Source organism: Aureimonas fodinaquatilis, from assembly GCF_008369445.1.
Taxonomy (GTDB): Bacteria; Pseudomonadota; Alphaproteobacteria; order Rhizobiales; family Rhizobiaceae; genus Aureimonas; species Aureimonas fodinaquatilis.
This window is the reverse complement of record NZ_VTWH01000002.1, coordinates 229,927-458,865: the sequence shown is the minus strand read 5'-3', so window position 1 is coordinate 458,865 and position 228,939 is coordinate 229,927. Positions and strand designations below refer to the sequence as shown.

The 228,939-nt window shown below is 55.5% G+C and carries 223 protein-coding genes, 3 tRNA genes, 1 pseudogene and 1 riboswitch (2 of these 228 cut by a window edge); of the genes and pseudogenes, 125 read left to right on the top strand and 102 right to left on the bottom strand.

What is annotated here, in order from left to right:
- From FPY71_RS08270 to lpxB, 8 genes are all read left to right on the top strand, one after another.
- Positions 1-571, top strand: the 3' portion of a protein-coding gene (locus FPY71_RS08270; RefSeq protein ID WP_149299519.1) for a phosphatidate cytidylyltransferase. Its footprint begins 281 nt before the window's first position; 571 of the gene's 852 nt are visible here — the last part of the coding sequence; its start codon lies beyond the left edge, outside the window; it ends in the stop codon at positions 569-571.
- Positions 572-605: 34 nt separating this feature from the next.
- On the top strand, positions 606-1,757 hold the full coding sequence (gene rseP / locus FPY71_RS08265) for an RIP metalloprotease RseP (protein WP_149299517.1): 1,152 nt from the start codon (positions 606-608) through the stop codon (positions 1,755-1,757).
- Positions 1,758-1,939: 182 nt separating this feature from the next.
- A complete protein-coding gene (bamA, locus tag FPY71_RS08260; RefSeq protein WP_149299515.1) occupies positions 1,940-4,360 on the top strand; it encodes an outer membrane protein assembly factor BamA in 2,421 nt (806 codons plus the stop codon).
- Positions 4,361-4,749: 389 nt separating this feature from the next.
- Complete coding sequence (lpxD, locus tag FPY71_RS08255; RefSeq protein WP_149299514.1) at positions 4,750-5,808, top strand: UDP-3-O-(3-hydroxymyristoyl)glucosamine N-acyltransferase; 1,059 nt, start codon at positions 4,750-4,752, stop codon at positions 5,806-5,808.
- Positions 5,801-6,268, top strand: coding sequence for a 3-hydroxyacyl-ACP dehydratase FabZ (gene fabZ, locus FPY71_RS08250; RefSeq protein ID WP_149299512.1), 468 nt, complete (start codon positions 5,801-5,803; stop codon positions 6,266-6,268). The genes lpxD and fabZ overlap by 8 nt, the downstream gene beginning before the upstream one ends.
- A 6-nt stretch (positions 6,269-6,274) precedes the next feature.
- The gene (gene lpxA / locus FPY71_RS08245; RefSeq protein WP_149299510.1) at positions 6,275-7,081 is read left to right on the top strand and encodes an acyl-ACP--UDP-N-acetylglucosamine O-acyltransferase; all 807 of its coding nucleotides are present in this window, start codon (positions 6,275-6,277) and stop codon (positions 7,079-7,081) included.
- Positions 7,051-7,950 (top strand): LpxI family protein, encoded by a 900-nt coding sequence (locus FPY71_RS08240; RefSeq protein ID WP_149299508.1) that lies wholly within the window; start codon positions 7,051-7,053, stop codon positions 7,948-7,950. Before lpxA ends, FPY71_RS08240 begins: the two co-directional genes overlap by 31 nt.
- Positions 7,951-7,952: 2 nt before the next feature.
- Positions 7,953-9,104, top strand: a complete 1,152-nt coding sequence (gene lpxB, locus FPY71_RS08235; RefSeq protein WP_149299506.1) for a lipid-A-disaccharide synthase — start codon at positions 7,953-7,955, stop codon at positions 9,102-9,104.
- Positions 9,105-9,222: 118 nt separating this feature from the next.
- Here lpxB and gltA read toward each other — a convergent pair whose 3' ends face one another.
- Together gltA and gltX are read right to left on the bottom strand one after the other, a co-directional pair.
- Complete coding sequence (gene gltA / locus FPY71_RS08230; protein WP_149299504.1) at positions 9,223-10,512, bottom strand: citrate synthase; 1,290 nt, start codon at positions 10,510-10,512, stop codon at positions 9,223-9,225.
- Between the two features lie 290 nt (positions 10,513-10,802).
- Complete coding sequence (gene gltX, locus FPY71_RS08225; RefSeq protein ID WP_149299502.1) at positions 10,803-12,224, bottom strand: glutamate--tRNA ligase; 1,422 nt, start codon at positions 12,222-12,224, stop codon at positions 10,803-10,805.
- Between the two features lie 150 nt (positions 12,225-12,374).
- On the opposite strand from gltX, the gene FPY71_RS08220 reads away from it, so the two are divergent.
- Positions 12,375-14,588: a ComEC/Rec2 family competence protein gene (locus FPY71_RS08220; protein ID WP_149299500.1), complete on the top strand. Its 2,214-nt coding sequence runs from the start codon at positions 12,375-12,377 to the stop codon at positions 14,586-14,588.
- A 182-nt stretch (positions 14,589-14,770) separates the two neighbouring features.
- Here FPY71_RS08220 and lexA read toward each other — a convergent pair whose 3' ends face one another.
- From lexA to FPY71_RS08190, 6 genes are all read right to left on the bottom strand, one after another.
- Positions 14,771-15,466, bottom strand: coding sequence for a transcriptional repressor LexA (gene lexA, locus FPY71_RS08215; protein ID WP_149299498.1), 696 nt, complete (start codon positions 15,464-15,466; stop codon positions 14,771-14,773).
- An 83-nt stretch (positions 15,467-15,549) separates the two neighbouring features.
- Positions 15,550-16,761 carry a molybdopterin molybdotransferase MoeA gene (locus FPY71_RS08210; protein WP_149299496.1) on the bottom strand — a complete coding sequence of 404 codons (1,212 nt, stop codon included), beginning with the start codon at positions 16,759-16,761 and terminating at the stop codon, positions 15,550-15,552.
- Entirely contained in the window at positions 16,758-17,252 is a 495-nt protein-coding gene (moaC, locus tag FPY71_RS08205) for a cyclic pyranopterin monophosphate synthase MoaC (RefSeq protein ID WP_149299494.1), read from the bottom strand. Before moaC ends, FPY71_RS08210 begins: the two co-directional genes overlap by 4 nt.
- Positions 17,249-18,055: an indole-3-glycerol phosphate synthase TrpC gene (trpC, locus tag FPY71_RS08200; protein ID WP_149299492.1), complete on the bottom strand. Its 807-nt coding sequence runs from the start codon at positions 18,053-18,055 to the stop codon at positions 17,249-17,251. The genes moaC and trpC overlap by 4 nt, the downstream gene beginning before the upstream one ends.
- A complete protein-coding gene (trpD, locus tag FPY71_RS08195; protein ID WP_149299490.1) occupies positions 18,052-19,086 on the bottom strand; it encodes an anthranilate phosphoribosyltransferase in 1,035 nt (344 codons plus the stop codon). Before trpD ends, trpC begins: the two co-directional genes overlap by 4 nt.
- Positions 19,083-20,975: a peptidyl-prolyl cis-trans isomerase gene (locus FPY71_RS08190; protein WP_149299488.1), complete on the bottom strand. Its 1,893-nt coding sequence runs from the start codon at positions 20,973-20,975 to the stop codon at positions 19,083-19,085. The genes trpD and FPY71_RS08190 overlap by 4 nt, the downstream gene beginning before the upstream one ends.
- Positions 20,976-21,143: 168 nt before the next feature.
- Here FPY71_RS08190 and tpiA point away from each other — a divergent pair, with 168 nt between their 5' ends.
- From tpiA to kdsA, 4 genes are all read left to right on the top strand, one after another.
- Positions 21,144-21,899 carry a triose-phosphate isomerase gene (tpiA, locus tag FPY71_RS08185; protein ID WP_149299487.1) on the top strand — a complete coding sequence of 252 codons (756 nt, stop codon included), beginning with the start codon at positions 21,144-21,146 and terminating at the stop codon, positions 21,897-21,899.
- A gap of 89 nt (positions 21,900-21,988) precedes the next feature.
- Entirely contained in the window at positions 21,989-22,585 is a 597-nt protein-coding gene (gene secG, locus FPY71_RS08180; protein WP_149299485.1) for a preprotein translocase subunit SecG, read from the top strand.
- Between the two features lie 165 nt (positions 22,586-22,750).
- Positions 22,751-24,379 carry a CTP synthase gene (locus FPY71_RS08175; RefSeq protein ID WP_149299483.1) on the top strand — a complete coding sequence of 543 codons (1,629 nt, stop codon included), beginning with the start codon at positions 22,751-22,753 and terminating at the stop codon, positions 24,377-24,379.
- A gap of 25 nt (positions 24,380-24,404) precedes the next feature.
- Positions 24,405-25,244 carry a 3-deoxy-8-phosphooctulonate synthase gene (gene kdsA / locus FPY71_RS08170; protein WP_149299481.1) on the top strand — a complete coding sequence of 280 codons (840 nt, stop codon included), beginning with the start codon at positions 24,405-24,407 and terminating at the stop codon, positions 25,242-25,244.
- On the opposite strand, the gene FPY71_RS18470 is transcribed toward kdsA, so the two are convergent.
- The gene (locus FPY71_RS18470; protein ID WP_188052270.1) at positions 25,217-25,747 is read right to left on the bottom strand and encodes a hypothetical protein; all 531 of its coding nucleotides are present in this window, start codon (positions 25,745-25,747) and stop codon (positions 25,217-25,219) included. The genes kdsA and FPY71_RS18470 overlap by 28 nt on opposite strands.
- Here FPY71_RS18470 and eno point away from each other — a divergent pair.
- The 9 genes from eno (at position 25,728) to FPY71_RS08125 (ending at position 35,309) form a co-directional block, all read left to right on the top strand.
- On the top strand, positions 25,728-27,002 hold the full coding sequence (gene eno / locus FPY71_RS08165) for a phosphopyruvate hydratase (RefSeq protein WP_149299479.1): 1,275 nt from the start codon (positions 25,728-25,730) through the stop codon (positions 27,000-27,002). The genes FPY71_RS18470 and eno overlap by 20 nt on opposite strands.
- A gap of 217 nt (positions 27,003-27,219) precedes the next feature.
- Entirely contained in the window at positions 27,220-27,528 is a 309-nt protein-coding gene (locus FPY71_RS08160) for an FtsB family cell division protein (protein WP_149299478.1), read from the top strand.
- Positions 27,529-27,799: 271 nt separating this feature from the next.
- On the top strand, positions 27,800-28,891 hold the full coding sequence (gene pdhA, locus FPY71_RS08155) for a pyruvate dehydrogenase (acetyl-transferring) E1 component subunit alpha (RefSeq protein ID WP_149299476.1): 1,092 nt from the start codon (positions 27,800-27,802) through the stop codon (positions 28,889-28,891).
- A gap of 11 nt (positions 28,892-28,902) precedes the next feature.
- Positions 28,903-30,297 (top strand): pyruvate dehydrogenase complex E1 component subunit beta, encoded by a 1,395-nt coding sequence (locus tag FPY71_RS08150; RefSeq protein WP_149299474.1) that lies wholly within the window; start codon positions 28,903-28,905, stop codon positions 30,295-30,297.
- A gap of 58 nt (positions 30,298-30,355) precedes the next feature.
- Complete coding sequence (locus FPY71_RS08145; RefSeq protein ID WP_149299472.1) at positions 30,356-31,711, top strand: pyruvate dehydrogenase complex dihydrolipoamide acetyltransferase; 1,356 nt, start codon at positions 30,356-30,358, stop codon at positions 31,709-31,711.
- 149 nt (positions 31,712-31,860) lie between these two features.
- Positions 31,861-33,312: a dihydrolipoyl dehydrogenase gene (lpdA, locus tag FPY71_RS08140; protein WP_149299470.1), complete on the top strand. Its 1,452-nt coding sequence runs from the start codon at positions 31,861-31,863 to the stop codon at positions 33,310-33,312.
- A 134-nt stretch (positions 33,313-33,446) separates the two neighbouring features.
- Positions 33,447-33,701: a GlsB/YeaQ/YmgE family stress response membrane protein gene (locus tag FPY71_RS08135; RefSeq protein WP_149299468.1), complete on the top strand. Its 255-nt coding sequence runs from the start codon at positions 33,447-33,449 to the stop codon at positions 33,699-33,701.
- A 141-nt stretch (positions 33,702-33,842) separates the two neighbouring features.
- Positions 33,843-34,820, top strand: a complete 978-nt coding sequence (gene lipA / locus FPY71_RS08130; protein ID WP_149299466.1) for a lipoyl synthase — start codon at positions 33,843-33,845, stop codon at positions 34,818-34,820.
- An 18-nt stretch (positions 34,821-34,838) separates the two neighbouring features.
- The gene (locus tag FPY71_RS08125; protein WP_149299464.1) at positions 34,839-35,309 is read left to right on the top strand and encodes a type II toxin-antitoxin system RatA family toxin; all 471 of its coding nucleotides are present in this window, start codon (positions 34,839-34,841) and stop codon (positions 35,307-35,309) included.
- Here the strand turns inward: FPY71_RS08125 and FPY71_RS08120 are convergent.
- On the bottom strand, positions 35,291-35,659 hold the full coding sequence (locus tag FPY71_RS08120; RefSeq protein WP_246160206.1) for a winged helix-turn-helix transcriptional regulator: 369 nt from the start codon (positions 35,657-35,659) through the stop codon (positions 35,291-35,293). The genes FPY71_RS08125 and FPY71_RS08120 overlap by 19 nt on opposite strands.
- 180 nt (positions 35,660-35,839) lie before the next feature.
- Here FPY71_RS08120 and FPY71_RS08115 point away from each other — a divergent pair, with 180 nt between their 5' ends.
- Complete coding sequence (locus FPY71_RS08115; RefSeq protein WP_149299460.1) at positions 35,840-36,451, top strand: NAD(P)-dependent oxidoreductase; 612 nt, start codon at positions 35,840-35,842, stop codon at positions 36,449-36,451.
- 13 nt (positions 36,452-36,464) lie between these two features.
- Here the strand turns inward: FPY71_RS08115 and FPY71_RS08110 are convergent, their stop codons facing one another.
- The 4 genes from FPY71_RS08110 to rnk form a co-directional block, all read right to left on the bottom strand.
- On the bottom strand, positions 36,465-37,841 hold the full coding sequence (locus FPY71_RS08110) for an FAD-containing oxidoreductase (RefSeq protein WP_149299458.1): 1,377 nt from the start codon (positions 37,839-37,841) through the stop codon (positions 36,465-36,467).
- Positions 37,838-38,299, bottom strand: coding sequence for a DUF4126 family protein (locus tag FPY71_RS08105; protein ID WP_149299456.1), 462 nt, complete (start codon positions 38,297-38,299; stop codon positions 37,838-37,840). The genes FPY71_RS08110 and FPY71_RS08105 overlap by 4 nt, the downstream gene beginning before the upstream one ends.
- Before the next feature lie 64 nt (positions 38,300-38,363).
- A complete protein-coding gene (gene aqpZ / locus FPY71_RS08100) occupies positions 38,364-39,092 on the bottom strand; it encodes an aquaporin Z (RefSeq protein WP_149299455.1) in 729 nt (242 codons plus the stop codon).
- A 264-nt stretch (positions 39,093-39,356) separates the two neighbouring features.
- Positions 39,357-39,749, bottom strand: coding sequence for a nucleoside diphosphate kinase regulator (gene rnk, locus FPY71_RS08095; RefSeq protein WP_149299453.1), 393 nt, complete (start codon positions 39,747-39,749; stop codon positions 39,357-39,359).
- Positions 39,750-40,180: 431 nt separating this feature from the next.
- Between rnk and nspC the strand changes: the two genes are divergently transcribed.
- Positions 40,181-41,281, top strand: a complete 1,101-nt coding sequence (nspC, locus tag FPY71_RS08090) for a carboxynorspermidine decarboxylase (protein WP_149299451.1) — start codon at positions 40,181-40,183, stop codon at positions 41,279-41,281.
- A 46-nt stretch (positions 41,282-41,327) separates the two neighbouring features.
- Positions 41,328-42,560, top strand: a complete 1,233-nt coding sequence (locus FPY71_RS08085; RefSeq protein ID WP_149299449.1) for a saccharopine dehydrogenase family protein — start codon at positions 41,328-41,330, stop codon at positions 42,558-42,560.
- 60 nt (positions 42,561-42,620) lie between these two features.
- On the opposite strand, the gene FPY71_RS08080 is transcribed toward FPY71_RS08085, so the two are convergent.
- Positions 42,621-43,493, bottom strand: coding sequence for a DMT family transporter (locus FPY71_RS08080; RefSeq protein ID WP_246160204.1), 873 nt, complete (start codon positions 43,491-43,493; stop codon positions 42,621-42,623).
- A gap of 132 nt (positions 43,494-43,625) precedes the next feature.
- Between FPY71_RS08080 and FPY71_RS08075 the strand changes: the two genes are divergently transcribed.
- Positions 43,626-45,050: an aminotransferase-like domain-containing protein gene (locus tag FPY71_RS08075; RefSeq protein ID WP_246160202.1), complete on the top strand. Its 1,425-nt coding sequence runs from the start codon at positions 43,626-43,628 to the stop codon at positions 45,048-45,050.
- Here the strand turns inward: FPY71_RS08075 and FPY71_RS08070 are convergent.
- Entirely contained in the window at positions 45,047-45,940 is an 894-nt protein-coding gene (locus tag FPY71_RS08070) for a LysR family transcriptional regulator (RefSeq protein WP_149299447.1), read from the bottom strand. The genes FPY71_RS08075 and FPY71_RS08070 overlap by 4 nt on opposite strands.
- Before the next feature lie 93 nt (positions 45,941-46,033).
- Between FPY71_RS08070 and FPY71_RS08065 the strand changes: the two genes are divergently transcribed.
- The 4 genes from FPY71_RS08065 to FPY71_RS08050 are packed head-to-tail and all read left to right on the top strand — an operon-like array spanning position 46,034 to position 49,947.
- Complete coding sequence (locus FPY71_RS08065) at positions 46,034-47,173, top strand: mandelate racemase/muconate lactonizing enzyme family protein (protein WP_149299445.1); 1,140 nt, start codon at positions 46,034-46,036, stop codon at positions 47,171-47,173.
- A 24-nt stretch (positions 47,174-47,197) separates the two neighbouring features.
- On the top strand, positions 47,198-48,166 hold the full coding sequence (locus tag FPY71_RS08060) for a TRAP transporter substrate-binding protein (RefSeq protein WP_149299443.1): 969 nt from the start codon (positions 47,198-47,200) through the stop codon (positions 48,164-48,166).
- Positions 48,163-48,672 carry a TRAP transporter small permease gene (locus FPY71_RS08055; RefSeq protein ID WP_149299441.1) on the top strand — a complete coding sequence of 170 codons (510 nt, stop codon included), beginning with the start codon at positions 48,163-48,165 and terminating at the stop codon, positions 48,670-48,672. Before FPY71_RS08060 ends, FPY71_RS08055 begins: the two co-directional genes overlap by 4 nt.
- Positions 48,673-48,708: 36 nt before the next feature.
- Positions 48,709-49,947, top strand: coding sequence for a TRAP transporter large permease (locus FPY71_RS08050; protein ID WP_246160200.1), 1,239 nt, complete (start codon positions 48,709-48,711; stop codon positions 49,945-49,947).
- Between the two features lie 86 nt (positions 49,948-50,033).
- Here FPY71_RS08050 and FPY71_RS08045 read toward each other — a convergent pair whose 3' ends face one another.
- Positions 50,034-50,381 (bottom strand): DUF3140 domain-containing protein, encoded by a 348-nt coding sequence (locus tag FPY71_RS08045; RefSeq protein ID WP_149299437.1) that lies wholly within the window; start codon positions 50,379-50,381, stop codon positions 50,034-50,036.
- Positions 50,378-50,845, bottom strand: a complete 468-nt coding sequence (locus tag FPY71_RS08040; protein WP_149299435.1) for a pyridoxamine 5'-phosphate oxidase family protein — start codon at positions 50,843-50,845, stop codon at positions 50,378-50,380. Before FPY71_RS08040 ends, FPY71_RS08045 begins: the two co-directional genes overlap by 4 nt.
- A 208-nt stretch (positions 50,846-51,053) precedes the next feature.
- On the opposite strand from FPY71_RS08040, the gene FPY71_RS08035 reads away from it, so the two are divergent.
- Entirely contained in the window at positions 51,054-51,539 is a 486-nt protein-coding gene (locus FPY71_RS08035) for a pyridoxamine 5'-phosphate oxidase family protein (protein WP_210246264.1), read from the top strand.
- A gap of 531 nt (positions 51,540-52,070) precedes the next feature.
- Here the strand turns inward: FPY71_RS08035 and FPY71_RS08030 are convergent.
- Positions 52,071-55,880 (bottom strand): vitamin B12-dependent ribonucleotide reductase, encoded by a 3,810-nt coding sequence (locus tag FPY71_RS08030; RefSeq protein ID WP_149300538.1) that lies wholly within the window; start codon positions 55,878-55,880, stop codon positions 52,071-52,073.
- Positions 55,881-56,514: 634 nt separating this feature from the next.
- On the opposite strand from FPY71_RS08030, the gene FPY71_RS08025 reads away from it, so the two are divergent.
- On the top strand, positions 56,515-56,781 hold the full coding sequence (locus tag FPY71_RS08025) for a hypothetical protein (RefSeq protein ID WP_149299433.1): 267 nt from the start codon (positions 56,515-56,517) through the stop codon (positions 56,779-56,781).
- Between the two features lie 307 nt (positions 56,782-57,088).
- Here the strand turns inward: FPY71_RS08025 and FPY71_RS08020 are convergent.
- Positions 57,089-57,164, bottom strand: a tRNA-Lys gene (locus tag FPY71_RS08020).
- Between the two features lie 224 nt (positions 57,165-57,388).
- Between FPY71_RS08020 and FPY71_RS08015 the strand changes: the two genes are divergently transcribed.
- The 4 genes from FPY71_RS08015 to FPY71_RS08000 all read left to right on the top strand — a co-directional run bounded on the left by FPY71_RS08015 (position 57,389) and on the right by FPY71_RS08000 (position 61,871).
- A complete protein-coding gene (locus FPY71_RS08015) occupies positions 57,389-58,129 on the top strand; it encodes a cytochrome c biogenesis CcdA family protein (protein ID WP_149299431.1) in 741 nt (246 codons plus the stop codon).
- Between the two features lie 36 nt (positions 58,130-58,165).
- Positions 58,166-59,533 carry a bifunctional UDP-N-acetylglucosamine diphosphorylase/glucosamine-1-phosphate N-acetyltransferase GlmU gene (gene glmU / locus FPY71_RS08010; protein WP_149299429.1) on the top strand — a complete coding sequence of 456 codons (1,368 nt, stop codon included), beginning with the start codon at positions 58,166-58,168 and terminating at the stop codon, positions 59,531-59,533.
- 112 nt (positions 59,534-59,645) lie between these two features.
- Positions 59,646-61,472 carry a glutamine--fructose-6-phosphate transaminase (isomerizing) gene (gene glmS, locus FPY71_RS08005; protein WP_149299427.1) on the top strand — a complete coding sequence of 609 codons (1,827 nt, stop codon included), beginning with the start codon at positions 59,646-59,648 and terminating at the stop codon, positions 61,470-61,472.
- A gap of 69 nt (positions 61,473-61,541) precedes the next feature.
- Entirely contained in the window at positions 61,542-61,871 is a 330-nt protein-coding gene (locus FPY71_RS08000; RefSeq protein ID WP_149299425.1) for a helix-turn-helix transcriptional regulator, read from the top strand.
- A 32-nt stretch (positions 61,872-61,903) separates the two neighbouring features.
- On the opposite strand, the gene recG is transcribed toward FPY71_RS08000, so the two are convergent.
- Positions 61,904-64,006 carry an ATP-dependent DNA helicase RecG gene (gene recG / locus FPY71_RS07995; protein ID WP_149299423.1) on the bottom strand — a complete coding sequence of 701 codons (2,103 nt, stop codon included), beginning with the start codon at positions 64,004-64,006 and terminating at the stop codon, positions 61,904-61,906.
- A 161-nt stretch (positions 64,007-64,167) separates the two neighbouring features.
- Between recG and FPY71_RS07990 the strand changes: the two genes are divergently transcribed.
- Both FPY71_RS07990 and mfd read left to right on the top strand, forming a co-directional pair.
- Positions 64,168-64,464: an FAD assembly factor SdhE gene (locus FPY71_RS07990; protein WP_149299421.1), complete on the top strand. Its 297-nt coding sequence runs from the start codon at positions 64,168-64,170 to the stop codon at positions 64,462-64,464.
- A complete protein-coding gene (gene mfd / locus FPY71_RS07985) occupies positions 64,461-67,967 on the top strand; it encodes a transcription-repair coupling factor (RefSeq protein ID WP_149299418.1) in 3,507 nt (1,168 codons plus the stop codon). Before FPY71_RS07990 ends, mfd begins: the two co-directional genes overlap by 4 nt.
- A gap of 22 nt (positions 67,968-67,989) precedes the next feature.
- Here mfd and FPY71_RS07980 read toward each other — a convergent pair whose 3' ends face one another.
- Positions 67,990-69,831, bottom strand: coding sequence for an extracellular solute-binding protein (locus FPY71_RS07980; RefSeq protein WP_149299417.1), 1,842 nt, complete (start codon positions 69,829-69,831; stop codon positions 67,990-67,992).
- Between the two features lie 253 nt (positions 69,832-70,084).
- Here FPY71_RS07980 and FPY71_RS07975 point away from each other — a divergent pair, with 253 nt between their 5' ends.
- Positions 70,085-70,645 carry an invasion associated locus B family protein gene (locus FPY71_RS07975; protein WP_149300537.1) on the top strand — a complete coding sequence of 187 codons (561 nt, stop codon included), beginning with the start codon at positions 70,085-70,087 and terminating at the stop codon, positions 70,643-70,645.
- Positions 70,646-70,712: 67 nt separating this feature from the next.
- Here FPY71_RS07975 and FPY71_RS07970 read toward each other — a convergent pair whose 3' ends face one another.
- On the bottom strand, positions 70,713-71,729 hold the full coding sequence (locus FPY71_RS07970) for a LacI family DNA-binding transcriptional regulator (protein WP_246160198.1): 1,017 nt from the start codon (positions 71,727-71,729) through the stop codon (positions 70,713-70,715).
- A 119-nt stretch (positions 71,730-71,848) separates the two neighbouring features.
- Between FPY71_RS07970 and FPY71_RS07965 the strand changes: the two genes are divergently transcribed.
- The 5 genes from FPY71_RS07965 to FPY71_RS07945 all read left to right on the top strand — a co-directional run bounded on the left by FPY71_RS07965 (position 71,849) and on the right by FPY71_RS07945 (position 76,579).
- Positions 71,849-72,517 (top strand): RraA family protein, encoded by a 669-nt coding sequence (locus FPY71_RS07965; RefSeq protein ID WP_149299413.1) that lies wholly within the window; start codon positions 71,849-71,851, stop codon positions 72,515-72,517.
- 73 nt (positions 72,518-72,590) lie between these two features.
- Positions 72,591-73,628, top strand: a complete 1,038-nt coding sequence (locus tag FPY71_RS07960) for a TRAP transporter substrate-binding protein (protein ID WP_149299411.1) — start codon at positions 72,591-72,593, stop codon at positions 73,626-73,628.
- 112 nt (positions 73,629-73,740) lie between these two features.
- On the top strand, positions 73,741-74,211 hold the full coding sequence (locus FPY71_RS07955; protein WP_149299409.1) for a TRAP transporter small permease: 471 nt from the start codon (positions 73,741-73,743) through the stop codon (positions 74,209-74,211).
- Entirely contained in the window at positions 74,208-75,497 is a 1,290-nt protein-coding gene (locus tag FPY71_RS07950; RefSeq protein WP_246160196.1) for a TRAP transporter large permease, read from the top strand. Before FPY71_RS07955 ends, FPY71_RS07950 begins: the two co-directional genes overlap by 4 nt.
- Positions 75,498-75,511: 14 nt before the next feature.
- Entirely contained in the window at positions 75,512-76,579 is a 1,068-nt protein-coding gene (locus tag FPY71_RS07945) for a C-terminal binding protein (RefSeq protein ID WP_149299407.1), read from the top strand.
- On the opposite strand, the gene hspQ is transcribed toward FPY71_RS07945, so the two are convergent.
- Positions 76,549-76,890, bottom strand: a complete 342-nt coding sequence (gene hspQ, locus FPY71_RS07940) for a heat shock protein HspQ (RefSeq protein WP_210246263.1) — start codon at positions 76,888-76,890, stop codon at positions 76,549-76,551. The genes FPY71_RS07945 and hspQ overlap by 31 nt on opposite strands.
- A 21-nt stretch (positions 76,891-76,911) precedes the next feature.
- The gene (locus FPY71_RS07935) at positions 76,912-78,105 is read right to left on the bottom strand and encodes a UbiH/UbiF family hydroxylase (protein WP_149299405.1); all 1,194 of its coding nucleotides are present in this window, start codon (positions 78,103-78,105) and stop codon (positions 76,912-76,914) included.
- Positions 78,106-78,264: 159 nt separating this feature from the next.
- Between FPY71_RS07935 and pcsA the strand changes: the two genes are divergently transcribed.
- Together pcsA and FPY71_RS07925 are read left to right on the top strand one after the other, a co-directional pair.
- Positions 78,265-78,996, top strand: coding sequence for a phosphatidylcholine synthase (gene pcsA, locus FPY71_RS07930; protein WP_246160195.1), 732 nt, complete (start codon positions 78,265-78,267; stop codon positions 78,994-78,996).
- Positions 78,993-79,967: a quinone oxidoreductase family protein gene (locus FPY71_RS07925; protein ID WP_149299403.1), complete on the top strand. Its 975-nt coding sequence runs from the start codon at positions 78,993-78,995 to the stop codon at positions 79,965-79,967. The genes pcsA and FPY71_RS07925 overlap by 4 nt, the downstream gene beginning before the upstream one ends.
- 71 nt (positions 79,968-80,038) lie before the next feature.
- On the opposite strand, the gene FPY71_RS07920 is transcribed toward FPY71_RS07925, so the two are convergent.
- Positions 80,039-80,593 carry an NADPH-dependent FMN reductase gene (locus tag FPY71_RS07920; protein WP_149299401.1) on the bottom strand — a complete coding sequence of 185 codons (555 nt, stop codon included), beginning with the start codon at positions 80,591-80,593 and terminating at the stop codon, positions 80,039-80,041.
- A 192-nt stretch (positions 80,594-80,785) separates the two neighbouring features.
- On the opposite strand from FPY71_RS07920, the gene FPY71_RS07915 reads away from it, so the two are divergent.
- A complete protein-coding gene (locus tag FPY71_RS07915; RefSeq protein WP_149299399.1) occupies positions 80,786-81,568 on the top strand; it encodes a WecB/TagA/CpsF family glycosyltransferase in 783 nt (260 codons plus the stop codon).
- A gap of 13 nt (positions 81,569-81,581) precedes the next feature.
- Here FPY71_RS07915 and FPY71_RS07910 read toward each other — a convergent pair whose 3' ends face one another.
- Both FPY71_RS07910 and FPY71_RS07905 read right to left on the bottom strand, forming a co-directional pair.
- The gene (locus tag FPY71_RS07910; protein WP_149299398.1) at positions 81,582-82,916 is read right to left on the bottom strand and encodes an FAD/NAD(P)-binding protein; all 1,335 of its coding nucleotides are present in this window, start codon (positions 82,914-82,916) and stop codon (positions 81,582-81,584) included.
- A 27-nt stretch (positions 82,917-82,943) separates the two neighbouring features.
- Positions 82,944-83,402, bottom strand: coding sequence for an RrF2 family transcriptional regulator (locus tag FPY71_RS07905; RefSeq protein ID WP_149299396.1), 459 nt, complete (start codon positions 83,400-83,402; stop codon positions 82,944-82,946).
- Positions 83,403-83,561: 159 nt separating this feature from the next.
- On the opposite strand from FPY71_RS07905, the gene glpD reads away from it, so the two are divergent.
- Positions 83,562-85,073 (top strand): glycerol-3-phosphate dehydrogenase, encoded by a 1,512-nt coding sequence (gene glpD, locus FPY71_RS07900; protein ID WP_149299394.1) that lies wholly within the window; start codon positions 83,562-83,564, stop codon positions 85,071-85,073.
- A gap of 50 nt (positions 85,074-85,123) precedes the next feature.
- On the opposite strand, the gene FPY71_RS07895 is transcribed toward glpD, so the two are convergent.
- Entirely contained in the window at positions 85,124-86,062 is a 939-nt protein-coding gene (locus FPY71_RS07895; protein ID WP_149299393.1) for a LysR family transcriptional regulator, read from the bottom strand.
- 166 nt (positions 86,063-86,228) lie between these two features.
- Between FPY71_RS07895 and FPY71_RS07890 the strand changes: the two genes are divergently transcribed.
- The 11 genes from FPY71_RS07890 (at position 86,229) to FPY71_RS07840 (ending at position 96,726) form a co-directional block, all read left to right on the top strand.
- Positions 86,229-87,332: an NAD/NADP-dependent octopine/nopaline dehydrogenase family protein gene (locus FPY71_RS07890; RefSeq protein WP_246160194.1), complete on the top strand. Its 1,104-nt coding sequence runs from the start codon at positions 86,229-86,231 to the stop codon at positions 87,330-87,332.
- Positions 87,333-87,397: 65 nt separating this feature from the next.
- Positions 87,398-88,498 (top strand): ABC transporter substrate-binding protein, encoded by a 1,101-nt coding sequence (locus tag FPY71_RS07885; RefSeq protein WP_246160193.1) that lies wholly within the window; start codon positions 87,398-87,400, stop codon positions 88,496-88,498.
- A gap of 154 nt (positions 88,499-88,652) precedes the next feature.
- Positions 88,653-89,534: an ABC transporter permease gene (locus FPY71_RS07880; protein ID WP_246160192.1), complete on the top strand. Its 882-nt coding sequence runs from the start codon at positions 88,653-88,655 to the stop codon at positions 89,532-89,534.
- Positions 89,531-90,319 carry an ABC transporter permease gene (locus tag FPY71_RS07875; RefSeq protein WP_149299387.1) on the top strand — a complete coding sequence of 263 codons (789 nt, stop codon included), beginning with the start codon at positions 89,531-89,533 and terminating at the stop codon, positions 90,317-90,319. Before FPY71_RS07880 ends, FPY71_RS07875 begins: the two co-directional genes overlap by 4 nt.
- Positions 90,316-91,377 (top strand): ABC transporter ATP-binding protein, encoded by a 1,062-nt coding sequence (locus FPY71_RS07870; protein ID WP_149299385.1) that lies wholly within the window; start codon positions 90,316-90,318, stop codon positions 91,375-91,377. The genes FPY71_RS07875 and FPY71_RS07870 overlap by 4 nt, the downstream gene beginning before the upstream one ends.
- A gap of 30 nt (positions 91,378-91,407) precedes the next feature.
- Complete coding sequence (locus tag FPY71_RS07865) at positions 91,408-92,265, top strand: aldo/keto reductase (protein ID WP_149299383.1); 858 nt, start codon at positions 91,408-91,410, stop codon at positions 92,263-92,265.
- 137 nt (positions 92,266-92,402) lie between these two features.
- Positions 92,403-93,383, top strand: a complete 981-nt coding sequence (locus FPY71_RS07860) for an aldo/keto reductase (RefSeq protein ID WP_149299381.1) — start codon at positions 92,403-92,405, stop codon at positions 93,381-93,383.
- A 17-nt stretch (positions 93,384-93,400) separates the two neighbouring features.
- Positions 93,401-94,162, top strand: coding sequence for an SDR family oxidoreductase (locus FPY71_RS07855; protein ID WP_149299380.1), 762 nt, complete (start codon positions 93,401-93,403; stop codon positions 94,160-94,162).
- A gap of 5 nt (positions 94,163-94,167) precedes the next feature.
- Positions 94,168-95,649, top strand: coding sequence for a flavin-containing monooxygenase (locus tag FPY71_RS07850; RefSeq protein ID WP_149299378.1), 1,482 nt, complete (start codon positions 94,168-94,170; stop codon positions 95,647-95,649).
- Positions 95,646-96,149 (top strand): CMD domain-containing protein, encoded by a 504-nt coding sequence (locus FPY71_RS07845; protein ID WP_149299376.1) that lies wholly within the window; start codon positions 95,646-95,648, stop codon positions 96,147-96,149. The genes FPY71_RS07850 and FPY71_RS07845 overlap by 4 nt, the downstream gene beginning before the upstream one ends.
- A gap of 1 nt (position 96,150) precedes the next feature.
- The gene (locus FPY71_RS07840) at positions 96,151-96,726 is read left to right on the top strand and encodes a peroxidase-related enzyme (protein WP_149299374.1); all 576 of its coding nucleotides are present in this window, start codon (positions 96,151-96,153) and stop codon (positions 96,724-96,726) included.
- Between the two features lie 73 nt (positions 96,727-96,799).
- On the opposite strand, the gene FPY71_RS07835 is transcribed toward FPY71_RS07840, so the two are convergent.
- Positions 96,800-97,369: a two pore domain potassium channel family protein gene (locus FPY71_RS07835; RefSeq protein WP_188052268.1), complete on the bottom strand. Its 570-nt coding sequence runs from the start codon at positions 97,367-97,369 to the stop codon at positions 96,800-96,802.
- A gap of 57 nt (positions 97,370-97,426) precedes the next feature.
- Positions 97,427-97,972 carry a YaeQ family protein gene (locus FPY71_RS07830; protein WP_149299371.1) on the bottom strand — a complete coding sequence of 182 codons (546 nt, stop codon included), beginning with the start codon at positions 97,970-97,972 and terminating at the stop codon, positions 97,427-97,429.
- Between the two features lie 20 nt (positions 97,973-97,992).
- On the opposite strand from FPY71_RS07830, the gene FPY71_RS07825 reads away from it, so the two are divergent.
- Positions 97,993-98,388, top strand: coding sequence for a hypothetical protein (locus FPY71_RS07825; RefSeq protein ID WP_149299369.1), 396 nt, complete (start codon positions 97,993-97,995; stop codon positions 98,386-98,388).
- Here the strand turns inward: FPY71_RS07825 and FPY71_RS07820 are convergent.
- Together FPY71_RS07820 and FPY71_RS07815 are read right to left on the bottom strand one after the other, a co-directional pair.
- Positions 98,357-99,208, bottom strand: a complete 852-nt coding sequence (locus FPY71_RS07820; RefSeq protein ID WP_210246262.1) for a M48 family metalloprotease — start codon at positions 99,206-99,208, stop codon at positions 98,357-98,359. The genes FPY71_RS07825 and FPY71_RS07820 overlap by 32 nt on opposite strands.
- Positions 99,209-99,419: 211 nt before the next feature.
- Complete coding sequence (locus FPY71_RS07815; RefSeq protein ID WP_149299367.1) at positions 99,420-100,115, bottom strand: TetR/AcrR family transcriptional regulator; 696 nt, start codon at positions 100,113-100,115, stop codon at positions 99,420-99,422.
- Positions 100,116-100,249: 134 nt separating this feature from the next.
- Here FPY71_RS07815 and kce point away from each other — a divergent pair, with 134 nt between their 5' ends.
- The 10 genes from kce to FPY71_RS07765 all read left to right on the top strand — a co-directional run bounded on the left by kce (position 100,250) and on the right by FPY71_RS07765 (position 109,826).
- The gene (gene kce, locus FPY71_RS07810; RefSeq protein WP_149299365.1) at positions 100,250-101,182 is read left to right on the top strand and encodes a 3,5-dioxohexanoate:acetyl-CoA acetone transferase; all 933 of its coding nucleotides are present in this window, start codon (positions 100,250-100,252) and stop codon (positions 101,180-101,182) included.
- A gap of 96 nt (positions 101,183-101,278) precedes the next feature.
- Complete coding sequence (locus FPY71_RS07805; protein WP_149299363.1) at positions 101,279-102,553, top strand: amino acid ABC transporter substrate-binding protein; 1,275 nt, start codon at positions 101,279-101,281, stop codon at positions 102,551-102,553.
- Between the two features lie 177 nt (positions 102,554-102,730).
- Positions 102,731-103,606 (top strand): branched-chain amino acid ABC transporter permease, encoded by an 876-nt coding sequence (locus tag FPY71_RS07800; protein ID WP_149299361.1) that lies wholly within the window; start codon positions 102,731-102,733, stop codon positions 103,604-103,606.
- Entirely contained in the window at positions 103,603-104,592 is a 990-nt protein-coding gene (locus FPY71_RS07795; RefSeq protein WP_149299359.1) for a branched-chain amino acid ABC transporter permease, read from the top strand. The genes FPY71_RS07800 and FPY71_RS07795 overlap by 4 nt, the downstream gene beginning before the upstream one ends.
- Positions 104,589-105,338: an ABC transporter ATP-binding protein gene (locus FPY71_RS07790; RefSeq protein ID WP_149299357.1), complete on the top strand. Its 750-nt coding sequence runs from the start codon at positions 104,589-104,591 to the stop codon at positions 105,336-105,338. Before FPY71_RS07795 ends, FPY71_RS07790 begins: the two co-directional genes overlap by 4 nt.
- A complete protein-coding gene (locus tag FPY71_RS07785) occupies positions 105,328-106,062 on the top strand; it encodes an ABC transporter ATP-binding protein (RefSeq protein ID WP_246160191.1) in 735 nt (244 codons plus the stop codon). The genes FPY71_RS07790 and FPY71_RS07785 overlap by 11 nt, the downstream gene beginning before the upstream one ends.
- 30 nt (positions 106,063-106,092) lie before the next feature.
- Positions 106,093-107,046, top strand: a complete 954-nt coding sequence (locus FPY71_RS07780; protein WP_188052267.1) for a cyclase family protein — start codon at positions 106,093-106,095, stop codon at positions 107,044-107,046.
- A complete protein-coding gene (locus FPY71_RS07775) occupies positions 107,043-107,792 on the top strand; it encodes an SDR family NAD(P)-dependent oxidoreductase (protein WP_149299354.1) in 750 nt (249 codons plus the stop codon). The genes FPY71_RS07780 and FPY71_RS07775 overlap by 4 nt, the downstream gene beginning before the upstream one ends.
- Before the next feature lie 241 nt (positions 107,793-108,033).
- Positions 108,034-108,891: a glutathione-dependent disulfide-bond oxidoreductase gene (gene yghU / locus FPY71_RS07770; protein ID WP_149299352.1), complete on the top strand. Its 858-nt coding sequence runs from the start codon at positions 108,034-108,036 to the stop codon at positions 108,889-108,891.
- Positions 108,892-108,911: 20 nt separating this feature from the next.
- Positions 108,912-109,826 carry an EamA family transporter gene (locus FPY71_RS07765; RefSeq protein WP_149299350.1) on the top strand — a complete coding sequence of 305 codons (915 nt, stop codon included), beginning with the start codon at positions 108,912-108,914 and terminating at the stop codon, positions 109,824-109,826.
- 32 nt (positions 109,827-109,858) lie between these two features.
- Here FPY71_RS07765 and FPY71_RS07760 read toward each other — a convergent pair whose 3' ends face one another.
- Entirely contained in the window at positions 109,859-110,776 is a 918-nt protein-coding gene (locus FPY71_RS07760) for a DMT family transporter (RefSeq protein ID WP_149299348.1), read from the bottom strand.
- 23 nt (positions 110,777-110,799) lie between these two features.
- Here FPY71_RS07760 and FPY71_RS07755 point away from each other — a divergent pair, with 23 nt between their 5' ends.
- Positions 110,800-111,357, top strand: coding sequence for a helix-turn-helix domain-containing protein (locus FPY71_RS07755; protein WP_246160190.1), 558 nt, complete (start codon positions 110,800-110,802; stop codon positions 111,355-111,357).
- Positions 111,358-111,363: 6 nt separating this feature from the next.
- On the opposite strand, the gene FPY71_RS07750 is transcribed toward FPY71_RS07755, so the two are convergent.
- Positions 111,364-112,269 (bottom strand): LysR family transcriptional regulator, encoded by a 906-nt coding sequence (locus FPY71_RS07750; protein WP_188052266.1) that lies wholly within the window; start codon positions 112,267-112,269, stop codon positions 111,364-111,366.
- Between the two features lie 212 nt (positions 112,270-112,481).
- On the opposite strand from FPY71_RS07750, the gene FPY71_RS07745 reads away from it, so the two are divergent.
- From FPY71_RS07745 to FPY71_RS07685, 13 genes are all read left to right on the top strand, one after another.
- Entirely contained in the window at positions 112,482-113,276 is a 795-nt protein-coding gene (locus tag FPY71_RS07745) for an ABC transporter ATP-binding protein (protein WP_149299342.1), read from the top strand.
- Positions 113,273-114,136: an ABC transporter permease gene (locus tag FPY71_RS07740; protein WP_210246261.1), complete on the top strand. Its 864-nt coding sequence runs from the start codon at positions 113,273-113,275 to the stop codon at positions 114,134-114,136. Before FPY71_RS07745 ends, FPY71_RS07740 begins: the two co-directional genes overlap by 4 nt.
- A gap of 67 nt (positions 114,137-114,203) precedes the next feature.
- Positions 114,204-115,295 carry an ABC transporter substrate-binding protein gene (locus tag FPY71_RS07735; protein ID WP_188052265.1) on the top strand — a complete coding sequence of 364 codons (1,092 nt, stop codon included), beginning with the start codon at positions 114,204-114,206 and terminating at the stop codon, positions 115,293-115,295.
- 78 nt (positions 115,296-115,373) lie between these two features.
- Positions 115,374-116,321 (top strand): ornithine cyclodeaminase family protein, encoded by a 948-nt coding sequence (locus FPY71_RS07730; protein WP_149299338.1) that lies wholly within the window; start codon positions 115,374-115,376, stop codon positions 116,319-116,321.
- Between the two features lie 24 nt (positions 116,322-116,345).
- Positions 116,346-118,085 carry a CocE/NonD family hydrolase gene (locus FPY71_RS07725; RefSeq protein WP_149299337.1) on the top strand — a complete coding sequence of 580 codons (1,740 nt, stop codon included), beginning with the start codon at positions 116,346-116,348 and terminating at the stop codon, positions 118,083-118,085.
- 351 nt (positions 118,086-118,436) lie between these two features.
- Positions 118,437-118,763, top strand: a complete 327-nt coding sequence (locus FPY71_RS07720) for a DegT/DnrJ/EryC1/StrS family aminotransferase (protein ID WP_149299335.1) — start codon at positions 118,437-118,439, stop codon at positions 118,761-118,763.
- Entirely contained in the window at positions 118,696-119,556 is an 861-nt protein-coding gene (locus tag FPY71_RS07715; RefSeq protein WP_149299333.1) for a DegT/DnrJ/EryC1/StrS family aminotransferase, read from the top strand. Before FPY71_RS07720 ends, FPY71_RS07715 begins: the two co-directional genes overlap by 68 nt.
- Positions 119,557-119,565: 9 nt before the next feature.
- Entirely contained in the window at positions 119,566-120,564 is a 999-nt protein-coding gene (locus FPY71_RS07710) for a glycosyltransferase family 2 protein (RefSeq protein WP_149299331.1), read from the top strand.
- Positions 120,565-120,587: 23 nt separating this feature from the next.
- Positions 120,588-121,568, top strand: coding sequence for a WxcM-like domain-containing protein (locus FPY71_RS18745; RefSeq protein ID WP_149299329.1), 981 nt, complete (start codon positions 120,588-120,590; stop codon positions 121,566-121,568).
- A 5-nt stretch (positions 121,569-121,573) separates the two neighbouring features.
- Positions 121,574-121,957: a GtrA family protein gene (locus FPY71_RS07700; RefSeq protein ID WP_246160407.1), complete on the top strand. Its 384-nt coding sequence runs from the start codon at positions 121,574-121,576 to the stop codon at positions 121,955-121,957.
- A gap of 258 nt (positions 121,958-122,215) precedes the next feature.
- Complete coding sequence (locus tag FPY71_RS07695; RefSeq protein ID WP_188052264.1) at positions 122,216-122,974, top strand: ABC transporter permease; 759 nt, start codon at positions 122,216-122,218, stop codon at positions 122,972-122,974.
- Positions 122,964-124,274: an ABC transporter ATP-binding protein gene (locus tag FPY71_RS07690; RefSeq protein WP_149299323.1), complete on the top strand. Its 1,311-nt coding sequence runs from the start codon at positions 122,964-122,966 to the stop codon at positions 124,272-124,274. The genes FPY71_RS07695 and FPY71_RS07690 overlap by 11 nt, the downstream gene beginning before the upstream one ends.
- Before the next feature lie 53 nt (positions 124,275-124,327).
- A complete protein-coding gene (locus FPY71_RS07685) occupies positions 124,328-127,288 on the top strand; it encodes a glycosyltransferase (protein WP_149299321.1) in 2,961 nt (986 codons plus the stop codon).
- A 93-nt stretch (positions 127,289-127,381) separates the two neighbouring features.
- Here FPY71_RS07685 and wecB read toward each other — a convergent pair whose 3' ends face one another.
- The 3 genes from wecB to FPY71_RS07670 all read right to left on the bottom strand — a co-directional run bounded on the left by wecB (position 127,382) and on the right by FPY71_RS07670 (position 129,826).
- On the bottom strand, positions 127,382-128,143 hold the full coding sequence (wecB, locus tag FPY71_RS07680; protein WP_149299319.1) for a non-hydrolyzing UDP-N-acetylglucosamine 2-epimerase: 762 nt from the start codon (positions 128,141-128,143) through the stop codon (positions 127,382-127,384).
- Positions 128,124-129,089: a glycosyltransferase family protein gene (locus FPY71_RS07675; protein WP_149299317.1), complete on the bottom strand. Its 966-nt coding sequence runs from the start codon at positions 129,087-129,089 to the stop codon at positions 128,124-128,126. Before FPY71_RS07675 ends, wecB begins: the two co-directional genes overlap by 20 nt.
- 299 nt (positions 129,090-129,388) lie before the next feature.
- Positions 129,389-129,826, bottom strand: coding sequence for an Lrp/AsnC family transcriptional regulator (locus FPY71_RS07670; RefSeq protein ID WP_149299315.1), 438 nt, complete (start codon positions 129,824-129,826; stop codon positions 129,389-129,391).
- 128 nt (positions 129,827-129,954) lie between these two features.
- On the opposite strand from FPY71_RS07670, the gene rocF reads away from it, so the two are divergent.
- Both rocF and FPY71_RS07660 read left to right on the top strand, forming a co-directional pair.
- Entirely contained in the window at positions 129,955-130,872 is a 918-nt protein-coding gene (gene rocF / locus FPY71_RS07665) for an arginase (RefSeq protein WP_149299313.1), read from the top strand.
- A complete protein-coding gene (locus FPY71_RS07660) occupies positions 130,873-131,928 on the top strand; it encodes an ornithine cyclodeaminase (RefSeq protein WP_149299311.1) in 1,056 nt (351 codons plus the stop codon).
- Positions 131,929-131,940: 12 nt separating this feature from the next.
- On the opposite strand, the gene FPY71_RS07655 is transcribed toward FPY71_RS07660, so the two are convergent.
- Entirely contained in the window at positions 131,941-132,480 is a 540-nt protein-coding gene (locus FPY71_RS07655) for a TetR/AcrR family transcriptional regulator (RefSeq protein ID WP_149299309.1), read from the bottom strand.
- A gap of 80 nt (positions 132,481-132,560) precedes the next feature.
- On the opposite strand from FPY71_RS07655, the gene FPY71_RS07650 reads away from it, so the two are divergent.
- The gene (locus tag FPY71_RS07650) at positions 132,561-134,042 is read left to right on the top strand and encodes an MFS transporter (protein WP_149299307.1); all 1,482 of its coding nucleotides are present in this window, start codon (positions 132,561-132,563) and stop codon (positions 134,040-134,042) included.
- A gap of 45 nt (positions 134,043-134,087) precedes the next feature.
- On the opposite strand, the gene FPY71_RS07645 is transcribed toward FPY71_RS07650, so the two are convergent.
- Complete coding sequence (locus FPY71_RS07645; RefSeq protein WP_149299306.1) at positions 134,088-134,519, bottom strand: DUF1801 domain-containing protein; 432 nt, start codon at positions 134,517-134,519, stop codon at positions 134,088-134,090.
- A 106-nt stretch (positions 134,520-134,625) separates the two neighbouring features.
- On the opposite strand from FPY71_RS07645, the gene FPY71_RS07640 reads away from it, so the two are divergent.
- Entirely contained in the window at positions 134,626-135,390 is a 765-nt protein-coding gene (locus FPY71_RS07640; protein ID WP_149299304.1) for a class I SAM-dependent methyltransferase, read from the top strand.
- Positions 135,391-135,436: 46 nt separating this feature from the next.
- On the opposite strand, the gene FPY71_RS07635 is transcribed toward FPY71_RS07640, so the two are convergent.
- Complete coding sequence (locus FPY71_RS07635; protein WP_149299302.1) at positions 135,437-136,510, bottom strand: hypothetical protein; 1,074 nt, start codon at positions 136,508-136,510, stop codon at positions 135,437-135,439.
- 80 nt (positions 136,511-136,590) lie between these two features.
- Here FPY71_RS07635 and FPY71_RS07630 point away from each other — a divergent pair, with 80 nt between their 5' ends.
- From FPY71_RS07630 to FPY71_RS07615, 4 genes are all read left to right on the top strand, one after another.
- Positions 136,591-137,187, top strand: coding sequence for a hypothetical protein (locus FPY71_RS07630; protein WP_149299300.1), 597 nt, complete (start codon positions 136,591-136,593; stop codon positions 137,185-137,187).
- 62 nt (positions 137,188-137,249) lie between these two features.
- Positions 137,250-137,552, top strand: coding sequence for a hypothetical protein (locus tag FPY71_RS07625; protein WP_149299299.1), 303 nt, complete (start codon positions 137,250-137,252; stop codon positions 137,550-137,552).
- A gap of 291 nt (positions 137,553-137,843) precedes the next feature.
- Positions 137,844-138,905, top strand: a complete 1,062-nt coding sequence (locus FPY71_RS07620; protein ID WP_149299297.1) for an acyltransferase family protein — start codon at positions 137,844-137,846, stop codon at positions 138,903-138,905.
- A 111-nt stretch (positions 138,906-139,016) separates the two neighbouring features.
- Positions 139,017-139,445, top strand: coding sequence for a VOC family protein (locus tag FPY71_RS07615; protein ID WP_149299295.1), 429 nt, complete (start codon positions 139,017-139,019; stop codon positions 139,443-139,445).
- Between the two features lie 156 nt (positions 139,446-139,601).
- Here FPY71_RS07615 and FPY71_RS07610 read toward each other — a convergent pair.
- Positions 139,602-139,691, bottom strand: a tRNA-Ser gene (locus FPY71_RS07610).
- Positions 139,692-139,998: 307 nt separating this feature from the next.
- On the opposite strand from FPY71_RS07610, the gene FPY71_RS07605 reads away from it, so the two are divergent.
- Together FPY71_RS07605 and FPY71_RS18465 are read left to right on the top strand one after the other, a co-directional pair.
- Entirely contained in the window at positions 139,999-140,733 is a 735-nt protein-coding gene (locus tag FPY71_RS07605) for a Crp/Fnr family transcriptional regulator (protein WP_210246259.1), read from the top strand.
- A gap of 19 nt (positions 140,734-140,752) precedes the next feature.
- Positions 140,753-141,124, top strand: a complete 372-nt coding sequence (locus tag FPY71_RS18465; RefSeq protein WP_188052262.1) for a DUF6894 family protein — start codon at positions 140,753-140,755, stop codon at positions 141,122-141,124.
- Between the two features lie 139 nt (positions 141,125-141,263).
- Here FPY71_RS18465 and FPY71_RS07595 read toward each other — a convergent pair whose 3' ends face one another.
- Entirely contained in the window at positions 141,264-144,776 is a 3,513-nt protein-coding gene (locus FPY71_RS07595; RefSeq protein ID WP_246160189.1) for a PAS domain S-box protein, read from the bottom strand.
- 176 nt (positions 144,777-144,952) lie between these two features.
- Positions 144,953-145,537: a YqaA family protein gene (locus tag FPY71_RS07590; protein ID WP_149299289.1), complete on the bottom strand. Its 585-nt coding sequence runs from the start codon at positions 145,535-145,537 to the stop codon at positions 144,953-144,955.
- Positions 145,538-146,050: 513 nt separating this feature from the next.
- On the opposite strand from FPY71_RS07590, the gene FPY71_RS07585 reads away from it, so the two are divergent.
- The 7 genes from FPY71_RS07585 to FPY71_RS07555 all read left to right on the top strand — a co-directional run bounded on the left by FPY71_RS07585 (position 146,051) and on the right by FPY71_RS07555 (position 153,579).
- A complete protein-coding gene (locus tag FPY71_RS07585) occupies positions 146,051-147,229 on the top strand; it encodes a septal ring lytic transglycosylase RlpA family protein (RefSeq protein WP_149299288.1) in 1,179 nt (392 codons plus the stop codon).
- Between the two features lie 156 nt (positions 147,230-147,385).
- Entirely contained in the window at positions 147,386-148,579 is a 1,194-nt protein-coding gene (locus tag FPY71_RS07580; RefSeq protein WP_149300528.1) for a D-alanyl-D-alanine carboxypeptidase family protein, read from the top strand.
- A gap of 20 nt (positions 148,580-148,599) precedes the next feature.
- Entirely contained in the window at positions 148,600-149,238 is a 639-nt protein-coding gene (gene tmk, locus FPY71_RS07575; RefSeq protein ID WP_149299286.1) for a dTMP kinase, read from the top strand.
- A 2-nt stretch (positions 149,239-149,240) separates the two neighbouring features.
- Positions 149,241-150,257, top strand: a complete 1,017-nt coding sequence (locus tag FPY71_RS07570; RefSeq protein ID WP_246160188.1) for a DNA polymerase III subunit delta' — start codon at positions 149,241-149,243, stop codon at positions 150,255-150,257.
- Between the two features lie 124 nt (positions 150,258-150,381).
- Positions 150,382-151,932: a methionine--tRNA ligase gene (metG, locus tag FPY71_RS07565; RefSeq protein WP_149299282.1), complete on the top strand. Its 1,551-nt coding sequence runs from the start codon at positions 150,382-150,384 to the stop codon at positions 151,930-151,932.
- On the top strand, positions 151,929-152,732 hold the full coding sequence (locus FPY71_RS07560; protein ID WP_149299280.1) for a TatD family hydrolase: 804 nt from the start codon (positions 151,929-151,931) through the stop codon (positions 152,730-152,732). Before metG ends, FPY71_RS07560 begins: the two co-directional genes overlap by 4 nt.
- A 40-nt stretch (positions 152,733-152,772) precedes the next feature.
- On the top strand, positions 152,773-153,579 hold the full coding sequence (locus tag FPY71_RS07555) for an MBL fold metallo-hydrolase (RefSeq protein ID WP_425457870.1): 807 nt from the start codon (positions 152,773-152,775) through the stop codon (positions 153,577-153,579).
- Positions 153,580-153,904: 325 nt separating this feature from the next.
- Here the strand turns inward: FPY71_RS07555 and FPY71_RS07550 are convergent.
- The 9 genes and pseudogenes from FPY71_RS07550 to FPY71_RS07510 form a co-directional block, all read right to left on the bottom strand.
- A pseudogene (locus tag FPY71_RS07550) lies at positions 153,905-154,222 on the bottom strand (ASCH domain-containing protein); the annotation flags it as partial.
- 91 nt (positions 154,223-154,313) lie between these two features.
- Entirely contained in the window at positions 154,314-155,939 is a 1,626-nt protein-coding gene (locus FPY71_RS07545; RefSeq protein ID WP_149299276.1) for a GMC family oxidoreductase, read from the bottom strand.
- Positions 155,940-155,943: 4 nt separating this feature from the next.
- Positions 155,944-156,786: an amidohydrolase family protein gene (locus tag FPY71_RS07540; protein ID WP_149299274.1), complete on the bottom strand. Its 843-nt coding sequence runs from the start codon at positions 156,784-156,786 to the stop codon at positions 155,944-155,946.
- 36 nt (positions 156,787-156,822) lie between these two features.
- Positions 156,823-157,590 (bottom strand): SDR family NAD(P)-dependent oxidoreductase, encoded by a 768-nt coding sequence (locus FPY71_RS07535; protein WP_149299272.1) that lies wholly within the window; start codon positions 157,588-157,590, stop codon positions 156,823-156,825.
- Positions 157,587-158,546 (bottom strand): aliphatic sulfonate ABC transporter substrate-binding protein, encoded by a 960-nt coding sequence (locus FPY71_RS07530; protein WP_210246258.1) that lies wholly within the window; start codon positions 158,544-158,546, stop codon positions 157,587-157,589. The genes FPY71_RS07535 and FPY71_RS07530 overlap by 4 nt, the downstream gene beginning before the upstream one ends.
- 31 nt (positions 158,547-158,577) lie before the next feature.
- Positions 158,578-159,393, bottom strand: a complete 816-nt coding sequence (locus FPY71_RS07525; protein ID WP_149299268.1) for an ABC transporter ATP-binding protein — start codon at positions 159,391-159,393, stop codon at positions 158,578-158,580.
- Positions 159,390-160,223, bottom strand: a complete 834-nt coding sequence (locus FPY71_RS07520; protein WP_149299266.1) for an ABC transporter permease — start codon at positions 160,221-160,223, stop codon at positions 159,390-159,392. The genes FPY71_RS07525 and FPY71_RS07520 overlap by 4 nt, the downstream gene beginning before the upstream one ends.
- A gap of 224 nt (positions 160,224-160,447) precedes the next feature.
- Positions 160,448-161,644, bottom strand: a complete 1,197-nt coding sequence (locus FPY71_RS07515) for an aminotransferase class V-fold PLP-dependent enzyme (RefSeq protein WP_149299264.1) — start codon at positions 161,642-161,644, stop codon at positions 160,448-160,450.
- Positions 161,645-161,749: 105 nt separating this feature from the next.
- Positions 161,750-162,310 carry a TetR/AcrR family transcriptional regulator gene (locus tag FPY71_RS07510; protein ID WP_246160187.1) on the bottom strand — a complete coding sequence of 187 codons (561 nt, stop codon included), beginning with the start codon at positions 162,308-162,310 and terminating at the stop codon, positions 161,750-161,752.
- Between the two features lie 105 nt (positions 162,311-162,415).
- Between FPY71_RS07510 and FPY71_RS07505 the strand changes: the two genes are divergently transcribed.
- Complete coding sequence (locus tag FPY71_RS07505; protein WP_149299259.1) at positions 162,416-163,603, top strand: MFS transporter; 1,188 nt, start codon at positions 162,416-162,418, stop codon at positions 163,601-163,603.
- A gap of 30 nt (positions 163,604-163,633) precedes the next feature.
- Here the strand turns inward: FPY71_RS07505 and FPY71_RS07500 are convergent, their stop codons facing one another.
- Positions 163,634-164,143 carry a histidine phosphatase family protein gene (locus FPY71_RS07500; RefSeq protein ID WP_188052260.1) on the bottom strand — a complete coding sequence of 170 codons (510 nt, stop codon included), beginning with the start codon at positions 164,141-164,143 and terminating at the stop codon, positions 163,634-163,636.
- Between the two features lie 60 nt (positions 164,144-164,203).
- A riboswitch (cobalamin riboswitch) is annotated at positions 164,204-164,354 on the top strand.
- Positions 164,355-164,489: 135 nt separating this feature from the next.
- Between FPY71_RS07500 and FPY71_RS07495 the strand changes: the two genes are divergently transcribed.
- Genes FPY71_RS07495 through FPY71_RS07485 form a run of 3 tightly spaced genes read left to right on the top strand, consistent with a single transcriptional unit; the run spans position 164,490 to position 166,098 of the window.
- Positions 164,490-164,699: a CbtB domain-containing protein gene (locus tag FPY71_RS07495; protein WP_149299256.1), complete on the top strand. Its 210-nt coding sequence runs from the start codon at positions 164,490-164,492 to the stop codon at positions 164,697-164,699.
- 12 nt (positions 164,700-164,711) lie between these two features.
- The gene (locus tag FPY71_RS07490) at positions 164,712-165,479 is read left to right on the top strand and encodes a CbtA family protein (RefSeq protein ID WP_149299254.1); all 768 of its coding nucleotides are present in this window, start codon (positions 164,712-164,714) and stop codon (positions 165,477-165,479) included.
- 19 nt (positions 165,480-165,498) lie between these two features.
- Positions 165,499-166,098 carry a hypothetical protein gene (locus tag FPY71_RS07485; RefSeq protein WP_149299252.1) on the top strand — a complete coding sequence of 200 codons (600 nt, stop codon included), beginning with the start codon at positions 165,499-165,501 and terminating at the stop codon, positions 166,096-166,098.
- Between the two features lie 22 nt (positions 166,099-166,120).
- Here the strand turns inward: FPY71_RS07485 and catB are convergent, their stop codons facing one another.
- Entirely contained in the window at positions 166,121-166,744 is a 624-nt protein-coding gene (catB, locus tag FPY71_RS07480; protein WP_149299250.1) for a type B chloramphenicol O-acetyltransferase, read from the bottom strand.
- A gap of 215 nt (positions 166,745-166,959) precedes the next feature.
- Between catB and FPY71_RS07475 the strand changes: the two genes are divergently transcribed.
- The gene (locus FPY71_RS07475; protein ID WP_149299249.1) at positions 166,960-167,673 is read left to right on the top strand and encodes a DNA helicase; all 714 of its coding nucleotides are present in this window, start codon (positions 166,960-166,962) and stop codon (positions 167,671-167,673) included.
- A 34-nt stretch (positions 167,674-167,707) separates the two neighbouring features.
- Here FPY71_RS07475 and FPY71_RS07470 read toward each other — a convergent pair whose 3' ends face one another.
- On the bottom strand, positions 167,708-168,316 hold the full coding sequence (locus tag FPY71_RS07470) for a class I SAM-dependent DNA methyltransferase (protein WP_149299247.1): 609 nt from the start codon (positions 168,314-168,316) through the stop codon (positions 167,708-167,710).
- A gap of 117 nt (positions 168,317-168,433) precedes the next feature.
- Here FPY71_RS07470 and mazG point away from each other — a divergent pair, with 117 nt between their 5' ends.
- Positions 168,434-169,285 carry a nucleoside triphosphate pyrophosphohydrolase gene (gene mazG / locus FPY71_RS07465; RefSeq protein ID WP_149300526.1) on the top strand — a complete coding sequence of 284 codons (852 nt, stop codon included), beginning with the start codon at positions 168,434-168,436 and terminating at the stop codon, positions 169,283-169,285.
- A 56-nt stretch (positions 169,286-169,341) separates the two neighbouring features.
- Here the strand turns inward: mazG and hflX are convergent, their stop codons facing one another.
- From hflX to FPY71_RS07425, 8 genes are all read right to left on the bottom strand, one after another.
- Positions 169,342-170,706, bottom strand: coding sequence for a GTPase HflX (gene hflX / locus FPY71_RS07460; protein WP_425457869.1), 1,365 nt, complete (start codon positions 170,704-170,706; stop codon positions 169,342-169,344).
- A 16-nt stretch (positions 170,707-170,722) separates the two neighbouring features.
- Complete coding sequence (hfq, locus tag FPY71_RS07455) at positions 170,723-170,956, bottom strand: RNA chaperone Hfq (protein WP_149299243.1); 234 nt, start codon at positions 170,954-170,956, stop codon at positions 170,723-170,725.
- Between the two features lie 153 nt (positions 170,957-171,109).
- A complete protein-coding gene (gene trkA / locus FPY71_RS07450; RefSeq protein WP_149299241.1) occupies positions 171,110-172,486 on the bottom strand; it encodes a Trk system potassium transporter TrkA in 1,377 nt (458 codons plus the stop codon).
- Positions 172,487-172,503: 17 nt separating this feature from the next.
- Positions 172,504-173,865 (bottom strand): nitrogen assimilation response regulator NtrX, encoded by a 1,362-nt coding sequence (ntrX, locus tag FPY71_RS07445; RefSeq protein WP_149299239.1) that lies wholly within the window; start codon positions 173,863-173,865, stop codon positions 172,504-172,506.
- Positions 173,865-176,087, bottom strand: coding sequence for a sensor histidine kinase NtrY-like (locus FPY71_RS07440; RefSeq protein ID WP_149299238.1), 2,223 nt, complete (start codon positions 176,085-176,087; stop codon positions 173,865-173,867). Before FPY71_RS07440 ends, ntrX begins: the two co-directional genes overlap by 1 nt.
- Before the next feature lie 76 nt (positions 176,088-176,163).
- Positions 176,164-177,612, bottom strand: coding sequence for a nitrogen regulation protein NR(I) (gene ntrC, locus FPY71_RS07435; protein ID WP_149299236.1), 1,449 nt, complete (start codon positions 177,610-177,612; stop codon positions 176,164-176,166).
- Positions 177,612-178,763 (bottom strand): two-component system sensor histidine kinase NtrB, encoded by a 1,152-nt coding sequence (locus tag FPY71_RS07430; RefSeq protein ID WP_149299234.1) that lies wholly within the window; start codon positions 178,761-178,763, stop codon positions 177,612-177,614. Before FPY71_RS07430 ends, ntrC begins: the two co-directional genes overlap by 1 nt.
- Positions 178,745-179,836, bottom strand: coding sequence for a tRNA dihydrouridine synthase (locus tag FPY71_RS07425; protein ID WP_149299233.1), 1,092 nt, complete (start codon positions 179,834-179,836; stop codon positions 178,745-178,747). The genes FPY71_RS07430 and FPY71_RS07425 overlap by 19 nt, the downstream gene beginning before the upstream one ends.
- A 176-nt stretch (positions 179,837-180,012) precedes the next feature.
- Here FPY71_RS07425 and FPY71_RS07420 point away from each other — a divergent pair, with 176 nt between their 5' ends.
- Positions 180,013-181,203, top strand: coding sequence for a bifunctional 2-C-methyl-D-erythritol 4-phosphate cytidylyltransferase/2-C-methyl-D-erythritol 2,4-cyclodiphosphate synthase (locus FPY71_RS07420; protein WP_149300525.1), 1,191 nt, complete (start codon positions 180,013-180,015; stop codon positions 181,201-181,203).
- A 2-nt stretch (positions 181,204-181,205) separates the two neighbouring features.
- Positions 181,206-181,724: a CinA family protein gene (locus FPY71_RS07415; RefSeq protein ID WP_149299231.1), complete on the top strand. Its 519-nt coding sequence runs from the start codon at positions 181,206-181,208 to the stop codon at positions 181,722-181,724.
- Between the two features lie 19 nt (positions 181,725-181,743).
- On the opposite strand, the gene FPY71_RS07410 is transcribed toward FPY71_RS07415, so the two are convergent.
- Both FPY71_RS07410 and FPY71_RS07405 read right to left on the bottom strand, forming a co-directional pair.
- Entirely contained in the window at positions 181,744-182,976 is a 1,233-nt protein-coding gene (locus FPY71_RS07410; protein ID WP_149299229.1) for an alpha/beta hydrolase, read from the bottom strand.
- A gap of 93 nt (positions 182,977-183,069) precedes the next feature.
- Positions 183,070-183,774: an SDR family oxidoreductase gene (locus FPY71_RS07405; RefSeq protein ID WP_149299228.1), complete on the bottom strand. Its 705-nt coding sequence runs from the start codon at positions 183,772-183,774 to the stop codon at positions 183,070-183,072.
- Positions 183,775-183,886: 112 nt separating this feature from the next.
- Between FPY71_RS07405 and FPY71_RS07400 the strand changes: the two genes are divergently transcribed.
- Entirely contained in the window at positions 183,887-184,816 is a 930-nt protein-coding gene (locus tag FPY71_RS07400) for an ABC transporter substrate-binding protein (protein ID WP_188052259.1), read from the top strand.
- Complete coding sequence (gene fhuB / locus FPY71_RS07395; protein ID WP_149299224.1) at positions 184,813-186,753, top strand: Fe(3+)-hydroxamate ABC transporter permease FhuB; 1,941 nt, start codon at positions 184,813-184,815, stop codon at positions 186,751-186,753. Before FPY71_RS07400 ends, fhuB begins: the two co-directional genes overlap by 4 nt.
- Before the next feature lie 2 nt (positions 186,754-186,755).
- Here fhuB and FPY71_RS07390 read toward each other — a convergent pair whose 3' ends face one another.
- Complete coding sequence (locus FPY71_RS07390; protein WP_149299222.1) at positions 186,756-187,520, bottom strand: DeoR/GlpR family DNA-binding transcription regulator; 765 nt, start codon at positions 187,518-187,520, stop codon at positions 186,756-186,758.
- Positions 187,521-187,638: 118 nt separating this feature from the next.
- On the bottom strand, positions 187,639-188,328 hold the full coding sequence (locus FPY71_RS07385) for a helix-turn-helix domain-containing protein (RefSeq protein WP_188052258.1): 690 nt from the start codon (positions 188,326-188,328) through the stop codon (positions 187,639-187,641).
- Between the two features lie 323 nt (positions 188,329-188,651).
- On the opposite strand from FPY71_RS07385, the gene dctP reads away from it, so the two are divergent.
- The 5 genes from dctP (at position 188,652) to FPY71_RS07360 (ending at position 193,978) form a co-directional block, all read left to right on the top strand.
- The gene (dctP, locus tag FPY71_RS07380; RefSeq protein ID WP_149299219.1) at positions 188,652-189,827 is read left to right on the top strand and encodes a TRAP transporter substrate-binding protein DctP; all 1,176 of its coding nucleotides are present in this window, start codon (positions 188,652-188,654) and stop codon (positions 189,825-189,827) included.
- A 126-nt stretch (positions 189,828-189,953) separates the two neighbouring features.
- The gene (locus tag FPY71_RS07375) at positions 189,954-190,445 is read left to right on the top strand and encodes a TRAP transporter small permease (protein WP_149299217.1); all 492 of its coding nucleotides are present in this window, start codon (positions 189,954-189,956) and stop codon (positions 190,443-190,445) included.
- Between the two features lie 40 nt (positions 190,446-190,485).
- Positions 190,486-191,799, top strand: coding sequence for a TRAP transporter large permease (locus FPY71_RS07370; protein WP_149299215.1), 1,314 nt, complete (start codon positions 190,486-190,488; stop codon positions 191,797-191,799).
- A 57-nt stretch (positions 191,800-191,856) separates the two neighbouring features.
- Entirely contained in the window at positions 191,857-193,605 is a 1,749-nt protein-coding gene (locus tag FPY71_RS07365) for a CocE/NonD family hydrolase (protein WP_210246257.1), read from the top strand.
- A 121-nt stretch (positions 193,606-193,726) separates the two neighbouring features.
- A complete protein-coding gene (locus FPY71_RS07360; RefSeq protein WP_149299214.1) occupies positions 193,727-193,978 on the top strand; it encodes a hypothetical protein in 252 nt (83 codons plus the stop codon).
- On the opposite strand, the gene FPY71_RS18865 is transcribed toward FPY71_RS07360, so the two are convergent.
- Positions 193,979-194,107 (bottom strand): glycine zipper domain-containing protein, encoded by a 129-nt coding sequence (locus FPY71_RS18865; protein ID WP_483964273.1) that lies wholly within the window; start codon positions 194,105-194,107, stop codon positions 193,979-193,981.
- A 440-nt stretch (positions 194,108-194,547) separates the two neighbouring features.
- On the opposite strand from FPY71_RS18865, the gene FPY71_RS07355 reads away from it, so the two are divergent.
- The 6 genes from FPY71_RS07355 to FPY71_RS07330 all read left to right on the top strand — a co-directional run bounded on the left by FPY71_RS07355 (position 194,548) and on the right by FPY71_RS07330 (position 200,132).
- The gene (locus tag FPY71_RS07355) at positions 194,548-194,805 is read left to right on the top strand and encodes a hypothetical protein (RefSeq protein ID WP_149299212.1); all 258 of its coding nucleotides are present in this window, start codon (positions 194,548-194,550) and stop codon (positions 194,803-194,805) included.
- A 198-nt stretch (positions 194,806-195,003) separates the two neighbouring features.
- Positions 195,004-195,093, top strand: a tRNA-Ser gene (locus tag FPY71_RS07350).
- 230 nt (positions 195,094-195,323) lie between these two features.
- Entirely contained in the window at positions 195,324-195,578 is a 255-nt protein-coding gene (locus tag FPY71_RS07345; protein ID WP_149299210.1) for a hypothetical protein, read from the top strand.
- A gap of 63 nt (positions 195,579-195,641) precedes the next feature.
- Entirely contained in the window at positions 195,642-195,890 is a 249-nt protein-coding gene (locus tag FPY71_RS07340; protein ID WP_149299208.1) for a hypothetical protein, read from the top strand.
- Positions 195,891-196,989: 1,099 nt separating this feature from the next.
- Positions 196,990-197,679, top strand: coding sequence for a hypothetical protein (locus tag FPY71_RS07335; RefSeq protein ID WP_149299206.1), 690 nt, complete (start codon positions 196,990-196,992; stop codon positions 197,677-197,679).
- Positions 197,679-200,132: a tetratricopeptide repeat protein gene (locus FPY71_RS07330; RefSeq protein WP_149299204.1), complete on the top strand. Its 2,454-nt coding sequence runs from the start codon at positions 197,679-197,681 to the stop codon at positions 200,130-200,132. Before FPY71_RS07335 ends, FPY71_RS07330 begins: the two co-directional genes overlap by 1 nt.
- 33 nt (positions 200,133-200,165) lie before the next feature.
- Here the strand turns inward: FPY71_RS07330 and FPY71_RS07325 are convergent, their stop codons facing one another.
- Genes FPY71_RS07325 through FPY71_RS07310 form a run of 4 tightly spaced genes read right to left on the bottom strand, consistent with a single transcriptional unit; the run spans position 200,166 to position 202,054 of the window.
- Positions 200,166-200,627 (bottom strand): hypothetical protein, encoded by a 462-nt coding sequence (locus tag FPY71_RS07325; protein WP_149299202.1) that lies wholly within the window; start codon positions 200,625-200,627, stop codon positions 200,166-200,168.
- Positions 200,624-200,965: a hypothetical protein gene (locus FPY71_RS07320; protein WP_149299200.1), complete on the bottom strand. Its 342-nt coding sequence runs from the start codon at positions 200,963-200,965 to the stop codon at positions 200,624-200,626. Before FPY71_RS07320 ends, FPY71_RS07325 begins: the two co-directional genes overlap by 4 nt.
- A gap of 32 nt (positions 200,966-200,997) precedes the next feature.
- Complete coding sequence (locus FPY71_RS07315; protein WP_149299198.1) at positions 200,998-201,363, bottom strand: hypothetical protein; 366 nt, start codon at positions 201,361-201,363, stop codon at positions 200,998-201,000.
- Between the two features lie 25 nt (positions 201,364-201,388).
- On the bottom strand, positions 201,389-202,054 hold the full coding sequence (locus FPY71_RS07310; RefSeq protein ID WP_210246256.1) for a lysozyme: 666 nt from the start codon (positions 202,052-202,054) through the stop codon (positions 201,389-201,391).
- A 94-nt stretch (positions 202,055-202,148) separates the two neighbouring features.
- Here FPY71_RS07310 and FPY71_RS07305 point away from each other — a divergent pair, with 94 nt between their 5' ends.
- Positions 202,149-202,469 (top strand): hypothetical protein, encoded by a 321-nt coding sequence (locus tag FPY71_RS07305; RefSeq protein ID WP_149299195.1) that lies wholly within the window; start codon positions 202,149-202,151, stop codon positions 202,467-202,469.
- Between the two features lie 31 nt (positions 202,470-202,500).
- On the opposite strand, the gene FPY71_RS07300 is transcribed toward FPY71_RS07305, so the two are convergent.
- The 20 genes from FPY71_RS07300 to FPY71_RS07205 form a co-directional block, all read right to left on the bottom strand.
- Positions 202,501-203,985 carry a hypothetical protein gene (locus FPY71_RS07300; protein ID WP_149299193.1) on the bottom strand — a complete coding sequence of 495 codons (1,485 nt, stop codon included), beginning with the start codon at positions 203,983-203,985 and terminating at the stop codon, positions 202,501-202,503.
- A complete protein-coding gene (locus FPY71_RS07295; RefSeq protein WP_149299191.1) occupies positions 203,982-204,326 on the bottom strand; it encodes a hypothetical protein in 345 nt (114 codons plus the stop codon). The genes FPY71_RS07300 and FPY71_RS07295 overlap by 4 nt, the downstream gene beginning before the upstream one ends.
- A gap of 10 nt (positions 204,327-204,336) precedes the next feature.
- Positions 204,337-204,738 (bottom strand): hypothetical protein, encoded by a 402-nt coding sequence (locus FPY71_RS07290; RefSeq protein WP_149299189.1) that lies wholly within the window; start codon positions 204,736-204,738, stop codon positions 204,337-204,339.
- A 61-nt stretch (positions 204,739-204,799) separates the two neighbouring features.
- Positions 204,800-205,219: a hypothetical protein gene (locus FPY71_RS07285; protein WP_149299187.1), complete on the bottom strand. Its 420-nt coding sequence runs from the start codon at positions 205,217-205,219 to the stop codon at positions 204,800-204,802.
- A 1-nt stretch (position 205,220) separates the two neighbouring features.
- Positions 205,221-205,955, bottom strand: a complete 735-nt coding sequence (locus FPY71_RS07280; RefSeq protein ID WP_149299185.1) for a gp53-like domain-containing protein — start codon at positions 205,953-205,955, stop codon at positions 205,221-205,223.
- A 12-nt stretch (positions 205,956-205,967) separates the two neighbouring features.
- A complete protein-coding gene (locus tag FPY71_RS07275) occupies positions 205,968-209,666 on the bottom strand; it encodes a host specificity factor TipJ family phage tail protein (RefSeq protein WP_149299183.1) in 3,699 nt (1,232 codons plus the stop codon).
- The gene (locus tag FPY71_RS07270) at positions 209,663-210,064 is read right to left on the bottom strand and encodes an NlpC/P60 family protein (RefSeq protein ID WP_188052257.1); all 402 of its coding nucleotides are present in this window, start codon (positions 210,062-210,064) and stop codon (positions 209,663-209,665) included. The genes FPY71_RS07275 and FPY71_RS07270 overlap by 4 nt, the downstream gene beginning before the upstream one ends.
- A gap of 241 nt (positions 210,065-210,305) precedes the next feature.
- A complete protein-coding gene (locus FPY71_RS07260; protein ID WP_149299178.1) occupies positions 210,306-210,809 on the bottom strand; it encodes a hypothetical protein in 504 nt (167 codons plus the stop codon).
- A 366-nt stretch (positions 210,810-211,175) separates the two neighbouring features.
- A complete protein-coding gene (locus tag FPY71_RS07255) occupies positions 211,176-214,739 on the bottom strand; it encodes a tape measure protein (RefSeq protein ID WP_149299176.1) in 3,564 nt (1,187 codons plus the stop codon).
- Between the two features lie 268 nt (positions 214,740-215,007).
- On the bottom strand, positions 215,008-215,274 hold the full coding sequence (locus tag FPY71_RS18585) for a phage tail assembly chaperone (RefSeq protein WP_425457868.1): 267 nt from the start codon (positions 215,272-215,274) through the stop codon (positions 215,008-215,010).
- A gap of 29 nt (positions 215,275-215,303) precedes the next feature.
- Positions 215,304-215,741: a hypothetical protein gene (locus FPY71_RS07245; protein WP_149299172.1), complete on the bottom strand. Its 438-nt coding sequence runs from the start codon at positions 215,739-215,741 to the stop codon at positions 215,304-215,306.
- Positions 215,741-216,019: a hypothetical protein gene (locus tag FPY71_RS07240; RefSeq protein ID WP_149299170.1), complete on the bottom strand. Its 279-nt coding sequence runs from the start codon at positions 216,017-216,019 to the stop codon at positions 215,741-215,743. Before FPY71_RS07240 ends, FPY71_RS07245 begins: the two co-directional genes overlap by 1 nt.
- Positions 216,020-216,030: 11 nt before the next feature.
- Positions 216,031-216,525 carry a hypothetical protein gene (locus tag FPY71_RS07235; RefSeq protein ID WP_149299168.1) on the bottom strand — a complete coding sequence of 165 codons (495 nt, stop codon included), beginning with the start codon at positions 216,523-216,525 and terminating at the stop codon, positions 216,031-216,033.
- Between the two features lie 12 nt (positions 216,526-216,537).
- The gene (locus FPY71_RS07230; RefSeq protein ID WP_188052256.1) at positions 216,538-216,987 is read right to left on the bottom strand and encodes a phage tail terminator-like protein; all 450 of its coding nucleotides are present in this window, start codon (positions 216,985-216,987) and stop codon (positions 216,538-216,540) included.
- 1 nt (position 216,988) lies between these two features.
- Positions 216,989-217,393, bottom strand: coding sequence for an HK97 gp10 family phage protein (locus FPY71_RS18460; RefSeq protein ID WP_188052255.1), 405 nt, complete (start codon positions 217,391-217,393; stop codon positions 216,989-216,991).
- Positions 217,393-217,764 (bottom strand): hypothetical protein, encoded by a 372-nt coding sequence (locus FPY71_RS07225; protein WP_149299164.1) that lies wholly within the window; start codon positions 217,762-217,764, stop codon positions 217,393-217,395. The genes FPY71_RS18460 and FPY71_RS07225 overlap by 1 nt, the downstream gene beginning before the upstream one ends.
- The gene (locus FPY71_RS07220) at positions 217,761-218,195 is read right to left on the bottom strand and encodes a DnaT-like ssDNA-binding protein (RefSeq protein ID WP_149299162.1); all 435 of its coding nucleotides are present in this window, start codon (positions 218,193-218,195) and stop codon (positions 217,761-217,763) included. Before FPY71_RS07220 ends, FPY71_RS07225 begins: the two co-directional genes overlap by 4 nt.
- 48 nt (positions 218,196-218,243) lie before the next feature.
- Positions 218,244-218,432, bottom strand: a complete 189-nt coding sequence (locus tag FPY71_RS07215) for a hypothetical protein (protein ID WP_149299160.1) — start codon at positions 218,430-218,432, stop codon at positions 218,244-218,246.
- Between the two features lie 27 nt (positions 218,433-218,459).
- Positions 218,460-219,476: a phage major capsid protein gene (locus FPY71_RS07210; protein WP_149299158.1), complete on the bottom strand. Its 1,017-nt coding sequence runs from the start codon at positions 219,474-219,476 to the stop codon at positions 218,460-218,462.
- Between the two features lie 9 nt (positions 219,477-219,485).
- Positions 219,486-220,151 (bottom strand): hypothetical protein, encoded by a 666-nt coding sequence (locus FPY71_RS07205; RefSeq protein WP_149299156.1) that lies wholly within the window; start codon positions 220,149-220,151, stop codon positions 219,486-219,488.
- 73 nt (positions 220,152-220,224) lie between these two features.
- On the opposite strand from FPY71_RS07205, the gene FPY71_RS07200 reads away from it, so the two are divergent.
- Positions 220,225-220,584, top strand: coding sequence for a hypothetical protein (locus tag FPY71_RS07200; RefSeq protein WP_149299154.1), 360 nt, complete (start codon positions 220,225-220,227; stop codon positions 220,582-220,584).
- 196 nt (positions 220,585-220,780) lie between these two features.
- Here FPY71_RS07200 and FPY71_RS07195 read toward each other — a convergent pair whose 3' ends face one another.
- Genes FPY71_RS07195 through FPY71_RS07180 form a run of 4 tightly spaced genes read right to left on the bottom strand, consistent with a single transcriptional unit; the run spans position 220,781 to position 225,016 of the window.
- Complete coding sequence (locus FPY71_RS07195) at positions 220,781-221,836, bottom strand: minor capsid protein (RefSeq protein ID WP_149299153.1); 1,056 nt, start codon at positions 221,834-221,836, stop codon at positions 220,781-220,783.
- The gene (locus FPY71_RS07190) at positions 221,823-223,244 is read right to left on the bottom strand and encodes a DUF4055 domain-containing protein (RefSeq protein WP_149299151.1); all 1,422 of its coding nucleotides are present in this window, start codon (positions 223,242-223,244) and stop codon (positions 221,823-221,825) included. The genes FPY71_RS07195 and FPY71_RS07190 overlap by 14 nt, the downstream gene beginning before the upstream one ends.
- A gap of 7 nt (positions 223,245-223,251) precedes the next feature.
- Positions 223,252-224,457, bottom strand: coding sequence for a terminase large subunit domain-containing protein (locus FPY71_RS07185; protein ID WP_210246255.1), 1,206 nt, complete (start codon positions 224,455-224,457; stop codon positions 223,252-223,254).
- 25 nt (positions 224,458-224,482) lie between these two features.
- Positions 224,483-225,016, bottom strand: a complete 534-nt coding sequence (locus tag FPY71_RS07180) for a terminase small subunit (RefSeq protein WP_149299147.1) — start codon at positions 225,014-225,016, stop codon at positions 224,483-224,485.
- A 312-nt stretch (positions 225,017-225,328) separates the two neighbouring features.
- On the opposite strand from FPY71_RS07180, the gene FPY71_RS07175 reads away from it, so the two are divergent.
- A complete protein-coding gene (locus tag FPY71_RS07175) occupies positions 225,329-225,619 on the top strand; it encodes a helix-turn-helix domain-containing protein (RefSeq protein ID WP_149299146.1) in 291 nt (96 codons plus the stop codon).
- 830 nt (positions 225,620-226,449) lie between these two features.
- On the opposite strand, the gene FPY71_RS07170 is transcribed toward FPY71_RS07175, so the two are convergent.
- The 5 genes from FPY71_RS07170 to FPY71_RS07150 form a co-directional block, all read right to left on the bottom strand.
- Positions 226,450-227,055 (bottom strand): hypothetical protein, encoded by a 606-nt coding sequence (locus FPY71_RS07170; RefSeq protein ID WP_149299144.1) that lies wholly within the window; start codon positions 227,053-227,055, stop codon positions 226,450-226,452.
- The gene (locus FPY71_RS07165) at positions 227,052-227,387 is read right to left on the bottom strand and encodes an HNH endonuclease (RefSeq protein WP_188052254.1); all 336 of its coding nucleotides are present in this window, start codon (positions 227,385-227,387) and stop codon (positions 227,052-227,054) included. The genes FPY71_RS07170 and FPY71_RS07165 overlap by 4 nt, the downstream gene beginning before the upstream one ends.
- Complete coding sequence (locus FPY71_RS07160; protein WP_149299140.1) at positions 227,387-227,917, bottom strand: helix-turn-helix domain-containing protein; 531 nt, start codon at positions 227,915-227,917, stop codon at positions 227,387-227,389. Before FPY71_RS07160 ends, FPY71_RS07165 begins: the two co-directional genes overlap by 1 nt.
- A 170-nt stretch (positions 227,918-228,087) precedes the next feature.
- Entirely contained in the window at positions 228,088-228,360 is a 273-nt protein-coding gene (locus FPY71_RS18580) for a hypothetical protein (protein ID WP_149299138.1), read from the bottom strand.
- On the bottom strand, positions 228,357-228,939 hold the 3' portion of the coding sequence (locus tag FPY71_RS07150) for a hypothetical protein (RefSeq protein ID WP_188052253.1). It continues 38 nt past the right edge of the window; only the last 583 of its 621 coding nucleotides appear in the window; the start codon falls outside the window, past its right edge; it ends in the stop codon at positions 228,357-228,359. Before FPY71_RS07150 ends, FPY71_RS18580 begins: the two co-directional genes overlap by 4 nt.

The following is a 228,939-nucleotide window of genomic DNA, read 5'->3' as shown; positions in this document are numbered from 1 at the left end:
CATTGTGGCCGTGGTGGCGCTGTTCATCGCCTTTGTCGATCGGCGTGAAAAGCGGGCCAACTGGGTGGCGGGTGGCTTGCTTTATGCCGGTGTTGCAGGGCTGGCTCCCGGCATGCTGCGGGGTGACGACGTTGAAGGGCTGATTGCACTTGGCCTTGTTATCTGCGTGGTCTGGTCAACCGACATTTTTGCCTATTTCAGCGGTCGCATGTTTGGCGGGCCAAAGCTTATGCCGCTGGTCTCGCCCAAGAAAACCATTTCCGGTGCGGTTGGCGGACTGCTGGCTGGCATGGTGGCAGGGGGAGTCTACGCACATTTCCTCATGCACGGCGCCAGTTTCGGCCTGTTGCTGATGGCAGGCGTCCTGTCGATCGTCGGGCAGGCAGGGGATCTGTATGAATCGTGGATCAAGCGGCGTTTTGGCGTCAAGGATTCCGGAAAGCTCATTCCCGGTCACGGCGGCTTGATGGACAGAATTGACGCACTTGTCATTGCCACCGGAGTTTTGTGGCTGATAGGTCTGGCAGGTCGCGGCCTGGAAGACCCGGCATTTGCCATATTCCATTTATAGTTGATAAGCAGCGAGCTGCTGGAGGCAAACGACAATGGACGTTTCGGGACTGGTCGATTTTGCCTGGAATACAGTGCTGATCAATATTGTGCCGTTTCTTTTTGTGCTCACCGTCATCGTGTTTTTTCACGAGCTGGGCCACTATCTGGTAGGGCGCTGGTGCGGCATCCGCATCGAAACATTTTCTGTGGGTTTCGGCAAGGAACTGGCAGGCTTTACAGACAAGCACGGAACGCGCTGGAAGCTTTCCGCCATTCCCCTTGGCGGTTACGTGAAATTTCTGGGCGACAGCAATGCGGCAAGCATGCCGGACAACGCGTCTCTGGAACATTTGAGTCCGGAACAGCTTGAGGGCACATTTCAAAGCAAAAGCGTCTGGCGTCGCGCTGCTACGGTGGCTGCGGGACCAATAGCCAACTTCATTCTGGCAATCGCTATTTTCGCAGGCGTAGCCTATTTCAATGGCCGGGTTGTTGCAGACCCGATCATTGCGCAGGTTCAGGAAAACTCTCCGGCGCAGGAAGCCGGCATTCAGGCGGGAGACAAGATTGTCAGCGCCGATGGTAATGCCATCACCTATTTCAGTGATTTTCAGCGCTATGTCGCCAGCCGTGCGGATGTGCCAATTGCACTAGTGGTTGACCGTGCCGGATCACCTGTGGCCTTGGAAGTGACCCCGCGCGAGCGGGTCCAGCAGGACGCTTTTGGCAATGAGTTCAAAGTGCCGGTTGTGGGCATCGTTGCAACAAATGACAGCTCATCATTCCGGGTCGAGCATTTGTCGCTGCTTCAATCCATCAATTACGGTGCTGCACAAACCTGGTTCATAACCGAACGCACGGTAGACTTTCTGGTTGGTCTGATACGCGGGGCGCAACCGGCAGATCAGTTGAGCGGTCCAATCGGCATTGCACATATGTCTGGCCAGGCGGCCAGTCTTGGTTTTGCAACCTTGCTGAACATGGCTGCGCTTTTGTCCGTTTCCATCGGACTTTTAAACCTTATGCCGATTCCGATACTCGACGGCGGGCACCTTGTGTTCTATGCAATTGAAGCAGCCAGGGGTAAACCCGTGAGTGAGCGCGTTATGGAAGTCAGCTTCCGAATCGGCTTTGCTCTTCTCATCGGTTTGATGCTGTTTGCATCCTCAAACGATATTCTGTCTCGTATTGGGGGTTTATGGTAGTGGGGCTTGGTGAAACGTTAACCATAACACGGCTTAGCAGTGGCGCATCGGCAACGCTTATATGAATCCTAAACGGATTCAGGCTTAGTCAGGTTGAACGCAATTACAAAGCAGATACAAGGCAAGTGTCGCATATTCTCTTGTGCGGTCTGCTTGGCGGAAATTAAAAGGTGGTTAAGCCTATGACGGCTGGTTCGAAGCTTCTCAACGCTCTTTCTGCGGTGGCGCTATCGTCAACAATTCTGGCGGCGTCTACGCTTGCTGTTTCTTTTGGAACTGTTGGCTCAGCGCAAGCAGCGGTTGTAAATCGCGTCGAGGTTCGCGGCACGTCGCGGGTTGATGCTGAAACCGTGCGCAACCTCAGTCAGATATCGCCGGGACAGAATGTCACCGCTGCGGATATGGACAAGGTGGTTACGCGGCTTTTTGCCACGGGCCTGTTCTCGGATGTGCGGGTCAGCCAGTCGGGTGGCACGCTGATTGTTCAGGTTGACGAAAACCAGATCGTCAACGAGGTGATTTTCCAGGGCAACAAGAAGGTCAAGAACGAACAGCTTGAAGCTGTGGTTCAGACTACGCCCCGCGCAGCCTACAATGCCTCCACCGCCCAGGCCGACGTTGATGCCATCCGCGCAGTCTATTCACGCGTTGGCCGCAGTGATGCCAATGTTTCGGTTCGCACAATTCAGGCCGAGGGCAACCGGGTCAATGTTGTGTTTGACGTTGCGGAGGGCGATCGCACCCGCATTGCACAGATCAATTTCGTTGGTAACAACGCCTTCGGTGACAGCCGTCTGAAAGAAGTGATCGCACTTCGCCAGACAGGCCTCCTCGGTTTCATGCAGCGCAGCGACATCTATGATGAAGACCGCCTGCGCGCTGATGAGGAAACTCTGCGCCGCTTCTACTATAATCGTGGCTTTGCCGATTTCCGCATTGTCTCTTCGGTTGCAGAACTGGATGAGGCGAAGAACGAATATTACCTGACCATCACCATCGAGGAAGGCGAGCGCTATAGCTTTGGTGCGGTCAACATCGATTCCACGGTGCCTGGCATTGACGCTGCATCCTTGCAGAACGAGCTGGACACCAAAACCGGTGCAACCTACAGCGCTGAAAAGGTTGAGGACACATTGGTCAACCTGACCAATGCGGTTGCGGCGCAGGGCTATGCTTTTGCGCAGGTCACCCCACGTGGTGACCGCGACTTCTCCAACAACACCATCGCCGTTGAGTATGTGATTGATCAGGGGCCACGTGCTTACATTGAGCGCATTGAGGTTCGCGGAAACAACAAGACACGCGACTATGTTATTCGTCGCGAGTTCGATGTTTCCGAGGGTGATGCCTTCAATCAGGTTCTGATCCAGCGGGCGCGTCAGCGTCTTGAAGCGCTTCGCTTCTTCCAGACAGTCAATGTGTCAACGGCGCCAGGCAGCGAGCCGGATCGTGTTATCGTGGTTGTTCAGGTTGTTGAGCAATCGACCGGTGAATTCTCGATCGGTGGTGGTTACACGACCGGTGGTGAAAACCCGGGCCCGGTTGCTGAAATCAGCATCACAGAGCGCAACTTCCTCGGTCGCGGCCAGTTTGTTCGTGTTTCGGCTGGCTTTGGTGAAGATGCGCGTAACTACACGCTCTCGTTCACCGAGCCTTACTTCCTGGGTCGCCGACTGGCTGCTGGCTTCGATATTTACCGGGTTGAGAATTCCTCATCCGATTATGATATCGAGCGTACCGGTGGCACGCTGCGCCTTGCCGCGCCAATCACCGAGAACCTGACTGCGCAAATTGCCTACAACTACAAGGAAGAGCGCTTCGGTGATGACTACGGTGTGCCGGTTCCAGGTCCAGGCGGTTCTGTAGCCTACCGCACCTGTGGCGACTTCATTTCGGCCACACCAGCCAGCTTCATCGGCCAGTATTCGCCGATGTACACAAATTCGCCGATTATCAACCAGGCAATCTGCGACAGCCCATACTCAACCTCATCGGCGTCCTACTCGCTGACCTACAACACGCTGGACAACAACAATGATCCGCGTGACGGCCTGTTCCTGCAGGCTGGTCAGGAAATCGCCGGTCTTGGCGGCGATGCGCAGTTTGTTCGCACCACGGGTAAGGGCTCGTTCTTCAGCCTGTTGAACGAAGAGTATGATGTCATCGGCTTGCTGGGCGGTAGCGCCGGAAATGTGACGGCATTTGGCGGCGATCTGCGCGTCTTTGATAACTTCTTCAAAGGCCAGGATATCGTTCGCGGCTTTAAATATCAGGGCATTGGTCCTCGTCAGAACGGTGTGTCCATCGGTGGCGAAAACTTCTTCAATGCCACGGCTGAGGTTACATTCCCTCTGCCGCTGGTTTCCCGCGACCTTGGGTTCCGCGGCGCGGCCTTTGCTGATGTCGGTTCGCTCTGGGGCAGTGAATATGACGATCAGCCGGGTGTAGAAGGTACAGGCTTTGATATTCGTGCTTCGGCAGGTGTGGGCCTTGTCTGGGCTTCGCCATTCGGTCCGATCCGTGTCAACTACGCCTATCCTATTGCCAAGGAAGACTTCGACCGCACGCAGGAATTCTCGTTCGGCTTCTCTTCCCGGTTCTAAGCATTCCTTGTTGGAACGAGGTCGTTTCAACAGAAGCCCAATGCTCTGGAACAGTCAGCAGCTTCATGTGCCCGTCCGGTTCAATCCGGGCGGGCATTTTTTTAGACTTTGCGACGGCTGAATCAAGGTCATTCCCGGGCATTGCATGCCATGTGGGATCTCAAGCATTGCGCGTGGCACAGGCTTTGTATAGTAAGGGCTGCTTCCAGAAGATAATCCCGTAATGGGCTTTGATTGTTGCATGAGCGGTGGAAGCAACTGAGGCTTATATCGCATGAGCCGGTTGTGTTTCATTGCCACTCTGGCATTGGTTCGACTGGCGGTCTGCGAGTATCTTGTGCTCAAGCGTATTCATCTTTTCGGATGATGCTTTAGGATATTGTTCTCATATGTCAGAGACTTCCTTCTTTAAACGTGGCGAGCCGCATACGCTTGGTTCTCTTGCTGCAATTTGTGGTGCGGTCGAACCGACTGCGGCAGATGCTGCAACGCCGATAGACGGCATTGCAACGCTGGAAAACGCGGGTCCAACGGACATCAGTTTTTTCGATAACCCCCGGTATCAGGAGGCGTTGGTCGCCAGCCGGGCAGGGGCAATTCTGGTTGCACCCAAACATGCCAAGCTGGTTTCGGCTGACAAATTGATACTTGTGGTAGCGGATACCCAAACGGCCTTTGCGCTTATTGGCGCGGCTCTGTTTCCTGCTGCAATGTCTCCCGCAGCTTTTGGCGGTTCATCGGGCATTTCGCCGCAAGCCAGCGTTCATCCATCAGCCCGGTTGGAAGCCAATGTCACAGTGGAAGCTTTTGCCACCATCGGTCCGGATGCGGAAATTGGCGGCGGCACGGTGATTGCCGGCGGCGCTGCGGTTGGCGCCGGCTGCAGGATCGGGCGCGATTGTGCTATCGGCCCGAATGTAACTGTTCAGCACGCGCTTCTTGGCAATCGGGTTATCCTGCACCCTGGTGTTTCTATTGGACAGGACGGCTTTGGCTATGCCATTGGCAGTCGTGGCATTTTGAAGCAGGTTCAGATTGGCCGGGTCATTGTACAGGACAATGTGGAAATCGGTGCAAACACATCAATCGACCGTGGCGCTGTTCGCGATACGGTGATTGGTGAAAACACCAAAATCGATAATCAGGTGCAGATTGCGCACAATGTCCGTATCGGACGCAATTGTATCATCGTATCGCAAGTCGGCATCGCAGGCAGTGCTACGATTGGGGATAATGTGGCTATTGGGGGCCAGAGCGGCGTTAATGGCCATGTGACGATTGGCAACGGAGCACAAATTGCCGCGGTCAGTTCGGTTGCGGGCGATGTGCCTGCCGGGGCGCGTTGGGGCGGGGTTCCCGCGCATCCGGTACGAGATTGGTTCCGGGAAGTTACGTGGGTGCGGGAAATGGCCAAGATTGGACGCACCACTGGAGGGAAGAATGAGTGAAACAGCAGCCGTGCTGGACAGCATGGACATTATGGACATTATGGCGGTTCTTCCGCACCGCTATCCGTTTTTGCTGGTCGACAGGATCATTGAAATTGATGGTGATCGCAGCGCTATTGGCATCAAAAACGTGACTGCATCCGAGCCGCATTTTCAGGGGCATTTTCCAGAAAACCCGGTCATGCCGGGTGTCTTGATCATTGAGGGCATGGCGCAGACCGCCGGGGCAATCTGCACGCGCTCGCAGAAGTCAGGGTCGCCGTCGCTGGTTTACCTGATGACGATTGACAAGGCCAAGTTCCGCAAGCCGGTAGTGCCTGGCAACACACTGGAATACCACGTGGTGCAGAGCAAGAAGCGCGGCAATATCTGGCGTTTTGAATGCGTTGCCAAGGTTGATGGCAATAAGGTTGCCGAAGCAACTGTCAGCGCCATGGTTGCAACCCGAGAGGCGGCCTGAACAGCCATGACGTCAAGCACAATTCATCCCACTGCCATTGTTGAAGATGGTGCCACTGTTGGCGAAGGTTGCGAGATTGGCCCATTTTGCCATATCGGCCCGCGCGTGGTGCTGGGCAGCAATTCGCGGCTGCATTCGCACGTGGTTCTGGCGGGCAATACCAGCATTGGCGACAATGCCAATATCTATCCTTTTGCATCACTTGGCCATGCACCGCAGCACCTGAAATACAAGGGTGAAGATACGCGACTGGTCATTGGCAAAAACTGTCTGATCCGGGAAAGCGTGACCATGAACCCGGGCACCATTCAGGGTCGCTCGGAAACAACCGTGGGCGACAATTGCTCGTTTTTTACCGGCGCGCATGTGGCGCATGACTGCGTCGTTGGCAGCCATGCAACGCTGATCAACAATGTCATGCTGGCGGGCCACTGCACAATTGGTGACTATGCCACCATTGCCGGCGGTTCAGGTATCCACCAGTTCACACGGGTTGGGCACCACGCCTATATTGGTGGTCTGGCTGCGGTGGAAGGTGATGTCATTCCATTTGGCATGGTGCTTGGCAACCGGGCGCATCTGTTTGGCCTGAACCTGATTGGCATGAAGCGTGCCGGGTTCAACCGCGAAGCCATTCGCAATGTGCGCAAGGCTTACCGCATGCTGTTTTCTGACGACATGACCTTCAAGGAAAACATGGAAGAAGTGGAAACTGAATTTCCGGAAGATCCGCTGGTTCAGGACCTTCTGGGTTTCATCCGTTCGGGTGGCGACAGGGCACTATGCTTTCCTCGCTCGACCAGGCTGAGTTGACACCGCTTTTGCCAGCTTCGGCGGGGGAGCCTCTGGGTCTCATCGCCGGTGGTGGGGCGTTGCCACGCATGGTTGCGGCCAAGGCACGGGAAGCTGGTTGGGCACCGGTCATCATTCCGGTGGGTGATGGTTGGAATGATAACTGGGCGGGCTTTCCCACGCGCCCGATGAAATGGTCGCAAACCGGCGATATTTTCGCCGTTATGCGCGGTTTCGACATACGGCACGTGATCATGTGCGGCACAATATCGGTCAGGCCGGACTATCGTTCCATGCTGCCGAGCCTGCGCACGCTCATGTTTCTACCGGAAATTTTCAGCATCGTGCGGGGCGGAGATGACAGCCTGTTACGCGCTGTTTCGCGCGCCTTTGAAAAGCGCGGATTTTCCATGCATTCTGTTCAGGAAATCCTGCCGGAGGTTTTGACGCCGGAAGGGCTGATCACGGGCAAGCAACCAGGTGAGCTTGCGGAACGCGCTCTGATGCGCGCGGCGCAGGCCGCAATCTCGCTGGGTGCGCTGGACATCGGACAGGCGGCGGTTGCTTCGCCCGACAGGGTCATTGCTCTGGAGGGGATAGAGGGAACGCGGGAAATGCTCAAACGGGTGGCCGATTTGCGCAATCGTGGCAAGATTGGCCGTTCGGAGCCCTGTGTGCTGTTCAAAAGTGTTAAGCCGCAGCAGGACCTGCGCTTTGACCTGCCCAGCATCGGTGTTGAAACCATTGCGCAGGCGGCGGAATGCGGCCTGAAAGGCATCGGCCTGACAGCCGGCCATTCGCTGGTTATTGATGCTCAGAGCGTGGTGGAAGCGGCTCAGGCACAGGACATTTTCATTGTCGGAATAAACCGGACACAAATTCAGGATTGAACATGAAAATCGGCTTTGTAGTTGGCGAAGAGTCAGCAGACCGGATTGGGGCTGACCTGATACGCGGGCTGGCAAAGCAAAGCGGTGCGGTGGTGGAACCTGTCGGACTGGGCGGTCGGGCTATGGCTGCGCAGGGGCTTAACAGCCTGTTCGACATTGAGGAACTGTCCATTATCGGCATTGGTGCAATTGTTGCGCGTCTTCCACAATTGATGCGCCGCCTTTCACAAACAACCGATTATCTGTTGGCGCAAAAGCCGGACGCTGTTGTGACGATAGACAGTTTCACCTTCACCAATCGGGTTGCAACGCGATTGCGCAAGGCGCAGCCGGATCTGCCGATCATCAATGTGGTGCCACCGGCTGTCTGGGCATACCGCCCAAAGCGATTGGAAGCTCTGGCCGCGGCGGTGGACCATTCCATCTGCCTGTTTCCATTCGAACCGGCCATATTTCGCGAATTGAACGGCCCGCCTGCAACCTATGCCGGTCACCCGCTAATGAGCGAACCGCATCTTCAGGCCATCTGGAAGAAGGGCGCACGCACAAAACCTGCTACTCTGCCTGTGCTGCTTATTCTTCCCGGTTCACGCCGGGGCGAGATCAATCGCCTGATGGATGATTTTGGCAGCACGTTTGCTGCGCTGAAACAGCGTATGCCAGAGTTGCGCGCAATTTTGCCAGTAGTGCCGCGTGTGCAGAAACTGGTTGAACAGAAGCTTGCCTCATGGCCTCACAAGCCAGAACTTGCGATAGGTGATGAAGCCAAATGGCAGGCTTTCGCGGTTGGTGATGCTGCTCTTGCTGCGTCCGGTACAGTTGCTTTGGAACTTGCCCTTGCCGGCGTTCCCATGGCTCTGGGCTATCGGCTGGATGGTTTCACTTACCAGTTCCGGCATCTGATAACCGGCTGGACCGCAGCATTGCCGAATTATGTGGTGGACCACCCCCTGGTGCCCGAGCATTTCCACGAATTTGTGCGACCGGAACTGCTCAGCCGCTGTCTGGAAAGGCTTTTAACGGACACACCGGAGCGTGCAGCACAAATGGCAGGTTTTGATGAGGTGAGGCGGCGTATGGCAGTTTCCCGCCCGCCGGAAGAATTGGGCGCGGACGTCATTCTGCAAACCATAGCGGATAAAGTCCGGGGTTAGAAAGCCTCATAAAAGAACCGGCAAAGGTGCACCCACCCTTGCCGGTTTTTCACATCTCTTCATGCGAACTCTTGATCGCCTGTTTCCGCCGAAACAAACCTGTTCAGCGGAGAACGCTCTAGCTGCGATCATCCAGCGACAGATAGTCCCGCTGCGGTGCGCCTGTGTAGAGCTGGCGCGGGCGACCAATGCGCTGCTGCGGATCTTCAATCATTTCTTTCCACTGCGCGATCCAGCCAACTGTGCGCGCTACGGCAAACAGCACGGTGAACATCGTGGTCGGGAAGCCAAGTGCCTTCAGCGTGATGCCTGAATAGAAATCAACGTTGGGGTAGAGCTTCTTTTCAATGAAGTATGGATCATTCAGAGCAATATGCTCCAGTTCCATAGCCACTTCCAGCAATGGATCGTCCTTCAGGCCCAGCTCATCCAGCACTTCATGGCAGGTCTGCTGCATGATCTTGGCGCGAGGGTCATAGTTTTTATAGACGCGGTGGCCAAAGCCCATCAGCCGGAAAGGATCATTCTTGTCCTTGGCGCGGGCAATGAATTCCGGGATCCGGTCCTTGGTGCCGATTTCGGTCAGCATGTTCAATGCTGCCTCATTTGCTCCGCCATGCGCCGGGCCCCAAAGGCAGGCAACGCCCGCTGCAATACAGGCAAATGGGTTGGCGCCGGAAGAGCCTGCAAGTCGCACGGTGGATGTCGAGGCGTTCTGCTCGTGATCCGCGTGCAAAATGAAAATCCGGTCCATCGCCTTCGCGAGAACCGGATTGATCTGGTAAGGCTCGCACGGAACGGCAAAGCACATGTGCAGAAAGTTTTCTGCATAGGAAAGGTCGTTGCGCGGATAAACGAATGGCTGGCCAATGTGATATTTGTAGGCCATGGCCGCAAGGGTTGGAATTTTCGCAACCATGCGGATAGACGCGACCATCCGCTGATGCGGATCTGTGATATCTGTCGAGTCGTGATAGAAAGCCGACAGTGCACCGACTGAGCCCACCATAACGGCCATCGGGTGCGCGTCACGTCGGAAGCCGCTGAAAAACTTGGTCATCTGCTCGTGCACCATAGTATGGCGCGTTACGCGGTAGATGAAGTCGTCACGTTCCTGCTGCGTTGGCAGTTCGCCATACAAAAGCAGATAGCAGATTTCCAGAAAATCGCCTTTTTCGGCCAATTGTTCGATTGGATAGCCGCGGTGCAGCAAAACACCTTCGTCGCCATCAATGTACGTAATTTTTGATTCACACGATGCAGTGGATGTGAACCCAGGGTCATATGTGAACAGGCCAGTATCACGATAAAGAGCTGCAATATCTACAACATCCGGCCCGATTGTACCGTGGCGAATGCCCAGTTCGGCATCTTTTTCGCCCAGCACCAGCTTTGCCGCATCACTCATGCAATCTCCCTTCCGCGTCTTGCTGCCGAACAAGAATGTTCGGCGTTGCACACATCGATTTTGGTGCTCATGCCTAACGCGTCCAGCCCCCACAGACAAGTTTTCTGCATGGTCTTTCTGCGTTGCAACGAAAAATAAGCAGTCTTACCAACGCAAATGCCGAATAATTGGGCATTCAAGCCTGGGTGTACTGTCTTTCACCACCATAGGCCCGCGATTTGCGGAATCGCGGGACGATGGTGGTTTATGCTGTGGTGCAGCGTAAACCAGTGCATTTACGCTCGCATTCTTCAGGCCGACTGGTCAGACAAACGCCCCAGCGACTCATCGCGGCCCAGCACCTCCAGAACGTCAAAAACACCGGGTGAAGTGGAGCGCCCTGTCAAAGCGGCGCGCAGCGGCTGTGCAACCTTGCCAAGCTTCAAACCATTGCTTTCAGCGTAGTCGCGCACGGCAGCCTCAAGCTCAGCTACTTTCCATTCCGACACAGCCTGCAACCCTGGCAGCACCCCGGCAATGAAAGCCCGTCCATCACCGTTCAGTATTTCAGCCGCCTTTTCCTGCAGTTCCAATGGGCGACTGGCGAACAAATAGCTTGTGCTATCAGCCAGTTCTACCAAAGTCTTCGCACGCTCTTTCAGGCCTGGCATTGCTTGAAGAAGCAGGCGGCGCGTGGTGCTTTCATCTTTCTGTTTCAGAATGTCGCCATTCGGCAGGAAATCCTTCTCGCCGATCAGCATGTCTGTCAGAACACTGTCCTCGCTGTCGCGGATCCAGTGGCCGTTCACTGCTTCAAGCTTGGCAAAGTCGAAGCGTGCTGCACCCTTGTTGACATCGACAATATCAAACCAGCGGATCATGTCTTCAATTGACATGATCTCGTCATTGCCGTGGCTCCAGCCCAGACGCGCAAGATAGTTTTTCAACGCGTCTGGCAGATAGCCGAGCTCGCGATAGGCCTCAACACCCAACGCACCATGACGTTTGGACAGTTTTGCGCCATCTGCGCCATGAATAAGCGGAATATGCGCCATCACGGGCACGTCCCATCCCATGGCATTATAAATCAGTGTTTGCCGACCCGCATTGGTCAGGTGGTCATCACCGCGGATAACATGGGTCACGCCCATGTCGTGGTCGTCCACCACAACAGCCAGCATATAGGTGGGCGTCCCGTCTGAACGCAGCAGGACCAGATCGTCGAGATCCTTGTTAGGAAAGCGCACATCACCCTGCACCTGATCGCGCACCAGTGTTTCGCCTTCCAGCGGAGCGCGCAGGCGAATGACAGGTTTGATGTCGGCGGGCGCTTCAGATGCATCCCGGTCGCGCCAGCGCCCGTCATAACGGGGCGGGCGTTTCTCTGCCTTGGCCTTTTCGCGCATTTCCTCCAGCTCCTGCTGGCTGGCATAGCAATAATAGGCATTGCCGTTGCGCACCATTTCTTCCGCCACCTCCCGGTGGCGACCAGCACGCTCGACTTGCGAAACCGGCGGCTCATCCGCTTCCAGACCCAACCAGTTCAACCCCTCTATGATCGCGTCCACTGCCGCCTGCGTCGAGCGTTCCCTGTCAGTATCCTCAATGCGCAACAGCATGCGACCGCCATGGTGGCGCGCATACAGCCAGTTGAACAGGGCGGTGCGCGCACCACCAATATGAAGGAAACCGGTTGGTGAAGGTGCAAATCGGGTGATGACTGTTTCGGTCATGTAAACTCCAGATATTCAATTATCAGCGATAACCACACTCAGCGGGCGCAAGGTCTGGAAAACCGGTCGCGGGCGGGTGAATTCGCCGAATTTTCGTTCAGCTTCCGTTGCCTGCTGTGTAGCATAGGTCCGAGGTGAGACAAGCGTGCAATGGCAAAAAGGACAACCGGATTGATGAGGCTGGGAACGGGCAATTCTGCCCAGTTCAAAACCAATCCGGCTCTGGCCAGGTTGTTCCTGTCTTTTGGCCATTGGTTGCGTGCGGCCCTGGCGCGGGAAGATCGCGCTCGCTCGGCTTTTCATCTCGTGCCGATTGGGCTGATTTTCGGAATTGCAGCCTTTTACGGTTACGGTCTGCGCCTGGCAGTTGTGCAGGCATTGATCATTCTCATAAGTGCCGTGGCTGTTGCCATCTGGCAGCTTTCGCGCCCATGGGCTCACTATGCTTGTGTGCTGGTGGCCGCAATGGCAGCAGGGCAATTGCTGGCTTTTAACGAAATATCACGCGTGCAGACCACTCTTCTGTCTGGCCCGACTACCGTGCACGTTACGGGCAGGGTGGTTCAGCGGGAAGCCGACGCACGGGGCAAAATGCGCTATGTGGTCGATGTTCAGCACACCCGGCGGCCTGCCTTATCGCGTCCACCAGAGCGAATTCGGGTGGTGGTTTCCAGCAGGCATGAGCCAATACCGATCGGCGGCACCTTTTCCAGTCTGGTGCGCCTGGCTCCGCCCAGTGGCCCGGCATTGCCCGGGGGGTACGACTTCGCGTTCGGAGCTTACTTCAACGGAATTGGTGCATATGGCTACTCGCTTGGACCACCTGATAAGAATGCCGCTTCAACAAGTGCCCTTAGCGGCACAGCAGCATGGCAGGAGAAGCTTATCGCATTGCGCACGGCAATCTCAGAGCGGGTTCGCCAGGTGATAGCAGGACCGGAAGGGGCAGTTGCCGCGGCGCTGATTTCCGGAGAGCGTGCAGGCATTCCTGAAAAGGTGAATGACGATCTGCGGGTCACCGGACTGTCGCATGTGCTTTCCATCTCCGGCTACCACATGGCGCTGGTCGCGGGCTTTGTCATGCTGCTGACGCGCCGTGGTCTGGCGCTTTGGCCATCTCTTGCAATGCGCTATCCAACACGCAAGATTGCCGCTGCCGCCGCTTTGCTTGTCTCCACATTCTATCTGGCGATTGCCGGTCCCAATGTGGCAACAGAGCGCTCATATCTGATGCTGGTCATCATGCTTGGCGCAATTCTGATCGACCGACCGGCGCTGACCATTCGCAATGTTTCCATTGCCGCGCTGCTCGTGGTTGCCGCTTCTCCGCATGAGGTTGTTTCCGCCAGCTTTCAAATGTCTTTTGCTGCAACAGCCGCCCTGATCGGCATTTATGCTGCCATCAGCCGCTGGTACACGAGGCGTTACACCAGAGAAACCGCGGATAGCCCATGGCCGATGTTCAACAATCCAGGCAACTGGATTGTGCTCGCACTTCTGGCCTCGTTTATCGCCAGCGCAGCAACCGCGCCATTTGCCGCCTATCATTTTCAGCGTGTTGCGCCGTTCAGCCTGATTGCCAATGTACTGACTGCACCTCTGTTCAGCGTCTGGATCATGCCGCTTGCCCTGATTGGCACTTTCCTGATGCCTTTAGGGCTGGACCAGCCATTTCTTGTTGCCCTGGGCTGGGGTCTGACCCTTGTTTTCAAAATTGCCGATTGGCTGGCAACGGCATTCCCGGATTATCCATCCGGCATCATTCCCACTGCGTCGATTGGATTTTTTATCGCCGCTGTCCTCATTTCCAGTTTTATGGCCAGTGCACTGCGCTGGTTGGCAGTGCCGGCAATCGTCTGCGGGCTGGTATTCATCACTCTGCGACCAGCCCTGCCGGAAGTTGTGGTTTTCGAGGATGGCAAGCAGGTTGCCCTGTATGATGGAAAAGTGCTGCACCACCTGCAGGAACGACCCGGCAGCTTCATAGCCGAGCAATGGGAAAGGGCTTTTGGCGCAGAGGTAATGCCAGCAGGCGCGCAGAATGCAGCTTTTCAATGCGCCTCCAGCGTGTGCCAGGCAACGACGAAGACAGGTTTGCGTGTGGCCTGGACAGATGAGTGGCAACTGACCGAAAGCCTGTGTGCGAAGGCTGATATCGTCATAGTTGCCAGAGCTTCGAAGCAGGAACTATGTGCCACAGGCGCAGAATTGATAACGCTTCGCACGTTGCGGCGTGATGGCGCTGTGGCAATATTTCCAGACCGTCGAGGTGGGTTTACCGCAATAAAGTCCGCTTCGGCTGCGTCAGAAGAGTGGAACCAGCATCGGCTGGCACCTTGGCCCGAACAATGGAAAAAGCCGTAGAAGCAAGACTTGGCCTCCGGCGCTTCTGGCTGGCACAATCACGTTTCAACGGCAGAACAAGGTGACGAGACAGAGAGGCCTTTAGCGTTTCTCGTTGGAAAGGTCGTTTTTCAGCGACAGGACACCGCGACAAAACGAAAAGCCAAAGTGCCTCTGCCTATGATCAGATGACCTGCGACGCTTTAATAACGCCGCAAGAGCCCAACCAGCCGGCCCTGCACTTTAACCCTGCGCGAATCCAGAATGCGGGTTTCGTAGGCCGGATTGGCCGCCTCAAGCGCAATTTCGCTGCCGGCACGCTTAAAGCGTTTCAGTGTCGCCTCTTCATCATCCACCAGCGCCACAACGATTTCGCCCGGCGTAGCCGTGTCCACCCGCCGGATCAACACCGTGTCGCCATCCAGAATTCCGGCTTCGACCATGGAATCGCCACGGACATCCAGGGCAAAATGCTCACCCTTGCCCAGCATATCCGGTGGCACAAAAACATGCCGCGTGTTGTTTTGAATCGCGGAGATTGGAACGCCAGCCGCAATTTGCCCCATGACAGGAACGCTGATCCCGGCGTCTGCCACAGCTTCCATTTCCCGGCGCTTGGCTGCCAGATCGATTGGCGGTGAGGGTGCCTTGGCTGGCGGTGCTGCTTTGGCAGGTTTGCCCATGGATTCAGGCAAGCGAACAACATCCAGCGCGCGCGCCCTGTTGGGCAGCCGTCGGATAAAGCCACGCTCTTCCAAAGCAGTTATAAGTCGATGGATGCCGGACTTCGACCGCAGGTTCAAAGCATCCTTCATTTCATCAAATGAAGGTGGCACGCCAGTCTCTTGCAGCTTTTCGTGAATGAAGATCAAGAGATCATGCTGTTTACGTGTCAGCACTGGCGTGGCTCCCGGAATCAACTAAAACAAAACCAGAACAAACCTAGCTGTTCCAGTTGTGTTCTGCAAGCGGGTAAAGCGTTTCAATCGAGATGAAAGAACAGGCAATTGTCATCCGCTTTGCCCGGCGGCGCATTCACTGGCCGTAACAGCAATGCGTTTGCCGCTGCGTAAATTGATAACAGCGATGAGTCCTGTCGCGCCAGCGGTTCAACCAGCGGCGGACCGCCGTCCTGAGGCTCCAGCAATCGGGCGCGCATGAACTCGGCCCGCAAGCCGCCCTGGCCAACATCTTTTGCCAGCTTGCCGGCTTGCAGTGGCTGCAATGGCAGGCCAGCCATTCGGCGCAACAGCGGGCGCAGAAAAACCGTAGCGGTTACCATAGCCGAAGCGGGATTGCCCGGCAGGCCCAGACAGCGCATTGCGCCTCTGCTTCCTGCCATGAACGGCTTGCCCGGTCGCATTGCAATTTTCCAGAAGTCCAGCACAACGCCCCGGGATTGAAGGGCAGGCGCTACAAGGTCCCGGTCGCCGACCGATGCGCCGCCTATCGTCACCAGAATATCTGCCTTGTTCAAAATCGCCAGGTCGATTTTATCACCCGCGGCTTCCAGCGTGTCGCCGCAAATGCCCAGATCCAGTACAGTGCCGCCATTGGCCTCAACCAAAGCTGCGATTCCATAGGAATTGGATGCGATGATCTGAGAAGCTGACGTGATGCCACCGGGCTGCACCAGCTCATCTCCGGTTGCCAGTATTGCGACTACTGGTTTGGCCAGAACCGTAAGCTGGTCGTGACCACCGCTTGCCGCAAGTGCAATGGCTCCGGCAGACAGGCGGTTGCCTGCCATCAGAAGGCGCTGGCCTTTGGCAAAGTCTCCGCCTGTTGGCCGTATATTCTGATTCGGCTCCGCACTTGCTACAACGCGAATTGCGTTCTGTTCCTGCAGAAGCTCCGTGTTTTCCTGAATCAATACGGTATCTGCCGCTTGCGGAACCGGAGCGCCGGTGAAAATTCTGATACACTGGCCTTGTGGCAGCTCGGGAAGCTGTGCACCACCCGCAGCCGAAACACCTGCAATCTGAAGAATTTTTCCGGCTTTTGCATCCTCTGCCCGCAGGGCGTAGCCATCCATTGCAGAAGAGTTGAACGGCGGGTGCGTGCGAAGTGCCGGCAGGTCTGCTGCCAGAATGCGCCCTGATGCCTGACGCAGCGGCAAACTTTCGGTGCGCTGAATTGCTGATGCCCCGGCAAGAAGCCGCTCAAGCGCAGCTTCAAATGGCAGGAGGCTCATCTTGACTGCTCCGGCGCCTGCCAATCGCCAGACTGTCCGCCGCTTTTGGTCAGCAAGCGAATGCTGGCAATGGTCATTGATTTGTCGACCGCTTTCAGCATGTCGTAAATGGTCAGGCAGGTTATGGAAACGGCGGTGAGCGCTTCCATTTCCACTCCGGTCTTGCCCGAAACGCTGGCGAAAGCCACGATGCGCAATCCGGGCAGTTCCGGCTCAACTTCAATATCGACTTTGACCTTGTCCAGCATAAGCGGGTGGCAGAGCGGAATGAGCTCGCTGGTTTTCTTGGCACCCATGATACCGGCGATGCGGGCAACGGCTATCACATCGCCCTTTTTCGCTGCACCGGATTGCAAAAGCTCGAGCGTTTCCGGCAGCATCAGAACAAGACCCTCGGCTGTGGCCACACGAGCGGTGACCAGCTTACTGCCAATGTCCACCATAGAGGCGGCGCCTGTCTCATCCAGATGTGTCAGCGCCTGTCCACTCATGCGGCATCAACCGGCAGGCCAAGCAACTCGCGCGTTGCCTGAGTTACATCCGTCTGGCGCATCAGACTTTCACCCACCAGAAACGTGGTAATGCCGGAACTGGCCAGCCGCAGGCACTCGTCATGAGAGAAAATGCCGCTTTCGCCAACAATAATCCGGTCTGCCGGCACCAGAACTGAAAGTCGCTCACTCACCGCAAGGTCGGTTTCGAAAGTTCGCAGGTTGCGGTTGTTGATGCCAATCAACCGCGAGCGCAATTTCAAGGCACGCTCCATTTCATGCTCATCATGAACTTCAATCAGGCAATCCATGCCGTGGTGCATGGCCGCATCTTCCAGTTCCGCTGCCAAGGCATCATCCACACTGGCCATGATGATGAGAACGGCATCTGCACCCCATGCGCGTGCTTCGGCCACCTGATAGGTGTCAAACATGAAGTCCTTGCGCAAAGCGGGCAGGTGGGTTGCCGCGCGTGCCGCCGTCAGAAATGCGGGCGCACCCTGAAAACTGGGTTCATCCGTCAGCACGCTCAGGCATGCCGCACCGCCCGCCTCATAGGCACGCGCCAATGCCGGTGGATCAAAATCCGGACGGATCAGGCCTCTGGATGGACTGGCCTTCTTGACCTCGGCAATAAGTCCGAACAACCCGTTGGATTTTTTCGCTGCCAAGGCATCCGCAAAGCCGCGCGGCGCAGATTGCACCCGGATCAGTGTTTCCAGTTCGGCAAGAGACGTGGTTGCCTTTGCAGCGGCAATTTCCTCAAGCTTATAGGCTTCAATCCGCGCAAGAATATCGCTCATGCCATTTCTCTTTTGCTGCCGGATGTTGCTGCCACCAGCTTTTCCAGTGCCTTTAACGCGCTGCCGCTATCAATAGACCGGCTGGCAAGAACCAGTCCGTCCGACATGGTCGCCGCCTTGCCCGCCACAATCAGCGAACCTGCCGTGTTCAGAAGCACAATATCACGATAGGGGCCCGGTTTCCCCTCCAGAACGCCGCGCAAGGCAATGGCATTTTCCGCGCCATCGCCACCGCGAATTGCCTCAAGCGTGCAGGATTTCAGCCCGAAATCCTCCGGCACAAAGGAAAATTCGCTGATCTGACCGTCGCGAAGCTGTGCCACATATGTGCGGCCGCACAGTGTAATTTCGTCCAGCCCATCGCCATGCACCACCCACGCAGCTTCCGTGCCGAGCGCCTTCAGGCTGTGTGCCAGCGGCAAAACCCATTGCTGGTCATAAACACCCAGCAGCATTTTTCGCACGCCTGCCGGGTTGGCCAATGGGCCAAGCATGTTGAAAATCGTGCGTGTGCCAAGCTCTACCCGGCTGGGGCCAACAAACCGCATGGCAGAGTGGTGACTGGGCGCAAACATGAAACCAATGCCAGCCTTGGCGATGACTTGCCCGATTGCCTGCGGCGGCAGGTCGACATTCACACCCAGCGCCGCCAGAACATCGGCCGAGCCTGAGCGGGAAGACAAAGCCCGGTTGCCGTGCTTGGCAACTGTGAGCCCGCAGCCGGCAGCTACGAAGGCAGTGCAGGTGGAAATGTTCAATGTGCCGGCGTGGTCGCCGCCGGTTCCCACAATGTCGATGGCGTCCTGATCCACACCATCGACGCGCGCCATGTTGGCCCGCAGAACATCCACGGCACCGGCAATTTCATCCACGGTTTCGCCGCGCACCCGCAGCGCCATCAAAAACCCGCCGATCTGCGCCGGTGTCGCGTCACCCGACATCAGCACGGAAAAGGCTGCTCGCGATTCCTCACGGCTTAGGGGCGTCCCGTTGGCTACCGTGGCCAGAAAGGGCTTTATGCCGGTGCTCACTGAACAGAACCCCGTACCGATTGAATGGCGCGCTGGTTATAGCTCACCGGCGTGTCTGCCTGCAGGCGGCCGATAAAGCTTTGCAGCAGATCATCCCGCGCTGCATTGCTGGTGGTGGTCTTCAGCTCGGCAGTCACGCTGCTTGCCGGGTCTGCCGGTGCGTTGACCTCTGTTACTTCCAGCACCATCCACTGGCCTGTTGTGCCGGATGGCGCGGTGGCAACATGACCAAGCGGCCCGCCAAATGCGGCGCGGGTGGCCGGTTCGCCAATTTGCTGCGGGCCGGAGGCCCGTGTCAGCGACGCCGCACTCTGCATGGTCAGCCCTTCCGACTGTGCCAGGTCGGCGAAGGATTCGCCCGCAAGCAGGCGGTCGCGAAGCGCATTTGCCCTTGCTTCAAGCTGCCTGTCGGCTTCTTCGCCCTTCCAGTCAGCAATCACAGCGTCGCGAACCTCTTCAAGCGGACGCTCCTTGGCTTCCGTAATGTCGGTCAGTTCAAAAAACACATATGAGCCGGTGGCGAAATTGACCGGCTGTGTCGGCATGCCCAACTCTGCAAGGAACAGCGCGGTCAGCAAATCGCTGCCGCCCACCAGGTTGTCCACTTCGACACCGCTGGGGTTGCGGCCCTTCTGGTCAACGGCAGCAATAGTCACGAGTTCAAGTCCGGCATTCTGCGCAGCTTCCGCCAACGTGCCGCCGCTGCCGCGAATGTCTTCAATTGCTTCATAGGCTTTTGTGGCCTGCTCGCTGGCCCTGAGAGCCGCAAGCTGCTGGCGGATGTCTTCGCGCACCTCTTCCAGCGGGCGGCTGCTGGCCGGGGTGATGTCTGTAACGCGCAGAATAACCGGTCCGAACAAACCATCAACGACGCCCGTCGGCTCGTTCAATGTTGCCGCAAACACGGCCTCGCGAACCTTTGCATCCATGATCTGGTCGGCGGAGCGGAAGCCAAGGGTTACGTCTTCCGCAGAACGGCCCATATCAATGGCAATGTCCTGAAAGCTGCGCCCCGCGGCCAGTTCACGTGCGCCGGCTTCGGCAGCCGCAGTATCCGCAAACACGATCTGCTGAATCTGGCGCTGCTCGGGTGTGGTGAATTCTGCCAGATTGGCCTGATACTCCGTTTCTATTTCCGCATCGGTGATGGAAGCCGGGTCAAACAAGGTTTCCGGAACGAGCGGAATGAAGCTGACCGCGCGATATTCCGGCGATGCGTAATCTTCCGACACATCTTCAAAATAGTCGTTCAGCACCGTTTCATCCGGGTCGGCGATGGAGCTTTCCGGTTCCGGCGCCATGGTTGCATAGACAATCGAGCGGCTTTCACCATTATAGACACCCAGTGCCGTGGTGAAGGCTTCCGGCAGCGCGAACCCGCTGCTGACAGCTCCAGTGATCTGCCCACGACGGGCCAGCCCATGCTGAAGGGTCAGATACTGCGCTTCTGTAACGCGGGCATTTTGCAGCAGCGAGCGGAAAGTCGTGAGCGAAAAATTACCGGTCGAATCCTGGAAGGTCGGGTCCATCGCGGTCTGGCGGACCACTTCCTGATCCGTCTGGTTGATGCTCAGAATGCGGGCCTGTTCGTCCAGCAGGGCATCCGTGGTCAATTGCGACAGCGCGATCTGGTCCACACCCAGTGCAGCCTGTTCCTCTGGCGTTGGCCAGCGACGCAATTGCTGTGAAATGCGGTTCATCGCCTGATTGTGGGTGAACTGATATTCACTCGTGGTCACATCGGTTTTACCGGCCGACAAAACGACATTGGAACCGGTGTTGCCGCCGAAGCCGTCCGCGATGCCCCAAACCACAAAACTGAGAACGAGCAGCCCGAGAAGCAGCTTGACTGTGAAGCTGCCGACACCGCGCCGTAGCTGATTCATCATCGCTCGACATTCCTTCAAAAGAGCCCGTTTGCATCGGGCAGGGGCATTCGCCCCGAAAAACTCTCTCTCTAATAGGAAAGAGTGGGCCTCGGGTGCAAGTCGCAGGTTTGATTTTGATACAGGTTCCAGCTATCGCACAGCTTCGAAATAACGCGGCTGGAGGAAAACATGGCGGTTCGCAAGCTGATTGCCGGTAACTGGAAAATGAACGGCCTTAAAGCCGGTCTTGCCGAAATAGCGGCGGTTCGCGATGCGGTGGAATCAGGCAGCACCGCCCATGTCGATGTGCTTTTGTGCCCGCCAGCCACGCTGCTGGCCGCCGCATGCGAAACAGCCGCAACCGGACTGGCCATCGGCGGGCAGGATTGCCACACGGCGCAGTCCGGTGCCTTCACGGGCGATATCTCGGCGGCAATGGTGGCTGATTCTGGCGCAAGCCACGTTCTGGTTGGCCATTCCGAGCGCCGCACCCTGCACGGCGAGGATGATGCAACCGTGCGTGCCAAGGCTCAAGCTGCTTGGAATGCCGGCCTGGTGGCAGTTGTCTGCATTGGCGAAACGCAGGCAGAGCGGGATGCGGGCACAACCTTGCAGGTTCTGGAACGGCAATTGCGGGAATCACTTGCGGATGAGGCGACCGCTGCAAACTGCACTGTTGCCTATGAACCTGTCTGGGCCATTGGCACGGGGCTGACACCAACAGTTGATGACGTGGCAGACGCGCACCGCTTCATGCGCGAGAAACTGGTTGAGCGGTTTGGTGAAAGCGGCGCAGATTTCCGCATTCTCTATGGTGGCTCGGTCAAGCCGGACAACGCGGCTGAGCTTCTGTCTGTTGCCAATGTTGACGGTGCACTGGTTGGCGGAGCCAGCTTGAAATCCGCCGACTTCATTGCAATATGCAAGGCAGTAAGGGCCGAATAGGCAGATAGCAGCCGAAAACGTTTGGAATTGTTGGCTTGCTGCTATAAGAAACGGCCAAATTCCCGAAAAAGCCGCTGAACCAGGGCATCATGCAAACAGTTCTGATTGTTATACATCTTCTTATCGTCCTTGCGCTTGTCGTGGTGGTGCTGCTTCAGAGATCTGAGGGCGGCGCTCTTGGCATGGGTGGCGGTGGCGGCGGTGGCCTGATGAGTGCGCGGGGGGCGGCAAACGCACTCACCCGCACCACGGCCATTCTGGCGGCGGCTTTTTTCATCACGTCCATGACATTGGCCATTCTGGCCCGCTATGGCGGTTCCAGCCCGGCTGATGTGTTCGATAATTTCAACCGGCAGCAGCAAGGCACCACTACAGTTCCGGCAGAGGGCGGCTCGTTGCTGGACCAGCTTGGCGGATTGCCTGAAGAGCCGGCACCGGAGCCTGAAGGTGGTGTGCCATTTGGCGCAACCCCGCAGCAGCCGGCAGCGGCGCCGACTTCACCAGGCGCTCCGGCAGTTGCACCTGCCGCGCCGGAAGCCGTGACGCCTGCAACGCCGGAAGCCGTGACGCCTACTGCGCCGGAAGCTGAGGCACCCGCTGCGCCGGAAGCGCAGCCTGAGCAGCCTGCTCAACCTGTGGAAACACCACCTGCCCAGCAAACGACACCTGTCGCGCCTGCTAATTGATTTCGGCTTGAGATTGTCTGAAGGCAATCAACCTTGAACGGTTGGTTGCCTTCTTTCGATTTGAGCAACTGGCAGAGCGGAAAGCTTTGGAAAACTCTGCCGTAAATTTCTCCGGCCATATTTTTGGCTGGTAATCATCTGTGTAAACGATTATCGAGAAGGCCCATGGCGCGATACATATTCATCACTGGCGGCGTGGTTTCTTCCCTTGGAAAGGGCATAGCATCAGCGGCACTCGGCGCACTTCTGCAGGCGCGTGGGTACCGGGTGCGGCTTCGCAAGCTCGACCCCTATCTCAATGTTGATCCGGGCACCATGAGCCCAACCCAGCATGGTGAGGTTTTTGTTACCGACGATGGTGCAGAAACCGACCTTGATCTGGGGCACTATGAACGGTTCACCGGGCGCCCCGCGACCCGGATGGACAACATCACAACCGGACGGATTTACACCAACATCATCGCAAAAGAGCGGCGGGGTGATTATCTTGGTGCAACTGTCCAGGTCATTCCACATGTGACTGACGCTATCAAATCCTTCGTTCTGAATGGAAATGATGATGTCGATTTTGTTCTGGTGGAAATTGGCGGCACGGTTGGCGACATTGAAGCCTTGCCGTTCTTCGAGGCAATACGCCAGCTTGGCAATGAACTGCCGCGTGGCAATGTCGTCTACATCCACCTGACATTAATGCCGTATATTCCGGCTGCGGGTGAGTTGAAGACCAAGCCCACACAGCATTCTGTCAAGGAACTGCGGTCGATTGGCATCCAGCCGGACATTCTGCTGGTGCGGGCAGACAGGCCTGTTCCGGCAGAAGAGCGGCGCAAAATGAGCCTGTTCTGCAACGTGCGGGAAACAGCGGTCATTCAGGCGCTGGATGTTGCCACGATTTACGACGTGCCGATTGCCTATCACAAAGAAGGGCTGGATACGGAAGTTCTGGCGGCTTTCGGCATTGATCCGGCACCGGCGCCAAAGCTTGAGCGCTGGTTGCAGGTGGTGGATGGCATCGCCAATCCCGAGGGTGAGGTCACCATTGCCATCGTCGGCAAATATACCGGCCTGAAAGATGCCTACAAGTCGTTGATCGAAGCGTTGCAGCATGGCGGCATTGCCAATCGCGTGCGCGTCAATCTTGACTGGATAGAGTCGGAAGTTTTCGAAAAGGAAGATCCGACACCTTATCTTGAGCGGGTTAACGCCATTCTTGTGCCGGGTGGCTTTGGTGAGCGTGGCTCCGAAGGCAAAATTCTTGCGGCAAAATTCGCACGCGAGCACAAGGTGCCGTACTTTGGCATTTGTTTCGGTATGCAGATGGCCGTTATTGAATCGGCCCGTTCGCTGGCCGGCATTGAAGATGCGGCTTCCAGCGAGTTTGGGCCGACCAAAGAGCCGGTCGTTGGCATCATGACAGAATGGCTGAAGGGCAATGAGTTGCAGCAGCGTGCGGAAAAGGGCGACCTTGGCGGCACCATGCGACTTGGCGCCTATGAAGCCCGGTTGAAAGACGGTTCGCGAATTGCGCAGATCTATGGCAGCACCGAGATCAGCGAACGGCATCGTCACCGTTATGAGGTAAACCGCTCGTATCGTGACAGGCTGGAGGCTGCCGGCCTGAGTTTTGCCGGCATGTCACCAGATGGCCTTTTGCCTGAAACCGTGGAACTGGTGGACCATCCATGGTTTATCGGGGTTCAGTATCATCCTGAGCTGAAGTCTCGCCCGTTTGAGCCACATCCTCTGTTCGCCAGCTTTGTCGAGGCGGCATTGGTGCGTTCCCGACTGGTCTGATAATTCTGATTTAAAAGGGCGCAATATGGGCACACCCAACCAAACGGTTATCGCGCGGGGGGTATCCTTCTCGCAAAGCCAGCCTTTCGCTCTTATTGCGGGTCCATGCCAGATGGAAAGTCGCGACCATTCCATGATGGTCGCGGAGCGCATGAAAACCATTACCGACGAGCTGGGTATCGGTTATGTGTTCAAAGCCAGCTTTGATAAGGCAAATCGCACCAGCTTGACTGGTCGAAGGGGTATCGGGCTTGCCGCCGCGCTTCCGGTTTTCGAAGAAGTCTCGCGAAGCTTTGATGTTCCGGTGCTGACAGATGTTCACACCGCCGAACAATGCCGAGAGGTTGGAGCGGTTTGCGACGTCTTGCAGATACCCGCATTTTTGTGCCGGCAGACAGATTTGCTCATTGCTGCGGCTGAAACTGGTCGGGTCGTGAATATCAAAAAAGGCCAGTTTCTTGCGCCATGGGACATGGCCAACGTTGCGGCAAAGGTTCTTCAAAGCGGCAATTCCAATGTGCTGCTGACCGAGCGCGGTGTGTCCTTCGGCTATAATACGTTGGTGTCTGACTTCAGAGCCTTGCCAATCATGGCCGAAACCGGTTCGCCCGTTGTGTTCGATGCCACCCATTCGGTGCAGCAACCCGGTGGACAGGGTGGCTCATCCGGTGGCGAGCGGCGTTTTGTTGAAACTCTGGCGCGCGCCGCTGTATCCATCGGCGTGGCCGGACTGTTCGTGGAAACCCATGAAGATCCGGATAATGCACCTTCAGACGGCCCCAACATGGTGCCGCTCGGCAATATGCGCGAAATGCTGATGCGTCTTCAGGCACTGGATCAGATCACCAAAAGCTGGGACGCCTGACGTTTCCGGACGCAAAACTGTTTTGCACTTCTGCTGGAATTGTATTCTTCGCCTGCCGCAATTCCGGACGCAAAACCGCTTCGCACTTTTGCTGGAATTGTATTCTTCGCCTGACGATTCTGGACGCAAAACCGCTTCGCACTTTTGCTGGAATTGTATTCTTCGCCTGACGATTCCGGACGCAAAACCGCTTCGCACTTTTGCTGGAATTGTATTCTTCGCCTGCCGCAATTCCGGACGCAAAACCGCTTCGCACTTTTGCTGGAATTGTATTCTTCGCCTGCCGCAGTTCCGGACGCAAAACCGCTTCGCACTTTTGCTGGAATTGTATTCTTCGCCTGCCGCAATTCCGGACGCAAAATCGCTTCACACTTTTGCTGGAATTGTTTTTTCACCTGCCGCAATTCCGAACGCAAAACCGTTTCACACTTTTGCTGGAATTGCTTTAAAGACACCCCTACGAATTCATCGGAGGATTTGGCCGTGACGGCAATCATCGACATTATAGCGCGTGAAATTCTTGATAGCCGGGGAAACCCGACAGTTGAAGTGGATGTCGTTCTCGAAGACGGCTCAATGGGCCGCGCCGCCGTGCCCTCCGGCGCTTCAACCGGCGCGCATGAGGCCGTTGAACTGCGCGATGGCGACGAGCGCTATCTTGGCAAAGGCGTGCGTGAAGCCGTGCAGGGCGTCAATACCGAAATACTGGAAGCAATCGCCGGATTCGAAGCCGAAAATCAGATTCGCATCGACGCAATTCTGCGTTCGCTCGATGGCACAGAAAATAAAAGCCGCCTCGGTGCCAATGCCATTCTGGGCGTGTCTCTGGCTGTTGCAAAAGCGGCAGCCGAGGCCGCCGATCTGCCGCTCTACCGCTATGTCGGCGGCGCTGCCTCATGCGTTTTGCCAGTGCCGATGATGAACATCATCAATGGCGGCGCACATGCCGATAATCCAATCGATTTTCAGGAATTCATGATCATGCCGGTTGGGGCAGAAAGCTTCTCCGATGCGTTGCGCATGGGTGCTGAAGTTTTCCACACGCTTAAAAAAGCGCTCAAGGACGCCGGCCACAATACCAATGTGGGCGATGAAGGCGGCTTTGCGCCAAATCTTGGTTCCCCGCGTGAGGCCCTGGACTTCATCATCGCGTCCATCGAAAAGGCTGGTTACAAAGCCGGCGAAGATATTTTCATCGCTTTGGATTGCGCCTCGACCGAATTCTACCGTGATGGTGTTTACGATCTGGAAGGCGAAGGCCGCAAGCTGGATGCCGCAGCATTCACATCCTATCTGGCCGAGCTTTGCGATGAATATCCGATCATTTCCATTGAAGATGGTATGGCCGAGGATGACTGGGCTGGCTGGAAACTTCTGACCGACAAGATCGGCGATAAGGTTCAGCTTGTTGGTGATGATCTTTTTGTCACCAACTCCGCGCGTCTGCGCCAGGGCATCGAAAAAGGTGTTGGCAACTCCATTCTGGTCAAGGTCAACCAGATCGGCACTCTGTCTGAAACACTTGATGCCGTGAATGTTGCGCAGCGGGCAGGTTACACCGCCGTGATGTCGCACCGCTCTGGCGAAACTGAAGACACCACAATTGCCGATCTGGCAGTTGCCACCAATTGCGGGCAGATCAAAACGGGTTCGTTGGCCCGCTCTGACCGGTTGGCAAAATACAATCAGCTTCTTCGAATTGAAGAAGAGCTGGGTGACCAGGCTGTTTATGCCGGGCGCTCTATTCTCAAGCGCTAAACGTTCCCGGTTTCCGAACGGTATTGCAAAGGGCGGTGTCTTCAGCACCGCCCTTTTGCATTCAAGGAAAAAAATCCCGGTCGCTGTGCTTTTTGCTTAACGCGGCATTAAAGCAATTCCCGCAAAGATACGAGACCGTTCGCAGAGGGTCGAACGGCGGAAGAGCATTCGCGATTCGAACTGGCTCTGCCAAGCTGAAGACTGGAGTACGGATGCCATGCGGACAATTCAAAAGCGCAACTCCCGCATGGGTCGCCTGATATTGCCCGTTCTGACACTAGCCGTTTTGGCTTATTTCGGACTGCAGTCGCAGCAGGGGCGTTATGGGCTCGAATCCAAGCGTGAACTGACAGAGCTTCTGGATAAGCGGTCAGCCGAACTGGACGCTCTTCTTGATAAGCGGCAGGGCCTTGAAACGCGCGTCCAGATGATGCGTGATGGAACACTGGAACGCGATATGCTTGACGAACGCGCCAGACGCGCGTTGAATGTCGGCACAGTGGATGAGATCGTTATACTCCGCTGAATATGCAGCTTATTATCCAAAATCCGGTTAATTTAATGCTGCATTGCACCATTTAACTGAAATCACAGTAATCTTTTGCTTGCTTCTTGCTCATGCATCGAAATGCGGTGTAGTGCGTTTCTTCGACACGTGTCCCGATAGGGGGCGAGCTTGGAACACTGCTGCGATTTTACCTGATGCGCGATGTTCCAACTCTTTGTTTTGTCGCAGCTCGGACCGCTCCGGTTTAGCCTGGTCCGGCCGAGTTGCCTTATAAGAAGGAAAGGCGCTTATGGCTTCTGGCAAGCAAAAGAGTGGCGTCCCGTCGGCTGAGACCACGAAGGCTTCTTCTGCCGAAATCGTCAAGACCTTGGAAGAATTCTCCACTCCCGCACCAGCCGATTTTTCGCAGGAAGACGATCTGTCGGCCTTCCGGGAAATGCTGCTGATGCGGCGCTTTGAAGAAAAAGCGGGCCAGCTTTACGGCATGGGCGTGATTGGGGGCTTCTGCCATCTCTATATTGGCCAGGAAGCTGTTGTTGTTGGTGTGCAGGCCGCACTGAAACAGGGCGATCAGGTTATCACCGCCTACCGCGACCACGCACACATGCTGGCAACCGGCATGGAAGCCCGCGGTGTTATGGCCGAGCTGACGGGGCGTCGCAGCGGCTATTCCCGCGGCAAGGGCGGTTCCATGCACATGTTCTCGAAAGAGAAGAACTTCTTTGGCGGCCACGGCATTGTGGGCGCTCAGGTGCCAATCGGCACCGGTTTGGCTTTTGCCAACAACTACCGTGGCAATGATTTTGTATCAGTCACCTATTTCGGTGATGGTGCAGCCAATCAGGGGCAGGTTTACGAAGCTTTCAACATGGCTTCCCTGTGGAAATTGCCGGTGATTTATGTCATCGAAAACAATCGCTATGCCATGGGAACATCGGTCAGCCGCGCGTCGGCAGAAACCAATTTTGCCCATCGCGGCATTTCCTTCAAAATTCCTGGCATTCAGGTTGATGGCATGGATGTGCGCGCCGTCAAGGCTGCTGCAGACCTTGCTGTGGAACATTGCCGCAATGGAAATGGCCCGATCATTCTGGAAATGATGACCTATCGATATCGTGGTCACTCAATGTCGGACCCGGCCAAATATCGCTCTCGCGATGAAGTGCAGAAAATGCGCTCTGAGTCGGACCCGATCGAGCAGGTTCGCCAGCGACTGATTGAAAAGTTCGGCGTCAGTGAAGAAGATCTCAAAGAGATCGACAAGCAAGTCCGTGACATTGTCGCCGACGCGGCTGACTTTGCGCAGAGTGATCCCGAGCCGGATCCGTCTGAACTCTGGACCGATATCTATGCCGATGAAGTTCCGCAGGCTGCTAGTTAAGGGGCGACGTTATGCCAATCGAGATTTTGATGCCCGCCCTTTCGCCGACAATGGAAGAGGGTACCGTTTCCAAGTGGATCAAGCAGGAGGGCGATCAGGTTTCGCCCGGAGACGTGATTGCCGAAATTGAAACCGACAAGGCCACGATGGAAGTGGAAGCGGTGGATGAAGGCAAGCTCGGCAAAATTCTTGTTCCAGCGGGAACTGAAGGCGTGAAGGTGAATGCGCCGATTGCAGTGCTGCTGGCCGATGGCGAAGAGCTTGGCGATGCCGCAGAGGCGAAGCCAGCCAAGGCCGAGCCGGAAGCAAAGGCTGAAAGCGAAACTGAAGCCAGCTCGCAGGAAGCATCCAGGCCGGTGCCTGCCGCACCGGCCGCACCCGCGCCAAATGTCAGTGCTGCACCGGAAGTTCCTGAGGGAACGGAAATGGTGCGCACAACGGTGCGTGAAGCGCTGCGTGATGCCATGGCAGAGGAAATGCGCCGCAGTGAGGATGTGTTCCTCATGGGCGAGGAAGTGGCCGAATATCAGGGTGCCTACAAAATCAGCCAGGGATTGCTGGAAGAATTTGGCGCGCGCCGGGTGGTGGATACGCCAATCACAGAGCATGGCTTTGCCGGTCTTGCGGTGGGCGCTGCCTTTGCCGGCTTGCGGCCGATTGTCGAGTTCATGACATTCAACTTCGCAATGCAGGCGATTGACCATATCATCAACTCTGCGGCCAAGACCTTGTACATGGCTGGCGGCCAGATGGGCTGTCCAATCGTATTCCGCGGCCCCAATGGCGCGGCGGCTCGTGTGGCCGCTCAGCACAGTCAGGATTACGCAGCCTGGTACGGCCATATTCCAGGTCTCAAGGTCGTGCAGCCTTACAGTGCGGCCGATGCAAAAGGTCTGTTGAAATCTGCCATTCGCGACCCGAACCCTGTCGTGTTTCTCGAAAACGAGATTGTGTATGGTCACAGCTTTGATGTGCCCAAGCTGGACGACTGGACCGTGCCGATTGGCAAGGCGCGCATTCACCGAGCCGGCAAGGACGTGACAATCGTGTCTTTCGGCATCGGCATGACCTATGCGGTTGCGGCTGCCGAGCAGCTTGCTGCTGAAGGTATTGATGCGGAAGTGATCGACCTTCGCACCATTCGTCCGCTGGATATCGAAACGGTTGTGCGTTCGGTTCAGAAAACCAACCGCTGCGTAACGGTTGAAGAAGGCTGGCCACAAGGCTCTATCGGTTCGCACATTGCATCCGAGCTTATGGAACGTGCCTTTGATTTTCTGGACGCTCCAGTGCTGAAAATCTGTGGCAAGGACGTACCGATGCCTTATGCCGCAAATCTGGAAAAGCTTGCGCTGCCGACGGTAAAGGATGTTATCGACGCGGTTAAGGCGGTCACCTACCGTTGAGTGCGGGCGGATTGACAAGGATTGGCGCCCGACAGGGCCATCTCAGGAGTGTTGACGGATGCCCATCAATATAACGATGCCGGCCCTGTCGCCGACCATGGAAGAGGGCACCCTCGCCAAATGGCTGGTGAAAGAGGGCGACAAGGTTTCGCCCGGTGATGTGATTGCCGAGATTGAGACGGACAAGGCAACAATGGAAGTCGAGGCAGTGGACGAAGGCGTCGTTGCCAGAATTCTGGTTCCTGCCGGTTCTCAGGGCGTGAAAGTGAACGCGACAATCGCTGTGCTGAGCGCCGACGGTGAAGCTGTGGATGCTGAGCCAGCAGCGAAAGCGGAGGAAACCCCTTCGACTGCTGCAAAGGCAGACGAGAAGCCTGCGGCTGAAAACTCAACGCCTGCCGCTGAAAAATCGGCTTCGGTGCCAGAGGCAAAGTCTCAGGCACAAGCAGCGCCTGCAAAGTCCGGTGAGCGGGTTTTTGCCTCTCCTCTGGCACGACGCATTGCCAAAGATGCAGGTGTTGATCTTGCATCAGTCAAGGGCACCGGGCCGCAGGGGCGCATTGTGCGCGCGGATGTTGAAGCAGCGGCCAAAGCCGGTCCGGCGGCCGCTAAGCCAGCTTCGGCAGCAACCGGGCAGGCGGCAGCCGCACCCCTGGCCAAGGGACCTGGCGACGACGCAGTTCGCAAACTGTTTGCGGAAGGCAGCTTTGAGGAAATCCCGCACGACAACATGCGCAAAACCATTGCGCGTCGTCTGGTGGAGTCCAAGCAGACTGTGCCGCATTTCTACCTGACAGTGGATTGCGATCTGGATGCGTTGCTGGCGCTTCGCAAGCAGTTGAATGATGCTGCGCCGATGATCAAAACTGAAGCGGGCGACAAGCCGGCCTACAAGCTTTCGGTCAATGATATGGTCATCAAGGCTATGGCCTGTGCCCTGCACGCGGTGCCCGATGCAAATGTGTCGTGGACAGAAAGCGCCATGCTCAAGCATCGGAATGCGGATGTTGGCGTGGCAGTTTCAATCGAAGGCGGTTTGATCACTCCGATCATTCGCAAAGCCGACGAAAAAACCCTGTCCGTGATCTCCAATGAAATGAAGGATCTGGCCAAGCGCGCCCGCAATCGGAAGTTGAAGCCGGAAGAGTATCAGGGTGGCACGACTGCGGTTTCCAACCTCGGAATGTTCGGCGTCAAGGATTTTGCGGCAGTCATCAACCCGCCGCACGCCACCATTCTGGCGGTTGGCGCGGGCGAAGAGCGGGCTGTTGTGCGCAATGGCGAAATCAAAATTGCAAATGTCATGTCCGTGACGCTGTCAACCGACCACCGTGCGGTGGACGGGGCGCTTGGCGCTCAACTACTGGCTGCGTTCAAGAAGTTCATTGAAGCGCCAATGGCAATGCTGGTCTGACAGGGCAGCCTGTCAAAAGCGAAATTGGCTTGAAATGTGGTTCCGGCATCGCGTTCACGCAGCGCCGGAACCACCTGATACAATCCGGCAGGGTGTTCCTCGGCAAAACATTGGAATAACCCGGAAATTTGCGGAGCGCGGAACTCACCATGGCTGAAACCTACGACATTCTCATTATCGGTGGTGGCCCCGGCGGCTATGTCGCGGCAATTCGTGCTGCACAGCTCGGCTTTCGCACGGCGGTGGTTGAGCGCGAGCACCTGGGCGGCATATGCCTGAACTGGGGGTGCATCCCAACGAAAGCGCTGCTGCGTTCGGCCGAAGTGTTCCATTATGCCGAGCACGCAAAAGACTATGGCTTGAAAATTGCCAAGCCGGAATTCGACATTGAAGCGGTGGTGAAGCGCTCGCGCGGGGTTTCTGCCCAGCTCAATGGCGGCGTTGGCATGCTGTTGAAAAAGAACAAGGTTGATGTGATCTGGGGCCAGGCAAAAATTGCCAGCGCTGCCAAGGGCAAGCCGGTTGAAGTTGAAGTCACAGATCCGGCCCGGCCTGCTGTTCAACCGCAGAACCCGGTGCCCAAGGGCGTTCTGGGCCATGGCACCTATAAGGCAAAGCACGTGATCGTTGCCACCGGAGCGCGCCCGCGTGTGCTGCCCGGCATTGAACCCGATGGCGAAAAAATCTGGACCTATTTTGAGGCAATGAAACCTGCCGTCATGCCAAAATCGCTGATCGTCATGGGGTCGGGCGCAATCGGCATTGAGTTTGCCTCGTTCTACCGTTTCATGGGAGCGGAGGTTACAGTTGTCGAACTTCTGCCGCAGATTTTGCCGGTGGAAGATGCAGAGATCGCCGCACTGGCACGCAAGCAGTTTGAAAAACAGGGCATGAAAATCCTGTCTGACGCCAAGGTGGTGAAGGTCAACAAAACCGCGTCTGGTGTTGAGGTCGTGGTTGAGCAGGGCGGCAAGAGCCAGACCCTGACAGCGGAAAAGTTGATTTCGGCAGTTGGCGTGCAGGGCAATATTGAAGGTTTGAACCTCGAGGGCGTCGGCGTTGAAGTTGAGCGCGGCATTATCAAGATTGACCCATATGGCAAAACCAATGTCGAGGGCATTTACGCTATCGGCGATGTTGCTGGCGCACCGATGCTGGCGCATAAGGCCGAGCATGAAGGCACAATCTGCGTTGAAAAGATCAAGGGTCTTGATGCCCATCCGATGAAAAAGACGCAAATTCCAGGCTGCACTTACTGCCAGCCGCAAATAGCCAGTGTCGGCCTGACGGAAGCTCGTGCGCGCGATGCGGGTTATGACATCAAGGTTGGCCGGTTCAAGTTCATCGGCAATGGCAAGGCCATTGCGCTGGGTGAGCCTGAAGGCATGGTGAAGACGATATTTGACGCAAAGACCGGCGAACTGCTGGGCGCGCATCTGGTCGGAGCGGAAGTGACGGAACTGGTCCAGGGCTTTGTCATCGCCATGGGGCTGGAAACTACAGAAGAAGATTTGATGCATGCGGTGTTCCCGCATCCAACATTGTCCGAAACCATGCATGAAAGTGTTTTGGATGCTTATGGACGCGTCATTCACATGTAATCTGCGATTTTTGCGTGTCAGTTTCGCGCCTTTAAGGCAATTTGCTGAAATGACAGGTATTGACCGCGGCGAATTCACTCCATCTACTGCGTCTGCTGGCTTTTTTCGCCAGCAGTCAGAGAGGAGTGGCTTGTATGAACGGCGTTGGAATTATCATGTCGATCATTCTCGGCGGACTTGCCGGGTGGATCGCAGAAAAAATCATGGGGGCAAATATCGGCCTTCTGACGAATATTCTGCTGGGTATCGTCGGAGCTGTGTTCCTGAACTTCCTTCTCAGTCTCATGGGCTTTTACACAGCAGACACTTATCTCGTGCAACTGATCGTCGCCATTGTCGGCGCTTGCTTGCTGATTTTCCTGTGGCGAGCCATAAAAGGCCGTGCGTAACAGACGTTGCGGTTAGCTGTGGCCGATATTAGATGAGTTCCGACAAGTGACACGTCAGATCACTTTCGGAATTGCATCAGAACAAAAGGTTAGGGTGTTTTTGCGGTTGGGAGAGATGCAAGGACAGACTAAGTAACGGTCATGGTAACATTGCTCGACACTTTATCTACAGCCGGGGCAAAGCCCCGGCTGCGACACCCGGAGAAGGCTCATCGTCCTGATACCGAGGTTTTGCCAAAGCCAGACTGGATCCGGGTCAAAGCACCTGTGTCCAAGGGCTATGCTGAAACGCGCGATATTGTGCGGGCTGGCAATCTCATCACCGTATGTGAAGAGGCCGGCTGCCCGAATATCGGCGGCTGTTGGGAAAAGAAACACGCCACTTTCATGATTATGGGTGGCATTTGCACCCGTGCTTGCGCCTTTTGTAATGTTGCCACTGGCAAGCCGCATGCACTGGACGAGAGTGAGCCTGAAAGCGTGGGCCGCGCGGTAGCGCAAATGGGCCTGCACCATGTTGTTATTACCTCTGTTGACCGGGATGATCTGGCAGATGGCGGGGCAGAGCACTTCGCCCGCACCATACGTGCCATTCGCGCCGCCGCTCCCAACACAACGGTTGAAATTCTGACCCCGGATTTTTTGCGCAAGCCCGGCGCACTCGAGATCGTGGTCGCGGCCAAACCCGATGTCTTCAACCACAATCTTGAAACGGTTCCATCCAACTATCTGACGGTGCGGCCCGGAGCGCGCTATTTCCATTCCATTCGCCTGCTGCAGCAGGTCAAGGAAATGGACCCGGAAATTTTCACCAAATCGGGCATTATGGTGGGGCTGGGCGAGCAGCGGAACGAAGTTCTGCAATTGATGGACGATCTGCGATCGGCCGATGTCGATTTCATCACCATTGGCCAGTATTTGCAGCCGACGCGCAAACACCATGCGGTGATGAAATATGTGACGCCGGATGAATTCAAGTCGTATGAAACAATAGCCTACACCAAGGGCTTTTTGGTCGTGGCCTCCAGCCCGTTGACGCGGTCTTCTCACCATGCGGGTGAAGATTTTGAGCGGCTGCGTCTGGCGCGTCAGGTGCGCCAGAGCGCCAGTGCTGCGTGATGAGGAAAACGCGTTTCCATGCCTAAGTTTGAGAGCACGCGCACGGTTGCCCATACACCGGAAAACATGTTCAACCTGGTAGCAGACATTGAAAAATATCCGGAATTTGTGCCGCTTTGTCAGCGCCTTGTTGTGCGCTCCCGTAAAGAGCGTGACGACAAGGAACTGCTGGTTGCCGATATGACCGTGGCTTTCAAAATGGTGCGGGAAACATTCACCACTCAGGTTTATCTGAAACCGCTGGAAAACCAGATTGACGTTCAATATGTCGATGGCCCGTTTCGCTTTCTGCAAAATCAGTGGCGGTTTGAGGCCGTGCCGGAAGGGTGCAAGGTGCACTTTTTCATTGAGTATGAATTCAAAAGCCGCACCCTGGGTCTGCTAATGGGATCCATGTTCGACTTCGCATTTAGAAAATTCTCGCAAGTCTTTGAAGACAGGGCCAATTTTATATATGGAAAGGCCTCCGCTCAAGGCGCGGCATCATAGGTTTTCCGGCAATTTCTAATGGTTGAATGGTGAGCGTCCGCCCATGCGACCAGTGCGTTGAGCGGTACGAGAAATGACCGCCCCAGCTCCGTAAGCCGATACTCCACCCGCGGCGGAATTTCCGGATAAAGCTGCCGGTGCACAAATCCATCCTGTTCAAGCCGCTTCAGAGTGCGGGACAGCATCTGCTTTGAAACATCATCAATGGCGCGGTTCAATTCGCTGAAACGGCGGACACCGTCCTGCAACTCGAGCAGGATCAGAAAGCTCCACTGGTCGCCAATTCTGTCCAGCACATCACGAATAGGGCAGGACTGCAGATCAGGCGTGGATTTGTTTGGCAGTGACATTAAATCACCTTTCAGCATTGGAGCATGGGCGGATGGTCATTCCGGTGTGACCAGGTCACGGCAAAATGACGTCTTGCGGCAATTCCGTGTTCACCTTACGTCAGTTGATAGCCGGTTGCAAAATGGCACCGGGTCACAAAAACAGACCGTATAGTCACGGTTGTTTTGAAAGGTATCAAGATGGCAAAAGTTGCTTTAATCGGTGCGTCTGGCCAGGCGGGTTCACGCATTCTGCGGGAACTGTCAGACCGCGGCCATGATGTTACGGCCATTGCGCGCAATCCGGAAAAGATTGTCAGCTTGCCGCGTGTAACTGCGGTCAGGGGTGATGTTTACGACAAGGATGGCCTGGTCACTCTTCTAAAGGGGCATGATGCGGTTATCAGCTCGGTGCATTTCACCGCAAGCGATCCTGAATTGTTGATTTCTGCTGTGCGAGATGCGGGTGTGCCCCGCTATCTGGTGGTTGGTGGGGCTGGCAGCCTGGAGGTGGCGCCGGGCAAAAGGCTGGTTGACCAGCCCGACTTTCCAGACGCCTATAAAAACGAGGCTCTGGGCGGCGCAAAATTCCTGGATAGGCTGAAAGCGCTGCCTGACATCAACTGGACGTTTCTGTCGCCTTCCGCGCTGTTTGTTCCGGGTGAACGCACAGGCAAGTTCCGGCTTGGGAAAGACACACTTATCAGCAATGAATCGGGCAGCAGCATATCATTTGAAGACTTCGCCGTTGCTCTGGTCGACGAGCTTGAAAATCCGGAACATCTGCGTCAACGCTTCACCGTTGGCTACTGATCACACGAACCGCTTATGCCGGCGCAAGGCTTTCCAATACAGTTGGTATCAGTTCTGAGACCGTTGGGTGCACTGGTACCGAGTGTTGCAGAGTGGTGTAAGGCACATCTGCATTCATGGCGTTCAATATGCCATGAATGGCCTCATCACCTTCCACACCCAGTATGGCTGCGCCCAGAATCCGCTGTGTGTCGGCATCAGCGATAATTTTCATAAAGCCCTGTGTTTCGCTTTTTTCAATCGCCCGGCCAATGCGTGCCATGGGCCGGGTGCCGATCAGCAACCGTTTTCCGGCGGCGCGTGCCTCACGTTCTGTCATGCCTGCGCGGCCCAGAGGCGGGTCGGTGTAAAGCGCATAGCCCGGCACTCGATCGCTGACCTTGCGGCATTCGCCATCCAGGAGATTGGCAGCCACAATTTCAAAGTCGTTATAGGCGGTGTGGGTGAACGCGCCACGCCCATTGCAGTCACCCAGCGCATATACTCCGTCCACGCTGGTCTGCAGGTCTTCTCCCACTGTAATGAAACTGCGTTTGTCGACGGTGATGCCGGCCTTGTCCAGGCCAAGGTCGTGTGTGTTCGGGGTGCGGCCAACTGCCAGCAGAACATGACTTGCCGTCAATTCCGGAGCACCCGACGTGCAAGACAGGGCCACGTGAATGTCATCGCCTGCCGGTTGAAACGAAATGCACTCTGCATGGGTGCGAATGGCAATCCCTTCGGCTTCCAGAATGTCGTGCAGTGCGGCGGAAATATCCTCGTCCTCCCTCGAAACCAGACGTGGGCCTTTTTCCACCAGTGTGACATCCGCACCGAAGCGCCGATACATCTGGGCAAATTCCAGCCCGATATAGCTGCCGCCAACTATCACCAGATGCCTGGGCAATACATCCACCTGCATCATTCCTGAATTGGTCAGCAACGAAACATCTGAAACGCCGGGCATGTTGGGTATGGTTGCGCGGCCGCCCGTATTGATAAAAATTCGGCGGGCGGAAAGGGACATGCCGTTTACGCTGACGGTTTGTGCTGAGGTGAAACGCGCGTGACCGCGAATGAGGGTCAACCGTGCCATGCCGGACAGCCAGTCCTCATTGCGTTGCCGGGAACCTGCGGCAATTTCATTCGCTCTGGCTGAAACCGCCCTCATGCTGACAGAGATATCTCCGCCAATTTCCACGCCAAACTCCGCTGCGCGGCGCGCCATGTGTGCAACACGGGCGCTGGCTACCAGCGCTTTGGTTGGGGTGCAGCCGGTATTAACGCAGGTGCCACCAATCAAGTGCCGCTCTATCAACGCCACACGCATGCCGGCTGAAGTCAGGCGTCCCGCCAATGGTGGACCGGCTTGGCCAGCGCCAATGATGATGGCGTCGAAATCGTCTGTCATATCAGCGCCCTGACAATTAAAAATGCGCCACCAATGGCAATCATGTCTTCTATCAAGGCGGCTGGCAAACTGCGTCCAAGACTCGTTGCCAGCCATGATCGCCCGGCGGCCCCACAATATGTGCCTGCAATTGCGCCCAACGCTCCGGCGACAGCACCATACACTGTCAGGTCAAAAATCGCGCCGACTCCGGAACCAACCAGGGCACCCATGGCAATTCTGGTCAGAAATTGCGGCAGCACCTTGCGACTGGGTGTCGTGGGCAGTTTGTCGGTAACAAGCTCGGCTGCTGCCAGAATGGAGAATATGCTGACGGACCAGACAGAGCCGAAAAAGCCAAGCCAGTTTTCAGCCACTGGTACCCAACCGAGATAGACCGCCCACGAAAGCGCGGCGGGTGCCAGCATGGCACGCAGGCCAGCGATGAACCCGATTAAAAACGCCGGAACAAGAAACATGTACCCCTCCAGTAAAGCTGGCCCGAAGCCTGTTGCGGGCCAGCAGTGGATTTGAACCGTGATCTCAGGCTGGTTTTATGTTGCCGGTGATGTCCTCCGACGGAACCGGGCTGAGCCAGCGATAGAGTATGCCACCAAGCGCGCCCCCGATGATCGGCGCCAGCCAGAACAACCAGAGCTGGCCAATAGCCCAACTGCCAGCAAATAGCGCCGGGCCAGTGGAGCGGGCCGGATTAACCGAAGTGTTGGTGATCGGGATGGAAATCAGGTGAATGAGCGTCAATGCCAGGCCAATGGCCAGGGGTGCAAATCCTGCCGGCGCACGGCCATGCGTAGAACCCATGATAACGAACAGAAATGCCGCAGTGAGAACCAGTTCAATGGCGAAAGCAGAGCCGAGAGAATAGCCGCCCGGTGAGTGTTCGCCATAGCCGTTGGCAGCAAAGCCCCCGGCGGGGTTAAAACTGGCGGAGCCAGACGCTATTGCATAAAGCAGCGCCGCTGCAATCACGGCGCCCACAACTTGCGATATTATGTAAGGCGCAATTTGTCCCGGCGGAAAACGCCCGCCCGCGGCAAGCCCAATGGTAACGGCCGGGTTCAGGTGGCAGCCGGACACATGGCCAATGGCATAAGCCATGGTCACCACGGTCAAGCCAAAGGCCAGTGCTACCCCGAGAAAGCCTATTCCAAGCTCTGGCACCCCGGCGGATATGACTGCCGCCCCGCAACCGCCGAAGGTTAACCAGAAAGTTCCTATGCACTCTGCTGCGTATTTTTTAAAGTCACTCATCAACAGCCCCCAAAGCTTACCCGTGCGGGTAATTTGTAACTTTGGCCTGAAGCCTCATGACGCGTTGGAAATGACGCCGTTCAATTTGGCGAAATTTCACCAACGCTTTGTTTCGCTGCAACTTTAAATGCAAAGCCGCTTCAGTTTATGAAAGTGCCCTACACATGCTGCAGAACGGTTCATGTTGGCTTAGTGCCGATGAACAGTTTTTTCTTTATATAAAAAAATGCAACCTTTAATTGCATGTAAGGGAAAGTTTATCTCTTATTCCTTTGGCGGCTCAACACTGAGAACTGTCAGCTGGTGGGTAACGCCGTCATTGGCCGTCCAGTTGATCGACTGTCTGGCACGCAGGCCAAGCAGAGCAATGCCGATGGGTGTCAGAACCGAAATTCGGCCTTGGTTGATATCGGCCTCTACCGGGTAAACCAGAGTTACACTGCGGTTGTGGCCCTCTTCCGTTTCATAGGTAACTGTCGAGCCCATGCGAATGGACTGGCGCACGGTTGCGCCGCCTTCAACCACGCGTGCCCGGTCCAGCTCCGCCAGCAGGGTTTCTGCCACTTTCGGCATTTTCGAAGAAACGCTTTCTGCCAGAAGCGTCAGTCGGTTGTAGTCGGAAGTGCTGATGATGATGTTGGGTTTGCGCTTGGCCATAGTCTCAATTTTCAATTTTTTGCAAAGGCAGGGCGTTGTCCCATTCCCACGCGTGCCACGCGTTGAGATTTCAGGACATATCTGCCAGAGAAATGAATTTTTGGAGTTTTTGAAAAGACAACAACATCCCCGGACTCGGGGGTAATGCCCGAGCCGGGGCTAATAGCCCGTGACGGTTACGATTCGAATAGAGCGGGCAGGTCGTACTGTTTTCATGCCTTAAGCTTGAACCTTATCGAGCAATTGTCAAGGAAGGTGATTTTGGTTCGCCTGGCACAATTAGCGCCAACGTTATATTTCCCTCACATTTGACCGTTAAAGTTAACAAAGCTGCTTGCGGAAAACATGCTTTGTCTTTTATCAGCCCTTCAGCTTTCCAATATTTGCCAGCGCCATTCCCTGTGGGCGGTGCTGTTTTAGTGAGTGCCCCCATGACGCTGCAAACGCCATACTATCTGATCGACAAGGAAAAACTTCTCCGCAATATGGAGAAGGTGGCCTATGTGCGTCAGCATTCGGGTGCAAAAGCTCTGCTGGCGTTGAAATGCTTTGCCACTTGGTCGGTTTTCGATGTGATGCGGCACTATATGGATGGCACGACATCCTCCTCGCTTAACGAGGTGAAGCTGGGTCGCAGCCGGTTTGGCGGCGAGACCCACGCCTACAGCGTCGCATGGGCTGATCACGAGATTGATGAGGTTATCGCCAGCAGCGACAAGATCATTTTCAACTCCATTGGCCAGTTCCGCCGGTTCGAGCAAAGGACAGAAGGCTTGAACCGCGGGCTGCGGCTGAACCCGCAAGTCAGCTCTTCCAGTTTTGACCTGGCAGATCCGGCTCGTCCGTTTAGCCGGCTTGGCGAATGGAGCGGGGACGAAATTGAAGCGGTTGTGGGTCAGATCAATGGCTTTATGATCCACAACAATTGCGAAAACTCCGATTTCGGGCTGTTCAGCGATATGCTGGACCGGATCGAAGAGCTGTTTGGCAGCTTTCTGCAGCGTGTGGAGTGGGTCAGCCTTGGCGGCGGAATTCATTTCACCGGCGAAGAATATCCGCTGGATCAGTTCTGCCAGCGGCTGAAGGCCTTTGCAGATAAATATGGTGTGCAGGTTTATCTGGAGCCGGGCGAGGCATCGATTACCCGGAGCACCACACTGGAAGTCACCGTGCTGGACACACTATACAACGGCAAGGATCTGGCAATTGTTGATAGCTCCATCGAAGCGCATATGCTGGATCTGCTGATTTACCGTGAAAAAGCGAAAATCGAACCGAATTCAGGGCCACACAGCTTTATGATTTGCGGCAAATCCTGTCTGGCGGGAGACATTTTCGGTGAGTTTCAGTTTCCTGAACGCCTGTCACCGGGCGACCGCCTTTCCATTCAGGATGCGGCGGGCTACACAATGGTGAAAAAGAACTGGTTCAATGGCGTTCGCATGCCATCCATCGCCATTCGCGAAAGCGATGGCTCTATTCGCCTTGTCCGCGAATTCACTTACGCGGATTACGAGCAGAGTCTTTCATAAGCTCTGGAGTTTTTCCCTAATCGGGTCAAGGATACCTTTCGAAGACATGAAGAAGAACGTGCTTATCATTGGCGGCGGTGGTGTCGCTCAGGTTGTGGCGCACAAATGTGCACAGAACAACGATCTGTTCGGCAATATCCACATTGCGTCGCGCACTGTGGCAAAGTGTGACGCCATCGTTGAATCCATCAAGAGCAAGGGTGCGCTGAAAATTCCGGCCGAAATTGCCACCCACTCGCTGGATGGCACAGATGTTGAGGCTACAAAAAGCCTGATCCGCGCTGGCGAAATCGCCATTGTTATCAATGTCGGTGCACCGTTCATCAACATGTCGGTGTTGCAGGCCTGTATTGAAACAGGCGCTGCTTACATCGACACGGCTATTCATGAAGATCCACTGAAAATCTGCGAAACGCCGCCGTGGTATGGCAATTACGAATGGCAGCGGCGGGAGCTTTGCAAGGAAGCGGGCATCACCGCCATTCTGGGTGCGGGCTTTGACCCCGGCGTGGTCAATGCTTATGCGAAGCTGGCGGTGGATGACTATTTCGACCGCGTGGATTCAATTGATATTATTGACGTGAATGCCGGTTCGCACGGGCGCTATTTTGCTACCAATTTCGACCCGGAGACCAATTTCCGCGAATTCACCGGGCGCGTCTGGTCGTGGCAGAACCGCGAATGGACCAAGAACAAGATGTTCGAAATTCGCCGCGAGTGGGATCTGCCGGTTGTTGGCGTGCGGCCGACCTATCTGACCGGCCATGATGAAATTCACTCGCTTTCGCGCAATCTGGACGTGCCGGACATCCGGTTCTGGATGGGTTTTGGCGACCACTACGTCAATGTATTCACCGTTTTGAACACGCTTGGCCTGTTGTCGGAACAGCCGGTTAAAACCGCTGAAGGGCTGGAAGTCGTGCCGTTGAAGGTCGTCAAGGCCATTTTGCCGGACCCATCTTCTCTGGCGCCGGATTATGAAGGCAAAACCTGCATCGGCGATCTGGTGAAGGGCGAAAAGGATGGAAAGCCGCGTGAGGTTTTCATCTACAATGTTGCCGACCACAAGGAAGCTTATGAAGAGGTGGGAAGTCAGGGCATATCCTACACAGCGGGTGTGCCAGCGGCTGCCGCAGCCATGTTGATTGCAACAGGTGAGTGGGATGTGAAGGTTATGGCCAATGTTGAGGAACTGCCACCACGGCCATTCCTTGACCTATTGGGCCGCATTGGCCTGCCAACGCGTGTGCGTGAGGGTGATGTGGATCAGGCGCTGTAGGCGCAGCCTGTTAAAATTTCCTTGGAAGGGGCTCCGATGCCAATCGGGGCCCTTTTCATTTCAGGCAAACTTACGAGCCAGACCAACGCACAGCATCACAATCATGGTTGCGGCTATCATGGTCCATGCAATGGGTTCGCCCAGTAACAAACCAGCAAGCGCCAGACCAAAGAACGGCTGCACAAGCTGCAACTGGCCTACAGTGGCAATTCCGCCAAGCGCCAGACCGCGATACCAGAAAACAAAACCAATCAGCATGCTGAACAGTGATACATAACCAAGGCCCACCCAGGCGGAGGGGCTGATATTGTGCAGTGTCGCCGGCATTGCCAGCCATGTCAGCACCAGCATAAACGGCGCGGAAAGCACCAGCGCCCAGCAGATGACCTGCCAGCCGCCCAAGCGGCGAGACAGTGCGGCACCTTCGGCATAGCCCAGCCCGCATGCGATGATTGAAGCGATCATCAACAGATCGCCGATCAACGATGATGAGCCTTGCGGTGAAAATGCAAAACTTACAACTGTCAGGCTGCCAAGACATGAAAACAGCCAGAACAGCGGTGCAGGGCGCTCTCCACCGCGAAGCACGGCAAATATGGCGGTGGAAAGCGGCAACAGACCAATAAACACAATGGAATGAGCCGAGGTCATATATTGCAAAGCAAGGGCGGTCAGCAACGGGAAGCCGACGACCACGCCCAGCGCCACAATCACCAGCGATTTCAGATCACGCTTTTCCGGCAGTTTCTGCCGCATCACAAAAAGCAGGGCAGCGCCGCACAACGCTGCAATGGTTGCTCTGGCCGAGGTTAGAAACATTGGCGAAAGGTCTGCCACCGCAACGCGCGTGGCGGGCAGGGAGCCGCTGAAAATCAACACTCCCAGAAGCCCGCTGCCCCATCCTCGAAAAATCTGCTGTTCGCTGCTCATCATATGACTCGATCATCTGCCTGCAAAAATTTCTAAGCGATAGAGAATGGAAAGTTCAGACACAGAGCGGTACAATTCAATCAAACTGTATTGGCCGAAAGCAGGTACAATCTGGCAATGTTCAAACAAGCACCAATGTTAAAAACAAACCGCACCGCGCAGGTCATGGAGGCTGTTCGGGCACGGATAGCCTCACGTGCGCTGACCAATGGCGACAGGCTTCCCTCCATACGCGGCTTTGCAGGGATCATGGGAGTTTCGCCCGCCACTGTTGTGGAAGCCTATGACCGGCTTGTGGCGGAAGGGTTGTTGAGGGCCAAGGCAGGTTCCGGGTTCTATGTGTCTGCCAGTGCATTGCTGCCACTTTCTCTGCCTGAGAGTGTGCCGGCTCAGGCGCGTGCGGTGGACCCGTTCTGGGTTTCCCGGCAATCGCTGGATGCCGGGCCTGACACTGCAAAGCCCGGATGTGGCTGGTTGCCGCCCGACTGGATGCCTGCGGAGGCACTGCGGCGGGCCCTGCGCAATGTTGCCCGGGCAGATGCTTCTGTTCTGACGGATTACGCAGCGAGCCACGGCTCCCATGCATTGCGCCGTTTGTTGCTTGCACGTTTGCACGGCGAAGGCATCAACGCTTCGGCAAACCAGCTTTTGCTGTGCGGCTCCGGCACACAGGCCATAGACCTGATCTGCCGCCTGCTGGTCAAACCGGGTGATGCCGTGCTGGTGGATGATCCGTGCTATTTCAATTTTCGCGCTTTGCTGCGGGCACATCAAATCCGCGTGGTCAGCGTACCATATACGCAAAACGGACCGGACATTGCGGCGTTTGAAACCGTGCTGGCAACGGAACGGCCCAGGCTCTACATCACCAACTCGGCACTTCATAATCCTACGGGTGCAACGCTTTCAGCCCATAATGCGCATTTGCTGCTGAATGCCGCGGCCAGCCATGATCTGACTGTGGTCGAGGATGATATATTTGCCGACTTTGAACCGGAGCCCACAATCCGGCTGGCAGCGCTGGATGGCCTGAACCGCGTTATCCGCATTGGCAGCTTTTCCAAAACGCTTTCTGCCTCTTTGCGCTGCGGCTATATTGCCGCGCGCCCGGAATGGATTGCCGAACTGGCAGATGTGCAGGTGGCGACGAGTTTTGGCGGTCCAAGCCCTGTCATAACAGATGTGATTGCCAATGTTCTATCAGGCGGTTTCTATCGCAAACATATGGAAGACCTTCGCCAGCGGCTGTTGAAAAAACAGCATGAAGTTGCGACGAAGCTCAGATCCATTGGCATTGAACCATGGCTGATGCCACGCGGCGGATTTTACCTGTGGTGCCGGCTGCCGAAAGGCTGTGACTCGGCGGATATTGCCCGCCTGGCGCTTGAACATGACATCGTGCTGGCTCCGGGAAATGTTTTCAGCGCGGCGCAAACCTCAGCAGACTTCATGCGGTTTAACAGTGCCCAGTGCGATGACCCTCGCTTCTGGCAGGTCCTGGCGCAGGCAGTGCAAGCAGGCAGAGCGCAACCAACAAGTGTTGAGTCGAAGCACGGCTAAACCAGAAATTGCATCTCGATCAGGGTTTCATTGACGCATTCCACCAAGGCGCGCCCTGCCGCAGTCAGTCCGTCAGAGCGGTGCACCAGAAATATTGCCACCGGTTGCACCGGCGGGAATGTTTCCAGAATTCTCAACCTGCCGGCGGTGACTGCCTCTTCAATCATCGGAACAGGCATTATACCGACCCCGGTTCCGGCCTCTATCAGCTTTGCCTGAATTGCAACGCTGGAGCAGATATCGAGCTGGGCGGGGTTAAGCCCGTCCGAGGCAAACCAGCGAACAACCTGGCGATAGCCTATGGTTCCCGGCTGGTTGGCAATAATGCGTATTCGCGCAAGTGTGTTGGGCGTCACCACGCCCGAAAGATCGAAACTGGTTGATGCAACCCAGGCCGTAGGCTGCAGCCCAAGGTAGACATAGGTAAAACCCTCGATCTCATGCGGCTCAACCAGAAACGCCAGATCGAGCCGACTGTTCTGCAGCGCTGGTTCAATGGACGAACTGGTTGCAACGGTCAGTTCCGGGTGAATGTCCGGATATGTTTTGTGCAGCCTTTCGATAATCCGCGGCAGACATGCCATGGCAAAGCCTTCGGCAAATCCAACTTTCAGCACACCTGCAATGTTGGTGGATGCGGTTGAACTCAACTGATCAACCGCGTCCAGCACATTGTGCGCGCCCCTCAACAACTCACGCGTGCGCTGGGTGGGATACAGTTTCCTGCCTGATCGCTCAAACAGCGGGCCGCCAATATTGCTCTCAAATTCTTTCAGGCGCAGGGAAACAGCGGGCTGCGACAAAGACAGCCGATCGGCAGCCTTCTGCACAGAGCCTAGCGTGGCTGTCCAGAAAAACGCTTCGATCTGTTGAAGTGTGGGCCGATTCATTTGAAAATCTTATAAGATTTTCCTCGAAATTCAAATTGGACCCAGTGATCCAAATGAAATAAACCGCCCGTGATCGGGAGGACATGTAAGCCAGTGCCAAGCATCATTACATCTATCGAAGGTTTTTCGCTTTCCTGCGACCTGCCAAACCGCGTCGGCAATGCTCGCGTCATGTTCGAAAAGCGCACATCGCTACTGGTGCGTGTGCGAACGGACGATGGTCATGTCGGGTGGGGCGAATGCTGGGCATATGCGGATGCTGTCAGCGAGATGATCCGCGCTCGTCTGGGGCCCGCTTTGATTGGCGCTGACGTAACGCTGCCCAGTGCAGCCATTGCGCCTTTGTTTGGCTTTGCAGCACAGGACCGGCGTGGCCTGCACCATATGGCCATCAGTGCGCTGGACATTGCCCTGTGGGATGCCTTCGGGCGCGTTGCGGGCCGTCCCATTCACGCGCTGCTTGGCGGCGCGCGTCGCAAATCTGTCCAGGCCTATGCCAGTGGTCCGCTTCTTCGCGAGGGCAACCCATATGCCGACCTGGATGAAGCCCTGGCCAGTTATGTTGAACAGGGGTTCCGCGCATTCAAGCTGCGCATCGGCATCGATCGGCAGCGGGACGTGGCCGCTTTGCGCCGCGCCCGTGACATCATTGGCCCGGACGCAATGCTGATGGCAGACATGAATGAGGCCGGAACCGTCAAGGAAGCCATCGGGCTGATGCGCCAGATCGAGGATCTGGAGCTTGCCTGGCTGGAAGAGCCGGTTCCACATGACAATTTTCCCGCCTATGTCAGGCTGGCCCAACAACTTCCAGTGGCACTTTCCGGCGGAGAGTCTCTTTACGGCCTGGCCGCTTTCCGCGATGTGCTTTCGCAAGGCGGGTTGGAGATAGTGCAGCCGGACCTTGCACTGTGTGGCGGCTTCACCGAGGCGCGAAAGATTGCGGCCTTGGCCGAGGCATTTGGTGTGCCGACAGTGCCGCATGTTTGGGGAGCGGGCGTGAACTACCTTGCATCCCTGCATTTCACTTCGACGCTGCCAGTGCAGCGTATGGGCCGCTTTACCTATCCGCTGCATGAAATTGATGTGGGCTACAACCCGCTGCGCGAGTGCATTGCAGCCATTGAGCTTGATGAAAATGGCCATGTTGCCGTGCCGCAGGGTCCGGGGCTGGGTGTTGATATCGATGTGTCGGATTTTGAAGAGTTTATTGTGGATCGCTGGACGATCTGAAGACGACCGGGGAGGACTGAAAAAATGAAAATGCAATTGATGGTGTCGGCACTGGCTTTGATGCTGGGCAGCGGAGTGGCACAGGCGCAGACCGTGTTCAATCTTGGTTTCATTGGCGGCCCTGCTGCACCGGAAACGATTGGTATTGGCCAGTTTGCTGATGAAATAGCCGAGAAGACCGAGGGTCGTTACAAGATCCAGCTACAGGGCGCTGGCGCTCTTGGTGGTGATCGTGATGTCATCGAAGGTGTGCAGTTTGGCACCATCGAAATGACCATGTCATCCACTTCCGTTGTCGCAAATTTCGCTCCGGAATTCACCGTGTTCGACGTTCCATTTCTGTTTCGCGATTTCGATCATGCGCAGGAAGTGTTCAACGGGCCGCTGGGTCAGGAAATTCTTGACACGCTGCCAGATGCTGGCTTCGTCGGCCTGGCTGCTGGCGGTATCGGGTTCAGGCAGCTCACCAACAGTGTTCGCCCGGTAACCACTGCTGCTGATGTGGCCAATCTGAAAATTCGCACACAGCAGAATGACCTGCATCTTCAGGCGTGGGAAGCTCTGGGCACTTTGCCAACGCCAATGGCGGTTACCGAAGTGTATTCGGCTCTGCAGCAGGGCGTTGTTGACGGACAGGAAAACCCGATCGGGGCGATCATCAACAATCGCTTCGGTGAAGTTCAGAAATATATGAGCATCACCGACCATGCCTTTACGCCGATTGTGGTGCTGATCAACCCCGGCATCTATGACAGCCTGTCGGATGAAGATAAGCAGATTTTCCGTGAAGCCGCAGTGAATGCCATGGCGCGAACCAAGGACGAAGTTGCCAAGGTACAGGAAACCGGTCTCGATACGCTGAGAAGCCTTGGTGTGGAGATTCAGGAAGATGTGGACGGCGACAGCTTCCGCGAAAAGCTTGCGCCAACATTTGAGCAGTTGAGCACGCGCTTCGGTGAAAAGCTGGATGCAATTCGAAGTGTGGGGCAATGAGCGCCACCAACATACGCTCGCTGTTTCTCTGCAGCGAGCGCCTGCTCAACAGAGCTGTGGTAACGGGCGCGGCGCTGATGCTGGTGGTGGCGTCCGCGGCGGCGCTTTTCCAGGTGTTCAGCCGGTTTGTGCTGCATGTTCCGGCGCACTGGTCAGAGCCGATGATCAAAATATCGCTGATCTGGATGGTGTATCTGGGGTTGATGGCCGGTGCCCGGACGGGAACCATGATTGCGGTCGATTTCGTTTTTGACATGACAAAAGGTCGATTTCGCACGCTCATGCGCGCAATGATCCTGGTTGCCATGTTGATCGTGCTTGTCGTGCTTTTCTACAATGGCTGGCGCGCAGTTTACATGGTGCGAAATCAGACAATCGCAGGCCTGGGTCTTTCTGCATCGTGGGTCTATGCGGCCATACCAATCGGTGCGGGGTTCGCCGCTTTGGCGGCAATTGCCCACTTTATCGATCCCCACACAAAAACCGACAGCGCTGAAGCGCTTTGATCCGAGGTTGCAATGCTTCCTGTTATGATTTCCACGATGACGCTTTTTATGCTCATCGGCATTCCGGTTGCAATCGCGATTGGCTTGGCAAGCCTGATTGGGATCAGCGGGTTCACGTCTCTGCCAATGGTTTTGTTTCCTCAACAAGCCTTTGTTGCGCTGGATAAATTTCCTCTTGCCGCCATCCCGTTTTTCATCCTGGCGGGCAATCTCATGGCGGCGGGTGGCATCTCCCGCCGGCTTGTGGAACTGGTTGAGTGCTGCGTGCACTCAATCCGTGGCGGTATTCTGCTGACATGCGTGTTCACGGCACTGATTTTCGGTGCAGTGTCCGGGTCCAGCGTGGCAACAACACTGGCAATTGGTGCAGTGTTGATCCCGGCCATGGTCAAGCGTGGCTACCCGATTGGCTTTGCTGCCGCGCTGCAGGCAACATCGGCAGAATTGTCGGTGCTGATACCGCCGTCAATTCCAATGATCATTTACGGCTTGTCCGCCAACGTATCGGTGGGAGACCTGTTTCTTGCAGGTATTGGGCCAGGCATTCTTGTGGCGGTGGCGCTGAGCGTGTTTGTGCTCATCTACACGCGCTATAAGGGCTTTGTTGAAGTGCGTGCCGAAAAGCGGCCTCCGTTCTTTCCGGCACTTAAGGGTGCAAGCCTTGCGCTGCTGATGCCCATCATCGTGCTGGGCGGCATTTACGGCGGCGTGTTCACACCCACTGAAGCGTCCGTTATCGCCGTCGGGTATTCACTGGCAGTTTCACTGATCTACCGTGAATTGAGCATGTCGCAATTTGGTGAGGTCATCAGGAAATCGGCGATTTCGTCGGCTATCGTCATGTTCATCATTTCGATGGCGGGCGTGTTCTCGTTTGTCCTGACACGGGCAGGGGTGCCGGCAGCAATCGGTGCCTGGATCGTCGAAACCTTCACCTCACCAATAAGCTTCTTGATAGCGGTGAACATCTTCCTGTTCATCATGGGAATGTTTGTTGAAACGTCGGCATCCATCGTGGTTCTGGGTCCAATTCTGGCACCGGTAGCGGTGCATTACGGAATTGATCCGATCCATTTCGGCATGGTCATGATTTTCAATCTGGCGATGGGCATGATTACGCCGCCACTTGGGGTGAATCTTTTCGCCGCCTGCGCAGTCGCCAATATCGGGATTGAAAAAATGATTCCCTATCTGGTGCCTCTGGTCGGGGTCATCATCTTCTGTCTGGGTCTTGTGACATTTATCCCAAGCATATCGCTGTTTCTCGTACGATAGAAACCAGCCAGTAAACTCAAACGCCGCCGCCCTGTTGCCGGGGCGGCAGCGTTTTTTTTACGTTGCATCGCTGCGCTGGCGAGGTTTCAGTCCGCCATGGGGTCGTGGCCCCAATTCATCAGCGAATGCCGCCAGGTTGAATTTTCGAGGTCTTCTTTCGGTCCACCCTGGGCCAGATGGCGGTGAACATATCCAACCACCTTGCGCATATGGGCATAATCGTCGTCGGTAAGGTCTGTTTTGTGCTTGTGCTTGATCTCGACAATCCGGCGACCTGAATGGCGCCCGATCGTTTCCCCGCCATCATCGCCCGACCATCCGGCGGCCTTGCTCTCGTCTGTTTCAAGCCATTTCTGCAGTTTGGATGGGGTCATGTTGACCGCCTCGGTAAACTCTGTCCAAACCTTCTCCCGGTCAATGGGCGTTCCGCTCATCCTGTCGTTCCCGGCACGGCTCCCCCGGTTCGCACATCCATGCGCCCGTTTTCTTCACCGTCCCAATATTCCAGCGTGCGCGCGGAAACTTTGATCAGCAAAATGCCGGGCGTGTCCACACCGTCCGGAAACCAGCGATCGAGGTCCTTTACCCAATGCGCTTCGAACTGGGCTTTGTCACGGACCAGGATGGCTTCGCCTTCTACCGCGATAAAAATTCCCGGCTTTCCCAGAAGGCTCGGCGGCGCGGTGAAGGTCAGGGAAACATCAGGGGTACGTTGTATATCGCCGACTTTTTCAGTGTCTTCATATGTGAAGAACCATGAGTCGCCGTCATACTCTACGTCGCCATTGTTGCTCATCGGCCGGGTGTTGATCCTGCCACGTCCGCCAACCGTGTTGAGCATGCAGAAGTCAATCTTGCCAAGCTTCTCTGAAAGCTCTTCCATTGTTAAATCGGTCATCAGAATCTCCTGGATTGGAAGCTACTGATAACCATTCCTCTTATGCGTTAGTTCCGAGTGGCGGTGACTGCATCAGGCGTAAAATTGTCGCGTGTAAAATCCGGTTTGGGATATAGTCTGCGGTTTCGCATCAGTACCGCTGGGTGAAGAGTGGAATTGGAACAGTGCTGGCTGCCTTTGGCTTCCGGCTTATATTGGAGACACTGCCGTGAGTGAAATTCAGCCGGGGCCGAAAATCAACCAGGCCATGCGAACTGATATTCAGAATTCGGTTCTATGCTGGCTGGCAACGGTCGATTCATCTGGTACGCCGAACGTCACGCCCAAAGAGATTTTCTCATCTTATGGTGATGATCGTATCGTTGTGGCGGACATCGCATCGACGAATACGGTGCGCAATATTCGGTCGCATCCAACGGTCTGCGTGAGCTTTATCGACATATTCCGTCAACGCGGCTTCAAGGTTGTCGGGTCGGCGACCATTATCGGGCCGGAAGAGCCCGATTTCGCGATTGTCGGGGCAGATTTGCTGCGATTGGCTGGAGTGGATTTCCCCATCCGCCATGTGATTTCAATTCATATGGAACGCGTATCGAGAATCTGGGCACCGAGTTACGCGCTCTTTCCAGATCGTACAGAGGAAGAGCGGATTCAGGTTGCCTATGACACCTACGGCGTTGTAGCAGCAGGGTAACTGAATTGTATGACGTTGCGGGTTTCGCTTCAGGCTGGTGGGGTGCTCCGCTTGAAACATTTCATCGGATGGTCTAGCTAAAGTTCATGGCTTTGCCACGGGGTCTGGCTATACGCTGACCGCCTTGAGGGACCTTCGGGTCCCTTAAGTGTTTCTGGGGTTGCACCATTGCTTGTATAGCTCGTCATAGCAAGAGTACTTGACGGCAATTGCTTCGTCCCCTCTGCCTCGTTGATTGATGATAAGCCCTGCCTCCGATAAACAGTCATGTGCTCAAATCGTGCCTGTGCCAAAAACATCCATAAAAAATATTAGATGTGGCTGTTCGTAGTTCACGTACGTTTTCCATCATGGGCGGACTCATTCGCACTTCTGCAAAATCACAAGTTGCTGCTTAGTGCGAGTGCTAACAAGAATCTGTTGAGCACCTCCGCCATACCGGCGAAAGTGCTCAAAATTCGCATCTTAAGATGCTCTCAGCATAGTTAATGCTGTTTGGGATCCAACTCAGACCCTTTACCTACAAGCGCATCAGCTGCAGCCGGATGTCGAGCCGCAGGTGTCGCACTTCAGGCATGTGCCGTTGCGCACCATGGTGAAGTTGTTGCACTCCGAGCAGCTTTCGCCCGTGTAGCCCTTCATCAATGCTTCTGCGCGTCGTGCAGCCGTTTTGTTGCCCGTAACATTGGCAACTTCACGCTCTGTCACCCGGCCTTCCACCGGCTGGTCAAACAGCCCCTGTGCTGGTGAAACATCCTCAATCGGTGCTGGTTCAGACAGCGGCTCAAGTTCAAAATCGCGCTTGAAAGCCGTTGCCGCGCCACCACCAACAATAACCGGGCGCGAAGTGCTGCTGATCACCGTTGTTGTGCTGCGAACCGTGGCTGTCGCCGGTGCTGACGGGCGAGGCGGTGTTACCGTTGCTGAACCTGCTGGCTCTGCTGATGCAACTACGCGGAACTTCGACGTGTTGCCACGCACCATGCCGTGCGATACCGGCAGGTTTGCGGGCTTGTCGCCCTGGACGCCCCTGCCAACCGTGGAAGCATTCAGGTCGTCCGGCTGCACATGCGCCAGATCGTGACGGCCGAGATAGGATACCGCCAACTCACGGAACACATAATCCAGAATGGATGTTGCGTTCTTGATCAGTTCATTGCCCTGCACCATGCCCGCCGGCTCAAACCGGGTGAAGGTGAACGCATCCACATATTCTTCCAGCGGCACGCCAAATTGCAGGCCGAGCGAAATGGCAATGGCAAAGTTGTTCATCATTGCCCGGAAAGCAGCGCCTTCCTTGTGCATATCAATGAAGATTTCGCCCAGACGCCCGTCGTCAAACTCACCCGTGCGCAGATAAACCTTATGCCCGCCGACAATAGCCTTTTGCGTATAGCCCTTGCGCCGGTTTGGCAGTTTTTCCCGCTCACGGATGACCCGTTCAACAATGCGCTCGACAATGCGTTCTGCAACTTCAGCCGCCTGCGCCGCTGCCGGTGCCGAAATCAGCGCCTCTGTTGCCTCTGCAATGATATCGTCGTCTTCATCCTCATCATCCGCAATCAGCGATGCGTTCAGCGGCTGCGACAGTTTTGAGCCATCGCGGTACAGCGCATTTGCCTTCAAAGCCAGCTTCCATGAAAGCATGTAAGCGGCGTTGCAATCCTCCACGCTGGCATCATTGGGCATGTTGATTGTTTTGGAAATCGCACCTGAAATGAACGGCTGCGAGGCCGCCATCATCCGAATGTGGCTGTCTACCGACAATGACCGCTTGCCAATGCGTCCGCATGGATTGGCGCAATCAAACACCGGCAGATGCTCATCCTTCAGGAATGGCGCGCCTTCCAGCGTCATGGCGCCGCAAACGTGAATGTTGGCAGCTTCAATATCCTTGCGGCTGAAGCCCAGGAACGGCAGAAGCTCAAACGAAAAATCGTTCAGGTCTTCGTCTGAAACGCCCAGCTTTTCGCGGCAGAAATCTTCGCCCAATGTCCACTTGTTGAACACGAACTTGATGTCAAAGGCGCTGCCAAGTGCGGCATTCAGCGCTTCAATCTGCTCATCACCAAAGCCCTTGGCGCGCAAAGTGCCGGGGTTGATGGCCGGTGCCTGATTGAGGTTGCCGTGACCGACGGCATAAGCCTCGATCTCGCCAATCTGGTTTTCCGCATAGCCAAGCGAACGCAGCGCATCCGGCACGGCGCGGTTGATGATTTTGAAGTAGCCGCCGCCGGCCAGCTTCTTGAACTTGACGAGTGCAAAGTCAGGCTCAATGCCGGTCGTGTCACAATCCATCACCAGACCAATGGTGCCGGTGGGCGCAATGACCGAAACCTGCGCATTGCGGAAGCCGTTTTTCTGGCCAAGTTCCAGCGCCTCTGTCCACACCGCTTTTGCACGGATGGAAAGCTGCTTGTCTGCCAGCGAGGCATGGTCCAGCGGAACCGGGTCCACCGAAAGCCCCTCGTAACCATTGGCAATGCCTTGGGCTGCGCGCGAATGGTTGCGGATAACCCGCAACATGCCTTCCGCATTGCGCTCATAATCCGGGAAGGCACCCAGAACGCCGGCAATTTCCGCCGAGGTTTTGTAAGCCACACCGGTCATGATGGCCGAAAGTGCAGCGCAGATGGCGCGGCCTTCGGCTGAAGAATAAGGAATGCCGTTTGTCATCAGCAGGCCGCCTATATTGGCAAAGCCCAGACCCAAAGTGCGGTAGTCATATGAGCGCTGGGCAATTTCCTTCGATGGGAACTGCGCCATCAGAACCGAAACTTCCAGAACCAGCGTCCACAGCCGGGTTGCGTGCTCGTAATTTTCAATATCGAAAACGCCGTCTGCCTTGCGGAACTGCAAAAGGTTCAAAGATGCAAGGTTACAAGCCGTGTCATCCAGAAACATATATTCCGAGCACGGATTGGAGGCGCGGATTTCGCCAGCCGCAGCACAAGTGTGCCAGTCGTTGATGGTGGTGTGATACTGGATGCCCGGATCTGCCGATGCCCATGCGGCATAGCCGATCTGGTCCCACAATTCCCGTGCTTTCAACGTGCGGGTAACTTTGCCCGTGGTGCGGCCAATCAGGTTCCAGTCGCCATCTTCTTCCACGGCCTGCAGGAAAGTGTCGGTAACACGAACTGAGTTGTTGGAGTTTTGACCAGCCACGGTGAGATAGGCTTCGGAATCCCAATCGGTGTTGTACACCGGAAACTCAATGTCGGTGAAACCCTGCTGGGCAAACTGGATAACGCGCTTGATATAGTTTTCCGGCACCTGCGCCTTTTTAGCGTCGCGCACTGCGCGCTTGAGGGCAGGGTTCTTCATCGGGTCAAAGCAATCATCCCCGGAGCCTTCGCAATTGACGCAGGCCGAGAGAATGCTTTTCAGATGCTTTGAAACCACCTTGGAACCGGTGACGAGAGCCGCCACCTTTTCTTCTTCGCGCACTTTCCACTGGATATAGGCTTCAATATCCGGGTGATCGATATCCACAACCACCATTTTGGCGGCGCGGCGTGTTGTGCCGCCAGACTTGATGGCACCGGCTGCGCGGTCACCAATCTTCAAAAAGCTCATCAGGCCGGATGACTTGCCGCCGCCGGAAAGCTTTTCGCCTTCACCACGCAGCGAGGAAAAGTTGGAGCCGGTGCCGGAGCCATATTTGAACAAACGCGCTTCACGAACCCACAGGTCCATGATGCCGCCTTCATTGACCAGATCATCGCTGACCGACTGAATGAAGCAGGCATGCGGCTGCGGATGCTCGTAGGAAGAGGTGGAGCGCGTCAATTCGCCGGTCTGATAGTCAACATAGAAGTGGCCCTGACCCGGCCCGTCAATGCCATAGGCCCAGTGCAGGCCGGTGTTGAACCATTGCGGAGAGTTGGGAGCAACCTTCTGGGTGGCGAGCATGAAGGCCAGTTCGTCGCGAAAGGCGAGGGCGTCTTCCTCATCCGCGAAATAGCCGCCTTTCCAGCCCCAGTAGGTCCAGGTGCCGGCCAAACGGTCGAACACCTGGCGGGCATCCATTTCAGAACCGCGACGTTCTGCCTCTGGCAGCTTGGCCAGCCGCGACTCATCCGCAACCGAACGCCACAGCCATGAAGGAACGCCGTTTTCCTCAACCTTTTTCAGGTGCTTGGGAACGCCCGCCTTGCGGAAATATTTCTGCGCCAGAATATCGCTGGCAACCTGGCTGTACTGCGCAGGAACATCAATGCCTTCAAGCCGAAACACAACCGAACCATCCGGGTTGCGAATCTCGCTCGTCGCCTTTCGAAATTCCACATTTTCGTAGGCGCCTTGCCCCGCTTTTGTGTAGCGACGTTCGATCTTCATGCCCATGACCCGACCCCCTTGGAAACCGTTGAACCGCAGCGCAAATCCGTGCATTGCACCCTGCGCTGAGACTCACACAATGTCCGACAATGATTAACTAAACCTTGTGTCTATGAACACAGGAACCCCCTATATATAGATTTTTCGCATCCATTTGGGGAGAGGCTTTTTTACTTTTTTAACAGCCGAAACAAAAAAGCACGGCTGCAACAGCGCCATTTCCTCTGCTCAAACCACGCTAAACCCTGATGGCGCGGGCCTCAATCTATTTGATGAGGCAGATGGAAAATTGACTCGGCAATCAACAGAAAAATAACTCTGCCTGTGAACAACGGGGATGGCGATTTTTTTGGCTTGGCAGTGCTTTGTGCGTGTCATCCGCCGCATCGGCCGGGCAATACCAGAATCATCATTGCGTATTGATATAGATGTATTGACGCGGCTGGTTGTTCTAAAATACCCTGCGCTGTGGGAGCTTATGGCTTCCACTAACGGCCGAACGAGGTGTTAGCGCACCCCGCCCGGCCTGACCACACAACGCTTAAAAGGAGCGCTCCATGGCTAAAATCCTCTATACAACCTCAAACCCCCGTCGCGAAGTCCACTTCGCACACATTGCGCGAAAGGGTCATGAATGACCTGCGTGGTTCTGGTTGATGGCCGCGTTTTCCATTTGCCGGGTGCCCCCTATGTCACTGACAGCACGAGCGAAATTATCGCCCCACCCGATGCGGAGCTTACCGCATTGGTGCCATTGATTCCCGATGCTGACCTGCTGCTGTTGATCCGGCGGCTGGTGATGGGCGTACACCGACGTCGATTCGACTCGCGCTGGAAGGTGGTCAACCGCAGTCGGCTCAAACTGGCACGGCTTTGCATTGACCGGGCTCTATCGGCTTAATCCACAGCGCCTTTCGCACAACGTATCAGCGTGGTCTTTTGCCAGTTCGGTAGCGGGTCATACTGATACGTTTTCGGAAAAAATATTCAGATTTTCACACTACATACGCGCTGTCCGCACATGCCGACAGACCGGACATGAAACCTTGTTTTCACCAGGGTCAGTGCCAATCAACTGATATGCAACCGGGGGCCATTTGCACATATATTGATATGCAACTGCCCTGGAAATGCCCGTCGGACGACCGCCAACAAACCAATCCTTAGCGGATTGTCACCTACAAATAGCGTTTTGGAAAAGCGGAATGTGGTGAGCGCGCAGGGATTCGAACCCTGGACCCCATGATTAAAAGTCACGTGCTCTACCAACTGAGCTACGCGCTCTCACCCTCGTATCTCCCGAGGGAGTAGCGATCTGGCGCGGAACATAAAAAGAGGAATGGCCCACGTCAATCACCTCAAACAAGGTTTTTTGTGCATTTGCCCAAGTTTTATGGAATTTGCGGTTCAGCAATGTCCGGGGTAAGAACCGCGAGAGCCAATAAAGTCACGAAAAAGCGCGCTTTTTCGTTTCAGTGAAATGCGTAAATGCTCCAAGGGGTTTGCACGTGCTTTCGGAACTCTCCTACCCAACAGCGATTCTGGCCGGTTCGCTGTCTTTTCTGTCGCCATGCGTGCTGCCGCTTGTGCCGCCATATCTGTGCTACATGGCGGGCGTTTCGGTAGACGATCTGCGTGACGGCACGGCAGAATCGACAAAATTGCAGGGCAGGGTTGTTCTATCCGCTGTCATTTTCGTGCTCGGCTTCACCACGGTGTTTGTGCTCCTGGGCGCTGGCGCTTCCAGCGTCGGGCAGTTGCTGCGCCGGAATATGGATTGGCTGGCCATTGTCGCGGGTGTTGGCATCATCATCATGGGGCTGAATTATCTGGGCGTTCTGCGGCTCAGCTTTCTCTCTCGAGAAATGCGCGTTGCCGCGCCAGACAAGCCGCGCAATTTTTTCGGCGCATATTTGATGGGGCTGGCTTTCGCCTTTGGGTGGACCCCCTGCATCGGCCCGGTGCTGGGCGCCATTCTGGGCGTGGCGGGCACACAGCAAACGGTTGGGCAGGGCGCGGTGCTGCTGGCCTTTTATTCCGCCGGGCTTGGCATTCCATTCATCCTGGCCGCCGTATTTTCCGGTTTTTTCCTCAAGGCTCTGGCCAGTTTAAGAAATTACTATGGCGTGGTGCAAAAGGTCATGGGCGGGCTTCTGGTGGCAACCGGTGTCCTGTTTATAACCGGCGGAATGCAGGCCATGTCTTTCTGGCTGCTCGAAACCTTTCCCTCGCTTCAGTTTATCGGCTAAAGCCTTGGCCGCAAAATCTGGCTTACGGACCAACATATGAAACGTACCTGCCTATCCATCATACTCGCTGCGGGCGAAGGCACGCGCATGCGATCCGCCAGATCCAAAGTGTTGCACACGGTGGCTGGCCTGCCATTGGTGGGCCATGCGGCGGCGGCGGCGGTCAGTGCCGGGGCGGAAAGGCTGGCGCTTGTTACCGGGCGTGATGCCGGCGATGTTGAAAAGGCAGTTGCTGCCCTGCACCCGGATGCAAAATTCTATCATCAAGCCGAAAGGCTGGGCACCGCCCATGCCGTTCTGGCCGCCGGCGCAGAGCTGGACCACGGCTTTGACGATGTGCTGGTGCTGTTTGGCGACACGCCATTGCTGTTGCCGGAAACCCTGCTGAGCGCGCGGGCCGCGCTGGCCGAGGGCGCGGCTGTGGCCGTGCTTGGGTTTCACACGGCAAATCCTGGCAGCTATGGCCGGTTGATTCTGCAGAATGGCCAGCTCACCGCCATTCGCGAGTTTAAAGATGCGAGCGATGAGGAAAAGCAGATCGGCTTTTGCAATGGCGGCATCATGGCTCTGGCCGGTGCGCATGCCGCGCGGCTTTTGCGCAGCATTGGCAATGCCAACAGCAAGGGCGAATACTACCTGACCGATATTGTGGAACTGGCCCACGCAGAAGGTTTGCGCGTTACTGCGCTGGAAGCTTCCGAGACCGAGCTTCTGGGGGTCAATACGCCGGTGGAGCTGGCAGAAGCAGAAGCCCGCTGGCAGGCCCGGCGTCGGGAAGAGTTCATGTTTGCCGGCGTTTCCATGATGGATCCGGCCAGTGTGTTTCTGGCATATGACACACAGATTGCCGCTGGTTGCCGGCTGGAGCCGAACATCGTGTTTGGCCCCGGCGTCAGCGTGGGTGAAAACACGTCAATTCGGGCCTTCTGCCACATAGAGGGTGCCAGCATTGCCGACAATGTGGAAATCGGGCCGTTCGCCAGGCTTCGCCCAGGCACTAAGCTGGCGGATAACACCAAGGTTGGCAATTTCTGCGAAACCAAAAATGCCAGTGTTGAGACGGGCGCCAAGATCAACCACCTGTCCTATATTGGAGATGCGCGCATTGGCGCTGGCGCAAATGTCGGCGCGGGCACCATTACCTGCAATTATGATGGTGTGCTGAAGCACTTTACCGATATTGGCGCAGGGGCGTTCGTGGGCTCCAATTCCGCGCTTGTCGCCCCGCTGTCAATTGGCGATGGCGCTTACATTGCTTCCGGCAGTGTCGTTACGCTTGATGTGCCTGCGGATGCACTGGCGATAGGTCGCGGCCAGCAGGTTATAAAGCCGGACAGGGGGCGGGCTATTCGAGAGCGGAACCTGGCGGCAAAGGCCGCAAAAATGGCCGCTTCGGGAAAGTAATGCCTGCCTGTTGATACGTCATGTTTCGACATCAAATGTGACACCGCTAATTGAATGAAATTTGATAATCATACTGCAACGCAGCATCTGTCCGGCGTTTGAGGAGTTTTTTATGTGCGGAATTATCGGTATTATCAGCCACACGCCGGTTGCATCCAGATTGGTGGATTCGCTGAAACGGCTGGAATATCGCGGTTATGATTCCGCAGGAATTGCCACGCTTGATGCTGGGCAGTTGCAGCGTGTGCGTGCTGAAGGCAAGCTTAAAAATCTGGAGTCCCGGCTGGATGGAGAGCCAATTGCCGGAACCATCGGCATTGGCCACACACGCTGGGCTACGCATGGCGCGCCAACGGTAGCCAATGCACACCCGCATGCCACCGCACGTCTGGCGGTGGTGCACAACGGCATTATCGAAAACTTTCGCGAGTTGAAGGCAGAGTTGCAGGCCGACGGCTATAGCTTTGAAAGCGAAACAGATACGGAAACTGTTGCCGTGCTGGTAACGCGGGAAATGGACCGTGGTGCTGCCCCGCGTGAGGCGGTTGCCAATGTTCTGGGCAAGCTGGAAGGTGCGTTTTCGCTGGCCTTTCTGTTCAAGGGTGAAGAAAACCTGCTCATTGGCGCGCGCCGGGGCAGCCCGTTGGCAATTGGCGTTGGCCGGGGCGAAATGTTCCTGGGTTCCGACGCCATTGCGCTTTCGCCCTTTACCGATGAAGTGCGCTATCTGGCAGATGGCGATTGGACCATTCTGACGCATGATGCCGCCGAAATCTTTGACGAAGACGGCAATCCGGTAGACAGGCCGGTGACTGTTTCCGCAGGTAAGCCGTTCTATGTGGACAAGGGCAATCATCGCCATTTCATGCAGAAGGAAATGTTCGAGCAGCCGGAAGTGTTGTCCCATACGCTCGGCGCTTACGTTAACATGACGGATGGGCGCACGCGCACGCCAAAGGGGCAGGAGCTGGATTTTACGAAAGTCCGACGCATTGCCTTGTCTGCCTGTGGCACCGGCTACTACGCCGCATTGGTCGGCCGCTACTATTTTGAGCGTTACGCTGGCATTGCATGTGATCTGGATGTGGCTTCCGAGTTTCGCTACCGGGAAAGCCCGTTAAGCGATGTTGATCTTGCGCTCTTCATCTCCCAATCGGGTGAAACTGCCGACACTCTGGCGTCATTGCGCTATGCCAAGTCGCAAGGGTTGAAAACCGCGGCAATCGTCAATGTTCCGGAATCGACGATCGCGCGAGAAGCCGATGTGGTTTTGCCAACTTTGGCCGGGCCAGAGATCGGCGTTGCTTCAACCAAAGCTTTCACATGCCAGCTTATGGCATTGGCAGCATTGGCGGTTCGTGCCGGAGTGGATCGCGGCGTCATCAAGGCTGATGAGGAATTGGAGTTTACCCGCGCGCTGATGGAAGCGCCAAGGCTGGTGAATGAGGCGCTGCACCTGGAAGGTGAGATTGAGCACATTGCCAGAGATTTGGCGACCCAGCACCATGCGCTGTATCTAGGGCGCGGATTCTCTTATCCGTTGGCACTGGAGGGTGCGTTAAAGCTTAAGGAAATCAGCTACATCCACGCCGAAGGTTATGCGGCAGGTGAACTGAAGCATGGCCCGATTGCGTTGATTGATGAAACCATGCAGGTTGTTGTGGTTGCGCCGCATGACCGGGTTTTTGAGAAGACTGTTTCCAACATGCAGGAAGTTGCGGCGCGGGGCGGGCGCATTCTGCTGATCACGGATCATAAGGGCGCGGCTTCGGGCGCTATGGATGGCGCGAGGCTTCTTGTCCTGCCGGATATGCCGGAAATTCTGATACCGATTGTGTTTGCTGTGCCATTGCAGATGCTGGCCTATCATACGGCCGTGCAAATGGGCACTGATGTGGACCAGCCGCGCAATCTGGCAAAATCCGTTACTGTTGAGTAGGCGGTTTGCTCTTGTCATGCCCGTTGATCCGTTAAGTGGATCAAGCGGCATGCATCAGGCGGTTTGACCATGACCGAGAGGGTCACGATAGAAAAAGTTGAGTATGAAAGGCTGAGAGCTGCGGCGGATGAACTGTCGCACATCATCGCCTATGACGTGGCAATGGCTGATGGCGGTGAATCTATCCCGGCCGAGCTTGTAAAGCTCATGATCGATGGAGAGCATCCGCTCCGGATTTATCGCGATTTTCGCGGCCTTACCCAAGCTGGATTGTCCGAGCTTTCCGGAGTCAACAGGGTTCAGATTGCCGATATTGAGGCTGGAAGAAAATCAGGATCGATTGAGACGGTAAAAAAGCTGGCTGCAGCACTGTCAGTTACAATTGACGATCTGATCTGAACCAACCGGATAGTTGGCCAGATCTCCGAAGCTCAGCCTGCGCGGATCAAGCGGATGGCATCGTCTTTTCCAAATAGGTACAGCAGCGTGCGCACGGCCTGGCCACGTTCGGACTGAAGCTCAGCATCCCGCGTCAGCAACAACCTTGCGTCGTCGCGTGCAGCCTCCATTAAGTCCGCATGCACATCCAGTCTCGCGATCCTAAAGCTCTGCACGCCAGATTGCCTTGTTCCGAGCAAATCGCCTTCTCCGCGCAGGCGCAGATCTTCCTCCGCCAGCCGGAAGCCATCTTCTGTTTCGCGCATGATTGCCAAGCGCGCCCGGGCATTGGCGGTCAGCGGCGTTTTGTACAGAAGCACGCAAGAGGATTGCTTGCTGCCCCGGCCAACGCGCCCGCGCAACTGATGCAACTGCGAAAGTCCGAAACGCTCAGCATGTTCAATAACGATGATGGATGCGTCGGGAACATCAACACCCACCTCGACCACCGTAGTGGCAACGATGATGCGGGTTTGCCCGCTCTTGAACGCCGCCATGGCAGCGTCTTTTTCTTCCGCCGCCATCTGGCCATGCACAAGCCCGACCTGGTCGCCAAAAAACTGCTTCAGTGTTTCATAGCGTTCCTGAGCCGCAGTCAGATCAGATTTTTCCGACTCCTCCACCAGCGGGCAGACCCAGTAGAGCTTTTCGCCCTCTGCAATGGCGCGTCCAGCCCGGTCCACAATTTCGCCAATGCGGTCCATTGGAACCGCAACCGTGGTGATTGGCTGGCGGCCTGCGGGTTTGCCGCCTAGGCGCGAAACATCCATGTCGCCAAAGGCAGTCAGCACCAATGTGCGCGGAATCGGCGTTGCCGTCATCACCAGCAAATCCGGCGCTTGCCCCTTGCGGGTCAGCTCCAGCCTTTGGTGCACGCCAAACCGGTGCTGCTCATCCACCACCGCAAGGCCAAGATTGTGGTAGTCCACGCTTTCTTGAAACAGCGCGTGCGTGCCAACGATGATCTGTGTTTGACCGCTGGCAATGGCTTTAAGCTTAGCCGCCCGCTCCTGACCTGTGTCGCGCCCGGTCAAAAGGGTAATGCTTAAGCCAACTGCCAGGCACAGCGGTTCAAGGCTGGCAAAATGCTGCCTTGCAAGAATTTCGGTAGGCACCAGCAGAGCAGATTGCGCGCCGGACTCCGCCGCCGCCGCCATGGCCATCAGGGCAACCACAGTTTTGCCTGCACCGACATCGCCCTGCAACAGCCGGATCATCCGCTCCGGCAGTGCCATATCGGCCAGAATTTCGCGCAGCACGTGCTGCTGCGCATCGGTCAGTTGAAACGGCAAGCTGGCCAACATTCTGGCGCGCAGTTCGCCATTGCCACCCAGAACCCGACCTTTCAGCTTTTTTGCCTGCTGGCGGTAGAGTGCCAATGTAACCTGACTGGCCAGAAATTCATCATAGGCCAGGCGGCGAAAAGCAGGGCAGGCAGGATCTGCATCCAATGGCGTTTCCGGATTGTGCAATTGCAAAAGCGCTTCGGAAAAGTCCGGAAAACCCTGGCGCTTCGTTATGGAAGGCTCAATCCACTCTTCAAATTGTGGAAGCCGCGACAAGGCTTCAGTGATGGCCTTGCGCAAGGTCTTGGCCGACAGGCCAGCCGTCATCGGATAGACCGGCTCCACCAATGGCAGGTGCTCGGCTTCTGCCACCGGTGCAACAAAGTCCGGATGCACCATTTGCGCGCGGCCGTTGAAATGCTCCACCTTGCCGGAAACCAGCATTTCCTCCCCCGGTGGCAACTGCTTTTCCAGCCAGCTCTGCTGCGGTCGAAAATAGGTCAGCGCAATGTCGCCGGACGCGTCATAGGCGTAAATTCTGGCCGGCTGGCTGGTGCCCTTGGGCGGAAATTGCGCGCGGTCTATGTGCACCTGCAGGGTGACAATCTCACCTTCCGGCGCATCGGCAATGGTCACGCGCTTGCGCCGGTCAATCGTGCTGGAAGGCAGGTGAAACAACAGGTCGCGCACGCGCGCTTCTTCCACGCCGGGCGGGCAGACAAGGCCGGAAATCGTGGCCGCCACCTTGGGGCCAACGCCGGGCAGGCTGGTTATTGATGCAAACAGGGTGTCCAGAACAGATGGGCGCATGAAATGATGCAATAACCTGTCATGTGGCCGCAAGCAAAGGCTGACAGCCGGGTTTCATGCGCCTATATGAAACGTCTGAAACTGAAATAGAAGCCGGACGTGGAACGGAAAACTCCTGTTCCACGGTTTTTGCGTTGTGCCATGCAGGAAGGAATGCCCTGATGTCAGGTTCCAACCGATCGTCAATTGATCTGGATTCGCGCCGTCGCAAGGTGCTCTTTCGCTCCTGGCATCGCGGAACGCGGGAAATGGACCTTGTGCTTGGCCGCTTTGCCGACGCGGAAATTGACAAGCTGACGGATGATGAGCTGACGATCTACGAGCATCTGATCGATGCGCCAGATCGGCAGTTGTTTTCCTGGCTCACGGGCACCGAAGAAACGCCCGAAGAATATGACACGGACATTTTTGCAAGGATTCGGGACTTTTACACTCTGCCGGAGGAAAAACTGTCATGAGCAATCCCCCGGATCTGAAAAAACGCCTCGGCAAGCCTGGCGGTTTTTCCATCGGCAATGTGCCCGATTCCTACATTCCGTTTCTGCTGGCAGAGATTGCCCGGCATCGCGGTGGTGACAAGCCTGTGGTGTTTGTCATGCGCGATGGCGGTCACATGGCTGAAATTGAAGATGCCATGCAGTTTGTTGCGCCAGAACTTCCGGTGCTGACACTGCCGGCTTGGGATTGCTTGCCATATGATCGGGTTGGTCCTTCCAGCCAGATCGCGGCTATACGTCTGGCGGCCATGGGTGCCATTGCCAATCTGCGCCAGTCGCCGCACCGGGCACTTATTCTCACCACGGCCAATGCGCTTTTGCAAAGAATGCCCGCGCTGGATGTTCTGGCCAAGGAAACCATTCACGCAAAGGCCAGCGGCCGCATTTCCATGAACCATATTGTCGATGCTCTGCAGCGCGGCGGTTTTGACCGGGTGGCTACCGTTCGCGAAAAGGGCGAATTTGCGGTCCGCGGTGGCATTCTGGATTTGTTTGCCCCGGGCGATGAGGAGCCTTTGCGGCTGGATTTTTTCGGCGACACGCTGGAAACCATCCGCACTTTCGATCCCGCCAGCCAGCGCACAAGCGGCCATCGCAAAGTGTTTGAGCTTGCGCCCGTGTCAGAGGTGATGCTGCGCGACGAGGCAATATCGCGGTTTCGCAGCAATTACATCAAACGCTTCGGTGCCGCGGCACGGGATGATGGCCTGTATGCCTCCATCTCCGAGGGTAAGCGCTTTGCGGGTATGGAGCACTGGCTGCCGCTGTTTCATGAAAAAGTTGATACGCTTTTTGACTATGTGGAAGGCTTTCCGCTGGTTCTTGACCATTTGCTGATTGAAGCGGTGGGCGAGCGGCGCACGCTGATCATGGATTATTACGAGGCCCGGCGACGCGGCATTGCCGGGCAGAGCGCCGGTGGCGTGCCTTACAATCCGGTTGCGCCGGACGAGTTGTATCTGACGGTCGATGAGGTGGCGCTGCGCGTTGCAGGGGCGGAGCCAGTGCGCATTTCCGCCTATGCGCAAAGCGATGCAGGAACAGATGTGGTGAACCTTGATGTCACCCACGGCAGAAATTTTGCCGGAGAGCGTCAGGCGGGCGATGTCAATGTGTTCAATGCGGCGGTGGAGCACATCGCCAATCTGCGGGCTGGCGGCAAGCAGGTCATTCTGGCCGCCTGGTCGGAAGGCTCACGTGACCGCCTGACCCAGGTTGTGGAAGAGCATGGTCTTGGCAATATCAAGCCGGTGGAAAGCCTGAAACAGGCCCTGGAGGCCGGACGCAATACGGTTGCAGCCGCTGTTCTGGGCGTTGAGCACGGCTTTGAAACCGACCGTATCGCGGTTGTGGGTGAGCAGGACATTCTGGGCGACCGGCTCGTGCGCCGGGGTAAACGCCGCAAGCGGGGTGCCGACTTTATTTCAGAAGTGTCCGGCCTGTCCCAGGGTGACATTGTTGTTCACGTTGATCACGGAATTGGTCGCTTTGTCGGCCTGCGCACCATTGATGCAGCGGGCGCGCCTCATGACTGCGTGGAATTGCATTACGCCGGTGATGATCGACTGTTTCTGCCAGTTGAAAATATTGAGCTATTATCGCGCTTTGGCGGTGAGGGTTCAGAAACCACATTAGACAAGCTCGGCGGCGGTGCGTGGCAGGCGCGCAAGGCAAAACTGAAAAAGCGCCTTCTGGATATGGCTGGCGAGCTGATCCGCATTGCTGCTGCACGCGAAACTCGCGGTGCGCCCAAGCTGCTGCCGCCTGAAGGCCTCTGGGGCGAATTTCAGGCACGTTTTCCCTACGAGGAAACGGAAGACCAGCTTAACGCTATCGAGGCCATTGCCGATGACCTTGCGGCAGGCAAGCCCATGGACCGGCTGGTTTGCGGTGATGTGGGTTTTGGCAAAACGGAAGTTGCCCTTCGCGCGGCGTTCATTGCTGCAATGAATGGCGTGCAGGTCGCCGTTGTGGTGCCCACCACGCTGTTGGCTCGCCAGCACTACAAAACTTTCTCCGAGCGTTTTCGCGGTTTGCCGCTGAACATTGCACAAGCATCCCGACTCGTATCCGGCAAAGAGCTGTCCGAGGCAAAGAAGGGCGTTACTGCCGGTACGGTGGATATCGTGGTCGGGACGCACGCACTGCTTGGCAAATCGGTGGAGTTTAAAAACCTCGGACTGCTGATCATTGATGAAGAACAGCATTTTGGCGTGAAACATAAGGAGCGGATGAAGGAACTGAAATCCGACGTCCACGTGCTGACTCTTTCAGCCACACCGATTCCGCGCACTTTGCAATTGGCACTGACCGGCGTGCGCGAGCTTTCGCTTATCACCACGCCACCGGTGGACCGGATGGCGGTGCGCACATTCATTACACCATTTGATCCGCTGGCTGTGCGGGAAACGCTGTTGCGGGAGCGCTACCGCGGCGGGCAGAGTTTCTACGTCGCGCCGCGCCTGGCCGATCTTGCCGGCATCAAGGAGTTTCTGGACGAGCAGGTGCCGGAACTCAAAGTGGCAATTGCCCATGGCCAGATGGCTGCCGGCGAGCTGGATGACATCATGAATGCCTTTTACGAGGGCCAGTATGATGTGCTTCTATCCACTACCATTGTTGAGTCTGGCCTGGATATTCCGAGTGCCAACACCATGGTGATTCACCGAGCCGACATGTTCGGCCTGGCGCAGCTTTATCAATTGCGGGGCCGCGTGGGGCGGTCCAAGCAGCGTGCTTATGCGCTGATGACCATTCCCGCCAACAAGACACCGACTGCCGGAGCGGACAGAAGGCTGAAAGTGCTGCAATCTCTGGACACGCTGGGTGCAGGCTTTCAGCTTGCCAGCCACGACCTGGACCAGCGCGGGGCGGGCAATATTCTGGGTGAAGAGCAGAGTGGCCACGTAAAAGAAGTGGGCTTTGAGCTTTACCAGCAGATGCTGGAAGAGGCCGTTGCTGAAATGAAAGGCGTGGAGCCTGAAACCGATGGCAACTGGTCGCCGCAAATCACGCTTGGCACTGCGGTCATGATACCGGAAGGCTATGTGCCGGATCTGCAATTGCGCATGAGCCTGTATCGCCGTCTGGCGGATTTGAATGATGCGCGGGAAATTGACGCCTTTGGTGCGGAATTGATCGACCGCTTTGGCCCATTGCCCGACGAGGTTCAGCATTTGCTGAAGGTTGTTTTCATCAAGGCGCTGTGCCGCAAGGCCAATATCGAGAAGCTGGATGCCGGGCCGAAAGGGCTGGTTGTACAGTTCCGCGACAAAACCTTTGCCAACCCCGTGGCACTGGTTCGCTATATTGCAGAACAGGGTGCGGCGGCCAAAATCCGGCCCGACCACTCAATCGTTCTAATGCGGGATTGGCAGCAACCGGAACAACGGCTTAACGGCGCAGCGGTGGTAGCTACACAATTGAGCCGCTTTGCCGAAGACGCGCAGAAGCACGCCGCATAGGCGTTCTCGCCCAAACAAAGTCTCAGTTGCTGGCTGCTCGCCAGAAGGCGGGCAGATAGTAGCCCGTCAATGGAATGGTTTCCGGGTGCTGGATAAAGTCCCAGCGCGCCAGCCACTGGTCCCGCAGGTAGAAAAGCGGAACCACATAAGACCCCGAAATCAGCAAGCGGTCATAAGCGCGCACGGCCGCAACATAATCCTCGATGCTGGTGGCCTGCACCATGGCGTCAATGGCGGCATCCACCGCCGGTTCCGCCACGCCGGAATAGTTGAAGGAGCCCGGTGCATCTCGCGCCACGCTGCCCCAGCGGCCAACCTGTTCCGCGCCGGGTGACAGCGTGCCATTGAAGGCTGAAACCAGCATGTCATAGTCAAAACTCTGCTTGCGCAACTGGTACTGAGCATCATCTGCCTGCCGCACGCTGACATTAACGCCAATGCGGGCGAGGGTGCGCTGATAGCCTAGCGCTATGCGCTGCTGGTCAATGGTCTGCACAAGGATTTCAAAGGTCAGCGGTCTTCCGGACGCATCTACAAGTTGCGAACCTTTCAGCGTGAAGCCACTTGCCTGCAACAGGCTTAAAGCCTCGCGAAGCACTTTGCGGTCGGCGCCGGAACCATCGGTCACCGGCTGGCGCCATGCGCCCTGCATGACATCTGCCGGAATGTCAGCGGCCTGATCGCCCAAAAGCTTCTTTTCCAGCGCACTGGCGGGCTGGCCCAGACTGGAAAGATGCGTGTTGTCAAAATAGCCAGAGGTGCGCTGATAGGCGCCGTGAAACAGATTCGCATTGGCCCATTCAAAATCAAACAGCATTGCCAGCGCCGCACGCACCTGCCGATCGGCAAAAATTTCCCGTCTGGTGTTGAAGAAGAAGGCATTCAATACGGCAGGGCGCCCGGTTTGAAACTCATCACGCTTCACAGCGCCATTGGCCACGGCAGGAAAGTTGTAAGCTGTTGCCCAGTGGCGTGGATTGGCGTCCGGATAGATGTAGAAAATGCCCTTCTTGAAGGCTTCAAACTGCGAATTCACATCACGGAAATATTCGACGGTGATTTCATCATAATTGTCCAGACCCTGCTTGATGGGCAGGTCCTTGCCCCAGTAATCCGGGTTTTTGCGATAGGTGATAAGCTGTCCCGGCCGCACGGTCGAAATCACGTAGGGGCCGGACCCGACCAGAGGCTCAAGCGTGGTGTTGCCAAATGTTTCCGGGTCGAAGCCGTGCTCGGGCAACACTGGCAGGCCGGCCAGCAGCAACGGCAATTCCCGGTCGGCTTTCTCGTTGAAAGTGAAACGAACTTTGCGCTCGCCGGTCTTTTCAATTTTTTCAACACGGGAAAGCCAGTTGGTGTAATGCGGCCTGACAACACCCTGCTGCTGCATCATACGGGTGGTAAAAAGCACATCTTCCACACGCACCGGCTTGCCGTCGGAAAACCGGGCTTCGGGGTTCAGCGTGAATTCGACAAAACTGCGCTCGTCATCGGTCAAAACTGATTCGGCAATCAAACCGTAAAGAGTGAAGGGTTCATCGGGCGAGCGTTGCATTAATGGCTCAAATACGAAATTTCCGAACTCCGTATCATTAAAAATGCCACGTGCAGTTGTCAGAGCTCCACGCACGGTGACCGGGTTGAGATTGTCGAAATCCCCAACCACGCCATAGACCATTTTGCCGCCCTTCGGCGCCTGCGGATTGACGAAAGGAAACGCTTTGAATCCGGCGTCCAGAGCCGGTTTCCCATGCATTGCAATGGCATGGGCAGATTGCTCTTGCGCATGCAGCGGCCCGGCCAGAACAAATAGAGAGCAACCGGCAAGCGCCATTGCCCGCAACATTGAATTGTCCAACCGCATTGAAAACGCACTCCTTGACTTACCGCCTGCGAAAATATCGGAATATACCCCGCTTGCCTACCGTCGCCGTTGGGGCTATCGCACGCCGAGGTCTTTAAACGGCCTTATTTGCGAAACACGGGCTAGCTCGATATTGGGTATATACATCGCCCAGACGAGTGATTTGCCGAGAGGAAGACTGGCTTTGAAAACCCGTTTGCTAAACGCTCACCGCATCGCCCTTGCCGCCGGCCTTGTTTCATTTGCTGCTGCCATGCCCGTCACAGGCGCATCGGCGCAATCAGTTCCGGCTGAATGGTTCAAGGTATGCTCTCCGCAGGGAGACAACACGATCTGCAACACCCAGTACACGTTGATTGCAGACACGCGACAGCTGATAACGGCAGTGAACCTGATCACTGTTACCGGTTCGGTCAACCAGCGCGTTCTTCAGGCTGTCGTGCCGACAGGCCGTGTCATTCCGGCTGGCGTACAGATCCAGATTGATACACAGGCTGCACAAACACTGAATTATTCAGTTTGTTTCCCGGACCGCTGCATTGCAGAAATCGAACTGACAGATGCCTTGGTCAGCGCCATGAAGCGCGGCGGCAATCTGAAGGTGACTTCGGTCAACTTCCAGCGTCAGCCAAACCCGATTGATGTAACGCTCGCGGGCTTCACACAGGCTTTTGACGGCCCAGCGCGTGAACAGCCAGAGGTTGAGCAGCGCCAGCAGCAGCTGAACCAGGCACTGCAGAGTCAGGCGGAAGAGCGCCGCAAGCGGTTTGAAGATGCCCAGAACCAGGCGTTGGAAACTCCGCCAGCTCAATAATTCCTGAGCTGAACATACCGAACAAGCATCCGAACCCGCATCGTTCCAACGGTGCGGGTTTTTGGTTTTACGCCGTGGCGCCGGGAATGATTTTCACCGGTAACGTATATTCATTTTTCTCAAATGCCGTGCTCTGCAAGCGTTTCAAAAGCAGTTTGCCGCCCAGGACACCCATCTCATAGGCTGGCGAACTGGCAGATGTCAGATTGCCGCCTGCGTGCCGGTGCTGCTCAAACGCATTAAAGCCAGACACGGCCACTTGATCTGGAACGGAAACCCCGCGGCTGTCCAACATTTGAAGCGCCGCAACCGCAATTTTGTCATTGCCGCCCAAAATTACGTCGGGCAGGCCGTGCCTCCCAATGTGCTGCGAGATGGAATGGCCAATATGATCGGCGCTATGCTCATCACACCGCAGAACTTTGGTGGCCACACCGGCACCCCGAAGCACCTCCCAGAAAGCCTCCACCCGCTTTTCAATCGCCGGCCAGAAAATATCCGGTATGACAATCAGCGCATTGGCGGGCTCGCGTAACAAGATGTGCTTTGCCAATTCCAACGCGCCACCGCGATCATCCTGGTTGATGTAGCAGATGTCTTGCAGCGTCTCGTCCGGCTTGCATTGAAACACCACCAGCGGGTGATTCAGCCCGGCAAACATTGCCGTGTTGGTTCGGCGCGAGTTGGCAGAGCCCGACAGCATCAGGCAAAACGCATCCACGACATTCTCCCGTACAAGAAACGACTGCTCAACCTGACGTGGCTTAATGCCGTGGAGCAGCAAGCCAAAGTCCTGTTCGCTGAGATAATTGGAAAGCCCGGCCACCAGATTGGTGGTGAATGGATCTGTCAGGAAAGTGGGCGAGGGGTCCACCACCGCCAAGCCGATCATGAACCGCCGCAAGGTGCGCAAGCCACGTCCGGTTCGGTTCGGACGATAACCAAGTTCATTGATGGAAGCCTGCACACGCTCCAGCGTTGCCTGCGACATGCCCAGATGAATTCCATTGACCACTTTGGAGACCGTGGCAATGGAAACCCCGGCATGCGCCGCAACGGAGTGTAAATTGGCTTTTTCCGCCACTGCAGTCTCCCTACTCAAAAAATCCATGCCAACAGGAAAATCTCTAGGTCCTATTGACGCATTTCTCAAACGATCATAGTCTTTAGTTAAACGTTTAATCTAGCACATTGGGGGAATAAATGCGTAAGCTGAACTTTGATCTCGCGGCGTTGAAGTCAGTTCTCTATTCGGCGGTCATTTCAGATGTTCTCGACGATCACGGCATGCCCAACCAGGCGATGGCGCCTTTTGTTCGTCCACTGGATGAATCGCAGAAACTGATTGGTTACGCCCGCACAGGGTCATTCATGAACACCTATTCCGTGCGGGATGGCGAAAACCCCTATGAAGTCGAGATTGAACTGATCGACGATCTGAAAGCGGATGATATTGCAGTTCTGGGTTGCGCTGGCCCAACCACACGCATTGCACCATGGGGAGAGTTGCTCACCACAGCCTCCATCAAACGTGGAGCAGTTGGCTGTGTGACAGATGGTCTGGTGCGTGATGTTCTGCACATTCGCAAATTGGGCTTTCCGGTTTTCCATGGTGGCATAGGCCCCCTCGATTCACGTGGGCGCGGCAAGATGATGGCACGCGATATTCCAATTGATTGCGGTGGTGTGCGGGTTGTGCCGGGCGATCTGATTTTTGGCGATGTTGATGGCGTGGTGGTGGTGCCGCAGGACATTGCCGAAAAGGTCGTGGCAGGTGCACTGGAAAAGGTGAACAGCGAAAACAAAACCCGTGAAGAGCTGGAAAACGGCCTGCTGCTTGGAGAGGTCTACGCAAAGTACGGAGTGCTCTGAATCAGAGGGAACCGTGTCTGACGAAACGCAAAAAATTTCAGATCAAAACGATAATCAAAAGAGGGGAATTGAAATGAAGCATGATGTCAGGAAATTACTCTCGGTTACTGCAATTGCCGCGGTGCTGGTTCTGCCCCAAACTGCGTGGGCCGCTGATTACACGATAAGAGCAAGCCATTCGGAAGCGCCGGAAAGTCCGCTGCACAAGGGTTACGAAGTTTTCAAAGCCTATGTTGAAGGGGCAAGTGCCGGACAGATCGAGGTCATCATCTCACCGGCGGGCCAGCTTGGGTCTATCAAGGACGGGTTGGAGCAGGTCAAGGCGGGTGCAATCCAGGTTGCGCAAGCCGATGAGCAGACTCTTGATGCCTTTTACAAGCCGATGATGATTCTGGCGACGCCGTATCTGTTTGCGAATGATGAGGAAGCCAATCAGTTTCTGGCCAGCGATCTGTTTACAGAAACCAATCTGAAAATGGCGGAAGAGGCCGGACTGCGCATGCTTTCTGCTGCATCCTACGGTTTTCGCAATTTTACCAACAACAAGCACCCTATCAAATCCGCCGCAGACATGGCCGGTATAAAAATGCGAGTGCCACCAAGCCCGATGTCGCTTGCCATGGTGCAGGCCATGGGGGGCTCGCCCACGCCAATTCCGTGGGAAGAGTTGTACGGCGCCATGCAGACAGGCGTTGTTGACGGGCAGGAAAACCCGATTGGCGTTATCCATGACTATTCTTTCAATGAGGTGCAGAAGCACCTCACAGTGGACAATCATCAGCTTGGTCTGAACAGTATCGTTATTGGCGAGGCATTTTTCAAAAGCCTGCCGCTGGAACTTCGCGAGGTCGTGGCAACCGGCGCTGTAATGGCCTCGGCCACGGAATATGGCGAACGGAACTACCAGTCACGTGTCGTGACGGTGGATGCGCTGCGCGACAGGGGTATGGAGATTTATTTTCCCAGCGCGGAAGAGGTTGCAAGCTTCCGGGACGCGGTTCAGCAGCCGATGCAGGACTATCTGAACCAGGAACTTGATCCGGCTTTTGTCACCGCCGTTTACGACGAGATCGGCAATATCCGCCAGCAACGGGCTGCCGCTGCGCAATAGTTCGATTCTGAAAGGCATGAACAGCGTTTTGACATTGGCGAAACGCTGTTCAGGTCGGTCGCCTTCTCAAAAATTAAGTTTCAACAGCGTCGATTTGCGGAAGGGCAATCGAATGAAGCTTGTTTCCGTTGTTCATAGAATTGTTGATGCGGTTATGGTGGCCTGTCTGGCCGTCATTGTCGTGGCAATGATTTCCCAGGTTTTTGCCCGATATGTGAACCACGCGGCAATGGCCTGGCCTGAAGAGCTTTCGCAGTTTCTTCTGGTTGTCCTGTCATTTCTCGGTATGTACCGCGCCATTGGCGAAAAGCTGCACATTCAGCTCAGCCTGTTGCCGGAACACAAACATCCGGTTCTGACGAACTGGCTGAGGGCCTTGGGTCTTCTGACCGCAGGCATTTTCGTTGTCTATATCGGCTATGGCGGCTGGCACCTTGCACAAAGCAGCTGGAACCAGCCTTCCACCGCCATGCGGCTGCCGATGGGGCTGTTCTACGGCATCATACCAATCGCCTGCCTTCTTTCGTTTTTTGCCCTGCTCAATCAGGCGTGGCAACTGGTGCGAAAGGATCCGGCAGAATGATCTCGGCCCTTATTCTCGTAGTTTTGTTGGTTGTCCTCCTCAGCATCAGCGTTCCAATAGCATTCAGCATTGGTTTGTTGGCACTTGCGGGCCTGATGCTGGCGGGGGTGGACAATCCGACTATCGCTGCACAGCGAATGTTCGCGGGCATGAACAGTTACGGCCTCCTGGCTCTGCCCTTGTTCATTCTGGCGGGCAATATTCTGGTGGCCGGCGGCGTCATTCAGCGGCTTATTGATTTTGCCGATGTCATCGTCGGGCGTATACGCGGGGGTCTGGCACAGGTGAACGTGCTGGCAAACCTGATGATGGCCGGTGTTTCAGGCTCTGCCACGGCAGACACTGCCGCGCTGGGTGCGGTCATGCTGCCAACCATGAAGGCGCGCGGTTATTCGGTTGAGTTTGCATCAGCACTCACTGTGTCGGGTGCCATTATGGCACCAATCCTGCCACCCAGCCTGATCATGGTCATCTATGCAATTCCCACCAAGCTTTCGATTGGCGCAATGTTTTTTGCCGGCATAATGCCCGCGCTGCTCATTGCGCTTTTGCTGATGATCTATGTTGCCTATGCCTGCCGCAACCACCCGATGCCAACAACTGCGGCACCAACGCCACGAATTTTGCTTCAGGCAACCATCAAGGCGCTGCCGGTTCTGGTTGCACCAATTATCATTGTTGGCGGGGTTCGAGGCGGCATTTTCACAGCAACAGAGGCAGCCGCTGTTCTGTGCGGTTATGCGTTTCTGCTCTGCGTGGTCGGTTATCGGGCCGTCAGCTTTGCCAGACTTGGCCAGGTGTTTCGTGAAAGTGCGCTGACCAGCGCCACGGTCATGATCATTGTGGCGACGTCCAATCTGTTCGCCTGGTATCTGGCAATGGAAAATGTGCCGAACGCCACGCGCGATCTTTTTCAGATGATGACGGACAATCCGATCGTCTTTCTGCTGCTGGTCAATCTGTTTCTGCTGTTTGTCGGCGCCTTCGTTGATACCGTTCCAGCGATTTTGATCTTTGTGCCAATTCTGCAACCGACGGCGGTGCAGTTTGGCATCGACCCGATCCATTTCGCCATCGTTGTTATCGTCAATCTGATGATCGGGCTTAACACACCGCCAGTCGGCACCAATCTTCTGGTCATTTCTTCCATCGGCGGCAAATCCATGGGTCAGATAACTCGCGCCTTGATGCCGTTCTATGTCGTCAAAATCATCGCACTGATCATCATCACCTATGTTCCGGCGGTTTCGCTCTGGCTGCCGCGCATGGCCGGTCTGATCAACTAGTACAGGAGGCTTTTATGGCGAAGATTATACTTCAGCCCGACGTGCAGTTCTCAGGTGAGGCTGATCTGGAACAGGCAATTTACGGCAACGATTTTCAGGTGCGAATTTTCCAGCCGGGAAACATCGCGCAGATTCCGCAGGATGTGTGGCAGAACACCGTGGCCATGGTCTGCTATCACGAGATTGAAGTGAATGCGGACGTGCTGGATAAAATGCCCGGATGCCGGGTTGTGGTGCGGGCAGGCGTCGGTTTCGATAATATTGATCTTGAAGCGGCCGCCAAACGGGGTGTGGCTGTGTGCAATACGCCCGACTACGGCACAACCGATGTGGCCGACCACGCCATTGGCCTGACGCTGGCGCTGCTGCGGGGCATTGCACACTACAACAGCGCTATCTACGAAAACCCGGTTGCTGGCTGGCGCTTCCAGGATGTGCCAACCATTCGTCGCCTTTCCACGCAGGTGTTTGGCGTCGTGGGGCTGGGGCGTATTGGAACTGCGGCCGCTTTGCGGGCCAAAGCCCTGGGCATGCAGGTCGTGTTTTATGATCCGTATCGCAGCACAGGCTCTGAACTGGCGCTCGGCATTCGCCGGGTGGATACATTGGCAGAGCTGCTGGCAATCAGCGATGTCGTGTCTCTGCATACGCCTCTCACACCAGAAACCAGGCATCTGATTTCCAGTGAACAACTGACCGCGATGAAGCCTGATGCGGTGCTGGTCAATACATCGCGTGGTGGTGTGGTGGATCTGGCCGCGTTGAAAGATGCGCTGACAAATGGCGCTATCAGTGCCGCTGCGCTGGACGTGCTGGAAATTGAACCGCTGCCGGAAAGTCACCCGCTGATGCAGGCATGGCGAGCGCCCCGTTCAGCCATACGCCACAAGCTGCTGCTATCCCCGCACGCGGCGTTTTACTCGCCATCCAGCCTGGTGGATTTGCGCCAGAAATCTGCCCGCACGGCTTTGCGCTATCTGGAAACATCAACCTCCAGAGATTGTTTGAACGCGGATATACTGAATCAGGAGGAAGCGACCAGTCGCCTGGGTCAGTTTCGGCGAGAGGCCTTGAGCGTGTAACGACCATCAATCGGGCCGTCAAACATTTCAGCCAGTTGCGGGTGGTTGACCGGGCCACCCGCTTCGTCATGTTCCAGATTTTGCTCGGAAACATAGGCGATGTATTCGCTCTCGGCATTTTCGGCCAGCAGGTGATAAAATGGCTGGTCCTTGCGCGGGCGTGCCTGTTCAGGAATTGACATGTACCATTCTTCGGTATTGTCGAATTCCGGATCAACATCGAAGATCACGCCACGAAACGGAAACATGCGGTGGCGGACTATCTGACCAATATGAAAACGTGCGCGTGAAATCGGGTTGCTGCTTGGCATGACAATGGGATAACCCGGCCTTTAGCGACGCACAAGAGCGCTGTGGTCGCGCATTCCGAAAATTCCCGAACCCGGTGATACACCTTCACGCATGGCAAAACGCCGGGCAGGAGCAATCGAGGCAAGCGCCTGCAGCCCGGCCGTGCGCAAAATCTGCATCGGCAGCATATCAGCCAGAAGTGAGCGGTTCAGCAAATCAACACCAAAAGAGCGCACAGCAATGTCAGTGCGCCGCGCATTTTCATAGGCATGCAGCATTTCATCGCTGCCAGCGGCAGATTTTCCGCTGCCAACCAGGTCGATAATGCTGGCAACATCTCGCAAGCCGAGGTTCAGCCCTTGAGCGCCAATTGGCGGAAATACATGCGCAGCTTCCCCGACCAGTGCCACACGCTGCGCGGTCAAGCTGTGCGCGCGCCCGCCCGAAAGCGGAAAACACTGAATTTCACTGGTCAATTCAACAGCGCCGAGAATGGAATGCATCCGCTCCTCGACCATGCGCGCAAGCTCCGTCGGTGCAGCCTGCTGAACAGTTCGCGCAATATCCGGCTTTTCCACCCAGACCAGCGAAGACGCATTGCCGGGCAGTGGCACCTGGGTAAATGGTCCTGCCGGGCGGTGAAACTCAGTGGAAATATTATGATGTGGTCGCTGATGGGAAAAGTTCAAAACCATTGCGCTTTGTGGATAGGGCCAGGTCCGCACCTCGATACCGGCACTCTTGCGCACCAGAGAGTTGCGCCCGTCCGCACCAACCACCAGATGAGTGGAAATACGAGTGCCGTCTTCCAGCTCAAGATGAGCCATATCCTGATCGGTCTGCATTTTGCGCAGCGGACTTGCAAAACGTGTCACGTTTGAAAAATCGGCCAGCCGCTCGGACATCACCTGATTGAGATCGCGATTCAGGGCATTGACGCCGAAACTGTCGAGCCCGATTTCAGCCGACTCAAACTCGACAATCGGCGCACGCAAAATGCGCCCGGTATCGTCTATGATTCGCATGGTTTGCAGGGGCGCACCCACCGCTTTCACCGCTTCAAGAACATCAAGGCTGGCCAGGTATTCCAGCGATGCGCCAAAAAGTGCGGTGGTGCGACCATCTTGCGAGGAGGGCGGTGCAATTAACGCAGTATCCACGCCTTTGCCGGCCAGGCCAAGCGAAATGGCAAGGCCGGTCAGGCCGCCGCCGACGACTGCAATCTCGCATTTCATGACATTTCGCCCCTGTTCTATGCCGTTGAGCGCTTTTAGCCCATAGGGCACAGGTTGCGATAGCGCCTGATAGATGTAAAAGCTGAGGCCTGCCGGGTGACAATGGCGCGTTATGCCACCATACTCCACGGCCAAACAAGCGAGGCTCGATCCGGCGACGTGGCGACTACATACGAAAAATGGCGTGCATTTTCCGTCCATCTTCTCACTGCCAGCGGCGCCTTCTGGGCGTTCCTGTCCATCATTGCTGCGGCTGAACAGCGCTGGACCGCAATGTTCCTTTGGCTTGGGCTGGCCTTGTTTGTTGATGGAATCGATGGGCCGATCGCCCGGAAAATTGATATCAAGCGCGTTTTGCCGGACTGGTCCGGAGACATGCTGGATTCCATCATCGACTATGCAACATATGTGCTGATTCCGGCATTTGCACTCTATCAGTCCGGAATGATCGGCCACGCATGGTCGTTTGTTGCTGCTGCGCTGATTGTTATCACCAGTGCTATCTATTACGCAGACACCCGCATGAAGACGAAAGACAATTTCTTTCGCGGGTTTCCTGTAACCTGGAACATGGTGGTTTTTGCGCTGTTTGCCGTGCAACCCAATGCCGCAATTGCATTTTCGGTTGTGCTCTTTTGCGCAGTCACCACTTTTGCACCGATTAAATTTTTGCACCCGGTTCGGGTGGTTCGATACCGCAAGTTTAATCTGGCGATTTTTGCCTTATGGTGCATTTTCGGGTTATGGGCTTTGGCAGCCGGTTTTGAAACCTCCGCTTTTGTTAAAGGCGGCATCATCATCACCGGACTTTACCTCCTGCTCATTGGCGCAGTTGTCCAGCTTTTGGACGGCGGCGGCGCGGATCCGGATCAAAAGGAACATCTGGTTTGACCAAGGCGATTGTTGTTGATGCTATCGGTGGCCCCGAAAAACTCGTATGGCAGGACCATGAGCTGGCGGCTCCCGGCCCCGGCCAGCTGCGGGTGCGGCAAAAGGCTGTCGGCCTTAATTTCATAGACGTTTATCTGCGCAACGGTGTTTACAAGGCACCCAGATTTCCATTTGTGCCTGGCAAGGAAGGCGCGGGAACCATTGTTGCTGTTGGCGAAGGGGTAACAAGCTTCAAGGTGGGAGAGCGTGTTGCCTATGCGGCAGCAGACGGCGCTTATGCGGAAGAAGCTCTTGTGCCCGCTTCGCAGGCGGTGCATCTGCCGGACGGAATTGACGAAGAGATTGCTGCTGCAGTGATGCTGAAGGGCATGACCGCGGAATATCTGTTGCGCAGGACATTCAAGGTTGGCCCTGACACGGTGATGCTGTTTCACGCGGCCGCTGGCGGGGTAGGGCTGATTGCCACGCAATGGGCGAAACATCTTGGCGCAACGGTGATTGGCACTGCGGGTTCAGACGAAAAATGCGCGCTTGCTCTGGCCAATGGTTGCGACCATGTCATCAACTATCAAACAACAGATTTTGTTGAAGCGGTGAAGGAAATTACCCGCGGGCGCAAATGTGATGTTGTCTATGACTCGGTGGGGCAGGCGACCTATCCCGCAAGTCTCGACTGTCTCAAGCGGCTTGGCCTGTTTGTCTCCTTCGGACAATCCTCCGGCATGATCCGCAACTTCGACCTTGCAGTGCTGAACCAGAAAGGCTCGCTTTTTGCCACGCGGCCCAGCCTGTTTGCCTACACATCCACGCGAGAGGATCTGGAGGCAACGGCGCGCTCGTTGTTCAAGGTCATTGGCTCTGGCGCGGTGAAAATTCAGATCAACCAGACATATCCGTTACAGGAAGCGCGGCGCGCCCACGAAGATCTGGAAGCTCGCCGCACCACCGGAACATCGGTATTCCGGGTATAACCGTCTGACGTCTCAAGAAAACTTCAAGGCAGTATCGGCCGGAAATTTTTGGCTGAGCTGCCTTGTTGGTATTATCTTCGTGAAACGAATTCTGCAAAGCCGCCTATAAACTCTTCAAGCTTGCGAACAGTCTTCGCGTCGTTCAGTTCGCCAGCCTCATCAAAAACATCCTGCGCGCGAGACAGCATCAGGCGACCTTCAAACCAGGGCTCCATGCCCAAGGTTCGAATAACCGGCAACCATGCGTTCTGACTGAGAACAGTGCCAAAATTGCCCATGGACGCCCCTAGAACAGCAACGGGCTTGCCACCAAACACACGCTTGATATCGCTTGCCGGTCGACTGGCCCAGTCAATCGCATTCTTGAATACACCGGGAAGCGAATTGTTGTATTCGGGTGTAAAGAACAGCACGCCATCCGCATTTGCAATTGCCGTCTTTAAACTTTCGACGGCTGCGGGAATACCTTCCCGCGTTTCCACATCAGCATTATAGAGGGGGATGCCTTCTAAAGTGGTATAAGTATATTCCGCATGAGATCTAGCCGGAACTGCAGCTGCGCGCATCAACGCAGTATTGAAAGATTGAGCTCGAAGGCTACCGGAGATACCAAGAAGCTTGACCATGAGATTTCCTGTTCACATAAGAGTGATTTACATAGGCTTTCATTTAGATGATTGAGAGAAACTCTCGTCTGCGTCCAACTGTCTCACTAATTCAAGGTTTCGTGATTTTCTGAAAGCTGGATTATTCTGTCTAGTGATACATGTACAAATACGATTGCGAATCATTTTCATGTAGAAATTAAAGAGACCTTTATGACGCTGACAGTTCCTTTTCTGGGAATGCGGTTTTTGAACACCGATATGGCAGGTGTTCGCAAGGTTATTGGTTTGTGGGTGGACAAGGGAACATACGGCTATGCTGTAACCCCCAATGTCGACCATGTCGTGAGCTATCACAACAAGCGTGATCCCGAATTGCGGGCAGCTTATGACTCTGCCGCCCTGCATATCTGCGACAGTCGAATACTAACGGCGTTGGCGCGACCAAGCGGCAGGAAACTCACACCCTGTCCGGGGTCTGATCTGACGCGGGATCTTCTGGCAGACGCACTCACGCCGGATGTGCAGATGGCCGTTATAGGCCCTTCCCATGAGGCCGTGCTGCAATTGCAGGCCAAGTATCCCGATGCGCGCATCACCCACATTTCCAGTCATACCCGCCTGCAGATTGGTTCCTGCGAGTGGCAGCGCACGGTGCAGCGCGCATGCGATGCAGACTGGGACATTCTGTTCGTCTGCCTGTCATTTCCGAAGCAGGAAATTTTCGCCCATGACTTGGCAAAGGCTGGGCGCACCCATGGGTTTGCGCTGTGCGTGGGCGCAAGCATTGACTTTTTAACCGGAGAGCAGGCGCGTGCGCCAGCCGCCATGCAGAAGGCAGGGTTGGAATGGCTGCACCGGTTGGCGGTCAGTCCGCGCCGCATGTGGAAGCGATATCTGTGGCACGGCCCGTCAATATTTGCGCTTGCTGCAAGGCAATACATGACTGACATTCGCGGGTTGTTTGCCACTCGAAATACGGGCGCCGCCGAGTAATCGACGCGCAGTTTCAGGCGTTCTGCGGAATATTTTCCAGTTTTTCGGCCAGAGTTTGCGCCAGCGATGCGCATTGCTGGCGTATATCGGGAATTGCGGTGATCTCCCACAAGCCTGCTCTGGTCAGTGGCCCAGCGGCAAAGATCTGTTCGGAAATGACCCCTGACCTGGCAATGATTGCGCAATTCGGGGCAATGTCCAATCCTATCGCCAACGGATCCATTCGTGCTGTGCCATCCTCAACCAGCGCAGCAGGCAAATTACCAGCCAGGGCCCGTAAATCGCGGATAATTCCCATACAGTCGATGACTCTGCCAAATATCCGGCGGCTTTCATTACCACGGGTCTTGATCGTCACCTGATATTGGTCGCCGACCTTGTCCACACCCATCACTCGACCGCGGATGATGGTCAGTTGCCCATCGGCTTGCGCCTGCCGAATGATCGCGTCCGATTTCGGTGGCAAACGGTGCCGATGGACTTCCCACAATGTGCGAGCATGGCGAACAAAACTTGCGCGCGATTGCTGCGGCAAGGCTTGCCAGATCGCCATGTTGAAAGGGCGCAATCCATCCAGCACGTCACGCCAGTCGCCACCCTTCGCCTCTGTCCATCTGATTGTCTGCCGAAGCCAGTGCAGCAAAAAGGGTACCCCGGCACCCAAGGGAATATCAGCCAGGTCAAGTTTGACCGGCGTGGTCAGGCGGTGAGGGCGCGGCAGCAGGCCACGGCGCGACAGTGCGGTAATTTTCCCGGTATGCCCGGCCTTTCGCAGCGAGATGACCTCATCCACCATGGAAAGGCCGGTGCCAATGATCAGAACGTCGGCTTGCGGGCTCAGTCCGATTTGGGTTGCTTCCGGTTCGGCCAGGGCATGGCCGGTCGCCAGAACCCCCAGAGTTGCCAGTTCGGTTCTGCCGCTGGCCATTGTTGCCACCACACCCGCCTTGATGGCACTCATGTGAACGCAACGGTCCTGTATGATCTGCAGCCTGCCATCACCGGAGCTTTCCAGCCATGGCGCCAACAGCGATTGCAGGTAAAGACGGTAAAGCATCCGCGGCGCAAATGAGCGCGCATCATCGCAATCATGGTCTCGGCCCAGGCCACTCGTTCCAAGCCAGGCTTGAAAATCATCCGGCTTGTCGTGCAGCGCGCTCATGACGCTGACTCTGGTGTTGAGCAGATGCAGAGGCTCATTCGTGGAATAGGCAATGCCTGAACCCAACTCTTCCCGCGGCTCAACAATTGTAACTTTGAACTGCTTGTGTGGAATGCTCAGAAGCTGGCGCGCCAGAATAACACCGGTTGCACCTCCACCGGCGATCAGAATGCGCGGACGATTCATGATATGGTTCCTGACAGCGGAGCAGGCTTAAGCATTGGCAGCAAAGGTTGCCAGGTCCTGCTCGACCAGATCGGGCATTGTCAGCAGTTCTGCGAGAGATTTTTCATCCAGAATCGCTGCAATGGCATTGCGCACCTCCAGCATGACCAGCCGGACCTGACAAACGGCCTCATCCCGGCAGTCTTCGCAACGGCGATAGGCGGTGCGGCTTGCACATGGAATAGGTGCCAGCGGTCCATCCAGCACGCGCAAAATATGCCCTATGCGAATTTCGGACGCATGCCTGGAAAGCCGGTAGCCACCGCCGCGGCCCTTTCGGGCATGCACAAAACCCGCATTCCGCAGTTCACCCAGAATAGCATCCAGAAACTTCTTTGAAATATTGTGCGCGGTAGCAATTTCTTCAGATTGCGTCAGCTGGTCTTCAGGTTGCGCTGCAAGATGCAGCATTGCCTTGAGGCCGTATTTGCCCTTCATGGTCAGCATAAGACTTAGTCACATTCTGCATGGTCGATGGAAATTATATTCGTTCCCCATATAGCCGCAATGTTGCTAACATACCAAGCCAGTTCACACAGGTTTTAATGAACTGATCTAAAGCGCAGGTCTTTGCTAACAGCCATGGTTCAACCTGACAGGAATGATATGACAGTTCCAGGCAGCTTCGACATTTTTATCATTGGCGGCGGCGTCAATGGCTGCGGCATTGCACGCGATGCTGCGGGGCGCGGCTTTTCGGTCGGCTTGGCCGAAATGAACGATCTGGCGAGCGGCACATCATCCTGGTCGACAAAGCTTGTGCATGGTGGGCTGCGCTACCTTGAACATTACGAGTTTCGCCTGGTGCGTGAGGCGCTGATCGAGCGTGAGGTGCTGTGGCGGATGGCGCCGCACATTATCCATCCCTTGCGATTCATTCTTCCACATCACAAAGAGCTGCGTCCCGCGTGGATGCTGCGCCTGGGCCTCCTGTTATATGACAATCTGGGTGGGCGAAAAAACCTGCCGGCAACACGCACCATTGATCTGAGTGGACCACTGGGCGCGCCGCTCGACCCGCAATTTCGTACGGGGTTTGAATATTCCGATGCTCGGGTGGATGACAGTCGGCTGGTGGTGCTGAACGCTCGGGATGCAGTGGCGCATGGCGCGCAGATTTTCACCAGAACAAGGGTGGTTGGCTGCCATGCCGTTGGTGGCAAGTGGGAAATCGACCTGATGGAGCCCGGCGGATTGGGTGCCCGCACGGTGCACGCCCGCGCCATTGTCAACGCAGCCGGCCCATGGACGGATGAGGCGGTGGCAACGCGCGGCCATTCCAGTGTGCACAACGTCAGGTTAGTGAAGGGCTCGCACCTTGTTGTGCGCAAGCTTTACGACCATGACCGGGCTTATATTTTCCAGAACCGGGATGGACGCATCATTTTCACCATCCCCTTCGAGCGGGATTATACGCTGATTGGCACAACCGATCTGGATTATACCGGCGACCCTGCTCAAGCAGCCATAACGCCGCAGGAAACAGATTATCTGCTGGCAGCGGCGGGGGAGTATCTCAAAACGCCAGTCCCACGTGATGCGATTGTCTGGGCATATTCCGGCGTGCGCCCGCTTTATGACGATCACGCATCCAAGGCACAGGAAGCAACACGCGACTATGTGCTGAAAATGTCGCGGGAGGATGGGGCACCGGTTCTGGATATCTTCGGTGGCAAGATCACCACCTATCGGCGCCTTGCAGAGGATTCCTTGCAGCATCTCGAACATGCACTGGGAAAAAAGGGCAAAAGCTGGACAGCTTCTGCGCCTTTACCGGGCGGCAACTTCCAGCCGGAGGATGCAGATGCATTGCTGAAACAGTTGCAGAGGCTGGCGCCTGATGTGGCGGCAGATGTGGTTGAGCGCCTCTTCTGGTCCTACGGCACATTGGCGCGGGAAATTCTGCAGACGCCTGGCGGTATGGGGCAGGAAATTGGCCACGGTCTATATGAGGCAGAGGTTCGGTGGCTGGTTGAGAATGAATGGGCGCGCACCGCAGAGGATATTCTGGTTCGTCGCTCCAAACTCGTTCTGCGCTTTACCGAAGAGGAAACAGCGGCATTGAGCCGCTATCTGACAACGCTGACCGACCCGCTGCCAACCGTCTCCTCGCCCTAGTATCAATACCACGCCACAGCTCAGCAGCTTGTTTTGAAACTCAGCTCGCTTTAAATTTTGGCTACATTTGTTTTGAACCGTATCCCCGGAATAATTGCTGCAGCATAATCTCTGACACAGGGAATGAAGGCTTCCGCCGCTGGTGACAATGGAACATTTACCGGGCTGATTGCGCCAAAGTAAAACGGAATTTGCGCATCAATCCTGCACACTTCTACGCCCTCTACGGGGTAGCCGTAGGCGGTTGCCGGCTCAACAATTGCCACACCCAGTCCAGCTCGTGCCATGCTGATTGCGGTTATGGAGGCATTGGTATCAATCACCCGGTTTGGTTCAACGCCATTTTCCTGCAATGCGCGGTCGATACGGGTGCGGTGACGAAAGGGATGCGCTGCAGCTATCAGCCTTTCATCCTTCAGATCGGCAACCCGCAAATGACCATGCCCACCAAGCGGATGGCCGATCGGCAAGATTGCGACACAGGGTGCTTCGGCAAGCCAGTGTGTTTCAATCGACGCATGCTCGATTGGAAATGAAGCGACACCAAGCTCTGATTTGCGCGAAACAACAGATTGGATAACCCGTTCAATTGGATCGGCACTGAGCAGAATACGTTGCGGCAGGTCTTCGGCAGCCAGCCGCGCAAGCGCGCCCGGCACCAGAGATACAGCCAGAGCCGGCGTGGCGGCAATGTGTATGCGGGGTGTTGCCTCCTCGCGAATTTCCGCCACACGCTCTTGCAAACGGCCCATGTCGACCATCAGACCTTCGACTTCCTGATGGAATTTAAGAGCCCGCTCGGTGGGTGAAACCCTGGGCCCGCTTCTGTGCAGGAGCTCAAACCCGAGTGCACTTTCAAACTCGCGGATCAATCGCGTTATGGTTGGTTGCGAGCAGCCCAGCATTTTAGCCGCACCGGTAATGCTGCCCGCAGCCATAACCGCGGAGAATGCATCAAACTGGCGAAAATTCACGTCACGAAAATCCAAGAGTTCACCTCCAGTATCAACCGGTCACTGATGGAATGTGCGGATTCGTCGTGCCAAGTCAAATACGGGTCGATAATTCAGAAAAAGAATATTGAACCAAATATCATTCGAAAATCGTATTGACAAATCTTTTCGCTGGCGGCTTACTTCTGGTTGGAAACGGCAAGTGGAGATTTCGGTGCAACTGGCAATTCTGGGTTCTGGCGCTATTGGTTTGAGCGGGGCAGCGCTGGCCGCTACCAATGGGCATTCAGCAAGTTTGTGGACGCGCGACCCTGAGCAGGCAGACGCCCTGGCATCTGGAATTAACGCGACGGGTGCAATTTCCGGGCATTTTCCCGTGGCAGCTTCGGAGGATATGGCGGAAGTTCTCGGCCAGGCAGATGTCGTCATGCTGTGCCTGCCGGGCTATGCGCACAGAGCCGTCATCGACCGAATGGTGCCATTGCTGACACACCAGCAGGCAATCATTGTCAGTTCGGAAATTTCTTTCAGCGGGCTTTATCTGCAAATGCAGATTGCCAAACGGGGATTGAGCATTCCAGTCATAATCTGGGGCACAACAGCCACAACCGGAAGGCGCACCGCGCCAGACTCTGTGTGGCTGAACTCTGTGCGGCAGAATGTGGATCTCTCCACCATTCCCGCAGACTGCCTCGCCAACGGCATGGCGCTGTGCGCCACGTTGTTCGGTGAGCGATTTGTCGCGCGCGAAAATGCACTGGCGATTGCGCTGAGCAACGTTAACCCGCAAAACCACCTGGCCATAGTGCTGGGCAACCTGACGCGAATGGAGCGGGGCGAGGTCTGGGGGCAGGCAGAAAATGTGACGCCCGGTATCGGCCGTCTGATGGAAGCGCTGGACGATGAACGCTTGTCTGTGGCCGCCGCGCTGGACATTCCGGTAAAAACCGTTCGGGAGCATTTTCACAAGTCATTCCATGTGCCTTATGGATCTGTATCCGACATGAACAGGGCAATGCATGAGGACGGCCGGGGCGGGCATGGACCTGCCACACTCGATACCCGCTATGTTTACGAAGACGTGCCGTTCGGCCTGCTGACATCCGCGTTGATTGGCCGGATCTGTGGCGCACCCATGCAACTGCATGAGGCGGGAATAGACATTCTCTCTGCAGTTTATGGAGAGGATTTCCGCCGGGCCAATGACCTTCTGGACGTGCTTGGCCTTTCCGGCATCTCTGCCGCCGCGCTGCGAACGCGGCTGGAGCAGGGTGTCAAAACTCCCGGCATGACTGCCAATTCCTGAGCCTGACATCAATTCGCCGTGGCGCTGCCCGGCAATTTACCGGAAGGATGATGATGATGAAGCAAATGCCATTCACTCGCAGACGATTCCTCAAAACGGCGGGTGCAGCCGCCGGCGCCCTGGCTACCCCCTATGTCATGCGCAGTTCTGCCTTTGCCCAGAGCAATGTGGTGAACGTTTGGACCTATGCAAACTTTTTGCCACAAAGCTTTATAGACCAGTTTCAGCGCGACACGGGCGTGCAGATCCGCATTCGACTGGTTGACGACCAGGGAGCCCAGTTCAATCTCATGGCTGCTGAAGCGCCCAATCCCAGCGCTGATCTTGTGACCATTGCCAGTCATCGCTTCAAGCAGTTTGTCAGCTCCGATCTTTTGGCGCCGCTGGATACGGAGAAGCTTATACACTGGCAGAACGTTAATCCGGTTTTTCGCGAAAGCGACTGGATTTCAATGGATGGCAACAAATGGGGCATGCCCATTCTGACCGGCGCGGATGCGCTTTGCTACAACACGGAAATGGTTTCTGACGAGGAAGCCGATAGCTGGATGATCATGTTTGACCCGAAGTTCAAGGGGCAGGTGACCTATGAGATCCAGGGATTTTTCTCCAGCCTGATCCTGGCCATGGGCAATGACGGCAACATGGTTGAATATCTTGGAAACGAGGAAAAAGCGCGTGAAGTTGTCAATGCGGCCCGCGACATGATGATCGAGCATAAGGACATGGTGCGCAAATATGTGACCTCCGGTCCGGAGTCACAACAGATGTTCATCAATCAGGAAGTTGTGGCCGCACAAGCCTGGTCCGGACCTTTCGCCAAGATGATTATGGAAGGCTTTCCGCTGGATGTGAACATTCCAAAGGAAGGCGGCTACGGCTTTGTTTACAACCTCAACCTTGCCAACAATTCGCCCAATGCTGAAAATGCCTACAAACTGCTGGATGCCATTCTGGCATCACCTGAGGTTGGTACCGAAATGGTGCGGGCATCTGGCTTTGCTTCCACCATCGATGGCGCGGACGAGGCTCTAAGTGATCTGGAGAAGCGCGCCATTGCTTTCAGCCCGCGTGATCTGGAACGGCTGATCTTCATCAGCAGTGAGGCCAATGATCTGAAGTGGCCATTGATTGATGCCGCGGTTGAGCAGGTTAAAGCGGCCTGAATTCCACGAGGTTCAGTCTGCCGGTTTTTGCATTTTCATACAGCGCAGAAACCGGCAGCCGCCACCGCCACTTTCGAAATCAGCTTTTTTGCATATTTGCCGAATTGCTCCAGAACGGGCTGAACGGATGCCGCCTTCCTCATTATGGGAAAAATTGATCGACTTGCTGTCAGCCACGCCATTACGGCGTGCACTGGTGATCGGCAGCCTGCCGATGATCTGGATTCTTGCGATGAATGTCGCGCCTATTGTTGAAATGGTGCGCATCAGCTTCTTGAGCAGCTATCCGCCAACCGTAGGCAAGCAAGCCGTGTGGACCCTTGCTTCATGGAGAGTGTTTTTCGGTGACCCGATCTACATTTATCAATTCTTTCGCACCTTGACCTTTGCCATGGTTGTCACAGGCATAACGTTGATGATCACCTATCCCGTTGCCTACTACGTTGCCAAGGTGGTGCGGCCTGAGCGGCAGTTGCGCTTCATGCTGGTTCTGCTGGTACCATTCTGGGTGGGTGAGATTGTGCGCACATACGCGATCATGATCCTTCTGGGAAACCGTGGTTTCATCAATATGCTGCTGATCTGGCTGGGCATCATCGATCAGCCTCTTTCACTGATCTACTCCAATTTTTCCGTGGGATTTGGCGTTATCTACCTGACATCGCTCTATATGATGATGCCCCTTTATGCTGCTTTGGAGCGTATTCCCACATCACAACTGGAAGCCGCCGCGGACCTTGGCGCAGGGCCATTGACCCGTTTCTGGAAAATCATACTGCCACAGTCGCGTTCAGGAATTTCCTCCGGCTGCGTGCTCGTGTTCCTGATCTCGATCGGCATTTACGCTACGCCCGTTCTTCTGGGCGGCTCGCGCACAACAATGTTCGCTGAAACCATTGCCGGCTTCTTCATGTACGCTGGCGACACTTGGCCAATCGGAGCCGCATTTTCCGGCATCATGCTGGTCGGCGCAATGGTGGTTTGTGGAATATTCATGCGCCTTGTCGGCGGCAAGGAAGGGAGTATCCTGCGATGAGAAAACTCTCCTCCCGTCTTTTGGCATCGAGTTACTGGACCTTCATACTTTATCTCAGCCTGCCATTGGCAATGATGATTCTGATGAGTTTCAAGGACAGCCGCTTCATAGGCTTTCCCATCAATGCCTGGACAACAGATTGGTATCTGCAGGTTTTCCGTGATGGGCAAATGATGCGCTCTATGGCCTACACAACATTTATTGCTGTTGTATCCATGGTGCTGACATTGCTGATTTCCATTTGGACTGCGATGTTTATGGGGCCATTTCGCTTCCGTGGAAAAATGCTGGTTTTCGCGCTGTTGTGTCTTCCTGCGGTCATGCCCGGGATCATCTCGGCTATTTCGCTGCGCATATTCATACGCAGTATCGGCATGGAGCCCGGTGTGGTGGCCCTGATCATGGGGCAGGTTATTCACAATGTGCCATTTGCCACTCTGATGCTGCTTGCGCGTCTGGGGTCGCTGCCCACCAGTCAGATAGAGGCAGCACGCGATCTGGGGTCTTCGGCCTGGGACGCCTTTCGCCGGATCACCATTCCCTATCTTACCCCGGCTATATTTGGCGCAGCCACCTTCTGCATGCTTCTAAGTTATGACGATTTTGTCCGGGCCTTCTTCCTTGGCGGATATGAGCCGACACTGATGGTGCTGCTTTTTGCCAAGCTGCGCGCGGGCATGTCACCTGAAATCAACGCAATATCCACCATCGTTCTGGTTCTTACCGCAGTGGTTGGAATTTGGGCAGAACGCGCCTCGCGCAGAAACAAAGGAACAGCCCGATGAGCCAGGCCATTGTCAAGTTCGAAGGCGTTAACAAGGCATATGGCGCGATGATGGTCGTAAAAGACCTCAATCTCGAAATCGCGTCAGGACAATTTGTAACCCTGCTCGGGCCATCCGGCTGCGGCAAGTCTACAACCCTGCGCATGCTGGGCGGTTTTGAGGATGTCAGCGGTGGTCGCATTCTGGTCGAGGGGTTGGACGTAACGCGGCTGGCGCCGGAAAAGCGCAACACGAACATGGTGTTTCAGGATTATGCGTTGTTTCCGCATATGACTGTACGGCAAAATATAGCTTTCGGCCTGGAGCGAAAGCGCTGGTCAAAGGCGCATGTTACAGAACGTGTGAACCAGTTGCTGGATATGCTGCGCATCAGCCAGTTTGCTGATCGGCGTCCGGATGCACTTTCGGGCGGACAGCGACAGCGTGTGGCCTTGGGCCGTGCATTGGCGCCCGACCCGGCCGTTGTGTTGCTGGATGAGCCATTGGCCGCACTGGATGCCAAACTGCGAGCGGATGTGCAGGTCGAGTTAAAGAACCTGCAACAGCAGACCGGCAAAACCTTCATCTTCGTAACCCATGATCAGGACGAAGCTCTGACAATGAGCGACCGGATACTGGTTATGCGTGACGGGCGAATTGAGCAGGACGGAACGCCACGCGAAATTTACGAAAAGCCCGTCTCTCGCTTTGTTGCAGAATTTGTTGGCGAAACAAATCTGCTGGAAGGGCGCGTTGAAACCACTGCCGAAGGTCGAGTGCTGCGGTGGCACGGCGTGGCGATACCGCTGAATGTCGGGGTTGCTTCAGGCACTGATGGCACAGTTTCCATTCGTCCGGAAAATTTGCGTGTGGCCACCAGTGATATGGCTGCAATATTTGAGGGCGAGGTGACCAGCGTCATTTATCGCGGAGACCATCAGTTGATCTCTCTGAACGCCGGCAATTGTGGCGGCGCTATCAATCTGCGGCTGAACAGCAAGCACCGTGTGTCAGTTACAGGTGAGCATTTGCGGTTGGTTTGCACTCCCGATGATGTCGTTTGGCTAGGCGCCGCCTGACACCCACTCTGTTTTGCAAAGGAATAAGTCATGAAACTTCAATCCGTAAAGGACTGCTTCATGCTGGCGAATGGCGTCGGCATCCCCTGTGTGGGTTTCGGCACCTGGAAAATTCCAGATGGCGCGGAAACCGAAGCAGCTGTCGGGCATGCGTTGGCTGCAGGGTACCGCCATATTGATACGGCATCCGCCTATCGCAATGAAACCGGTGTTGGCCGTGCGGTGCGCGAAAGCGGCATTGAACGGGATCAAATTTTTATAACCAGCAAGTTGCGCAATCCCGAGCACGGCTATGACAACGCCATTGAGGCTTTTGGCCGAACCATGGACAATCTGAAGCTGGATTATCTGGACATGTATATGGTGCATTGGCCCATTGCCAAACCGCATCGCGACCGTTGGCAGGAAGACGTCATCGAAACCTGGCGCTTTTTCGAAGAACAATATCAAAAAGGCACTGTTCGGGTGCTGGGTGTGTGCAATTTTCTGCCGCACCATTTGAAGCCGTTGCTGGCTGCCTGCGAAGTGCGACCGATGGTCGACCAGATCGAAATTCACCCAAGTTTTCTACAGGATGAAGCTGTTGCTTTCTGCAAGGCAGAGGGAATTCAGGTTGAAGCCTGGGGCCCGTTTGCCAATGGCAAACTGTTTGAGGTTGCTGACATTCAAGAGATCGCCCGCGACAAGCAACGCACTGTTTCTCAGGTGACCTTACGCTGGTTGTTGCAGAAAGACGTGTTGCCACTTCCAAAAACCACAACGCCTGCACGCATTATCGAAAACACTCAGCTCTTTGATTTCGACCTGACGGACGATGAAATGCGAAGGATTGATGCGATCCAGGGCTGCGGCAATTCCGGCCTGTTCCCCGATACGGTCGATTTTTAGGTCGCTTCGGGTGTGTCTGGTCGCATTGTCTTGCCGTTGAAACGTCACCGTTTCAACGAGAAATGCTTCGTAACTGGCCGCATTGTCTTGCCGTTGAAACGTCACCGTTTCAACGAGAAATGCTTTGAGGAGGCGATATGCAAACGCGTAAACTTGGCTCCAGCCTTACGGTGCCATCCATTGGACTTGGCTGCATGGGCATGTCCGGCACTTACGGCGTGGTGGACGCTGATGAGGCCGCCGCCACATTGCGCCATGCTATCGATATCGGAGTGACCTTTCTCGATACAGCCGACAGCTATGGCTCTGGCCAGAATGAAAGCTTTATAGGAGAGGTGATCAAAGGCCATCGTGAGAAGTTGGTGATCGCTACCAAATTCGGCAGCGTTCGCTACGCTGACGGCGGGCGCGGTGTCTGTGGCACGCCGGACTATGTCCGCAGTGCTTGTGAAGCCAGCCTGAAACGGCTGGGCACTGACCATGTTGACCTTTATTACCAGCATCGGGTCGATGCTACAGTGCCGATTGAGGAGACCGTCGGAGCAATGGCCGAACTGGTGGCCCAGGGCAAGGTGCGATACCTGGGACTGTCCGAGGCGGGAGCAGCAACAATTCGCCGGGCGCATGCGGTTCACCCGATTGCGGCTTTGCAGACGGAATACTCGCTCTGGAGCCGCGACATCGAAACAAACATCATTCCGACTCTTCGAGAGCTGGGTATCGGACTGGTGCCATACAGTCCATTGGGTCGCGGTTTTCTTGCGGGCAATGTCGCTGCAGCGGCCGAATTGGAGGAAGGCGACAGCCGCAGAAACTATCCGCGCTTCGCTGCTGAAAATTATGATCAGAATCTCGCCTTGGCCAATACAGTTCGGCAACTTGCGCAAACGCGCGGAGTAACCGCCGGGCAGATGGCTCTGGCATGGGTTCTGGCACAAGGGCATGATGTTGTGCCCATCCCTGGCACCAAGCGGCGAAAATATCTGGATGAAAATGCCGCTGCGGCCAGCATTGCCCTGACAGAGGATGAGCTCGCGACAATGTCCAAAGCATTCAAACCGGATGCGGTGGCTGGCGCGCGCTATCCTGAAGCCTTGCTCAAAGCAACTGGCATTTGAACAGCGGGAGGCGGGCGATGAGCGTGGTGGATACTTTCCGGCTCGACGGCAAAAGAGCACTGGTGACCGGCTGCAGCCGTGGAATTGGGGCGGCGATGGCTACTGCGCTGGCCGACGCCGGAGCCGATATCATCGGGGTCAGTGCATCACTGAAATCCGACAGTCCTATTGAAAGAGCTGTTCGTAGTGTCGGGCGTCAATTCACCGGCTATGCAGTGGATTTTTCCCGGCGAGAGGCCGTCGTTGCCTTTGCCGAGGCTATGGAGCGCGAGCAGATAGACATACTGGTGAACAACGGGGGCACAATCCGCCGCGCACCGGCAGCCCGTCATTCGCTGGAAGATTGGGACGCTATCCTGGAAGTGAATCTGAACGCCCAGTTTGTGCTCACACAGGCAATCGGTCGGGGAATGCTGGAACGCAGGTCTGGCAAAGTCATCTTCACCGCATCCCTGTTGTCTTTCCAGGGCGGTATCAATGTGCCCGCCTATGCGGCCAGCAAAGGAGCCATTGCTCAATTGACCAAATCGCTGGCCAATGAATGGGCAGAGCGCGGCGTCAACGTGAATGCCATTGCGCCGGGCTACATTGCTACCGACAACACTGCTGCGTTGCAGGCAGATGCTGCGCGTTCTGCCTTGATTGTTGGCCGCATTCCTGCCGGCCGATGGGGAAAACCGGAAGACTTTGCTGGCCCGGTTGTCTTTCTTGCCTCTTCCGCCTCTGACTACGTAAGTGGTTCAGTCATGCTCGTTGATGGCGGCTGGATGGGGCGTTGAAGACCATGGCGAACCTTCAGACGGACGTGAAAAATCAAGGTCTGCAACAGTTGGAAGCACGCCTGCAAGACGATCTTGCATGCCTGAACTATCCCGCACCCAATTGGGTGCCGTCGAGAACGACAAATTCGGGACAAAATGTCAGCGATGTCACCATCGTTGGCAGCGGAATGTGCGGCCTTGTTGCATGGTTCGCCTTGCGTCAAAGCGGCGTTACCAACATCCGAATTCTCGATCGCGCAGCGTCAGGGCAGGAGGGGCCTTGGGTAACCTATGCCCGAATGGAGACCTTGCGATCTCCTAAAACGCTGATTGGCCCAGCTTTCGGCATTGCAAGCTTGACATTTCGGGCATGGTTTACCGCCCAGTTTGGTCGTGAAGCCTGGGATGAGCTGTATCGCATACCGCGGCGGCAGTGGATGGACTACCTGCGCTGGTACCGCAAGGTACTGGACATCGCGGTCGAAAACGGAACAGAACTGACATCTGTTCTGCAGCGACCAGACGGCTATCTGGAGTTGGAAATCAATGGTGGTTGCCGTGCGCCGATCATCACCCGCAAACTGGTGCTCGCAACCGGCCGGGAAGGGATGGGCGATGCCAGTCTGCCGAGCTTTATCAAGTCTATAACCCGCCATCTGCATTGGGCTCATTCGTCTGACCCGGTCGACTTTTCGGCCTTGCGCGGCAAGCGAGTGGTTGTGATAGGTATCGGTGCATCCGCGGTGGACAATGCCGCTGAAGCACTTGAGGCTGGAGCTGGAGAAGTTCGGCTTCTGGCGCGGCGTGCTGAAATGCCGCAAATTAACAAGCTGATGGGTGTCGGCTCTTACGGAATGACCGCTGGCTATGCAGAAATGCCCGCAGAATGGCGCTGGCGATTCAGCCATTATGCTGCGTGCCAGCAAACGCCGGCACCGCACAATTCAACTTTGCGAGTGAGCCGACACAAGAACGCGTTCTTTCATTTCAACTGTGACATCGCCTCGGTGGTGGAACGCGATGGTGAAATTGTCCTGGAGACCCGCAGTGGGCGCAGTTTCACCACAGATTTCGTTCTTCTGGGAACGGGTTTCACGGTTGATCCGAAATTGCGACCGGAATTGCGGTTTGTCGCCAGTCACATTGCGTGCTGGGAGGACAGGTTTACCCCGCGGGAAACTGAGCAGAACCGCGAACAGGGGCGCTATCCCTGGCTGAATGACGACTTCTCGTTTGTCGAACGAGACATGGGCAAAGCGCCATGGTTAGCCGACATACATTGCTTCAATTATGCGTCTGCAATGAGCCTCGGCAAGGTCAGTGGTGACATCCCCGCTATCAGTGAAGGCGCAAAATGGCTGGCACGCAGCATCAGCGCGCAGCTTTTCAACCGCGACATTCAGCAGCATTGGGACGCTCTGCAAGCCTATTCTCTGCCCGAACTTGACGGATCGGAGTGGACAGATGCTGACGCCTGCCTGGAGATGAAGGAGAACACTGTATGAGTGATCGTGTGCCGGACGTGATCAATGCGGCCCTTGATGCCCGACCCGGCTCGGAACTGGCGCGGCTGCGCAATCAGCGGCCAAAGCTGAAAGAAATGACCCAGGCAAATTATCTTGCTGTCATGCGGCCGGAAAACCCGCGCAATTTTTCCTTTGCACTTCGAGCTGCGCTTGCAACCCGCATGGCGCGTTTGTGGAAGTGTGAAGGCCTTGCCGAACAATATGAATCAGTGATGGATGATGAAGACCCAGGCGCAGCTGAGCTGGCACTTGCGGATCCGGCCTGGTGGCCAGATAAATCCGACGGCTGGTTCTTTGCGGTCTTGCGGCATGTCGATCTGGTGACACGTTTACCCAAGGACACAACAGAGGCCGATATTGCGGCGCTTTACTCTGCAGGGCTGGATGACCGGGACATTGTGACACTGACCGGGCTGATTGCATTCGTGAACTATCAAATTTTAGTAGTGGCGGGCTTGAGCGCGCTGAAAAGAGGTTGAAATGAGCCAGCATGTTGTTGATTTCACCCTGGACGAGTTGGATTGGCATCCGCGTGTCCGCCCGATCATACTGGAAGGCGCAACCGCCGAACAGCGCGATGCGATGAAAATCACGCCCTCAGCCACTCAGGTTTCAGACTACATTCTGGTGCTGGCTCAGGAAGCGCCGATGCTGAATGCCCGCAGCCCGCTGTTCAACGAAATCATGTATGGCAAGGATGGTCTGTCCCGGGGCGGTCGGGAAATGGGAGCGCTTGCCGCCTCCATTGTGAACGAATGCATTTTCTGCGCAAGCGTGCACGCGCGCAGACATGTGCAGTTGGAGAAGCGGAGTGACGTGATTGAGACCATTTTGCGCGACAAGCTCGATGCTGACTTACATGGCCTGGACCGCGCGCTGTTTGACTTTTCTGTGGCGCTGACACGCAAGACGGATGACCCGGCAGGCCTGCCCGTCGCGGCATTGAGAAATGCAGGTCTGGATGATCTGGAAATTCTGGATCTTGTCCATTCGATTGCAGTGTTTGGCTGGGCGAACCGCCTGATGCACACGCTGGGTGAACCCAGACGAAAATAATGGCCGGCCATGTGCAACAGCGCCCACAGCGTTAGGAATATAGCGGTTTTGCCCGGCGCTGAACGACAGGAAATCACTCGGCTTCGTGTGATTTCTGCCGCTTTTTTTCGCCGGTTCGTGATTTGGCCTCTGCCTCCCTTTCGCCGATGATGACCATCACAAGGCTGACAAGAAAGGCAAGATGAAGGTTGCCAAACAGGGAAAGCGTTGCGCTGGCAAAGCGCGACCAGCCAGGGCAGGGCAAAAAATCCCCGTAACCCAAAGTGGTGAATGTGACGGAAGCCAGGTAGAGCGCGTCATTCATTGTGGATAGCCCGGCTTTGCAGGCGGTACCCAAAGTCGTGTATCCGAAAAAATGGAAAATGCCTGCACCGCTGACAACGGCTGCCACCATGGACAGGGCAATGTCGCGCGCCAGCCGTCCATATGTGATGCCGGCTTCAAATCTCCGTCGCATCAGCAAAGTGCGGATCGTGTTGGCGAAGAACAGTAACACGAATATGTATATGGCAATGCTCAGAGGTTGAAGAATGTACAGCGGCGGTTCGCCGGTCATCTCAGCAAGCTGCATAAGCCCGAACGTCACGGCTATGATTAACGAGAAACCGTAGCCGTTGATGTTCTTCAGTTTCTTCAGAGTCATTTTTTTCAAATACATGAGGTGTCTAGGCTTTTAGTGATCGGTCCGGGGTGCGCTGCCTTAAGCAGCATTCTTCCATTTAACGGGATTAACATAAATGATTGCATCATCAACACTGACCATCACTTCTTCATCCTGAATATTGACCTGGATCTTCATTGTGCGGCTGGCCTGTTGAGCCAGATCCCTGGTGTCTTGCTCGGACAGGTTCACCACACGCAGGTTGTTCAGACGAGTTGTGGTGCTTCTGGTGTTTTCCCACCACATCTCCGCCGTTCGCCCGCCATAGCAATAGACAATCACCTCATCAGCTCTGCTGCAGGACTGACGCACAGTCTTTTCGCTTGGCAGACCCAGCAAAACCCAAAGATCAATTTCGCCACTCAGACTTTTCTTCCAGATATCCGGTTCATCGTCAGTTGAAAGACCCCTGGTCATTTCCAGTTGAGCGTTGGCATTCAGCGCAAAAGCTAAAATGCGCACCATAAGCCGTTCATCCGTCTCTGACGGGTGTTTGGCGACGGTCAGCTTATGGGTCTCGTAGTAATGGCGATCCATATCGGCAACGGAAAGCTCAACTTTATAAATGGTGGCTTTCTGCGCCATGATGTCTACCCTGAATATCGATGACTGGAATGCTTAGTGCGCATACTGCATTTATAAAAGCAAAAAGCCGCCGCACGCGCTCTATGACGCGGCTTATCATCGGCAAAAATACGGATTCCCACGATGCGGTTCGGCATCTGAAACTTATTCTTGCTTTAACAGATGAAAAATGGACCGCAAAAAGCACCGTTTGCGGTCATAGATTCTCAGGGAAAATACTCGACCGCGCGACGGTGCCATTCAGCCGCTGGCACCGGAAAATATCGCAACCGCCGATTTGGCATATCGTTATGCTTAGAGAAATTTTGCCAATCAAATCGACAAACAGGCTGTGCTTGTCAGGACCGCCTTTTGTGATGCTGCGCCCTGAAGGCCGATTGCAATTTATGGTGTTTGCCGAGACGGTTTCTCTCTGACCAGACCCTGTTTTTGGCTGATTTGCTGTTGCGTGGCCAATACAATGGCCACTCGGCGTTCATCTGACGGGTGAGTTCCCCAAAATGATAAACTTGTACCACTTACCGAACGGGAGTCTTCCGGGCGGGCAAAAAACGCAGCGCCGATTTTGGGGTTATACCCTGCAGCGGCAGCAATGCGAGCACCAAGCATGTCGCTTTCAAGTTCATAGGTCTGTGAATACGCTTGGTCGCCCATTGCCATTCCCGCGTCGATATTCCGATCCATCTCGGCTTGGCTGGCGTACGAGTAGGCTGTCTGTGATTGCGCCTGAACGTAAGCCGTTGCAGCACCCAATATAATTGCACCGGCAATTCGTTGCTGCTTTTGCTTTTCAATATGCCGTCCAATCAGATGACCGTATTCGTGTCCTAGGACAAACGCCAATTCATCATCATTTTTGGTGGTCTGAACGAAGGACTGAGTGACAATAATTCTGGGTTGCTCATCGTCATAGTAAAAGAATGCATTGCGTTCTTGCAGGGTGCGGTCATAAACGATGGTCGCATTGCAATCTTTGAGGGAATTTGCCGCGGATTCCTGCTTGCACAACTCTGTGGCAACGGGACCGACCCGGTCTTTCACGCGATGAAATCGACTTTCCGCAGCTTCCGGTGAAACCATTTGCGAATGAGGGGCCGACTTCGCCTCAGCAAACAGCTTTTGAGCGTCCGCCTTGTTATTTTCGGTAATGGTCGGCAGTTCGTAAGTGGTTCCGCACGCCGCAAGGGATAGCAGCATCCCAAACGTCAAAGCTGTCCTTGCAACTGAAATCAACACGACGCCACCCCATTTTCATACATTTATCCTATAAAGAAATGATTCGATTTGATTAGGCAATACGTCGTCGTGTTCGGCAGCAGGGTTTTACAGATTAATTTTCTCAATTAACTCAGTATACGATTTCTCTATTCTGATTGGTTAGATATTATACTTAAATGGAATACTAATTTTGTATTCTATGCTTCAGTTTAGCTGAATTGCCAAAGGTCTAGGTTTTGCGATCTGGCTGAAACTCATGCAGAAAATTGGCCACGAGGCGCGATACCAGCGCCGCCTTGTCGTCAATGACTGGCAAACGGTGAATATATTTGCGGATCATGAAATAGATGAATGTGGAGTGCAGGTGCCATGCCAGCTCCATCTCCATCGGGTCAATCTGACCGGTTTCCTCGAGCCCACGATAAACACGAAGCTCACGGGCAATGATTTCCAGCAATTTGCTGACGTGGCTTTGAATATAGCGCGCAATGATGTCGTGTCCGGCAAGGCTGGCATATAGCGAAACACGAATCCAGTGGTACTCATCTATCGTGTCAAAATAGGAATTGTAAAAGCGCTTGAGCCGCTCTGGAAATGGCTCTGTCCGATCCCGCAGCACCAGTTCCCAGCTCAATGACCAGCGTTGCAGAAAGACACGCTGGTAAACCTGCTCCACCAGATTCTGCTTTGTGCCAAAGTAGCGGAAAATAAGGCCCTGAGAGACGCCGATTCGGTCTGCCAGATCTTTTGTCTGTGCCCCAAAGCCATGCTCGGCAAAAAATTCCACCGCGGCGTCCAAAATCATACGCTCCCGCACACTCGGGTCCAGCCTCGTTCGAGCCGCGGGGCGTTTGGCGTGCGGGGTGGTATTTGCCACCTGTACGCTGTTTTCAGCCGCTTTAGCGCTGCTCGTCTTTTTCGGCAAGGTCGTCTCCGACGAACTGTTCCAATGTCTGGATCATTTACCTTCGTATCACCCTATTGACAATCCAATCAATATGTAATGAGTTTTGGCTCAATAAGGCAAAAAAACACAACCTGCCATATAGGGAGAGAGACTTGGCTCAAGCTCGCAAAGTCATCATTACGTGCGCCGTAACGGGTGCAATTCACACGCCAACCATGTCGCCGCATCTGCCAATCACGCCAGACGAAATCGTGGCGGAGGCATTGGCCGCGGCTGAAGCCGGCGCTGCCATTCTGCACTTGCATGCCCGTAATCCGGAAAACGGACGGCCCGATCAACGGCCAGAAGCTTTCAAGCCGTTTCTGTCACGCATCAAGCAGGCAACCAACGCGGTTATCAACATCACGTCCGGCGGCAGCCCGTATATGAAAGTTGAAGAGCGGGTTCTTCCTGCCGCGACTTTCAAACCGGAAGTCGCTTCACTGAACATGGGCTCGATCAATTTCGGCCTGTATCACCTGTTGGATAAGTACAAGGATTTCAAGTTCGATTGGGAACGTGAACATCTGGAAAACACCCGCGATCTGGTGTTCAGAAACACTTTCAAGGACATCGAATACATTCTGAGCACCTGCTACGACAACGGCACGCGCTTTGAGTTTGAGTGCTACGACATCGCCCATCTCTACAACCTGGCGCACTTCATGGACCGCGGCCTGGTCAAGGGGCCACTGTTTGTCCAGTCCGTATTCGGGCTTCTGGGCGGCATTGGCCCGCACCCGGAAGACGTCATGCACATGAAGCGCACCTGTGACCGCCTGTTCGGCGACCAGTATCGCTGGTCGGTGCTTGGGGCAGGGCGCAACCAGTTGCCAATCGCCGCAATGGCCGCAGCAATGGGCAGCAACATTCGCGTCGGGCTGGAAGATTCACTTTGGGCAGGACCAGGCAAACTTGCCAGTTCCAACGCTGATCAGGTGCATCTGGCACGCAAGATTATTGAGGGCTTGGGTCTGGAAGTTGCAACCCCGGATGAGGCACGCGAGATTCTGGATCTGAAGGGTGCTGACAGAACAAATATCTGAAATCCTGTGACTGATACTGCCCGGGGGGATCAAATCCGGGCAGCAACTCTCTGAAAAATAAGCACAATTTAAAGAAGGCTTTCTGGAGGAAATGCAATGGGAGTTCTTAATCGTCTAACGCGTCGCGCAATGCTGGGGCTTATGGCTGTTGGTCTGGCAACAACAAGCCTGCCTGCTTTTGCACAAAGCGCAGAGCCACCAATCCGCATCGGCATGGGCATCGCCATGTCAGGCGGTCTGGCTGCGTTTGGTAAATCTGCGCTGCTGGCCATGCAAATCTGGGCGGAAGATCAGAACGCCAAGGGTGGTCTCCTGGGCCGTCAGATTGAACTGGTTTATTATGATGACCAGTCAAACCCTTCGGTCGTTCCAGGCATCTACGCCAAGCTGATTGATGTGGACAAGGTTGATCTGGTCATTTCGGGCTATGCCACCAACCAGATCGTGGCTGCCATGCCAACTGTCATGCAGAAGAAGAAGGTGTTTATGACACTCTTCGGCCTGGCTGCGAACGATAAGTTCAATTACGACCGCTATTTCCAGATGCAGCCTAACGGCCCGGATGCACAGGCGGAATTTTCCAGAGGCTTCATCGAAGCTGCATTGTCCATGGACCCCAAGCCCGAGACCATTGCGCTGGTTGGCGGTGACGCGGAATTTCCTGCAATTGCCTTGGCTGGCGCACGTGAAAATGCCGAAAAAGCAGGCCTGAAAATCGTTTACGATCGCACGTATCCGCCGCAAACCATTGAATTTGCGTCGGTTGTTCGTGCAATCAAGTCCACAAACCCCGATGTAGTCTTTGTTGCGTCCTATCCACCGGATTCGGCTGGTATGGTGCGCGCTGTGCGTGAGGTCGGGCTGGACAATGTAAAACTGTTCGGCGGCGGCATGATCGGCCTGCAGTCGGCAGCTCTCAAAAGCCAGCTCGGCGCCTCGCTGAATGGCGTGGTCTCCTACGACCTGTATGCACCTGAACCAACAATGAAGTTCCCGGGCGTTGAGGAATTCCTGGTTCGCTATCGCGAGCAGGCAACTCCACAGGGTATTGATCCTCTGGGCTTCTATATTGCTCCTCTGGCTTATGCCGAGCTGCAGATCCTCGGTCAGGCAGTGGAAGAAACCCAGTCGCTCGACGATGAGAAACTGGCCGAATACATTCGCAGCACAGAGTTCAAGACAATTGGTGGTGACATCAGTTTCGGTGAACGCGGCGAATGGGCCCAGCCACGCATTCTCTGGGTTCAGTATCAGGGTGTTTCCGGCAACAGCATTGAACAGTTCATGGAACCTGGTCGTCAGGTCATTCTCTATCCTGACCAGTTCAAATCCGGTGAGCTGAAATATCCATTCAGCGAAGCCTCGAAGTAAGGCCCATGGCGCGAGTTTGCGGAGCGCGCAGATGTGCGGTCCGCAAATACCGTCAGTTGTTTTCACAAGCCTGATGATGAAAGGCGGCGGCAATAGCTGCATGTGCCATCTGATAATCAGATCTCATGCCGAACCGCCCCTTTTCACAGGCGCCCTATTTCGCGACAGGGGATATTCATGGACTTCAGTTGGGATCTACTGCTGAATGCGGTGGCGTCCGGCATCATGCTCGGTGGCTTTTATGCTGCTGTGGCTGTCGGCATCACGATTGCCTTCGGCATGCTCGATATTGTCAATATCGCGCATCCGGCATTCATTATTCTCGGGTCATTCCTGGCCTATCTCTCCATCAACAGCATGGGGGTTGACCCGTTTTTCGCAGCGATGCTGTTTGCGGTTCTCGGCTTTTTCTTCGGTCGCTACTTCTACCGCGCCTATTACCATTTCTTCGAAAAACGCGGTGATGACTCCCTTCAGGGGCTGGCCTTTTTCTTCGGCATCATGTTCATCGTTGAAATCAGCCTGGTGCTGATCTTCGGTGTGGACTACCGGTTGATCGATCTTCCCTACCTCGCCAAAACCTATGAAATCGGCTTTGTGCAAATTCCGCTGCGTCTTGCCGCACCGGCAGTTGTTGGCGTGTTGATGGTGCTGGCAATCCAGCTTTACCTCTCCAAGACGTTCACCGGCAGGGCAATACAGGCCGTGGCGCAGGATCTGGAAGCGGTGCGTTTTGTCGGGGCAAACCCGATCAAAACCAAGGAAATTGCTTTTGGTATCGCTGTTGGAACGGCAATCATTGCCGGTATGCTGCTGATTGTCATTCAGTCGGTGGAACCGTCCATCGGGCGTGAATTCATTGGCCGGGCATTCGCAATCTGCGTTCTTGGTGGCATGGCCAGCCTTCCCGGCACATTGGTTGCCGCCATGATCCTTGGAGTTGCTGAAACCCTGACATCAACCTTTCTGGGGCCATCATGGTCGCCGGCAGTCGCCTTCGGCCTGCTGTTGCTGACACTCGCGTTCCGTCCAGCAGGGATTTTTGGCCGATGAGCAGCACCTACACCTCACACCCGGCGGCAAAGCGTGTTTTGCCAAAGGCTTTCAGCCTGCCAATCCTGCTGTTCGGCGTGGCGCTTGTTGCCGTGGAACTGCTGATTGGCACACAGGTCAGCGAGTATTACTTTCTCGCTGCCTACGTCATCCTGCAATATGTCGTGCTTTCCACAGGCTGGAACATTCTTGGCGGCTATGCGGGTTACGTCAACTTTGGCACCGCAGGCTTTTTTGCTCTGGGCTGCTACACCACCATTGCGCTGAACAACATTCTTCCAATGCCGCTGCCACTCAGCATTCTGGCAGCGGGGGTTGTGACCGGCCTTCTGGGCCTTGGCACCGGTTATCTGACATTGCGCCTGCGCGGGGTGTTCTTTTCCATTGCCACACTGGCTTTGGCGGTCGTGCTGCAAACGCTGATCGTCAACTGGAGCTTTGTGGGCGGCGCGCGCGGAGCCTATGTTCTTCGCCCGGATGCCATGTGGCCCTTTGCCAGCTATGTGCACTACCTTCTGGTGCTGATGACCATTCTGGCCGTGGCCGCGGTTCTGGTGGCCGTTGCTATCGAACGGTCGTGGATTGGAATGGGCCTTGCCGCCATTCGTGATGATGAAGTGGCCGCTGAAGCCAGCGGTGTGCCGAGCCTGCGACTGAAACTGACGGCTACAACCATCAGCGGTGCCATTCTTGGCATGGCCGGTGCTCCATTTCCGTATCTGATCACTTATGTCGATCCGCCGTCCGCCTTCAGCCTTGCGCTGGCGGTTAACGCGATTGCCATGCCGTTGATTGGTGGAACTGCAGTCTGGTGGGGACCTGTGATCGGCGCGATCCTGCTTGGAACAACGCAACAGGTTCTGACTGTCACCATTTCTTCCGCAGCCAACCTGCTCATCGTCGGCGTTGTGCTGGTGGTCTTTGTCACTGTGGCGCCTACCGGCATTGTCGGAATGGTGCGGCGTTTTCGGAAAGGGCGGTCATGAGGCTGGTTTCACCACATCAACAAGTCGGCCAGCCGATCCTGCAGGCCAAGGGTGTAACGAAGCGTTTCGGTGGCTTTACAGCACTCGACTCCGTGGATTTCACCGTGGCACCGGGCGAACGTGTCGGGCTTATTGGTCCAAACGGCTCCGGCAAAAGCACCTGCGTCAACTGCCTGACTGGGGCACTGACACCGGAAGAAGGCACTATTACCTTTCAGGGACAGGACATAACCAAACTCGCTGCCTGGCAGCGGGCGCGAATGGGCCTGGTGCGGAGTTTCCAAATTCCGCGCCCGTTCAACAAGCTGAGCCTGATGGAAAACGTGCAGGTGCCGCTTCGGTTTGCGCTTGCAGAGGCGCCGCCGGAGGGCAGTGCCAACAGAGCAATGGAAATTCTGGCCAGCATTGGTCTGGACAGCAAGGCGGACTGGAGCCCGAAGGACCTCAGTCAGGTGGAACTGCGCAAGCTGGAGTTGGGGCGTGCCCTGGCTGCAAGCCCCAGGCTCCTGATCGCCGACGAGTCCATGGCCGGACTTTCCGACAGCGAAGTCGACGAAATTGTCGAACTGCTGGAAAGACTGAATGCCGACGGCATCGCCATCATCCTGATTGAGCACATCATGCGCGCCGTTATGCGGTTTTCACAACGGATCGTTGTGCTCGTGGCTGGCAAGAAAATAGCCGATGGCAATCCGCATGAGGTTATGCGGCACGAAGACGTGGAAAGGGCTTATCTTGGGCAATAGCATCACGATCAAAGGCCTTCATGCGGGCTATGGCGCAGTCAAGGTTCTTTCAGGCATTGATCTGGAGGTACGGTCGGGCGAAACAGTGGCATTGCTTGGCACCAATGGTAACGGCAAAAGCACGCTCATCAAATGTGTGATGGGGCAGGTGCGGCCTACGCAAGGCACGGTTCACGCCACAATCGAAGGTGTCGAACATGACCTTTCGCGCCTTTCAACTGAAGACATTGTTGGCCTGGGCATTGCTCTCGTGCCGGAAGGCAGGCGGCTTTTTCCCAAGCTGACAGTGGAAGAAAACCTTCTTCTCGGTTCATTCCGCGCTGCTGCGCGTGCAAAGCGGCATGAAAGCCTGGCCTTCTGTTACGAAGCCTTTCCGAGGCTGAAAGAGCGGCGGACCCAACTTGCCGGTTCAATGAGTGGTGGTGAACAGCAGATGCTGGCCATTGGCCGGGCTTTGATGACATTGCCAAAAATTCTGCTGGTGGATGAACCTTCGGTTGGTCTGGCGCCAATTCTGGTGGCGCGCACCATCGACACCATTGCCGAGATGAAGCAGCGGCTTGGGCTGACGGTTCTGATGGCAGAGCAAAACTTTCCGCAGGCCATTCGAATTGCCGATCGCGGCTATGTGCTGGTGCACGGCCATATTGAGCTTTCGGCAGATGATCCGCAGTCGCTTCGCGATAGCGACATTGTGCGCAAGCTCTATCTGGGCGGCGACTGAAAACATAATAAGACAAGAGGAAATGCAGTCATGGATATCAAGGTAGGCAAGGCAGCAATTGAGGAAGCTTCCAAAAAGCTGTCCAACTGGGGACGTTGGGGCAAGGACGACCATGTCGGCACCCTTAACCACGTAGAGCCCGGCCATATTGTTGCGGCCAGAGAGCTGATCAAAAAAGGCAAGAGCTTCGCCCTTGGCATTCCGCTGGATGCGGATGGCCCGCAGCGCGGCCTGTATGGCGGGCGCTTCAACCCTATCCACCAGATGCTGGCCACCGGCACGGATGCCGTTGCCGGCAATCAGGACTGGAACAAAATCCGCTATGCAGATGACACGTTGAACCTTTGTGTTCAGGGCGCTACGCACTGGGACGCACTCGGCCACATCTTCTATGAAGAGCAGACCTATAACGGCCATGATGCAAGGTTGATTGACTCACGCGGTCTTTCAGTCCTTGGCATCGAGCACTCCAGAAACAAAATGGTTGGCCGTGGCGTACTTCTGGATATCGCCCGTTTTCGCGGCGTCTCGTCACTGAAAGACGGCGAAGGCATTTCCAATGATGAGCTCGATGCCTGCGCCAAGGCGCAGGGCGTGGAAATTGGCAAGGGAGACTTTGTCATCATCCGCACCGGACATATGGAGCGTTGCCTGGATGAGGGTGACTGGGGCGGCTATGCCGGTGGCGATGCGCCCGGCGTGAAGTTTGAAAACTGCTACTGGTGCCAGGAAAAAGAGATTGCGGCGATCTGCTCCGACACATGGGGCGTTGAGGTTCGCCCGAATGAAACGACCGAGGCAAACCAGCCTTGGCACTGGGTGGTCATTCCTGCCATGGGTCTTTGCATGGGCGAAATCTTCTTCCTGAAAGAGCTGGCCGAAGACTGCGCCAATGACGGAGTTTATGAATTCTTCTTCTGCGGTCCACCACTGATCATCACCGGCGGCACAGGTTCACCCATCAATCCGCAGGCAATCAAATGAGCGCGGCGGGGCAGGCTGGGATACTTGCAGGCAAGGTTGCACTTGTCACGGGTGCCGGCAAGGGCATAGGGCGCGCTTGCGCCCTTGCTCTGGCAAATGCCGGTGCGCGCGTCATTGCGGTTGCGCGCACGGCGGAAGACCTGACCAGCCTTGAGCAGGCGGCCCCCGGCCAGGTGGAAAGCTGGGTTGAGGACGTGCGTGGCGACGCATTGCCCAACCGGATCAAAGCGCTGAAGCAACTGGATATCCTCGTCAACAATGCCGGCACCAACAAGCTGCAATATGTGCTGGATGTGGATGATGAAACGCTGGATCTTTTGATTGCGCTGAACATACGCGCCGCATTCAAGGTGGCGCAAGCCGCCGGCACCGTTATGGCTGCGCAGGAAACGGGTGGCTCTATCGTCAACATCTCTTCGCAGATGGGGCATGTTGGCGGACCACGCCGCACCGTTTACGCCATGACCAAGCACGCGATAGAGGGCATGACAAAGGCAATGGCCATTGACCTTGCGCCGCATAAGGTGCGGGTGAACGCGGTGGCTCCAACGGTGGTTGTCACGCCCATGACTGCGCCCTTCTTCAATGATCCGGCCTATATGGAAGCGGCCATGGCCAGCATTCCGCTGAAGGAAGTTCTGCAACCGGAAGATGTCGCAGGCGCAGTTTTGTATCTGGCATCACCCGCAGCGCGGCTTGTTACGGGCACAAGCCTTCGGGTGGATGGCGGCGCAACGGCCGTCTGAAGCGTTTATGGTTTCACGGGCTGATCACTCCCATGCGGTCCGTGCGCGCCTGTGCTGATTGCTAGGTCGGCACAGGCGCAATTTTGTCCGATGCGCAAAGACCGGTTTTGCGCAAAGTGGTGCGAGCTTGGCATATGGTTTCTTGAACAACCGCTATGCGAGGCTCAAATAGCTGAGACATAGGGAGGCGCTCATGCGCGATGAGCGCACCGCCTGTGAAAGCAAAACGGGGTTTTTCGCCATGACGGATCAAACTGGTTACACACCGCCAAAGGTTTGGGTTTGGGACAAGAGTTTCGGCGGTCTTAACCGACCTATTGCCGGCGCAACGCAGGAAAAGGAACTGCCGGTTGGCAAACATCCGTTTCAGCTCTATTCCCTGGGCACACCAAACGGCCAGAAAGTCACCATTCTTCTGGAAGAACTTCTTGCTGCCGGCCACACGGGTGCCGAATATGATGCCTGGCTGATCCGGATCTCAGAAGGCGAACAATTCGGTTCGGGTTTTGTGGATGTCAACCCGAACTCCAAAATTCCGGCTTTGCTGGATCGCTCATCCGAAAAGCCCGTGCGGGTTTTTGAATCCGGTGCCATTCTGCTTTATCTGGCTGAAAAATTTGGCGAGTTTCTGCCTCAAGATCCGGCCGAACGGGCCGAAACCCTGTCCTGGCTGTTCTGGCAGATCGGCAGTGCTCCGTATCTTGGCGGCGGGTTCGGCCATTTTTATGCCTACGCGCCGATCAAGATTCAGTATGCCATCGACCGGTTTGCCATGGAAACCAAGCGCCAGCTTGATGTGCTGGACAAACGGCTTTCTGAAAGCGCCTATCTGGGCGGCGACAATTATACGATTGCCGATATTGCTGTATTTCCGTGGTATGGCGGCCTGATCAAGGGCTGGCTTTACAATGGCGCAGAATTTCTGTCAGTCGATGAATACAAGAATGTCCACAGATGGGCCGACACACTGCTGGCGCGGCCAGCGGTGCAACGCGGCCGTATTGTCAACCGGCTGAACGGTGATCCTGCCGAGCAGTTGCATGAACGGCATGACGCCAGCGATTTTGATACGAAAACGCAGGATAAGATTGCCGGATAACACACGAAATCCCTGAATATATGAAAACCCGCCATGTCGACCTGCTGCTGACGGCCATTGCGCCAGCAATCTGGGGAAGCACCTACATCGTCACAAGTGAATTGTTACCGGCTGGTTATCCGATAACAAATGCGATGTTGCGTGCCTTGCCAGCGGGTTTTCTGCTGCTGGCTTTGTCGCGGCAATTGCCGCCAAGCGTGCAGTGGTGGTGGCGGGTTTTCCTTCTGGGCGGACTGAATTTTTCAGTGTTCTGGATCTTTCTGTTCATATCCGCCTACAGGTTGCCCGGCGGCGTTGCTGCAACGCTGGGCGCTGTCCAGCCGCTTGTGGTCATTTTCCTGGCCTATGGACTTCTTGGGCACAGAATTCGTGCCCTGTCATTGCTGGGTGCCATTTCCGGACTGTTCGGAGTTGCCCTGGTGGTTTTGGGGCCGGAAGCGAAAGTTGACCTACTGGGTGTTGCAGCAGGTCTGTTTGCATCCGCTTCCATGGCATTGGGTGTGGTGCTGAGCAGGCGCTGGCAACCGCCTGTGTCCGCACTGACATTCACAGCATGGCAGCTGACAGCGGCAGGCCTGCTGCTGGTTCCGGTGGCATTTCTGCTGGAGCCACCGCTGCCAACTCTGACATTCGCCAATATTTCGGGGCTTGTCTGGCTTTCAATTTTTGGCGCGGCTTTTACCACCTACTTCTGGTTTCGCGGGCTTAGCCGTCTGGAACCGTCGCTGGTTTCTACACTGGGTTTCCTGAGCCCCGTCACTGCCGTGGTGCTGGGCTGGGTTTTCCTTGGAGAAAAGCTGACGCTTCTGCAATATGCCGGCGCAGGTCTTGTCATGTTGGGAATTTGGCTGGCGCAGCGTGTTCATCCCAACCCACCGCCACCGCCTAGCGGCGGCGTCACCCAGACGCTACCGGTGCGCCCAGACGCTTCATAAGCAGGGCTGCTCCAGGCATGTCAGACATTGGGTTACACAGATCTGGTGTCGAGCGGCAGATCGAGCTTGCGCGCGCTTTTCAGCTTAAGCTCACTGACGATTACGCCTGCAATGATGAAGGCTGCGCCGACAAAGGCCAGCGCAGGCAGGCGATCGCCAGCCAGACGGCCCACAATTCCGGCCCACACAGGCTCGCCAGCATAAATGATCGTCGCGCGCGTTGATGACACGGACTTCTGAGCCCAGTTCATTGTAAGCTGAATAACGGCACTTGCTGCGCCCAGCCCCACACCTGCCAAAACCCAGACCCACGAGAAGCCGGGAATATGTTCACCAGCAAGAGGCATCGTTGCAAAGGCGAAAATGGAAGCGGCCAGCAGTTGAACGACGGTGACCCGGGCGCTGTCCACCAGGGGTGCATAGCGACTGATGAGAATGATCTCGGCCGCAATTGCAACGGCACTGATGACGGTAACCACTTCGCCACGACCAAGCCCGACCTGTAACGCGTTGGGGCCAGCCAGAAGCAACAGGCCGGTAAAAGCCAGACCAATTCCCACCCATGTCATCGCGCGTGGCGGTTTGCGCATGAGCCCCCATTGCAGCAAGGGTACCATCGGCACGTAGAGCGCTGTCAGAAAGGCCGATGTGCTGCTGTTGATCGTTTGAAGACCGTAGGTCTGCAGAGAATAGCCAAGGAATATCGTGAACCCGATCGCGCAACCGGCGATCACGTCGAGCCGGGTCAAACCGCGAAGTTGACGGTGAAAAATCAATGCCGCAAGCACGCCCGCCGCAGCAAAGCGCAACCCCACCAGAAACAGGGGGCCACTGTGCGCCATTGCTGTGTGGACAATCAGGAATGTTGCCCCCCACACCATTGTGACGACGATCAGCGCCAGCTCCTGACGCGAGAATGAGACTTTACAGGGAGCGAGAATGTGTATCATAATGCCTTGTTATGAGCATTATATTGCACAGTCAAGATGGTCGCGACAATGTTCTCGGCCACGTATCGAGCAATCTGCGTCGCCTTCGCAGGGATGCGGGTTTGAGCCAGACAGCACTTGCTGAAGCGGCAGGGGTCAGCAGACGCATGATTGTCAACCTCGAAGGCGGGGACACCAATGTCAGTCTTTCGAGCCTTGATAAACTGGCGAGCGCGCTGGGGGTGGATTTTGTGGCAATGGTTGTGGATCCCGAAGTCAACAGCCAGCGTATCGAAGCAGTTGTCTGGCGCGGGAACAGTGCCGATAGCCAGGCTGTTCTCCTGGGCAGTGTACCCGCTTCACAGGAAGCGCAGCTCTGGGTCTGGTCGCTCGCCGTAGGGGAGCGGTATCAGGCAGAGCCTGATCCGGCTGGCTGGCACGAGATGATTGCTGTGAATTCGGGGCGGCTGCGCATCGAAAAACAGGACGGCGTGGTCACTGTTGAGGCTGGAGACTTTGCGATCTACAGCAGTGCGCAGACTTACGCATATGCCAATGCCGGCAGCGAAATTGTTCGGTTCCATCGGGTCGTTGTGCGCTGATGCCGGTTAGCCAAACGCTCCCTGTGCGTCCAGACGCTTCATGATCTGAGTGGTGTGCTCGATCATCCGGGAAACCGCCGCAGTCAACGGCCTGTCGGAACGCCACGCCAGAACGCGATGCAAATTCCAGTTGGCAATTCTGCAGGTTGAAAGCTGGCCGGTGCGCTGATCTTCATAAACCGCGCTGTGCGGAAGAATCGCAAACCCGAGACCCGCCGCGACGAGATTTTTCTGCACCCTGGCACTTTCCGTTTCCGCTACAATTCGCAACTGTCGGGTGTCCTGTCCAACCAGCCGGTCTATCAGCCCACGCACGGTGCTGGGTGCTGGCGTGAGGATCAGCGGCAATTGCACAACCTTTTCGGCCGACATTTCATCCTGCGCGTCAAACGCGCCCTTTGCGCCGATGACATACATAGGCTCTGCGACGAACTCCACACGCTCATATTCCCGTGAATCCAGAAGGCGGCTGTTTGGCAGTATGGCAAGATCAATATCGCCGCTGAACAGCCACTCGTGCAGACGACCTACCCCTTCAAAAAAATTGAGCTGCACATTTGTATATTTTTCCAGATAGCTGACGGCCAGAGGCTGAAACAGGATATCGGCGATTGAGGGCGGCGCACCAAAGCCAACCCGGCCAGACGGCACAGTGCCACGGGCTGCAACATCTGCCCGGGTTTGTTCTCTGTGGCGACGCAGAAACCGCGCCCGCTCCAGGAGAAGCAATCCTGCCTCAGTCAGCATGACTCCCTTGCTGCTGCGAAAGAACAGGGGCACCCCGAAGTCCTGCTCAAGCTGCTTCATCTGCCGGGTCAGAGCAGGCTGTGCAATATGAAGCGTTTCGGCCGCTTTGCGAAAACTTCCCGCATCTGAAATGGCGACAAAATAGTCCAACTGCCTGTCATTCATGGCCGCCTCCATGCGATGCCAAAATGATATCACCACTTGTCCAATAAGGTATTAGACGGCATCGCACAATCGTGGATATACAATAGGATACACGTTACTGGTTGGGAGAGAGCCAGTACTCGTGCAACGGGAGGAATACAGTGCAGCGAACAACGGCAACGTTGCTCGAGCCTCAGGATTCACGTCTCGCCGCTGAAAAGCGGGGGGAGCCGATGATTCATATCGAAAAGCTCGACAAGATTTTCACCACCGTGCGCGACGAGCGGATCAACGCTTTGTCAGACATCAACCTTTCGGTTTCGGAAGGCGAGTTTGTGACAATTGTCGGCCCCAGCGGTTGCGGCAAAAGCACCCTTCTGAAAATTCTGGCGGGGTTGACGCCCGCAACACGCGGAAACGTCAGCGTTGCCGGGCAACCGGTTGCGGCGCCCCGGCGCGACATTGGCATGGTGTTTCAAAACGCCATTCTGTTTCCATGGCGCACCATTCTCGACAATGTGCTGTTGCCTGCAGAAGTGCAGGGACGCCCGATGAAAGCGGCCCGCTCGCGCGCAATCGATTTGTTGAAAATGGTTGGGCTGGCCGGGTTTGAAGGCAAGTATCCGGCAGAGCTCAGCGGCGGCATGCAGCAGCGCGCGGCCATCACCCGGTCGCTGGTTTGCGACCCTTCCATATTGCTGATGGACGAGCCGTTTGGTGCGCTGGATGCCATGACCCGTGAGCAGATGAACCTGGATGTGCAGCGCATCTGGCGGGAAAGTGGCAAGACCATCATTCTCATCACCCATTCAATCCCAGAGGCGGTGTTTCTGGGTGATCGGGTGGTTGTCATGTCACCGCGGCCGGGCCGCATTTCGGAAATTATCGAGGTAACGACACCGCGTCCGCGTGGTCTGGACGTTATGGGTGAACCCGAATTCGGGCGCCAGACAAGCCATATCCGCAAGCTGTTTTACCGAATGGGCAATGCCGACGACAGCGCAATATCGGGCGAGGGAATATCATGACCGCAGTTCCGACAGAAACGGCAGTTGTGGAAGCTCCGCGCAAAGGACCGTCGCGCTTTCGCATTCTTATGCGCACACACCCTGAATATGTGCTTGCGCCCCTGTTGCTCGTGATCATCATCACCGCCTGGGAATATGGGGTGGTCTGGCTGGAAACGCCCAAATACATTCTGCCGTCGCCCAGTGATATCATGCGTGCCCTGTGGAGCGGACTGAATGAGCCATTCAATTCACGCGCCGGTTACTGGCTGCACACCGGGGTTACGGTAACAGAGGTTCTGTTGGGCTTTGTTATCGGCAGCAGCATTGGCCTGATGCTGGGAACAATCATTTCGCAGTTCCGAATTCTGGAAGCCACGCTCAGGCTATATCTTGTCGGCATTCAAAGCCTGCCCAAGATCGCATTGGCGCCCATCATCGTTCTGTGGTTCGGTTTTGGCCTTTCTTCCAAAGTTGTCATCATCTGCCTTCTGACCTTCTTTCCGTTGCTGGTGACAAGCATGGCCGGATTTCGTTCGGTTGAACCGGAGAGGCTGGAGCTCATGCGCGCCATTGGCGCCAACCGCTGGCAGATTTTCTGGAAAGCCCGGCTGCCCAGCGCCTTGCCATATATTTTTGCCGGTCTTGAAATGGCGGCGGTGTTTTCCGTCGTTGGCGCGATTGTCGGGGAATTTGTTGGTGCGCAGCGCGGTCTTGGCACACTCATCCTGGCCATGAACGCCCAGATGGACACGGCAGGAACATTCTCGATTTTCATTATTCTGGCACTGATCGGCCTGCTTTTGCATGGCTCTCTTCGCTTTGTATCAAAGCGCCTGCTTTTCTGGACAAGCAGTGGCCAGCAGACAGTTGGAAGTTGATCAACAAAAATCAGGGCGGTTATCGCGGATTAAAAAAGCGGGCTGCTCCCCTTGTGGAGGAATGACTTTGAAACTGAATCGCAGAAGTTTTGTGACCGCCATGGGTGCCGCTGGTGGCTTTTCCCTGATGCCAACGCGGTTGGTGTTTGCCCAGAACACGGCAACTGTCAGCCTTGGCAACGCATCCGGCGTCATCGACGCGCAGCTTGTGTTCATGACAGTTGGGCAGAACCCGCGCGTCAACTATTACGAGCGTGAGGGTGTTGCTCTCGACATCATCAATATGTCCGGTGCAGGTCAGACATTGCAGGCAGTTGCCAGTGGCAATTCCGACACTTCGGCAATTTCACCTGTGGCGTTTCTGAACGCCTTCGCGGGCAATCCGGATCTGGATGTGATTTTTCCCTATTGCTGGCTGCGCGAGCCGCACTGGTCGGTTGCCGTCAAGGACGATAGCGAGATCAAAGAGCTTTCCGAGTTGCGCGGCAAGAAAATAGGCATCCGCAATCAGGGTGACACAGGCTATTTCGGCGCGCGCGCCATGCTTGAGGAAATTGGCATCAACCCCGATGTGGACGTCGAGTGGATTCCCGTAGGAGAGGGCGGCCCGGCTGGTGAGGCCGTTTACAATGGCAGTGTTGACGCAATGGCCTATTGGGACGGCGGTTTCTCCCGTATGGAAATTGCCGGGTTTCCGCTGCGGCATCTGCCCAACACGGAAGGCATGAGCCAGCTTTTCGGCAATTCATATGCCATTCGCAAATCCAGCCTCGAAGATCAGCGCGACACGATGGTGCGCTTTTTCAGGGCAATGGCCAAGTCTACCGTGTTTGCCTACAACGACCTCGAAAAGGCAGTGGCCCTTCACTGGGAAGTTTATCCGGAGTCCAAGCCTCGCGGTGTGAGTGAAGAAGAAGCCATGCGAGATGCAATGGTTATTCTGAACGCCCGTGCCGACAAGTGGATGCCAAGGGAAGGCCAGCCGGATCAACGCTTTGGCGCTCATTCGGAAGAACAATGGCAAGCCATGGTGGCATTTACCGGGCTTGCGGACAAAATTTCCGATGTGTCCGGCGTCTCCACCACCGATCTTCTGGATGAAATCAACGATTTCGACCGCGAGGAAGTCATCCGGGAATCCAATGAATTGCAGCTTTAGCTGACATCCGGCGCAGCATTGACCAGGTCAATGCTGCGCCTATCACACCTATTTCTGACCATCTGACGGAGAGGCATCTTGTCTGTTCCCCCGCTGTTCATTGCCGAAAATCAGGTTCGATCGCTCCTGAACATGGCGGATGCACTTGCCGCGCTGGAAGATTTTTTTGCGCTGCCGTGCGGTGAAAAACCGCAGGACAAGGCCAATCTGCCACGCCAGCGCGCACTGCTTCCAGACGGCTTTTTCAATGTCATGGCGGCCAAGGCCCCGGCTCGGGATGTGTTTGGCCTGAAGGCCTATTACCGCTCGGGCGGCAATGGCGGCTATCACGTGCTGCTTTACTCGGTCGAACGCGGTGACCTGCTGGCCGTGATTGAGGCAAACTATATGAGCCAGTTGCGCACTGGGGCGGCCTCTGGTCTGGCGGCCAAATATATGGCCCGGCAGGATGCCACTGAAATGGCGCTGATTGGAACAGGCAAACAGGCATTCTGGCAGGTTGCGGCCGTTGCAGGTGTGCGGCAACTGAACAGTGTCAGAATCTTCGGACGCACAAGCGCTCGCGCCGTTGAACTGGCAGAGCGGGTTCAGGCTGAACTCGGCGTTGCGGCAATGGCGGTCAGCACGGCACGGGAAGCTGTGGAAAGCGCAGACATTGTTGCAACCATCACCACCTCGGCCACGCCTGTCTGCCAGTCTGGCTGGGTGCAGGCTGGCACTCATATCAATGCCGCAGGCGCAAATACCTCTGCCCGCCAGGAACTGGAAACCGGGCTGGTTCAGCGAGCAGCCACGTTGGCCACAGATGATGTGGAACAGGCTCGAATGGAAGCCGCAGAGTTTCTGGCGGTGGATCGTCAGGGAGCGATGAACTGGGCATCCGTTCTGACGCTGGATGAGCTTTGTGCCGGGAAACCCGGACGGCAAAGCCAGCAAGACATCAGCATTTTCAAATCTCTGGGCGTTGCCATGGAGGATGTGGCCCTTGCGTCAGTTCTCTACCAGCGCGCTTTGGCAAACACCTGAATCCCAATCTTTCGGAGTTATAGCATGCACAAAACTGAAACCCGCGATGGGATGATCATTGAATGGGATGCCCCGTTCACCATGCCGGACGGCATCGTTATTCGCGCCGACATTTTCCGCCCCATAGAAGATGGCCAATATCCGGCGCTGATCAGCTACGGGCCATATGGCAAGGGACTGGCATTTCAGGAAGGCTACAAAACCGCCTGGGAAATCATGGCACAGGACTATTCCGATGCGTTGGAAGGAACGTCCAACAAATATGCCAACTGGGAAACGGCTGACCCAGAAAAATGGGTGCCGGATGGCTATGCCATTATTCGCTTTGACAGCCGTGGCGCCGGGCGTTCCCAGGGGTTTTTGTCCGTTCACAGCCCGCAGGAAACCGACGATATTTGCGAGTGCATCGAGCAGGTTGCACGCTTGCCGTGGTGCAATGGCAAGGTTGGCATGAGCGGCATTTCCTATTATGCGGCCAACCAATGGCGGGTAGCGGCCCGCCAGCCAGCATCGCTGGCGGCAATCTGCGTTTGGGAGGGGTTTGCGGATAACTACCGCGATGCAACCCATCACGGCGGCATTTTGTCAGTTTTTCGCAAGAACTGGCAGGAAATGCAGGTCAAAACCGTTCAACACGGCGTGGGTGACCGTGGGCCGCGCAGCCCGGTAACCGGAGAACTGGTTTGCGGTCCGGAAACGCTGGCCGAGGATGAGCTTGAGCGCAACCGGGCTGACATGCCCAACGACCTGCTGCGCAACAATCTTGACGGCGACTATTACAAGAACCTTTCCGGTGATTTGAGCAAGATTACCGTGCCGTTGCTGAGTGCAGGCAATTGGGGCGGACAGGGCTTGCATTTGCGCGGAAATATTGAAGGATTTTTGCAGGCAGCGTCCGAACAGAAATGGCTTGAAATGCATGGCGGCGCGCACTGGGCAGAGTTTTACACCGATTACGGCGTGGCATTGCAAAAGCGCTTCTTTGGCTATTTCCTGAAGGGCGAGCAGAATGGCTGGGAAAATCAGCCCAAGGTTCAACTCCAGATCCGCCGTCCGGGCGAAGTCCGATTTGCCGGACGTGGCGAGCATGAGTGGCCGCTGGCCCGAACCCAATGGACGCGATACTACCTCCATCCGGACACGATGAGTCTGGCAACCGAAGCGCCAACTCAAGCTTCGAATATGTCCTACGAAACAATGGGCAACGGGCTGACATTCTTCAGCGAGCCTCTGACCGAGGATATGGAAATCACCGGTCCGTCAGCCGTCAGGCTCAATCTGTCATCACAGACTGCGGACGCCGACGTGTTTCTGGTCTTGCAGGTGTTTGATCCGCAGGGAAAGGAAGTGCACTTCTATGGCGCACTCGATCCGAACACACCGGTCGGGCAGGGATGGTTGCGTGCCTCGCATCGCAAGCTGGATGCGGAAAAATCCACTCCGTATCGCCCCTATCACAACCATGATGAACAATGGATGCTGACTCCGGGCGAGCCTGTGTCTCTCGATGTGGAAATCCTGCCCACCAGTGTTGTGGTTCCAAAGGGATACCGCTTTGCACTCAACATTCGTGGGCGAGATTACGAAAAACCTGGGGCGCCAGCGGTGCTTTCCAACATGAAGCGGCCGATGACAGGCTGTGGGCCCTTTATTCACGACGATCCCGATGATCGTCCGCCTGCGCTGTTCGACACCAGAAACACCGTTCACTTCGATGGTGCCGAGCTTCCATATATTCTTCTGCCAGTCATTCCCAAAGCCTGACCGGTCTGAAAGTGGCGTTTTCGCATTTGCTGGAATGCGAAAACGCCTCGGCGTCTGACAGAGTTTGTCGATTAAAACCGATCAGGTCGGCGCTAAACGCCCCGCCACATCGCGTTAGCCAGCTAAATATTTCAGCAATTTTCAAGATTTTGAACTCCAGGCGGCGCAGTTCAGCCGCAAAGTTAAAGCGCACCTGAAGCCAGAGTTCGCTTCGGGCAGCCTACACGCGCCCGTGTCGCGCAGAAGCGACCATAGCCGATCCAGCTTGATAGATTTATCATTTATATTATAAGGCATCTAAAGTTCTTCGGAACGTTAGGGCAGATTGCTGTGCGCACAGACGGAGTTCCAATGGCGCTTCCATTGAATGATTTGAAGAGAGTCTATCAGCAGGACGCTGAGGCGATCGACCATGCCGTTCTGACCACTGTGCGCTCCGGTTGGTGGCTGAATGGAGAGCAGAACCGCAATTTCTGCTCGGCTTTTGCGCAGTATATCGGAGTGACGAACTGCATTGGCGTCGCCAACGGCACGGACGCACTGGAAATTGCCATGCGCGCTTTGGCAGAGCGCTGCGGGCAGGAGAGGCGGGAGGTTATCACTGCACCAAATGCAGGGGGGCTACTCGTCCATTGCCTTGCGGCAGATCGGTCTTATCCCGGTCTATGTGGATGTTGAGCGCAGTTCGCAGCTTGTTTCAGCAGCTTCCGTTCTGGCCGCGCTGACAGAGGCCACCGCATTTGTTGACATAACCCACCTGTATGGCGGGGTTTTTGATGTTGAAGCGCTGCGAATCGACATGGATGCGCGTGGATTTTCTCATGTCCCGATCCTTGAAGATTGTGCGCAGGCACACGGGGCGGAACTGCGCGGTCAAAAAGTCGGCAGTCTCGGCGATATATCCACTTTCAGCTTCTATCCAACCAAAAATCTTGGTGCATTTGGCGACGGTGGCGCTGTCGCCACCAACAGTCCGGATTTGGCACAGGCCTGTGATGCATTGCGCCAATATGGCTGGGCGTCCAAATACGATATTTCACGGCCCGGCGGGCGCAATTCTCGGCTTGACGAGGTTCAGGCGGCAATTCTTCTCGTGCAACTGCAACAGCTTGAGACGGCGAACGCCAGGCGCGTGGCAATTCTTGACCGATACGCATCAGCGTCCGGCGAAGGAATAACGGTTGTGCGCAGCCCGAACGGCTCTGTGGCGCATCTTGCGGTTCTTCTGTGTGATAATCGCGATGATTTGCGCAGCCACCTCAAGGCGCACAGCATTGCGACGGAAGTTCACTATCCCATTCTTGACTGCCATCAGACAGGTTGGATTGCGCAACTGCACCGCGTGGCCCCCGGTGGGTTGCCAGTGGCGGAATCCAGCGTTTCCCGGCTTCTGACCATCCCGTGCTTTCCAGGCATGACAGATGCCGAGGTGGAAACTGTCTGCCAGGCACTGGCATCCTGGAAGAAGTAGGGCCGTGCAATGTTGAACGCAAAACAAAATGACCGCCCTTCGGATCGACGCTCGCTGGTTATTCCCGTTTATGGCAATGAAGAAAACATCAGTGACCTGATTGCTGCGCTGTCCGAGCTTCACCACCGGGTGGGTGGCATGGAAGTGATATTTGTGGTGGACGGTTCTCCGGATCGTTCGGGCGAGTTGCTGATTGAAGCGCGCGACCGGATGCCGTTCGCATCCAAAATAGCATTTCACAGTCGCAACTTTGGTTCTTTCACCGCAATTCGTACAGGCATGGAGCTGGCAAGCGGCGATGTGGTGGCCGTCATGGCCGCAGACTTGCAAGAGCCACCAGCCCTCATCGAGAATTTTTTTCATCTGCTGGAAAGCGATAAGGCCGATATCGTGTTTGGCCAGCGCGCCGGGCGCAGCGACGCATTCTTACGGGATGCATTGTCCAACACATTCTGGTGGCTTTATCGAAAGCTTGTCATCAAGGATGTGCCGAAAGGCGGCGTTGATATATTCGCATGCAACCGCGCAGCCGTGGATGCAGTTTTAAGTATCAGCGAGCCGAACAGCTCATTGATCGCGCAGCTTTTCTGGATAGGGTTTCGCCGCAAATTCATACCATATGAACGCCAGAAGCGGCTGAAGGGCACCAGCGCGTGGAACTTCATGCGCCGTGTCCGTTACATGATGGACAGCATCTTTTCGTTTTCCGACCTGCCCATAATACTGGTGCTGTGGCTGGGCATTTTCGGGTGCGCGGCAAGTGCCACCCTTGGTTTGGCGATAGCGGTTCTGCGCGTTGCAGGGTTCATATCAGAACCCGGCTTTGCCACGCTTTCGGTTCTCATCACATTCACCGCATCTGCCATGCTCGTCTCGCAAGGCATTGTTGGCACTTACCTGTGGCGAACTTTCGAAAACACAAAGCGGCGGCCACTGCGCATTGTCAGCCGCGTCGTCGAGTTTGATGCATTCGCCAAACGCGAAAAAAGCATTTTCCACCAGATCTGATTTTCCATTTTCAGGCCATGAATATGAGCACCGCAAGCAGTTATTTTGTCCATCCGCAGGGATTGTGTGAAAGCACGGATATTGGTGTGGGTACACGCGTCTGGGCCTTTGCTCACGTCCTGCCCGGCGCGCGCATCGGCGCAAACTGCAATATCTGCGATAATGTGTTTGTAGAGGCAGATGTCGTTATCGGCGATGAGGTCACGCTCAAATGTGGCGTGCAGCTTTGGGACGGACTTCGCATTGGCAACAGGGTCTTTATCGGCCCGAACGCCACATTCACCAATGACAGGTTCCCGCGCTCCAAACGGTACCCTGCAAAGTTTCTCCAAACCATTGTCGAGGACGACGCGTCTATCGGCGCCAATGCAACCATTCTTCCCGGGGTGCGCATCGGGCGCGGTGCTATGGTCGGGGCCGGGGCAGTGGTAACGCGTGATGTGCCACCCTACAGCACGGTGGTCGGCAATCCTGCCGTCATTATCGGCTATCATGACAGCGCCACTCTGCCACAAGGTGACGTTGCAGCAGAGTTTTCATCAGGTTCAAACTCTTTGGGAAGCGCAATTGGCAGCCGCCTTGACCTGGGAGTGGCAGGTTGCTGGCTGGAGCGTCTGTCGCATTTCACCGACATGCGCGGCAGTCTTACGCCGTTGCAAATGGAAAAAGGGCTGCCATTTGTGCCCGCCCGAATTTTCCTCGTTTACGGAGTTCCCAGCCATTATGTTCGCGGGGAACACGCCCACCATGAATGCCAGCAATTTCTGGTCGCTGCGCATGGCGGTGTATCAATTGTCGTAGACGATGGCACCCGCCGGCGTGAAGTTCGGCTGGTTGACCAGACTGTGGGCTTGTACATGCCGCGGATGATCTGGGGTGTTCAGTACAAGTTCGACCCGGACAGCGTTCTGATGGTTGCCGCATCGCATGCCTATGATGCAGGCGACTACATCAGGAACTATTCAGAATTTCGACAACTGGTTGGCCAGGAAAACCCGGTGTGAAGACAATGCACGGCGAAGGAAAGCGCCTTCTCAAAGGTGACGGTTTACGCTTTCTGGCCGCTGGCATCGCCAATACCGGTCTGACGCTTGTTGTTTATCAACTCCTGCTTTTTGTGGTGTCCCCGGCGCACTCATACATAGTGGCGTGGGTGACCGGGCTTGCCTTCGTGGCAATCATCTACCCGAACAAGGTGTTCAAGGGCGGACGTAGAACTGTGATTGATCGTTTGTCTCTGGCTGGATGCTACTGCGCGGTGTTTTTATCGGGACTGTTTTTCCTGCGCGTACTGCAAGAGCAGGGTGTTGTGCCAAGGCTGGCGATACTGATGGTCATCGTTGCGACAACGCTGCTGAATTTCGTCCTGTCGCGTGCATTGCTGCGGCGCTGATGCACTAACCTGCATAACCCTGTTTATTGACGTTCATCATATATATGAATACAAGCGGTTCGATGCGCCAGTCAGGTGCTGATAGTGACAGAACTTTATCAGGTCAGCGTTCGGTTCAGAGTGAAATGACAGCAACTTCAACAATTGCAGCCAGCGTCTGTGACGGCATAAGACTATCTATGCCGCTTTTATTACAGTGGGTTACCCCCCATGCCTGATGCTGCAATGCCCGCAAAGGGTAGCGGAAGGCGCCGGCATTTGTTGGGTCCGCTACTCAAACGCGAAATCCGGACAAGACATAAAGGCACGTTTGGCGGTCTTTACTGGTACGTCATCCAGAACGTGATCATCGTGCTGATTTATTCCTCGGTATTCGGCTCGATCCTGAGGGGAATGTGGAGAGAGGAGGGACTGGGAGAAATCAACTTCACGATTGTCCTTTTTCTCGGGCTTATCCAATATAATCTTCTATCCGAAATACTCATTCGGGCGCCTCACCAGATTGTCCAGAACGCCAATCTGGTGACCAAAGTCTTGTTTCCGCTTGAAATCCTGCCGGTCATCCTGACGGGTGTCGCGGTGTTTAACGCTCTCGTTGCGTTCTGCGTCTTGCTCGTTGCAGCATTTGTGTTGAACGTTCCCCTGTCGTGGAACGGTCTGTGGCTGCCTGCTGTGGTGGCTCCGCTGGTGATCGGAGCGGTTGGCCTTGCGTGGATTCTGGCTGCACTTGGAACCTATGTTCGCGATGTGGGGCAAGTCGTTACTCTGCTTGTCACGGCCATGATGTTTCTGTCTCCGTTGTTTTACCCGATTGGCATGTTGCCCGAGGGGCTTCGGATGCTCGTGGCGTTCAACCCACTCACCGTGCCGATTATGGAAGCGCGGTCTGTCCTGATTTTCGGACAGACGCCCAATTTCACCGCCTTGGGAATTTACTGGTTGGCAGCTTGTTCGGTCATGCTGCTTGGAAGATGGATTTTTGAAAAGATGCGTGGTGGATTTGCAGATGTTGTCTGAGCCCGCCATCAGCGTCAGTCATGTCAGCAAAGCGTACAACATTTACGCCGCCCCGCATGACCGCCTGAAACAGATGATTGTGCCGCGTCTGAGGCGCGCCGCAGGCTTGGCGCCGAAAAGCTATTTCCGGCAGTTTGAGGCTCTGCACGACATTTCGTTTGAGGTTGCCCGCGGGGAAACCGTTGGCATTGTCGGACGCAATGGTTCCGGCAAATCCACCATCCTTCAGATCATCTGCGGCACGCTCAGGCCCTCGTCCGGACAGGTGGTCAGAAATGGGCGCATTGCGGCTTTGCTGGAACTGGGGGCAGGCTTCAACCCCGAATTCACCGGGCGGGACAACGCTGCACTGAACGCGGCAATTCTTGGCCTTGACCCCGACGAGATTGGTCGGCTGATGCCGAGGATCGAAGAATTTGCCGATGTGGGCGAGTTTTTCGATCGTCCGATGCTAACCTATTCCACTGGCATGTATGTGCGGGTGGCATTCGCCGTGCAGGCGCTTATTGAGCCCGAAATCCTGATTGTCGATGAAGCACTTGCAGTGGGCGATGCGCAGTTTCAGGCCAAATGCCATGACAGAATTCGCAAGCTGCGCGATGCCGGAACCTCCATTCTGTTTGTGTCGCATGACGTATCGGCCGTACGCACCCTGTGCGATCGCGCTATCTGGATTGACGCCGGGCGGGTTCGGATGAACGGGTCTATCCAGACAGTCACGTCCGAATATATTCAGCGTCTGTTTGAAGGAGCCGAGCAGCCGCTGCCCGAAACCGGTGATGGCGAACCGGAAATTGCAATCGAGCTTGAAGAGGTTGAGCTGAGCACGGAACCTGCTGCACCGGTTCCGCTGAATCATTGGGGCTCGCATTGTGGAATTGTGAAGCGGGTGGAAGCGTTGAACGCGCTGGGCCGCCGGGCACGCGTGTTCCGGGATCGGGAAGACATAACGCTTGCCATTGAACTGGACCTGCCGGAAGACGTGGCGCGGGAAACATTGGCAATTGCGTTTTCGATCAAAACACTCTCCGGACTGGATCTGATTGTCGGCTCGACCTGGCACGATGGGCACGTTTCTTTTCGGGGAACGGGCAGCCGTGTCACCGTCCGGTTCACATTCCAGAACATGCTGAACACCAGCGAGTATCTGGTGGCCGTTGCAGTGGAAGACAAAACGAATGTGCATCCGGCCTATTATGAGCATATCGAAGGTGTGCTTTACCTGCGTACAGACATGAGTGACAGGCATTTCGGCATCATCGCCCCGAACATCAGCAAATCGATCGAGAACATCGCGTGAGCGCTTTTACAGCGCTGCGTCAATGCCCGAATTGACACTTAGGAAGAGGCTTCATGGCGCTTGATCTGAATAGCGAGCAATACTGGTCCGATCGTTTTCTGACAGATTGGGACGAAAAGGCCGGTCCTGCTCAAACGCGCTTTTTCTACAATCTTGCGTTGGGTAACCTCCCTGTATGGTTGAGCCGCACCTTGCAGGCTGAGCGTCTTTCAATATGTGACTGGGGTTGTGCCACGGGTGAAGGAACGGAAATTCTCGCCCACACTTTTGGAGGCCAAGTCACTGGAATTGATTTTGCGCGGCCAGCTATTGAGAAGGCGCGGAGTCTGCATAAAATTCCGCGCTTCATCGATGTCGATCTTTTGACCCAGACGATTGAAGACCGTTTCGATGTCCTGTTCTGTTCCAACACACTGGAACACTTTGAAGACCCGTGGTCGACGCTTGAGACAGTCTCTGCCTATGCAAAGGACATTCTGGTCATTCTTGTACCGTTTCAGGAGCGGGAGCGTCACTGCGAGCATAAGGTGACGTTTGACCTGAACATGATACCAACGTCCGTTGCCGGCAGGTTTCACTGCGTTGAAGCTCGGGTGATTGATGCATCACAGGAAAAGCCCAGTTACTGGCCCGGCGACCAGATATTGCTGGTCTATGCATCAAATGACGTGGCTCAGCGATACGCCCTGAAACTGTGCGACGTCCTTGCTGCGCCCGGCAAGGCCTCTGTCCTGGCCATTGAATCCACGATCAATGCGCTTCGCCGGGACATCCGCGACCAGCAGCGAGCTGTACAGAGCCTGACGGGAACGGCAGAACAGGCAGCCGAAAATGATGCGCTCAAAGCCGAGGTGGCGGCGCTCCATGAAGCATTGTCGGTACGCGAAACCCAGATTCACAGCATTCACAGCAGCCATTCCTGGCGTGCGACCGCGCCGCTGCGGTCCGTGACCAATGGCGTGCGGGATATCAGGCAGGCCGGAAAACTATCCCTGCGAACGGTGTACCGGGCCCTGCCTCTGTCACCGCCAATCAAGCACAAGCTGAAAAGTGCAATTCTGCGGCACCGACGGGCTTTTCCCGGTGTTCCGGTGAAGTCGTCTCGTCCGGTCAGCGTGGGTTTCAGGCCATCGAAAGAAATTTCACCCAAGGCCGATGTTTTTGTCTGGGCCATCATCGACTGGCATTTTCGCGTGCAGCGGCCTCAGCATCTGGCGCGCGCCTTCGCCAATCGGGGCCATCGCACTTTTTATTTCTCGAACCATTTCATTGACGCAGCGGAGCCGGGCTTCCGTATAGAGCCTTTATCTGAAGATGGTTCGTTGCAGATCGTTTATCTGCATGTTCCAGGAGCGCCGGCGATTTACTTCGGCATGCCATCGCCAAAAACAAAGGCGGCAGTTTTTGCCAGCCTGGGCATGTTTCTGGAATGGGCCGCACCGCGTGAGATCCTGTCGCTTGTCCAGCATCCTTTCTGGCGGCCATTTGCGGATCAGGTGCCAAATCGAAAGCTCGTCTACGATCTGATGGACCACCATGAGGGCTTTGGCGACAATGCAAAGGATGCCATTGCCGAAGAGCACGCACTGCTGCGCGAGGCTGATCATGTCATCGTCACATCCACATTTCTTGAAGACATAGCGAACAAAAGCAATGCAAACGTTTCCATGGTTCGCAATGCTGGAGACTATACGCATTTCGCCAACCGCCCGTCTGAGATCTATCGCGATGAAAAAGACCGGCGCATTATTGGCTATTACGGAGCAATTGCCGAATGGTTCGACATCGACCTGATCGAAAAAATTGCCCGTGCACGGCCAGATGATTGCGTGTTGCTCATTGGCGCAGACACTGTGAAGGCCAAAGAGAGGCTGTCGGCACTGCCAAACGTGGTGATGACCGGCGAGGTGAAATATACGGATCTTCCCTATTATCTCTACGCCTTTGATGTCTGCATTCTCCCGTTCAAGGTCATTCCACTGACCCTGGCAACAAACCCGGTCAAGGTTTATGAATATCTGAGCGCGGGCAAACCCGTCATATCAATTGACCTGCCGGAAATATCGCAGTTCGGCGATTGTGTTGAGCGCGCCAAAAGCCATGCTGACTTTCTAGAAAAGGTCGATGACGTCCTGTCGGCCATTCCCGGCACGGAAGACGAGGCCAGACGCCGGCAATTTGCCGCCGAGCAGACATGGGACCATCGGGTAGAAGCATTTCTGACCGCACTCGAGAAGACACGGTCACCGCGCGCCAGCGTCATTGTTGTCACTTACAACAATCTTGAATTTACCGAAGTTTGCCTGGAAAGCCTGTCGCAGGACACCGCCTATGATGATTTTGAGATCATTGTTGTCGACAACGCGTCTACCGACGGTTCTGCCGATTACCTCAAGCTATGGGAGCAGGGTGGGCCTAACCGCACTCTGATATTGAATGAGGACAATCGTGGCTTTGCCGCCGCGAACAATCAGGGCCTTGCGCGTGCAACGGGCGATTATTTTGTTCTTCTCAACAACGATACCTATGTCACGCCAGGCTGGTTGGGCAGCCTCGTCGCGCATCTGAGGCGCAACCCGGACCTGGGGCTTGTCGGGCCGGTCACCAACAATATCGGCAATGAGGCGCGGATCGAAATTCACTACGCGGATATGAACGAGATGCGCACCGAGGCGCTCCATTATACTGCGCAGCGCATCGGCCGCCTGCACGACTGCCCTAATCTTGCATTCTTCTGCGTCGCATTCAGCCGCAAGACATTTGAAGCTGTCGGAAACCTCGATGAGGCATTCCGCGTCGGATTTTTTGAAGATGATGATTATTGTCGGCGAGTTCAGGCGCTTGGTCTGCGCAACGCCATAGCTGACGATGTTTTCATTCATCATCATCTGTCGGCGTCTTTCGATGCACTGAAGGCCGAGAAGAAAATGGAACTGTTTGAGCAGAACAAACTGATTTACGAACAGAAATGGGGGCCTTGGACTCCCCATAAATACAGGTTCGACAAGCGCTGAAGCTTTGCGCTCGCGCTTCAGAAAGTCTCTTCCCCTTACAACTCAGGACATTTTCGCTTTACGAAAATGCCCTGAGTTGTTTCGCACTATCTGTTACGCAACGGCACTTTGAGGCATCTGTGTCTCCATGCCCGCGGCACAGTCTTCCAGATATCCGACAATCCGCCGCGCAGCCGCCCCATCACCATAGGGATTGTGGGCGCGTGAAAAAGCCGAATATCGCTCTTCATCGTCGAGCAGTCTTTCAACAGCTTTGACAATCTGTGCCCGGTTTGCGCCCACCAGTTCAACGGTGCCAGCCTCCACCGCCTCCGGCCTTTCTGTTACCTCACGCATGACCAGAACCGGCTTCCCGAGAGACGGTGCTTCTTCCTGCACGCCACCCGAGTCCGTCAGGATCAGGTGAGCACGCGTCATCAGGTAAACGAATTCCAGATAGGCCTGCGGTTCGATGAGATGGATTGATCTGCGGTCAGCCAGAATTCGCTGAACCGGCTCGCGTACATTGGGGTTAAGGTGCACTGGGTAAACGATCTCGACATCTCCCCGATCTGCAATTTGCGCCAGTGCATGACAGATCTGCTCAAAGCCGTTTCCGAAACTCTCGCGACGGTGGCCTGTCACGAGGATCATTCGTTTGCTGGCATCAATTGCAGCAAATCTGGCCGCCATTCCCGCACGCAGACGTGCGTCAGTGCGAAGCCGTTCAGCGACATCCACCAATGCATCAATTACGGTGTTGCCGGTTACCAGAATCCGACGATCGTCCAGACCCTCGCTCAGAAGATTTGCGCGGGATTTTGCAGTCGGTGCGAACATTGCGTCACTGATGCGATCAACGACCGTTCGGTTCATCTCTTCCGGCCATGGCGAACTTGATAGGATCCACGGATCTGGTCAGTTCGTTCTTTAGAAACGGAATGAGGCCCACGTCAAAATGCGCCATTTCCGTAAGAGCGCGCTCATGCTCACATGCCGGAAACATCCGGATATTGCCGGGAAGGTCTTTCGGCGGCAGCTTATACACAGGGCCTATAATATGGATAAGGTCGCCCGGGGAACTGCGCGCCAGTGCGACCACCATTTCCCAGTCGAACCATTGACCAACAGTTCCGATATAGCCGAATATCTTCTGGTCGGAACTGGACGGTGCAATCGCAACATTTCTGATGACGTCACTGTCCAGGCCGTTGAATATCAGGCGGACATTCGAATGTTTTGTCTTCCAGCGGTTCTGAAGAAACGAGCTGGATGTCCAGACTTCGTCGGCTCTTGAAGCAACGGCTTCTTCGCTTCTTTTCATCGCAGCGTGAGATAGACCTGTGTAAAATGCCGGAAAATCATCCATGGCGTCATAGATGGATCTGAGCTCTGGAAGTCTTTCCATGATCTGTAGTGCAAGCCGGGAAGGTTTTCCGACAACGATGACACACTCACCGTCTCCGGCAAATTCGGCAGCATCCGTTAAACTGCTCTTCCATAAACGGCGGTTCAGCCAGCCGGAGCCGGGAAGCGGCTCAACGGGAAGACTTGATGGCGAACAGATGGTCAGCCATTCGGGACATGGCGTAACTCCCAGACTTCTCTTGGCTTTCTGAAACCGGCGCAAATCCGCTAACGAAGGAAGGCGCGTCGCGTAAGGTTCAATCCAGAATACTTTTCCCTGATAATGGCTTTGGAACCATGACACGAATTTGTGCGGCCGCTGCGCAAAACTCGCCCATGGTACAGGAGAGAGGTATAAAAGATTCTTCAAGAAGTTCAGTTCCTGAGGTATGTTGACAAGATTTTTGCTCAACATCGCGAAAATGATACAATAAATATGGCAGTCAACTTGGATATTGAATAAGGAAGATGCCGTTTTGATAGGAGCTACCCGCCCGGCATTCGTTTGTATTATTAATTAATCGAAATTAATTTCACAATGTACTGCAGATTGTAGATTTATATTTTATCTCAATCGTAGATTTCTCTCAACCAGCACTCTCCAATGCCGGGAGACGGAAAGAGGTTCTGCGAAGCTGAACGCGTCGCCGGTCCAATTGGCAGGAAGGGCAAACCTCTGCCATACAGCGATGCAAATGGCCTGCTGAAGGAATTTCAGAGTCTGGCTTTTACGCTGCGGGGAGTGGCCAGAAGCAGGCTGGTTTCCGAATTGGTGATGCCCGCAATCAATCTTATCCGGCGCAAAACCTGATCAAAGGCGATCAGGTCTGATGTACCAAGTTCGACCACCAGATCCCATTTTCCATTGGTCGTATGAATGGCGCTGACCTCGGAAAATCCGTTCAGCGTTTTCACCACAGCGTCTGCGCTGTGTCCGCCGATTTCGATCATCATAATTCCCCGCACGGGCAAGTCGATGGCGTCGGACCGCAAAATGACAGTGAAGCCAATGATCTCGTCATTCTTCTTCAGACGCTCCAGTCGCGCACGAACCGTGGCACGGGTCAGCCCCAATTCCACTGCCAGATCGGAAAGGCTCCGTCGTCCATCATGCCGCAATATGGTGATGAGTCGCTGATCGATAGCGTCCATTTATTATCCAGTTTGAACAAATGCATTTGCCATATTGGTAAGTGATGAGCGCATATTGGGCAATATGGCTGCTTCCATGTGCCAGCAAAATCGCATTTCCTGAGTGCAGAAATGACCAGGAAAGTAAAATGAGCTGCAAATTGATTTCGGTACCGTTTGAGTTGGGGCAGCCGGTTGCGGGGTGTGCTCTTGGACCGGAAGCGTTGAAAAACGCGGGTCTGGGTGAAGCGCTGCAAGATCTTGGCCATGATGTGGATGATCTTGGTGCGATACCGGCACCAGAACCAAGAGCGGTGCCAGATCATCCGAACCGGCTGAAACATCTGCGGGAAGTCAGCGCATGGATTGAGGCTATTGCGGCCAAGGCCTATGAGGCCAGTGCCGATGGTCTGCCGATTTTTCTGGGGGGCGATCACAGTATTTCAGCCGGCTCGGTCTCGGGTCTGGCGCGCCGCGCTGCAGAGCAGGGAAAACCGTTCTTCGTTCTCTGGATGGATGCCCATTCTGACCTGCATACGCTGAATACGACCACAAGCGGAAATCTGCATGGTGTCCCTCTGGCTTATCTGGCGGGCATGCCAGGATTTGACGGCTATTTTCCGCCGCTTGCCGCTCCGCTGGTTCAGGAGCATGTGTGCATTCTGGGTTTGCGCAGTGTCGACAAGGCTGAAAAGGATGCTTTGGCGGCATCGCAGTTTCGCGCATATGATATGAGCGACATTGACCGCCGTGGCGTCGCACCTTTGCTGGAGTCTTTTCTTCAGGAAGTGCGGGATGCAGACGGCTTGCTGCACGTGTCTTTCGACATTGATTTTCTGGACCCGTCGCTGGTTCCGGGTGTGGGCACGCCTGTCCAGGGCGGCGCCACATTCCGCGAGGCGCATCTGGCGATGGAAATGCTTCATGAAAGCGGGCTGGTCACCAGCCTTGATGTGGTCGAACTCAATCCCACTCTGGACGAGAATGGCCGCACGGCCGCACTTGCAAATGAACTGGTGAGCAGCCTTTTCGGCAAGACAATAACGGGCAAGAAGAGGGTAGCCTGAATGGACAAGCAATTGAATGTAGTGCCGTTTATCAGTGTCGACCGCATGATGCGGCTTGTGCATTCGATTGGTGTCGAGCAATTCCTAGTAGAACTTGCTCAATATATTGAGGAAGATTTTCTGCGCTGGAACAGCTTTGACAAAACGCCGCGCATTGCTTCGCACAGCGTGGATGGTGTCATCGAGCTGATGCCAACCAGCGATGGCAGGTTTTACGGCTTCAAATATGTCAACGGCCACCCGAAAAACACACGTGATGGCCTGCAGACAGTTACGGCGTTCGGCCTTTTGGCAGATGTAGCCACTGGCTATCCTGTTCTGCTTTCGGAAATGACCATGCTGACGGCTCTTCGCACAGCCGCCATGTCAGCGGTTGCGGGCAAATATCTTGCACCCAAAGGCAACAGCACGATGGCGCTGATCGGCAATGGGGCGCAATCGGAATTTCAGGCTCTGGCATTCAAGGCGTTGCTGGGAGTTGATAAACTTCGCCTGTATGACGTTGATCCGGCGGCGTCGCAAAAATGTGCCAGGAACCTCGCGCGGCACGGATTTGCATCCATCGAAATCTGCAGCGCTGCGGCGGAGGCTGTGGAAGGCGCAGGCATCATCACCACCGCTACCGCCGACAAGCAATATGCCACTATCCTGAGCGACAATATGGTTGGCCCCGGCGTTCACATCAACGCGGTTGGCGGCGATTGCCCGGGCAAGACTGAAATACACAGCGACATTCTTTTGCGGTCCGACATATTTGTCGAATTTCCGCCGCAGACCCGAATTGAAGGTGAAATTCAGCAACTTGCAGAAGATCATCCCGTGATTGAATTGTGGGATGTCATCGCCGGCCATGCTGCCGGAAGAAGCAGTGAACGCCAGATCACCCTGTTTGATTCAGTGGGTTTTGCAATCGAGGATTTTTCGGCGCTTCGCTATGTCTACGACAAGACTGTAGGAGCGGAAACTCTGGAATTTCTGGATCTGATTGCTGATCCCGATGATCCGCGCGATCTGTTCGGAATGTTGATGCGCTCTCCGGCGGCAATGCCTGCCTGAGCGCGTTGGCGGCTATGTCGATGCAGCGGCAAGGATGTGCTTCAACATGATGTCCCACTCTTTGTCGCTAACATCGGCCAGGCGCATCTGCTTCAACATGAAAAGACCTTCTGTCGCGTAAAACAGCATGCGCAGGTTGCGCCCGGCGTCTGTGTTCAGATCAAACACCTTCAGCCGTTCCTGATACCAGACCCGCGATCCTTCAAGATCGTCCGGCGATTGCAGAAGAGCTGCCATGATGCCGGCTGACTTGGCGTCAGTCGGTTGTTCCTCCAGTCTTGTTGCCTCTATGTGCGCTTTCAGACTGTCGGTTGGCGCAGGGTTTTCTCCGGCCAGTTTCGTGTACAGCTCGGTATAGCTTTCAAACCAGCGCTCCATGATCGCATCAATGATGGCCTGTTTGGAGCTGAAGGTGTATTGCACTCCGCCTTTGGTTATGTCGGCAGCTTTTGCCAGACTGTCGATCGTCAGCCCGGCAGCGCCATGCGTTCGAATGATCAATTCGGCTGTGTCCAGCAGCTCGTCACGATCGATGGTTTTTTTTCGGCCCATGCGCTCTTTCTTTTCAATACGTACGTATTTATATCGGTCATTCGGGAATGGTCCCGTGTGCCGTATATAGATGGTGTAACATGTTTCTGCAGTCCCGCTGGCTGGTTCTGGCGATTGTGTCGAGTGCCTTGCTTCTGATCGTCATTGACATGACGGTGCTTTACACGGCTCTGCCTCGCCTGACCGCAGACTTGAGCGCCTCCGCCTCCCAGAAGCTATGGATCGTCAATGCATATGCATTGGTTGTTGCCGGCCTTCTGCCAGGATCGGGAGCGCTGAGCGACCGCTACGGTGCGAAAGTCATGTTCGTTTCAGGCCTTGTCGTTTTCGGCGCGGCCTCAATGCTTGCCGCTTTTTCTCCCAGTTCGGAAATACTGATACTGGCGCGTGTGTTTCTGGCAATCGGTGCAGCGATGATGATGCCGGCCACCTTGTCCATCATTCGTCAGCAGTTTGACGATCCGCAGGAGAGGGCGTTTGCCATTGGTGTCTGGGCCTCGATTGCCGCTGGCGGTGCTGCTTTTGGGCCTGTTCTCGGTGGCATATTGCTGGAGTTTTTCTGGTGGGGGTCGGTGTTTCTGATCAACGTGCCGGTTGTCGTCATTGCCTTCGTTGCTGCCATAAGACTTATCCCCCGCAATCCCGCCAATCCAAACCGTCCGTTTGACTTGGTTGGCTCAGGCCAGGTGCTGGTTGGGCTGGTGGCGCTGGTTCTGGCGATCAAGGAACTGGGGCGGGCAGATGCGGTATGGAGTCTTGCGTTTCTTTATCTCGCACTCAGTGGGAGCTTTCTTGGTTTGTTTTACCGCAGACAAAGGCGCGCATCTTCGCCAATGGTCGATTTTGCCCTGTTTAAAAACAAAGAGTTCAGCTCCGGCGTCATAGCCGCCCTGGTTGCTTGTGCGGCATTGATCGGCCTTGAACTGGCAATCAGCCAGCGTCTGCAACTGGCCATGGCGCTGTCACCCCTTCAGGCCGGAATTGCCATTCTGCCTCTTCCGCTTGCGGCCTTTGTCGCCGGTCCGCTGGCAGGTCTGGTCATGCCGCGCATGGGTGCCACTCGTCTTCTATGGTCGTCCATGATGGTTGCAGGAGCAGGCACGCTTGGCCTGTTTTTCGCTCTGGACCATGGAGTGCTGGCGCAAATTGCAGCATTTATTGTCATTGGCGTCGGTGTAGGCGCTACCATGACGGCGGCATCATCTGCGATTTTGATGAACGCACCAGCCGAAAGCGCCGGGTCCGCCGCCTCCATTGAGGAGGTGTCTTACGAAATGGGTGGCGCCATTGGTGTGGCCATTCTGGGCAGTGCAATGGCGGGAATTTACACCAATGCAATGTCCAGTTCCGATGTCGCAAATGCGCATCCGCAGATTATAGACAGCTTTGATGCGGCTTTGGCCGCTCGGGCAACAATGCCCGAGGAAGCGGCGACTGCAATGATGGATCTCGCGCTGCACGCTTTTAACATGTCGGCAATGGCCGCAATCGCTATTGCTGCTTCGTTGCTGCTCGTTTCTTCCGCGTTTATCCTCTACAGAAGCCGCCCGGCAGTGATGTAAGGGCTGCAAGTGATGCATCGACCCAAATTTCTGGCCTGCCCGAAGTTACATCTTGACCCCGGGCAGGCGGCTTGCCTGACTGATCCATTCCAAAAATTGCGTTTCTTCGATTGCTTCATTCTCGTGGATATGAAGATACCGCACCTCTGCCTGTTTCGAACTGACGGGTGGAATAGGGCTTAGTTCCGATCCACGAAAAAACGCAACCTTGATGTATCGGGTCATGCAATGAAAACTCAGGAACCAAAGGCCCTTTTCCGTGCCGTAGAGGGGCGAGTTCCATTTGACTGCCTTTTCCACATCAGGAAATGCAAGAACAATCAGCTCATCCAGGCGGCGGCCAACCTCATGTTTCCAGCCGGGCATTGCAGCAATGAACTGCTGCACCGGCGCGTTGCCATATCCTTTGGCAATTTGCGGGTTGCCGCCGGACAGGAGAGCAGTGCCATCACTTTTCTTCAACAGATCACCCGCCATGTTAAACCCCTTGGAAGTTATGTGCAGGGTTTGCTGCCATGTGCTTTCGACGATTGAGCTATAGCATATTTGACAATCCGCCAGAAAATGACTGAGAGCAACGCTAATGTCGAACAACCCGGGATCGCCGAAAAACTGGTTTGAAAGTGGTGGAAAAGATTACGCCCGTTTCAGACCGGATTACCCTGCGCAGTTGGCAGAATTCCTTGCCGATACAGCGCCTTCGCGCAGCTGCGCGGTTGACGTCGGGTGTGGCAGCGGTCAACTCACCACTCTTTTGGCCCAGCATTTTGACAGGGTCATTGGCTGTGATCCAAGCGCGGATCAGCTTGACAGTGCGCCTTCCCATCCGAATGTTGAATATGTTTGCGCCAGTGCTGAAAACCTGCCGCTGAAAGATCGCAGTGTCAGTCTGATCGTTGCCGCTCAAGCGGCTCACTGGTTCAATCTTCCGCATTTTTACAAAGAGGTCAGCAGAATTGGCGTCAAAGATGCGGCTTTGGCTCTTGTCAGCTACGGAGTGCTGCAACCCGGAGAAGAGTTACAGGACCGGTTCCGACGGTTTTATCACGATGAGGCCGGGCCGTATTGGTCGCCAGAACGCAGTCTGGTCGATAGCGGCTATCGCGATATGCAATTTCCATTCAAAGAGACACAGCCACCGCGGATGGACATCAGGCTGGCGTGGAACCTGAATGACTTCCTTGGATATATTTCAACATGGTCGGCAGTTCGAAACGCCAGAAATGCAGGCCGGGAAGATATCGTCCTGGCTTTTGGGAAAGACGTGGCGAGCCTTTGGGGGGACCCTGCAACGACACGATCCATGTTTTGGCCGATCAATATGAGAGTTGGGACACTTGGCGCATAAAACATGCTGTGTCCGGCAACAATGTTTCTAACACCACATTAGGCGTTCAGACCAGGCGGACGGAGCGAAAGAGCGCCCAGAACACGACGGCCAGCGCAATCAGTTCGGCGCCTGAAAGCATCGTTGCCCAATAAGCAGAGGCAATGGTGATAACGGAACACACAACCAGTTGGCCCGCCGCCAAGCCCGCAAGCACGGATTTTTTGTCCGCCCATTGTGCCGCTCGCGGGTCCAGACGCGTTGCGAGCCCCGAATAGAGAACCAGCACCGCTGGAAGAACCGCTATCAGAATGAGCGTATGGACGATCATAAATCCGTCCACCTGCCATGATGTTTCGGGCGTCAGGTCGAACATCTGAACAAGCAATGTAAGCGCCCCGGCAATGCTGCCAGCGACAAAGGGGGGCCAAACCAGAACAATTGACCAGGCAAAGACATCTGCTCCAGCAACCGTTGCACTACGTGCGAGTCTTTCAGAAAGATAGACGATCGACACGAAGCAGGTTGCGAGGATTGCGACAGGTATCAGGAAATCTGCAAGGGGGATGGCGGCAGAGCGCAACAATTCCAGATAGGCGCTGATGTCCGATGACAGTCGATGAAGGCTGAAAATGGAAAGTGTCAGCCAGAACCCTCCGTAAACAAGCAAGGGTATGCTTATCCGGTCTGCGATTGCCGCCAGTACAGCGATGCCAGCGACGAGCGTTGCAATCACCAACATTGGCGAAAGCGGGTCTTTCGCAATGAGCCCAAGCGATGTCAGGGATTGCGCGATGCCAATGCCTTGGAGTGCTGCGAAAACCAGTGCCAGCAACGTTACCAGCATAAACATCGTGCGTCTGCCCGTTGGCGTCGCCAGACTCCAATTGCCAAGCTTTGGAACCGCAAGCTTGCATATTTCAATGATGAGGTAAGCAGAGAGAAGCGGCTGGATGCCTAAAGCCAGAATAGACAAGCGTTCCAGACCGCCTGAAGATTGCTTATTGAATTGCATCAGCGCATCTTCACTGATGCCCGGCAACGGGATGCGTTGGCCGATCAGCACGATCACCCCGGCAATCAGGACTGCAAGAATTGATTTCCAACGAACGGCTGCTTTTGCCTCAGTTGCAGATATCATGTTCAAGCCTCGCAGACCCCATCAGACCGAACGTAATGCACGGCTGTTACCAGCGCTTCGAGTAACAGGAGAGCTTGCAAGTGGAAACCGTTGATGGTCATGACTCTCTTACGATTTATTTGGCAGATAGCACCGACCTGCGGCAGCCTGGATGTTCACGGCCGCCGCTATTGCCTGCCCACCACGATGAGATTCAAGCTTTGGTACAACCGGAAATCATATACCAGAATGTTCAATGCCCGAGCGATGGGGGAAGTGTTTATTGCGGCTATGGTGACTATCGCATCATCGCACCGGACGGCCAGACACAGGCGCTTTTGACCTACGTGACCGAGCCGCCATTCGGCGATTCCTATTGCAGGCTGACGGTTGCCGGCAAGCCGTTTCCTGGTTTTGCCTGGGGGTCACATTTTGCATGGACGAAGGATGGCAGATTCCTCGTATTTGCCTGGATGGAAAAACTCTACGATCGGAAAACTGCCGTCGTGGACGTGGATGCCAGCGCATTCTGCACATTGCCTGGCTATGTTCACACTATGCGTGTGAGCCTTGGTCCGCTCACTATCAGCGATGTAAAAACCGGTGAACAGCAGCAAATTTCTGATAGTGCCGAATGGATATCATATGACGCAGTGCGCCATCCGAATATCTGGTCCGAGCGCGCGAAGTATGGCTGACAAACACCGAAGGTTTGCCAGATCGTGAAATTTTATTGAAATGAAGTGGCGGGGCGATTCCAATGCGCAAATATCTCAAAGCGCTTACCGTTGCGGCTTCACTGGCCATTAGCAGCTTCGGCTCTGCCCATGCGGAAACGGTAGGGGTTGCCTGGCTGGAAGCAGATGGGACCATCGTACTGCAACTTCGGGCGGAATCCTCCAATGGCATAGTCGGTGAAAGCGTCGTCAAATATGCCCCTGACGATAGCTGCTATCGTGTCCTGAAACAGCACATTGGAAAAATACCGGAGAACGGCACCGTCAGTGTCCGCCCATTTTCAACGGAACCCGAAGATGTCGACCCTTTGGGATGCGCCGATTAAAGCGCAATTCACGGGGGCAGGCGGGTTATCAGTCGCTTGTTCTGCCCAGTTCTGCCTGATCGGCTTTGCCTCTGCTGGAAACAACCCCAATTTTGACCGGAAACTGCCTGACTATAGCTCGCAGGTATTCGATATTCGTAGTGGATACCGGCAGAGACTCCTACAGACCTGCCCACGTGTGCAAGCTCGTGACCAAACCGAACATTTCAACTTGAGATGCTCAATAAATGGATATTGCTAGTTAAATGAGTCTGTGTCCTGTATCTGCACCGTATGACAAGACGGTGACAAATGGCACAGACTCGACACTATAACAGCTTTGATTTTATCCGCTTTTTTCTGGCGTCAGCCGTTTTAGTTTCTCATCATTACAGCTTGTCAGGATTTCCCGCGCCAGACGTCCCTTTGGTGAATGCGTCGGTAGGGCGGGTCGCTGTGTTTGCGTTTTTCGCTGTCAGTGGCTTTCTGATGTACAATTCGCTCGTGCGCTCGCAGGATTTCTTCTTCTATTTCACCTCGCGCACATTGCGGATTGTGCCAAACCTGTTTGTGGCCGTCGCCACAACCTCACTGGCGTTAATGGTGATATTCAACAACTATGAGAACCTGGACTCGCACCTCTACTACATCAGAAAAGACGCATTTTCATTTATTGCGCCACCATATTATTGGATAGAGGGTCTGTTTACAGATCGCCCGGACAGGGGGGTGAATGGCTCGCTGTGGACGCTTCAATATGAATTCTTCATGTATATTGTCATCTTCGGGCTGTTCTTGCTGCCAAAGCGGCTTTTCGCAGCGGCGTTGATCGGCATTCTGGCGATAGCGTCCCTGCCTTTTTTCCAGACAATGGATCGCGCTTACCGCATTGCGACCTTCCATTTGCATGTCGGGTTTCTGGCACAGACAGGATTTCACTTCTTGGCCGGTGCGCTGATTGCCTGTTATTGGGAAAGGATTACGTCGCATAAGTTGATCGCGTCGGTTGGCTCGATAGTGGCAATTGCGCTGCTGGCAGTTTTCGCGCCCGGAATAAAAAGCGCAATTTTGTTTTTTGCCTGGATCCCGTTTTTCATTCTTTGTCTGTCACCGTTGGCGAGTGGTTTTTCAAAATACGGAGATGCCAGCTACGGGGTCTACATTTATGCCTTTCCCATACAGCAAGCGGCAATCGTACTGATTCCAGATTTCTGGCTGTCGATGACAGTGTCCTTTATCCTCACGACAATCATTGGATATGCCTGTTGGCATGGATTTGAGAAACGCTGTCTTTCCCAGCGTAAAAAAGTAGCCGCATCTCTGTCGGAAGCCTGTCAAAAACTGACCACGGCGTTGCGGGCCAAGGTAAACTGACCAAGGTCAACACATCGGCATTCGGGTGCTCACTCTTGCCCTTGGTAGCCGGAATATCCAGATTAATCGAAAGCTTTGTGACGCAATGGATAAACATTGGGTGGAACGGTCATGGAAACTTCCCAACTGCATCGTGGACGGCTGATCGATCACATTCAGCTGGTTGTATGCGACCTCAAGCCCAGTCAGGACTTTTACACCGCTGTTCTGAACGTGCTGGACATTCCAGTCATAGGGACGAGCGACGGTTATTTCTGGGCCGATGAACTCGTCGTGTCGACGCCCGACAGTCCGGCGGCTCTGGGGGCAGTGACGGGTCGGCACCATTTGGCCTTTCAGGCCAAAGACCGTGCGACGGTGGATGCATTTTATCAAGCGGCGTTGGCCCATGGTGGGCGTGATAATGGCGCACCGGGCGAGCGTCCGTATCACCCCGGCTATTACGCAGCCTTCGTGCTTGACCCGGATGGCAATAATATCGAGGCTGTGTACCATGGCGACGCCCGGCGTAGCGCACCGTCAGTGGTCATCGATTTCTAGTTTCTCCCATCAAAAATACCCGCTTTTTGCTTTGTGGATACCCGCTTTAGTACCCGCTTTCAGAGAATGCTCTGCTACCGGATGCGATGGAGCTGTTGTGAAAAGCCCTGAATTTCATGGCTTTCGCGGTAATTTACAACCTGGGGAAAAGCTAAATGGCGGATGGGGTGAGATTCGAACTCACGGTACGGTTCCCCGCACGGCGGTTTTCAAGACCGCTGCCTTAAACCACTCGGCCACCCATCCGAAGCCTGGAAACGCTAGCTTTTTGGATCAGGTATAGGCCCCGTTTGAGACCTGCCACCATCCGCTATCGAACGACTTTCGAGGTGGTCTTTAGCGCCTTCAGGATTGCCGTGTCAACCTTGTCAGCAAGGTCTGTTTTGAAGCCTGAAGGGCGCAGGAAACCCGTGAGGTCCTGGATATTGCTTGCTGGCAAACTATCTTCCGTGACCTTCTGAAAAAGCGCACTACATATTCCGCTTATGGTGCCGCAGACCATCTGGCGTAGGCACACTGAGAGGCTATGTCTCCCGCCGCGAAGGAGGAGGCTATGTTCCCAGATTTATGCAATGTTCAAAACCGATTGCTAAGATCGCTCAGTGACGACGAATTTCAGTTGCTGCGGGCCTTTTTCGAGCCGGTAAAACTCAAAGTGAATGACCTGCTTGTGCAGCGGCTGTCTCCAATCAGACATCTGCACTTTATCGAAGATGGGATGGCATCCATCGTATCGGCTCCCGAACGCAGTCGATGCGTCCAGGTTTCCTGCGTTGGTCGCGAAGGCATGACTGGAATACCCGTGCTGCTTGATCTGACCCTGACGCCTTTGGAAACATTCGTTCAAGTTTCAGGCACGGCATTTCGCATTCCTGCTGATGCCATGCGCGGCGCAATCGATGCCAGCCCCAGCCTGCACAGAAAATTGCTCAAATATTCCTACACCGCCACCCTGCAAACGGTTGAAGCGGCGCATTCCTTCAGCCACAACACTGTTGCCGAGAGGCTGGCACGCTGGCTTTTGCTGGCGCATGATCGCGCCAATAGCGACGACATTTTCCTGACCCACACTGTCCTTGCTTCAATGATCGGCGCCCGCCGTGCGGGCGTTACAGATGCCGTGGCAATTTTGGAAGGGGAAGGGATGATCAAGGCCATGAGGGGGCATATCATAGTGCTGGATCGTGACGCGCTGATAGTCCGAACGGCGGGATGTTACGGCTCAAGCGAAGCTGAATACGCCCGCACAATCGGGAAGGCCGTCTGGCCGCGGCCAAGCGCCGCATAATCTACCGTCAAGTCCCAGTATGATGCCGACTTCAGCGGACAACCTGCAACTCAGGCCTTGTAGAAACCGCAAAACTGGAGTTTTTCAGCATCCTTTTTGCGAGTTAAGGGTTGCTACAACAGGGGACATGCAGTTGTTGCGACCGGAAAAAATCATGCCGAAATACCACTTGAACATCTGCTGCGGTGACAATGTCATCGTGGACCTCGAAGGTTCAGAACTTGAAAATCTGGAAAAAGCGCAATCCGAAGCTGTTGCAGATGCACGGGATATGATGAGCAGAGCTATTCTGGATGGCCGGGATTTGTCGAGCAATCATTGGATTGAAATCATGGACGAGCATGGGCAACTCGTTGCAACTGTTCATTTCGCGGATACGATTGAAACATGATCGGCAAACTGAACCAACATTCCCAGCCAGTGCGCGGTGCCAGGCACCGGCATCTTCACAGCCGCACCACCAGCGCTAAAGCGCTTTAAGGAATGTCGGTCCGCCGAGAGGCAAAGGAGGGTTTGATACCTCCTGAACATCAGCGTTGGAAGTGGCTCAGCACATTGCTAAGCGAAACCGAGTCAAACGGCTTGCTGAGAATGCGTGTCGTGTCATCTTCAACAACTCCTTCGACGCGGCTGTAGCCAGTTGCAAAGATGACAGGCATCATCGGGCGGTTGTTGCGCGCCCGGGATGCCAGCTCCGTGCCGGGCATGTCAGGCAATCCAACATCGGTGATGAGAATGTCAACCTCCTGCTGGCCAAGCAGTGCAAGAGCTGCGCCTGCATCGCCTGCTTCCACAACGAAATGACCTTGAGCCTCCAGCATATCAACGATGGACATACGGATCAGGGACTCATCCTCGCAAACCAGGATCCTGAAGGGCCGGATTTCATCTGTGCGTACTGTCTGGATCGGGTCGACGCTTCTTGCGGTGCCATGCTGTGCAGCATTGGCAAGCTGATGCCGGATTTTGCGAGCCAGATCCTCCCGGGTGTAGGGCTTGCTCAGCAATTCGACGCCTTCATCCAGCCGTCCTGCGTGCACAATGGAGTTTTCAGTGTATCCGGAGGTGAAAAGGACACTCAGGCGCGGCATTCTCTGCACGGCTTTGCGGGCCAGTTCCGTTGACTTGACGGGGCCTGGCATCACAACATCGGTGAAAAGCAGATCAATAGGAATGCCGCTTTCAATGATTGCCAGTGCTCCGGCAGCATCAGACGCCTGAAGAACCTTGTAGCCAAGATCGCTCAATGTCTCGACGACGGTTTCGCGGACACCCTCATCATCCTCGGCAACAAGAATAGTCTCCGTTCCGCCGGTAACAGGTCCAGCGTCATGCCTTACCAAGTCGTCTTCCGACTGCGTGGATCTTGGCAGATAAAGCCGGACTGTCGTTCCTTCACCGAGCTCACTGTAGATTTTGATATGCCCGCCGGACTGTTTGACAAAGCCATAGACCATGGACAATCCAAGGCCACTGCCTTTCCCTTCGGATTTGGTGGTATAGAAGGGGTCGAACACTCGCTCCAGAGCCGACGCAGCAATGCCCGTACCCGTGTCCGTCACAGCGAGCAAAACATATTGTCCGGCAGAGACATCGGGATGATCTCGCACATAACGATCATCCAGAAATGCATTTCCAGCCTCGATCGTCAGCTTGCCATGTCCCTCCATGGCGTCACGCGCGTTGATGGCAAGATTGAGCAGCGCGTTTTCAAGATTGTTAGGATCGATCAGGGTGTTCCAGAGACCACCTGCAACCATGGTCTCGATCTCGATTGCTTCTCCCAGAGCATGGCGGAGCATGGCATCCATGCTGCGAATAAGCCGCCCGAGATTGACCGCTTTGGGAGCCAGCGGCTGCCGCCGACCGAAAGCCAACAGTTGGGAGGCGAGGCGTGCGCCGCGAGAAACGCCCTCCATAGCGTTCTGAACGCGCCGCTGCGCCTTGTCGTCACCGGCAACATTTTTGGCCAGTAGCTGAAGATTGCCGCCGACAACCTGCAGCAGATTGTTAAAATCATGGGCAATGCCACCGGTAAGCTGACCAATGGCTTCCATTTTCTGCGCCTGTCGCAATGCTGCTTCGCTAATGGCCAGTGCGGCTGCAGCCTGCTCCTCATTGGTTATGTCTCGCCCGAAGCCATAGATCGTCTGGTTTTCCCGGATGACTGTCCAGTCAATGTGGCGCTCTTCGCCGTCTTTGGTCAAAACCACTGCCGAAAGTGAGGTTCTTTCAGCACCATCCACCAACTGTTTGAGCTGGTTTTTGAGCGGCTCGCGATGTGCAGATGGGAGAAATTCAAAAATGCTCTTTCCAAGCGTGTCCGCCTCTGACCAACCCAGAATATCTGTCCAGGCGGGATTTACAGCAACAATTCCACCTTTGTTCGTTGCCATGACCTTCAGCACTGGAGACAAATTCCAGATACGTTCGCGATCGCGGGCAAGCCGTCGCTCTTCAGTGATGTCGCGGCCAACGGCGTGAATGCGACCGCCATCCGGAACGGCGGTCCAATCCAGCAGGCAGTAGCTCCCGTCCTTGCGTCGATAGCGGTTCTGAAACGCCAGAGTGGCTTCGCCGGCCGTGAGCTTGCGGACTTCGTCTGCCGTGCTTTGCAGATCGTCCGAGTGCAGAAACTCTGCCAGTGTTCTTCCGACCATCTCCTGCTCGCTCCAACCCAAAAGGCGCTCGGCCGTCGGATTGACCGCTGTGATCACGCCGGCGTAATCACACACCAGCATGAGTTCCTGAGAGAGCTTCCAGAGACGATTGCGATCCTCGACCGTCTCTGCTTCGGCCAGTTTCTGATCGTGGATGTCGGTATTGGTTCCAATCCAGTGACCAATAGAGCCCGTATCGTCTTTGATCGGCAAGGCGCGAACCAGATGCCACCGATACTCGCCATCCGCGCGGCGGATGCGAAACTCGGTCTCGTACAGGGCCCCCGAACTGAGCGCCGCCTGCCATTTCAGTTTGGCATTGTCCTGATCATCCTTGTGAACAATACCGGCCCAACCTTGGCCCGCAAGCTGCTCATTTGTCAGCCCGCTATACAAGTTGACCCGGTCATTGAACCAGTCAAGCATTCCGTCCGGTCGCGATGTCCAGACGTGGTTCGGCATTACCTCGGCAAAGGTCTGAAACTGCGCTTCGCGTTCGCGGATGGCTTCCTGGGCGGCAATGCGTTCGGTAACATCAACCCCGTTGATGAAAATACCGGTGACGGTTCCGCTGACATCGGTAATGGGTTGAAAAACGAAGTCGACATGGCGCCGCTGAACGCCAACATCCGTCGGCAGTTCATAGGTCGTTTCATTTTCCCGATGCGTCTGACCGGTCGTATACACAGTGTCCAACAGCGTCAGGTAGTCCAGGTCATGCTTCTGAGCAAAAGTTTCAGAAACCGTACGACCGATCACATCCTGTTGGCCAATGAACTGTTGATAGGCCGGGTTGGCAAATACAAAGCAATGTTGCGGCCCCTCCAGCAGCGCCATCAATGAAGGCGACTGCTCATACATTTGCTGCAGGCGAGCTCGCTCGTCACGCAATTGCTTGTCGGCAACAACCTTCTCGGTCGTCTCCACTACAAAAGCAATCACGCCCTGCGGCCGGCCTTCACTGTCAACGATTGGCGAATAGTCCAGGTTCATCCATCCAGAGGCGGGCCCATTGCCTCTGTTGAGCACAAGTTCCTGGTCTTTGAATGATAAAATCTCGCCATTCCGGAATACAGACTTGATGACGTGGTCATTAAAGTCTGCAACTTCCGGCCAGCCTTCGCGCACATCACTGCCTAAAAGGTCAGGATGCCGCGATCCGGCAAAGATCGAATATGCATCATTGTAGATCATAACTCCGGCTTCGCCCCACAAGGTCACAATCGGAATCGGGGAACGAAGCATCATGTCGACGGTGGAGCGAACCGCGGATGGCCAACTGTCAATCGCACCCAGGCTGGTAGAAGCCCAGTCGAAGTCGCTGATCAGCCTGGCTAATTGGCTGGATGACTCTCGCGGCATGTAAAATGGGGTTTCTATCATCACTGTCTTCAACTAGCAGCCAATCTAATGTGGCCCGGAACGTCAAATTCGGAATGTTCGTAGCACCCGGTAAAGATTCTGGCGATCGCATTCTACAAGTTGTGCCCATTGCAACCTTCGGCAACTGCCAACTTTAAGAATTCGCACGTGTTACCGGTATCCTTTGACAGGCTCATTCAACGAATAAACCGAATGGCTGCAAATCCCCCGACAACGGCAATTACGCCAATTGTGAAAACCAGCGTCAACCGCCTTTCGATGAAATCACGCACAGGCGCGCCAAAATAATAGATCAAGCCGGCCACGGTGAAAAACCGTATGCCGCGTGCCGCTATGCTGGAAAGAATAAACACGCCCAGGTTCAAGCCGGTGGCTCCGCTGGCTATCGTTACCACCTTGAACGGAAATGGTGTCAAACCGCCTGCGACCAGAACAATCCATGCGCCGTAGTCATTATAAGTGACCGCGAAATCTGCGAACTCGTCCACGTAGCCGTAAAACGCCAGGATGGGCCTTGCGAGTTCATCGAACAGAAAAGCGCCAATGAAATATCCGGCCAAAGCGCCCAGAACAGACGTGACGGTGCAGACAAGCGCAAGCCACCACGCACGCCGGCGTTCCGATATCACCATTGGAATGAGAAGAACGTCCGGCGGAATCGGAAAAAATGAACTTTCAGCGAAGGACACAGCACCAAGCGCGTATGTCGCCCGTGGTTTTGCCGCCAGTCTCATAGTCCAATCATAAAGCGCTCTGATCATGCCGTCTCCACTTGGTTGAAGGCGGCCTACCACAAGTTGGACCGGTGCCGAAGCATCGGGCGAATTTTTTGAGGTCTCTCTTGAGCGTTTAACTTCGAATCTGGTTCGTTCTGCCAAAATAACATTCTGATAAACAACGAATTCGAGCTTTGCAGGCAATCGAAACTCGCAGGAAGCGATGTCGATTGGGTATTACGAGGTGGGTCAGCAATAGGTTTTGAGAAACGGCCAGATGCCAAGCATTCGGCATGCACTATCCCCAATCTGCCGGAGCGGACAAGGAACCCGAATGTTCAGTTCTTATAATATTTATATGTTTGTATGTTTCTTTTTATACATCAAAGTAATCTGTCCGTATTTTTTAGACGTTTTTTGTGCTGTCACGTCAAAAACACAGCATTGACATTAAATGCTTGCATCATTTGTTAAATTTTTGGTAAGAATTTTTGACGAGTGATGGCCGCGTTCTGGGGAAGGCCGCTGTTTAAGGTATCACATCCGAGGGGATTACCGATGAAACTGACCGCCGATACGTTGCGTGGTAAAGCAACGAATATCGCCGCGCTCGTGTGCATCACGGCACTTCTGTCAGCCTGCCAGTCAGGTTCGACAACACACGCCGAGCTTGCTCCGGAACCCGACGCGCCCGCTTTCACATCTGCTGAATATGGCGTTGCTGCCAGCCCACGGGTATCGAACCTGAAGCAGGTGCGCAAAGGCGGCGGCAGAGAGCATGTCGGCAAACCCTACAAGGTTCGCGGCAACTGGTATTACCCCAAGGAAGAGCCGAATTATTCCAAAAGCGGCAAAGCATCCTGGTACGGTGCAAACTTCCACGGCAGACTGACTGCCAATGGCGAAGTCTACGACATGTACCACCTGTCCGCTGCACATCCGACATTCCCGCTGCCTTCCTATGCTCGTGTGACCAACAAGGAAAACGGCCATTCGGTAATGGTCCGTATCAATGACCGCGGCCCGTTTGCCCATGGACGCATTGTCGATCTTTCCTCCCGCGCCGCAGATGTTCTGGACTTCAAGCAAGACGGCATCGCAAATGTTCAGGTCGATTATGTTGGCCGCGCGCCGGTTGAAGGCGATGACAGCGAAGTTCTGATGGCATCTTTCCGCCCCGGCAATGCTGATCCCGCCAGTGATGGTCTGGCATCTGGCGTCATGGTGGCATCCAACACCAGAATGGACGACCGAGCCCTTGTTCAGACGGCATTTTTGGGCAGCGAACAAACCGGAGCCGGCATGCCCGGCGTTCGCTCACTGGACGCCATTCGCACTGCCGCACCGACAGCAACACGCCCTGCACCTGCCTTTTCAATGCCGGGCAATGCTGTAACTCCAGTTGCATTTGCGCCCGTGCCAACACCCCGTTCCGACTTGTTGTCCTATGCGTCGGAGCAGCCGAAATCCCGCGCCTTCAGCGCGCTGGCCTCCCTGGCAAATGGGCAGGCCCAGGCTGAAGTGATCGAAATCGGGGTGCTGACCGACAGCAAGCTGATCACCAGAATTCAGGCAATGACGGCGCAGATTGGTCAGTTGGAAATTGACGCTGTTCCTGCACAGATGGGCGAGGGCGCTTCCTTGACACTGGCGCTGAACAGCGCCCAAAGCGCCGACAGGGTGGTGCAGATGCTCTGGGATGCAGGTGCAACAGACGCCTTTGTTTTGAGAGACTGATTTTTCATCCGTTAAGGATGCTGGCAAAGGGTGCCTTGTAGTTGCACCTTGGCCGTAGCGCGAATGCTCAACTCTGTTAGACTGACACTGCGTGCAACTGACTTGTAAAGCCGGTTCCAACGCGAGTGGAGTTTAGAGCAGGGGCATCGGATGGCAATGGAACGGTTTTCGGCAAATCGCTTTGCGCAGGCCCTGACTCTGGCCCTGACCGTTCTGGTTTTTGAAGCAAATGCCCAGCCAGCCAGTGACAAGCCCGTTCTGTTCAACCAGACCAAAGCTGCGCAAGCACTGATTGTAGATGGCGAGACTGGTGCAATCCTGCTTGAGAAAAACTCCGATGCGGAGTTTGGCCCGGCATCGCTTGCCAAGATGATGACGATGGAAATTGTCTTCGATGCTCTCAAGCGCGGCGAAATCAGCATAACCGACAGTTTTCCGGTGAGTGAACATGCATGGCGTACGGGCGGCGCACCTTCGCGCACATCCACCATGTTTGCCGCCGTCAAATCCAGTGTACCGGTGGATGCCCTGATACAGGGCGCAATCGTGCAGGCCGCAAATGATGCCTGCATTATTCTGGCTGAGGGCCTTGCCGGCTCTGAAAAGGCCTTCGCTGACCGAATGAACCGCCGGGCTGAGGAGCTTGGCCTGACATCAAGCCATTTTGTAAACCCGACCGGGCTTCCTGCGGACGGGCAGGTGGTGACCGCCAGTGATCTGGTCAAACTGGCAAAGCACATTGAATCGACCTATCCTGACTACTACCAGATCTATGTGCAGCCGGATTTTGAGTGGAACAAGATTTTCCAGCGCAATCGCAACCCGCTGCTGCGCCTGGATGTTGGCGCAACGGGCATTGGTACCGGCTTTACCGAGGCATCCGGCTTCTCGCTTGTTGGCGTAACGGAAAAGGCAGGCCGCAAAACCTTCATGGCTCTGGGTGGCCTTGCCAGCGATGCCGAACGCGCAGCGGAGGCAAAGCGGCTTCTGGACTGGTCCAACACCACATTTTCCCGCAAGCGGCTGTTTGTTGCCGGTGATGAAATCGGCCACGCGAAGGTGTTCGGTGGTTTGAAAAGCACTGTTTCGCTGGTCACACATGACGACATCATCGCCTATGTGCCAAATGCCTCGCCAGATCTGGTCGAGGCAGTTGTGATCTATGATGGACCCTTGCGGGCACCGCTGCAAAAAGGGCAAAAGATCGGTCAGTTGGAAATGCGGATTCAGAATCAGGCCAGCATCACCCGTGATCTGTTTGCGGGCGAGAATATTCCTCAGGGCAGTTTTTCCAGCCGCGCGCTGGGTGCTGTGCAGGAGTTGGCTTTCGGCTGGATACGTTCACTTTGAATGCATTGGAAAGACCATCAGTGGCAGGACTGTTCATTACGTTCGAAGGCGGCGAGGGCAGCGGCAAGACCACTCAGGTAGAGCGGCTGGCCGCGGCGCTGGAGGCCCGGGGCCGCGATGTGCATGTGACCCGGGAGCCAGGCGGCACGACCGGGGCCGATATCCTTCGCGAGCTTGTGTTAAGCGGCGCAGCCCGGCAATTTGGCAATGACATAGAGGCTGTCTTGTTTGCTGCCGCGCGGGCAGACCATGTTGCGGCGGTGATCGCGCCCAATCTGGCGGGTAATGTGGATGTGATCTGCGACCGCTTCATTGATTCCACAAGGGTTTATCAGGGCAGGGATGACAACGGCCCCTTTCTGGCTGCTCTGGAAAAAGCCGTTCTGCAGGGGCATCAGCCAGACCTGACTTTCATTCTGGATCTGCCGGCGGATGTTGGGCTTGCCCGCGCCAATGCCCGGCGCGGAAATGTGAATGCCGACCGGTTTGAAAGCGAAGAAACCGAAATTCATGAAGCGCGCCGCCAGCGATTTCTGGCAATTGCCAGAAAAGAGCCTCAGCGTTGCCACGTGATTGACGCGCAGAGACCGATAGCAGAGGTTGCCGCGGAAATTCTGGTAAAGGTGGATATGTTTTTTCTGCAGAGCACGGGTGAATAGTCTTGGATCCTGCAGTCAATGTTGCCCATCATGACGATATTGACGGCATTGTTCCGCCAGCCGGAAGAGACGGTTTTGTCGGACATGCCAGTGCATGGGCAGAGCTGAACGGCGCGCTGCAGGGCGGCCGAATGCACCATGCATGGCTGTTGCAGGGGCCCAATGGCATTGGCAAAGCCACTCTGGCCTTTGCCTTTGCACGCATGCTTCTGGCGCAAAACGGCGACCAATCCGCTGTAGCACGACAGATTGCCCAGGGCAGCCACCCCGGACTGGTGCATCTGGCTCGCCCGCAATCTGACAGGACGCCCGGTTTCAAAACCCAGATCACTGTGGATGAAGTTCGTCGGCTGATGCACTTTTTTCACACAACGGCCGGGCTGGGCTGGCGGGTGGCCATTGTTGACCCGGTTGATGATATGAACCGCAGTGCTGCCAACGCCCTTTTGAAAATATTGGAAGAGCCGCCGGCTCGCTCGGTTTTTCTGGTGATCAACCATATGCCGGGTCGTCTGCTTCCGACCATCCGGTCACGGTGCCGGGTGTTGAAATTTGCGCCGCTGGCTGTGGACGATATGGTGCCGCTGCTGCGGAGCGACGTTGCGGGAGTTACCGCAACGGAAGCCACAAACGCGGCTGAACTATCCGGCGGCAGTCTGCGCACCGCATTTCAGCGCCTTGTCAGCGGCGGGCTGGAAGTGGGTGCCGAAGTTGCGCGGCTGTTTGAGGCAAAAAATCCGGATTGGGCAGGGCTGGTCAAACTGTCTGATGCGCTGACGCTTAAGGGGCGCGAAGCAGCATTTGATCTGATGATGCAGGACCTGTTCGCCTTGCTGGCTGTGGAGGCTGAAACTGCCGCAAAGGCAGGAAATCTGGCACAGGCTGAAAGGCTTGCTGCTTTCTGGGCAGCGGAAGATGCAAGATGGCGCGAAGCATTCGCCTTCAACCTTGACCGCAAGCAGGTGGTTTTAACCTTCTTTCACGGATTGGCGGCCGCACGGGGCCATTCGCCCGCCTGATTTACCCGCCGTTCGTGAAGGCTTTTCATTGAGCCCAAGGCTGCAATGCTTTATCTGCCACGTTTAAAAGTGCGTTTGCCTGTCGCCGAATCGCGCTTGCCCAAACATGGAATGTTGATCCGTCATGGCCGAACGTTATTATCTCACCACCGCGATTTCCTATCCCAACGGCCGCCCGCACATCGGCCATGCTTATGAATTGATTGCGACGGATGCTCTGGCGCGCTTCAAACGGCTGGATGGATTTGATGTTCTGTTTCTGACCGGAACAGACGAGCATGGCATCAAAATGCTGCAAACCGCCAGAGATCTCGGCATTGCACCGCTGGAATTGGCCGACCGGAATTCTGAAGAGTTTCGCCGCATGGGCCGCGGGGTCAACAGTTCGAATGACGACTTTATCCGAACCTCGGAAGAGCGGCACAAGATTGCCAGTCAGGAAATCTGGCGGCGCATGCAGGATGCGGGCGATATCTACAAAGGCTCCTATTCCGGATGGTACTCGGTACGTGATGAAGCCTATTATGGCGAGGAAGAGACCGAGCTGCGGGAAGGGGGCGTGCGCGTTGGCCCGCAAGGCTCGCCCGTCGAATGGGTTGAAGAAGAAAGCTACTTCTTCAAGCTTGCGCAGTTTCAGGACCGCTTGCTTGCTCTATACGAAGCCAATCCGGATTTTATTGCACCTGCGGAGCGGCGAAATGAAGTCCTGTCATTCGTAAAATCGGGCCTGCGCGATCTTTCCATCTCACGCACGACATTTGACTGGGGCATTCCGGTTCCGGGCGATGAAAAGCACGTCATGTATGTGTGGGTTGATGCGCTTACCAACTATCTGACAGCAACAGGCTTTCCGGAAGATGGCGCAAAAAGCAGCTTCTGGCCGGCGGACCTGCATGTAGTTGGCAAGGATATTGTGCGTTTTCACACTGTCTACTGGCCGGCATTTCTGATGTCGGCCGGGTTGCCTGTGCCCAAACGCGTTTTCGTGCACGGTTTTCTGTTCAACCGGGGCGAGAAAATGTCCAAGTCCGTGGGCAATGTTATTGATCCGGCGGCGTTGATTGAGACTTACGGGCTGGATCAGTTCCGTTACTTTCTGCTGCGTGAGGTGCCATTCGGGCAGGATGGCAATTATTCCCACGAAGCAATCGTTAATCGGACAAATTCGGAACTGGCCAATGATCTGGGCAATCTGGCTCAGCGCTCCTTGTCGATGATTGCCAAGCATTGCGAAGGAAAAGTGCCGCAGCCGGGCGATTTTGATGCCGCGGACACCGCTATTCTCGATCTGAGCGCAGCGCTTCTGGAACGCAGCCGCACGGCCATGGACCGGCAGGAACTGCACCTCATGCTGGCGGCTGTTGTTTCGGTTGTTTCTGAAGCCAACCGTTATTTCGCAGCTCAGGAACCTTGGGCTTTGCGCAAAAGCGACCCGGCACGCATGGCAACGGTGCTGTATGTCACAGCGGAAGTTCTGCGCCGGGTAGGGATTTTGCTGCAACCCTTCATGCCGGATTCAATGTCGCGGCTGCTGGATCTCTTGGGGCTTTCGCCAGAGACACGCAGCTTTAAAGAGCTTGCTCCAGGCATTATGCTGGTGCCGGGACTTGAAATGCCCGCGCCGCAAGGCGTGTTTCCTCGCTATGTGGAAACTGTGGAAACTGAAGCGAAATGAACTCGTTGTTTATTGTCGATAGTCACTGTCATCTCGATTTTCCCGATTTTGATGAAGATCGGGATCTGGTGGTGCAGAGGGCTGCCGAAAACGGCGTCAAACTTCTGCTGACAATCTCGACCACAGTGGCAAAAATTGACACTTTGCTTGCGCTGACCGAGCGTTATGCCAATGTGTTTGCCACGGTGGGCACGCACCCCAACCGCGCCGCAGATGAGCCAGACGTGCCGGCTGCGCGCCTGATAGAGCTTGCCAGCAAGAATGCCAAGATTGTTGGCATCGGCGAGGCAGGCCTGGATTATTATTACGATAAGGCAACACCGCAAACGCAGGAGCGGGTGTTTCGCGAACATATTGCGGCTGCACGGCAAACCGGTTTACCGCTGGTCATTCATGCACGCAGTGCTGACGAGGATATGGAGCGTATCCTGACCGAAGAGACAGCAATAGGCGCATTTCCCTTTGTGTTGCATTGCTTTTCTTCGGGAAAGCGGCTGGCGGATGTCGGCGTTGAACTTGGCGGCTACGTTTCGTTTTCCGGCATTCTGGCCTTCAATCGATCGCTGGATATTCGTGAAATTGCAGATGGCGTGCCATTGGACCGATTGCTGGTTGAAACAGACGCACCCTATCTTGCTCCGCCGCCATATCGCGGAAAACGCAATGAGCCAGGCTATACACGCTACACGGCTGAGGTTCTTGCAACCGTCAAAGATGTGGATCTGCCTGAAATTGCCAGGGCGACAAGCGATAATTTCTTCCGGTTATTCTCAAAAACGCCAGATCTCAGAACGCTTTAGGAACCATTGCTAATATGCTGAATCAACGGGTGGAAGCGACGTGAAAGGCAGGATGGATTTCACCATTCTTGGCTGCGGTTCGTCACCCGGAGTGCCGCGTGTCAACGGTGATTGGGGCGCATGTGACCCCGCAGAGCCACGCAACAGGCGCAGGCGCTCGGCGGCGCTGGTTGAACTGACCGGTCCCAACGGCAAAACCAGCATTGCCATTGATTGCGGGCCGGATTTTCGTGAGCAAATGCTGGCTGCCCAGGCGCACAACCTGCATGCGGTGGTGATCACTCATGCGCATGCTGATCATATACACGGCATGGATGACATTCGCGGCTACGCGCAGATTACCCGTCAACTTGTTGATGTTTATGCAGATTCCGCCGCTTATGAGCGGATCAACGAAGCTTTTGGCTATTGCTACAAAACCCCGGCCTACAGCAATTATCCGCCGATTGTCCGCCATGTCGAAATCGATGCCGGGCATAATTTCGAGGTTCCGGGCCCGGGCGGCAGCATCCTGTTTCAGCCATTCCGCCAGATCCATGGCAGCATACATTCTCTGGGCTTTCGAATTGGGCCAGTGGCGTATTGCAGCGATGTATCTGATTTTCCTGATCCAGCCATTGCGGAAATCAAGGGTGCTGACTGGCTGATCATCGATGCCTTGCAGCGAATGACGCATCCAAGTCATTTGTCACTGGCTCAGTCGCTGGAATGGATTGCGCGCTTCAAGGTTCCAAACGCTGTGTTGACACACATGCACACGCCGCTGGATTATCAGACATTGTGCAATGAACTGCCGCCACATATCCGGCCGGCATATGATGGGCTGAAGCTATCATTTGATCTGTGATCGATGGTCGGCATCAGAGGATATGGACCAATACGGCCAGATCAGCCACTTCATCCATGTCATTTACGTTCCATAATATTCCTTATGCAACTTTGCCTGATGAGACCGCACGGCAGTTCGATATTCAAACGCTTCAGAAATGCGACATCGCCTCGCCTCGGTATCAGTTCAGATATGCCGACCCAACAACGGGCGTGTTATTCGTGGTGCTGACATTGACGACGACATGAGCGCTCACATGATCAGCGAACATGCAATAGCCGCGCCTTTGTCTTCAGCCTGTAACGGTCCACCCGTCACCAATCGAAAAGCTTGCAACGATCGTTCATGGCGCGAACTCAACTGCGTATATTCCACGCGCAGCAACAATGTGCCTGGCGGCGTGAACCGGTCGAACATCAACCAGCTCCCACGCAAACCACCCGTCTTCAAAATATGAGGCACAGGCAGCTTCCATATCACTCAACACAAACGGACGCACAGTTTTCACTTTGACGATGGCAACGGCTGCGCCATTCCGGTCTTCATCACCATCTTGCGTCAGAAAGCGTCCGTTCTCAACGATCGGCAAATCTTCAGTTGCGGCCAAATCTGGCCGCCATCGACGGATCTCCAGCGTCTTTTTGCCTGAGGCAATAAGGTGTCCGCCGGGGCTGACAACAGATAGCGCACGATTTTCACCATTTGCTCAAGTTCATGCTGTCATCGCCACCATGCTTTTGCAATGATGCATTTCAAACCGCAGCGTCGCCCGTAAGGATCATTGAAGCGGCCTTCTCACCAATCATGACAGACGGCGCATGCGTGTTGGACGATGGCATTGTAGGCATGACAGAGGCGTCTGCCACCCGCAACCCATGCAGCCCACGCACCCTGAGCTTGTCATCAACGACTGCCATTTCGTCATGGCCCATTCTGCATGTTCCGATTGGATGATACGAGCTTAAGCCACTTTCGCGCGCCCACGACAAAATCTCGTCGTCTGAGTGAAGTGTGCTAAGCCGTTGATCCTGGCGGGTTATCAGACGGGCAAATTCTGCGTCGTCAGCAAGGGTACGGATCATCTGAAATGATCGGATGGTCGATGCCTGATCTTCTGCATGGGTCAGGTAGTTGGGTGAAATATGGGGCTGCATGGTGTTTTCCGGGGCGCGTATGTGCGTACTCCCCACCGATTCCGGGCGCAAAACAAATGTTGAAAGGCTGAAACCTGGCGCTGCATCCAGTTGGGCGCTGATGTTTCCGTTCGCGTGGTCGGCGCTGTAGTGAAGCAACTGGATTTTTGCGTCCGCACGACGCAAGTGCGGTGCAGTCCTGACCCACGCGTGTGCAGTTGCGCCAATGATGGATAATGGCCCCCCTCTTCGGGCCAGCCAGTTCAACCCCGCCAAAGCCTTCCATCGATAACTGTGTTGCACGTCATTCAGCGTGCCCCGATAGCTGGTTGCGAATGACAATCGGCTGTTCAGATGGTCCCGCAGGTTTTCGCCAACGCCCGGCAGATGCACTCGCGTCTGAACGCCTGCCTGGCTCAGTATCTCTTCGTTTCCGATGCCCGACAGTTCCAACAGTTGTGGAGACTGAACGGCGCCGCAGCACAGGATGATTTCCGATCGTGCATGAGCCTGATGTTCCTTCCCATCCCGTTGATAGGATACACCAACTGCGCGCGTGCCCTGTAATTGGATCTGGCGCACATAAGCACGAGTCTCAATATGAAGGTTGCTGCGCTTTCCCGCACTTTCGAGATAGGCGAAATCCGTTCCATGGCGCAGGCCATTGCGAAGATTGAACTGAAGATATCCAGCCCCCTCGGAAACCCCTGCATTATAATCCTCAATCAACGGTATCTGCTGGTTTCGACATGCAGCCAGAAAAGCGTCCGTCAGCCGGTCGGTTGGCCGATGAATTGCAACGGAAACATTGCCATCATGTCCCCGCTGTTCATTGCGCACGGCAGAAAAGCGCTCGCTTCGTTTGAAATGCGGCAACAGGTCCGAATATGACCACCCATGACAGCCATTCTGCGCCCAAAGATCATATTCGGCGGCATCGCCTCGCACCCACAGCATTCCGTTGACGAGAGAAGAGCCGCCAAGCCCGCGGCCTCTGGGCCAGGACAATCGACGCCCGCCCAGTCCTTCCTCCAGAGCTGTTTCAAAGCCCCAATTTGCCCGGCTTTGCGCCAGAGCAAAGGGTGTCAGCACGGGCAAACGAAACTTTAGCCCCCGCTCCGCCTGCCCTGCCTCAAGCAGAAGAATTTTCAGGTTGCTCCGTTCGGACAGGCGAGACGCGACAACGGCGCCGGCAGAGCCGGCACCGATGACGATATAATCATAGTGTTCAGGCTGCGGCTTCATCGAACTAGAGGTCAAGTCCGAAGAGTTCGATTGTATTGCGGGCGAGAATCCGTTCTTTCAGCGCGTCTGTGATCGGCAGGTCCAGATATCGTTTGATATGCTCACCATGCGGTGACACAGGATATGCGGTTCCGAAAATCACCCGCTCCTGCCCGAATGTTCTGGCAAGAGCCAGATAATCCGCCTCGCCCGGCAGGCCTGGGAAGTAAAGGTCAGGCAGCACCCACACATTGGCGCGCCTGAAAACAACACCGCATATTTCCTGAACATGCGGATAGCCGCCATGGACAGCCACAATCTTCAAATCCGGAAAGTTCTCCGCGACACGATCAATGAACACCGGATCGCTGTATCCAATGTCAGGTCCAGCGCTTCCACCGCCCATGATATATGTGACCAGTCCTGCTGACTGGGCAGCCTCGTAGATCGGGAAGTTAGACTGATGATCAACGGGATGATGCCCGGCGGCCAGAGCGCTTTCGACCGTAATCCCCTTGAAGCCATCCTTGAGAACGCCGTCGATGAAGGCTCCGACGTCACTGATACTTGCCGCGTCTGCCGCAACCAGCCCGGTGAGATAGCCATCACTGCCAGCGATCAGGTCTTTCAGGGAGTTCTGGTCGCCACCGCCAAATGTCGGATTGATTGCCCGACCAGGCACAACGCCGTGGATCACGCCATTGCTGCGCATCTCATCAAGCACAATGTCGATGCTGGAACTGTCAGGGTGTGGAACATGCCCGTAACCGGCCTGCTTGCGAAAGCCGTGCAAAAAATCCTTTTCGTACAGCTTGCTGTCAGTGAACATCGAAATGGGTGGGCGGACGCGCGCGTCGACGATCTGCATCGCTAGAGTCTCCTGAATTGATTTGGCTCTGTTGGGTCAGGCAGCAAGAAAGCCGCCGTCACATGGAATGATGGCGCCGGTTACATAGTCGGAAGCGCCCGAAGCGAGAAACACGGCAAGACCGGCCAGATCGTCAGGCTCGCCCCAACGCCCGGACGGAATGCGCAAGAGTGCTTCGGCCGCCTGCACCTGATCGGCCTGAAGCGACGAGGTCATGTCGGTTCGCATGAAGCCCGGAGCAATTGCATTGACCTGCACGCCATGCGGGGCAAGGTCGTTCGAAAGCGATCGTGTCAGCTGGGCGAGTCCGCCTTTGCTGGTGCCATAGGCAATTGCCCCATGCGACCCTACGGTGCTTCGTATCGAGGCAAGATTGATGATCTTGCCGCGCCCGCGCGCAGCCATCCCCTTGCCAAAACGCTGGCTCAACAAGAACGCGGCTGTCAGATTAACGGAGATCACCTCCTGCCACTGCTCAAAGCTCTGGTCGAGTGCGCCTGCCCGGTGCTGAATGCCTGCATTGTTGACCAGAATGTCCACCTCACCGGCAAACGATTCCAGTATGGTTTCACCGGCGGCTTCAACGGATGCCCGTTCTGCCAGATCGGCGCTTACAAACAGCGGCTTGCCGTCACCGGAAGATAGCTGTTCGAGCAAGCTCTCTGACGGCGTTGCCTTGTCGATAATCGCGACACGCGCGCCCGCTTCAAACAGCGCCTTTGCGATGGAAGAGCCCAAACCGCGGGCTCCTCCCGTCACAACGGCGTTCCTTCCTGAAAGGCCGAAAGTCTGCGACAAACTCATTGGCTTTCCGAGAGAGACACATCAACAAAGTCGTTGACCTCGAAGCTTTGCCGGATGAGGCGGTTTTCGAGCATGAAAGCAATTGACCGGGTGATTTCGGCCTCAACCTCGTCTGTCACCTGCGGGGAAAACTCCGATCGTTCGAACGCAACCAGCAACTGGTCGGGTGTCAGTGCGAAAATCGGCGACAGCGTATTGGCAGCTTCTTCAGGATTTTCTCTGATGAAATCCGCGCCGCGATTGAGAGCGTTCAGATAGGCCTTCACAAGGTCTGGATCGGTTTCGATAAGGTCAGCCGAGGCCACAACCGGGTTCAAATTGTTTTTGAGGCCGGCACCGTCCCGCAAAACACGTGCCTTGCCTTCCGTTTCAAGCCTGGTGAAAACCGGGTCCCACACAAGCGCGGCCTGAATATCGCCGCGAAGCAGTGACGTCTCCATGTCCTGCAGGCCAAGGTTGACAAACTCGACGTCCGATATTTCAAGTCCGGCCTCATTCAGAACAAGCACCAGAAGTTCATGCACGTTGCCGCCTCGAAGCGTCGCCACGTTTTTACCGGCAAGCTCTGATACAGTCTGGTATTCGGAGTCGCTTTTCACGAGCAGCGCTTGAGCCGCGCCACCCTTGTAGGCCAGCCCCACCAGCCGCGTATCGATGCCTGCCGCATGGCCGGCAATTGCTGGCGAGTCACCCAATGCAGCCACGTCAATAGCGCCGGAAGCAAAGGCCTCGTTGACCGGCGGCCCGCCTGCAAACTGGGCCCACTCCACCTTCACATCTTCACGCCCGCTCTTTGCCAGCTCCTCTTCCACCCATCCGTTTTCCCGTGCCAGAAGAATGGCGGAATACGGCACGAAGGCCATGTAGCCAATGCGCAGGACATCAGCGGCCGCAGCGGGCTGGGCAATTGTGGTCAGCAGCCCTGTCACAAGGGCAAGTGTCTTCAAGGTCTTCATGTCGGATTTTCCTGAGTAAGGTGAGAAAAGTTCAATGACCGTCTTTGCCGTGGCGGAAAAACTGCTCGTAAAGTGACAGCCGCATTTCCGCGAAATCCGCATTCCCCCGGCTTCGCGGTCGAGACAGGTTGACGTCTATCAGGGCCTTGAGCCGACCCGGACGACTGGAGAGCACGGCAATGCGATCTCCCAGATAGAGTGCTTCCTCGATGTCGTGGGTAACGAGTATGGTTGTCACCCCTTCGTGTTTCTGGACCGCGAGCAACTCGTCCTGCATTTCCAGACGGGTGATTGCGTCCAGCGCGCCAAATGGCTCATCAAGCAGCAGAAGCTTTGGCTTCTGTGCCAATGCTCTGGCTATTGCCACTCGCTGCGCCATTCCGCCGGAAAGCTGCGATGGGTAAGATTTTTTGAAGCCGCTCAAACCCACCAGAGACAGCTTTTCCTCAACAACACGGTTGCGCTCTCTGGCCCCAAGGTTGTGGAGTGCCAGAGCAACATTGTCCTCGACAGTCATCCACGGCAGCAGGCGATGGTCCTGAAAGACAATTCCGCGATCGAGCCCGGGACCGGTGATCTCGGCGCCGTCGAGGCTGGCAGTGCCTGTATGTTCAGTTTCCAGACCGGCGATAATGCGCAGAAGCGTGCTTTTTCCGCAGCCGCTGGCACCAACGATAGCTGTCACACTGCCGGCAGGAAAATCCAGGGTGATATTGTCGAGGGCGTGGACGATGCTGCCCTGAGGGCTTTTGAAGAACTTTGAGACGTTTCGAACCGTGACGGCCTGTCTGACGTCTGAATTTTGATCGGCACTGGCCACCGCACGCCTGGCGAGCAAAACCGTCATTGGACACCCAATCCTTTGAAGTCTGGCCGCCACCGGGTGAACCGTCGCTCAACTATCCTCAACGCATCATCTGTCAATTTGCCGAGGATGCCGAGGGTCAGCATTCCAGCCAGCACAAGGTCGGCTTGCGACACTGCACGACCATCCATGATTAAGAATCCGATGCCCTGCGAGGCCGCGATAAGTTCCGCCGCCACAACGCACATCCATGCGAGCGCAAGCCCGAGGCGCAGGCCGCTCATGATCTGCGGAAGCGCTCCAGGAAGCATGATCCGTAAAATGAAAAGTCTGCGGGGAAGCTGCAGCGCTTTCGCAAGCTCTACATAACGACGGTCGGTCTGCCGGATAGCATCGACCGTGCTGACGAGGATCGGAAAAAATGCGCCAAGGAAGATGATGAAAATCTTCGACTCTTCGCCGATGCCAAACCACAGAATTGCCAGTGGTATCCAGGCGATGGGCGGCACGGGTTTCAGTATCTGGATCAGAAGATCAATCAGGCTTGTGAGTGTGCGGAAGAGACCCATCGCTATTCCCAGCGCCAGCGCAAGAACAGCCGCTATGGCGTAGCCTTGAACGACCCGCAGCGCGCTTGCGCTGACATGGCCGAAAAGCTCACCGGACTGGATCAGGTAGGCAATCGTTTCGGCCACATAAAGCGGTGCTGGAAGAAGCACTCGCGACAGCCAGCCAAGCGAAGATGCAACCTGCCACAGCACAAGGATCGCCATGATCAGGGAAAGCCCCTTTAAAGTGGGCCTAGCAGCGGCGAGCGAAAACCTGTTCCCCCAACCTGTCGCCTGTGGCTGCCGTTCGCTCACTACTGCCATCGAAAATCCCGTAACCACTCGCCATTGCCGCTAAATTCGCTGAGCAAATATGCACTATGTCTATAGAGACAGTAGAGTGATGGATCGTCGTTTTTTCGATGATTGTTAGAACGTTTGTTTTCGAGTCAGCGCTTCTCTAGAATGTCATTGGGGATGGCGCACGGAATGGGTAAAATCGTCATCGCCACACGGCAAGATGGCAGAATCCGGAATTGAGGCTCGGCCTATCCTGCGGGAATCGAGCGCACAATATCGATCATCGCCTCGATTTCATCTTCAGTGTTGTAGTAGTGCGGCGAAGCACGAACGAGATCTGGAAGATGCCGCTTTGTGCTGTCAACCGGCGTGCTGGTCGGCGAAGAAACCGATACATTAACGCGATTGTCGAGCAATCTGGCTGCAACGTCAGTGGCTGGCAGGCCATCAAGCGTGAACGTGACAATTGCAGCCGGGTCTTTGCCCATATCATGGACCGTCACTCGGGGCACCTCGATCAGCTTGGCGCGCAACAATGCCGCCAGATGTTTGACACGCTGCTCAATGCGCGGGAGGCCTATGGCAATCGCTTGCTCAACCGCCACACCAAGCCCCAGCCGGGCAGCATAGTTTGCTTCCCATGTTTCAAAACGCCTGGCATCCGGGCGCAATTCATAGCGATCTCCGCCCGCCCATCTGGCGCCATACATGTCGATCATCGCCGGCTCAGTCTGCTGCATCAGGTTGCGGGATATATACAGGAAACCGGTTCCGCGCGGGCCGCGTAAAAACTTCCGTCCGGTGGCGGTGAGCATGTCGCAACCAAGCTCGGCAACATCCACCGGAATTTGCCCGACAGCCTGGCATGCATCCAGCAGATATGGAATTTTATGCGCCTTTGCGATTTTGCCAACGGCCGCCGCCGGGTTAACCAGCCCGCCATTCGTCGGCACCCAGGTTATGCTGATCAAACGCACCCGTTCATCAATCATTGCCTCAAGGGCGACGGGATCAAGTTCGCCATTGGCATTATCCGGAACCACGCTGATAACGGCACCGGTTCGCCGTGAGACCTGAAGATAGGCAAGGTAGTTGGCGGCATATTCGGCCGTCGTCGTCAGGATACGGTCGCCCGGCTTGAACGTCTGTGCGTAGAAAGCCCATTGCCATGCGACCGTGGCATTTTCCGCCAGCGCTATTTCATCAGGGTCAGCATTCAACAGCCGGGATACGCTGCCATATACATTTTCAACGCGCTCAGCCTGCTGGTTTCTGGCTTCATATCCGCCAATCTCGGCTTCCAGGCGAAGATGATCGACTACGGTTGATACCACACCGCTTGTCATCAGCGCTGCACCAGCATTGTTGAGATGGATGCGGCTGCCAGTTCCGGGCGTGGCAGACCTGAAACCCTCTACCTCGGCTTGAGAAATTGCTTCAATCATCTGTCACCCGATAGTTTGGTCAATGCACATTTTTGCCCCGCACTGGATCCTGCAGGACTTCTAACGACATCATTCTCATCAACGCTCATAGCATTTTCACCGGCTTCAACCAGCCTGATCCCGGCTCAGCCGTTCAATGATACGCGCAACTTCATCGCGCGAAATGCTGTCCACTTCAACGGAGTTGTGAATGGTGATGCCCTCGATTGCCATGTCAAGCGCACGCGATGTTGCCGCATCGAAGTGGCGGCTCAAAGCCTTGCGGCTTCCAGCCATCCATTTGGACATGATGCTGCGAACGGCGGGCTTGCGATTGGCATAAGCGTAGAGTTCAAATGTCAGCGTCATATTGCGCGGTGAAACCCAGACATCTCCGCAGATCAGATCAACCACAGCCGAGCGCGCCTCCTCCACCGTTTGGGCTGCATTCAGCCGATCCTGAAATCTGGCGGCAACCGACTGCGTGAATTGCTCAAACGCAGTGAACAGCAGATCGTCCATACCATTGAAGTGATATGTCATTGAACCAAGCGGCACGTTGGCTTCCGCAGCCACGCGGCGATGGGACGTGCCATCGACACCATGTTCAGCCACGACATTCAGCGCTGCCTGAATGATGCGGTTCCGCCGCTCAGGGTCGTGACGCCGTTTCGGTCCTGTTGCCACACTCACATCTTCCCTACGCAATTTGGCTTTACCAATTATACTCAGGAGCATATACACGCCTCAATGTACGAACGTACACAATAAATTCGGACCGATTTGAACCTGATGAATTCTCACGTCTCTGATAGCGCCAGAAATGCGCATATTCACCACAGATCCGGCACTCGTGAGCAGATGGGAACGCGCGCGATGTTTCTGGCCGCCGGTCTTGCCATGGCTGCCTGGGCACCTTTGGTCCCTTTCGCAAAGGCACGGGTGGAAATCAGTGATGGCTCACTGGGGCTGGTGCTTCTGTGCCTTGGGCTTGGCTCGATTGTTGCAATGCCGCTGACTGGCGTTCTGGCCAGCAAATATGGCTGCAAAGCTGTCCTCATGGTTTCATCCATCGCGGTTGCCGCCATTCTGCCAATGCTGGCGCTTTCAAACGATGTTCTGACTCTGGCTCTGTCGCTGGCATTCTTTGGCGCGGCGATCGGCACACTTGATGTCGCTGTGAACATTCAGGCGGTCATGGTCGAAAAAGACAGCGGTCGAAACATGATGTCGGGCTTTCATGGGCTGTTCAGCCTCGGCGGCATTCTCGGTGCGGGCGGCGTCAGTCTTCTCATGCAGGCAGGGCTTTCGCCACTTTACGCCACCCTCACCGTCAGTCTGGCAGTTGTCGTGCTTCTGTTTGCATCGCGCAGCGGCCTTCTTGCCTATGGCAACCGCGAAGCAGAAGGCACACCGCTTTTCGTCGTGCCAAAAGGCATCGTCGTTTTCATCGGTATTTGTTGTTTCATCGTGTTTCTTGGTGAAGGTGCCGTATTGGATTGGAGCGCGTTGTTCCTGATCACCTCACACGGTGTCGAACCGGCAATTGCCGGGCTTGGATATGCCGCATTCGCTGTCGCCATGACCGTTGGCCGCCTGACTGGTGATAAAATCATCAAAACATTCGGCTCAACAAATGTTCTGATCTTTGGCGGTGTTGTCAGCGCCGTGGGTTTCGTTCTTGCCGTTGTCTCCACCAGCCAGTCTCTGGCTTTCGCCAGCTTTTTCATGGTTGGTCTGGGCGCATCAAACATAGTTCCGGTGCTGTTTACGGCCGCTGGTGCGCAAACACGCATGCCATCAAGCCTGGCAATCGCTGCTGTTACGACCATTGGCTATGCGGGCATACTCATGGGTCCGGCAGCAGTTGGCGGCATCGCGCAGGTCGCAAGCCTGGGCGCAGCGCTTCTCATCATCGCAGCAGGCCTTTTGTTCGTCGGTCTTGCCGGAGCATGGGCACTCAAGCCAGCAAAAGCCTGACTTAGTGAAACAGCCTCGCCAATTACGAATCTAGACTGGTTTGCGCAGTCGGAGCGACCAGCGCAAACCATTGCTGTTCAGATATGTTGCGGATGCAAAATCCACGTCGATACGGTCTGTTGAAGCGAGCGGCGCAGACAGCACACCCAGAATTGCCAGCTTGATGATCGTCGGGTGCGTAACCACTAGACAGTGGCCACCATGGTCGATGTGAGAGCTCAGCCAATCCGATATTCGGGCGCCAGCATCGACCAGAGACTCCCCGCCATGCGGTGCCGCAGCCGGGTCACCAAGCCACGCTGAAACAGCGTCCGGCTCGCTCTCCATCAGATCATGCAAGGCAAGGCTTTTCCATCTGCCATAATCCACATCGCGAAAGGCCGGGCATATTTCCGGCTGTGCGGAGAGCGCATGTGCGGTTTCAATGCAAGACGCTTCCGGAGCACTGAACACTTTGTCTGCATGCCTGATCTCTCGCAGGCATTGAACAAGTTTTTCACTTTGCTCCGGCTCAAGCGGCCCCTCAGATGTCAGTCTCAACTCGCGGTTTGCTGTAGTTGCACCACGGCAGAACAGAGTTAAACGAGTGCTTTTATTCATATTCAACTGCTTTCGGCGGGTTGATTGACAGTAGAGACAGCAAATTGATACCTATATGCACCCAGCATCTGGAAGCCAGTGCAATTCTGGAGCGGTCGCGCCACTGTAATCGCCTGACAAGCGAGAGCCAGACCCGGTGATTGGGTAAATCTGAAGCATTTCCGGTTGAAACGGCCACGTTCCAACAGCATGCCAATGCGACAGAACAACGGGTCAGACCGGTTCATGCGATCACAGGATCGCGGAACAGGTCTGAATTCAGGACGCGCAATCCAGCGAGGACAATATGTCTGATACAGCTTTTTCGGCGAGACCAATCGCCACCCCGATTCCACTTGGCCAGTATGTGCCCTGGGCTATTTTTGGCACTTTACTGATGCTGATCGCCCTTTACTTCGTCAGCTCTGAGGAAGGCGCATTGCAACTGGTCCAGGGTGTTCCCGTGCATGAGTTTCTGCATGATGGCCGTCACCTTCTGGGTTTCCCCTGTCACTGAGGCGGTGTTGTCATGACTGTAAATCTTTTGGTGCGAGGAATGCTTGCCGGCCTTTTCGCAGGGCTGATAGCTTTTGGCTTCGCACACACATTCGGCGAACCGCAAATTGAACGTGCAATAGCTTTTGAAGAACTTATGGCGGCTGAGCAGCCAATGGGTGATGAGGCCGGGGTTGTTGAGGCCGAAGAGCCTGCACCTGTGTCGCGTGAAACCCAGGCCGGCATTGGTCTGTTCACCGCCATTGCGCTTTATGCTGTTGCAATGGGCGGTATTTTTTCCATTGTGTTCACCGGGCTTTATGGCCGGGTTGGCAATATCAGTCCGCGTGCGCTTTCCCTTATGCTGGGCTTGGCGGCTTTTATAGCGCTTGTGCTTGTGCCGGATTTGAAATACCCGCCAAACCCGCCTGCCGTTGGCGATCCTGAAACGATTGGTCCACGCACTGGCCTGTTCTTCATCACGATGATTGTTTCCATTATCGCGATGTATCTTGCTGTAGTCCTGTGGCAGCGCCTGCTGCCAGCGCTTGGCCGCTGGAATGCAGCTATTGCTGCGCTGGTTGCCTATATCCTTGTGCTTGCGGTTGTTCTTGGCCTTTTGCCCACTATCAACGAAGTTCCGGAAAACTTCCCGGCGCTTTCGCTCTATCAGTTCCGCCTGGCAACTGTGGGTATGCAGCTGACAATCTGGACAACAATCGCGCTGGCATTTGGCTATCTTGCTGAAAAAACGCTGGTGTCTTCCGGTCACTACCGGGGCGGCGCCAGAGTTCCGGCCTGATTGGGAACGGGGCATGATCATGGCCCGTCTAGCACTGGCCTGCCTGCTTCTGGCGCTGTGTCACAACAGCGCCGAAGCACATGGCAGACGGTTGCCAGCGTTGAACGCCAGCGGGCTTGAAATTCCAAGCAGCGGCCATGGTGAGTTGATTGCGCTGTCACGGCACTACGGCGACATTATTGCGTTGGCGGACAGGCACAATACGACCGACCCCAAATTCCGCAAGCTCAGCAATTACGCGCGGATTCAGCGCTATTATTGCTTTTGGGGCATGGCGCCCTATTCCGCTTCGGATGAAGAAAGCCCGTTCAACGAATGCAGCCACGCCTATCTTTCGGCGGCCAAACAGTTGCTTCTTTATATGCGGGATATGCCCGCGGTAGCACCCGACGCAAATGCCCTCACCTCGAAAATTGACGCTGAGATGGTTCAGGAAGGACTTGCCTTTATCGGCTGCCAGTATTCTGGCGAAGTGTTTTTCACCAGCGAGTTTCTGACACCGCATTGGGAATTGCTGCCCAAGCACCCGCCAAGCCTGATTGCCGCATCCGTGCCTGTGGTGCTGTTGGCTGGCGGAAGTCTGGCGCTTCGTCAGCGCAAAAGAACTCGGCATAGCTAGCTGGCGGCCAGCAATGTCCCTGTCACTGTGCCTGCCAGTGCCGGTAAAGCCCGTCAATGTCGCCACTGGTCAGAAGCGGCATAGCAGATTGGCGTTGATCATCTGTCCAGTCCCACCAGGCCATTTCCAGCAGCATGGCAATCTGTGGTTCACCAAATCGCTTGCGCAGCGGTTTGCCGGGGTTGCCGACAACAATTGCATATGGTTCGACATTTCGTGTCACAACTGCGCGTGTGCCAATCACAGCCCCATGCCCGACCTGCACCCCCGGCATGACAATCGCCTCAGAACCAATCCAGACATCATTGCCGATAACGGTGTCGCCGCTGGGCTTGTACCCGTCATGCGCGCCGGCGAATTCCGGAGATTCCGGCACATAGAAAAACGGAAATGTGCTGGCCCATTCCGTTCGATGCCCCTGATTACCAGCCATAATGAATGCAGCACCCGAGCCGATTGAGCAGAAACTGCCGATGACCAGTCTATCCGCATCTTCTTGCGGGAGAATATAGCGGGCGCAATCTTCAAAGCTGTGGCGGTGATAATAGCCGGAATAATAGCTGTAGCGGCCGACGACAATGTTGGGATGGCTCACTTGCTGGTCCAGCGGAATGCCTTTAAACGGGCTTTCAAAATAGTTTGTCATGAGCACCACCTGCAAATCCTGAACCCGCAATCAAACCGGAGAGGCATTGCCCTGAGCCATGCGGCTTGCTAGCTTCCGGCCAAAGGCTTGGCCCGCGCCTCCCCCCTCCAAATGGGGAAGTATCACACATGCAGGGTAACACAACACAATCGAACCATCTGTTCGAGGGTCGCATGAGGAGGGGTTGCGGTTACGACTCGTAACGGAGGGCTTTGATGAAACTTTCTGCACCAATTTTCCAGCTCAAGCGCCGCGCCAAATTGCTGGCAAGGAGCCAGGCCATTCCGCTCAACCAGGCACTGGACCAGATTGCTCAGGAACAAGGTTTTGCTCGCTGGAGCTTGCTGGCCGCGCAACCCGGGGGTGAGCCTGAAAGGCTTACATTGTTGCCCCGGCTCGCCAATGGCGACCTGTTGCTTTTGAGCGGTCGCCCGGGACATGGAAAAACAAGTCTGGGCCTGACCTTGCTGCTTGAAGCGGCCAGAAACAAACGTCGCGCGGTGTTATTCACGCTGGAGATGACCGAAGCTCAGGCCAGAAACAGCCTCTGCCGTCTGGAAGAAACCGCTACGGACTTGAGATCTGAGATTGAGATTGTCACCTCAGAAGACATTTGCGCCAAATTCATCATCGATCATCTGGGTGAAGAGGCTGCCAATTGTGTGGCGGTCATCGATTATCTGCAATTGCTCGACCAGCAACGAAGCAAACCGCCGCTTTCCAACCAGATGCTGGCGCTGGGAGCATTTGCACAGCGCACGGGCGCCACGCTGGCATTCATATCGCAGATAGATCGCTCGTTTGATGCGGAGGTGAAGACAATGCCTGATCTGAAGGATATTCGCCTGCCAAACTATCTGGATTTGACGCTGTTCACCAAGGCGTGCTTCCTTCACGGTGGCAAAATGCGTCTGCAGAACGTGGCCTGAAGGCCTCACCACGCAGGGGTGCGGCTTATGGCATTCAGGCCTTTCTGGCCAGCCAGACGGTAGCTCCTCCGCAAGACGGGTCTTCCTTCACATGGTCCACAACCGTGAATCCATATGCCTGCAGCAGGTCGCGATATTCCGAACTGTCCAGGCTGGAATGGTAGAGCGGCTGGCCCTCAAAAGTTCCTATGGCCTCGCCATGTGCTGGTCCACTGGTGAACATGAGCGCCGCCCCTGCGGCGCTCAATCGGTCAAATGTTGCAAACATCTGCCGTTGGTCTTCAAATGTCAGATGGAAAAAGCTGTGCCATGCAATGATACCGTGGAAGCGCTTCATCTCAGGCAGTTTACGCATGTCGGCGACCAGCCAGCTCTGGTCCGGAAAATTCACTGTGGCGCGGTCAATCATTTCAGCCGCTCCGTCTACTCCGGTGATGCGGCATCCCTGCTCAATCAGATATCCCGCCAGCGGCATGCCGTTGCCACATCCGACATCCAGCACGTCAACACCTGCCGGTGGCATGGTCCGAACAAATGCATCAAGCCAGTTTCGCTCAAAAAGATCGCGCCCACGCTGCTCTTCAAATGATGCCGCGTGTTCCTGATACAGCTTGATGACATTCTCCGCATCCGAGGTGGGCATATCGGCTCCCATGCAAAATCTGCGTTTTGAAATGCTGCGATTGCTGATGTGATTGGCTATAAGACAAAAATCGGCATCCGCGCCGCATTTCGACAAGACCATTTGGACAGTTTTATGATGATCCCTTCCCGCGATATTCAACGCCTTGTCGAAATCATGCGTGCATTGCGCCACCCGGAAACCGGCTGCCCGTGGGATCTGGAGCAGAGTTTTGATTCAATCGTGCCCTATACGATTGAGGAAACCTATGAGGTGGTTGACGCAATCCAAAGGCGCGATGCCGAAGATCTTTGTGAAGAGCTTGGTGATCTTCTGCTTCAGGTTGTCTATTACAGCCAGCTTGCACAGGAAGCAGGTTTGTTTGAATTTGGCGACGTCGTTTCAGGCATCACATCCAAGATGATACGCAGACACCCGCATGTTTTCGGAGATGCGGAACAACGCGATGCGGGTGCGGTGAAGGGCAACTGGAACCGGATAAAGGCAGACGAGAAAGCCCAGCGAGCGCAGAAGCGGCTGGACCGCGCTGCGAAACAAAGCGAGGACGGAGACTGGCACCTGCGGCCAGAGCCGGAAAAAGCCGGTCTGCTGGATACGGTATCAGGCGCTTTTCCAGCAGTGATTCTTGCCACGAAGCTTCAAGAAAAAGCCGCAACAGTCGGATTTGATTGGCCTGATCCAGAGCCGATCATAGATAAGGTGCGGGAAGAAACCAACGAATTCGCGCATGCGCTGGAAACCAACAACCGCCGCGCACAGGAGGATGAACTGGGCGACCTCTTGTTCAGCGTCGTCAATCTGGCCCGGGCCTTTAAAATAGACCCGGAAGTGGCACTGCGGCGGACAGTGCAAAAGTTCCGCGATCGTTTTTCCTATATCGAGCAAGAGCTTGCACGCACCGGCTCAAGTATTGAAAAAGCCAGCCTGGAAGAGATGGAGGTGCTTTGGCAGCGCGCCAAACAGCCCTGACCCTTCAGCATTGCTCGATGAACGATGATGGTCCATCGTCGACACACTGCTTCAGCCTATTCTATCCGCAACCCGGAATGTTCTTCCGACATTTGCCGCAGGTCGCTGCGGGCCTGGTCGGTAATGGTCAGTGCCAGGGAGACGCCGCCATCCTCATGGTCTTCCCGCCTGACAACGGTTGAATTGTCATAAAACCACGGCAGCAGGTTCAGGCGCTGCGCTGGAACATAAATGTTCAGCGAGCTGGCATCGCCTGCTATCCGGCTTTCGACATCTGCCAGCAAAGCTTCCAGACCTTCGCCGGTCAGTGCCGAAACAAGATGCGCCTTCACTCCGGAGTCTGAAGCCTGACCTGCTGTTTGCAAATGGGTCAACGCCGTTTCGTCCAGAAGATCTATCTTGTTCCAGACCTCAATCACCCGTTTGCTGTCATCCGGGTCAACGTCCAGACTTTTCAGAATCTTGCGAACATCACCGGCCTGCGCCAAGGCTTCCGGGTGGGACATATCCCGCACATGAAGCACAAGATCGGTTTCAATCACCTCTTCCAGTGTGGCGCGAAACGCTGCGACCAGATGGGTAGGCAGTTCTGAAATAAAACCCACCGTGTCAGAAAAAATAACTTCGGTGCCGTGAGCAAGGCGCAACCGGCGCAAAGTCGGATCCAGCGTTGCAAACAGCAGATCCTTGGCGAAAATATCGGCACCGGTCATGGTGTTGAACAGTGTTGATTTGCCGGCATTGGTATAGCCAACAAGCGCCACTACGGGATGTGGTGCCTTTTTGCGCTTGGCGCGATGCAATGTCCGTGTGCGCCGAACAGCGTCCAGTTCTTTCTCCAGGCGCTTGATTTTTTCCTGCAATTGCCGCCGGTCGGACTCAATCTGGGTTTCACCGGGGCCGCCCAGAAAACCCGCGCCGCCACGTTGCCGTTCAAGGTGGGTCCACGACCGAACAAGCCGACCCTTCTGGTAGTTCAAATGTGCAAGCTCAACCTGCAACCGCCCTTCCTTGGTGCGGGCGCGCCTGCCAAAAATCTCCAGGATCAGACCAGTGCGGTCCAGAACCTTGGCGTTGAGTTCTTTTTCCAGATTGCGCTGCTGCACCGGGGTCAGTGGGTGGTCGATGATCACCAGTTCCAGCTCCAGCGTTTCCACCAGAGCCTTCAACTCTTCCACCTTGCCGGAACCGATCAGGGTTGCCGGGCGTGCCTTGCCAACCGAGACAACCTCTGCCGCGAGCACATCCAGATCGATTGCGGCTGCCAGCCCGACGGCTTCAGCAAGCCGCTCGTCAGAGCCACGTTTCACAACATCACCCGGCTCTTCCAGCGGAGCGGGTGCCTTTACTGCAGGTACGAAAACACCGGCGCGTGTTGGCGCCTGGCGATGTTCAACTGCGGATTCGTTTTTTTCAATCAAAGATTGCTTCAATCAATCAGTCTTCATCTTCATGCATCACCACGGGCTGTGATGGCATGATTGTTGAAATTGCATGCTTGTAAACAAGCTGCGAGTGCCCGTCACGACGCAGCAGCACACAGAAATTGTCGAAAGATGTAACAATGCCGGTTAGCTTGACGCCGTTGACCAGAAAGATTGTCAGGGAAATTTTCTGCTTGCGAACTGCGTTAAGAAAAACATCCTGAAGGTTCTGTGATCGTTCGGCCATTGCCCGTCCTGTCTGTGCATTTTTTGTTGTTGGCTCTTCACCGTTTCCGACCATATAGGACGTGGCAAGTGAATCTGCGAGGTGCCGGGCGGAATCAATCCCGTATAGTTTGGAAACTACCAGCCGTTATGGCTGCAGCATAGGGTATATATACTAAAAGAACTCAAGACTAACTCTAAAAAGCTGTTCGACCTTGCGAACAGCGTGCCCCGCGGCAAAAATCACCACCCTGTCCCTGGGCTTGATCTTCATCTGCCCATCGGGGCGGATAAAAGTCTCATTGCGCCATATTGCGCCGATACGCAATCCGTCCGGCAAATCCAGCTCACGCAGCGATACGCCAACCAGCGGCGAAGTTTCCAATGCATCAGCCTCTATCAGTTCCGCACGCCCATCCAGAATGGAGTGGACGGAACGAATGCGCCCGCGGCGAACATGTTGCAACACGCGTGAAATCGTCACGGAACGCGGGTTGATATAGGCATCGATGCCCAGTGGCCGGGTGAAAGTCTGAAATGCCGGGTCGTTGATCAGGGCAAGATTGGTTTTGCAGCCCAGCCGCTTTGCCAGAACGCTGGAAAGAATATTGACCTTGTCGTCATTGGTCAGGGCAATCATCAGATCGGCATCGTCAATGTCTGCCTCACGCAGGATGGCCTGATCCAGCGAACTGCCATTCAGAACAATGGTGTTGTTCAACTGGTCTGCCACCTGATGCGCCCGGCTTGCATTTGCCTCGATCAACCGCAGACGCGCAGACAGTTTTCGCCGTTCCATTTCCTGGGCAACGAACAGGCCGATATTGCCACCGCCGGCAATGACAATGCGGCCTGCTTCCGGCTCTTCATGGCCAAACAGCAGCAGAGTGCGTTTGATCTGCCCCTCGTCTGCAACAACATAGGCAATATCGCCGGTTACCAATGCATCGGCAGTGTTGGGCACAATAAGCTCATTGCCGCGCCATATGCCCACCACCGTCGCACCAAGATCAGGAAAAAGCTCCGTCAGCTGACCCAGCGGCTTGTTGACGATCGGACAATCTTCCCGGCACTCGATGGCCACCGTGACCATGCTGGTGTCGGAAAAACGGATGACATCCATGGCACCGGGCAAGGAAATTCGCCGAAGCACCATTTCGCCCACCTCACGCTCCGGCGAGATGATGGCGTCAATCGGCATATGATCGGTGGAGAAAAAATCCTGCAGATCTGATCGCAGATATGACTGCGACCGTATGCGCGCAATTTTTGTGGGAATGTTGAACACCGAGTGCGCCACCTGGCACGCAACCATATTCACTTCGTCATGCAGCGTCACAGCCACAAGCAGATCTGCCTGGTCGGCTCCCGCCTCCTGCAACACTTCCGGATAAGCGCCATGGCCCACAATGCCGCGTGCATCCAGCGTATCGCGCACCACCTGCACAAGCGCGGGTGATGTGTCGATAACCGACACATCATGATACTCCGCCGCCAGCCTTTCAGCTATGCCGTAACCGACCTGGCCTGCCCCGCATATGACGACTTTCATGGCCGTAGGTCCGGTTGTCAGATACCAAGAGATTTGAGCTTGCGGTGCAGCGCAGAACGCTCCATTCCGACAAACTCGGCGGTGCGCGAAATATTGCCGCCGAAGCGGTTGATCTGCGCAACCAGATATTCCTTCTCAAACACTTCTCTAGCATCACGCAGTGGCAGCGCCAGGATTCTGCCGTCGGACTGGCTTGGGGTGCGTGGCAACATATCGCTGACCTCATGCGGCAGCATATCGGCCGAAATCGCCGCATTTTCATCCTGCCGCGACAGGATCATCAACCGCTCGATATTGTTGCGCAATTGCCGAATATTGCCTGGCCAGTCGCTGGATTGCAGAACGGCCATGGCTTCGGGGCTGATTTCCTTGGGCCGAATGCCGGTCTGTTCACCAATCTGGCCCATGAAAGCCTCGATCAGCATGGGAATATCGGCCCGCCTGTCGGCCAGTGGCGGCACCGCAATCGGCACCACGGCAAGGCGGTGATACAAATCCTCGCGAAACGCCCCTTCGGCGATCAGTGACTCAAGGTTCTGCGCGGTGGAAGAGATGATGCGCACATCAACCTTGACCTTTTTGGCACCGCCCACACGCTCGAATGTCTGTTCCGTCAAAACCCGCAAAATCTTGTTCTGGGTTTCACGCGGCATGTCGCCAACTTCATCCAGATACAAAACGCCGCCATGCGCCTCTTCAAATGCACCGACCTTGCGTTCCACGCCGGCGGGCGTTTCCGTACCAAACAGCTCCACTTCCATGCGATCAGGCGTGATCATTGCCGCATTCAATGCCACAAACGGACCATTGGAGCGGATAGAGGCAGAGTGAATGGCCCGCGCCACCATTTCCTTGCCTGAACCGGAAGGACCCAGGATCATGATCCGGCTGTTGGTTGGCGCCACCCGGTCTATGGTGGTGCGCAGCTGGTTCATCACATGTGATTTGCCAATCAGGTCCGGAAAATCCGAACTGCGGCGGCGCAATTCCAGCACTTCGCGCTTGAGCTTTGATGTTTCAAGCGCTCGCTCGGCCACCAGAACAAGGCGGTCCGCCTTGAACGGCTTTTCGATATAATCATATGCGCCGCGACGAATTGCAGAAACCGCAGTTTCAATATTGCCGTGACCGGAGATCATCACCACAGGCACTTCAGGGTGCTGCGCCTTGATAACCTCCAGAAGATCCAGCCCATCCAGCTTGCTGCCTTGCAGCCAGATATCCAGAAAAATCAACCGTGGAACGCGGTCGGCAATAGCCGCCAGCGCGGCATCGGAATTGCCGGCAGTTCGGGTTTCATGCCCTTCGTCTTCCAGAATGCCCGAAACCAGATCACGGATATCGGTCTCGTCATCGACGACCAGGATGTCAGAAGCCATCAGTCCTCACCATTCGTCGTTGGAATTTGGGTGGCCGAGGCCACATTTTGTGTTTTTTGACCCGGAAGCCGGATGCGAACCAGCGCACCTGTGCCCTGTGGTGCATCATCCAGCTCGATCGAGCCGCCATGCTCTTCCACAATCTTGCGCACAATAGCCAATCCCAGGCCGGTGCCTTTTTCGCGGGTCGTCATATAGGGCTCCAGCAGCCGTTCCCGATACTCTGCGGGAAAGCCGGTGCCGTTGTCCTGAATTTCAACAATATGCCATTCACCCTCCGTACGGGCGCGAACAATAATGCGCCTGTCATCCTGACCAGCCTGCTCAAAGGCTTCGACAGCATTTTTCACAAGATTGCCAAATGCTTGCGAAAGCAACCGGATGTCATAGTCTCCTGACATTTCGGATTTAGGGATTTCATCGGTAAAGGAAATACCGTGGTCTCCCATCTCCCGCATGAAAATGGCTTCATTCAACGCTTCACGCAGGTCCTTGGGCTCCATGGCCGGCTTGGGCATGCGGGCAAAGGACGAGAATTCATCCACCATGCGGCCAATGTCGGAAACCTGCCGGATAATCGTATCCACGCAGCGGTCGAAAACCTCGCGGTCGTTGCTGTCAATCAGCTTGCCATAGCGGCGGCGAATGCGCTCTGCCGAAAGCTGGATTGGCGTCAACGGGTTTTTGATCTCATGTGCAATGCGCCTTGCAACGTCGGCCCAGGCGGATGAACGCTGCGCTTCCACCAGATCGGTAATATCATCCAGCGTCACCACGCTGGACTGGGTGCCCGGGCTGTGCCCTTCCGATGTGACGCGAATGTTCAGCACGCGGTCGCGCTGCTTGATCTGGTCCTGATGCTCGCCTTTGCGAGACAGCATTGCAGACTGATGAATTTCACCGATCAGCGGAAACAGGTCGGAAAGCGGCTTTCCTTCGGCGTCATGCGAGCTTGTGGAAAGAATCCGCTCTGCCGACGGGTTCAGCATGGAAATTGCACCCTTGGCAGTGACACCCACGACACCCGCCGTCACGCCTGACAAAACCGCTTCGGTGAAGCGGCGCCGTTCATCAATCATATCCTTGGCGTTGACCAGCTCCGCTCTCTGGCTGCGCAGTTGCTGGATCATGTTGTTGAATGTGTTGGAGAGCGAACCGACATCACCGTCTGACACCCGCACGGGAACCGACACGGAAAGATTGCCCTCGCTCACCTCATCCGCCGCGCCAATCAACAGGCGGATAGGCCTGACCAGCTTGTCCGCCACGCCAATGCCGGTCCAGATAGCGGACAGCAGCACAATCAGCGTAATGCCAAGGTAAAGCAGGGCAAATGCTACCTGCATGCCAAAGCGATTGGATTCCAGCGCGGAATATTCCGCCGTTCGATCTTCCATCAAACGCAGCGCCGCCAGAACTTCCGGATCCACAGCGCGCACTGTGTATAGGTAGATATCGCCAAAATCGCGCAGCCGGGTTACCGCACCGACGAGATTGGTCACACCCGGCGGAATGAACACCAGATTGCCGCCGGCTGCCTGTTCCAGCGCGTCGGCAGGCGGCGCGGGCAAGGATTTGTCGGCCGTCACATCGGCCTTCAGAAATGGCGTGCCTTCCGCCCGCAGAAGTTGCGCCCCAAGCAGAGACCGGCCACGTGCCTGCTCGGTCATCAATTGCTGAAAACCGTTGCGGTCCAGATCATAGAGCCTGCGCTGCGCCTGCAGGTCATATGCCATGGACAGGGTCGAACCCTGCAAATTGCGGGCATTTTCATTCACATAGGCGCGGGCCACGCTGATAGAGTTGTCAATAATGGCCCTGGTGCGCATTTCGAACCAGCGGTCCAGACCAAGATCCAGCGTTATGCCCGCAACAATGGCAACAAGAATGGCCGGAAAGGCCGCGACAATGGAAAACAGAACAACAATGCGCACATGCAGGCGGGAAGCAGCCTTACCTTGCTGCCTTGCCCGCACCATGCGCATGACCTCGCGCCCGATAAGCGCGCACAGCAGCAGCACAAAAAGCCCGTTAACAAGCGATGCAACTGTGACAACCGTTTCCGTTGGCGCGATGGGTGTCAGGCCCATCAGAACAACAAACGAAACCGCACCTGTCACAAGCGCGCCGATAACCGCCAGCACACCGGGGATCAGCATGAAGCGCCGTCTGTCCCGCAGGAGAGATAGGCCTTCTTCCGTTTGAACAGTTTGAACTGCCATGAGTCGCCGTGTTGTTTCACTCGTGGCAGTTTTGCAACGTATTGTGTTTAGATTGCAACGACCTTGTGAGAAATTTCTACCGGATCGAGCGCACAACCATTACATCAAGGTCACGAATTTTTTTGCGCAGCGTGTTGCGATTGACGCCTAACAGGTCTGCTGCTTTTACCTGATTTCCTCGTGTTGCAGCCAGTGCTGCAGCAATCAGCGGATACTCGATTTCACGCAGAATCCGCCCGTGAAGACCGGGGGGCGGCAAATCGTCGCCAAAAGAATTAAAGTAATCTGCCAGATAGCGCTCAACCGAAGCTGACAGGTCCACCGCCTTGCCATTTTCCGGTTCATCAGCGGTGTTTCTCACAAAATCGCTGGAAATTTCGTGCTCGACCAGATCTGCAGTGATTTCATCCTGAGGATAAAGCGCAGACAATCGCCGCACAAGATTTTCCAACTCGCGCACATTCCCGGGCCAACTGTGTCGGCGCATAACGTCCAGCGCGCCCTTGCCCAACGTTTTGCGGGGCAGCCCTTCGTTCTGCACCTGCGCGAAGAAGTGCCGTGTCAGATCTGCCAGATCCTCGATGCGCTCGCGCAATGGCGGCAAACGCAGCGGCACAACATTCAACCGATAGAACAGGTCCTCGCGGAACTGGCCGCGCTGTATGAGCTGGCGCAGATCCTTGTTGGTAGCGGCAACAATGCGCACATCCGCGGTAATGGGCGTGCGCCCGCCAACAACGGTGTATTCGCCCTGCTGAAGAACACGCAGCAGCCGGGTTTGCGCTTCCATTGGCATATCGCCAATTTCATCCAGAAACAGTGTGCCGCCTTCTGCCTGTTCGAAACGCCCGCTAGCCCGCGCCTGCGCACCGGTAAAGGCGCCCTTTTCATGCCCGAAAAGTTCCGATTCAATCAGATCACGCGGTATCGCGGCCATATTGATTGCAACAAAAGGGCCTTTGCTCCGCCTGCCATAATCATGCAATGCGCGCGCCACCAGCTCTTTGCCGGTGCCCGATTCCCCGGTGATCAGCACTGTGAGGTCGGTTTGCATCATTCGCGCCAGCGCGCGGTAAATATCCTGCATTGCTGGTGAACGACCAACCAGCGGCATCGCCTCGCTCTGGCTGTCGGTTGCATCTGCCCGCAGCCGTGATTTCGGCTCGGCCAGCGCCCGGCGGACAATGGCCACAAGTTCGCCAAGGTCAAAAGGCTTCGGCACGTAGTCATAGGCCCCGCGCTCCGAGGCTTTGATCGCTGTCATGAACGTGTTCTGCGCACTCATGACCACAACCGGCAGGTCCGGGCGCGTGTTGCGCATGCGCGGCAAGACATCAAAAATATCGCCGTCCGGCATCAACACGTCGGTAATGACAAGATCGCCCTCGCCGCCTGCAACCCAGCGCCACAGCGTGGCGATGTTGGATGTAACCCGAACCTCGAAACCGGCGCGCAGCAGCGCCTGGGAAAGAACGGTGCGGATTGCGGCATCATCGTCCGCAACAAGAATCTGAGCCGCGGCCATTAAAACGCCCCCCCGATGACACTGCTTGAATCGTTCATGCTTTCACTCCAGGCGGGCATTAAAATTCGAAAAACCGTGTGGCCGGGCTGGGAGTCACATTCGATGACGCCGCCATGATCACCAACAATTTTGGCAACCAATGCCAGTCCCAGACCGGTGCCGCTTGGCTTGGTGGTGATGAACGGATCAAAGATGTTTTCCTTGATATCATCCGGCACGCCCGGGCCATTGTCTTCCACAGAAAACTCCAGCGGCAGGGTTACCCGGTTGCGGCTTCCGGGTACGGAAAGGCGAATGCCGGGGCGAAATGCCGTAACCAGCCGAATTTCACCATCCGGCATATGCGCAACGGCTTCACTGGCATTCTTGACCAGGTTCAGAAACACTTGAATCAACTGGTCTCTGTTGGCCAGAACCGACGGAAGCGACGGATCATAAATCTCGCTGATCTTGATGTTGCGGGCAAATCCGCTGCGACCAAGCGTTTTGACGTGTTCCAGAACCGAGTGAATATTGACCGCGGATCTCTCGATAGGCCGCTGATCGGAGAACACTTCCATGCGATCGACCAGCTTGCCAATTCTCTCGCTCTCTTCCTGAATCAGCCGTGTGAGAATGCGGTCTTCATCCGAGGCGGAGCTTTCGAGCAATTGTGCGGCTCCGCTGATGCCCGACAAAGGATTGCGAATTTCATGCGCCAGCATGGAAGCCAGCCCGGTGACCGAGCGGGCGGCAGAGCGGTGCGTCAATTGCCGATCCATTTTGTCGGCAATTGACCGCGGGAGGATCATGACGACCACATGATCGCGCTCCTCCGGCAAGGCTGAAACATAAAGATCAACCAGCCGTTCTCCGCCAAGACGCGGCGAAGACAGCTCCACCCGATATTCGCTGATGCGCGAGCCGGTATTTCGCACCTGGTCAATCAGCGAAAAAAGCGGGCTGTCGGCGGGTACAAACTCTTTCAGCCGCCGGCGCGAAAGATAGCTTGCGCCTGCTGAAAAGAATATTTCCGCGTCGGAATTGGCGAAGCTGAAATTGCCATCAGGCGCTATCACGATCACCGGATGCGGCAAGGCATTCAGAATCTGAAAAGGGTCATTTGTCTGGCTGGTCGAATTTGCCACTGCTCTCAAGCTGCCTTCTGCCATTGGGACTGGGTTGCCGCCTCCACCTCGGCAAGTGAAACTCCGTTGAACAGGTGGCCAAGTCGCCGCAGCACTGTTTCATGACAGTCAGACCGCAGGATTGCCTGTCGCTCTGCCGCCAGATCGCCAGTGGCCAACCCGTCAAAACTATCGAAATACCAGCCAAGATGCTTGCGGGCGGAACGAAGTCCCGGCATCTGACCGTAATGGCCAAGCATGCCTTGCAGATGCCCGCGCACCATGTCGCCAAAATCAATTGATGCCAGTTCGGCAACACCAAGCCGTCCGCTCAGCAGTCCGGCGCGCCACGGCTGCCCACACAGAGCCCGCCCCAGCATCACGCCATCAGCGCCACTGGCCGCCAGCGCATTCAAAGCGCTTTTTTCACCAGAAATGTCACCATTGACGATCACCGGAATGGACACGGCATTCTTAACCGGGCGCACGGCTGCCCAATCCGCGTTGCCGTTATAGAACTGATCACGGGTGCGCCCGTGCACTGTTACGAGCCTGATGCCTGCTTTTTCAGCGCCAGCCGCAAGCTCCGGCGCGTTCATGTTCTGCCTGTCCCAGCCCAGTCGCATTTTTAGTGTTACCGGAACAGGCCCAGCGCCCTGCACAGTGGCCTCTATCAACTGCTGCGCCAGTTCAGGCTCACGCATCAGCGCAGATCCGGAATAGCCTCCGACAACCTTTTTCGCCGGGCAACCGAAATTGATATCAATCAGATCCACGCCCTCTGCGGCCAGAATTTCCGCGGCCGCACGCATTGTCCCAGCCTCACGGCCAGCCAGTTGCACGGCACGTATACCCTGCCCGTCTGCCATGGCCCGGCGCATGCTTTCCCGAGAGCCACGCACCAGTTCGCCGCTGGCAACCATTTCGGAAAACACCAGATCTGCACCCAGTGAACGAAGCAGCCTGCGGAACGGCACATCGGTTATCCCGGACAGAGGCGCGCAGAAAACACGGTTTCTCAACAGAAGCGGACCCGACAGCAAGGGTGTGCTTGCCCAGCCCGATGCCGCTGGCGTGCAGGCGTTGCCTGCCGCAATTTTGTGCTGAATTGAAACCATGAGTGATCTTTATATAGACATGCTCAAATAGCAAGCAATTCATATAGGCTTACTTAGTTTTTAGTGCGGTGCAACCCAATTGTGCAGGAGCGACATTTTTGTTGAAAGCTTGCACCTTCCAGCCGATTGTGGTCCAGCCATAGCCGGGAGTTTGCGAGGGGCTTTTTGTGGCGGTTATGAAGAGTGCGGCGATCATTGTTGCGGCGGGTCGAGGTGAAAGGGCTGGTGCGGCGCACGGCCCTAAACAATACCGCAATATCGGTGGTGAGCCGGTGCTGACCCACACTTTGCGCAATTTTACCAATGGTTCGGTGGATCATATCGTCGTGGTCATCCACCCGGATGATCAGGCCTTATGCCAACATGCCTGCGCCTTGGCGGGCATCCAGCCGCATCTGGTGATCGGCGGCAGAACGAGGCAGGAATCCGTATTGCGAGGGTTGGAAGCGCTTGTGGATTTTGCGCCTGAAACTGTGCTGATTCATGATGCAGCGCGGCCTTTTGCCCATGGCGTGGTGAATAAGGTGGCAGAAGCTGTCAGCGAGTTGGCGGGTGCGATTCCCGCATTGCCAATTGCGGACACTCTCAAGCGCGGCAATGGCGCCGGGCTGGTGCAGGTTACAGTGCCACGCGCCGGGCTTTACGCGGCACAAACTCCGCAGGGCTTTCCATACCAGCCAATATTGTCGGCGCATCGTCAGGCAGCGGTTTGTGAACAGGAATTCACCGATGATGCATCCATCGCCGAGTGGGCGGGCCTGCCGGTGCATCTTGTGGCAGGCACACCAGAAAACATCAAAATCACCTATGCCAATGATCTACTGGTGGCAGAGGCGCAGCTTGATCTGCAAGACAAGGCGATAGCGAGGCAAAATTCCATGATCGATGTTCGAACCGGTAATGGCTACGACGTGCACAAGCTGGTTCCCGGCGACCATGTGACACTTTGCGGTGTTAAAATTGCTCATGACATGGCCTTGTCCGGCCATTCGGATGCGGATGTCGGCCTGCATGCGCTGACAGATGCCTTGCTGGCAACCTGTGGCGCGGGTGATATTGGCGACCATTTTCCGCCAACGGACCCTCAATGGAAGGGTGCCGCGTCACACATTTTCGTTGAGCATGCAGTTCGGCTGGTCACAGAAAAGGGCGGGCGGATTGCCAATGCTGACATCAGCCTGATTTGTGAAGCGCCAAAAATTGCCGGCCACCGGCTTGAGATGCGCCAGGCAATCGCCAGAATGACCGGCCTGGAGCTTGAGCGCGTTTCTGTCAAAGCCACGACCAATGAAACAATCGGCTTTGTAGGGCGCAGGGAAGGAATTGCTGCCATTGCAACGGCAAGCGTGATTTATGGAGAGGCTTGAGAATGGCTGATGAAGAACTTCTGGCAGAGGCTGCAAGGCTGATAAAACTGGCTGCGGGCCTTCATATGAAGGTTGCGACGGCGGAATCCTGCACCGGCGGTCTTATAGCAGGCTATCTGACAGAAGTTCCCGGATCCTCGGCCGTTCTTGAACGCGGATATGTCACCTATTCCAACGCGGCCAAGCACGAAATGCTGGGCGTTGCTTCGAATCTCCTGGAAACTTATGGCGCGGTTTCCAGTCAGGTTGCCAGGGCCATGGCCATCGGTGCTCTCAAGGCGTCGCACGCCGAAATCGCTTTGTCTGTAACCGGCATTGCAGGCCCGGGCGGCGGCTCGGCCGAAAAGCCTGTGGGGCTGGTGCATTTTGGTGCGGCCCTTGGCGAAACGGTGCTGCATAGGGAAGAGCGTTTTGGCGATATTGGCCGTCACCGTATCCGGCTGATGAGCGTCGCTATTGCCTTTGATATGCTGGACGAGTTGTTGAGCCACGGCTCCTCCCCTGCAGAACCAGACCGTTAACTCATAAAGGGGCCATCCATCAGTCCGGGAGCGCTGCACCCAATGTTGCACTGGTGGCGCTGGTGGCTGCCTCAAACTGGCCCGGCAGATTGCGGCGTGTTTCAGGATCCACCACTGCGATAGGAATACTGATTGCAGCAGATGCTGTGTGCCCGACAATCTGTGTTGCGCCAACCGCAACCGCGCCGATGGATTCACCAACTCCAAGCCTGGAGTCAGTCATGGTCTGGCCATTGATCAATCTTTGACCAAGCAATTGTACCACCTGCGGACTTTGCGCGAATTTCGAGTGGTTCAGATAGTCCGCTCCGTCAATTTTTGTCAGATCCACAACATCTATGCCAGCGCGCTCAAACTCTGTCTTGTATGGTTCTTCTGCTGGATTGACCGCACCCAACCGTCCGCGATTGCCGGAAATCAGGCGGCTTATGGCAAGCGCCTTATCGTCGGCTGAAACGAACACGGTGAATTTCGGCTTCTGGTCACCAAACTGCTGCCATTGCTTGCGAAACACATCAATGTCGATATCCGGCGAGGCCAGAATTACGTTCTTGATTTTGGGTGCAATGCGGCCATCACGGATTGTCATCTGCCGCAAGGACTCCACGGCCAGCCAGGTGCCCATCGAATGCGCCATCACGGTGACTTCGCTGACATCCTTGCTGTTGGCCACTGCTTTCAGCAGCTCCTCAAGCGCATCTCGCGAGTAATTGGTGCTTTCCTTGTCGTAGTTGTAATCAAACACGCTGGCACGAGATGGCCAGGTGAAAAGAATGGGGGCAACCTGCGCTCCGGAATCATGCACAATCTGGGCAAAGCGGAAAACAGAGTCTTCAAACCTGTTGTTGAATCCGTGCACAAACACCAAAACATGGCGAGAAGGCCCCAGATGTTCCTTCAACCAGACCCGGCTTTCGCTCACATTCAGCGGTTCCGCCTGCAGGGTGGCAAATTCCTTGGCGGGGTTTGGTGGCAGTCGCTTGGGCCACTGCACTTCGCCAACCTTGCGCGCAGATGCCGGTGGAATTGAAATCTGCATGTCGATCAGGCTCAGATCCGGGCCCCTCTCGCCCGAATACAGAAAGGACGGATCTTCCATTGCCTCACGCGTTGTCGCCACCAGCATATCCACCGTTGAAGCACCTTCAACGACGACACCACCGGTCAACGGCAGCAAAACCCCCTGGGGGTTGCCAGCGCAACTTGCCAGCAGCAGAACTGCCGGGAACAACTGAGCAAAACAGAACCGCACATCAACCCCCAATATCGGTTTTCTGCAGCTTCACAAAAAGCATTTCCCGTAGAGGCGGCATCGCTTCAACGGCACGACAATGCGGCAAAATCCCTACACCGATCGGGTGATACCACCATCCACGCGGATATTCTGCCCGGTTATGTAGCCTCCAGCCGGCGATGCCAGAAACGCAATGGTTCCGGCAATTTCCTCAACTGTACCATAGCGTCCCATCGGAATGCTTTCCCGCCGTTCGTCCGTTTCCGGCAAGCTGTCGATAAAGCCCGGCAGCACGTTGTTCATTCGAATGTTTTCCGCCGCATATTTGTCGGCATATAATTTGGCGAAGGCCGCCAGCCCTGCACGGAAAACGCCGGATGTCGGAAATGTCGGGCTGGGTTCAAAGGCGGCATAGGTTGAAATATTGATGATCGCGCCGCCGCCCTGGCTTTGCATGATCGGTGTTACAAGCCTTGTTGGCCGCACAACATTCAGGAAATAAACATCCATACCCCGGTGCCAATCTTCATCTGTCAGATCCAGAACCGGCGCGCGGGGGCCATGCCCTGCACTGTTCACCAGAACATCCACCCTGCCCCAGCGCTCCATGGCGGCATCCACCAGTTTTCGCAGGTCTTCAACGGACTGGTTGGAGCCAGTAATACCCACGCCGCCAAGTTCATCGGCCAAGGCCTCACCCTTGCCCGAAGAAGACAGAACTGCGATTTGAAAGCCATCTGCCGCCAGGCGGCGCGCGGCGCCCGCCCCCATGCCGCTGCCACCCGCTGTGATGATTGCAACTTTTGTGTCCGGCATGCTTCCTGTCTCCGATGACCGATCATCTTTTGTCTATCAGTAGCCGTTTTCAAAGCATCTTGGTATCCGTTATGCACGGATGCTCAACAGATGCGTGAATGGATTCAACTCAGTGAATAGCCGGCTTGCCGATCAGTTTTTATCGAAGAACCTGGCAGTCAGTTCAAGGCTGGATCGTCGCACGTTTCTGGCTGGTCTGGGGGGTACCGCGTTCGCCATACCCGCTTTTGCAAAAGCTGCAACGCCCAGAGTGGCAGCGCTCGACTGGGCGCTTCTCGAAAATCTGCTGGTTTTGAACGTCGTTCCCGTTGCGGCAGCGGAACTGACCATGTTCCGCCAACTGGCTGTTGAGCCAGTGGTGCCAGATACCGTGGCTGATCTGGGTTTGCGAAGAAGCATCAATATGGAGCTTCTCTATTCCCTATCCCCGGACCTGATTTACCTTTCGCCGTTCAACAGCCAGTCACAGGGCCTGCTGTCGCGCATAGCGCCCACACGCACATTCAGCCTGTTTGAAAGCAACGTTCGGCCGTTGCCAAAAATGGAAGCCGCCATTCTGGCTATGGGTGCCGAACTTGGCCGCAACGAGCTGGCACAGGACTACGTTACCCGCACCCAAAGCGAGCTTGCCGTTCTGCGGCACAAATTGAGCGCGGCCGCATCCCGTCCCGTTTTCCTGGTGGATATGGCCAATGCTCGTGCCGTCCGTGCCTATCGGGAAGATTCACTTTTTGGCAATGCAATGGAGCTGCTTGGCTTTGAAAATGCTTTTGGCGTAGACACAGCCTATCCGGCCTTTTCGCCAATTGGTATCGAGGCCATGGCCGAAAGGCCTGACGCGATGATCGTGGTGGTTGGTCCGGTAACCCCCAATATACAACAGGCTCTAAGCCAAAGCGTATTGTGGAATGCCCTTCCAGCCGTTAAAGCCCGGCGCGTTTTTCAACTGGACGCAGCCAATGCCTTTGGCTCGCTGCCGGCCATTCGCCGGTTTGCCGGGCTGTTTGCCAATGCACTGCTGGCTGAAAACACGCTGCTATGAACCGCAGGCTTTTTATCTGGCTGGCGGTCGCTGGACTGTGCATTCTATTGTTTCTTCTGCAGTTTCTGCCAGCTGTTGATCTGGCTCGGCGAAATGAATTTTCGGCTCTTCTGCTTTACCATTCACTGCTGCCACGCTCGGCCATGGCGCTTGTGGCCGGGGCTGCTCTGGGCCTTGCAGGTTTCGTGTTGCAAACCGTTTTGCGCAATCCCATTGCTGATTCCTCAACCCTGGGCGTGGCTGCCGGAGCGCAACTGGCTCTGGTTGCGGCAACTCTTTATTTCCCGGTTTTGTTAGCAGGAAGTTTCCAGACAGTCGCATTCGCTGGCGGCATTATCGGACTTGGCCTTGTGCTCCTGTTGAACTGGCGCAGGCAGTTTGAGCCGGTCGGCACCATCATCACCGGGCTGATCATATCGCTGATGGCCACATCGCTCAGCGCAACGCTCATTCTGGGACGTGGCGAGTATGTCATGTCAATTTTCATCTGGGGCGGTGGTTCGCTGGCACAGGATAGCTGGCAGCCTGTTCTGGGATTGGCATGGCGTCTGCTTGTTTGCCTGGCTGCGGTGGCCCTCCTGCTGCGTCCAATGACCGTCCTGACACTGGCAGAAGACAGCGCCCGAAATCTTGGTGTGCGGGTGGGCCTTTTGCGATTTTGCGGACTGGGATTGGCAACATTGCTTGCAAGCTCCGTTACCGCATATGTTGGCATCATTGGCTTTGTCGGCCTGGCCGCTCCGGCCATCGCTCGTGCATCTGGCGCCCGAACCGCAAAAGCCCAGTTTCTTGCAGCCCCGGCCATTGGTGCGGCATTGCTGTTGCTGGCCGATGGATTGGCGCAGGCCGCAACACCTGCAGCGCAGGAGGCTTTGCCCACAGGCGCCGTTACGGCTCTGCTAGGAGGGCCGGTGCTGTTGTGGCTCTTGCCGCGTTTGCGCAACAGCATGTCGCGACTGGATATGCCGTATCATAACCACAGGTTGAAGAACCCCAAGCTGGCGATGCTTGTCCTGTTGGCGGTTCTGGTCTTGTGTATCGTGCTTTCGCTGTGTCTTGGACGCGGCGTAGATGGCTGGCAACTGGCAACGGGAAACAGTTTTCAGGAACTGTTGGTCTGGCGTGCGCCGCGAATTGCCATTGCCATTGCGGCTGGCAGTATGTTGGCCGCCGCCGGAACTATATTGCAACGTCTGACCGGCAACCCGATGGCCAGCCCTGAGGTGTTGGGCATCAGTTCGGGTGCGGGGCTTGGGCTCGCGCTTTTGCTCATCCTGGTTCCGGCGCCAGGGGGAATGCTCAGCTTCGTTGCCTGCCTTGCCGGATCTCTGGTAGCGCTGGCTGCCATTCTGCTGCTTGCCATGCGCAATCCTGCGGGGCCGGAACGCCTGTTGCTGGCAGGCATTGCGCTGGGCAGTTTTTCCGGTGCCGCAATGACCGCCGTAACCGCGCAGGGCGGCATGGCGGCCTTGCAGATGCTTGCGTGGCTAAGCGGTTCGTTGGAGGGTGCGGAGCCAGGTCAGGCGTGGATGTCATTATTGGCTGCTGCGGTGCTGCTGGCACCGCTGATGTTTCTCGGCAGGTGGCTGGCTCTTCTGCCAATGGGCAAATCCAGCGCCATTTCCTTGGGAATTTCCTACAATTCGGCTTCAAATCTTCTGGTGGTTCTGGCCGCGCTGCTGGCGGCCTGTGCAACTCTGCTGGTTGGTCCGTTGTCATTTGCGGGGTTGTTGGGCCCGCATCTGGCACGTCAACTCGGCTTTGTCCGTCCGCTGCAACATGTTGTTGCAGCCGCATTTCTGGGCGCGATCATGCTAGTTTTGGCCGATTGGTTGGCACGCACGCTGATATTTCCGTATCAATTACCGCTTGGGCTTTTCGCCTCGCTGATCGGGGGGCCATATCTTATCTGGATCATGGCCCGCAGACGGGCTTGAAATCAGCACATTTCAACCCGTTGGATCGTTTGTCGATAGGGCTCGATAACCGGTGCTGCCACTCTATCGGTGATCAAGAGATCCAGCGCGGATAGTGGGCATAGTTTCACCAGACTGCGCTGCCCCAGTTTGGAATGATCGGATATCAGGATTGTCCTTCTGGCGCGCTTCATACCCAACTGCGCAATGGCCACCGCCTCGCGCGAAGAATTGGAAACTCCGGCAAGGTCAAGCGCATCGGCCGTCATGAAGAACGTGTCAAACTTCAGTTCTGAAACGGCCTTCAACGCCGCATCGCCCGCAATACTGTATATGCCATTTCGAATAAGCCCGCCAACAATATGCACCTGGGTGTTTCCGACGGAAGCCGCTTCTGCGACCTTTAAATCCACGGTGACAATTGTTACGCTGCGTCCGGCAAGCCTTTGCGCCAGAGCCAAAGCCGTGGTGCCCGAATCTATGAAAATCGTCTGGCGGTTTTCCACATGCGCGGCAGCCGCTCTGCCTATTCGGCGCTTTGCACCGTGATGGCGCCGAAGCTTGTCCAGAAACGGCGCATCAGCTTTTCCAACCCGTATCCCGGGCGAAATCACGCCACCATGTGTTCTGGAGGCCAGTCCTGCCCGTTCCAGCAATGTCAGATCCCGGCGGATCGTGGGCGCAGAACTTTCAAAATGGCGAACAAGGTCCTCAATGGTTAAGCTTCCCCGCTCGGCAATCAGCCGCGCCATGCTTTGTTGCCTGTCGTGCGGGAACTGCTGACTCATGGACCCTCCACCATGGGTAGTGATCCTTCAATATCATCCAGCCGGTGTCAATCAGTCCATTTAACGCAGACCGCCCACGCTGATTTCTCTATGGTCCAGCGCATACGAATCAACAGATCTACCGACCTTTGCCTTTGGCGCTATCGGAAAAAATCTCCTGTACATAGTTCCGCGCCGCATCCAGCGACAAGTCACTGGGCGGAATCCAGATCACGAGAGCCTCGGCCGGCTCTGGAGACAGCGAAGTGAAACTGTGCGGCATGGCGCTGTCATAATAGGCACAGTCACCGACCTCCAGCGTGATCGGCTGGTAGTATTCGGTTCGCAGTTCCAGACTGCCTTTCACCACAAAAACCATTTCCTCGCCAGGATGGCCAACCAGTGAATCATTCGGGTCCGAAGCGAATGAAAGTATGCGGTTGTACAGCGGGTTAATTCGCTTGTTGATGATTTCGGTGCACAGAGCTCCCAACTCGTAATTTGGCGTGCGCAAAAAATTGATATCGGCGCCGCGGGTTACGGAAATACGCGCTGGTGGAGGCGCTGCAACGGCTTCCGGCTGCAGCATGATCAGTTCGGTCAAGGGAATTTCAAGGGCCGACGCCAGCCGCACAAGATTGGCAAATGTCGGTGAAACCTTGTTGTTTTCAATCTTCGACAATGTGGCCGCTGATATCCCGGATTTTCGGGCCAGCGTGGCGAGCGTGATGTCTGCACGCACCCGCAAATCCTTCAGCCTTCCGCCGATCTCATGGACTTTCTGTACGGTAGGTGCCGCAACTTTCAGCTCTTTAATAGCGCTACTCATCATCATCGCCCTTTGGCAGCAGCGGAATTCACTGATCCTAACCTGTTTTCAAAACTCACTGCGACATTTCTTTTTCGAAAGTTTATTGACAAAAGTAAATCCTTATCGAATGCTGCATACAACTAAGCCAAGTAACCCACGTCTTTCGATATGGTAATATCTGGCACAATTTGTGCAAGTGGGTCGGCAATTGGCGAAACATCATAGTTTCCCGACAAACGGGAAGCCGATTTGCGTTTGAAACTGCGTAATACCTGAGACATCCAACGTTTTGCGACTTGAGGAGGAAGCAGAGCGTTCGGCAAATATCTGTGGAGGACATCATGATTTTGAAAAAGCTGGCAACGGCAATGGCTTGCTGCTGCCTGATTTCCAGTCCCGCTCTGTCACAAGACCAGGCTGAAAAGTCCAATGTTGAAAAATGGCTTGATGGCGAAACTGAGTGGGCACCTGAAATCACTTATGACGGGCGACCGATCACCATTCGGTTCAACTCGTTCCTTGGTGCTCAAACTCCAGTCGCAAAAATCTCGCTCCGTGCCTTTGAGCGTTTGAAGGAAGATACCGGCGGCAAGCTGGTTGTGCGCCCTTTCTGGAACAACACACTGGCAGACGGAAATGCGGGTGGGTTTGAGGCGGTTTCCAGTGGCGTTGCCGATCTTGGCACCTGCTACATCATGCTGAGCCCCGGCGGATTTGATCTGCAGCTCGGTTTCCAGATGCCCTATCTGATCAAACGCAGCACACCCGGCTCCATGGCCGCACACAGTGTTTACCCGGAATATGCGCGCGACACATATGAAGCGCGCGGCGTCTATCTTGGCCGCATAGCCTATACCCCACCCAATCAGATGATCACTTCCAGCAAGCCAATGCGCACGCTAGATGATGTGCAGGGCAATAAAATCTGGGCAACCGGCAATATTCCAACCCAGATCGTTTCTGCCCTGGGCGGCGCGCCAGTGGCTGTAGCTCCGGCAGAACTGTACATTTCATTGCAAACCGGCGTGCTGGACGGAGCGCCCATGCATGATGCCGGTACAATTACATTCCGGCTTAACGAGCTTGCCAAGTATCGCACAGAGGCAAACCTCTGGGCCAACCCAACCGAATTCTGTATCAACCCGACATTCTTCAACTCTTTGCCGGACGATTTGAAGGCCACTTTCTACCACTGGCTTCAATTGTGGAATTTTGCGGAAACCAAGATTTACTATGACGATCTTGCCCGCGAAGGCAATGAAACCATGCGAGAGCGTGGTATCGAGTTCATAGATCTTGATGAAACAGAGCAGAAGCGTTGGGATGAGGCGCTTGCACCGGTTGAGCAGAACTGGCTGGATACAATGAGCGCCAGAAACCTGCCCGGTGAAGAGTTCCTCGCGCAGTTCAGGTCGGAATATTCCCGGCTGGAAGCGATGAATGATGACGAGCTGTTTCAGATCATTCTGGAAAATCCGACAACCAACCTGATTTCCGGCTACGATTTCCAAAAGTAAGCTGGATCACCAGAATATCTGAGGCAGCAATGCTGCTTCAGATATTTTTCCCCACGCCCAAAATTGAGTTCACCGCAGCCGCACTGGAAACAGCTTGCGCAGGTGCTTCGCGGAAGTGGAATTCCCATGATCAGCCTTGTCAAATTTTTACGATATGTAAGCTGCATCGCGCTTTTGGCAGTGGCCATTGTCATGAGCCTGGAAGCCACTTTGCGTTATGTTTTTCGCGCTCCGATCTTCGGTGTGCAGGATCTGCTGTCGGCCGGTCTGCTGGTGGTATTCTCACTCGGACTGGCGGATAGCTGGCTGTCGCGCTCGCATGTTCGCATGGATATGCTTTACGACAATTTCTCGCCGACCTTGCGCAAAATCGTTGACTATATCAGCCTGTTCATAGCCGCCATCATGGGTGGTGCTCTGGTTTACGGGGCCTATAAGGCGATGTTCCATTACGCGGGCTACGGTGCCTCAACACCACTGTTGAACATCCCGATTTCCTGGCTGGCAGCGATCGTAGTCTTCGGCGCAGCGTGTTTCTGCCTGGCCATTGTCTACGATTTCTACCTGAAATTGACCGGGCGGGACATTCCGCCGCCTCCCCCGACCCTCGTCGCCTGAAGCCACCTCAAGAGCCGCTGTAACGAAGGAGCAATTCCGCGTGGATTTTCTAGCGTCAATCGACCCGATCATACTGGGTAGCCTGGGACTTGTGCTCGTGGTCGTCCTGATCATGCTGGGCATACCAATTGCACTGTCAATTTTTGCAGTTGGTTTTTTCGGACAGGCCATTTTCTTCGATCTGGAGCGTGCGGCAGGTCAACTCTACCATGCCTTTGCCGGCAAGGGCATGGACCTTCTGCTCGGCAGTATTCCGCTGTTTGTTTTCATGGGGCAATTGATTTCCAAAAGCCGTATCGGGCAGGATCTGTATGATTGTGTTTACCGCTGGACAGGCCACATGCCCGGCGGCATTGCCATCACCGGAGTGGTCAGTGGTGCCGGCTTTGGTGCGGTAACAGGTGTCAGCGGGGCCGCCGTTGCTACAATGGCCACAATCACCATGCCGGAAATGGAAAGGTATCGCTACGATCTGCGGCTTGGTGCGGGTGCTATTGCGTCTTCAAGTGCGCTGGCAATCCTGATCCCGCCCAGCCTCTTGATGATCCTCTACGGCATTGCCACCGACTCTTCGATCGGCGACCTTTTCATCGCGGGCATATTCCCGGCAATTCTGCTTACAATTTCCTACGCGCTTTACATCGTAGTCGTCGCCAAAATTTCGCCAGAGCGCGCTCCGCGCGGTCCATCTTTCAGTTGGGAAGAACGATTCAAGTCGCTGGTTGGTCTTTTGCCAATCGTGGTCATCTTCACCTTGTTGATGGGCGGCATCTACTCGGGCGCGTTCACGCCCAGCGAGGCGGCTGGCGTTGGTAGCGTCGTTGTTCTGCTTTACCTCATGGTCACGCGCCGGCTGACACTTCGCACCTTGTTCGAGGCAACAACGGACAGCATCCGCCTGACCGCGATGGTGTTTCTCATTTTTGTCAGCGTGACCCTGCTTTCCAGTTTTCTGGTTTTGACTGGCGTTCTTGATGCCTTCATCAGCCTTGCCTCGGACACAGATGTGCCCGCGATCTTCATCATCCTGTTTTTCGTGCTTTTGTATCTGATCCTGGGCATGATTCTGGATGGCATTGGCATGATGCTGCTGACGCTGCCGGTCACGTTTCCCATTGTCATGGCGCTTGGCTATGACCCTATCTGGTTCGGCATTATCGTAACTATACTTGTAGAAGTTGGCCTGGTTACTCCGCCGGTGGGCCTGAACTGCTATATTCTTCGCCAGGTTTATCCAAAGGTTTCGCTGAAAGATATCTTCATCGGTGTCATTCCCTTCTTCCTTATTACGATGATCTGGGTCTTTGTTTTTGTTTTCTTCCCGGAAAGCATCACCTGGGTGTTGGGCAGATAATCTTCAAACCAACAGCCGCTTTATCCCTTGACTGCATATAAAACTGAGGAGGCAACGTTGATTAACGGGCAAAAAACCGAATATCGCGATGGAATGCGAATAGACTGGGATGTTCCAATTCCTATGGAAGATGGTGTGATATTGCGCTGCGATATCTTTCGTCCGGAGGAAGATGGCGAATATCCTGTCATCATGAGCTACGGCCCTTATGGCAAGTGGCTGCATTTTGAAGATGGCTATAAGTCTGCGTGGGATCGGATGACCACAAAACATCCTGATGTTGTTGCCGGCTCCACCAACAAATACCAAAGCTGGGAAGTTGTTGATCCGGAAAAGTTTGTGCCGCATGGCTATGCCTGCGTGCGGGTGGACTCCCGCGGTGCCGGGCGCTCTCCCGGATATATGGAAGTGTGGTCCCCGCGTGAAGCGCAGGATTACTACAACTGCATAGAATGGGCGGCGGAACAGGATTGGTGTGACGGCAAAATCGGCCTGAACGGTATTTCTTACTATGCCACCAACCAATGGCAGGTTGCGGCGATGAACCCGCCTCACCTGACTGCAATCTGCATCTGGGAAGGCTTTGCGGATTTTTATCGCGATTGCACCCACCACGGCGGCATTCTGTGCACATTCGTTGCCAATTGGTACGATATGCAGGTTAAGTCGGTACAATACGGGCTTGGAGAAAATGGCTACCGCAGCCGTTTGACCGGAGGCTGGGTGTCCGGGCCGGAATCCTTGACCAGCGAAGAGCGCGGGTCAGCGCGTTTCGACTTCGGTCAGGTGGCTCGCGCACACGCGATGGACGACGAGTACTGGAAAGCGCGCACGCCGGATTTTTCCAAAATCACAGTGCCAGTTCTCTCTTCAGGCAATTGGGGCGGCCAAGGCTTGCACCCGCGCGGCAATTTTGAAGGTTTTTCCAACGTATCTTCCAAAGACAAGTGGCTGGAAGTTCACGGCATTGAGCATTGGACCGAGTTTTACACCGACTATGGTATCGACCTGCAACTCCGCTTCTTCAACCACTTCCTGAAGGGTGAGAAGAATGGCTGGGACCAGCAGCCCAAGGTTCAGTTGCAGGTTCGCCATGTCGACCACTTTGTTGAGCGGCATGAAGATGCGTGGCCGCTGCCTTCGACCCAGTGGACAAAGTATCATCTGGGCGCCAAGGGACACACATTGTCTCAGGATGAGACCTCACAAGGCAGCCAGGTTTCCTTCAAGGCATTGGGTGATGGTGTCACCTTCCTGACAGAGCCACTGGAGGCGGATACTGAACTGACAGGACCAATTGCCGCGCGCCTCAATATTTCTTCATCAACCGAAGATGCAGACTTCTTCCTTGTGGTGCGCGTGCTGACGCCAAACCTTGAGGAAGTTGTGTTCCAGGGCGCGCTGGACCCGAACACTCCGGTTGCGCAAGGTTGGCTGCGGGCGTCGCACCGCAAGCTGGACACGCAGAAAAGCGAGCCATATCGCCCGTACCATACGCATGACGAAAAGCAGCCGCTCACACCGGGCGAAGTTTACGAGCTGGATATTGAAATCTGGCCGACATGCATTGTGGTGCCTGCGGGTTGCCGTATTGCGCTGTCGGTCAGAGGCCGCGATTATGTCTATCCAGGCCCGCCAGATGCCGGGCTCTCCAACATGAAGAACAAGTTCACAGGCGTGGGTCCGTTCCTGCACGATGACCCGGTCGATCGTCCGATTGAGATCTTCGGCGGTACGACAACGCTTCATCTTGGCGAGGGCAAGGAAAACTGGGTTATGCTGCCGGTCATTCCAGCACGTAAATAGGTTTTGCAGGCTGTGGCCATCGCCTTCGCGGTGGCCACATCTCTGGCATTTGCCTCAATTTCCGACCAACGGAACCGCCATTCTCCTGCCACGTTTATCTCAGCTTGCTCAGGAGATGGATATGCACCGATTGTGGTATGATATGATGATGCTGGGTATCGAGTCACAACAGGTGATGTTCCTGCGAACGATGAAGCTTGCCAGAGGCGGCAAGGCTGGAGAACGCGAAGCCCAAAGAATGGTGGCTGAAAAGCTGTCTGCTGCAGGCGCAGCCGGAATGACCCTCTCTCATGGGGGCACCGCCGAAACTGTTGTCAAAGGCTATCGTAAGAAGGTTCGGGCAAACGCTCGTCGTCTGTCACGCCCTAGCTGACTATCGCACTGCGGTACCAAGCACGACGGCCAATGCCAAACCAAGCCCGAGAGCCAGGCCGATGCTTTTAAAGACGGCGAGGCCGAGCGATGCGCCGATAGCGACGCCAAGAGATATCCAGATAATCATGCGCGGTCGTTTACTCTTTAATGCCGCAGTCTTCAACTCTCTCCTGAAAAGACGTGACTTATCCGCGCCAACTGGCTTCTTTCACCTGAATTGAAACTGCTACCGCAACTTCTGCAACCGGTCCGCCTTCCTGGATCGGGAAACCCACGCGCTAATCGTAGAGTTTGGCGACATTGGTGCTCTGTTTTCATGAAAGATAATTTGAAAGCAAGGAACGGGTGAGAGACACCGGTTAGGCTTTTGTAAAAGTAGTTTCTGCATTTAAGCGGATTGCCGACTGGCGGCGGGTAGTTTGAATTCCCGATTTGGAATTAAATCCGAACTGGCAGTTTTTAAGCACCCTAAAAGCCAAGCAGACTGGCTCCAGCCAAGCGCTGCAGTGGATCCTACCAAGACTCTGCTCCCATTTGACGTCAAATACAGAGTGACGGGAGTATCAAATGAGCGAAGAGCCTGAACATCATAGCACGAGAAGCTTCAAAGCCGCTTTCGACCGCTTGACCGGCTGGTCGCTGGCACTTTTTGAATATTTGTTAGCAGTGGGCACGATTGCGGTTTTGATCCTCAACATTCAAACCGGTATCTCCACGCTCGCCGCAGTCATCGCCGCCACATTCATATCCATCCCCCTGCTTTTAGTCATCCATTTCTGGACGGAATGGGAGAAACGAAGGAAGACCGGAAGTGATGACACCTAGTTTTGATGGTGCGCGTGAAGGAGTTGCGCTTCAAATTCTGAACGATGCTTACTTCGCCCGCACAGGAAATTTTTTAGTGTGGGTTCTGCGCTGTTTCACCGGAGTTTCAACAACTTGCCTTGCCGGAGGCGGGTATCCTGTAAATTAATGCAAGGTATGAGGTTGCAGAAGCATTGGAATATGATATCTGACCGTTACGGAGAGGTGGCCGAGTGGTCGAAGGCGCTCCCCTGCTAAGGGAGTATACCGGTGACGGTATCGTGGGTTCGAATCCCATCCTCTCCGCCATTTCAGGCCCTTAAGCAGGCTTTACCCCACAATCGTCCATGTAGAATCGTGCTGTGTTATGCAGAACGTTGCAGGAACATTCACACTGTTGTGGGGGAAAATTGGGGGAATGCTTGCTCTAGTGATTTCCCATCCACATCTAATTCAGAATGTGGAAAACCTCGCCCACACATCCATTCTCAACGGCCAGAACAGTCCTATTTGTCCGTGTCTTAACGGAGCACAAAACGATGCCACACCCAGCCAATCGCTACGCATACACTGCCGTTGACGAGAACAATGAAGCGCTGAGTGATCAAGAGGTGCTTCAAAGTAGCGCACCGGTTTCAGACGATGAGCTGATGCAGTTGCTGCGCAGTCTGGCAGCTGAGACGCTAGACAAGTTCCCAGAAGGCTTTGACACGTTTTCGATCGAGCTTGTCAGCAAGATTGGCGATGCTGATTGGACGACGAAGTACATCCCGTTTTCGCAGCTGCTGAAATAGCCACTTGTCGAATCTCTCTGACTGTTGGATTTAGAACAAAGAGAGAACACATGAGGCAAGGCTATGGGGCGCTATCCGCGTATTCACCCGACACTATTTCACATTGAGCGCGAGCTGGATTGGCAGGAGAAGCTGCTGGACTATTCAACGACGCTCGCCACATCCGATTGCGTATACGTGATCCGGGGCGCATGGGAGGCAGCGGTGAAACAGTATCCGAACCACACACTTTATCTGCAAAACGGTGCCCGGATAATGCAGAAGCATTCCCCGGAAGAGCCGTGCACGTTTCACCCGAAGGTTATTAAGTGACACTCACTAGTGATCATCCAGCCTGACTAATGCGCTGGACCGTACCCACACTCCAGTACTAAACACGGGAAACCTTCTCATATGGAAAGTTCGATCGCATGCCTGGGCGTTTGAGCGACCTAGCTCCTTCTGTGCTTGATACATTGGCTGAGCTTTCCGGTGGCGGATACGCCGTGTCGATGCTTCCTCCAGCATTCGCACCATACCTTCGCACTTTGTTGGAGCGTGATTTGGTTGAAATTTATGCCCTGACTGATGGCACGGCCGAAGTAAGGCTATCCGCTTCCGGTCTTGAGCTTCACAAAAAAGGTCATCTTTGATTTTTGCCGACGCATGCCTCCGGCGAATCACAATCGATACAATTTGATACATTTGCCGCATTGCACAATTTTGCGTGGTTAGTTACCTCAGCATCTACCTGTCAATGTCAGGATTTGGGATGTCGAACTTACGACCCGACCGCATCATTGCGTATTCCATCGCGGCTATGATGATCGGCGCAGCGATGATTTCGTTGATGGATGATAAAAGCCGGAATGCCCGCGCCCAAGACTTCCCGATCGAGAAACAGCATATAGATCGCCGCGGCTAAACATACTGCTTCCATAAGGCGGAGGGGTCTGCGTCTCGATTCAAATTGACCGATGTTCGTGACATTATTCAAACGTGACATTATTCAAAAGAGACGGCGGTGAGCAAACAGTGGCCGCCTTGCCTATTCGGCTTCCACGTAAGATAGCCGAAGAAATGGCCTTCTCCTCTCCCGTTTTCCTGCCTTTTAGTTCGAGAATGACATCGCACATCCCAGTCTGATGACTCGATTGCCTCTGTTGAGATATACACTCTAAAGGCTGATGATACGGTTGGAACTTCAATGTTTCATGATTAATGTTGCTCGGAGTGATGGTTTTAGGATGTGATGGTGCCACAGACAACTAATACGCGAATCGAGAAATGTGAGCGCTGCAATCACGAACTGTCGCCCTTTCTAAGAGACTGCCCTACGTGTGGGTTTGCCGCACTACCGCCAAACGTAAGAGCCTCCCGCGAGGGAGAAGAAGTTGCTGCCTTAGATGAGAGGGTACAGGCCGCAAAAAGAATGGCCGAAACCACCGGATCGCTTAAGCAATTTACACAGTTTGGAGACGAAGTTGCCAAGTCCAAGGTTGTAATGACAAGGAATCTTGGGCCTTTGGACAAGATAGTTTCTAACGGCAATCTTGCAATGACCACTTTCTACCAACAGTTTAGAGCCGGCGAGAGACAGCCAGAGGATAACAAGTGGGATAGAACCCGGGAAGCAGCCGACTCAACAATCAATCCCCACTACCATGATCAACTACACTTCGCAGCGCTCTCGCTTGACGGAATTGGAGTGAAATATTACGGCTCGTTCCATGTGGAGTTTAAAGAGCATGTAATTGAGCAGCGCTCGTCCGTATTTGAGGAAAATCCATCGCTATTTCTTAAGAAGCATGCGATCGTCGTGGGGGACTTGCCCCCGAGGGGTTACCGAGCAGACTGGCAATCTAGACATCTCTTAGCGCAGGCCAAGTTATATGCCCAAATAACCTCCGCCACAAAGGTTGAGACTTATCCTGCAATTCTGATGGATCAGCGTGATGGATTTGATGCGGACTTCGTTGAGGTTCATATTTTCGGCTCCTTGAACCGCAATTCTATATCGAAGGTGATCGCAACAACCCTTCCTAAAGGGCCTGAACGGCATATTTGGCGGAACGTCAAACGCCACTTAGAAAATATTGGCGTGGAGGTGGAAGAGCAATAATGCAAGCCATCATTTCAGGTCACCTGGCCAGATACGCGATTCCATCAGCTACTGGGCATGTGCTGTACGATCTTGGGGTCGGCGAAGGTGTGCGCTTGGAGACTGCCCAACTTGGGTACGCCTTTCAAAATAGCGACGATGTTGAGGTCATCGAAGTATCTTCGAAGGTTGCAGCAGAAACTGCCACCAGAACAGCGCATGACGCGGATGTAGCTGTCAGACTATTTATACTATTGTTGGAGTCAGATGATGATGATTCCGACAGACGGGATTTGGCGGTCGATCTAAATGATTTGATATCAAGCGCGACTATCCGACGTCGAGTTACAGATACCTTTTTCAGCCACCCATTTCTTCCAAGTTTCAATATCGAGCGAGCGCTCTTGGCCGTAAGAGAGCTTGAACATCTGGAAGAGCTTCTTCATGACATCTGCGACCATCAAGATGAGATTACTCGTGTTCGGAATGGATTCGACGCAATACCACAAGCGAGCTTTGCGAGCTCCGACACGAAGGAAAACACTCGAGCGATAGTGATTAGAAGGGGTAGCTTCACCAAGCTCGCAAAGGGTATAAAAACATCTGACGCCAGCCTAGCAATTTTTTCTGTCTACAAAGACTTAGTGTCACTACAGAATTATAGAGGCATCGTTCGATATTGGACTGAAGATTTCCGCAAGCCACAGATGGTGTTGCCAAAGCTGAAATCCGCGGCAGAAATCCAGGATCATGAGGTTAATCTAGCGCCGTATGGCGCGGCCGCAAGGCGCGCTTATGAGAATGCGATTCAGCAACAATTGGCTATTATCGACAAATTAAGATCTGGAGATATCAAGTCAGCCCGCCGATTCACAGAAGCGTTGATTGAAAGCCAACGCGCCACTAGTGACACTTCGGACATCGCAAAATCACTCTGCAAATTAAGCAAAGAAGCTCAGAAGGTTGCAATTTTCGAACTACAGTTCGAATGGGCGCAGCGTGCCACGGAAATCTGCCCTGAAGACACAATGACGCACGGTCATTTAGCAGACGCACTCATAATTTTAAACCGATTTATGGAAGCTCAAGTCGTTCTCGAACGGGTCAAGGCGTCAGCGCCGTCATTCTACGCGACTGGTTGCGCTCGTATTCTGAGGGCCCAAGGTAGGCTAGCAGAGGCAGAGGCGGCTTACAGATCGAGTATAGAGCTATATAGGGATCACAATGATGTATTTCATGCCTACGCCGGCTTGGGAGCAACGCTGAGAGACGTTGGACGTTTAGATGAAGCTCTTTCAGTATATGACAACGCCCTTTCGGAGTTTCCTTTCGAAGGAATACTTTTTACAGGCCGTGGTTCTACTTTAGTTGAACTTGGAAGATTCACCGAAGCGCGCAATAGTTATATCAGAGTTGATAACACGAATGCATTCTTTCGCCTGTCTGCTTTGAATGGACAGGCTACTATATCGAAACTGACAGGCGACTTTGCTCGAGCTGAGCAGGAATACAATCGAATTATTACTAATTATGAGCATGATAGTACCGCCCAACTCGGATTAGCGGATCTTCGACGACTTCAGGGCAGGCATATAGAAGCACTGTCCACCTACAATGTTTGCATGGCGCGTTTCCCCTTCTTGCCCTCACCTTATATCGGCCTAGCGGACACTCTTATAGAATTAAACCGCTTTAGTGAGGCCCAAGATGCATTGGATAAGGGAATGAAAGAGTTTCCCGACGATCCTCGACTTCAAGTCGGAAAGGCTGTCACAGTTCGAAGAATGGGTGAACGGACGCGCGCTCTGGAATTGCTAAACGTGGTGAGCGCAAATTATCCGAAGTATATTCCAGCAGCTCTTGAGCGTGCTAGTGTGCTTAAGTCGCTTGGTGCTGATGATCAGGCGCTTGAGGCCTATGATGCCATAATATCAGCAGCACCGTATAATTTACGAGCTCCTATCGCTAAATCATCTCTTCTAGCTATCTCAAGCAAGTTTGTCGAAGCTCTTGATATTATTAGCGGGATAACCAGCGAAACGCAGGCCGGATGGCGAGCAGAGAATTTGCGCGCACTTATTGAATTGAGATCTGGCAGGATCGGTGATGCTAAAAAGCGTGTCGAAACTGCCCTCAAAATTGTTCCTTTCGATAGAGAGCGCCGGTTACTCAGATCAACCCTGGCTTCGATTTTGATTAAAGAGAAATGTCATTTCGAGGCAGTTCAAATATTAAGTCCCTCTGATGGTCTCGATGACGAAATCACACGTGTTGTTCGTTTGCACGCTGCGGCTTTCCTCCAGAGAACCGCTGCCACTCAAGCTTTTGACGAGGCTGAAAATGTAACTGGGGCGCTTCGTGGTGTCCGCCAACACATCGGTTTGCAACTCGGAATTATAAAGGAGCGCTCAATACAGAGCAGCGGCAGGCTTGAGGACAAACTGCAGCTAGCTATTTTACGGGAGGCCGCTTAACCTCGAATTCGGCGCCTTATGATTTCGATTTATTTACCGGATACAGAACGGCCCGAACCTCGTTGCTGCCTGCCAGAAAAATCCAGTGTCGTGGAAGTAGGTACCAATGAAGCACTGCGGTCCCTCCGGCAATGGCAGGAATATCTGCCGGCCTACACGCGGGCCAACTGGGCCTGTCTCCGGCGCGGTAAAGACGGTCGGCAACTGGGCCTGCACCCTGACGTTCGAACCGTCCTCGTTCACAACCTCCCACGATGAGCCTTGATAAAACGCTGTGCGCTGCTTGTAGAAGTGCGGCGTGAACAGCACGCCTGCCGGGGTTCGGACTACATCCTCAATCGTGAAATGGTGGATCACAGGATAGAGCCGCGCCTCGATTACCGGGCCAACCATCAGCATGATGGCCCAGAATCCGATGCCAACTAATGCGCCATACATGACAGCAAGAGCGCGACCGATCGCGAACTTGGCTGCAACCTTTGCCTTGTTCCTCATGTCGTCGGCCCCTTATCGGTTTCCGATGGTACAATCTTGCCGCGCCTCACATTCCAGAAGTCGATGATGAGGCCAGTCAGGCCAATACCCACCACCCCAGCCAGAAAGCCGCCAAGCGTGTCTTCACTGGTTCCCGTTGGTGTGATGGCTCCAAGGATCGGAGACAGCCAGTTTGTGAAGTGAGGGCCGAGATAAACTGAAGTGAGCGCACCAACCAGAAGAGTTGGCAGAAGACTCCGCCAGCTCTCCCGAAGTGTCAGCCAACGGACAAGGCCTCCGGCAATACCGGCGACCACCAACTGTGTGTTCTTTCCGAAGAGGTCGCCGTTTAGATCCATGGGTACGGTAATCCTTGCTGCGCATGGGGTGGTCAGGTGCCAATCGGCTTGCGGGCGCGAAGACGTCCCCACCAGGTAAGCGCTGGTCCAGACACCAGCCCGCCAACCATGACCCAAAGCATGATCGTTTCGAGCACACGGTTCTGATATTCAGCCGACAGAGGGTAGCCGATCAGCGCAGCCGTGCCGCCAATTGCGGACAGCAGAGCGCCCCAGAGGACGCGCGATTGCCACAGCGGTTCGTTGTTGGTCAGGTTGATGACTGTCGGCGCGACTTCATTGATCAGCCGATCGCGCACGGCTGTTGCGTCAGTTGACGTGAGGTTGATGTGCGAAGACGCAACGGCACTGTTCAGCGCTTTGTCGATCGCAGCCACGACTCGTGTGTCGGTTTTCATGGCGATGTTTCCTTGTGGAAGAGTGTCAGCCGATGGCTGCTGCAAGCTCCTCATGGAGAGCCCGGATTTCTGCGAGGATGGTGGACGGGGTGCGAGGTGGTGGCGAACTGCCGTCACTTGGCACTGAGGCGCCTGCGTCGTCGGGCTTAGATGGTGGTGGCGTCGGCTTGTTCTCAAGCAGCTTCAACACGTCAATCCGCTTGCCTTTGCCCCATTGAACAGCACCAGATGCTGAAGCAGGATAAACATTCGCCATGCCGCCGTTCGAATAGACGCCACTCTGGAAAAGCTTCTGCTCTTTCTGCCGGCGCGGAATGATTTCTGCGGGCTTGGACCAGCCCATGAACTGATCGCCTGCACGCTTGTAATCTTTGGCGTTCAGCGACTTGGTAAGCTGCGCATTACTGATGCCGCCGGTGTTGTAATGGAAGGAAACCAGCGCATCGAACTGCGTCTGTGTCAGCGGCACCTTCACCGCACGGAGCACATCCGCTTCGTATTTCGCTACATCCTTCCGGAACAGTTCAATCAGCTCCTGGACTTCATATGTCCGCGTGTCTTTCGCAGGGTCAGGCGGACCGGCAGCCTGGGTGTGGCCCACACCGATTGTCCAGATGCCAACGCTGTCCTTGTATCTGGACGTGACAATTCCTTCGTGTCCGGCCAATTCGGCCAGACCGCGATTGCTCATTTTCATAGGAAGCTCCGCAGTTGTGCAAAATTTAATTGCGCGGCATGTTAAGCAGTCGGCGCGTCGAGCTTGGCCGGCTACTGGAGGTTAAAGCATGGGATTTCTTTTGGTGATCGGCGTTGCTTTGTGGTTCTGGCTCGGAGACCCTGCAAAAACCGTTGCAAATTGGTTTTGGACAGAAAGCTCCGCTCCTTGGGAGCAAGTCGACGCCTATCTTTATCCGTCTCGATCTGACTTAACGGTCTTCAAATCTTTTGACGATGTCGGCTCAGTGGAGGCATGCCGCAGCGTAGTTTATAATGCCGCATCTGCTTTCTATAAGGATCCGCGCCTATTAAACGGCGATTACGAATGTGGCGTTGGACCCCAAGCTCATCCCGTCTTTGGCAAAGTCTATCGGGTCACTGTTAAGTAGGTGATCGAAGTTTGGGCCAGAATGATCGCTGCTATGAATATACGGATGCCGCCTGCACGTCCGTTGCTGCCATAAGCTCTGGCGAGAACAGCATCAGATCATAGCCGCCTGCGCCGGCATCTTGCGCCTGGAACCAGTTCGGCACGCGGGCGAGCGTGAAGCCTGTGTGGTCGCCCGGCCCGCCCTGCCATGGATGAGCATGTTGAGCCACGGCTCCACCATTGGCTGCCACGCGCCTTATGCCATCACCGCCCACGCCGTCACGGTCCTGGAAGCTGAACACCACCCGGAATGGATCGTAGCTGTCGCCAGAGCCAAGCGGCGTTGAAAGCAGATTGCCGTGGCCGGTGTTGTTAACCACGTTCCCATCGCCATCGATGCCGAGATAGGCGTCATGATCCCAGCCGACGATAACGCGACGGTTGTTGCCACCAGGCACAAGATTGTTGACGCCGGTCGTGAACTGCCCTTGGATCAGCATTGATCCCGCCTGCCCCAGCATCGCAACGATATCCGGTGCCAGCACCGCATGCTCTCGTGGCCGATCAACGCGCTCATTGCCGGTCGGAATAAAGTTGGTGGGATAGTTCGGATCAAGGCCGGTCACGCCGTGGGTATCGACGTTGATGAAGCGGACATCACCATGCGGTGTGACCGTAACATCTCCGGAATCGGGATGAGGCAGGAAGGCCCAAACCATTTCGTTCGCGCCGGTGCCATCGAGACGCCACGAGCCACCCGGTACAGTGTCGCCAGTGCATTCCACATATCCAGTGCCGTAGAAGCTGAACAGGTAGCTGTAGTTGATCATGTGGATAGTCACAGGCGTGATGAAGATCGCAGCGTTGTAAATGCGATTGAAACGCGGGGTTGGATCTATCCAATATTGCCGCTTCCCTCTATCCCAGCTTATGCGCGGTGCGTTCTCAGGTGTATCATATGAGAAGGGTAAACCGTTCACGGGTATGTAGCTGCGACCGGCTGGGCCTTCGATCGTGATGATTTCGCTGATTGCCGCTTCGCGCTTGGGATATTTGCCGCCGACCTTTGGGCCGATTGGCATAAAGGCGCGGTCATTGTTCCAGTCTACACCTGCGCCCCAAGTGTCGAACATGGGGTTGTCGTACCAAGGCGCATCAGCTCTGGCTGTTGGCGCAAGAACGCCGGAACCTGATGCGATGGCCGGGACGGTCAGCCTTATAGGAGCTGGTCGAAGCGCTGGCGAAAACAAACCGCTCGTCGCGGCAATTGGTGGAGTCAGCAAGCGGATCGGCGCGGGTCGAACATTCGGCGAGACGACGCCGCTCTCAGGTCCAATTGCAGGCACTCGAAGGCGTATAGGTGCTACACGCACCGTTGGCGCAACCAAGCCACTGGTTGAGGCTATGGCTAGCACGTCCAGATAATGGTTGCTGCCTTCCCGCGCTGGCGCAGTTTCGATTGATGTCACGCGCAGACTATCAGCAGCCCTGACTGTCGCCAGGCGAGTGAGACGAGCGACTGTGACCGTCTTCATGCGGACCTCGTGACTGGCATGATCACCGGCAGGCGGATTTGCAAATACTGATAGGCATCCGGGTTGACGTCGGTGCGAACAAAATCCAGCATTACGGACTGGCCATCAATCAGCGCGGTCTGGGCTTCGGTCAGCCTAACCTCAATCGTGCTGTCACTCACCCTCGCCAGCCCGCCGTTGCTCGTGTCGAGATCGGCAATCACCGGCGAATAGGTGAAGCGGCGTACCTGTGCGCGCAGACGCGAGCCTTGCGGAAATGCCGGTTCGCTACCTTCGACGGCAATGCGAACAGCATATGCATAACCCCGAACGATCGGCGGGGCTGGGATGGTCTCGGCCATGGGTCAGCCCTCAGAGATACAGGATTGCGGCGGCGTCCCACTCGACAATAAGATCGCCAGTGTTCGGCGTGATCGGTAGACCGCCAACCGTGTCGAAGAATGCGACCAGTCGCGATTGCGCTTCCGATGCTCCTTGGGCGAAGATGACAATGGCCCCCGCCACGCCGCCGGCGGGAACAGCGGTGAATGTCACCTCTGCCGCATTGAACACGCCGTCGGTGATGGTCTTGTCATCCAACGCCTGCGGATCGCCGATCCGGGCATCTGCCGGAACATCGTTCAATGCGTCATGGGCCGGGTCAAACGCGTATTCGCTCGTATCGACCAGCATGGCGAGAACCGGCTCGCCAGCAAGATCGATATCGCCGGACAGCAGCGCTTCCTTGAATTTCGGGTAGAGGGTGTTGGCCATGGAAATCCCCAATAAAAAACCGCCTCGATGGGCGGCGATCAACGTCAGATTTTGGTTCGGGTCAGAGCGTCAGCAGCTCTGCTGTGCGGGGCTCGCCGAACAGATCGACCATTTCAGCCCGCATCACCGGCCACAGATCACTGTCCTCATCGAATGACGTGGCTGCCTGCCAGGCGCGGCGAAACTTCACAGTCTTGGTCATCATGGCATCATCAAGCTGATCTGCCTCATCCTCTGTCAGCCTGTCGAAGAAAGTTGCGGCAGGAATGCGGATTGGCTCAGGGTCAGGAGCTGGCGGCTCATAAACGACAGGCTTTTCGCCATCCCAGACGCGAGCGCCGGAATTATTGATGAACTCCAGATAGTGTGCTTCTGAAATTTCCACCGTGTTCGCCGGGACCACTGGCCACATTTCGCCCCAATAGTATGCAGTCGGGAAGCCGTTGTTATCGAATGACGCGAAGTATTTGATCTCTGCCATGTTACCAACCCCACGTTGACCAGTAGCCGCCAATGGTGCTGGTCGCCACCGTGCCGCCATTTGAGATAATTCTGCGTCGAACCGTGAAGGATGCGGTGTTGACACTTTCGACGTTGCAGGTCACCGCGACTAGGCCAGTTCCGCCGCTGAACATTGTGACGTCTGGTTTCAGGACGCCGTTTGGAAAGGCCATTGGATAAGCAATGACATAGTCTGATGTTGGCCCAAGAATGGTGCCCCATTGGTATAGTGCCGTCCGTCGAACGCCCAAGACGTTTATTGGGAAAGCCATCGCGCCTGAGCCAGCGAAGTTACCGGATTGTCCCGCGATCATGTTCCAGAGCGCGTCCATATCCAGTTCGTTGGCCGGGCCGCTACCAGAGGTGCGCCCCAAGACCCTTTGAGCATTCAAATCGACAAGCTTGTTAAGAGGAATAGTTGCATCCGCAAGTTTTGCACCGGTCACACTGCCGTCAACCAACCCAGCAAGCGATGTTCCCAGTCCAGACCCCGGATCGACTGCCGTAATGGCAACATCAACCGTGCCGGTGAAGAGCTTCAGCACCCATGGCGTCGTTGACGTATCAAGCCAATACATACCAGGCTGGGCGTAAGATGGCCTTGCAGCGCCGGAGTGCTGTGAGTGAACGGCATCCTGCCAAGTCCGTAGAAGGGCCGCAAGTTCACCACCGCTCGTGGCTGCTGCCTCAAGCGTTCCAAGAAAGCCTTGGCTCATATCATTCTCCGATCAGTTGAGAAGGTTGCCGTAGCCCTTGGCGACATAGTCGAAGGTGCGTGGGACGGCTGTATTTGTGGAGTTGAAAAACCGGATGAAGAACCCTGTCTCATCTTTGTTGGTGATGGCGTAGCGGTCGCCTGTCGCCATGTCCTGTGCAGCGATGGCAAGACCTTTCAGGGCAACGAAGGCTGGCTCGAATGTGACCCGCCGCCCTGCTGTCGGAACGAGCTGATCCTCTGCCGCGTCCACGCGATCAGGCATGTCAATCGAGACGGTAACGCCGTGAACAATCGGGCTGATGGTTGAATAGTCATTGTCCATCTCAGCCTTGCCATTCAGACGAAGCCGAAACTGGAAGGCTCTGGCTGTCACGTCACCAACGACAAGTGGCCTCCATTCAGACCACTCATTGGCAGACGGGCTATCATTCGTGGTCCGGAACTGAAGCTCAACGCCCCAATCTTCCGGCTCGCTGTTGTCCATCAAAGTGACTGCCGACAATGCCGACCAGTTGCCAATGACGTTGGTGAGGTCAGCGCCTTCTGCATCGATGGATGCGGTCAGACGGCTGGTATAAATTCCACCCAGATCAACAACTTGAGCGAAGGCGTAATAACCCTCGATCTGGACGTTTGAACCAGAGCCCTCAACACCGACGGCCATGCTTGGCACATCAGAGAGCGCCGTCCAGTTACCGATTACGTTCTTCGATAGCAGGCGCAGATTGCCGCTGGAGATTTCCAGACGATCCAGCACTCCCGGCCATCCAGCTTCTGTCAGGATCTCCACGACATTGAGGCCGATCAGACCGGCAACATTGGTTTGAATGGCAGTTGCCGCCCTTGACCGAACCCCGTTGCCGCGAACAGCTTTGATCAGATACGAGCCAACCATTGTCGGCACCTGCGCAGACGTGCCAGAAGCACGCGGCACGAGCGGTGTTGCGCTGTTCCAGACCGGCTCAGTTCCGAACGGCACAAAGCGGATTTCATACCAAGCGGCATTCGGAACCGAATTCCACGCAAGCGTTGAGATATCACCCAGCACCGAAACATTGAAGCTGGTCACATTGGCTGGCGGCTCAAGCAGGCTTGTAGTTGAGATGCCTTCCGAAGTCAGCCAGCCTGAGAACGTGCCATTGTCAAAAACAGCGCGGACGCGAAAGGCATAGATGCCCTCTTCCAGACCTTCGATGACATACAGCGTTTGTGATGCTGGCGCGCTTCCGAGGGCTCGCCATTCACCACTTGTCGAGCGGTCCTGCATGGCGATCTCGAATGTCTGCACCCGGCCCATGCGTGGGGCATCCCATGACAGCCTGACACGGGCAAACCAACGCTCACCGTCCTGATAGGCTTCCTGATTGGTCTGAATATTTGTTGGCGGCTGCAAGAATGGATCAGGCGGACGCGACACGTTAGACTGAAACGGCGGTATGGTTCCGCGATCAGCCAGACTGATTGCCGGGGCGTCGTCTACCAAAGTGATGCGCGCTGTCAGGTCTGTATTCGTTTCGATCGACAGAACCCGAAAGACGGCAGTTTCAATCCCGGCCTCACCAAAGCTGAACAGGTTGCCCACTGCCGGGAACCCGGTTGCCCATGGAATGCGGGTGTATTCACCGACAGGCAGATCGTTCAGGACAACAGAGAAGCTTGCCATATTGCTGTCGCGCCAGCGGAGAGTGTAGCGCTTGCCAGCCTCGACCGTGACAACCTCATCAACATGCAGGAAGCCGGGTGAATTGCCGGTGATGCGGCCCGACACCTGACCCACAAGCATGACGTCGCTTTGAATGCGAACCCGGTCACCGCGTGTGCAGATCAGGTTCTCCCAATCGGCGTTGATCGAGATGGTTTCAGGGCGCAGGCGCAGCTGAGCGATATGGAAACGAGCGTGCCGCCAAACAGTCTGCGGATCGGTTACACCGGGGAATTCCAGTCCTTCGAACAGCGTGGCGTTGGTCGCGTTGTATCCATCGTCATAGACAATGCGCTCATCCTCGATGAAGCCCTTCTCCCGATTGATGAACCGAACTTTGAAGGCGTGCGGCATGACGATGTATTCGCGGCGGCTTTCAAAGCCCCAAGAGTTGCGAGGCGTAAACTGCTGCACGATAGGCGATTCCGCCTGATCCCAGACCACCGACCATCTGCCATCTTTGAAGACCGGCACGGCACGGCCAGCGGCAGCGATCTCGGCAACCATATCAAAGACGGAGCGTGCCGACGTAATCACCGCATCGTAGTTGAACCCTTGCGCATTGCAGTAGCGCCAGAACTCTTCAAGAGCTGGAATATCGATCTGGCTGTTTGGAACCGGACGGGCGTTCATCGGACCTTGCAAAGCATGCCGGATCCAGTTCGCAGGGTTGCGCGTTGGCAGAGCTGCCTGCCAGTGTGTGCCATTGAAGCCCATGACGGCGTGAGCGGAAACGATGCCGTTCAGGCTATCCAGACCGCCATTCAGCTGCTGGTTTGCACGAATGCGAACAGCTGAGCGCACAAGAGGGCGATTAAAGGTGATCGGGCTGGTCGGCCTTGCGCCTCGGATGGCCGACAGAATTGTTTTGGAGACGAACTGCAAGTCCTGATTGTTCGTTGCCGTATCGTCTGTGGTGATCCGGATGATCTGAACTTCATACTGCCCAGGCGGAACATAAGCGACAAAGGTTCGCCTGACCGGATCCACGGTGCGTTCACTCACACGCATCTGCGGGAAGCTATACCATTCCAGCGAATGGATGTTCCTGTATCGCGCCTCAAGAATGACGGTTCGAAGATGCTTGCGACCGTCGCTCAGCGTCATGCTGTAGAGGCCAGACGGGAACACAATATCTGCGCTGATTTCCGTCACACCGGTCGCTGTTGTGCGAGATACCCAACCCAATGACTGCTCAAGATCGATGGATAGCGGCTCTTCAATCACCTGCCGGTTGTAGAGGCTCAGCTCACCCTCGCCCGGATAACCCCAGGCATGCTCAATCTGCACGTCCTGGAAACTGTGAAGCGGTGTCTCGCCGATGCGTACATCCGAAATGGTTGCCGAGCCATAGCACCACGCAAACAATCCGCGCCAGAACTGGTCGCTGCCAAAGGCTTCCGTGTAGGGTTGCGCACCGTAATACGGCGTCATACGATGTTGACCCATCACAACAGGCACAGCTTCCCACGTGGCAACCGAGTTGCGGCTGCCAGAAATTGAGAATGCTTGCTTGCCTTGCTCCTGAACTTCGCGATCCAGCTGCGGCTGACGAACTGGAAACAATGCGCTCAGAAGATACTGCGCACCGATCGCCAAACCAAGGCCGATGACCTTGCCGAGAATACCCAGACCGCCAATAAACGCAGACACACTGGCAGTCGCAGCAGATATGGCTGAGAAAATTGCACCAACGCCGGCGAAGATTGGCCCTTCGGCCACAGCGCGCAGAACAATCGTCGTGCCGACTTTCGGACGCACCCGACACCAGTTTGTCCGCTCAACAACATGACCGTCGATGTAGCAGACCACCGCGGTTGCCAGATCGCTGATCCGGGTTTCAACTGCCGCCTGCTCGGCAATCTCAGCAACCGACAAACCCGCCAGCATGATGATCTCGACGCGATCCATGCGCAGCGGATGCGAGGCGACCACCACTTTGACGGTATCGCCTGATCCATAGACGTTGCCCTGAAGCTCCTGCTTCCGGCGCTGTAATGTCGTCATGCTGCACTCCGGTGACGGAATAACCCGACTATGCGGCGACTGATGCGAGGCGAAGTGAAAGGCTCGATGATCGAACCCATGCCGCGCTCAATGTGAAGGACGAAGCCTGGCGCAGCCACGATGCCGATATGACGAGGTTGACCGGCAAGCGTCATCAGCACACCGTCCCCCACACGTTCAGAATCCCGCGCGACCTCAATCCATGGTCCCATGTTACCGGCCATCAGGTCAGCCAGCGCCACGCCATCTTCAGTTGTCATGTATGCGTCTGCGAACGACGGCAGGGTGATGCCGAGTTGTTCGCGGTAGATCAGCCGTAGCAAGCCCCAACAGTCCAAGCCGTCGCCATCCCGTCCGCGCTCTGCAAACGGAAGGCCGACGTAGTGGTCGAGCATCATTCGACCGGTTGCTCTCGCCATACCGTCTCGCCGTGATGGCGTAGCCGATACCCTTCTGGATATCTTACTAAAACGACCTTGCCACCCTGTGGTGTCGTTTCCTCGAAGAGCACGCTGTTAACTGAGGGACCATTTTCGACGGCAGTCAAACGCCTATTCAGAGCGCGGTTCTCGACTTCCAATTTCTCAATGCGATCTCTCAGATGGTTGAAAGCTTCAAGAGCAGTCATCGCCGTGATCCTCATGCAAACAGACCGGGGAAGCCTGCGGGATTGAAGCGGCCAGCCGGGAATGGCTCGCTCGAAAGGCTGTCCATCGACAATTCCATGGTGATCGTGTCGGCGTTGTATGTTGCGCCATTCAGATCGAAAGGCGGGAATGCCACCTCAACGCTGCTGGGCGATGAAGCCAGCACCAACTCAATTCCAACTGTTGCGCGAGATGGCGCAGAACGGATCAGCTCAACCATCGTGCGGCTGACATTTTCGATCTGGATTTGCGATACGGGAGCACGCTCGCCGACATCATCAGGCAGGCTGATCGAGAACGGGAAGAACAGAAACGGGCTGCCTCTGCTGATTGTGCCGTATTGCAGTGGTGTTTCTGACAGGAGCTGCGTTGGATCAGACGAAAACCGGAACGGCACTGACATCATTGGATGGCTGATCGTCAGCAAGACGACAGCCACCCGCCCGCTATCTTGCCCTGCCAGCGTTTGCCGCATGGTGAGTGAAAGCGTCCTCACGTCGCAACCGTCCCTAGTGACTCCAATGGCAATGATACTTCGTATATGTCATGCGACATTGCGCGCCACGATGGCATTTCAACGAACCGCACCATTATGCGACCCTGTGTTAGCGGGTCGATAATTGTGAAAGGAAGGCTGCCACCCAATAATGTCACTTCGACGAAATTACGCAGTGTAACGACCTGCTCAACACTCATCATCAAGGAAACATTTAACTGGCTGGGCATGAAAGACGAGCGGCGCCGAGTTTTGGCCGGTCCTGAGTCCATCTGCGACCGCAAGACTCCATTTCCAATTTTCTCGTTGAACGCTGATCGGATGAACCTCTGCGGCAAGCTTGCCGGCCAATTGTCAACTGCCATTTCATCGCCTCGCAAGAACCTGTCGCGCGCCGAAATTCTGGCGCATCATATTATTAGAGTCAGTTCCACGGGTGCCGATTTTCTGGGCGACCATGCGATCCACCATGATGTCAATAGACGTGGATCCGTCTGCGTTCGTACGTTCCTGTTGCGAAACCTGTGCGCCGGCATTGTTGATGATGTTTATTGACACGCCGCCGCCGCTTGCCGAGACGCCGGCAACAGCGCCGCCGCCGGCATAGCCACGCCTACCTTTGCGCATGGCCTCGACCGTGCCGACACCGCCGGCACGGGCAACGTCGCGCTGGGACCAGACAACCTCGCCCTTGTGGACGACGCCTGCGGGCTCATGCACGCCGCCGGGTCCGGTATAGCCGCCTGATGACCACAAGCCAGCGCCACCGGCTGCTGTTACCGCTGCGGCGCGAGGCGAGAGCCCAAACAAGCTGCTGACTAGGCTGCCTAACCCGCTTCCGCCGCCACCCTGAATGGATTTCAGCAACTGATCGAGGCTGCTACCGAACTTCGGTGCAAATTGGCTGACAGTGCCTTCCATGGTGCTCGTCATGGTCGAGGTACTGAGGTCGAAGTTCTGGCCGAAAGACGATGCGGCTCCGCTGATTTGCTTCGAGCTTTCCGACAGTGTTTCGCTTGCGCGTCGCACATCCAACGCGGCGGCTTTTTCCCACGTCTGCGAAACAGCGTTACCTTGGTTGCCAGAGATCATCTGCAGCTCAAGGCCATTGCTGCCCATACGAGATGCACCTGTGGCCATGCCTACATGACCACCTGTCTGATTGGCGCCAAGGCCGCGTGACTTCACCAATACGTCGCCGCGCAACGCCGACCCAGGGTTGACCTTGCTGCCCCAATTCAGAAACGAGTTGGCGACCAGCGAGCCGGAACCGTCTACGCCGACAGATTCCAGGGAACTGTTAACGAAACCGGCACACCACGCAGTGCGAGCCGCATCAATGTCTACCCCATTTGATTTCATGAAGCTGTTGATGCTTTTGCCGCTGGCGCCGGTTTCCTTGAAACCTAGGAAATTTGTCATGGCACTCACGGCGTCGCCGGAACTCTTTCCCCCACCGCTCTTGCCTCTCCCACCGCCAAACAAGCCGCCCAGAAGCCCCGCGCCACCGTCGCCGCTGACACCTCCAAACAGGGAGTTGAGAAGGCCGTCCTGAAGCTTGTTGATGATCTTGTCGAGTGCGCTGGATACCGAGTCGGCGAACGAGCGCCAAATCCCTTTCCCACTTTCTAGGCCGGACCGCATGTCGGAGAAGAAGCCACCCGTAACTCCACGGGCAAAATCCATCTGCTCCTTCACAAGGCGTGTTTCTTCCTCGATCGCAGCCATCGTGGCGGCATAGCCGCGCAACTGCTGCTCTTGCTGCGCTGTCAGGTTGATGCCGGCGTTGATGGCAGAATTAAAAAGCTCGGTCTCATAACGCAGGCGGGCGGTAGCCTCCTCGGTCATACCAAGAGCATCCCGCTCGATCTGGAGGTCGACAATGCGCTGCTGAGCGCGCCGCGTGATGCCGTCGTAGGCGTCGGAGAGACGCTGCGCCTCCTTGGCGGCTTTCTCTGCAGCCTTCTCCGATTCCGTCTTGCGCTTGCGGCCGCCGCTCTTGCTATTGTCGTTGTTTGCCGAGCGCAATGCGCCGCCGCCCGGTCCCAGACCGTCGCCCGTATCTTCACCCTCAATCGCCCGGCGCGCCGCGGATACCTTTTCGGCCGCGCCCGTCCATGCCGCACCCAGTTCACCGAGGTAATCGCGGGACATATTGGCTTTGGCATTCGCGGACATGGCCGCATCGATCTCTTTCACGGCATCGGTAACTTCGACCTTCGTGCCTCGAATAGATTCGGCGATGGCATGGGGATCATAATCGAGAGTTAAGAACGGATTCCCAAGCTGCATCGTATTGGGCAATATCCGGTTTAACCGGTTGATGCCTTGGCTGAGTTCCTCGATTATGAAATTCGCGGCTTCGACGGCCTTCTGCATCATCAAGGCTAGGTACTCAACAACCGCGTTGTACGCTAGCTGACCAGCTGCGGTGAAACCATGCTCGAAGCCGACTTTTGCAAGCGTGGCTATATTCTCGACGCCGGTTTTGACGACGCCGATCATCCAGTTGATCGTGGTGCGGAGAACAGTCATCCACGTAGTGAAGCCACCCGTAAATAGCGTCGTCGCGGCAGTAATCGCCGTGTCAACATGACCTTCAAGGCCACCGAAGACGGTGCCAAACCACTCACCTAAGGAACGAACCGCGTCGCCGATGGAAGTGAACGCGGCAACGGCGTAATCCCTCAGTGTCACAGTCCCGTCGGCGCTGATTGCGACCTCATCACCGAAAAACATCACCGCCGCCGTGGCCGCAGCAAGTGCTACCGTGGTCGCACCGATGGGATTGGCGCTGATGGCGAGAGAGAACGCCACGGCGGCAGCGGTTGCGGCATTAAGACCTGTGATTATGGTGGCAAATATTGCCGGGGCAAATGCCACCGTGAGAGCAACGCCGGCCACCGCTGCAACCTTCGCAATCGTGTCGATGTTGTCGGCAACCCAGATAAGCTTTTCCGCGAGAAATCCTGAAGCACCAGTCGCTTGGTCCATCTGACCGACGAACGCTGTCAGGTTCGTTTGGATGCGGACAAAAGCATCCGCCACCGTGGCGGGCATTTCTGCCGCACGGGCGCGAAACTCTTCGGTTCGTTTGATGAGAGCGTTCGCGATGACGTCGCCCGTGATCCTACCGGCGGTGGCCATGGCGCGCAAGCCGTTGACAGTCGTGCCGAGTTCATCAGCCAGGGCCTCCGCAACCGCTCCACCGTTTGCCAGCACGGTTTCCAGACCATCGGCCTGGAGCTTGCCAACCGCCATAGCCTTCGAAAGTGCATTTTGAACCGATGCGGCACGCTCGCCGCGCGTAGCGGTCAGCACAAGAGCGTTATTCATGCTTTCAGTGAAGTCAGCAGCGTCTTTGGCCGTGCCTCCCATATCACGCAGTACCGAGACGTTTCGGGAATACGTTTCTACAGTTTGCTGCAGCGGGGAGTATGATGCGTTTGCGATGTCAACGAGCCGCTGCATCATCGCCGGTGCGGCTTCCATGTCGCGGGTCGCGGCGCCGACTTGGGACTGCATGTCCGACCACGCGTCGGCGTACCGTACAAGCGCACCCGTGGCGAGTGCCCCAACAATGGCCCCAAGCACACGACCGACATTGGCGGCAGCCCTTTCCCATCCAGCATAAGCCACTGCGGCTTTGTTGGCGGATCGAGCAGCATTGTCATTAGCGGCGGCGGCAGCGCGCCCGGCGCTACTCGACTCCTTGCCCATCTTCGTCACGGCACGTTCGGCGGCACCTGCCGAGCCGGTAAATTTTCCTAGGGATGTCGTCGCGCTATCGACCTGCTTGCTTTCGACGGCTATGCCAAGAGTAGCAATATCGACCATGAGAAGGATCCCCGGATGAAAATGATGCTGACGGTCGTGTTGTTGGCGGTGCCAACGACGGCTCTCGCCCAAGGGCAAACAGTTCAGAAGCAAGCAGAACGATGCTGGGCTCCCCCGCGGACGAGTGCTGATGTCGAGATCACTGTCCGCCTAGCGGCGGACGGTCAGATCATCGATTTCGGCAATGCATCCGGAGACACGGGAAACCCCGCATGGCGAGCCAGCGTGGAAGCAGCAGTGAGAGCCGTCCGACGATGCGCTCCGTACTCGGTCCCACAAGGGGATTACCAAGTCTCTTTCGACGCTGGGACAGGATCGCCTCCCGGTGATATGGACCCGTTCAAGATACTTGAGTGAAATCCTAAGCGAACAGAGCATCGAATAGCTCCGGGGTCATATCTCGATTCTTGGCTTGCGGGCGCTGATCCTCTGGCAAGGCTGCAAATGCAAGATATTCCCGATCCATGCAGCGGATGGCAACACGGAAGCACTCTGCGTCATCATCGCCCATGCCGAAAGACCACCGTTCTATGGACGCGGCGGGAATCGGCCCAGTTGTCATTCCAATCTGGCGATCCGTTCCCAACTCCCAGAAAGCGTGAAGCCATTCGAGAGTCCCCGGGAACAAATCGCCAGGGAGGACAAGGTCGTCGCCCTTCAGCGCCCTTTTGACGACTTCGGCAAGCCGTTTCCCACCTCTGCAGCATCCGCCACGCGGGCGCGGTCGACAAAACTTGCCGCCCAGACAACCGCATCGGCGAACGGGCTGAAGTCAGGATTGGTCAGCAGTAAAGCAGCCCGCTCGGCGTCGTAAGGCACCGTCTTGCCGCCTTCCGTGATGCCGTCCCAATCAAGCAAAATGACATCGGCAAGAGCCTCACCGAATATCCGACGCGCGGCGTCCGACTTTAGCGTTCCATCACGCTCACGCTGATTGCGCGGAACGGCGCGCTCTTTACGGGCACGCGTTGCAGCAAAGGCCGTACTTTCGAGGCCGCGAACACGCAACCGCGCTTCGCCAAACCCTGGTATGTCGCCGACCCACTCGCCAGCTTCAACCTTGGCGCTATCGCGCTGTAGGCTTGAGAGATCCATCATGCTTTCCCTAGTTGTTTCGCAAAATGCGGATAGCGTTGCATTAGCGCGACCGCCCGCTCCTGGCTGAAAGTGACTTTCTCGCCATCGACGTAAAGCGTAGTCCAGCCGGATATGTTCTTGGCGATGGTACGCAGCTTGTGCTGGCCTTCAGTCTCGCCTTTCTCGCGCTCAACCTTTTCGGTTTGAGTCTTGAAGGTTACTGTGACGCCAATGGGCACACCGTAGGAGGTCGTAAGTTCGACCTCCTTGGCCGGTTTCGACTTGTTGTCTTCCATAGCGATGGGCCTCACGTAGCGGACGGCGGAACCGTCACGATGTTTGTGTTGACTTCGACGGTTGCGGAGAGCATCCGAACCGTGTTCGCAGATCCACCCTGCTCCGCAGCACCCATGACGATGCCGGCGAAGTAGCGCATGCCGTTCGTTGGGCTGGCGCCCGTGGCCGGGGCATCGTTCATCTCAATGCGGAAAGCGTAGTTGTCGCTCGACGCTTCGGCCGCGATTAGGGCCAACTGGCCGGCATTGGTCGGGATTACCGCGAAGGTATTTTCCATGGAACCGGCGTTGCGCGTGCCTTTGAGCTTCGCGTCGCGGCCCTCGTTGATGAGCTGCGTGGTTATGAGTTCTGCCGTATCACCGACCGACCCCATTGTTTCCCAGCCGCCAATCTCGACGAAGGTCAGTGCCGTGAAGTCAGCGGCGACGACATCGCCTTCAGGAAGAGTAAACGCCGTGGTGCTGATGTAGAACTTGCAGCCGGCAACGGGGTATTTCTGTGCCATAGTTTTTCTCCGTTAGATCAAGGTCTCGTAAAACACCGAAACCGGAATGCTCATGCTCGCCGCATCGATGATAGGCGGTGCGAGTGATGGGGCCGCTGTGATGCGAACCGTGACAACGCCAGCAGTCAGCAACGTGTCCATGCCGAAATGATCGGCTACTTCGCCTGCCAGGCGCAATGCGGACGATATGCCCCGGCCAACCACATCAACGACGTCGATCTGATAAATTCCGAGACGACGATGCGTCGGGTCCTGGATGAGCAGGCGTTCATTGCGGTTTGGCAAAAACGAGGTGCGTAGATAACTGGCTGAAACCTCGATGGGGTTCCAAGTCTCGTCATAACCCTCCTCGACGGGAGGCGTGAAGGCATAGCCCTGCCGGGCTACGCGTATTAATTTTGGCTCGGCATAGGAGCGAAGATGCCTCTCGAGCGCGGTGTGGATGTTCAAGTCTAAAGCCATCTCACCCACCATTAATACTGCGGGCAACTGCTTCAACGATGGGCCGGAACCGCTGAGCCGTGAGCCGAACCATCCCACCAGGAGCCTGCTGAGAGTATCCATATTCAAGGCGCTGGGCGTACGGCAGGTTATTGACCAAGTAGATGATCTGCCCAGCCTCTAAGCCGAGCGTCGCAGCCTGCACCCTACCAATACTGGCCGTTCCGTCCTTGTCGTCAATCTGGATCGTGCCGCTAGGGATATTCCCTATGGCTACCTGCCAATTTCCCCGGAATCTCCCGGTATCAACCGGTGACATCAATATGACGGCAGAAAAAACATCTAGGGAAATCTTGCGGACTGCGATCTCAACCTTAGTTCGGGTGTTGTCGGACCATTGAGCAACCTGATCAGCAAACCCGACCATCAGCGTCGCCCCACAATGTCGTGCAGAACTGGCATTCCGGATGGAGAAAGCGTGTTGACGCGAACAATGTTGAACACGCCATTTGCCGTAACAACGCTGTTGACTGTGGAGGGCGTCACGGTGAGACCGACAACCGACACTAGGATTTGCACGTCTCCAGACTTTATCAGCGTTCCAGCGACGTCATATCCGGTGCTTTGCAAATCGATCGGTAGCACGACTAGACTACAAGCGTGATCGGTTACCGAGGCTGGGAAATCGTCCCAGTCAGAGCGTTCCTCCAGCACTCGGATCGCGCCCACCTGCCCAAACTCGCGAATGAGTTCATCGGCATCCTGCTGCGATTGTGAATAGTCGAAGATCTGGCTCACGACCGTACTACCCGAAAATTACCGCCACCCATCCCGCCAACAAGACCAGCAAGAAGATAGCCAACCATCGGCACAGACGGACGAGCACCCTTGCCGTCAGCGTATTCAATGTCAGTCTTCAATGGCCCGACAGCCTTGCTTTGGCGTTTGATGACGCCGCTCGGATTCACGTCTGGCGCCAAGGACCCTGGAGCCTGCAACTCACGTCGCGCAGCTTCCACTATGGCAAACTTGACGTTCTCAGGCGCCTCCGCGTTCTCCCAATCCGCCATCCATCGGCCATTGTAGGTCGCAGCAACGAACGTTTGTGCGCGAAGGATTGCAGCTGCCTTGTCCTCACTAGCTGCGGCTTCCCAGTCCGTCCAGCGGCGCGGGGAAGCGTAGGCGTCCGCCTCTTCGACGGTGGCGGCAGGATCAGTGAAAGAAAGCATTACGGCCTCCGATGGGATAGAAGCGGGGCCGGAACCCCGCTTCGTTAATCAGTTCGAAGCGCTTGCGAGCCCACGGGAGGGCTGCGCTTTGGCACCACCACCATTCTTGCGAGCCTCATTCTTCGTTGGCTCAGGGGTGTTGGCATCCTCGGCAGGCTTGGCAGCCTCTCCGCTCATCGCCTCGTCCCAAGTCTTCTTGGCGACGTAGTTGTCGCGGTTCGGGGAATGATTAGCCATTGTATTAGTCTCCAATTACGTGAAGGGTTAAGCGGCGGCAGCGAGGAAGGCGATGGGCACCTTCTTGCGCTCGACACCCTCGGCCAGTTCCCAATTCACCGGATTGGTTAGGTCAGTCCAGCCAGCAGAGCGCGGGCGACCTTCCGTGCCGTTTCCGGTGATGCTGTCGGACGTGAAGTCGAAGCCGATCGGGTGAACAATCATGTTCCGACGGGTCCACAGCGTTTCAGCACCGCCACCATTGCCGCGCGCAGCCTCACGCTCATACTCAAGCGGAACAGCCGGAAGAGCAGATCCGTAGCCGAATGCACCCGTACCCAGCGCGCCAATAACGCGACGAGCCGTCGGACCAGTGCCGATCACCATGGCCTGGTCGTTCACGATCACAGGCAGGCCATTGATCGTGCGCTCCAGGAGGTTCGTCTCGCGATTGCGGCGAACCTCGGTCAGATCGGCTTTGGCAAACGTAGCGAAATCTGCAGAGTGCATGACGTAGCCAGCGATGGCGCCGAAGTTGTCGCCCATCGTCATCGTTGCGTCGATGATGCCTTCGAGCCCGACAGCGCCTGTTGCTACGAAGCCCAGATCGTCTGCCTCGGACGCAAGAAAAATACCGCGCATTGTGGCGACGAGACGCCGCTCAGCCTGCTCACGCCAGAACTGGTCAAGGCGGGAGGCTACACGCGCAAGCGGATCGCGGCCACGAATTTCATTGACCAGCGACATGGTCCCGAAGCCCTCGTTCAGATAGGCATTGCGGCCACGCAGGTAGCCGGTGCCGATCGAACGGGGAACGGCCACATCTTCATAAACGTCGTTCGAATAGTTCGGCTCGATCGAGCTATCGATGCCGAGCCAGTAGGGCATCTCGACAATACCCGTGCCGGAGGCGGCAGCCTCGGCAAGAAGCGGGTTCGACGTCAAAATCCCCGACTCGAAGAACGGCGTTACCGTTACAGGGTCGGCGTCCATGTAGGACTGGAGCACTTCATAGGTTGTGACGCGGTCACGGGCGAACAGGTCGCCAAGAGTGGTGTACGGCATATCCGTTCCTTAAAGGCTGGCTTCACGCAATTTGCGGAAGGCTGCGGGGTCTTCACGAGCGAGCTTCAGACGCTCCTCGTCGTTGAGATCTGAGAGTTTCTTTCCTGCGGCCCCGCCGCTCCCACCGTTGGCCCCACCACCGTTGGATTGATTGCCGTCCACGAGGAACGGGTACTGCGTCTTCAAGTGCTCAAGCACCTTGGCTTTATCCTGCTGGATGCCGCCGATTTTGAACTGAACACCCTGATCTGTGAACTCCGCGAAGGCCAGCGCCTCTTTCTTCAGGAGAGCGGCGCGCGCAGTGTCGCGAGTGAGCTCGGAGGCCAGCGATGCCGCTGCAGCCTCACGATCGCGATCCTGGATGGTCTGCCGGAAGGTGCGGTTGTCGTTTCGCTCTTTCTCCAAATCAGTCTGCGACTTCTCGTAGAGCGTTTTGAACTCACCGGCCTCACGCTGCCGGGCCTGCTCGGCTTCCTCGTGCTGACGCTCGAGAGCCTGGCGCTTTTCGCGCTCGCTCTTCGTCTCGGCGAGGAGTTCGGCGTTCTTTCGCTTCAGCCCCTCGGTGTCTTCTACGCCCTCAACATCAAGGCGGAACTTGCCGTCCTTTTCCGAGTATAGGGCACGCGTGGTGTCATCCAGCCCGTCGAGGCTGTCTAATACGAGTTTCAGTGGCATGATTTCCTATCCCTGATAGGTTGGTGCGGCCCTGCCGCATGAAAAAGCCGCCCGGAAGCGGCTGGAGGTATAGATGTTCCGAATTCTTAGTTTGATACTGCTGACCAATCTGTATCTTATTGGTCCCTCACCTGCACAACCAGGATTTGCAATCGATGTTCAGTGGTATAAAGAAAACAAGGAAACGAATGAGGCAAAAATTTTTATATCGGGAATACATGAAGGTATTTCTTGGTCGAGAGCAGTTACGTTACACATCGGCGGAAGGCCCACATATTGTATTGCAGGAAACAAAATCATAACTGGAAGGGACGCAATTTCGCTACTGGATGGATATATTGTTAGGAATGAACCAAAACACTCTGATCCAATTGCTATGATTATGATATTCGCAATGCAAGAAAGCTTCCCTTGCAACAATACAGAAAATTAAAAAACAACTCGCTGGCAGTGAAAGCATAGGATTTGCTTCGTTCCGCCCTGCACTTTGCCGTCTACCAGCATTCGGCCGATCTTCACCTCGATCGAAGTTGACGAGCCGCAGGTACACACCAGCATCTCCGGCTCGCCCTTTTTGCGCGCCCGAAAGGGTTTTGGCTTCTCGCCGCCCTCGATGACCTTGAACCTGGCTATAGTCCTGCTCTCACAAATGCCGCAGCGTCACGCTGCCTAAGATCATCAAGAGTATACTCGGCACCGGTCTTGTCAACAAAACGATCGATGGGCATGTTGCCCCGCCGGAAGAGGCGTGCCTTGGTCACTCCGAGAACTTCCTCCTGTGTTTCGACCGACTGCTTTCGCAGCCATTCGTTGTAGGTCAGGTCTGCTGGCGCCTGACCGTTCATGCTCGCTCGCGTTCCCGCAGGCAGATCATCGACGTCGAAGCCCATCTCTCTCCAGGACTTCGTCACGGGCGCTGTCGTCGATCTGCACCCGAAGTGCGCCGGCGGTCTCGGCCCGTTGTCGACTGGGTAAACCTTTCCATCCCGGGAGGCACAGATCGTTGTGGTTCTGCTGTCCAGCGTTGCCACCCAGCGCACGCCTTTAATAATATCGGCGTTCGCTTTGTAAGTTTCCTCACGCGCCACGTTTGCCGTGTGGTTGACTGCCGTGCGGACGACGCTTTCCATCTCCCTGCGATTGCGCTGAAGAATGCCGTCCTCGTAGTTCCGAGCCTTCGTCCCGCGGATGTCGCGAACGATCTGGTCTGTCGTCCGTCCCTCGACCATGCCCATACGGATCGTGTCGCGAACACGCTTGAAAGCGCTGTCCTGAAGATCCTTGCCCCATTCCCTTAGCAGGCGCCCCTGGAATGGCCTCGCCTTTGTGGCCGCCACAACCTGAGACGCGCTAGGTCGAACTGTTTCAAACGTATCAGGAAGAGCCTGCCGGAGCAGGTTGTTCTGGAAACCCGTCTCGTAAGCTCCAAAGCTAGATAGCTCCGAAGTGAGCCCCTCGATTGCTACACCATATGCGCCAGCAACGATGGTCCGTATAGCGTCCAGCAGTTTGTTACTCCGCTCGACGCTCAGTTCCGATAGCATCTGGGTCGCAAGCCGATCAACGATGCGCTTGTCAGCCCGGTTTAGGAGGGCAATGACCTTGCGAACCGTCGCTGTCGAATAGCGCTGCGTCCAGATCTGGTGTGCTATGATCCGATCAAGGATCTCGTCATTCAGCGCCATCTGCCATCATCCCCAGCGCCGGGCCCTGCCCCTCTACGTCCTGGTCGATCTCCTCATCGCTCCGAAGAGCGTCAATATGGTCGGCTTTGCGAAGCGAGGCACGATAGTCTTTTTTCGCGATAAGACCGCGATCCAGCTCTTGGAGCATGACTGTGCGGGTCTGCGGATCCAGAGCCTCGTCGAAAAATTCCTGATTGAGCGTAAAGAGTACGGCCGTGGGATCGCCGCCCATGAACTCAGCCGCCCATTCTAATGCTTGCTCCAGACCCTCCGACGCGTTTCCGACAAGATTAGATAACACCGACGATTCCGCTGATGCATCGATGCGCGCCGCCTCAGCCGTCTGGGCCTGACCGCCCTTCGTGATGATTTGCGCGCCCAACTCGGCCATCTCAGCACGGAGGTCTTCAAGAGCTTTCGAAAGGCTAGTGCTTTCTGGTGCCGATGCAGTGTGAAACGACCCGCCGGAACCAAGAAAAATTCCTACCGGCGCTCCGACCTGAACACCTTTTGGATTTGCTGAAGCCCAGTCCTCGACCGAAAGGTCGGACGCGATGCCCAGTGTAAGCTGGCCGTGGGTGTATAGGTTCTCCCGGTGGTCCGCGCTAGTCTGCCAGTAGGCAACGGCGTGGTTGCAAAGGTGTGTCAGTGGGGCGCGATCAACATCAGCCCGGTTGTTCTCCGACCCGATGACGACAAACGGAATTTCCGTCCACCTTTGCCCGGCTGCATTGCGAGGTTCGATATCCTCGCCGATCTGCTCTTCCTTGCTGTTGAAGAGACGCTGCACATAGTGGCCATCTTCCAACTTCAGGACACGATAAACTTCCTCGGTCTCGACAGCATATCCATCGTCTTCGGTCTGCTGCAGCTCCTTGAGCACGACGAGCGTGAGAACGAGCCGGCCACCGACCTTTGCCACCCGCCAATTGATAATGCTCTCAGTGTCGTAAAGCGCTAGCGTAGCCCGAAGATTCCGACGACGCACCTGCTCTTCCGACAATCCTTCTTCCGCAGCGGGATAATCCACCAGTATGCCGATGCGTCCCACTTCCAACTGCTCGCCGACGACGTGCTTTGCCAGCTGCTCTAGGGACACCCCGGCCCCGTCGGCATCCTCCGCCAGATATTCTATCTGCGGAACAAGCTCCTGCTTCTCGGGACCCTTGCGGAAAACGGCGCCGATTAGGCTGTTTTTCGTGCGCTCCGGTGACGCATACCAAAGTGCGCGTTCGAGATAGCGATCGTAGCGAGCACGGTTCTCATCGCTTGCGTCCGCCGCATTAGGCCGCGGAAGGTAAAGCTCGCCGCCAGCCTTTATTGCTTCTTGCCCTGCAACCGCATCGCGGTTCCTGCGCCAGGTATCCCTAGCGGCGTCGTACTGCGGGTGTGTAGAATTGACTGGCATCGCGCCCTCAGTATGTGAACCTGACCGGCACGGCGGCGATCGGCTTGCGGATCGGCATCTCGTAATGGACAAAGTATCCGAGTGCGTCGTTCATGTGATCGTAGCCGCTCGACTTATCCGGCTCCCCGTTCTTGTCAAATGCCTGCTGCTCGAGACCTGCTGCGATAGTCGGGCACCGCTTGGCGTTAACTCTTAATTCAGCCCGCTCGAACGCACCGTTCAATGCCAGGATGCGATCTTTGACCGGCGGGTTCTTGGCAGGGGCTCGAACCGAAATTCCGGCCTTCTGTAACAAAGCAATGTCCGAAACGCTGGCGTTGACCGTCTTCCGGCTCCCGCCCGAGGCATCGGGGTAGAGATATAGCTTATGACCGCCATAACGGCTTGCCAGCGTCGATATGAGCGCTGGCGTATCAAGAATGCCAACCACTTCATCAACGGCGTGCCAGCCATCAGGACGGCGGACGATTACGGCACTCGACATGGCGCCAACGTTGAAATCCTGTCCGATGAAAAGCGGTTCGTATTCACGGATTGTCTCGTCGCTATTGCAACGCGTCCGGTCGAAGCTGCTGTAGACCGAGCCAGACGTCAGATTAACGAACCGTCCCTCGATGTAAGCGTCGATCAACTGTGGCGGATAATCGTTGCGGATATTATCGACGTAGTCCGCCGGCAAGTGCTTGTTCGAATAGGTCGGGGCCTGAATAATCCGATAGCCTGGTTGAGCTTGCTCCACCCATCTCCAGTGAACGAACCGAAACCCTTCCGGAGTGGTCGCCACCCCGATCGTGTTCGGAGACCCGTCCGGCTTCTTCTGTCGATTTCGCGACATGACCCGGCGCCAAACATCCGCCGCCTTGTCCTTAGGAAGCGTGTCGAGTTCGTCGACGATACTGTCTGCCACCTCGTAGGCGACGATCCTTTCCGGCGTATCCATCGTGCGGAGGATGATCTTGCCCCACGCCCCGCCAGGACCAATTATCACGTCCGCGTCCGTCTTATTGATCGTAAACGGGATACTCAGTTCCGAGAGGGCCTCAGCAAAACGCGGGAAGGCCATATCCGCGACCAACCTATAGGTTGGCAGGTAGTAGGCGACATTCTGCTTCGGGTAGCAGAGTTTCTTTGCAATGGCCCGCATGATGGCTGCGTGGCTTTTCCCCGCCCCGAAGCCAGCGACCATGGCAGGGAACTGCTCCGGCGCAGACACGAAGTCATGCTGCGGACCTGAAAGGCTAATCCTCATCTTTCACGAATGCGATGGTCGGCGGGAATAGCGGCCCTCCGCCCTTGCCCGTGTGCTCGTGCCGATCGATGAACATAGCGAGGTGTTTGCCGATCTTCTCAAGTGCGCTGTTTTTGTCCCAGAGCCTGACTTTGTGAACATGCTCGATGACGGTGCGACCGTCCTCATCCTTCTCATTGGTATTGCGCGAAATCACCTCTACAGCCGCGACAGACGCGGCGAAATCATCCGTCCATTCTTCTGGCGGCAAAAGGCTGCCCTTGTCCGTGAACGCGCCCCGGATATCGGACAGGCCAATGCGGCCCAGTTCTAAAAGGACGCGATCAACGGTCAGCTCCGTCCGCCTCGACCGATCCCTTTGGGCATTCGAGATTGCGTCCGCGATCTTAGCATCCCTTAGCAGCCGGTGGCCGGTGACTTCTGCGCTGCGGGCGCTATACCCTGCCCTGATAGCTGCCCGTGTCGCGTTGAGATCGACCAGATACTCTTCGACGAAGCGGCCTCGCTTACCGTCGAGAGCCATTGGATTCTCCATACAGAAACCCCGCCGAACCGAAGCGCGACGGGGAATAATTCGTACAAAAATCGGTAAAATTGCGCAAATACCCATTGCATATTCGTACATAGTACGATACAACAATGAGGCGGGAGGCGATCAGGCCTAACGCAAACGAAAGGGGGTGAGACATGTGAAGCTTCGGAAAGTGGTACTTCGGATCAGATTGTTCGGTTGGCGCCTGACACTGATCTGGAAGTAACTCCCAAGGGGCCAGCGCAAATGCTGGTCCCGACCGAAGAGGATACAGTCTCACCCCCTTATGTTGGAGATATTATCATGACCCCTGAGAGTTTCAAGGACTGGCGTAAACAAATGGGCCTGACGCAAGCAACTGCTGCACAAGCCCTTGGCGTATCGAAGCCGACAATCGAGAACTACGAACGCGGCACACGGCGCGACAACGGCGATCCTGTTATCATACCGCTGCACATTGCTCTTGCCTGCCGGGCGCTGTTCCATAATCTGGAGCCTTGGGACGAGCCGGTCATAGACGATGCCCGGGCCTTTCCGCAAACTGAAGTACGGTCGGGACTCAGAAGCTCCCGCGAGTTATACAAAAAGACGTGAGGTGTTCAATATGACTGGCAAGCTCTCACCTGACGGCGAAGTGTTAGACGCCCATATGACGGCGCATCATATTGCCCTGCTAGCACTCGTTCGATGTCTTGAAGACAATGGCTCATTGAGGCCGGGGCAGTTCTCTGATGCTCTGCACATGGCAATGGAGAATGGGAGACGTGATCTCTCGGATATGACGCTGGCAATGCTTCATGGCATACGAGAAGCAGTTACAAAGTAGGCTTAGGATTAATCTAACGGGTAGGCACTTCGCTGCGCCTGTTTTTTGACATCGCAATCCACAGAATACTTTATTCCTGCAATGACGGGGCTCTTTAAAATCAACCGTATACTCATATCTATATGTAAGACTTACGCAAGGATAAGATATGAAGTACAATGCTATTTTGTTAAGCACCTCTATCAACACGCGAGATCAATTGATCATTTTTCCCGAGCAACCTTTTACGGAAAGCGCTCGTAGGGAGGTAAATTCTTGTGCGCGTCAAACAATCAAAGGTTGGTGCTATTCCGTAGAAAAAAGTAATTCCATCGCCCACGAGATTAAACTACATGCGCATCAAATCGAGACGTTGGGCTGGTTTTCAATAACTCAGCCACACGATGTCGAGATTGTGGGCATGGCAGTTAGGGATTTGAGCCCAATCCGTAGATCACCGTCTCAGGCCATCGCGATTTAACCCCGCTATGCCCTCATAGACGATAGATGTTCACCACCATACTCGGCTGCCATGATCTCTGAATCAAAAATGGCCGGAACCGCTTTTACACAATTCCGACCAATGCATTACGGAAATTACATGCCTACGGCATGCGTGTCAAGCCATCTCGGAAAATCTTCGTGGCGCTGGAGCATTAAACGCATGGTGTACTTGGTTCAAAGCAAGGCGAAGATCACCCAGCAGCTTGTACGCCAGCTTGTTCTCAAAGATTATTGCCTCTACTGCCATCATGCCCAATGGGCCGCTTTCGAGGATTGCCCTGCGCATCATGGCCCATGTCTCAATTGAGCGCTTGGCCTGCTTCTCGTATTCATCAGTGATGACACTGCTACCGGCACCGCGCGGACCATCGTAATCGCTGGATGATCTCTGACGGGGCAGAAGGATTGCGGCATCGTAAGCGGCCTTTGCTTCCTCAATTCGCTCAGCAGCATGCACCTGGTTTTTGTTGAGCCCGCCGTCGATCAGCTTCATCTGGCCAAGGTACTCGATCGCATTGCCAGAGCTTTGCTGTTTTGCAACTTCGTCTGACACACCAAGGTGTTTCACCCGCTGGGCTACAACGGTGGCCATGCGCTGCTTCTGTGTCTCCTGCTTGGGCGGCTGGACGAGCTTGCCACATTCGTGGCGCTCACCCTCCTTGGCTTTCCTCCCTGCCCGCTTTGCCTGACGGGCCCGGCGCTTTGCGGCGAATGAACTCATAGTCTGCCCTCCAGGCTTGTCATTGTTCGTGGGTGCTGCTGGGGCTGGTGGGCATCACCGCCTCCAAGTCGCAGCTTCAGAAATTCGGATGCGGGCATGTCGGCTTTGGCGCTGTTGCACTCGTAGCAAGCAAGAAGAATATTGCCTGCTTCATGCTTCCCGCCGGCGGACTTCGGAACAATGTGGTCAAAGGTTGCCGTATTCGGTTTCCGTTTCTTTTGAGATTTGGCCATTTCGCAATCGCAGTAGAAGCATCTGCCAGCCTGCACCTGCCAAAGATGCTCACGCTTGATTTTCCGCCGAAACCACCTCGGATAGTAGGTGACCTGCATCACTCTCCCTCCAGAGGTATGCATGGGATGCCAAGACGTTTGGCCTTTTCGGGCCATCTCCTGATTGCGTGGATGAGTGTTGTGTGATCCCGGTCCATGATCTGGCCGATAGCTGGCAGGCTGCAATCGCAGCGGCGCCTCATCTCGTACATGATGTGATGGCGGGCAGACACGAGATCTACGCTGCGGCGATGGCCAACGATATCAGCTCTCGTAAAGCGGGGATAAATCGCCAGGAGCTGGCGCAACACCTGTTGTCTGCGCGCCGGGCCGCTTCTCGAATGATACTTGGCAAGAGCGGCATCGAAATCGAACTCGCCAATGAATTCAGGTATAGCTTCGCCAGCCTTTGCGGCCGCTGCGGCTTCAGCAGCAGCCTTGGCCTTCTGCCAGTCAATCTCAGCCCTGCGCTGCGCTATCCAGTCAGGATCGAACACGCGTGTTTGAAAGCCGGGTCGCCCTGCCCAGATACGAGGTGCAGATGCCAGTTGCTCAGGAGTAAAGCCAGATAGATCGTGTGACGCAATCATCACTGCCAATCCTTCTGACACTGTAGCTTTGGAAGGCTGATGAGGACTGATTTGCTGCCATCGCCGCCTGGATGGATTACGGTCAGACTGCGAACCACATGCGGGATTGAATATTGCTTGCCGTCATGGGGTGCGGGGTGAGTTACGGGTGATGTGTTGTCCATTGGGATTCACCGTGTCTGGTATGGAATATGATCGTCGGGAACTGCGTTCAGCGGCGTGGCTGGTTTCCATGCGGGATCTGGGCCGAACAGATCGCCCATTTCAGGCCGGGCATGCGATCCCTCGCAGTTACCAGGAACCCAGATTGACCCTTTCGGATGGACGCCACGGTTTACCTGCTCTCTGGCAAAGCTCTTGGTGCATTCGCGCAAGATCACTGAGGATCGGGGCTGTCGGTAGTCGTAGAGAATGCGTTGAGGATGATAGCCGCCGTCCATCATGCCACCCTCACCGTCTGTGCCAGCTTCGAGATCTTCTCACGCATGGCCTGAAAGTCACCTTCGCGTTCTTCCGGCGCTGGTAGCTCTGGAAGGTTGAGCATCCGCTCGACCATGACGGCCTTGGCCATCACGTTGCGCTGCAAGCGTTCGCAATATTCGAGCATCACGTCAGTGGTCGGCAGAAATTCGGCCTTAATGCCTTCCGCCTTGCCGCGAAGAATGTTCGTCACCGCCGCTTTGAGAATTGCGCCCGGCACATCAGCCAAAACCAGCGCATACACCCTGCCCCTGCTGCCGCCTTCGACCTTGCCTGATGACGCACGTCCGGAAATCAGCAGGTCGATATTATCCTCAAGCTCATCCTCAGTGGCGGGAGTTTGCATGGCGGTATGAATGCTGTTCACTATCCGCATAAGTTCCGTCTTCTCGTCGTTCGAGGGTGAACGACCGTGAGGCCATGCCACTGGAATGCTCATCGTCTGGCCAGTCGGCCCCACTGCCATGATTGTTCGGCTGGACAGGCTCTCGAAAGCGTCGTCCAGCAAGCGCGCTGCGGACACCTTCCCGGACACTGGCGTT

What these genes read in the sequence shown, in the direction of transcription:
- rseP (WP_149299517.1), top strand. Translation starts at nt 606, where the DNA reads ATGGACGTTTCGGGACTGGTCGATTTTGCCTGGAATACAGTGCTGATC.
- bamA (WP_149299515.1), top strand. Translation starts at nt 1,940, where the DNA reads ATGACGGCTGGTTCGAAGCTTCTCAACGCTCTTTCTGCGGTGGCGCTA.
- lpxD (WP_149299514.1), top strand. Translation starts at nt 4,750, where the DNA reads ATGTCAGAGACTTCCTTCTTTAAACGTGGCGAGCCGCATACGCTTGGT.
- fabZ (WP_149299512.1), top strand. Translation starts at nt 5,801, where the DNA reads ATGAGTGAAACAGCAGCCGTGCTGGACAGCATGGACATTATGGACATT.
- lpxA (WP_149299510.1), top strand. Translation starts at nt 6,275, where the DNA reads ATGACGTCAAGCACAATTCATCCCACTGCCATTGTTGAAGATGGTGCC.
- FPY71_RS08240 (WP_149299508.1), top strand. Translation starts at nt 7,051, where the DNA reads ATGCTTTCCTCGCTCGACCAGGCTGAGTTGACACCGCTTTTGCCAGCT.
- lpxB (WP_149299506.1), top strand. Translation starts at nt 7,953, where the DNA reads ATGAAAATCGGCTTTGTAGTTGGCGAAGAGTCAGCAGACCGGATTGGG.
- gltA (WP_149299504.1), bottom strand. Translation starts at nt 10,512, where the DNA reads ATGAGTGATGCGGCAAAGCTGGTGCTGGGCGAAAAAGATGCCGAACTG.
- gltX (WP_149299502.1), bottom strand. Translation starts at nt 12,224, where the DNA reads ATGACCGAAACAGTCATCACCCGATTTGCACCTTCACCAACCGGTTTC.
- FPY71_RS08220 (WP_149299500.1), top strand. Translation starts at nt 12,375, where the DNA reads ATGGCAAAAAGGACAACCGGATTGATGAGGCTGGGAACGGGCAATTCT.
- FPY71_RS08210 (WP_149299496.1), bottom strand. Translation starts at nt 16,761, where the DNA reads ATGAGCCTCCTGCCATTTGAAGCTGCGCTTGAGCGGCTTCTTGCCGGG.
- moaC (WP_149299494.1), bottom strand. Translation starts at nt 17,252, where the DNA reads ATGAGTGGACAGGCGCTGACACATCTGGATGAGACAGGCGCCGCCTCT.
- trpC (WP_149299492.1), bottom strand. Translation starts at nt 18,055, where the DNA reads ATGAGCGATATTCTTGCGCGGATTGAAGCCTATAAGCTTGAGGAAATT.
- FPY71_RS08190 (WP_149299488.1), bottom strand. Translation starts at nt 20,975, where the DNA reads ATGATGAATCAGCTACGGCGCGGTGTCGGCAGCTTCACAGTCAAGCTG.
- tpiA (WP_149299487.1), top strand. Translation starts at nt 21,144, where the DNA reads ATGGCGGTTCGCAAGCTGATTGCCGGTAACTGGAAAATGAACGGCCTT.
- secG (WP_149299485.1), top strand. Translation starts at nt 21,989, where the DNA reads ATGCAAACAGTTCTGATTGTTATACATCTTCTTATCGTCCTTGCGCTT.
- FPY71_RS08175 (WP_149299483.1), top strand. Translation starts at nt 22,751, where the DNA reads ATGGCGCGATACATATTCATCACTGGCGGCGTGGTTTCTTCCCTTGGA.
- kdsA (WP_149299481.1), top strand. Translation starts at nt 24,405, where the DNA reads ATGGGCACACCCAACCAAACGGTTATCGCGCGGGGGGTATCCTTCTCG.
- FPY71_RS18470 (WP_188052270.1), bottom strand. Translation starts at nt 25,747, where the DNA reads ATGTCGATGATTGCCGTCACGGCCAAATCCTCCGATGAATTCGTAGGG.
- FPY71_RS08160 (WP_149299478.1), top strand. Translation starts at nt 27,220, where the DNA reads ATGCGGACAATTCAAAAGCGCAACTCCCGCATGGGTCGCCTGATATTG.
- pdhA (WP_149299476.1), top strand. Translation starts at nt 27,800, where the DNA reads ATGGCTTCTGGCAAGCAAAAGAGTGGCGTCCCGTCGGCTGAGACCACG.
- FPY71_RS08150 (WP_149299474.1), top strand. Translation starts at nt 28,903, where the DNA reads ATGCCAATCGAGATTTTGATGCCCGCCCTTTCGCCGACAATGGAAGAG.
- FPY71_RS08145 (WP_149299472.1), top strand. Translation starts at nt 30,356, where the DNA reads ATGCCCATCAATATAACGATGCCGGCCCTGTCGCCGACCATGGAAGAG.
- lpdA (WP_149299470.1), top strand. Translation starts at nt 31,861, where the DNA reads ATGGCTGAAACCTACGACATTCTCATTATCGGTGGTGGCCCCGGCGGC.
- FPY71_RS08135 (WP_149299468.1), top strand. Translation starts at nt 33,447, where the DNA reads ATGAACGGCGTTGGAATTATCATGTCGATCATTCTCGGCGGACTTGCC.
- lipA (WP_149299466.1), top strand. Translation starts at nt 33,843, where the DNA reads ATGGTAACATTGCTCGACACTTTATCTACAGCCGGGGCAAAGCCCCGG.
- FPY71_RS08125 (WP_149299464.1), top strand. Translation starts at nt 34,839, where the DNA reads ATGCCTAAGTTTGAGAGCACGCGCACGGTTGCCCATACACCGGAAAAC.
- FPY71_RS08120 (WP_246160206.1), bottom strand. Translation starts at nt 35,659, where the DNA reads ATGTCACTGCCAAACAAATCCACGCCTGATCTGCAGTCCTGCCCTATT.
- FPY71_RS08115 (WP_149299460.1), top strand. Translation starts at nt 35,840, where the DNA reads ATGGCAAAAGTTGCTTTAATCGGTGCGTCTGGCCAGGCGGGTTCACGC.
- FPY71_RS08110 (WP_149299458.1), bottom strand. Translation starts at nt 37,841, where the DNA reads ATGACAGACGATTTCGACGCCATCATCATTGGCGCTGGCCAAGCCGGT.
- FPY71_RS08105 (WP_149299456.1), bottom strand. Translation starts at nt 38,299, where the DNA reads ATGTTTCTTGTTCCGGCGTTTTTAATCGGGTTCATCGCTGGCCTGCGT.
- aqpZ (WP_149299455.1), bottom strand. Translation starts at nt 39,092, where the DNA reads ATGAGTGACTTTAAAAAATACGCAGCAGAGTGCATAGGAACTTTCTGG.
- rnk (WP_149299453.1), bottom strand. Translation starts at nt 39,749, where the DNA reads ATGGCCAAGCGCAAACCCAACATCATCATCAGCACTTCCGACTACAAC.
- nspC (WP_149299451.1), top strand. Translation starts at nt 40,181, where the DNA reads ATGACGCTGCAAACGCCATACTATCTGATCGACAAGGAAAAACTTCTC.
- FPY71_RS08085 (WP_149299449.1), top strand. Translation starts at nt 41,328, where the DNA reads ATGAAGAAGAACGTGCTTATCATTGGCGGCGGTGGTGTCGCTCAGGTT.
- FPY71_RS08080 (WP_246160204.1), bottom strand. Translation starts at nt 43,493, where the DNA reads ATGATGAGCAGCGAACAGCAGATTTTTCGAGGATGGGGCAGCGGGCTT.
- FPY71_RS08075 (WP_246160202.1), top strand. Translation starts at nt 43,626, where the DNA reads ATGTTAAAAACAAACCGCACCGCGCAGGTCATGGAGGCTGTTCGGGCA.
- FPY71_RS08070 (WP_149299447.1), bottom strand. Translation starts at nt 45,940, where the DNA reads ATGAATCGGCCCACACTTCAACAGATCGAAGCGTTTTTCTGGACAGCC.
- FPY71_RS08060 (WP_149299443.1), top strand. Translation starts at nt 47,198, where the DNA reads ATGAAAATGCAATTGATGGTGTCGGCACTGGCTTTGATGCTGGGCAGC.
- FPY71_RS08055 (WP_149299441.1), top strand. Translation starts at nt 48,163, where the DNA reads ATGAGCGCCACCAACATACGCTCGCTGTTTCTCTGCAGCGAGCGCCTG.
- FPY71_RS08050 (WP_246160200.1), top strand. Translation starts at nt 48,709, where the DNA reads ATGACGCTTTTTATGCTCATCGGCATTCCGGTTGCAATCGCGATTGGC.
- FPY71_RS08045 (WP_149299437.1), bottom strand. Translation starts at nt 50,381, where the DNA reads ATGAGCGGAACGCCCATTGACCGGGAGAAGGTTTGGACAGAGTTTACC.
- FPY71_RS08040 (WP_149299435.1), bottom strand. Translation starts at nt 50,845, where the DNA reads ATGACCGATTTAACAATGGAAGAGCTTTCAGAGAAGCTTGGCAAGATT.
- FPY71_RS08030 (WP_149300538.1), bottom strand. Translation starts at nt 55,880, where the DNA reads ATGAAGATCGAACGTCGCTACACAAAAGCGGGGCAAGGCGCCTACGAA.
- FPY71_RS08025 (WP_149299433.1), top strand. Translation starts at nt 56,515, where the DNA reads ATGACCTGCGTGGTTCTGGTTGATGGCCGCGTTTTCCATTTGCCGGGT.
- glmU (WP_149299429.1), top strand. Translation starts at nt 58,166, where the DNA reads ATGAAACGTACCTGCCTATCCATCATACTCGCTGCGGGCGAAGGCACG.
- glmS (WP_149299427.1), top strand. Translation starts at nt 59,646, where the DNA reads ATGTGCGGAATTATCGGTATTATCAGCCACACGCCGGTTGCATCCAGA.
- FPY71_RS08000 (WP_149299425.1), top strand. Translation starts at nt 61,542, where the DNA reads ATGACCGAGAGGGTCACGATAGAAAAAGTTGAGTATGAAAGGCTGAGA.
- recG (WP_149299423.1), bottom strand. Translation starts at nt 64,006, where the DNA reads ATGCGCCCATCTGTTCTGGACACCCTGTTTGCATCAATAACCAGCCTG.
- FPY71_RS07990 (WP_149299421.1), top strand. Translation starts at nt 64,168, where the DNA reads ATGTCAGGTTCCAACCGATCGTCAATTGATCTGGATTCGCGCCGTCGC.
- mfd (WP_149299418.1), top strand. Translation starts at nt 64,461, where the DNA reads ATGAGCAATCCCCCGGATCTGAAAAAACGCCTCGGCAAGCCTGGCGGT.
- FPY71_RS07980 (WP_149299417.1), bottom strand. Translation starts at nt 69,831, where the DNA reads ATGCGGTTGGACAATTCAATGTTGCGGGCAATGGCGCTTGCCGGTTGC.
- FPY71_RS07975 (WP_149300537.1), top strand. Translation starts at nt 70,085, where the DNA reads ATGCCCGTCACAGGCGCATCGGCGCAATCAGTTCCGGCTGAATGGTTC.
- FPY71_RS07965 (WP_149299413.1), top strand. Translation starts at nt 71,849, where the DNA reads ATGCGTAAGCTGAACTTTGATCTCGCGGCGTTGAAGTCAGTTCTCTAT.
- FPY71_RS07960 (WP_149299411.1), top strand. Translation starts at nt 72,591, where the DNA reads ATGAAGCATGATGTCAGGAAATTACTCTCGGTTACTGCAATTGCCGCG.
- FPY71_RS07955 (WP_149299409.1), top strand. Translation starts at nt 73,741, where the DNA reads ATGAAGCTTGTTTCCGTTGTTCATAGAATTGTTGATGCGGTTATGGTG.
- FPY71_RS07950 (WP_246160196.1), top strand. Translation starts at nt 74,208, where the DNA reads ATGATCTCGGCCCTTATTCTCGTAGTTTTGTTGGTTGTCCTCCTCAGC.
- FPY71_RS07945 (WP_149299407.1), top strand. Translation starts at nt 75,512, where the DNA reads ATGGCGAAGATTATACTTCAGCCCGACGTGCAGTTCTCAGGTGAGGCT.
- hspQ (WP_210246263.1), bottom strand. Translation starts at nt 76,890, where the DNA reads ATGCCAAGCAGCAACCCGATTTCACGCGCACGTTTTCATATTGGTCAG.
- FPY71_RS07935 (WP_149299405.1), bottom strand. Translation starts at nt 78,105, where the DNA reads ATGAAATGCGAGATTGCAGTCGTCGGCGGCGGCCTGACCGGCCTTGCC.
- FPY71_RS07920 (WP_149299401.1), bottom strand. Translation starts at nt 80,593, where the DNA reads ATGGTCAAGCTTCTTGGTATCTCCGGTAGCCTTCGAGCTCAATCTTTC.
- FPY71_RS07915 (WP_149299399.1), top strand. Translation starts at nt 80,786, where the DNA reads ATGACGCTGACAGTTCCTTTTCTGGGAATGCGGTTTTTGAACACCGAT.
- FPY71_RS07910 (WP_149299398.1), bottom strand. Translation starts at nt 82,916, where the DNA reads ATGAATCGTCCGCGCATTCTGATCGCCGGTGGAGGTGCAACCGGTGTT.
- FPY71_RS07905 (WP_149299396.1), bottom strand. Translation starts at nt 83,402, where the DNA reads ATGCTGACCATGAAGGGCAAATACGGCCTCAAGGCAATGCTGCATCTT.
- glpD (WP_149299394.1), top strand. Translation starts at nt 83,562, where the DNA reads ATGACAGTTCCAGGCAGCTTCGACATTTTTATCATTGGCGGCGGCGTC.
- FPY71_RS07885 (WP_246160193.1), top strand. Translation starts at nt 87,398, where the DNA reads ATGCCATTCACTCGCAGACGATTCCTCAAAACGGCGGGTGCAGCCGCC.
- FPY71_RS07875 (WP_149299387.1), top strand. Translation starts at nt 89,531, where the DNA reads ATGAGAAAACTCTCCTCCCGTCTTTTGGCATCGAGTTACTGGACCTTC.
- FPY71_RS07870 (WP_149299385.1), top strand. Translation starts at nt 90,316, where the DNA reads ATGAGCCAGGCCATTGTCAAGTTCGAAGGCGTTAACAAGGCATATGGC.
- FPY71_RS07865 (WP_149299383.1), top strand. Translation starts at nt 91,408, where the DNA reads ATGAAACTTCAATCCGTAAAGGACTGCTTCATGCTGGCGAATGGCGTC.
- FPY71_RS07860 (WP_149299381.1), top strand. Translation starts at nt 92,403, where the DNA reads ATGCAAACGCGTAAACTTGGCTCCAGCCTTACGGTGCCATCCATTGGA.
- FPY71_RS07855 (WP_149299380.1), top strand. Translation starts at nt 93,401, where the DNA reads ATGAGCGTGGTGGATACTTTCCGGCTCGACGGCAAAAGAGCACTGGTG.
- FPY71_RS07850 (WP_149299378.1), top strand. Translation starts at nt 94,168, where the DNA reads ATGGCGAACCTTCAGACGGACGTGAAAAATCAAGGTCTGCAACAGTTG.
- FPY71_RS07845 (WP_149299376.1), top strand. Translation starts at nt 95,646, where the DNA reads ATGAGTGATCGTGTGCCGGACGTGATCAATGCGGCCCTTGATGCCCGA.
- FPY71_RS07840 (WP_149299374.1), top strand. Translation starts at nt 96,151, where the DNA reads ATGAGCCAGCATGTTGTTGATTTCACCCTGGACGAGTTGGATTGGCAT.
- FPY71_RS07835 (WP_188052268.1), bottom strand. Translation starts at nt 97,369, where the DNA reads ATGACTCTGAAGAAACTGAAGAACATCAACGGCTACGGTTTCTCGTTA.
- FPY71_RS07830 (WP_149299371.1), bottom strand. Translation starts at nt 97,972, where the DNA reads ATGGCGCAGAAAGCCACCATTTATAAAGTTGAGCTTTCCGTTGCCGAT.
- FPY71_RS07825 (WP_149299369.1), top strand. Translation starts at nt 97,993, where the DNA reads ATGACTGGAATGCTTAGTGCGCATACTGCATTTATAAAAGCAAAAAGC.
- FPY71_RS07805 (WP_149299363.1), top strand. Translation starts at nt 101,279, where the DNA reads ATGGGAGTTCTTAATCGTCTAACGCGTCGCGCAATGCTGGGGCTTATG.
- FPY71_RS07800 (WP_149299361.1), top strand. Translation starts at nt 102,731, where the DNA reads ATGGACTTCAGTTGGGATCTACTGCTGAATGCGGTGGCGTCCGGCATC.
- FPY71_RS07795 (WP_149299359.1), top strand. Translation starts at nt 103,603, where the DNA reads ATGAGCAGCACCTACACCTCACACCCGGCGGCAAAGCGTGTTTTGCCA.
- FPY71_RS07790 (WP_149299357.1), top strand. Translation starts at nt 104,589, where the DNA reads ATGAGGCTGGTTTCACCACATCAACAAGTCGGCCAGCCGATCCTGCAG.
- FPY71_RS07780 (WP_188052267.1), top strand. Translation starts at nt 106,093, where the DNA reads ATGGATATCAAGGTAGGCAAGGCAGCAATTGAGGAAGCTTCCAAAAAG.
- FPY71_RS07775 (WP_149299354.1), top strand. Translation starts at nt 107,043, where the DNA reads ATGAGCGCGGCGGGGCAGGCTGGGATACTTGCAGGCAAGGTTGCACTT.
- yghU (WP_149299352.1), top strand. Translation starts at nt 108,034, where the DNA reads ATGACGGATCAAACTGGTTACACACCGCCAAAGGTTTGGGTTTGGGAC.
- FPY71_RS07765 (WP_149299350.1), top strand. Translation starts at nt 108,912, where the DNA reads ATGAAAACCCGCCATGTCGACCTGCTGCTGACGGCCATTGCGCCAGCA.
- FPY71_RS07760 (WP_149299348.1), bottom strand. Translation starts at nt 110,776, where the DNA reads ATGATACACATTCTCGCTCCCTGTAAAGTCTCATTCTCGCGTCAGGAG.
- FPY71_RS07750 (WP_188052266.1), bottom strand. Translation starts at nt 112,269, where the DNA reads ATGAATGACAGGCAGTTGGACTATTTTGTCGCCATTTCAGATGCGGGA.
- FPY71_RS07745 (WP_149299342.1), top strand. Translation starts at nt 112,482, where the DNA reads ATGATTCATATCGAAAAGCTCGACAAGATTTTCACCACCGTGCGCGAC.
- FPY71_RS07740 (WP_210246261.1), top strand. Translation starts at nt 113,273, where the DNA reads ATGACCGCAGTTCCGACAGAAACGGCAGTTGTGGAAGCTCCGCGCAAA.
- FPY71_RS07725 (WP_149299337.1), top strand. Translation starts at nt 116,346, where the DNA reads ATGCACAAAACTGAAACCCGCGATGGGATGATCATTGAATGGGATGCC.
- FPY71_RS07720 (WP_149299335.1), top strand. Translation starts at nt 118,437, where the DNA reads ATGGCGCTTCCATTGAATGATTTGAAGAGAGTCTATCAGCAGGACGCT.
- FPY71_RS07715 (WP_149299333.1), top strand. Translation starts at nt 118,696, where the DNA reads ATGCAGGGGGGCTACTCGTCCATTGCCTTGCGGCAGATCGGTCTTATC.
- FPY71_RS07710 (WP_149299331.1), top strand. Translation starts at nt 119,566, where the DNA reads ATGTTGAACGCAAAACAAAATGACCGCCCTTCGGATCGACGCTCGCTG.
- FPY71_RS18745 (WP_149299329.1), top strand. Translation starts at nt 120,588, where the DNA reads ATGAGCACCGCAAGCAGTTATTTTGTCCATCCGCAGGGATTGTGTGAA.
- FPY71_RS07700 (WP_246160407.1), top strand. Translation starts at nt 121,574, where the DNA reads ATGCACGGCGAAGGAAAGCGCCTTCTCAAAGGTGACGGTTTACGCTTT.
- FPY71_RS07690 (WP_149299323.1), top strand. Translation starts at nt 122,964, where the DNA reads ATGTTGTCTGAGCCCGCCATCAGCGTCAGTCATGTCAGCAAAGCGTAC.
- FPY71_RS07685 (WP_149299321.1), top strand. Translation starts at nt 124,328, where the DNA reads ATGGCGCTTGATCTGAATAGCGAGCAATACTGGTCCGATCGTTTTCTG.
- wecB (WP_149299319.1), bottom strand. Translation starts at nt 128,143, where the DNA reads ATGAACCGAACGGTCGTTGATCGCATCAGTGACGCAATGTTCGCACCG.
- FPY71_RS07675 (WP_149299317.1), bottom strand. Translation starts at nt 129,089, where the DNA reads ATGTTGAGCAAAAATCTTGTCAACATACCTCAGGAACTGAACTTCTTG.
- FPY71_RS07670 (WP_149299315.1), bottom strand. Translation starts at nt 129,826, where the DNA reads ATGGACGCTATCGATCAGCGACTCATCACCATATTGCGGCATGATGGA.
- rocF (WP_149299313.1), top strand. Translation starts at nt 129,955, where the DNA reads ATGAGCTGCAAATTGATTTCGGTACCGTTTGAGTTGGGGCAGCCGGTT.
- FPY71_RS07660 (WP_149299311.1), top strand. Translation starts at nt 130,873, where the DNA reads ATGGACAAGCAATTGAATGTAGTGCCGTTTATCAGTGTCGACCGCATG.
- FPY71_RS07655 (WP_149299309.1), bottom strand. Translation starts at nt 132,480, where the DNA reads ATGGGCCGAAAAAAAACCATCGATCGTGACGAGCTGCTGGACACAGCC.
- FPY71_RS07650 (WP_149299307.1), top strand. Translation starts at nt 132,561, where the DNA reads ATGTTTCTGCAGTCCCGCTGGCTGGTTCTGGCGATTGTGTCGAGTGCC.
- FPY71_RS07645 (WP_149299306.1), bottom strand. Translation starts at nt 134,519, where the DNA reads ATGGCGGGTGATCTGTTGAAGAAAAGTGATGGCACTGCTCTCCTGTCC.
- FPY71_RS07640 (WP_149299304.1), top strand. Translation starts at nt 134,626, where the DNA reads ATGTCGAACAACCCGGGATCGCCGAAAAACTGGTTTGAAAGTGGTGGA.
- FPY71_RS07635 (WP_149299302.1), bottom strand. Translation starts at nt 136,510, where the DNA reads ATGATATCTGCAACTGAGGCAAAAGCAGCCGTTCGTTGGAAATCAATT.
- FPY71_RS07625 (WP_149299299.1), top strand. Translation starts at nt 137,250, where the DNA reads ATGCGCAAATATCTCAAAGCGCTTACCGTTGCGGCTTCACTGGCCATT.
- FPY71_RS07620 (WP_149299297.1), top strand. Translation starts at nt 137,844, where the DNA reads ATGGCACAGACTCGACACTATAACAGCTTTGATTTTATCCGCTTTTTT.
- FPY71_RS07615 (WP_149299295.1), top strand. Translation starts at nt 139,017, where the DNA reads ATGGAAACTTCCCAACTGCATCGTGGACGGCTGATCGATCACATTCAG.
- FPY71_RS07605 (WP_210246259.1), top strand. Translation starts at nt 139,999, where the DNA reads ATGTTCCCAGATTTATGCAATGTTCAAAACCGATTGCTAAGATCGCTC.
- FPY71_RS18465 (WP_188052262.1), top strand. Translation starts at nt 140,753, where the DNA reads ATGATGCCGACTTCAGCGGACAACCTGCAACTCAGGCCTTGTAGAAAC.
- FPY71_RS07595 (WP_246160189.1), bottom strand. Translation starts at nt 144,776, where the DNA reads ATGATAGAAACCCCATTTTACATGCCGCGAGAGTCATCCAGCCAATTA.
- FPY71_RS07590 (WP_149299289.1), bottom strand. Translation starts at nt 145,537, where the DNA reads ATGATCAGAGCGCTTTATGATTGGACTATGAGACTGGCGGCAAAACCA.
- FPY71_RS07585 (WP_149299288.1), top strand. Translation starts at nt 146,051, where the DNA reads ATGAAACTGACCGCCGATACGTTGCGTGGTAAAGCAACGAATATCGCC.
- FPY71_RS07580 (WP_149300528.1), top strand. Translation starts at nt 147,386, where the DNA reads ATGGAACGGTTTTCGGCAAATCGCTTTGCGCAGGCCCTGACTCTGGCC.
- metG (WP_149299282.1), top strand. Translation starts at nt 150,382, where the DNA reads ATGGCCGAACGTTATTATCTCACCACCGCGATTTCCTATCCCAACGGC.
- FPY71_RS07560 (WP_149299280.1), top strand. Translation starts at nt 151,929, where the DNA reads ATGAACTCGTTGTTTATTGTCGATAGTCACTGTCATCTCGATTTTCCC.
- FPY71_RS07545 (WP_149299276.1), bottom strand. Translation starts at nt 155,939, where the DNA reads ATGAAGCCGCAGCCTGAACACTATGATTATATCGTCATCGGTGCCGGC.
- FPY71_RS07540 (WP_149299274.1), bottom strand. Translation starts at nt 156,786, where the DNA reads ATGCAGATCGTCGACGCGCGCGTCCGCCCACCCATTTCGATGTTCACT.
- FPY71_RS07535 (WP_149299272.1), bottom strand. Translation starts at nt 157,590, where the DNA reads ATGAGTTTGTCGCAGACTTTCGGCCTTTCAGGAAGGAACGCCGTTGTG.
- FPY71_RS07530 (WP_210246258.1), bottom strand. Translation starts at nt 158,546, where the DNA reads ATGAAGACCTTGAAGACACTTGCCCTTGTGACAGGGCTGCTGACCACA.
- FPY71_RS07525 (WP_149299268.1), bottom strand. Translation starts at nt 159,393, where the DNA reads ATGACGGTTTTGCTCGCCAGGCGTGCGGTGGCCAGTGCCGATCAAAAT.
- FPY71_RS07520 (WP_149299266.1), bottom strand. Translation starts at nt 160,223, where the DNA reads ATGGCAGTAGTGAGCGAACGGCAGCCACAGGCGACAGGTTGGGGGAAC.
- FPY71_RS07515 (WP_149299264.1), bottom strand. Translation starts at nt 161,644, where the DNA reads ATGATTGAAGCAATTTCTCAAGCCGAGGTAGAGGGTTTCAGGTCTGCC.
- FPY71_RS07505 (WP_149299259.1), top strand. Translation starts at nt 162,416, where the DNA reads ATGAATTCTCACGTCTCTGATAGCGCCAGAAATGCGCATATTCACCAC.
- FPY71_RS07495 (WP_149299256.1), top strand. Translation starts at nt 164,490, where the DNA reads ATGTCTGATACAGCTTTTTCGGCGAGACCAATCGCCACCCCGATTCCA.
- FPY71_RS07490 (WP_149299254.1), top strand. Translation starts at nt 164,712, where the DNA reads ATGACTGTAAATCTTTTGGTGCGAGGAATGCTTGCCGGCCTTTTCGCA.
- FPY71_RS07485 (WP_149299252.1), top strand. Translation starts at nt 165,499, where the DNA reads ATGGCCCGTCTAGCACTGGCCTGCCTGCTTCTGGCGCTGTGTCACAAC.
- catB (WP_149299250.1), bottom strand. Translation starts at nt 166,744, where the DNA reads ATGACAAACTATTTTGAAAGCCCGTTTAAAGGCATTCCGCTGGACCAG.
- FPY71_RS07475 (WP_149299249.1), top strand. Translation starts at nt 166,960, where the DNA reads ATGAAACTTTCTGCACCAATTTTCCAGCTCAAGCGCCGCGCCAAATTG.
- FPY71_RS07470 (WP_149299247.1), bottom strand. Translation starts at nt 168,316, where the DNA reads ATGCCCACCTCGGATGCGGAGAATGTCATCAAGCTGTATCAGGAACAC.
- mazG (WP_149300526.1), top strand. Translation starts at nt 168,434, where the DNA reads ATGATCCCTTCCCGCGATATTCAACGCCTTGTCGAAATCATGCGTGCA.
- hfq (WP_149299243.1), bottom strand. Translation starts at nt 170,956, where the DNA reads ATGGCCGAACGATCACAGAACCTTCAGGATGTTTTTCTTAACGCAGTT.
- trkA (WP_149299241.1), bottom strand. Translation starts at nt 172,486, where the DNA reads ATGAAAGTCGTCATATGCGGGGCAGGCCAGGTCGGTTACGGCATAGCT.
- ntrX (WP_149299239.1), bottom strand. Translation starts at nt 173,865, where the DNA reads ATGGCTTCTGACATCCTGGTCGTCGATGACGAGACCGATATCCGTGAT.
- FPY71_RS07440 (WP_149299238.1), bottom strand. Translation starts at nt 176,087, where the DNA reads ATGGCAGTTCAAACTGTTCAAACGGAAGAAGGCCTATCTCTCCTGCGG.
- ntrC (WP_149299236.1), bottom strand. Translation starts at nt 177,612, where the DNA reads ATGGCCGCGGCTCAGATTCTTGTTGCGGACGATGATGCCGCAATCCGC.
- FPY71_RS07430 (WP_149299234.1), bottom strand. Translation starts at nt 178,763, where the DNA reads ATGGCAGAAGGCAGCTTGAGAGCAGTGGCAAATTCGACCAGCCAGACA.
- FPY71_RS07425 (WP_149299233.1), bottom strand. Translation starts at nt 179,836, where the DNA reads ATGGTTTCAATTCAGCACAAAATTGCGGCAGGCAACGCCTGCACGCCA.
- FPY71_RS07420 (WP_149300525.1), top strand. Translation starts at nt 180,013, where the DNA reads ATGAAGAGTGCGGCGATCATTGTTGCGGCGGGTCGAGGTGAAAGGGCT.
- FPY71_RS07415 (WP_149299231.1), top strand. Translation starts at nt 181,206, where the DNA reads ATGGCTGATGAAGAACTTCTGGCAGAGGCTGCAAGGCTGATAAAACTG.
- FPY71_RS07405 (WP_149299228.1), bottom strand. Translation starts at nt 183,774, where the DNA reads ATGCCGGACACAAAAGTTGCAATCATCACAGCGGGTGGCAGCGGCATG.
- fhuB (WP_149299224.1), top strand. Translation starts at nt 184,813, where the DNA reads ATGAACCGCAGGCTTTTTATCTGGCTGGCGGTCGCTGGACTGTGCATT.
- FPY71_RS07390 (WP_149299222.1), bottom strand. Translation starts at nt 187,520, where the DNA reads ATGAGTCAGCAGTTCCCGCACGACAGGCAACAAAGCATGGCGCGGCTG.
- FPY71_RS07385 (WP_188052258.1), bottom strand. Translation starts at nt 188,328, where the DNA reads ATGAGTAGCGCTATTAAAGAGCTGAAAGTTGCGGCACCTACCGTACAG.
- dctP (WP_149299219.1), top strand. Translation starts at nt 188,652, where the DNA reads ATGATTTTGAAAAAGCTGGCAACGGCAATGGCTTGCTGCTGCCTGATT.
- FPY71_RS07375 (WP_149299217.1), top strand. Translation starts at nt 189,954, where the DNA reads ATGATCAGCCTTGTCAAATTTTTACGATATGTAAGCTGCATCGCGCTT.
- FPY71_RS07360 (WP_149299214.1), top strand. Translation starts at nt 193,727, where the DNA reads ATGCACCGATTGTGGTATGATATGATGATGCTGGGTATCGAGTCACAA.
- FPY71_RS18865 (WP_483964273.1), bottom strand. Translation starts at nt 194,107, where the DNA reads ATGATTATCTGGATATCTCTTGGCGTCGCTATCGGCGCATCGCTCGGC.
- FPY71_RS07355 (WP_149299212.1), top strand. Translation starts at nt 194,548, where the DNA reads ATGAGCGAAGAGCCTGAACATCATAGCACGAGAAGCTTCAAAGCCGCT.
- FPY71_RS07345 (WP_149299210.1), top strand. Translation starts at nt 195,324, where the DNA reads ATGCCACACCCAGCCAATCGCTACGCATACACTGCCGTTGACGAGAAC.
- FPY71_RS07340 (WP_149299208.1), top strand. Translation starts at nt 195,642, where the DNA reads ATGGGGCGCTATCCGCGTATTCACCCGACACTATTTCACATTGAGCGC.
- FPY71_RS07335 (WP_149299206.1), top strand. Translation starts at nt 196,990, where the DNA reads ATGGCCGAAACCACCGGATCGCTTAAGCAATTTACACAGTTTGGAGAC.
- FPY71_RS07330 (WP_149299204.1), top strand. Translation starts at nt 197,679, where the DNA reads ATGCAAGCCATCATTTCAGGTCACCTGGCCAGATACGCGATTCCATCA.
- FPY71_RS07325 (WP_149299202.1), bottom strand. Translation starts at nt 200,627, where the DNA reads ATGAGGAACAAGGCAAAGGTTGCAGCCAAGTTCGCGATCGGTCGCGCT.
- FPY71_RS07320 (WP_149299200.1), bottom strand. Translation starts at nt 200,965, where the DNA reads ATGGATCTAAACGGCGACCTCTTCGGAAAGAACACACAGTTGGTGGTC.
- FPY71_RS07315 (WP_149299198.1), bottom strand. Translation starts at nt 201,363, where the DNA reads ATGAAAACCGACACACGAGTCGTGGCTGCGATCGACAAAGCGCTGAAC.
- FPY71_RS07310 (WP_210246256.1), bottom strand. Translation starts at nt 202,054, where the DNA reads ATGAGCAATCGCGGTCTGGCCGAATTGGCCGGACACGAAGGAATTGTC.
- FPY71_RS07305 (WP_149299195.1), top strand. Translation starts at nt 202,149, where the DNA reads ATGGGATTTCTTTTGGTGATCGGCGTTGCTTTGTGGTTCTGGCTCGGA.
- FPY71_RS07300 (WP_149299193.1), bottom strand. Translation starts at nt 203,985, where the DNA reads ATGAAGACGGTCACAGTCGCTCGTCTCACTCGCCTGGCGACAGTCAGG.
- FPY71_RS07295 (WP_149299191.1), bottom strand. Translation starts at nt 204,326, where the DNA reads ATGGCCGAGACCATCCCAGCCCCGCCGATCGTTCGGGGTTATGCATAT.
- FPY71_RS07290 (WP_149299189.1), bottom strand. Translation starts at nt 204,738, where the DNA reads ATGGCCAACACCCTCTACCCGAAATTCAAGGAAGCGCTGCTGTCCGGC.
- FPY71_RS07285 (WP_149299187.1), bottom strand. Translation starts at nt 205,219, where the DNA reads ATGGCAGAGATCAAATACTTCGCGTCATTCGATAACAACGGCTTCCCG.
- FPY71_RS07280 (WP_149299185.1), bottom strand. Translation starts at nt 205,955, where the DNA reads ATGAGCCAAGGCTTTCTTGGAACGCTTGAGGCAGCAGCCACGAGCGGT.
- FPY71_RS07275 (WP_149299183.1), bottom strand. Translation starts at nt 209,666, where the DNA reads ATGACGACATTACAGCGCCGGAAGCAGGAGCTTCAGGGCAACGTCTAT.
- FPY71_RS07270 (WP_188052257.1), bottom strand. Translation starts at nt 210,064, where the DNA reads ATGATGCTCGACCACTACGTCGGCCTTCCGTTTGCAGAGCGCGGACGG.
- FPY71_RS07245 (WP_149299172.1), bottom strand. Translation starts at nt 215,741, where the DNA reads ATGGATCTCTCAAGCCTACAGCGCGATAGCGCCAAGGTTGAAGCTGGC.
- FPY71_RS07240 (WP_149299170.1), bottom strand. Translation starts at nt 216,019, where the DNA reads ATGGAAGACAACAAGTCGAAACCGGCCAAGGAGGTCGAACTTACGACC.
- FPY71_RS07235 (WP_149299168.1), bottom strand. Translation starts at nt 216,525, where the DNA reads ATGGCACAGAAATACCCCGTTGCCGGCTGCAAGTTCTACATCAGCACC.
- FPY71_RS07230 (WP_188052256.1), bottom strand. Translation starts at nt 216,987, where the DNA reads ATGGCTTTAGACTTGAACATCCACACCGCGCTCGAGAGGCATCTTCGC.
- FPY71_RS18460 (WP_188052255.1), bottom strand. Translation starts at nt 217,393, where the DNA reads ATGGTCGGGTTTGCTGATCAGGTTGCTCAATGGTCCGACAACACCCGA.
- FPY71_RS07220 (WP_149299162.1), bottom strand. Translation starts at nt 218,195, where the DNA reads ATGCTTTCTTTCACTGATCCTGCCGCCACCGTCGAAGAGGCGGACGCC.
- FPY71_RS07215 (WP_149299160.1), bottom strand. Translation starts at nt 218,432, where the DNA reads ATGGCTAATCATTCCCCGAACCGCGACAACTACGTCGCCAAGAAGACT.
- FPY71_RS07210 (WP_149299158.1), bottom strand. Translation starts at nt 219,476, where the DNA reads ATGCCGTACACCACTCTTGGCGACCTGTTCGCCCGTGACCGCGTCACA.
- FPY71_RS07205 (WP_149299156.1), bottom strand. Translation starts at nt 220,151, where the DNA reads ATGCCACTGAAACTCGTATTAGACAGCCTCGACGGGCTGGATGACACC.
- FPY71_RS07200 (WP_149299154.1), top strand. Translation starts at nt 220,225, where the DNA reads ATGTTCCGAATTCTTAGTTTGATACTGCTGACCAATCTGTATCTTATT.
- FPY71_RS07195 (WP_149299153.1), bottom strand. Translation starts at nt 221,836, where the DNA reads ATGGCGCTGAATGACGAGATCCTTGATCGGATCATAGCACACCAGATC.
- FPY71_RS07190 (WP_149299151.1), bottom strand. Translation starts at nt 223,244, where the DNA reads ATGCCAGTCAATTCTACACACCCGCAGTACGACGCCGCTAGGGATACC.
- FPY71_RS07180 (WP_149299147.1), bottom strand. Translation starts at nt 225,016, where the DNA reads ATGGCTCTCGACGGTAAGCGAGGCCGCTTCGTCGAAGAGTATCTGGTC.
- FPY71_RS07175 (WP_149299146.1), top strand. Translation starts at nt 225,329, where the DNA reads ATGACCCCTGAGAGTTTCAAGGACTGGCGTAAACAAATGGGCCTGACG.
- FPY71_RS07170 (WP_149299144.1), bottom strand. Translation starts at nt 227,055, where the DNA reads ATGAGTTCATTCGCCGCAAAGCGCCGGGCCCGTCAGGCAAAGCGGGCA.
- FPY71_RS07165 (WP_188052254.1), bottom strand. Translation starts at nt 227,387, where the DNA reads ATGCAGGTCACCTACTATCCGAGGTGGTTTCGGCGGAAAATCAAGCGT.
- FPY71_RS07160 (WP_149299140.1), bottom strand. Translation starts at nt 227,917, where the DNA reads ATGATTGCGTCACACGATCTATCTGGCTTTACTCCTGAGCAACTGGCA.
- FPY71_RS18580 (WP_149299138.1), bottom strand. Translation starts at nt 228,360, where the DNA reads ATGATGGACGGCGGCTATCATCCTCAACGCATTCTCTACGACTACCGA.